The 230,686-nt window shown below is 57.4% G+C and carries 202 protein-coding genes and 2 pseudogenes (2 of these 204 cut by a window edge); 119 read left to right on the top strand and 85 right to left on the bottom strand.

Annotated elements, in window-relative coordinates; genetic code table 11:
* Positions 1-788 carry the 5' portion of an HlyD family type I secretion periplasmic adaptor subunit gene (locus ABVF61_RS08265; RefSeq protein WP_353993035.1) on the bottom strand. It extends 598 nt beyond the left edge of the window, so the window shows 788 of its 1,386 coding nt (coding positions 1-788); it begins with the start codon at positions 786-788; its stop codon lies off the left edge, out of view.
* Complete coding sequence (locus ABVF61_RS08270; protein ID WP_353993036.1) at positions 785-2,533, bottom strand: type I secretion system permease/ATPase; 1,749 nt, start codon at positions 2,531-2,533, stop codon at positions 785-787. Before ABVF61_RS08270 ends, ABVF61_RS08265 begins: the two co-directional genes overlap by 4 nt.
* Before the next feature lie 374 nt (positions 2,534-2,907).
* Here ABVF61_RS08270 and ABVF61_RS08275 point away from each other — a divergent pair, with 374 nt between their 5' ends.
* On the top strand, positions 2,908-3,408 hold the full coding sequence (locus ABVF61_RS08275; protein ID WP_353993037.1) for a MarR family winged helix-turn-helix transcriptional regulator: 501 nt from the start codon (positions 2,908-2,910) through the stop codon (positions 3,406-3,408).
* 16 nt (positions 3,409-3,424) lie between these two features.
* Positions 3,425-4,687: a glycosyltransferase gene (locus tag ABVF61_RS08280; protein ID WP_353993038.1), complete on the top strand. Its 1,263-nt coding sequence runs from the start codon at positions 3,425-3,427 to the stop codon at positions 4,685-4,687.
* A 183-nt stretch (positions 4,688-4,870) separates the two neighbouring features.
* Here the strand turns inward: ABVF61_RS08280 and ABVF61_RS08285 are convergent, their stop codons facing one another.
* Together ABVF61_RS08285 and ABVF61_RS08290 are read right to left on the bottom strand one after the other, a co-directional pair.
* Entirely contained in the window at positions 4,871-6,340 is a 1,470-nt protein-coding gene (locus ABVF61_RS08285; protein WP_353993039.1) for a methyl-accepting chemotaxis protein, read from the bottom strand.
* A 336-nt stretch (positions 6,341-6,676) separates the two neighbouring features.
* Complete coding sequence (locus ABVF61_RS08290) at positions 6,677-7,810, bottom strand: aromatic ring-hydroxylating oxygenase subunit alpha (protein ID WP_353993040.1); 1,134 nt, start codon at positions 7,808-7,810, stop codon at positions 6,677-6,679.
* Positions 7,811-7,898: 88 nt separating this feature from the next.
* On the opposite strand from ABVF61_RS08290, the gene ABVF61_RS08295 reads away from it, so the two are divergent.
* Entirely contained in the window at positions 7,899-8,483 is a 585-nt protein-coding gene (locus ABVF61_RS08295) for a TetR/AcrR family transcriptional regulator (protein ID WP_353993041.1), read from the top strand.
* Positions 8,484-8,551: 68 nt separating this feature from the next.
* On the opposite strand, the gene ABVF61_RS08300 is transcribed toward ABVF61_RS08295, so the two are convergent.
* From ABVF61_RS08300 to paaN, 3 genes are all read right to left on the bottom strand, one after another.
* Positions 8,552-10,528, bottom strand: coding sequence for a copper amine oxidase (locus ABVF61_RS08300; protein WP_353993042.1), 1,977 nt, complete (start codon positions 10,526-10,528; stop codon positions 8,552-8,554).
* A 185-nt stretch (positions 10,529-10,713) separates the two neighbouring features.
* The gene (locus ABVF61_RS08305; protein ID WP_353993043.1) at positions 10,714-11,685 is read right to left on the bottom strand and encodes a helix-turn-helix domain-containing protein; all 972 of its coding nucleotides are present in this window, start codon (positions 11,683-11,685) and stop codon (positions 10,714-10,716) included.
* Between the two features lie 187 nt (positions 11,686-11,872).
* Entirely contained in the window at positions 11,873-13,549 is a 1,677-nt protein-coding gene (gene paaN / locus ABVF61_RS08310; protein ID WP_353993044.1) for a phenylacetic acid degradation protein PaaN, read from the bottom strand.
* Positions 13,550-13,667: 118 nt separating this feature from the next.
* Between paaN and paaG the strand changes: the two genes are divergently transcribed.
* The 4 genes from paaG to ABVF61_RS08330 all read left to right on the top strand — a co-directional run bounded on the left by paaG (position 13,668) and on the right by ABVF61_RS08330 (position 17,081).
* Positions 13,668-14,462 (top strand): 2-(1,2-epoxy-1,2-dihydrophenyl)acetyl-CoA isomerase PaaG, encoded by a 795-nt coding sequence (gene paaG / locus ABVF61_RS08315; protein WP_353993045.1) that lies wholly within the window; start codon positions 13,668-13,670, stop codon positions 14,460-14,462.
* Between the two features lies 1 nt (position 14,463).
* Positions 14,464-14,907 carry a hydroxyphenylacetyl-CoA thioesterase PaaI gene (gene paaI / locus ABVF61_RS08320; protein ID WP_353993046.1) on the top strand — a complete coding sequence of 148 codons (444 nt, stop codon included), beginning with the start codon at positions 14,464-14,466 and terminating at the stop codon, positions 14,905-14,907.
* 38 nt (positions 14,908-14,945) lie between these two features.
* On the top strand, positions 14,946-16,256 hold the full coding sequence (paaK, locus tag ABVF61_RS08325) for a phenylacetate--CoA ligase PaaK (protein ID WP_353993047.1): 1,311 nt from the start codon (positions 14,946-14,948) through the stop codon (positions 16,254-16,256).
* A 225-nt stretch (positions 16,257-16,481) separates the two neighbouring features.
* Positions 16,482-17,081 (top strand): TetR-type transcription factor C-terminal domain-containing protein, encoded by a 600-nt coding sequence (locus tag ABVF61_RS08330; RefSeq protein ID WP_353993048.1) that lies wholly within the window; start codon positions 16,482-16,484, stop codon positions 17,079-17,081.
* Between the two features lie 66 nt (positions 17,082-17,147).
* Here ABVF61_RS08330 and ABVF61_RS08335 read toward each other — a convergent pair whose 3' ends face one another.
* Both ABVF61_RS08335 and ABVF61_RS08340 read right to left on the bottom strand, forming a co-directional pair.
* Positions 17,148-17,843 carry a FadR/GntR family transcriptional regulator gene (locus ABVF61_RS08335; protein WP_353993049.1) on the bottom strand — a complete coding sequence of 232 codons (696 nt, stop codon included), beginning with the start codon at positions 17,841-17,843 and terminating at the stop codon, positions 17,148-17,150.
* Positions 17,844-17,854: 11 nt separating this feature from the next.
* Positions 17,855-18,571: a ribonuclease activity regulator RraA gene (locus ABVF61_RS08340; protein ID WP_353993050.1), complete on the bottom strand. Its 717-nt coding sequence runs from the start codon at positions 18,569-18,571 to the stop codon at positions 17,855-17,857.
* A gap of 769 nt (positions 18,572-19,340) precedes the next feature.
* Between ABVF61_RS08340 and ABVF61_RS08345 the strand changes: the two genes are divergently transcribed.
* From ABVF61_RS08345 to ABVF61_RS08360, 4 genes are all read left to right on the top strand, one after another.
* Positions 19,341-20,087, top strand: a complete 747-nt coding sequence (locus ABVF61_RS08345) for an SDR family NAD(P)-dependent oxidoreductase (RefSeq protein ID WP_353993051.1) — start codon at positions 19,341-19,343, stop codon at positions 20,085-20,087.
* Between the two features lie 417 nt (positions 20,088-20,504).
* Positions 20,505-21,485 (top strand): TRAP transporter substrate-binding protein, encoded by a 981-nt coding sequence (locus ABVF61_RS08350; protein ID WP_353993052.1) that lies wholly within the window; start codon positions 20,505-20,507, stop codon positions 21,483-21,485.
* A 77-nt stretch (positions 21,486-21,562) separates the two neighbouring features.
* Entirely contained in the window at positions 21,563-22,090 is a 528-nt protein-coding gene (locus ABVF61_RS08355) for a TRAP transporter small permease (RefSeq protein ID WP_353993053.1), read from the top strand.
* Positions 22,091-22,099: 9 nt separating this feature from the next.
* Positions 22,100-23,380 carry a TRAP transporter large permease gene (locus ABVF61_RS08360; RefSeq protein WP_353993054.1) on the top strand — a complete coding sequence of 427 codons (1,281 nt, stop codon included), beginning with the start codon at positions 22,100-22,102 and terminating at the stop codon, positions 23,378-23,380.
* 30 nt (positions 23,381-23,410) lie between these two features.
* Here the strand turns inward: ABVF61_RS08360 and ABVF61_RS08365 are convergent, their stop codons facing one another.
* A complete protein-coding gene (locus ABVF61_RS08365) occupies positions 23,411-23,755 on the bottom strand; it encodes a hypothetical protein (protein ID WP_353993055.1) in 345 nt (114 codons plus the stop codon).
* A 206-nt stretch (positions 23,756-23,961) separates the two neighbouring features.
* On the opposite strand from ABVF61_RS08365, the gene ABVF61_RS08370 reads away from it, so the two are divergent.
* Positions 23,962-25,173 (top strand): MFS transporter, encoded by a 1,212-nt coding sequence (locus ABVF61_RS08370; protein WP_353993056.1) that lies wholly within the window; start codon positions 23,962-23,964, stop codon positions 25,171-25,173.
* Between the two features lie 109 nt (positions 25,174-25,282).
* On the opposite strand, the gene ABVF61_RS08375 is transcribed toward ABVF61_RS08370, so the two are convergent.
* Complete coding sequence (locus tag ABVF61_RS08375) at positions 25,283-25,762, bottom strand: protein tyrosine phosphatase family protein (RefSeq protein WP_353993057.1); 480 nt, start codon at positions 25,760-25,762, stop codon at positions 25,283-25,285.
* Positions 25,763-25,777: 15 nt separating this feature from the next.
* Positions 25,778-26,031 (bottom strand): annotated as a pseudogene (locus ABVF61_RS08380) (DUF1272 domain-containing protein).
* 60 nt (positions 26,032-26,091) lie between these two features.
* On the opposite strand from ABVF61_RS08380, the gene ABVF61_RS08385 reads away from it, so the two are divergent.
* Positions 26,092-27,102, top strand: a complete 1,011-nt coding sequence (locus ABVF61_RS08385; RefSeq protein ID WP_353993059.1) for a GlxA family transcriptional regulator — start codon at positions 26,092-26,094, stop codon at positions 27,100-27,102.
* Between the two features lie 116 nt (positions 27,103-27,218).
* Entirely contained in the window at positions 27,219-28,334 is a 1,116-nt protein-coding gene (locus ABVF61_RS08390) for a DUF4240 domain-containing protein (protein ID WP_353993060.1), read from the top strand.
* An 813-nt stretch (positions 28,335-29,147) separates the two neighbouring features.
* Here the strand turns inward: ABVF61_RS08390 and ABVF61_RS08395 are convergent.
* Positions 29,148-29,693: a TetR/AcrR family transcriptional regulator gene (locus ABVF61_RS08395; protein ID WP_353993061.1), complete on the bottom strand. Its 546-nt coding sequence runs from the start codon at positions 29,691-29,693 to the stop codon at positions 29,148-29,150.
* 205 nt (positions 29,694-29,898) lie between these two features.
* Here ABVF61_RS08395 and ABVF61_RS08400 point away from each other — a divergent pair, with 205 nt between their 5' ends.
* The gene (locus tag ABVF61_RS08400; RefSeq protein ID WP_353993062.1) at positions 29,899-31,053 is read left to right on the top strand and encodes an adenylate/guanylate cyclase domain-containing protein; all 1,155 of its coding nucleotides are present in this window, start codon (positions 29,899-29,901) and stop codon (positions 31,051-31,053) included.
* Between the two features lie 125 nt (positions 31,054-31,178).
* Here the strand turns inward: ABVF61_RS08400 and ABVF61_RS08405 are convergent, their stop codons facing one another.
* Positions 31,179-31,637, bottom strand: a complete 459-nt coding sequence (locus ABVF61_RS08405) for a hypothetical protein (RefSeq protein ID WP_353993063.1) — start codon at positions 31,635-31,637, stop codon at positions 31,179-31,181.
* A gap of 241 nt (positions 31,638-31,878) precedes the next feature.
* Here ABVF61_RS08405 and ABVF61_RS08410 point away from each other — a divergent pair, with 241 nt between their 5' ends.
* The 3 genes from ABVF61_RS08410 (at position 31,879) to ABVF61_RS08420 (ending at position 34,652) form a co-directional block, all read left to right on the top strand.
* Positions 31,879-32,436 carry a GbsR/MarR family transcriptional regulator gene (locus ABVF61_RS08410; protein WP_353993064.1) on the top strand — a complete coding sequence of 186 codons (558 nt, stop codon included), beginning with the start codon at positions 31,879-31,881 and terminating at the stop codon, positions 32,434-32,436.
* Positions 32,437-32,505: 69 nt separating this feature from the next.
* Positions 32,506-33,159, top strand: coding sequence for a DUF4166 domain-containing protein (locus ABVF61_RS08415; protein WP_353993065.1), 654 nt, complete (start codon positions 32,506-32,508; stop codon positions 33,157-33,159).
* Entirely contained in the window at positions 33,156-34,652 is a 1,497-nt protein-coding gene (locus ABVF61_RS08420; RefSeq protein ID WP_353993066.1) for a TIGR01777 family oxidoreductase, read from the top strand. The genes ABVF61_RS08415 and ABVF61_RS08420 overlap by 4 nt, the downstream gene beginning before the upstream one ends.
* A gap of 87 nt (positions 34,653-34,739) precedes the next feature.
* Here ABVF61_RS08420 and ABVF61_RS08425 read toward each other — a convergent pair whose 3' ends face one another.
* Complete coding sequence (locus tag ABVF61_RS08425) at positions 34,740-35,297, bottom strand: hypothetical protein (protein WP_353993067.1); 558 nt, start codon at positions 35,295-35,297, stop codon at positions 34,740-34,742.
* A gap of 234 nt (positions 35,298-35,531) precedes the next feature.
* Here ABVF61_RS08425 and ABVF61_RS08430 point away from each other — a divergent pair, with 234 nt between their 5' ends.
* The 3 genes from ABVF61_RS08430 (at position 35,532) to ABVF61_RS08440 (ending at position 37,953) form a co-directional block, all read left to right on the top strand.
* On the top strand, positions 35,532-36,467 hold the full coding sequence (locus ABVF61_RS08430; RefSeq protein ID WP_353993068.1) for an alpha/beta hydrolase: 936 nt from the start codon (positions 35,532-35,534) through the stop codon (positions 36,465-36,467).
* A 64-nt stretch (positions 36,468-36,531) separates the two neighbouring features.
* Complete coding sequence (locus ABVF61_RS08435; RefSeq protein WP_353993069.1) at positions 36,532-37,416, top strand: SDR family NAD(P)-dependent oxidoreductase; 885 nt, start codon at positions 36,532-36,534, stop codon at positions 37,414-37,416.
* A 30-nt stretch (positions 37,417-37,446) separates the two neighbouring features.
* The gene (locus ABVF61_RS08440) at positions 37,447-37,953 is read left to right on the top strand and encodes a nuclear transport factor 2 family protein (protein WP_353993070.1); all 507 of its coding nucleotides are present in this window, start codon (positions 37,447-37,449) and stop codon (positions 37,951-37,953) included.
* A 145-nt stretch (positions 37,954-38,098) separates the two neighbouring features.
* On the opposite strand, the gene ABVF61_RS08445 is transcribed toward ABVF61_RS08440, so the two are convergent.
* Together ABVF61_RS08445 and ABVF61_RS08450 are read right to left on the bottom strand one after the other, a co-directional pair.
* A complete protein-coding gene (locus ABVF61_RS08445; RefSeq protein WP_353993071.1) occupies positions 38,099-38,857 on the bottom strand; it encodes an AraC family transcriptional regulator in 759 nt (252 codons plus the stop codon).
* 69 nt (positions 38,858-38,926) lie between these two features.
* Complete coding sequence (locus ABVF61_RS08450) at positions 38,927-40,063, bottom strand: NADH:flavin oxidoreductase/NADH oxidase (RefSeq protein WP_353993072.1); 1,137 nt, start codon at positions 40,061-40,063, stop codon at positions 38,927-38,929.
* A gap of 622 nt (positions 40,064-40,685) precedes the next feature.
* Between ABVF61_RS08450 and ABVF61_RS08455 the strand changes: the two genes are divergently transcribed.
* On the top strand, positions 40,686-42,584 hold the full coding sequence (locus ABVF61_RS08455; protein WP_353993073.1) for a PhoX family protein: 1,899 nt from the start codon (positions 40,686-40,688) through the stop codon (positions 42,582-42,584).
* A 205-nt stretch (positions 42,585-42,789) separates the two neighbouring features.
* Here ABVF61_RS08455 and ABVF61_RS08460 read toward each other — a convergent pair whose 3' ends face one another.
* The 10 genes from ABVF61_RS08460 to ABVF61_RS08505 form a co-directional block, all read right to left on the bottom strand.
* Positions 42,790-43,155 carry a VOC family protein gene (locus tag ABVF61_RS08460; RefSeq protein ID WP_353993074.1) on the bottom strand — a complete coding sequence of 122 codons (366 nt, stop codon included), beginning with the start codon at positions 43,153-43,155 and terminating at the stop codon, positions 42,790-42,792.
* A 131-nt stretch (positions 43,156-43,286) separates the two neighbouring features.
* Positions 43,287-45,350, bottom strand: a complete 2,064-nt coding sequence (gene paaZ, locus ABVF61_RS08465; protein WP_353993075.1) for a phenylacetic acid degradation bifunctional protein PaaZ — start codon at positions 45,348-45,350, stop codon at positions 43,287-43,289.
* A gap of 38 nt (positions 45,351-45,388) precedes the next feature.
* On the bottom strand, positions 45,389-46,168 hold the full coding sequence (locus ABVF61_RS08470; protein ID WP_353993076.1) for a Phenylacetic acid catabolic protein: 780 nt from the start codon (positions 46,166-46,168) through the stop codon (positions 45,389-45,391).
* Positions 46,158-47,234 (bottom strand): 1,2-phenylacetyl-CoA epoxidase subunit PaaE, encoded by a 1,077-nt coding sequence (paaE, locus tag ABVF61_RS08475; RefSeq protein ID WP_353993077.1) that lies wholly within the window; start codon positions 47,232-47,234, stop codon positions 46,158-46,160. The genes ABVF61_RS08470 and paaE overlap by 11 nt, the downstream gene beginning before the upstream one ends.
* Positions 47,235-47,256: 22 nt before the next feature.
* Entirely contained in the window at positions 47,257-47,778 is a 522-nt protein-coding gene (gene paaD, locus ABVF61_RS08480; protein WP_353993078.1) for a 1,2-phenylacetyl-CoA epoxidase subunit PaaD, read from the bottom strand.
* A gap of 11 nt (positions 47,779-47,789) precedes the next feature.
* Positions 47,790-48,611: a 1,2-phenylacetyl-CoA epoxidase subunit PaaC gene (gene paaC / locus ABVF61_RS08485; protein WP_353993079.1), complete on the bottom strand. Its 822-nt coding sequence runs from the start codon at positions 48,609-48,611 to the stop codon at positions 47,790-47,792.
* Positions 48,611-48,898, bottom strand: coding sequence for a 1,2-phenylacetyl-CoA epoxidase subunit PaaB (gene paaB, locus ABVF61_RS08490; protein ID WP_353993080.1), 288 nt, complete (start codon positions 48,896-48,898; stop codon positions 48,611-48,613). The genes paaC and paaB overlap by 1 nt, the downstream gene beginning before the upstream one ends.
* Positions 48,899-48,930: 32 nt before the next feature.
* A complete protein-coding gene (gene paaA / locus ABVF61_RS08495; protein WP_353993081.1) occupies positions 48,931-49,929 on the bottom strand; it encodes a 1,2-phenylacetyl-CoA epoxidase subunit PaaA in 999 nt (332 codons plus the stop codon).
* 45 nt (positions 49,930-49,974) lie between these two features.
* Entirely contained in the window at positions 49,975-51,180 is a 1,206-nt protein-coding gene (gene pcaF, locus ABVF61_RS08500; protein WP_353993082.1) for a 3-oxoadipyl-CoA thiolase, read from the bottom strand.
* Between the two features lie 144 nt (positions 51,181-51,324).
* A complete protein-coding gene (locus tag ABVF61_RS08505; protein ID WP_353993083.1) occupies positions 51,325-52,203 on the bottom strand; it encodes a PaaX family transcriptional regulator C-terminal domain-containing protein in 879 nt (292 codons plus the stop codon).
* A gap of 455 nt (positions 52,204-52,658) precedes the next feature.
* Between ABVF61_RS08505 and ABVF61_RS08510 the strand changes: the two are divergent.
* Positions 52,659-52,916 (top strand): annotated as a pseudogene (locus tag ABVF61_RS08510) (DUF1963 domain-containing protein); the annotation flags it as partial.
* Positions 52,917-53,825: a hypothetical protein gene (locus ABVF61_RS08515; protein WP_353993703.1), complete on the top strand. Its 909-nt coding sequence runs from the start codon at positions 52,917-52,919 to the stop codon at positions 53,823-53,825.
* 216 nt (positions 53,826-54,041) lie between these two features.
* On the opposite strand, the gene ABVF61_RS08520 is transcribed toward ABVF61_RS08515, so the two are convergent.
* The 3 genes from ABVF61_RS08520 to ABVF61_RS08530 are packed head-to-tail and all read right to left on the bottom strand — an operon-like array spanning position 54,042 to position 55,107.
* Complete coding sequence (locus tag ABVF61_RS08520) at positions 54,042-54,299, bottom strand: hypothetical protein (RefSeq protein WP_353993084.1); 258 nt, start codon at positions 54,297-54,299, stop codon at positions 54,042-54,044.
* Positions 54,296-54,850 (bottom strand): CGNR zinc finger domain-containing protein, encoded by a 555-nt coding sequence (locus ABVF61_RS08525; protein ID WP_353993085.1) that lies wholly within the window; start codon positions 54,848-54,850, stop codon positions 54,296-54,298. The genes ABVF61_RS08520 and ABVF61_RS08525 overlap by 4 nt, the downstream gene beginning before the upstream one ends.
* On the bottom strand, positions 54,847-55,107 hold the full coding sequence (locus ABVF61_RS08530) for a hypothetical protein (protein ID WP_353993086.1): 261 nt from the start codon (positions 55,105-55,107) through the stop codon (positions 54,847-54,849). The genes ABVF61_RS08525 and ABVF61_RS08530 overlap by 4 nt, the downstream gene beginning before the upstream one ends.
* A gap of 379 nt (positions 55,108-55,486) precedes the next feature.
* Here ABVF61_RS08530 and ABVF61_RS08535 point away from each other — a divergent pair, with 379 nt between their 5' ends.
* Together ABVF61_RS08535 and ABVF61_RS08540 are read left to right on the top strand one after the other, a co-directional pair.
* Positions 55,487-56,098 carry a hypothetical protein gene (locus ABVF61_RS08535; RefSeq protein ID WP_353993087.1) on the top strand — a complete coding sequence of 204 codons (612 nt, stop codon included), beginning with the start codon at positions 55,487-55,489 and terminating at the stop codon, positions 56,096-56,098.
* Between the two features lie 658 nt (positions 56,099-56,756).
* Entirely contained in the window at positions 56,757-57,236 is a 480-nt protein-coding gene (locus ABVF61_RS08540; protein ID WP_353993088.1) for a hypothetical protein, read from the top strand.
* A 160-nt stretch (positions 57,237-57,396) separates the two neighbouring features.
* Here ABVF61_RS08540 and ABVF61_RS08545 read toward each other — a convergent pair whose 3' ends face one another.
* Positions 57,397-57,765: a hypothetical protein gene (locus ABVF61_RS08545; protein ID WP_353993089.1), complete on the bottom strand. Its 369-nt coding sequence runs from the start codon at positions 57,763-57,765 to the stop codon at positions 57,397-57,399.
* A gap of 93 nt (positions 57,766-57,858) precedes the next feature.
* A complete protein-coding gene (locus tag ABVF61_RS08550) occupies positions 57,859-58,908 on the bottom strand; it encodes a hypothetical protein (protein ID WP_353993090.1) in 1,050 nt (349 codons plus the stop codon).
* Between the two features lie 280 nt (positions 58,909-59,188).
* Between ABVF61_RS08550 and ABVF61_RS08555 the strand changes: the two genes are divergently transcribed.
* Positions 59,189-59,803 (top strand): LysE family translocator, encoded by a 615-nt coding sequence (locus ABVF61_RS08555; RefSeq protein WP_353993091.1) that lies wholly within the window; start codon positions 59,189-59,191, stop codon positions 59,801-59,803.
* 36 nt (positions 59,804-59,839) lie between these two features.
* Here ABVF61_RS08555 and ABVF61_RS08560 read toward each other — a convergent pair whose 3' ends face one another.
* Positions 59,840-60,775, bottom strand: a complete 936-nt coding sequence (locus tag ABVF61_RS08560; protein WP_353993092.1) for a DMT family transporter — start codon at positions 60,773-60,775, stop codon at positions 59,840-59,842.
* Between the two features lie 62 nt (positions 60,776-60,837).
* Entirely contained in the window at positions 60,838-61,998 is a 1,161-nt protein-coding gene (locus tag ABVF61_RS08565) for a trans-sulfuration enzyme family protein (protein WP_353993093.1), read from the bottom strand.
* 107 nt (positions 61,999-62,105) lie between these two features.
* Here ABVF61_RS08565 and ABVF61_RS08570 point away from each other — a divergent pair, with 107 nt between their 5' ends.
* Positions 62,106-62,993, top strand: a complete 888-nt coding sequence (locus ABVF61_RS08570; RefSeq protein ID WP_353993094.1) for a LysR substrate-binding domain-containing protein — start codon at positions 62,106-62,108, stop codon at positions 62,991-62,993.
* A 185-nt stretch (positions 62,994-63,178) separates the two neighbouring features.
* On the opposite strand, the gene ABVF61_RS08575 is transcribed toward ABVF61_RS08570, so the two are convergent.
* A complete protein-coding gene (locus ABVF61_RS08575) occupies positions 63,179-63,997 on the bottom strand; it encodes a spondin domain-containing protein (protein ID WP_353993095.1) in 819 nt (272 codons plus the stop codon).
* A 377-nt stretch (positions 63,998-64,374) separates the two neighbouring features.
* Between ABVF61_RS08575 and ABVF61_RS08580 the strand changes: the two genes are divergently transcribed.
* Positions 64,375-65,277: a DMT family transporter gene (locus ABVF61_RS08580; protein WP_353993096.1), complete on the top strand. Its 903-nt coding sequence runs from the start codon at positions 64,375-64,377 to the stop codon at positions 65,275-65,277.
* A gap of 21 nt (positions 65,278-65,298) precedes the next feature.
* Here ABVF61_RS08580 and ABVF61_RS08585 read toward each other — a convergent pair whose 3' ends face one another.
* A complete protein-coding gene (locus ABVF61_RS08585; protein WP_353993097.1) occupies positions 65,299-65,925 on the bottom strand; it encodes a helix-turn-helix transcriptional regulator in 627 nt (208 codons plus the stop codon).
* A gap of 75 nt (positions 65,926-66,000) precedes the next feature.
* Here ABVF61_RS08585 and ABVF61_RS08590 point away from each other — a divergent pair, with 75 nt between their 5' ends.
* The 3 genes from ABVF61_RS08590 to ABVF61_RS08600 all read left to right on the top strand — a co-directional run bounded on the left by ABVF61_RS08590 (position 66,001) and on the right by ABVF61_RS08600 (position 68,124).
* Positions 66,001-66,423 (top strand): SRPBCC family protein, encoded by a 423-nt coding sequence (locus tag ABVF61_RS08590; RefSeq protein WP_353993098.1) that lies wholly within the window; start codon positions 66,001-66,003, stop codon positions 66,421-66,423.
* Positions 66,416-66,832 (top strand): DUF6855 family protein, encoded by a 417-nt coding sequence (locus ABVF61_RS08595; RefSeq protein ID WP_353993099.1) that lies wholly within the window; start codon positions 66,416-66,418, stop codon positions 66,830-66,832. Before ABVF61_RS08590 ends, ABVF61_RS08595 begins: the two co-directional genes overlap by 8 nt.
* Before the next feature lie 134 nt (positions 66,833-66,966).
* Positions 66,967-68,124: an MFS transporter gene (locus ABVF61_RS08600; protein ID WP_353993100.1), complete on the top strand. Its 1,158-nt coding sequence runs from the start codon at positions 66,967-66,969 to the stop codon at positions 68,122-68,124.
* Positions 68,125-68,304: 180 nt separating this feature from the next.
* On the opposite strand, the gene ABVF61_RS08605 is transcribed toward ABVF61_RS08600, so the two are convergent.
* The 4 genes from ABVF61_RS08605 to ABVF61_RS08620 form a co-directional block, all read right to left on the bottom strand.
* Complete coding sequence (locus ABVF61_RS08605; protein ID WP_353993101.1) at positions 68,305-69,132, bottom strand: lytic murein transglycosylase; 828 nt, start codon at positions 69,130-69,132, stop codon at positions 68,305-68,307.
* A 338-nt stretch (positions 69,133-69,470) separates the two neighbouring features.
* Positions 69,471-69,908 (bottom strand): DUF805 domain-containing protein, encoded by a 438-nt coding sequence (locus ABVF61_RS08610; RefSeq protein ID WP_353993102.1) that lies wholly within the window; start codon positions 69,906-69,908, stop codon positions 69,471-69,473.
* Between the two features lie 13 nt (positions 69,909-69,921).
* Positions 69,922-70,566 carry a hypothetical protein gene (locus ABVF61_RS08615; protein ID WP_353993103.1) on the bottom strand — a complete coding sequence of 215 codons (645 nt, stop codon included), beginning with the start codon at positions 70,564-70,566 and terminating at the stop codon, positions 69,922-69,924.
* Positions 70,567-70,899: 333 nt separating this feature from the next.
* Positions 70,900-72,006 (bottom strand): LuxR C-terminal-related transcriptional regulator, encoded by a 1,107-nt coding sequence (locus tag ABVF61_RS08620; protein ID WP_353993104.1) that lies wholly within the window; start codon positions 72,004-72,006, stop codon positions 70,900-70,902.
* 554 nt (positions 72,007-72,560) lie between these two features.
* On the opposite strand from ABVF61_RS08620, the gene ABVF61_RS08625 reads away from it, so the two are divergent.
* Positions 72,561-76,010 (top strand): VWA domain-containing protein, encoded by a 3,450-nt coding sequence (locus ABVF61_RS08625; protein ID WP_353993105.1) that lies wholly within the window; start codon positions 72,561-72,563, stop codon positions 76,008-76,010.
* The gene (locus ABVF61_RS08630) at positions 76,007-79,843 is read left to right on the top strand and encodes a hypothetical protein (RefSeq protein WP_353993106.1); all 3,837 of its coding nucleotides are present in this window, start codon (positions 76,007-76,009) and stop codon (positions 79,841-79,843) included. Before ABVF61_RS08625 ends, ABVF61_RS08630 begins: the two co-directional genes overlap by 4 nt.
* Before the next feature lie 127 nt (positions 79,844-79,970).
* On the opposite strand, the gene otnC is transcribed toward ABVF61_RS08630, so the two are convergent.
* The 4 genes from otnC to ABVF61_RS08650 form a co-directional block, all read right to left on the bottom strand.
* Positions 79,971-80,612 (bottom strand): 3-oxo-tetronate 4-phosphate decarboxylase, encoded by a 642-nt coding sequence (gene otnC / locus ABVF61_RS08635; protein ID WP_353993107.1) that lies wholly within the window; start codon positions 80,610-80,612, stop codon positions 79,971-79,973.
* Entirely contained in the window at positions 80,609-81,892 is a 1,284-nt protein-coding gene (gene otnK, locus ABVF61_RS08640) for a 3-oxo-tetronate kinase (protein WP_353993108.1), read from the bottom strand. The genes otnC and otnK overlap by 4 nt, the downstream gene beginning before the upstream one ends.
* A gap of 3 nt (positions 81,893-81,895) precedes the next feature.
* On the bottom strand, positions 81,896-82,570 hold the full coding sequence (locus tag ABVF61_RS08645) for an aspartate/glutamate racemase family protein (protein ID WP_353993109.1): 675 nt from the start codon (positions 82,568-82,570) through the stop codon (positions 81,896-81,898).
* An 83-nt stretch (positions 82,571-82,653) separates the two neighbouring features.
* Positions 82,654-83,739: an isocitrate/isopropylmalate dehydrogenase family protein gene (locus ABVF61_RS08650; RefSeq protein ID WP_353993110.1), complete on the bottom strand. Its 1,086-nt coding sequence runs from the start codon at positions 83,737-83,739 to the stop codon at positions 82,654-82,656.
* A 428-nt stretch (positions 83,740-84,167) separates the two neighbouring features.
* Here ABVF61_RS08650 and ABVF61_RS08655 point away from each other — a divergent pair, with 428 nt between their 5' ends.
* The 4 genes from ABVF61_RS08655 (at position 84,168) to ABVF61_RS08670 (ending at position 88,316) form a co-directional block, all read left to right on the top strand.
* A complete protein-coding gene (locus ABVF61_RS08655) occupies positions 84,168-84,992 on the top strand; it encodes a tripartite tricarboxylate transporter substrate binding protein (RefSeq protein WP_353993111.1) in 825 nt (274 codons plus the stop codon).
* Between the two features lie 103 nt (positions 84,993-85,095).
* On the top strand, positions 85,096-85,623 hold the full coding sequence (locus tag ABVF61_RS08660) for a tripartite tricarboxylate transporter TctB family protein (RefSeq protein ID WP_353993112.1): 528 nt from the start codon (positions 85,096-85,098) through the stop codon (positions 85,621-85,623).
* Between the two features lie 32 nt (positions 85,624-85,655).
* Positions 85,656-87,191 carry a tripartite tricarboxylate transporter permease gene (locus tag ABVF61_RS08665; RefSeq protein WP_353993113.1) on the top strand — a complete coding sequence of 512 codons (1,536 nt, stop codon included), beginning with the start codon at positions 85,656-85,658 and terminating at the stop codon, positions 87,189-87,191.
* A gap of 177 nt (positions 87,192-87,368) precedes the next feature.
* The gene (locus tag ABVF61_RS08670) at positions 87,369-88,316 is read left to right on the top strand and encodes a GntR family transcriptional regulator (RefSeq protein WP_353993114.1); all 948 of its coding nucleotides are present in this window, start codon (positions 87,369-87,371) and stop codon (positions 88,314-88,316) included.
* Between the two features lie 181 nt (positions 88,317-88,497).
* Here the strand turns inward: ABVF61_RS08670 and ABVF61_RS08675 are convergent, their stop codons facing one another.
* Together ABVF61_RS08675 and ABVF61_RS08680 are read right to left on the bottom strand one after the other, a co-directional pair.
* Complete coding sequence (locus tag ABVF61_RS08675; RefSeq protein ID WP_353993115.1) at positions 88,498-88,929, bottom strand: DoxX family membrane protein; 432 nt, start codon at positions 88,927-88,929, stop codon at positions 88,498-88,500.
* Between the two features lie 279 nt (positions 88,930-89,208).
* Positions 89,209-90,123, bottom strand: a complete 915-nt coding sequence (locus ABVF61_RS08680; protein ID WP_353993116.1) for a LysR family transcriptional regulator — start codon at positions 90,121-90,123, stop codon at positions 89,209-89,211.
* Positions 90,124-90,245: 122 nt separating this feature from the next.
* On the opposite strand from ABVF61_RS08680, the gene speB reads away from it, so the two are divergent.
* Entirely contained in the window at positions 90,246-91,298 is a 1,053-nt protein-coding gene (gene speB, locus ABVF61_RS08685) for an agmatinase (protein ID WP_353993117.1), read from the top strand.
* Positions 91,295-91,639, top strand: a complete 345-nt coding sequence (locus tag ABVF61_RS08690) for a RidA family protein (protein ID WP_353993118.1) — start codon at positions 91,295-91,297, stop codon at positions 91,637-91,639. Before speB ends, ABVF61_RS08690 begins: the two co-directional genes overlap by 4 nt.
* A gap of 223 nt (positions 91,640-91,862) precedes the next feature.
* On the opposite strand, the gene ABVF61_RS08695 is transcribed toward ABVF61_RS08690, so the two are convergent.
* Genes ABVF61_RS08695 through ABVF61_RS08710 form a run of 4 tightly spaced genes read right to left on the bottom strand, consistent with a single transcriptional unit; the run spans position 91,863 to position 95,744 of the window.
* On the bottom strand, positions 91,863-92,912 hold the full coding sequence (locus ABVF61_RS08695; protein ID WP_353993119.1) for an ABC transporter ATP-binding protein: 1,050 nt from the start codon (positions 92,910-92,912) through the stop codon (positions 91,863-91,865).
* A 13-nt stretch (positions 92,913-92,925) separates the two neighbouring features.
* Positions 92,926-93,768 carry an ABC transporter permease gene (locus ABVF61_RS08700; protein ID WP_353993120.1) on the bottom strand — a complete coding sequence of 281 codons (843 nt, stop codon included), beginning with the start codon at positions 93,766-93,768 and terminating at the stop codon, positions 92,926-92,928.
* Positions 93,768-94,625, bottom strand: coding sequence for an ABC transporter permease (locus ABVF61_RS08705; RefSeq protein ID WP_353993121.1), 858 nt, complete (start codon positions 94,623-94,625; stop codon positions 93,768-93,770). The genes ABVF61_RS08700 and ABVF61_RS08705 overlap by 1 nt, the downstream gene beginning before the upstream one ends.
* A gap of 27 nt (positions 94,626-94,652) precedes the next feature.
* Entirely contained in the window at positions 94,653-95,744 is a 1,092-nt protein-coding gene (locus tag ABVF61_RS08710; RefSeq protein WP_353993122.1) for an ABC transporter substrate-binding protein, read from the bottom strand.
* Between the two features lie 501 nt (positions 95,745-96,245).
* Here ABVF61_RS08710 and ABVF61_RS08715 point away from each other — a divergent pair.
* A complete protein-coding gene (locus tag ABVF61_RS08715) occupies positions 96,246-97,451 on the top strand; it encodes an aminotransferase (RefSeq protein WP_353993123.1) in 1,206 nt (401 codons plus the stop codon).
* Positions 97,452-97,666: 215 nt separating this feature from the next.
* Here ABVF61_RS08715 and ABVF61_RS08720 read toward each other — a convergent pair whose 3' ends face one another.
* Positions 97,667-100,879: a 2Fe-2S iron-sulfur cluster-binding protein gene (locus tag ABVF61_RS08720; RefSeq protein WP_353993124.1), complete on the bottom strand. Its 3,213-nt coding sequence runs from the start codon at positions 100,877-100,879 to the stop codon at positions 97,667-97,669.
* 22 nt (positions 100,880-100,901) lie between these two features.
* Positions 100,902-101,351 (bottom strand): MarR family winged helix-turn-helix transcriptional regulator, encoded by a 450-nt coding sequence (locus ABVF61_RS08725; RefSeq protein ID WP_353993125.1) that lies wholly within the window; start codon positions 101,349-101,351, stop codon positions 100,902-100,904.
* Positions 101,352-101,467: 116 nt separating this feature from the next.
* Here ABVF61_RS08725 and ABVF61_RS08730 point away from each other — a divergent pair, with 116 nt between their 5' ends.
* The 5 genes from ABVF61_RS08730 to ABVF61_RS08750 all read left to right on the top strand — a co-directional run bounded on the left by ABVF61_RS08730 (position 101,468) and on the right by ABVF61_RS08750 (position 108,640).
* Positions 101,468-102,484 carry a TRAP transporter substrate-binding protein gene (locus ABVF61_RS08730; protein WP_353993126.1) on the top strand — a complete coding sequence of 339 codons (1,017 nt, stop codon included), beginning with the start codon at positions 101,468-101,470 and terminating at the stop codon, positions 102,482-102,484.
* A gap of 3 nt (positions 102,485-102,487) precedes the next feature.
* The gene (locus ABVF61_RS08735) at positions 102,488-102,982 is read left to right on the top strand and encodes a TRAP transporter small permease (RefSeq protein WP_353993127.1); all 495 of its coding nucleotides are present in this window, start codon (positions 102,488-102,490) and stop codon (positions 102,980-102,982) included.
* Entirely contained in the window at positions 102,979-104,283 is a 1,305-nt protein-coding gene (locus ABVF61_RS08740; RefSeq protein WP_353993128.1) for a TRAP transporter large permease, read from the top strand. The genes ABVF61_RS08735 and ABVF61_RS08740 overlap by 4 nt, the downstream gene beginning before the upstream one ends.
* Before the next feature lie 184 nt (positions 104,284-104,467).
* The gene (locus tag ABVF61_RS08745) at positions 104,468-105,583 is read left to right on the top strand and encodes an efflux RND transporter periplasmic adaptor subunit (RefSeq protein WP_353993129.1); all 1,116 of its coding nucleotides are present in this window, start codon (positions 104,468-104,470) and stop codon (positions 105,581-105,583) included.
* Positions 105,584-108,640, top strand: coding sequence for an efflux RND transporter permease subunit (locus ABVF61_RS08750; protein WP_353993130.1), 3,057 nt, complete (start codon positions 105,584-105,586; stop codon positions 108,638-108,640).
* A gap of 8 nt (positions 108,641-108,648) precedes the next feature.
* On the opposite strand, the gene ABVF61_RS08755 is transcribed toward ABVF61_RS08750, so the two are convergent.
* Positions 108,649-109,530 (bottom strand): LysR family transcriptional regulator, encoded by an 882-nt coding sequence (locus ABVF61_RS08755; RefSeq protein WP_353993131.1) that lies wholly within the window; start codon positions 109,528-109,530, stop codon positions 108,649-108,651.
* 187 nt (positions 109,531-109,717) lie between these two features.
* Here ABVF61_RS08755 and ABVF61_RS08760 point away from each other — a divergent pair, with 187 nt between their 5' ends.
* The 4 genes from ABVF61_RS08760 to ABVF61_RS08775 all read left to right on the top strand — a co-directional run bounded on the left by ABVF61_RS08760 (position 109,718) and on the right by ABVF61_RS08775 (position 115,219).
* Positions 109,718-110,188: a hypothetical protein gene (locus ABVF61_RS08760; protein WP_353993132.1), complete on the top strand. Its 471-nt coding sequence runs from the start codon at positions 109,718-109,720 to the stop codon at positions 110,186-110,188.
* The gene (locus ABVF61_RS08765; RefSeq protein ID WP_353993133.1) at positions 110,188-110,895 is read left to right on the top strand and encodes an alpha/beta hydrolase; all 708 of its coding nucleotides are present in this window, start codon (positions 110,188-110,190) and stop codon (positions 110,893-110,895) included. The genes ABVF61_RS08760 and ABVF61_RS08765 overlap by 1 nt, the downstream gene beginning before the upstream one ends.
* Before the next feature lie 167 nt (positions 110,896-111,062).
* Positions 111,063-114,506 carry a PAS-domain containing protein gene (locus tag ABVF61_RS08770; protein ID WP_353993134.1) on the top strand — a complete coding sequence of 1,148 codons (3,444 nt, stop codon included), beginning with the start codon at positions 111,063-111,065 and terminating at the stop codon, positions 114,504-114,506.
* Positions 114,503-115,219, top strand: coding sequence for a response regulator (locus ABVF61_RS08775; RefSeq protein WP_353993135.1), 717 nt, complete (start codon positions 114,503-114,505; stop codon positions 115,217-115,219). Before ABVF61_RS08770 ends, ABVF61_RS08775 begins: the two co-directional genes overlap by 4 nt.
* A 57-nt stretch (positions 115,220-115,276) precedes the next feature.
* Here the strand turns inward: ABVF61_RS08775 and ABVF61_RS08780 are convergent, their stop codons facing one another.
* From ABVF61_RS08780 to ABVF61_RS08795, 4 genes are all read right to left on the bottom strand, one after another.
* Entirely contained in the window at positions 115,277-115,912 is a 636-nt protein-coding gene (locus ABVF61_RS08780; protein ID WP_353993136.1) for a transglutaminase-like cysteine peptidase, read from the bottom strand.
* Positions 115,913-116,040: 128 nt separating this feature from the next.
* A complete protein-coding gene (locus tag ABVF61_RS08785; RefSeq protein WP_353993137.1) occupies positions 116,041-117,345 on the bottom strand; it encodes an HlyD family type I secretion periplasmic adaptor subunit in 1,305 nt (434 codons plus the stop codon).
* On the bottom strand, positions 117,332-119,608 hold the full coding sequence (locus tag ABVF61_RS08790; RefSeq protein ID WP_353993138.1) for a type I secretion system permease/ATPase: 2,277 nt from the start codon (positions 119,606-119,608) through the stop codon (positions 117,332-117,334). The genes ABVF61_RS08785 and ABVF61_RS08790 overlap by 14 nt, the downstream gene beginning before the upstream one ends.
* Positions 119,586-120,890: a TolC family outer membrane protein gene (locus ABVF61_RS08795; protein ID WP_353993139.1), complete on the bottom strand. Its 1,305-nt coding sequence runs from the start codon at positions 120,888-120,890 to the stop codon at positions 119,586-119,588. Before ABVF61_RS08795 ends, ABVF61_RS08790 begins: the two co-directional genes overlap by 23 nt.
* Positions 120,891-121,280: 390 nt before the next feature.
* Between ABVF61_RS08795 and ABVF61_RS08800 the strand changes: the two genes are divergently transcribed.
* Positions 121,281-125,270, top strand: coding sequence for a M10 family metallopeptidase C-terminal domain-containing protein (locus ABVF61_RS08800; RefSeq protein ID WP_353993140.1), 3,990 nt, complete (start codon positions 121,281-121,283; stop codon positions 125,268-125,270).
* 72 nt (positions 125,271-125,342) lie between these two features.
* Complete coding sequence (locus ABVF61_RS08805) at positions 125,343-127,538, top strand: CHASE2 domain-containing protein (protein ID WP_353993141.1); 2,196 nt, start codon at positions 125,343-125,345, stop codon at positions 127,536-127,538.
* Between the two features lie 15 nt (positions 127,539-127,553).
* Here ABVF61_RS08805 and ABVF61_RS08810 read toward each other — a convergent pair whose 3' ends face one another.
* The 3 genes from ABVF61_RS08810 to ABVF61_RS08820 form a co-directional block, all read right to left on the bottom strand.
* Complete coding sequence (locus tag ABVF61_RS08810; RefSeq protein WP_353993142.1) at positions 127,554-128,408, bottom strand: fumarylacetoacetate hydrolase family protein; 855 nt, start codon at positions 128,406-128,408, stop codon at positions 127,554-127,556.
* Positions 128,409-128,648: 240 nt separating this feature from the next.
* Positions 128,649-129,410 carry an SDR family oxidoreductase gene (locus tag ABVF61_RS08815; RefSeq protein WP_502949936.1) on the bottom strand — a complete coding sequence of 254 codons (762 nt, stop codon included), beginning with the start codon at positions 129,408-129,410 and terminating at the stop codon, positions 128,649-128,651.
* Positions 129,386-130,909 (bottom strand): UxaA family hydrolase, encoded by a 1,524-nt coding sequence (locus ABVF61_RS08820; protein ID WP_353993143.1) that lies wholly within the window; start codon positions 130,907-130,909, stop codon positions 129,386-129,388. The genes ABVF61_RS08815 and ABVF61_RS08820 overlap by 25 nt, the downstream gene beginning before the upstream one ends.
* Positions 130,910-131,021: 112 nt before the next feature.
* Between ABVF61_RS08820 and ABVF61_RS08825 the strand changes: the two genes are divergently transcribed.
* The 4 genes from ABVF61_RS08825 to ABVF61_RS08840 are packed head-to-tail and all read left to right on the top strand — an operon-like array spanning position 131,022 to position 134,044.
* Complete coding sequence (locus ABVF61_RS08825) at positions 131,022-131,732, top strand: GntR family transcriptional regulator (protein WP_353993144.1); 711 nt, start codon at positions 131,022-131,024, stop codon at positions 131,730-131,732.
* 14 nt (positions 131,733-131,746) lie between these two features.
* Positions 131,747-132,799 carry an aldo/keto reductase gene (locus ABVF61_RS08830; RefSeq protein ID WP_353993145.1) on the top strand — a complete coding sequence of 351 codons (1,053 nt, stop codon included), beginning with the start codon at positions 131,747-131,749 and terminating at the stop codon, positions 132,797-132,799.
* On the top strand, positions 132,789-133,217 hold the full coding sequence (gene fucU, locus ABVF61_RS08835; protein WP_353993146.1) for an L-fucose mutarotase: 429 nt from the start codon (positions 132,789-132,791) through the stop codon (positions 133,215-133,217). Before ABVF61_RS08830 ends, fucU begins: the two co-directional genes overlap by 11 nt.
* A complete protein-coding gene (locus ABVF61_RS08840; RefSeq protein ID WP_353993147.1) occupies positions 133,214-134,044 on the top strand; it encodes an amidohydrolase family protein in 831 nt (276 codons plus the stop codon). Before fucU ends, ABVF61_RS08840 begins: the two co-directional genes overlap by 4 nt.
* 73 nt (positions 134,045-134,117) lie before the next feature.
* Here ABVF61_RS08840 and ABVF61_RS08845 read toward each other — a convergent pair whose 3' ends face one another.
* Positions 134,118-134,339 (bottom strand): hypothetical protein, encoded by a 222-nt coding sequence (locus tag ABVF61_RS08845; RefSeq protein WP_353993148.1) that lies wholly within the window; start codon positions 134,337-134,339, stop codon positions 134,118-134,120.
* A gap of 94 nt (positions 134,340-134,433) precedes the next feature.
* Here ABVF61_RS08845 and ABVF61_RS08850 point away from each other — a divergent pair, with 94 nt between their 5' ends.
* A complete protein-coding gene (locus tag ABVF61_RS08850) occupies positions 134,434-135,306 on the top strand; it encodes a LysR substrate-binding domain-containing protein (RefSeq protein ID WP_353993149.1) in 873 nt (290 codons plus the stop codon).
* Positions 135,307-135,542: 236 nt separating this feature from the next.
* Here the strand turns inward: ABVF61_RS08850 and ABVF61_RS08855 are convergent, their stop codons facing one another.
* Positions 135,543-137,915: a thiamine pyrophosphate-binding protein gene (locus ABVF61_RS08855; protein ID WP_353993150.1), complete on the bottom strand. Its 2,373-nt coding sequence runs from the start codon at positions 137,913-137,915 to the stop codon at positions 135,543-135,545.
* Positions 137,916-138,037: 122 nt separating this feature from the next.
* Between ABVF61_RS08855 and ABVF61_RS08860 the strand changes: the two genes are divergently transcribed.
* A complete protein-coding gene (locus tag ABVF61_RS08860) occupies positions 138,038-138,508 on the top strand; it encodes an Lrp/AsnC family transcriptional regulator (RefSeq protein ID WP_353993151.1) in 471 nt (156 codons plus the stop codon).
* A gap of 13 nt (positions 138,509-138,521) precedes the next feature.
* Here ABVF61_RS08860 and ABVF61_RS08865 read toward each other — a convergent pair whose 3' ends face one another.
* Complete coding sequence (locus ABVF61_RS08865; RefSeq protein ID WP_353993152.1) at positions 138,522-139,724, bottom strand: methionine gamma-lyase; 1,203 nt, start codon at positions 139,722-139,724, stop codon at positions 138,522-138,524.
* A 110-nt stretch (positions 139,725-139,834) separates the two neighbouring features.
* On the opposite strand from ABVF61_RS08865, the gene ABVF61_RS08870 reads away from it, so the two are divergent.
* The 7 genes from ABVF61_RS08870 (at position 139,835) to ABVF61_RS08900 (ending at position 148,094) form a co-directional block, all read left to right on the top strand.
* Positions 139,835-140,293, top strand: coding sequence for an Lrp/AsnC family transcriptional regulator (locus ABVF61_RS08870; protein WP_353993153.1), 459 nt, complete (start codon positions 139,835-139,837; stop codon positions 140,291-140,293).
* 285 nt (positions 140,294-140,578) lie between these two features.
* Positions 140,579-143,728, top strand: coding sequence for an AAA family ATPase (locus tag ABVF61_RS08875; protein WP_353993154.1), 3,150 nt, complete (start codon positions 140,579-140,581; stop codon positions 143,726-143,728).
* Complete coding sequence (locus tag ABVF61_RS08880) at positions 143,682-144,908, top strand: YcaO-like family protein (RefSeq protein ID WP_353993155.1); 1,227 nt, start codon at positions 143,682-143,684, stop codon at positions 144,906-144,908. Before ABVF61_RS08875 ends, ABVF61_RS08880 begins: the two co-directional genes overlap by 47 nt.
* Positions 144,905-145,666: a TfuA-like protein gene (locus ABVF61_RS08885; RefSeq protein ID WP_353993156.1), complete on the top strand. Its 762-nt coding sequence runs from the start codon at positions 144,905-144,907 to the stop codon at positions 145,664-145,666. The genes ABVF61_RS08880 and ABVF61_RS08885 overlap by 4 nt, the downstream gene beginning before the upstream one ends.
* 170 nt (positions 145,667-145,836) lie before the next feature.
* On the top strand, positions 145,837-147,042 hold the full coding sequence (locus tag ABVF61_RS08890) for a gluzincin family metallopeptidase (protein ID WP_353993157.1): 1,206 nt from the start codon (positions 145,837-145,839) through the stop codon (positions 147,040-147,042).
* A 37-nt stretch (positions 147,043-147,079) separates the two neighbouring features.
* A complete protein-coding gene (locus tag ABVF61_RS08895; protein WP_353993158.1) occupies positions 147,080-147,565 on the top strand; it encodes a hypothetical protein in 486 nt (161 codons plus the stop codon).
* Between the two features lie 115 nt (positions 147,566-147,680).
* The gene (locus ABVF61_RS08900) at positions 147,681-148,094 is read left to right on the top strand and encodes a hypothetical protein (RefSeq protein ID WP_353993159.1); all 414 of its coding nucleotides are present in this window, start codon (positions 147,681-147,683) and stop codon (positions 148,092-148,094) included.
* Between the two features lie 57 nt (positions 148,095-148,151).
* Here the strand turns inward: ABVF61_RS08900 and ABVF61_RS08905 are convergent, their stop codons facing one another.
* The gene (locus tag ABVF61_RS08905) at positions 148,152-149,207 is read right to left on the bottom strand and encodes a saccharopine dehydrogenase family protein (RefSeq protein WP_353993160.1); all 1,056 of its coding nucleotides are present in this window, start codon (positions 149,205-149,207) and stop codon (positions 148,152-148,154) included.
* Positions 149,208-149,321: 114 nt separating this feature from the next.
* On the opposite strand from ABVF61_RS08905, the gene ABVF61_RS08910 reads away from it, so the two are divergent.
* From ABVF61_RS08910 to ABVF61_RS08975, 14 genes are all read left to right on the top strand, one after another.
* Complete coding sequence (locus ABVF61_RS08910) at positions 149,322-150,227, top strand: LysR substrate-binding domain-containing protein (protein ID WP_353993161.1); 906 nt, start codon at positions 149,322-149,324, stop codon at positions 150,225-150,227.
* 141 nt (positions 150,228-150,368) lie between these two features.
* Entirely contained in the window at positions 150,369-152,666 is a 2,298-nt protein-coding gene (locus ABVF61_RS08915) for a bifunctional salicylyl-CoA 5-hydroxylase/oxidoreductase (protein ID WP_353993162.1), read from the top strand.
* Positions 152,663-153,406: an SDR family NAD(P)-dependent oxidoreductase gene (locus ABVF61_RS08920; protein ID WP_353993163.1), complete on the top strand. Its 744-nt coding sequence runs from the start codon at positions 152,663-152,665 to the stop codon at positions 153,404-153,406. The genes ABVF61_RS08915 and ABVF61_RS08920 overlap by 4 nt, the downstream gene beginning before the upstream one ends.
* Complete coding sequence (locus tag ABVF61_RS08925; RefSeq protein ID WP_353993164.1) at positions 153,403-153,873, top strand: MarR family winged helix-turn-helix transcriptional regulator; 471 nt, start codon at positions 153,403-153,405, stop codon at positions 153,871-153,873. Before ABVF61_RS08920 ends, ABVF61_RS08925 begins: the two co-directional genes overlap by 4 nt.
* Positions 153,866-154,666, top strand: a complete 801-nt coding sequence (locus ABVF61_RS08930; protein WP_353993165.1) for an enoyl-CoA hydratase family protein — start codon at positions 153,866-153,868, stop codon at positions 154,664-154,666. Before ABVF61_RS08925 ends, ABVF61_RS08930 begins: the two co-directional genes overlap by 8 nt.
* On the top strand, positions 154,666-155,811 hold the full coding sequence (locus ABVF61_RS08935; protein WP_353993166.1) for an acyl-CoA dehydrogenase family protein: 1,146 nt from the start codon (positions 154,666-154,668) through the stop codon (positions 155,809-155,811). The genes ABVF61_RS08930 and ABVF61_RS08935 overlap by 1 nt, the downstream gene beginning before the upstream one ends.
* 27 nt (positions 155,812-155,838) lie before the next feature.
* A complete protein-coding gene (locus ABVF61_RS08940) occupies positions 155,839-156,291 on the top strand; it encodes a cupin domain-containing protein (protein WP_353993690.1) in 453 nt (150 codons plus the stop codon).
* A gap of 110 nt (positions 156,292-156,401) precedes the next feature.
* The gene (locus tag ABVF61_RS08945) at positions 156,402-158,030 is read left to right on the top strand and encodes an AMP-binding protein (RefSeq protein WP_353993167.1); all 1,629 of its coding nucleotides are present in this window, start codon (positions 156,402-156,404) and stop codon (positions 158,028-158,030) included.
* Between the two features lie 129 nt (positions 158,031-158,159).
* Positions 158,160-159,296: an ABC transporter substrate-binding protein gene (locus ABVF61_RS08950; protein ID WP_353993168.1), complete on the top strand. Its 1,137-nt coding sequence runs from the start codon at positions 158,160-158,162 to the stop codon at positions 159,294-159,296.
* A 58-nt stretch (positions 159,297-159,354) separates the two neighbouring features.
* The gene (locus ABVF61_RS08955; protein ID WP_353993169.1) at positions 159,355-160,275 is read left to right on the top strand and encodes a branched-chain amino acid ABC transporter permease; all 921 of its coding nucleotides are present in this window, start codon (positions 159,355-159,357) and stop codon (positions 160,273-160,275) included.
* Positions 160,272-161,255, top strand: a complete 984-nt coding sequence (locus tag ABVF61_RS08960; RefSeq protein ID WP_353993170.1) for a branched-chain amino acid ABC transporter permease — start codon at positions 160,272-160,274, stop codon at positions 161,253-161,255. Before ABVF61_RS08955 ends, ABVF61_RS08960 begins: the two co-directional genes overlap by 4 nt.
* On the top strand, positions 161,248-161,997 hold the full coding sequence (locus ABVF61_RS08965) for an ABC transporter ATP-binding protein (RefSeq protein WP_353993171.1): 750 nt from the start codon (positions 161,248-161,250) through the stop codon (positions 161,995-161,997). The genes ABVF61_RS08960 and ABVF61_RS08965 overlap by 8 nt, the downstream gene beginning before the upstream one ends.
* Complete coding sequence (locus ABVF61_RS08970) at positions 161,994-162,680, top strand: ABC transporter ATP-binding protein (protein ID WP_353993172.1); 687 nt, start codon at positions 161,994-161,996, stop codon at positions 162,678-162,680. Before ABVF61_RS08965 ends, ABVF61_RS08970 begins: the two co-directional genes overlap by 4 nt.
* A 24-nt stretch (positions 162,681-162,704) precedes the next feature.
* Positions 162,705-163,100 carry a RidA family protein gene (locus tag ABVF61_RS08975; protein ID WP_353993173.1) on the top strand — a complete coding sequence of 132 codons (396 nt, stop codon included), beginning with the start codon at positions 162,705-162,707 and terminating at the stop codon, positions 163,098-163,100.
* A 15-nt stretch (positions 163,101-163,115) separates the two neighbouring features.
* Here ABVF61_RS08975 and ABVF61_RS08980 read toward each other — a convergent pair whose 3' ends face one another.
* Genes ABVF61_RS08980 through iolD form a run of 4 tightly spaced genes read right to left on the bottom strand, consistent with a single transcriptional unit; the run spans position 163,116 to position 167,656 of the window.
* Complete coding sequence (locus ABVF61_RS08980; RefSeq protein WP_353993174.1) at positions 163,116-163,946, bottom strand: class II fructose-bisphosphate aldolase; 831 nt, start codon at positions 163,944-163,946, stop codon at positions 163,116-163,118.
* On the bottom strand, positions 163,943-164,785 hold the full coding sequence (locus tag ABVF61_RS08985; RefSeq protein WP_353993175.1) for a 5-deoxy-glucuronate isomerase: 843 nt from the start codon (positions 164,783-164,785) through the stop codon (positions 163,943-163,945). The genes ABVF61_RS08980 and ABVF61_RS08985 overlap by 4 nt, the downstream gene beginning before the upstream one ends.
* A 13-nt stretch (positions 164,786-164,798) precedes the next feature.
* Complete coding sequence (gene iolC / locus ABVF61_RS08990; RefSeq protein ID WP_353993691.1) at positions 164,799-165,737, bottom strand: 5-dehydro-2-deoxygluconokinase; 939 nt, start codon at positions 165,735-165,737, stop codon at positions 164,799-164,801.
* A 38-nt stretch (positions 165,738-165,775) separates the two neighbouring features.
* Complete coding sequence (gene iolD, locus ABVF61_RS08995) at positions 165,776-167,656, bottom strand: 3D-(3,5/4)-trihydroxycyclohexane-1,2-dione acylhydrolase (decyclizing) (protein WP_353993176.1); 1,881 nt, start codon at positions 167,654-167,656, stop codon at positions 165,776-165,778.
* Positions 167,657-167,773: 117 nt separating this feature from the next.
* Between iolD and ABVF61_RS09000 the strand changes: the two genes are divergently transcribed.
* The 3 genes from ABVF61_RS09000 to ABVF61_RS09010 are packed head-to-tail and all read left to right on the top strand — an operon-like array spanning position 167,774 to position 170,973.
* Positions 167,774-168,895 (top strand): Gfo/Idh/MocA family protein, encoded by a 1,122-nt coding sequence (locus ABVF61_RS09000; protein ID WP_353993177.1) that lies wholly within the window; start codon positions 167,774-167,776, stop codon positions 168,893-168,895.
* Between the two features lie 39 nt (positions 168,896-168,934).
* Complete coding sequence (locus tag ABVF61_RS09005) at positions 168,935-169,837, top strand: TIM barrel protein (RefSeq protein ID WP_353993178.1); 903 nt, start codon at positions 168,935-168,937, stop codon at positions 169,835-169,837.
* Positions 169,834-170,973, top strand: a complete 1,140-nt coding sequence (locus ABVF61_RS09010) for a Gfo/Idh/MocA family protein (protein ID WP_353993179.1) — start codon at positions 169,834-169,836, stop codon at positions 170,971-170,973. The genes ABVF61_RS09005 and ABVF61_RS09010 overlap by 4 nt, the downstream gene beginning before the upstream one ends.
* A 39-nt stretch (positions 170,974-171,012) precedes the next feature.
* On the opposite strand, the gene ABVF61_RS09015 is transcribed toward ABVF61_RS09010, so the two are convergent.
* Positions 171,013-172,011 (bottom strand): LacI family DNA-binding transcriptional regulator, encoded by a 999-nt coding sequence (locus ABVF61_RS09015; protein WP_353993180.1) that lies wholly within the window; start codon positions 172,009-172,011, stop codon positions 171,013-171,015.
* 173 nt (positions 172,012-172,184) lie between these two features.
* On the opposite strand from ABVF61_RS09015, the gene ABVF61_RS09020 reads away from it, so the two are divergent.
* The 4 genes from ABVF61_RS09020 (at position 172,185) to ABVF61_RS09035 (ending at position 175,267) form a co-directional block, all read left to right on the top strand.
* The gene (locus ABVF61_RS09020) at positions 172,185-173,126 is read left to right on the top strand and encodes a sugar ABC transporter substrate-binding protein (protein ID WP_353993181.1); all 942 of its coding nucleotides are present in this window, start codon (positions 172,185-172,187) and stop codon (positions 173,124-173,126) included.
* 42 nt (positions 173,127-173,168) lie between these two features.
* Positions 173,169-173,327, top strand: a complete 159-nt coding sequence (locus ABVF61_RS09025) for a hypothetical protein (protein WP_353993182.1) — start codon at positions 173,169-173,171, stop codon at positions 173,325-173,327.
* Between the two features lie 85 nt (positions 173,328-173,412).
* Positions 173,413-174,486: an ABC transporter permease gene (locus tag ABVF61_RS09030; RefSeq protein WP_353993692.1), complete on the top strand. Its 1,074-nt coding sequence runs from the start codon at positions 173,413-173,415 to the stop codon at positions 174,484-174,486.
* Position 174,487: 1 nt separating this feature from the next.
* Positions 174,488-175,267 carry an ATP-binding cassette domain-containing protein gene (locus tag ABVF61_RS09035; RefSeq protein ID WP_353993183.1) on the top strand — a complete coding sequence of 260 codons (780 nt, stop codon included), beginning with the start codon at positions 174,488-174,490 and terminating at the stop codon, positions 175,265-175,267.
* 62 nt (positions 175,268-175,329) lie between these two features.
* Here the strand turns inward: ABVF61_RS09035 and ABVF61_RS09040 are convergent, their stop codons facing one another.
* The gene (locus ABVF61_RS09040) at positions 175,330-177,360 is read right to left on the bottom strand and encodes a sensor histidine kinase (protein ID WP_353993184.1); all 2,031 of its coding nucleotides are present in this window, start codon (positions 177,358-177,360) and stop codon (positions 175,330-175,332) included.
* Between the two features lie 50 nt (positions 177,361-177,410).
* On the opposite strand from ABVF61_RS09040, the gene ABVF61_RS09045 reads away from it, so the two are divergent.
* The 3 genes from ABVF61_RS09045 (at position 177,411) to ABVF61_RS09055 (ending at position 179,737) form a co-directional block, all read left to right on the top strand.
* Positions 177,411-178,064 carry a LuxR C-terminal-related transcriptional regulator gene (locus tag ABVF61_RS09045; RefSeq protein ID WP_353993185.1) on the top strand — a complete coding sequence of 218 codons (654 nt, stop codon included), beginning with the start codon at positions 177,411-177,413 and terminating at the stop codon, positions 178,062-178,064.
* 77 nt (positions 178,065-178,141) lie between these two features.
* A complete protein-coding gene (locus tag ABVF61_RS09050) occupies positions 178,142-178,810 on the top strand; it encodes an SH3 domain-containing protein (RefSeq protein ID WP_353993186.1) in 669 nt (222 codons plus the stop codon).
* Positions 178,811-178,813: 3 nt separating this feature from the next.
* Positions 178,814-179,737, top strand: a complete 924-nt coding sequence (locus tag ABVF61_RS09055) for a hypothetical protein (RefSeq protein WP_353993187.1) — start codon at positions 178,814-178,816, stop codon at positions 179,735-179,737.
* A 68-nt stretch (positions 179,738-179,805) separates the two neighbouring features.
* Here the strand turns inward: ABVF61_RS09055 and ABVF61_RS09060 are convergent, their stop codons facing one another.
* A complete protein-coding gene (locus tag ABVF61_RS09060) occupies positions 179,806-181,650 on the bottom strand; it encodes a vWA domain-containing protein (RefSeq protein WP_353993188.1) in 1,845 nt (614 codons plus the stop codon).
* Positions 181,651-182,215: 565 nt separating this feature from the next.
* Between ABVF61_RS09060 and ABVF61_RS09065 the strand changes: the two genes are divergently transcribed.
* The 13 genes from ABVF61_RS09065 (at position 182,216) to ABVF61_RS09125 (ending at position 197,035) form a co-directional block, all read left to right on the top strand.
* Entirely contained in the window at positions 182,216-183,292 is a 1,077-nt protein-coding gene (locus ABVF61_RS09065; RefSeq protein WP_353993189.1) for a hypothetical protein, read from the top strand.
* Between the two features lie 10 nt (positions 183,293-183,302).
* Complete coding sequence (locus ABVF61_RS09070; RefSeq protein WP_353993190.1) at positions 183,303-184,436, top strand: hypothetical protein; 1,134 nt, start codon at positions 183,303-183,305, stop codon at positions 184,434-184,436.
* Between the two features lie 9 nt (positions 184,437-184,445).
* Positions 184,446-186,395 carry an AAA family ATPase gene (locus ABVF61_RS09075; protein WP_353993191.1) on the top strand — a complete coding sequence of 650 codons (1,950 nt, stop codon included), beginning with the start codon at positions 184,446-184,448 and terminating at the stop codon, positions 186,393-186,395.
* The gene (locus tag ABVF61_RS09080) at positions 186,392-187,780 is read left to right on the top strand and encodes a DUF6638 family protein (protein WP_353993192.1); all 1,389 of its coding nucleotides are present in this window, start codon (positions 186,392-186,394) and stop codon (positions 187,778-187,780) included. Before ABVF61_RS09075 ends, ABVF61_RS09080 begins: the two co-directional genes overlap by 4 nt.
* Complete coding sequence (locus ABVF61_RS09085; RefSeq protein ID WP_353993193.1) at positions 187,780-188,448, top strand: DUF1523 family protein; 669 nt, start codon at positions 187,780-187,782, stop codon at positions 188,446-188,448. The genes ABVF61_RS09080 and ABVF61_RS09085 overlap by 1 nt, the downstream gene beginning before the upstream one ends.
* A 331-nt stretch (positions 188,449-188,779) precedes the next feature.
* The gene (locus ABVF61_RS09090; protein WP_353993194.1) at positions 188,780-189,811 is read left to right on the top strand and encodes a LacI family DNA-binding transcriptional regulator; all 1,032 of its coding nucleotides are present in this window, start codon (positions 188,780-188,782) and stop codon (positions 189,809-189,811) included.
* Between the two features lie 85 nt (positions 189,812-189,896).
* Positions 189,897-191,201 (top strand): ABC transporter substrate-binding protein, encoded by a 1,305-nt coding sequence (locus ABVF61_RS09095; protein WP_353993195.1) that lies wholly within the window; start codon positions 189,897-189,899, stop codon positions 191,199-191,201.
* 118 nt (positions 191,202-191,319) lie between these two features.
* On the top strand, positions 191,320-192,186 hold the full coding sequence (locus tag ABVF61_RS09100) for a carbohydrate ABC transporter permease (protein ID WP_353993196.1): 867 nt from the start codon (positions 191,320-191,322) through the stop codon (positions 192,184-192,186).
* A 12-nt stretch (positions 192,187-192,198) separates the two neighbouring features.
* Positions 192,199-193,029 (top strand): carbohydrate ABC transporter permease, encoded by an 831-nt coding sequence (locus ABVF61_RS09105; protein ID WP_353993197.1) that lies wholly within the window; start codon positions 192,199-192,201, stop codon positions 193,027-193,029.
* Between the two features lie 11 nt (positions 193,030-193,040).
* Positions 193,041-194,045 carry an ABC transporter ATP-binding protein gene (locus tag ABVF61_RS09110; RefSeq protein ID WP_353993198.1) on the top strand — a complete coding sequence of 335 codons (1,005 nt, stop codon included), beginning with the start codon at positions 193,041-193,043 and terminating at the stop codon, positions 194,043-194,045.
* Positions 194,042-194,815: an L-iditol 2-dehydrogenase gene (locus tag ABVF61_RS09115; protein WP_353993199.1), complete on the top strand. Its 774-nt coding sequence runs from the start codon at positions 194,042-194,044 to the stop codon at positions 194,813-194,815. The genes ABVF61_RS09110 and ABVF61_RS09115 overlap by 4 nt, the downstream gene beginning before the upstream one ends.
* A gap of 3 nt (positions 194,816-194,818) precedes the next feature.
* On the top strand, positions 194,819-196,294 hold the full coding sequence (locus tag ABVF61_RS09120; RefSeq protein ID WP_353993200.1) for a mannitol dehydrogenase family protein: 1,476 nt from the start codon (positions 194,819-194,821) through the stop codon (positions 196,292-196,294).
* Between the two features lie 198 nt (positions 196,295-196,492).
* On the top strand, positions 196,493-197,035 hold the full coding sequence (locus tag ABVF61_RS09125) for a TlpA disulfide reductase family protein (protein WP_353993201.1): 543 nt from the start codon (positions 196,493-196,495) through the stop codon (positions 197,033-197,035).
* A gap of 34 nt (positions 197,036-197,069) precedes the next feature.
* Here the strand turns inward: ABVF61_RS09125 and hutC are convergent, their stop codons facing one another.
* Together hutC and ABVF61_RS09135 are read right to left on the bottom strand one after the other, a co-directional pair.
* The gene (hutC, locus tag ABVF61_RS09130) at positions 197,070-197,771 is read right to left on the bottom strand and encodes a histidine utilization transcriptional repressor HutC (protein WP_353993202.1); all 702 of its coding nucleotides are present in this window, start codon (positions 197,769-197,771) and stop codon (positions 197,070-197,072) included.
* A gap of 9 nt (positions 197,772-197,780) precedes the next feature.
* Positions 197,781-199,160, bottom strand: a complete 1,380-nt coding sequence (locus tag ABVF61_RS09135) for a formimidoylglutamate deiminase (protein WP_353993203.1) — start codon at positions 199,158-199,160, stop codon at positions 197,781-197,783.
* Positions 199,161-199,278: 118 nt separating this feature from the next.
* On the opposite strand from ABVF61_RS09135, the gene hutI reads away from it, so the two are divergent.
* The 7 genes from hutI (at position 199,279) to ABVF61_RS09170 (ending at position 208,023) form a co-directional block, all read left to right on the top strand.
* Positions 199,279-200,445 (top strand): imidazolonepropionase, encoded by a 1,167-nt coding sequence (gene hutI / locus ABVF61_RS09140; RefSeq protein ID WP_353993693.1) that lies wholly within the window; start codon positions 199,279-199,281, stop codon positions 200,443-200,445.
* On the top strand, positions 200,442-201,998 hold the full coding sequence (hutH, locus tag ABVF61_RS09145; RefSeq protein WP_353993204.1) for a histidine ammonia-lyase: 1,557 nt from the start codon (positions 200,442-200,444) through the stop codon (positions 201,996-201,998). The genes hutI and hutH overlap by 4 nt, the downstream gene beginning before the upstream one ends.
* Positions 201,985-202,812, top strand: a complete 828-nt coding sequence (gene hutG, locus ABVF61_RS09150) for an N-formylglutamate deformylase (protein ID WP_353993205.1) — start codon at positions 201,985-201,987, stop codon at positions 202,810-202,812. Before hutH ends, hutG begins: the two co-directional genes overlap by 14 nt.
* Positions 202,809-204,482 carry a urocanate hydratase gene (gene hutU / locus ABVF61_RS09155; protein ID WP_353993206.1) on the top strand — a complete coding sequence of 558 codons (1,674 nt, stop codon included), beginning with the start codon at positions 202,809-202,811 and terminating at the stop codon, positions 204,480-204,482. The genes hutG and hutU overlap by 4 nt, the downstream gene beginning before the upstream one ends.
* Positions 204,483-204,532: 50 nt before the next feature.
* Complete coding sequence (locus ABVF61_RS09160) at positions 204,533-205,630, top strand: TRAP transporter substrate-binding protein (protein ID WP_353993207.1); 1,098 nt, start codon at positions 204,533-204,535, stop codon at positions 205,628-205,630.
* A gap of 342 nt (positions 205,631-205,972) precedes the next feature.
* Entirely contained in the window at positions 205,973-206,476 is a 504-nt protein-coding gene (locus ABVF61_RS09165) for a TRAP transporter small permease subunit (protein WP_353993208.1), read from the top strand.
* Positions 206,473-208,023: a TRAP transporter large permease gene (locus ABVF61_RS09170; RefSeq protein ID WP_353993209.1), complete on the top strand. Its 1,551-nt coding sequence runs from the start codon at positions 206,473-206,475 to the stop codon at positions 208,021-208,023. Before ABVF61_RS09165 ends, ABVF61_RS09170 begins: the two co-directional genes overlap by 4 nt.
* Here the strand turns inward: ABVF61_RS09170 and ABVF61_RS09175 are convergent.
* From ABVF61_RS09175 to ABVF61_RS09205, 7 genes are all read right to left on the bottom strand, one after another.
* Positions 208,017-209,267, bottom strand: coding sequence for a glycoside hydrolase family 3 protein (locus tag ABVF61_RS09175; protein WP_353993210.1), 1,251 nt, complete (start codon positions 209,265-209,267; stop codon positions 208,017-208,019). The genes ABVF61_RS09170 and ABVF61_RS09175 overlap by 7 nt on opposite strands.
* A 131-nt stretch (positions 209,268-209,398) precedes the next feature.
* A complete protein-coding gene (locus tag ABVF61_RS09180; protein WP_353993211.1) occupies positions 209,399-210,676 on the bottom strand; it encodes an aspartate aminotransferase family protein in 1,278 nt (425 codons plus the stop codon).
* Between the two features lie 13 nt (positions 210,677-210,689).
* Positions 210,690-211,814 (bottom strand): mandelate racemase/muconate lactonizing enzyme family protein, encoded by a 1,125-nt coding sequence (locus tag ABVF61_RS09185; RefSeq protein WP_353993212.1) that lies wholly within the window; start codon positions 211,812-211,814, stop codon positions 210,690-210,692.
* Positions 211,811-212,926: a mandelate racemase/muconate lactonizing enzyme family protein gene (locus tag ABVF61_RS09190; RefSeq protein WP_353993213.1), complete on the bottom strand. Its 1,116-nt coding sequence runs from the start codon at positions 212,924-212,926 to the stop codon at positions 211,811-211,813. The genes ABVF61_RS09185 and ABVF61_RS09190 overlap by 4 nt, the downstream gene beginning before the upstream one ends.
* Entirely contained in the window at positions 212,923-214,035 is a 1,113-nt protein-coding gene (locus ABVF61_RS09195; protein WP_353993214.1) for a mandelate racemase/muconate lactonizing enzyme family protein, read from the bottom strand. The genes ABVF61_RS09190 and ABVF61_RS09195 overlap by 4 nt, the downstream gene beginning before the upstream one ends.
* The gene (locus ABVF61_RS09200; RefSeq protein ID WP_353993215.1) at positions 214,032-215,126 is read right to left on the bottom strand and encodes an alcohol dehydrogenase family protein; all 1,095 of its coding nucleotides are present in this window, start codon (positions 215,124-215,126) and stop codon (positions 214,032-214,034) included. The genes ABVF61_RS09195 and ABVF61_RS09200 overlap by 4 nt, the downstream gene beginning before the upstream one ends.
* Positions 215,123-217,603: an FAD-dependent oxidoreductase gene (locus ABVF61_RS09205; RefSeq protein ID WP_353993216.1), complete on the bottom strand. Its 2,481-nt coding sequence runs from the start codon at positions 217,601-217,603 to the stop codon at positions 215,123-215,125. Before ABVF61_RS09205 ends, ABVF61_RS09200 begins: the two co-directional genes overlap by 4 nt.
* 76 nt (positions 217,604-217,679) lie before the next feature.
* Between ABVF61_RS09205 and ABVF61_RS09210 the strand changes: the two genes are divergently transcribed.
* The 10 genes from ABVF61_RS09210 (at position 217,680) to ABVF61_RS09255 (ending at position 226,465) form a co-directional block, all read left to right on the top strand.
* Positions 217,680-218,588: a MurR/RpiR family transcriptional regulator gene (locus tag ABVF61_RS09210; RefSeq protein ID WP_353993217.1), complete on the top strand. Its 909-nt coding sequence runs from the start codon at positions 217,680-217,682 to the stop codon at positions 218,586-218,588.
* Positions 218,585-219,667, top strand: a complete 1,083-nt coding sequence (locus ABVF61_RS09215; protein ID WP_353993218.1) for an aromatic ring-hydroxylating oxygenase subunit alpha — start codon at positions 218,585-218,587, stop codon at positions 219,665-219,667. Before ABVF61_RS09210 ends, ABVF61_RS09215 begins: the two co-directional genes overlap by 4 nt.
* On the top strand, positions 219,667-220,515 hold the full coding sequence (locus tag ABVF61_RS09220; RefSeq protein WP_353993219.1) for an aspartate racemase/maleate isomerase family protein: 849 nt from the start codon (positions 219,667-219,669) through the stop codon (positions 220,513-220,515). Before ABVF61_RS09215 ends, ABVF61_RS09220 begins: the two co-directional genes overlap by 1 nt.
* On the top strand, positions 220,508-221,251 hold the full coding sequence (locus tag ABVF61_RS09225; RefSeq protein ID WP_353993220.1) for a sulfotransferase-like domain-containing protein: 744 nt from the start codon (positions 220,508-220,510) through the stop codon (positions 221,249-221,251). The genes ABVF61_RS09220 and ABVF61_RS09225 overlap by 8 nt, the downstream gene beginning before the upstream one ends.
* A complete protein-coding gene (locus ABVF61_RS09230; protein WP_353993221.1) occupies positions 221,248-222,699 on the top strand; it encodes an aldehyde dehydrogenase family protein in 1,452 nt (483 codons plus the stop codon). The genes ABVF61_RS09225 and ABVF61_RS09230 overlap by 4 nt, the downstream gene beginning before the upstream one ends.
* Positions 222,700-222,702: 3 nt before the next feature.
* Positions 222,703-223,089, top strand: coding sequence for a carboxymuconolactone decarboxylase family protein (locus ABVF61_RS09235; RefSeq protein WP_353993222.1), 387 nt, complete (start codon positions 222,703-222,705; stop codon positions 223,087-223,089).
* 334 nt (positions 223,090-223,423) lie between these two features.
* Positions 223,424-224,131 (top strand): ABC transporter permease, encoded by a 708-nt coding sequence (locus tag ABVF61_RS09240; RefSeq protein ID WP_353993223.1) that lies wholly within the window; start codon positions 223,424-223,426, stop codon positions 224,129-224,131.
* Positions 224,124-224,936 carry an ATP-binding cassette domain-containing protein gene (locus ABVF61_RS09245; protein WP_353993224.1) on the top strand — a complete coding sequence of 271 codons (813 nt, stop codon included), beginning with the start codon at positions 224,124-224,126 and terminating at the stop codon, positions 224,934-224,936. The genes ABVF61_RS09240 and ABVF61_RS09245 overlap by 8 nt, the downstream gene beginning before the upstream one ends.
* A 14-nt stretch (positions 224,937-224,950) precedes the next feature.
* Positions 224,951-225,775 (top strand): ABC transporter substrate-binding protein, encoded by an 825-nt coding sequence (locus ABVF61_RS09250; RefSeq protein ID WP_353993694.1) that lies wholly within the window; start codon positions 224,951-224,953, stop codon positions 225,773-225,775.
* 129 nt (positions 225,776-225,904) lie between these two features.
* Positions 225,905-226,465, top strand: a complete 561-nt coding sequence (locus ABVF61_RS09255) for a hypothetical protein (RefSeq protein ID WP_353993225.1) — start codon at positions 225,905-225,907, stop codon at positions 226,463-226,465.
* Between the two features lie 75 nt (positions 226,466-226,540).
* Here the strand turns inward: ABVF61_RS09255 and ABVF61_RS09260 are convergent, their stop codons facing one another.
* The 5 genes from ABVF61_RS09260 to fdh3B all read right to left on the bottom strand — a co-directional run.
* Complete coding sequence (locus ABVF61_RS09260; protein WP_353993226.1) at positions 226,541-227,578, bottom strand: phosphotransferase; 1,038 nt, start codon at positions 227,576-227,578, stop codon at positions 226,541-226,543.
* A gap of 111 nt (positions 227,579-227,689) precedes the next feature.
* Positions 227,690-227,818, bottom strand: a complete 129-nt coding sequence (locus tag ABVF61_RS09265) for a hypothetical protein (RefSeq protein WP_353993227.1) — start codon at positions 227,816-227,818, stop codon at positions 227,690-227,692.
* A complete protein-coding gene (locus tag ABVF61_RS09270) occupies positions 227,815-229,200 on the bottom strand; it encodes a c-type cytochrome (RefSeq protein WP_353993228.1) in 1,386 nt (461 codons plus the stop codon). Before ABVF61_RS09270 ends, ABVF61_RS09265 begins: the two co-directional genes overlap by 4 nt.
* A gap of 11 nt (positions 229,201-229,211) precedes the next feature.
* Entirely contained in the window at positions 229,212-230,432 is a 1,221-nt protein-coding gene (locus ABVF61_RS09275; protein ID WP_353993229.1) for a formate dehydrogenase subunit gamma, read from the bottom strand.
* Positions 230,433-230,576: 144 nt separating this feature from the next.
* A protein-coding gene (fdh3B, locus tag ABVF61_RS09280; RefSeq protein ID WP_299483901.1) for a formate dehydrogenase FDH3 subunit beta crosses the window boundary here: on the bottom strand, positions 230,577-230,686 show its end. 487 nt of this gene lie beyond the right edge of the window; only the last 110 of its 597 coding nucleotides appear in the window; its start codon lies beyond the right edge, outside the window; the stop codon is at positions 230,577-230,579.

Raw genomic sequence — 230,686 nt, forward strand, 5'->3', positions numbered from 1 at the left:
TTTTCCGATTTCGCCTTCTCAGCCGCGAGTTCTCCGCCATTGCCGATCAGTTCGCTAAGCTCCAACTGCACCTCGCTCAGCATGGCCTTTGACGTGAACCCCTTTTTCTCCAGGCCGCTCAGTGCGTCAACCCGCTCTTCAAGCAGCAGTTGGCGGTGATTGTTGGAAGCAATCTGAGCTTCGGCGGCTTCGATCTGCGCTGCGAATTGCTCAATCTCCTTTTGCTGGAAGGCTACCTTTCCCTCGTAGACCCGCCTGCGTTTTTCAAAAAACCGTTCCTCGGCCGCCATAACATCCGAAGCCGTCGGGGCATCGCTCTCCACCAGCTCCCTAGGCATTTCAATCTCGTCTTTGAGGTCACGTTCGGATCTGAGCCGCGCAAGCGTCGCCAGAAGACTTATCCTCTTACCGCGCAATTGCGCCAGTTCCGCACGGGCCCGCGTCGCATCGAGCTCGACCAGCGCCTGTCCGGCCGTCACGAAGTCGCCTTCATTGACCAGCAGCCGGCGCAGAATGCCACCTTCAAGATGACTGATGGTCTTGCGCTTGCTGTCGACGATGACCTTGCCGGTCGCAACTGCAGCACTGTCGAGGTCGGCCGTGAACCCCCAAAGCAGAAATCCGCCGAAACCGACAACAACAGCAATCCCGGCTGCAACAAGAGGTCCACGAATGCTCGGCGCCTTTTCGTCTTCCGGGTTTTCGGCCTGTTGCCAGAACGGTTTCTTTGCAACTTCCTTAAGCTGCTTGTTCGTTTCGTTTGTCGAAATATCGGTGTTGGACGTCATGCGACTTCTCCGCTCGACGGCAAAGCATGATTTGGCGTTGGCGCCGGCAAACGCCTTGAGATACTGCTGACCACATCGGTTCTGTCTCCGAACTGACTGATGCGCCCGTCTTCAAGAACCAGGATCTTGTCGGCTGCCTCCATGATGGCTGGACGGTGCGCGATCACGATCACGATTGCACCGTCTTCCTTCGCGCTTGAGATCGCTCTCAAAAGCGCAACCTCACCTTCCGTGTCGAGGTTTGCGTTGGGCTCGTCCAGAACCAGCAACCTGGGATGCCCGAACAGCGCCCGCGCCAGCGCAACCCGCTGTTTCTGACCACCGGACAATGTATATTTATTGTCCCCCACGGGCGTATCGTATCCAAGGGGCATCCGGCCGATCATCTCGTGAACCCCGGCTGATCTGGCCGCATCAATCACCATCTGCGGATCGACCTCGTACATACGCGAGATGTTTTCGCGAACCGTGCCGTCGAGAAGGGAGACGGATTGCGGCAGATAGCCGACCATGGCTCCGACGGACGCACGTTCCCACAGGTAGACGTTATGGCCATCCAGAAAGACCCCGCCCGTGGTCGGCTGCAACGCTCCGACCAGAAGGCGCGCAAGCGTGGATTTTCCAGCCGCTGAAGGGCCGACGATGCCCAATACGTCTCCTGGCTCCAGGGTAAAGGAAATGCCTTTGATGACAGGCACCGGCATGTTGGGCGCAGCAAAGACGAGCTTGTCGACCGTGAGCGGGCCCTGGCTTGCAGGTGTCGGGATCGCCTGACGGATGGACGAATGATTCTCTAGGATGTCGCGGACGCGGCCCCAGGCTGTGAATGCGAACACCCATTGCCGCCAGTTCTCGGTCATGTTGTCAAAAGGAAGAAGCAACCGTCCGGTGATAATGCTCGCAGCAATCATTGTTCCTGCGGTCACCTCGCCCTGGATCACAAGGTTCGCGCCAACAGCAAGAACAGCGATCTGCATGCCCATGCGAAGGCTTCGGGTCAGGGCGTGGATCGCCTTGCCGCGCCGGCTTCCCTGCGCCATCAGCTCGCTGGCGTGGAGCTGTCTCTTTCGCCAGCGCCGCGCAAGTGCCGGCATGATCCCCATCGCTTCGATCGTTTCGGCGTGCCGCAACGTCGACGCCATCGTCGCGACATTCTCGACATTTGCCGAGTTCGCTTCCTTTAGCAGCGAACGAGTCGCCATATCGGAGATCACATTCAGCCCGACAAGAACGAAGGCCGAAACAACGGCCAGAAGGCCATAGAGCGGATGAAGAACAAACAGAACTGCGAGAAACAGGGGCACCCAGAGCGCTTCCAGTGGAGCGCTGATTGCGTTGCTGGTCACGAAGCTGCGCAAGTCGTTAAGGTCCCGGAGCACCTCCGAAGCGAGGCTGCCGCCCTTTTCGAGCGAGGATTTCACGCCGGCCTCAATCGCCATATGATTGAGTCGGCGGACGAGTTCGGTCCCCATTACCTGAAAAATCTGACTGCGAATGAACTCCAAAATACCGTAGAGAGTCAGTGCTCCGGCCGCGATAATGACGAGCATACCAAGTGTGTCTACGCTCTGACTGTTCAGAACCCTGTCGTGCACCTGGAGCATGAAAAGCGGCGCAGTGAGCTGTAAAAGCGTGATAAATCCGCTCAGGGCTGCCGCGACGATCAAACCAGTTGTAAAGGTTTTGCGGGCCTCCCGCACCAGACTTAACGGGTCGTTCGCGGCAGGTTTTGCCTGATCAACCATGCATCATTCTCCAAACATTCAACCCAAAGACGAGTTCGCAGGTGCGAAAAAAATTAGTAATTGCCTAGAAAACGACACATCTTTTCCCTATAAATGATGAAGGTTTGTAGACTAAATTGGATGATGTTTGGGATTTAATTGTGGCACGCAATTTTATCTCATGCAAAAGATAAAAATATAAATAAAAAACGGAAACCCCGCTAAGACAAGGAGCAACTCGGTAATGAAATTATTTCGAATTTAGTTCGAAATTTGGTGGGAGTTAGGGGCATATGCACAAAATCTTCACTGATGCACCACAACAAATCAACGGTCGAATCGACATCCCTAAACCAAAGGTTGAAAATAATACATATGATGTAGCGGAGTCGGACATGAGCGCCGAAATGAACCCCTACGCTCACGCAAACCACTTCGAACTCGTCCGCGTGATTGAACGGATGTACCGGCGATATCTCGACCGGTTGCGTGTCGATCTGATCAGGATCGGTGCCGATGACATCTCTCCGTCACACGCGATGCTTCTCTTCACGATTGGCGATGACGATCTGTCCGTGCGCGACCTCATGGATCGTGGACACTATCTCGGATCGAACGCCTCCTACAGCCTGAAGCAACTCGTCCAATCGGGATATGTGGATCGAACCGCATCTGCCAGAGACAGACGCTCGGCGCGCATTCGGCTGACCGACAAGGGAAGAGACCTGTGCAACGCCATCAAGGCTGCAGACGAGGTCAACCAGGCTCAAATCGTACGTAACGAACGCGACCGGATGGCACTTGAAGAGACGTTTGCTTTGCTGCGCAAACTGGAAGTGATCTGGGCAACCGATCTCCAGCAACGCAACGGTCGGTTAGGCGCTAACGGCTTCTGACGCGAGACCGTCTGCGATGCATATAGTTTTCGTGCACCGGCACGGGCCTGGGCAATTCGTTCACATTGCCCGACGCCTTATCCTTGACGGCTGGACCGTCACCCTGATCTGCGAAAGCATCGACAGGCCCGTCCCGGGCCTGCGGGTGCTTCGATACGGCAACGGTGACACACCGAGTGCTGCGCAGTCCGGGCGGAAAGATACCTCTGTTCCCTATATCGAAGCCGGACGCCGGGTAGCCGAAATCCTCCATCGGCTTGCCAGGCATGGCAACACGCCCGACCTTGTGCTGGGGCACATCGCGTGGGGCGGGATGATGTTCGTGAAAGATGCGCTTCCCGACACCCCGATGGTCGGGTTTTGCGAATACTTTTTCCAGTCCGAGGGCGGTGACATCGGATTTGCGCCATCGGACAACATTGATCTCGGAAAGAGGCAAACGCTCCGACTGCGCAACGCCGTTCAGTTATCGACGCTCGATCAGATGGACTACGGCATAAGTCCGACAAGGTGGCAGAAAAGCAGGTATCCGACCGAATATCATTCAAAGATCATTGTCCAGCACGAGGGCATCGACACGGGCCGCGCGCGGCCCGATCCGCTGGCCACGTTTCGGCTACCTGATGGAAATCTGCTGAGCGCCGGAGATCCGATTGTCACTTTTGCAGCCCGCGACCTTGAACCCTACCGGGGCTTTCCGCAATTCATGCGCGCGGCGGACCTGGTTGCAAAGCGCAACCCGCAGGTCCAATTCGTCGTGGCAGGCGGTGATGGTGTCAGTTACGGGAGCAGCCCTCAACAGGCTGCGAGTTGGCGCAAATTGCTGCAGGAAGAAACAAGTCTTGCGCCGGACCGGCTACATTTTCTGGGCCAAATTCCACACCGCGATTTGATTCGCCTGTTTCAGGTTTCGGCCGCACATGTCTATCTGACCTATCCGTTTGTCCTGTCATGGTCTTTTCTGGAAGCCATGTCCTGTGGGGCTGCAATCATAGCATCCGACACTCCGCCGGTCCGTGAGGTGGTCAAGGACAACCTCAACGGTCGTCTTGTCGATTTCTGGAATGTGGAGAAATTCGCCGAGAGAATTGAAGAAGCGCTCAAGGCTCCGGACCGGTTCCAGCAATTGCGGTCAGAGGCCAGAAAAACGATTGTCGGTCGCTACGACCTGAATGCTTGCTGCGCAAAAACGCAGCGCCTAGTCGTACAGGTGATCGGAGCGCATTCACGTTCAAATGTTGCTCGCCGTGATCGCGAGGGACTGAGGGAAACCGTCTGAAATCAATCACACAAGCTTCCTTGCCGGGCCGCATCGGTGCGCAGCCCGGAGTGCGATTATCATGGCCAATAGGAAATTGCCGGCACCGGGGCAATGACGCTGCAGGCAAACGGTGTCTTATCGCAAAGACACGAAAAGACGCCTGTTTCAATAAGTCTGAAACGACCTGACGGGCGACCAGATTTACATCAGAGAACGGGATGCCTGCCTGACGTTGTCCGTGACGCCTTCCAACTGCGACGCAGAGGAGGAGATCGTCTTCAGATTTGAGTTGATCAAATCCACACCCTGTGCAGCCGCTTGCATGTTTGATGAAATATCGTTGGTCACCGCAGTCTGTTCCTCAACGGCGGTCGAGATACTGGTCGCGATTTCCGCGATGTTCTTGATCACATCCATGATGGATGAGATTGCGTCAACTGCCCGTTCAGTCGTTTCCTGAACGGAACTGACCTGTGTCGAGATTTCTTCTGTCGCCTTGCTGGTCTGGGAGGCCAGGCTTTTGACTTCCGAGGCCACAACCGCAAAGCCTTTGCCGGCCTCACCGGCGCGCGCAGCCTCGATCGTCGCATTGAGAGCCAGAAGATTGGTCTGGTCGGCAATACCATCGATCAGTTCGATGACGGAACCGATCGTCTTGGCATCTTCCGATAGACCAGACATAATCTCGCTCGATCGCTCTGCTTCACCTTGCGCATTGTTGGACACCTCAAGCGCGACCTGAACCTGACGACTGATCTCCTGGATCGAGGCAACGAGTTCTTCGGACGCGGCGGCAACTGTCTGCACGCTCGACGATGTCTGTTCGGAAGCGGAAGCGGATTCGCTGGCCTGATGCACCGTTTTTGAAATGGACTGCGCCATTTCGGCAAGCTCGGTATCAATGGTTTCCTGCACCTGGCTCCGGCGGTGGCGTTCCTGGACCTGCTCCGTGATGTCGCTGGCGAATTTCACGACCTTGAACGGGCGTCCCGACGCATCCATGATCGGGTTGTATGTGGCCTGGATCCAGATCTCGCGCCCGCCCTTGGCGACGCGCTTGAATTCGTCAGCCTTGAATTCTCCACGACCGAGCTCTTCCCAGAATTGCTGATATTGGCTGGATTGGCCGTAGTCGTACTCAACAAACATCCTGTGATGCTGTCCCCGGATCTCATCAATCGAGTAGCCCATGGCCCCGAGGAAGTTTTCGTTGGCGTCTATGATCGTTCCGTCCAGTTCGAAATGGATAACCGCCTGAGAACGGTTGAGCGCATCGATCTGACCTTCGAAATCCGCATTGCGTCGCTTTTGCTCGGTGATGTCAGAGGCAATCTTGACCACCTTAACGACCTTCCCGGCCGCGTTCACCACCGGATTGTAGGACGCCTGGATCCAGACTTCGTTGCCGCTCTTGTCAAACCTCAGGAACTCTTCGGCCTTGAACTCGCCTCTTGCGAGGTCTTGCCAGAAGTCGCTGTAGTCTTTGCTGTCGCCATATTCAGGATCGACGAACAGGCGATGGTGCTGACCTTTGATTTCTTCAAGGGTGTAGCCCATGGCGCCGAGAAAATTCGCATTTGCATCGAGAATATGCCCGTCCGGCGTGAATTCGATCATCGCCTGGGACCGGCTAAACGCATTGATGACGGCATTCGCTGAACTACGGAACAACAACGCCTTGCCCTCCTTTGAGAACGGAATTTAGATTCTGATAAGATTAACGCATGGGAAAGTAAAAGAAATATTGATCCAGGCTACCGCTGAACACGTAGGGCAAACGCTTTTACTGCGCCAAAAAACAAAAACAACGCAACCAAAAGTATAAATTCCAAAAATTTAAGAAAAATTGCCTACGGGATTGTACGTAGAAGTCATTCATTGTTCTCGATCGGCGACCTCTCAAGTTATCGAAACAAAAGTCATACCAACGCATAATTTTAGGTATGCGATTTCCGCAGGAAGGCTTTCGGCAGCCTTGAAATGGGTCAAATCAAAAGTCTTTTCTTTTCAAAGACGGCGCTCGACCTCTGCGTTAAACCGGTGCAATGCGCCTTCATATCTGCCGAAAGTCAGAAACTCATTGGCACCGCTTGCCATCCCGTCCTGCGCCGCCTCGTTGACTGCAAAATCTTCAGAAAGTGTGTTCAAGGTGATTCTGTGATTGCGACGCCAATGGTCCATCCGATTTTCATCGATGGTTTCCCTGGGTGCGAGGGTTACGATCCGCGCCTCGGTTCTGTCCGCCGCAAGCGGGTTGAGGCTGATCCAGGCGACGTGGTCCTGCATCGCAAGAAACTGGTTCAAGGGAAAAACGGTGTAGAGCACATTTGCATGGTCCTGGATCGACCAGCTGTCTCCTCCCCGGGGATCGCGCGCAGTCGCTGTCGCGCGTGGCAAGACCGATCTTATGTGCGGCCCGAGCATCTGGTAGCTGGAAAGACTATCGAGGAAATGCGGTCCTATCGTCTCCTTGTGCGTAACTTTGAAATGGTAGGCTTCCAGCCCTCCTTCCAACAGGAGTTTCCAGTTAGCGCTCAAAACCTTCTGATCACATGCGGCAATTCCGAGACCAGCCATACCAAGCCAGGCGAAATCCTTCTTCACCGGTTCGAGAAACGTGTCGAAATTTGACTGTGCCCTGGGATCGGCAACGATCCAGATAAGCCCGAGCCGCTCGGTCACCGGCAAGCGCTTCAATGCATAGGCAGATCGGTCCAGATCGGGAAATCCCTGTTTTTCATGCGGTATGCCGCGCAGACTTCCGGAACTGTCCCAGGTCCACGCATGATAGGGGCAACTGAAGGCATGTTTGCATCCTCTGTCTTCGGCAACGAGCCGCGCCCCGCGGTGGCGGCAGACATTCAAGAATGCATTCACCGTTCCGTCTTTTTCGCGTGTGAGCAGAACAGGCAAGCCGCTGATCTGACGCGTCAGATAGCTGCCTCTTTCCGGAAGCTCGCTGGCATGGGCAGCAATGAGAGGTGACCTGCGGAACACGGATGACATTTCGCGATCAAAACGGTCCTCAGATACGTATCGGTCGGTAAGCGAGAATTGCACGGCGTCATCCAGAAAGAAGAGGCCGTTCTCGTTCAAACCAATCAACTCTTCAAGCAAAGCGATTTCCTGTGCGCGATCCATTTTCGCCTCCGCGAGCATCTCATACTTACCAATCGGTAAGTTTTACTTGACGAATGGTAAGTCGTCAATCAGATGGTAGACTGGTCGCATGACCGGACGAATCGATTCACCGAAGCAGAAATTCATCGAAACGGCGTTGCGACTCTTTTCAGAGCGAGGGTTTTATGGAACTTCGCTGGCAGATGTGTCAGGTGAATTGGGGCTGACGAAACAGTCGATCCTCTATCATTTCAAAACAAAGGAAGCTCTGTACGGCGCGGCGCTGGAAGATGTCGCAGCCAGGTTTGACGCTCTGGTCAACGATGTCATTCAGCAGGATCTGAGCGCGGAGAAAAAGCTGAAGACCTTTCTCGCACATCTCCTGGAACACACCCGCGAAGCGCCTTATGATGGGCGGCTGATCACCCGGGAGCTCCTGGACAATCTGGAACGCGTCGAGTTGAGCCGAAAGTGGTACCTGAAAAACTTTCTGGCCAAAAGCACTTCTTTGCTGGAAGACTTGCCCAAATGGCGATACCGGACGGAGGCTGAACGGACCGCCGCGATGTATCAGCTGATCGGTTCCATCAGCTACTTTTCGATTTCCGAACCAACTCTCTCCGCCATTTGGGGAACGGAGAAGCTTGACGAAACCAGCGGCGCATTCCTGTCGACGCTGGTTTCGCGCATATAAGACTGCAGACCCTCAGTCGGATCGGCGTATTTTGACCGGGGCGTTGCTTCACCCCCCGGCCATTCGGTTCATTTTCGAAGCGTCATGGCCGGGTTATGGGCGAAGAAGTTGAACGGCATGATGTGAACCGTCTTCCATTCGGTCGACATCACCGGCCAGTCTTCCATGCGCGGAATGTGATGAAACCCGGCGGTGAACCAGGACACAACATCCTGACCCATGAGCGGCTTGTCTTCCTTCACCCATTCGGCCAGCGTGTCCGTCCCATCGCTCTGCATCGCGTATTTGCCGCCTGCATACCGCTGCTCAGGATCATGAACGGTCGTCCAGGCGGAATATTCGATATAGGCATTGCGCTTGAACGGCGGATCGTTTTCGAAGTCGAACGGCCCATAGGCGACTGAGCCGTGGTGGATCATCCATCCAGGCGTCTGTCCGAGATAACCTTCACGCGCCGGGTTCGAAATATGGACGTGTTTCGGTTTTGAAGCGCTGAAGCGATACCGCGCATCGAGCTCGCTGTCGGGCATCTCGTGCTTCCAGGTCCACATCGACTTGCGTGGATGGTCGGGATCGACTTCCGCCGGGACGATTTCCATCGTTCCCATGTGGTTGACCGGCTGATCGATGTCGAAATCGATCCGGAAGTTGAAATAGTGGTCGTGGTTGGCGGCAACGAGATTTGGCGCAATCAAGGTGCCGTATTTTGTGTCTTCTGCTGCCGTTGCATCATTCATCGACGTAGACGCAACCCCCTTGACGGCATCCAGTCCTGTCGCCCCGATCTTGATGAAAATCTGTCCGTCCTGTTTCAGCCGGTAGTCGATCAGGTAATCGTAGTTGCCGACCTCGGACGCGGTGCGAACGACCAGTTCCGTTTCCGGGCGCCCTTCCGTCGGTGTGAACTGGTCCGGCCCTTGCGCGAAAATCTCGAAGTGACGCCATGCCGGGTCGCCGATGTTGCGCTCGAAAATGCAGATCGCATCCGGAATTTCCAGCGGGCTTCCGTTGTCGTCCGTAATCAGCGCCGGCAGGAAGGTCGCGTATTCCGGACAATCGATGCCGGCCCTGAGTGGCGTCAGAAAGAGACCGAAGCCGTATTCGCCGCTGTCCATATACGTCCGCCAGTACCAGCCTTCCGTTGGGTCCATGTAGGGAACGAAAACCTCCGAAAGGTGCATCTGATAGATCACGGACCGCCAGGTGCCCTGGTCGTTGGCGTCAAGGTTTGAAATGACAAGTCCTGGACGCTTGTCGATGCGGTAGTTGAAGCGCCAGATGTCCCATTCCACATGGCTGCCGTCGATCTTGTAATTCGGTCCACCTTCCTGTTTCAGGAGAACCCGGTTCGTTTCGGGCCGCAGCGGCACCCTTTCAGCGATCTCCTCTTCGGTATAGCCCCAGGGATCCTGCGGTATCGGCACGACGCCAGTGTCGATGACCTCAATGACTTCCTTCTTGCCGACATCAAACAGTGAGAAGAGACCTTCAATCGGCTTGGCATAGAAGTTGGACCCGGTCGGGTTCTGGTAGCAGGGGATTTTCATCAGCCGGGAGTTCTCGAATTCCGGCGTAAAGAAATTACCTGCGGTGAGCGGCAGACAGAAGGCGTCTTCAGGTTTCAAGCCACGCGCCTCTAGCCCGGCGATCATATCGGGATGGGTCAGGCCACCCTCCAGCGCCGTCATGAATTCTGCAAAGAGGATCATCGGCTGACCAGAATCGGGAATGGCGGAACTGCTTTCCACTGTCCCTTGCGTTATGTTCACAACGGCTTCGCTGAATCCGTCGGCTGTCGTGAACTGAACCATCGCCTTGCGGTCGAGCGCATCGCCTTCCTGCCAGGCAAGAACATCCGCCTTGAGCGGTTCCTTCAACTCTATCAGCGGGTAGAGCGTGTCTTCCGTCGCTGTGCCGCTGTCTTTCATGATCTGGTTGATTTTCTGGAATTCCTCGGACGTCAAACCGTCCAGTGGATGCGCCAGCGCGGTCGCGGCAATGCCGCTCATGAGCGCGGTCGAAGCCAGGATCTTGGTGATTTTCATGAACCCTCTCCGGTTTCTCTTTTCTTGAGCCCGAACCCGGATCGCAAAACGCTTTAGATGCGCCGAACCACAAACCGTCCTCCGTGTTCGTGTTTCTGCTGGCGGTCAAGCGGACCGGTTCCCTCACACCAAACGATACCTCAGGAGCACATGTAATCTTGGGCGAGGACGCCACAGGCTTTGGATCAGAGCGACACTTTCTTCCGCACATCGCCTGGCGGCACGCCAAATCGTTCGCGAAATGAGCGGTAGAAATAGGAGAGATCATTGAAGCCGCTTTCGTAGGCGACCGCCGCGATCGTGTTGCGCCCAGCCCCGTCATCCCCTGCATTGAGGCGCGCACGCGCGGTTTCAAGTCGAACGGCCAGAAGCCGTTTTCCGACCGTCTCACCAAGAAGGCCGAATTGTCTTTGCAGCGTGCGCGGCGAAACCTGCAGCAATTCGGCCAGTCTCTGCGGACCAAAGTCGGCATCCATTGCGTGCCGGTCAATCAGGCAAAGCGCGCGCGAAAGAACACCGCTGGAAGTCCGGTCCTTGAGCGCGTCCTGGTGCTCGACGCTTCTGAAGTACGCTCCGAGGATGCTGAGAAAGGCTTCACCGTGATGAGGTGCAACGCTGATATCGTCGGAAAAGATCTTCGTCAGCACGGCCCGCATGGCCACGAACAAGGGGTCCGTGCGATCAATCGCAATGCCGCCGGTGCAGATCTTGCCGAACCGGTGCATCATTTCCGCGCGCGGCAGATGGATAGACACCTGCCGTGCATCTGCGCCGTTATAAACGAACTCCGAACTGTGCGCGCTGTCGACGAGATACATATCGCCAGGTGTCAGCTGAACCGAGGTCTCGTTCTGGTGGATCCAGCAGTTGCCCTTGTCCTGGATCAGCAGGAATAGATTTTCACCCGGATCCCGCTTGATCATGCGCTTGTCCCGCAGGACCCTTTTGGCGTTGAGGGAAACGATGGCTGTTTCAAAACGGGAGACGCTGATTGTCGACACATCGCCCTTGATGTGCCCGCTGGAATGCTCGGTCGGCTCCAACTCGAAATGACCGCACACCTTGCGGATATCGCACGTCATTTCGTCAACCGACTGCAGGCGCGTGTGCGCATGCACCAGCGGTGATTTCGCAAGCTTTACGTTATCAGGTCCCATACGACCCACCCGTTTGCTGCAAGGACTGACCCTTTGAAGATTAGACATACCTGCGCCTCCGGGTAAAGCGCGACATCGCCCGGCGGTGCACCGCAGTCAGTGCTTGATCGATGCAATACCGCAATCGGCTTCTTAGACCCGAGGTGTCCTTTTCATGACATTCAGGCCGGATCAGCTGACATGATGATTAACCCCGCGCAGAAACAGATTGGTTGTCCAAGGCTTTTGGCCAGCGAACCATCACACGCCGGAAGCGTGGTGCAACAAAAGCCGTGTCGGTCAGGCTGGCGTTTCCGGCAGGATTTGCGCCGGTCACGTGAAAGTCCGAAAAGGCTGCCGATTGATTGACATAAATATTCCCGGTCAGATTGACCGAAAGGTTCACACCTGCATGGCAAAAAGCCTTCGCGGCGGTGTCGATCAGTCCCGGGTCCCTGGCATAAAGCGCAGCGGTGATGGCGCCTTTTTCCTTCGCAAGGCCGGCTGCCTGATCAATCGCGGCCTCTGGCGTCCTGGTTGCGATGCCAAACACGACTGGACCGAAGCATTCATCCTTATGAAGCATATCTTCCTCACCGACGGCGACGATCAGTGGTGTTGCCGAGCGTCCAATGCCGGTTTCCCCGCTATCGCGCAAGACCCGGCCCACCGAACGCGCACGATGGAGCCGATCCATCGTTGCCGGATTGACAATAGTCCCGCATATGCCGGGCGCCTGCTTCGGATCGGCAAGCAGCTCATCAATCGCATCTGCAATCCCGGCAAACACATCGTCGAATGATTTATGCCCCTCATTCGTCACGATGCCGCTTTCCGGCACATAGATATTTTGCGGCGATGTGCACATCTGCCCTGAGTAAAGTGCCAGCGAAAACGCAAGATTGGCGCACATACCAGGAAAGTCGTCTGTGCCTGTAATGACCACCGAATTGACGCCTGTTTCCTCTGTAAAGACAAGCGCATCGCCGGCATGGGAGCGGATCCAGTTCCCAAAATGAGATGACCCTGTGTAATCGATGAGTTTGATTTCCGGCGCTTGCACAAGGTCTTTGCTCACTTGCGCTTCGGGCTCATCTGCAGCAAGCAGAACAGTATCCGCCGGCAGCCCTTCCTCTTCCAGCACCTGCCGCAACACCCTGACGGTGATGGCAAGCGGAAGGATTGCCATCGGATGCGGCTTCACGATGACGGTGTTTCCGGTCGCAAGGCTGGCGAAAAGGCCGGGATACGCGTTCCAGCAGGGAAATGTGTTGCACCCGATTGCCAACGCGATCCCGCGTGGAACAAGCGACCACTGCTTTTCAAGAACGATGGGCTCTATCCGTCCTTGTGGCTTTTCCCAGGTTGCGCGATCTACAGTCGCCGTAAGTTCCGCATAGGCGGCCGCAACCGCTTCCAGCCCACGGTCCTGCGCGTGCGGCCCACCGGCCTGGAACGCCATCGGAAATCCCTGCCCGGTGGTATGGACCGTAGCGTGGCCAATGAGGAAACTCATCTTGTTAAGCCGGACAAGCGTTTCCAGGAGAACGCCCACGCGCATCTCAACGCTGGTTTCTGACCAATCGTCAAAAGCACTTTGTGATGCGGCAATCAGGGTTTCAACCGGAGCCGCCGGATAGGTTACGTCAAGATCCAGGTCCCAGGGCGATTGTTCCTTGCCGACGTGGTATTCGCAGGGATGGCCGTTCAGTTCGAATGACTTGCCAAGGAGATCTGAGAATGCCACCTCGCCGTCCTGGCGAGCGGTTTCGCCATAAAACCTGCCCGATGGCACTTCCGGAAACGGTGTCCAGAAGGCGCGTGTTTTCATCGCTTGCAGTGCTCCGTCCAGCAGGGCACGATTTCGATCGAAGAGCTGCGTCATCTGTCCTCCCGGGAACGGACTTACAAAACAAGGCACAGCACTTATAATTGACCGACCGGACGGTTTATGCAAGAACTGTTTGGCGATCCATCTCGAAAGCGGGGTCTGGGAGACAGGCATGACAAAAAACCAAACCGTGATCACAAGCCTCGAAGAAGGTGTGCTGAAACTCACGCTCAATCGGCCTGAAAAACTGAATTCCTTCAACGAAGATATGCATATCGCACTGCGGAGCGCCATGGAACGTGCGCATGAAGATGCAGCAATTCGTGCCGTTCTTTTGACTGGTGCCGGCCGCGGCTTTTGCGCGGGGCAGGATCTGGGGGACCGCGATCCGCGCAAGAGCGAGGAAAAACCGGACCTCGGACATACGCTGGACACGTTCTACAATCCCACGCTTCGTTTGATGCGCAAACTGGAAAAGCCGATCGTCTGCGCCGTCAACGGCGTTGCCGCCGGTGCGGGCGCGAATATCGCCTTTGCCTGCGACATCGTATTCGCCGCCCGTTCGGCAAAATTCATCCAGGCCTTTTCCAAAATCGGCCTCATTCCCGATGCCGGGGGCAGCTGGTCGTTGGCACGCATTCTCGGCGAACCGCGCGCCAAGGCGCTCGCGTTGCTGGCAGAACCGCTACCGGCAGAACAGGCCGAAGCGTGGGGCCTGATCTGGAAGACCGTCGAGGACGATGTTCTGATGGAGGAAAGCTCGGCCGTTGCGACCCGCCTGGCAAAAGGCCCGACCATTGGGCTCGGGCTAACGAAGCGGCTGATCCAGGCCGCACCAACGCAGAATCTGGACGCCCACCTTGATATGGAACGGGATTGTCAGCGGGAAGCAGGCTTCACGGACGACTATGCGGAAGGTGTCACCGCGTTCCTTGAAAAACGCCCAGCTGTCTTTAAAGGCAACTGACATGAAAAGTGTTTCCGAAATGACCCCGCAGGAGCTTGCCGAAGCCTGTGCGCAAATCATGTGGGACGGCGACCACGCGTCCCAGGCACTCGGTATGGAGGTTCTTCATGTCGCCCCGGGCAAGGCGTCGATTCGGATGGAGGTCACCAGGCAGATGACAAACGGCCACGGCAACATGCATGGCGGATATCTGTTCACCCTTGCTGACAGCGCCTTTGCTTTTGCCTGCAATACCTACAACCAGGTAACCGTCGCGCAGCACTGCACAATCACCTATGTCGCACCGGGAACCCTTGGGGACATCTTGACGGCAGAAGCCCGCGAGGTTTCGAGGCAGGGCCGGTCCGGCATATACGACGTAACGCTGACGCGGGAGGACGGGACCGTGATTACGGAGTTTCGCGGACACTCGCGTACCATCAATCGAACGTTTTTATCCGAATAAGCACAATATGCGCGTTCGGCGCATTGGGAGGACATTCAATGATCGACCTGACACCCGGCCGTGACAGTCTTGAACCGATCGAAATCGCAAGCCGCGACGAGATCTCGGAGCTGCAGCAAAAACGGCTCACCTGGACGCTGTCACACGCATACGAGAATTCGCCTTTCTTCAGGAAACAGTTCGACCAACACGGTGCGCATCCGGACGACTTCAAGGCGCTCGCCGATCTTGCGAAATTCCCGTTCACGGTGAAACAGGATCTGCGCGACACCTATCCGTTCGGCATGTTCGCGACCCCGCGCGAAGAGCTCGTTCGCATCCACGGGTCCTCCGGCACGACCGGCAAACCGACTGTCGTCGGCTACACGGCAAACGACATTTCCAACTGGTCGGACCTGATTGCACGCTCGATCCGCGCCGCGGGCGGGCGAAAAGGCAACATCCTGCACAATGCCTACGGCTACGGCCTTTTCACCGGTGGGCTTGGGGCGCATTACGGCGCCGAACGGCTCGGCTGCACCGTTGTCCCCATTTCCGGAGGCATGACAGAGCGTCAGGTCACCCTGATTGAGGACTTCCGACCGGACATCATCATGGTAACGCCATCCTACATGCTGTCGATCCTGGACGAATATCGCCGCCGCGGGCTCGATCCGCGTCAGAGTTCCCTGAAAGTCGGGATTTTTGGCGCAGAACCCTGGACCAATGCAATGCGCGAGGAAATCGAAGACGCCTTCGACATGCATGCGGTCGACATCTACGGCCTGTCTGAAATCATGGGCCCTGGCGTCGCTCAGGAGTGCGTGGAGACGAAAGACGGGCTCCATGTCTGGGAGGATCACTTCTATCCCGAGATCATCGATCCGGTGACCGAAGCCGTCCTGCCTGATGGTGAGATGGGTGAGCTGGTCTTCACCACGCTGACCAAGGAAGGTCTGCCGATGGTTCGCTACAGGACGCGTGATCTCACCCGTATTCTTCCCGGCACCGCGCGCTCCATGCGGCGGATCGAAAAGATTACCGGACGCAGCGATGACATGATCATTTTGCGCGGCGTTAATGTCTTTCCGACCCAGATCGAAGAGCAGATCCTGAAATGCGACGGGCTCAGCGCGCACTTCCAGATCGAACTTGTGCGCAGTGGCCGCATGGACGCGATGATTGTACATGCAGAGGCGACCCCTGCCGCCAGCAGCCGCGATGCCCGCGAAGCTTCGGCGGGCGAGCTTGCCCATCACATCAAGTCGACCATCGGGATATCCGCGAAGGTTGACGTTCACGAGCCGGAGGGCGTCGCGCGTTCGCAAGGCAAGGCACAGCGCGTCGTCGACAACCGCCCAAAGGACTAGTCCTGTAATTTTGGGTGCCAGGGAAGGTTCCAGTTCGCACCCGCCTTGGCCGGTAGGAAACCTTTTTAGAACTAAGGATGCTGGAGGAAGTCCTGGACTGAAATCGCTGACAAATTAGCTGGCCAAGGTGATCCACCGGTAATTGACGGATCGACTGGTCAATCGCAATCGATCGGGCTAGAAACGTCAGCCATCCCGTCATCCGCAATACGGAGTTGGATACGCATGGCGAGAACACGCGCCAGTGATTTTGAGGAAAAGCAGCACGGCCTCCTGCTGACGGCAGCCAATGTCTTTGCAACCCAGGGCATGGAAAAAGCCTCCATGTCGCAAATCGCCCAAGAAGCAGGTGTCTCCAAGTCGCTGCTTTACCACTATTATCCGTCCAAGGGCGTGCTCATCTTTGCGATCATCCAGTCGCATTTGGCGATCCTGGATGAGGCGCTCGAAAGGTCGGACGACCCGACCCTTCCCCCGGAAAAGCGGCTTCGCAAACTTGTCGAGACGGTACTCGACAGCTATCGCGGTGCGGATGATCAGCACAAGGTCCAGCTCAACGCCGGCCCGGCGCTTTCCGATGAACAGAAATCCGAGATCATCGCCATTGAACGCCGCATCGTCCGGCACTTTTCCACCGTGCTGAAAGACATTCACCCGGAACTCGACAACCCGGACCGGCCTTTGCTGATGCCTGTGACCATGTCTTTGTTCGGGATGATGAACTGGGTCTACATGTGGTTCAAGGAAGGTGGCCCGATCTCACGCGAAGACTACGCGCAGGTCGCCACGACGCTTATTCTGGAAGGCGTTAAAAAGGTCAAATAACCTTCGACATCAGCAGTTCAGAAGCCTCGGCTCTTCTTCAAGAGCCGACCGTCGCCTTCGCTATTTTCAGCCTTCAAAGATACGTTTGCGAGCGTTCTCGACATGTGCCCGCATGGCCTTACGGGCCGTTTCACGGTCTCGAGCCTCGATCGCGTCATAGATTGTGTAATGCTCTGCCTGCACGAGCCGCATCCGATCCTCGGGCTTTGTAAGCGAGAGGTTTCTGGTCAGGTTCATCCCGGTCAGGATATTGGATTTCATCGACGACCTTGCAGCAACGAAATACTTGTTGTCCGACGCGTTGCAAACCGCGACATGAAAATCCTCGTCGGCGACAACGCCAAGTTCGCTCTGGCTGATACACCGGTCCAGCTCTACAAGCGTGTCCTGAAGCTGTTTGAGATCGGCATCCGTACGCCGCTCCGCAGCAAGATAGGCAGCCTCACCTTCGACAGCGGCCCGGAACTCAAACGTGCGCTGGATATCGGCAATCGATCCGACAGGTGCGAAATCGAGAACGGCTCCCTCGGGCCGTCGCTTCACGTAAGACCCGGAACCTTGTCTCGACACGACCACGTCGTCCTCACGCAACTGCTTGAGAGCCTGACGCAATATGGGCCGCGACACACCAAACTCCTGCGAAAGGACCTGCTCAGTGGGCAGCTTCCCGCCGATGGGTATGTCCCCGTCCATGATTTTTGCAAGGATGCTTTCATACACCTTGTCCGACAAGGTCCGGTCGCGGACCTGCCGTTCGGTCATCGAGGGCTCGTTTATCTGCCTTTTTCCTGCCGCCACGCGTTAAACCTGTCCATAGTCGACGGATCGGTCGGGGGATAGAGCCCGAATGTCGAAGCGCCCTGCTTTACCATTTCCATCACGAAGTCTTCAAAGACCGTCATTTCTGTAGCTTCTTCCGCTACTTCATTTGCCATATGTTGCGGTATGCAAACAACTCCTTCGTTGTCGCCGACGATAATGTCTCCGGGGAAAACCGAAACCCCGCCACAGGCAATCGGATCATTGATCGCGACGGCGTGATGTTTGGTCAGGTTGGTCGGGGCACTCGGGCGGGCATGATAGCTTGGCATTTCCAGGCTGGCGATTTCGGGCGTATCGCGAAACCCGCCATCCGTGACGATCCCCCTGCACCCCCGCGCCTGTAAGCGCGCCGCAAGAATACATCCTGCCGACGCCGCCGAGGCATCGCCGCGCGCATCGATCACAAAGACGGCGCCGGGCGGACACTCTTCAACCCCTTTTCGCTGCGCATTGTTGCGGTCCGCGAACGATGCAAGTTTGTCCAAGTCTTCCCGCGCCGGAATATAGCGTAGTGTGTAGGCGACACCGACCATGTTCGGACCCGGGCGCAAACGGTGAACACCTTGCAGAAAGATATTTCGAAGGCCACGCTTGAACAGAACCGTCGTGAGCGTCGCCGTGCTTACCTGCATCAGCTTTAACTCGGTGATGTCGACAAGCTCGTTCATGAGAAGGGTTCCGCCGTTATTGATTGATGCGTGTTGCCGTGTTCGAACGGAAATTATCTGCACCGGCCAAACTTGTCAATTATTTGTAAATTTCTGGATCACCCGAATTCTCGCGATCCTTCCTCACGGCACTCGGCATTTCTTAAATATTGATTTATTTGGAAAATTTCAGAAATCTTCTTGAATTGCACTTAAAGGCACCCGGCAACAGGATGGAACTAAACGGCCACATTCCGCACAGGTTTGATCAAAAAACTCCGGTTTACGGGTTAAATTTTAGCAATTCATCACTTTTGTAACTTATTTGTAAAATTTGTATTGATCTCTCGAGCACTGATGAGCTATTCGGAATTGGTCATCACAAATTCCGAAGGATTGCATCGAGATCAGCCGCCAAACTCAAACCAATCAGGCGACGGACAGCGTATCTGGGTAAGGTTATTCATAAATAGACTTTCGCTGTTTTGCTTGCCTTTCGACCGGATTTGGCAACGGTCCGTCTGGCCGAAAACCAGCATTTGACAGGGCAGGAGAGAACCCAAGCTCTCAGAACCGCGGATAAACATGACGCAGTTCAGATCTCATATGTGCCGATTTGTAAAACCCATGGCAATTGCGCAGAGATCCGAAAGGCGCGCCAGGCAACGCGCGACGCGACGGGACGACACATTGAGCGGAAGCGCGACCGGATCGTCGCTCGCCCTTGAGAGACGACACAAGGCTTCAGGCACTCAAAACAAATTGATCAGACTTAAAGGAGACATCGCAAATGAAACTGGAAGGAAAAGCGGCAATCGTAACGGGCGGGGGCCGGGACATCGGACGCGCCTGCGTCATGGCGCTGGCAAAGGCAGGCGCAAGCGTTGGCATCAACTACCATAGCAGCGCGGCAGGCGCTGACAGTGCTGTTGAGGAAATCCGCACCGCAGGAGGCCAGGCCTTCGCCATGAAAGGCGACATGACGCGAAAAGCGGACGTCGACGCCCTGGTTGCCAGGACGGTGGAAGACTTTGGACGACTGGACATTGTCATGCCGATCGCCGGCGGGCTTGTTGCCAGAAAAACCATTGCCGAGATCACGCCGGAGCACTGGCAAAACGTGTTCGACCTGAACACCACGTCAGCATTCCTCCTGGTCCAGGCATCGCTGCCTCATCTCAAGCCAGGCTCCGCAATCGTGAACATGGCATCCCAGGCGGGGCGTGATGGAGGCGGTCCGGGGGCAATGGCCTATGCGATGTCGAAAGGCGCTGTCATGACCATGACGCGCGGAATGGCGAAAGAGCTCGCACCCGGCATTCGCGTGAACGCGCTTTGCCCCGGCATGATCGACACGGACTTTCACAACACATTTACAAAGCCCGAAGTTCGCCAGCATGTCGCGAACATCACCCCCCTAAAACGGGAAGGAACGTCGGAAGAGGTGGCAAATCTTGCTGTTTTCCTGGCATCCGATGACGCCGCCTACATCACGGGCGCTTGTATCGACATCAATGGTGGACTGCTGTTCTCCTGACGGAACCAGACGCATGTTCACCGGCCTTCTTGCCGGTGAACACTCGCGGATCGGCTCACAATATTTGTAAAGCATCACTCCTGCGACACGCCTTACAATTTGAAAAAGCGCTACTCTCACCCGCAGAAAACAAAGAAATTTCTCAAAAAATTTGTCCATTTGAAATTTCACTTGTAATAATTTGTAAATTGCATATCGTGAAGCCATCGCATTGGAAACGATGCTCACCCTGCCGCCGGACAGAGATACGCCGCGGACATCGAAGGGGTGAGAGGGAGGACACCAGAAACGCAATTCTCCGGCTCGGCACAGCGCGGCGGGGAGACAGAGTTCGCGCAAAAAAATGCGCGGCCCAAATCCGGTATGCCCGCATGAAGCATCGTGCAGCACCGGTAATCATGTAACGAGGAGGATATCATGTACAAAAAGATCTTAACGGCATTCGTAGGTGCCGTGACCGCATTATCCGTTCTGGGTGGCGCGGCCGCTGCCGAAGAGTGGCGCGCATGGAACATCCATCACGACGGTCATCCGAACACTGCTGCGATGGACAAGTTTGCAGAGCTGGTCGCTGACGCCACCGGCGGTGAACTGACCGTCGAAGTCTTCCACGGAGGCGTTCTAGGATCCCAGCCGGACGCGCTGGAACAAGTCCGCATCGGCGCAATCGAGCTCGGCAACTTCAACCTTGGTCCGATCGGCCCGATTGTGAAGGAGGCCAACCTCGTCTCACTGCCGTTCATCTTCAAAAGTGTCCCGCACATGTTCCGGGTCCTGGAAGGTGAAGCGGGCGACATCGTTGCCCAGGGAATGGCCGAAGCCGGGCTTACTCCGCTGGCATGGATCGATGCCGGAGCACGCTCGTTCTACAGTCAGAAGCCGATCAACACGCCGGCAGACGTTGAAGGCCTGAAGATCCGGGTCATGAACAACGACCTTTACACCGCCATGATCTCGGCGATGGGTGGCAACCCCTCCCCCATGGCGTTTTCGGAAGTTCAGCAGGCATTGAAGACCGGAGTTGTCGACGGCGCGGAAAACAACTTCCCTTCATTCAAGAACGTCGGCCACTTTGAAGTGACGACCAACTACTCCCTGAGCGAGCACCTGATCATCCCGGAATGCATCTGCGTGAACACGGCCAAGTTCGAAGCTTTGTCTCCGGAAATGCAGGCCGCGGTGAGAGGAGCAGCAGAAGAGGCTGCCTTGTTCCAGCGTGAACTCTGGGCCGTCCAGTCGGACCAGGCGCGCAAGGATGTTGAAGCGGCCGGGATTGTTGTCAATGAGATCGCTGACAAGGGACCGTTCCAAGATGCGATGGCTTCGGTATACGAAGAATACCTTGCCGCCAATCCGGATATGAAAACCCTCGTCGACCTCGCGAAATCGACCGAGTGACAGCCACTATCTGAAAAGAAAAGGTCCGCCCGGCTCCTGCCCAGGACGCCGGGCGGCTTTCAGCACAGAGGGTTCCCATGCGCGACACGTCCTCACCGCCTTTGTTTGTGAAACGGATGGATCAGGCGTTCGCTCTGATTTCGAAAACCTGCATGGTTTTGGCTGGCACGGCGCTTGTGGTCATGACCACGATTTTCGCCTGGCTGGTTTTCGGCAGGTACGTTCTGAATGACACACCGACCTGGGTCGAGCAGGTGTCGTTTCTGCTGATCATGGTCATCACGTTTCTGGGGGCTGCAGTCGGAGTGAACCAGAACACGCATTTGTCGGTCGTCTTGTTCCGAAACCTTGTACCCTCCTGGCTCAGAACGCTTTTTGTCGTCGTCTCCGATATCCTCATGGCGGTCTTCGGCGCCATGATGTTGTGGTACGGAACGGAACTGACCATCTTCAAATGGAAAACACTGATCCCGCTCATTCAGTGGTCCGAAGGACTGCGCTCTTTGCCGCTGACGATTTGCGGCGTTCTGATTTTTCTTTTTTCGGCGGGCCATCTGATCCGCCTGGCGCTCGGCCGTGATCGACGCGAAGACAACATAGAATAAGGATAAAAAATGGGACTCGCGTTGCTTCTCGGGGTGTTCGCCCTGTGTGTCGTCATAGGTACGCCTGTAGCCTTCGCGCTTGGGATCGCGGCTCTGGCAGCATTCTGGTACGAGGGCTTGCCCCTCCTGATCGGTTTTCAGCGCATCGTCTCCGGCATAAACGTCTTTTCACTGATGGCGATCCCCTTCTTCATCTTCGCGGGAGAACTGATGTTTCACGGCGGCATCGCCATGCGGCTCGTGCGCTTCGCGCAATCTGCTGTCGGTGCGGTACGCGGCGGTCTTGGGGTCGTGAACGTGTCTTCGTCCATGCTCTTTGGAGGAATCTCTGGTTCCGCGATCGCGGACATTTCCGCATTGGGTTCAATCCTCGTCCCGGTCATGAAAGACAAGGGGTACGACGCCGATTATGCGGTGAATGTGACAGTGACTTCATCAATCGCCGGCATCATCATTCCGCCCAGCCACAACATGATCATCTTCGCTTTGGCAACCGGCGGCGCTGTTTCGATCTCCAAACTGTTTCTTGCCGGCGTCGTTCCGGGTGTACTCATGTGCATCTGCCTTGCGGTCACGGCCTATCTGGTCGCGGTCAGGCGTGGTTACAGCGCTGAGAAATTTCCCGGCTTTGCAATGCTTGCACTGAATTTCGCAGGCGCCCTTCCCGGCTTGCTAACCGCAGTCATTATTGTCGGCGGCGTCCTGTCGGGTGTCTTTACGGTGACCGAATCCGGTGCCTTCGGCGCCATGTACGCCTTCCTGGTCACGCTTCTTGTCTATCGCAGTCTCACTTGGGAGAAATTCAAGCTCGCGGTCACCCAATCGGTGCGCACGACGTCGATGGTCATGATCCTGATCGCCTGCGCCGGTGCCTTTGCCTATATGCTCACCTTCTATCGCGTGCCCAGCATGACAGCCGATCTGCTTCAGGGCATCACGGACAATCCGATCCTCATTCTTCTCATGATCAACGCCGTCCTTCTGGTGCTCGGCATGATCATGGACATGGCTGCACTGATCCTGATCTGCACCCCTATCTTTCTCCCGCTTGCGCGCGAACTCGGCATGGATCCGATCCAGTTCGGCATCATGATGCTGGTAAACCTGGGCTTGGGACTGTGCACACCGCCTGTCGGCACGTGTCTCTTCGTGGGGTGTGCGGTCGGCAAGATCAGGATTGAAGAAGCCCTGAAGACCATCTGGCCCTTCTACCTGGCACTGTTCGTGGCCTTGATGCTGATCACCTACGTGCCGGCATTTTCACTGTTCCTGCCATCTTTGTTTGAGTAAGCGCTCAAACCAGAGCTGTGGCGTTCGCGCTCAACAGCCAGGTGTCGAAAAAGAACTGCCGACAATAGTGTTGCATTTCATCAGCGCAAATGAAAAGCGGCCCCGAGGGGCCGCTAGACCGCCAGCCATGAGTGGAAGCGCTGCCAGGATCGGAGCCGCTGAAACGGTCACAACCCTAATCCAGTTTCCAGTCTCCGTTCCGCAGATGCCAGGTGCGATCTGGCCGCCCGATTTTTCAGACCAGTTGTCCACCCTGTTTTCGAACAGATTGCCTCCAAGACCATACGCACCGAATGGCGACCTTGGATAAGTGCTCCCGAGAGCACCAAGGAATGACAAAGAAGCAACTTCAAGCGAACCGTTCGAATTCGTCATTCCGAAGAGATTGGTGCCACCGAACACCAAAGAACAACAAGAGGCGCTTCTTTATCATTTTCGTCGCTGGCGAGCGCCAGAATGTATTTGCTTGAGACTTGCAAAACGCGCGATTTTCATTATCTAATCTGGTAAATACTGATTTTTGAATACTGAATTCTTTTTTTTCAAATATTTAGGGCCAAAGTGCCCAAAAGGAACCTGATATGAAGAGCTACGTATTTGTGGCGATCGGGGCATGCGTGATTTCCTTGACATACGGGGTGCGGTTCGCCTTCGGACAATTTCTGCCAACGATCCAGTTTGAATTCCAACTCGACCATCAGCACACGGCGCATCTGGCTTCCAGCGTTTACGCCGGTACTTGCATTGCGCTGCTCGCCGCGGCGTATTTGACCGAGCGTTTCGGCCCAAGGATGACCGTCGCCCTCGCGATGGTCTTCGGTACGCTCGGCGCGACAATGGTCAGCGGCGCGACCACATCAGCGGGTCTAACCGTTTCGTTATTGTTGATCGGCATCAGTTCCGGGCTCTCCATACCGCCTCTGATTGCCGGGGTAACCGTTTCATGTGCCTGCTACCGTGATCGCGCAGTCAGCATCATCAACGCAGGAACGGGAATCGGCATTGTCGCCGCCAGCGCGACCGCCCTCTTTTTTACCGACAGCTGGAGAGAGTGCTTTTTCGTTTTTGCATTGATTTCCGTTCTCGTTTCCCTCGCAGCCTGCTTCACTGTTCCAAGGCACGCCAAAGCGCCGATCAACAGGTTCAACATTCGGGAAATCGTCAAGTCGCCGGCGCTCCATCAAGCTGTGTCGAGTGCGCTCCTTTTCGGGATCGTCAGTGCCGCGATATGGACTGGCGGCGGCATCAGCCTCGTCGGACTCGCGGATTGGAACAACACAGGGGTCAGCCTGTTCTGGATTGCCCTCGGCGTCGCCGGCCTTCTCGGTGGTTTTTGCGGCGACTTCATCAGCCGGTTGGATCTGGGTGAGGTTCACTCGATTTCCTTCGTCGGGCTGGGCACATCGACACTGTTACTGGCAATGGCACAACACTCTGAAGTGGTCGGCTTGCTCGCTGCCGGTATGTTCGGTGTGTTTTACATGACCGGTACCGCCCTCTATCTGATCTGGGCGGCGCGCATTTCAGCGGATCACGCACCGAGCATTGTCGCGATGCTATTCTTCATGTTGCCTGTCGGTCAGATCGTGGGGTCCGCAGTCTATGGCCACCTGACCAACCTGTTCGAGGTGGACCATGTCCTGATCATTTTCGCTCTGATGTCGAGCTGCTACATCGTGATCCAGTTCTTTGCCAAGATCGACGGGCCGTCGCACTCATCCCCTCAGGATGATCAGGCTGCTGTCGCAGCGATACCTGTCCCTGAATTGTCACAAGCAAGAAGGCCACGGTGACGCGGCCGCTCACATCGCGGCTCATGGCCAATTGGACTCTGGCCAACATGCGATGCCCTCGATCGCAATGGCTCAACGAACATCAAAGACGCCCGATCTTGGGCCAAATTCAATAGTCTTCTCCGGCATAACGGTTGGGTTGCCGCACGGCATCGTCGCTTCCGATGAACGCAGCCCAATCGTCACCGGGTCTCCAGATACCCTCCATCAGCGCGAAGGTTTCGCACTCTGAGAATCCGCGGCCGGTTTTCGCGTAACGATAAAAAAACGCGCTGACCCGGGCATTGTAAATGCAATGCACATGGATCCTGGTGTCTTTAAGCCGTTCGATCGCCTCACAGAACTTGGCGAAATCCTCGTCTGTCGGATTGTCGAACTCCACGGGAATATAGACATATTCCATCCCGAGGCTCGCAACCGTACCGGCTTCGTCGTCCAGGGCTCCTTTGTTGTGGTGCGGCCCGAGATTGACGACATGCGTCACACCAAGTTCGCTAATGTCAGCAAGCTGTTGTTCTGTCGGCTGCCCGGACAATGTAATCTTGTCGCTGAGCCGGCGCCAATTCAAGATTTCGGTCAGATCGTGCATAACGGTCTCCGGGCATCAGGCGCGCAATTGAGCGCATTGTGGATGGGCCTTTGTGAGTCTTTTTGTGCAGGCCGGTTTTTTGATCAGGAGCTTTCCGGACGAGTTGGACACATCACAAGATTGCCTCCACGATTGCGGCAAAGGGCGTCGAAACTGCTCTCGCTATGTTCCGCACAAAACGTGCATTCGAACGTGCACATGCACGCATCAATGACATCCGGCGGAAGGTCCTTTTCGCAACACCCGCAATTCGGCTTCAGCGGAAGCACGTCATTTTCCCTTTGTCATGCGGATAGACTACCGGGTTTGCCCATGGCATGAATGACAAGATGACCTCGTTTACTGCCAAACCGCATAATCCGCAGGACGGTGCCAGGCGCGTCGTCTTTGTAGTCTATCCCGACATTGTGCTTCTTGACCTTGTCGGCCCGCTCCAGGTTTTCAGCCACGCTCTTGATCCTGAGACGGGCCGGAACGGGTATTCTTGCGCGGTGACTTCAGTCGATGGCGGCGCGATCGACACCAACACGGTCGTCACCATTCCGAGCGAGCCGGTCACATGGCATTTGGACCGAGAGATCCACACACTCGTTGTCGTGGGGGGCGCGGGAGCCAACACAGCGATGTACAACAACCTGTTGCTGGAAAACATCAGACGCCTTGCGGGAAATGCTCAAAGGGTCTGCTCAGTCTGCTCCGGAGCGCTTGTTCTTGCCGCCGCCGGTCTCCTGGACGGACGCAGAGCGGTCACGCACTGGGAAGACTGCAAGACGCTGGAAGACGAGTATCCGGGCGTTCAGGTTGAAGTTGACCCCATTTTCATCAAGGACGGAAACATCTGGACGTCCGCAGGCATTACTGCCGGCATCGATATGGCGTTGGCAATTGTGGCGGCTGATCTTGGGCGCCGCTCCGCGCTGCAAATGGCACAGTCAATGGTGACCCATATGGCCCGTGCCGGCGGACAATCGCAATTCAGCCCTGTCCTCGGACGCCAGGTACGCGACGTGGGAGGCCGGTTCGAGACCCTGCACCAGTGGATAGCGGAGAATATTGAAAAAGACCTTCGGGTTGAAGCTCTGGCAGAACAGGCAAATATGAGCGCCCGCAACTTTGCGCGGCAATACACCAGGCAGACCGGTCTGACACCGGCCAAAGCCGTTGAGGCCATTCGAACGGACGCGGCCAAAGAGTTGCTGGAAACAACGGATTTGTCCGTTAAGCAGGTCGCCGTCCGCACCGGCTTCAATGACGAAGAGCGCATGCGCCGTACTTTCCTGAGACTGATGAATGTGTCCCCCGCGGATTATCGGCAAGGGTTCAGAGCCAGGCTGACGTGATGTCCTCCGATGACCCGCGCTCATCTAAGCAAATTCTAACAATCTGTTTCCCGAATTTTTCACCTCCTGACCTCATTCTCCTGTCGCCAGGCTCACAAGACAAAGATGCTTTATAGATGCATGACGAGATCTCGATTACGGAGACTGAGGCGTTCCAGCCGCGCTATGACGATCTGTCGAAGGACTTCGAACGGCTGAGGGACCACATTGCGGACCTACACCGTGAAGGCCGCCTCTATCTGGAGTGGGACAGATCTAGCGCCTGCTTCGAACCGGCGGCCATTGCCCTTGAGGATGCCTATTTTGCGCGTGGCCTCTATGACGAGATCGAAGCCCGTTATACGAACACGGTTCACCAGTGGGACCCGAACGGGAACGATCTCATTCACGATGTTTTGGAACGCCTGCTGCGCGCCGGGCAAGGGCAGCGTGTCATTCGCATCTGCCGCTACTACCTGGCATTGGAAAAACCGTCTTTCTGGGCTTTGATCGATGAGCGCAATCGTGGGTTCAAGAAGTCGCCAAACTGGTCCGTAAGCGAAAAGCAGCAGCAAAAGTCATTTGAGAAAATGATCAACGGGATCGCACACCGCAAGGCCGAAGTTCTCACGATGATGGACGAAGTGCACGACTTTTTCCTGCGCGCGGGCGCAACGTCAGCGCAACTTGGACGTCTTGCTGCTGATCGGGCAGAAATCGAGCAGGAACAACGGCGCCTCCGAAAGGGAAAACCGGATCCGCGCGACATGGACGTTGATATCTTCTGGGAAATCATCGGAGCTCCGGGCGAAAGCGGAGCACTCGACCAGATTGAGGCGGCAACCGACAGACTTGCGAGCTTCGAGGCAAAGGCGATCAAGACATTTGACGAATTGTTCCATGAGTTGGACGCGCGCGCTTACCGCGATGACGTCTGGTCTCTCGCCGTTCTTTTGCGCGGCGGCTGCTCCGATGATGATTTCGAAGGGTTCAGATGCTGGCTCATTCTCCAGGGAAGAAACGTTTTTGAGGACGTCCTCAAGGACCCGGACGGATTTGACGTTACCCTTTTCGGCGAAGAAACGAGCCCTTGCGATGCCCTGCGCGATATACCTTCGCTCGCTTATGAAATGCGGACGGGAAAGGCTCTGAAACGAAAAACGCGGGCTCCGCTACGCCTGAAAGATCCGGACTGGAAAGAACAAGATGTCAAGGATCTGCTGCCACGCGTTGTTGCCGCCCTTGACGATTAAACGGACACGACAAGATTTCTTTTCGGGACCACCCCGGCAACAGCAGTCTTTAGAACTCAAGCCTGAGATTGCGATGGATAATAGTGCGAAGGCGGGCTTCGATCCGCGTCATTCGCCATTGAACTTAGCCGGATAACTTTTCATCAGGCTTACGCATTCGAGCTGGCAACAAACCTGAGCAGAAAAAGATCCATGCGTAGCCACAAACGCATCGGACTTGCGGAACAACGAAAATCCCCTCGCTGTTGCCAGCGAGGGGAAAGACCATGGGATTACTGGTAGCCTGGCTTGTAACAGGTTTTACCGCCCCAGTCCCGAGTTTCGGACATTGTACCGCCAAGGAGCTGCAGTCAGCTTCAAACTGATCGCCGCAATGTCACGGTACAGTTGGAGGTCAACGGACCGCCATCCGAACGGCAATATAAGTTGGTCAACTCATTCTCTTTTCTCTCGCCTTAAGGCCGAAGCCTTTTACAGTTCCCTGCGTGGCTTTAAATTGGGTTGACGGCGCAATACTAAGGACTGGCGAACCAGAAGCCATTACCGTCTTTAAAATCAAAGTAATAATCAAATTTCCAACGACCACTTTAAAATAATTTGTTGGATACAAAACAAAACTAACAAATTACGTCATGTTATACAGTGACTAGCGTCACACTTTTACAGATACAATTTAAAGATGATATTTGGTTGCATCTTCTGCTGCGCTGTTCTGATCGTTTCTGAAGACAAGACTTCCAAGAGGCTGCTCCCGGTGGCTCGCTTATCGCTCCGTAACTTTTACCCCAAGGAGCCTCACCTGCGCTTTGCAATTTATCTTTTGAGCAGCCTCGACAAAACAAATTCCAGATGACCAGCGGCGTCGAGATCCGTTGTGGACTTAAGCATTCGCAGGCCCAGATAGGTCGTGTAGAGGTCAAGGGCAAAGTGTCTGTCGTTGAAGCCGAGAACTTGAAACTGTTCGTTGAGGTAGTCCAGGCGCTTTGCATCGACATGGGCGACACGTTTGGCTGCTTCGGTATCCAGCCGAGCCCATTCGCGTATCGCCAACTCCGCTTTGACCGATACATCGGCTGAGCGCAGCTCGGACGTCAGTCCGACAAGCGCCCGCAAACGATCAATTCCCGGTTCATGATCCGCCATTCGCCTGATGATTTCATCGGCTTGTGAGGCTTGCCACCCGTCAAGGATCTGCCGTTGGAAGTCGTTGATGTCCTTGAAATGCCAATAAAATGAACCCTTGGTTGTCCGAAGCGTGCGGGCAAGGGCTTCGGCTCGTACCGCCCCAACGCCGGACGCGGCCAGAGCACGCATTCCGGCCTGTATCCAATCCGCCTTTCCCAATCGCGTTTTACTCATTTGTGTTTTCATAAGCTTGCGTACAGATCAATATTGACTCAACGTAAGCACTATACGGAGGCGTATGCAATTGGCTGGTGATCTTCGTATTCGCGCATGGCAAAGCATGCGGTGTGTCGAGGTATTGCGCCATCCGTCCCACTCCCGTTTGATGAGTTAGTAGGTTTTGCAATCGTGTTCAGTCATGATTTGGGAGAAAGACGGGATGAACACATTCCCCGGATCCGCCAGCGACGAGGTTATTCACTGGTTGATGGTCGAAGGCCCGCGACAGGCATCACCCGCAGCCCTGCTTCACGGCTACTCCCGCAAACTGCGCGAAGCCGGCATCGAGGTCGATCGTTCGACACTCGGCGCACCCATCCTGCATCCGATCGCGCAGTCTTCCTTCGTCTTCTGGGATGTTGCGGGCGGACCTCAACAACGCTGGTTCACCTATACGCCGGATCAGATGGAAATTCTCAAGGCAAGCCCGATCCACAAGATCTATACGCACGGCGAAGCTTCGTCGCTAAGGCTCGATCGGCCGGAACATCGCAGTCTTTATCCCATCGGGGAAGATCTCTGGGCTGAAGGGTACACCCAATACGAAGCCCTTCCTCTTCAGTTTTCCGACGACACTTACAAGGTCCTGACGCTCGCAACGAAGGCAGCCGGCGGTTTCAACGAACAAGATACCGCCCTTGTCGCAGCAACGCTTCCAGCACTGACACTTGTTTTTGAAGGTTTCATTGCGCGCAACACAGCCAAGACGCTTATGGAAACTTATGTCGGTAAACGGGCTGGCCTCAGAGTACTGGACGGCGAAATCGCGCGCGGCGACGGCAGTCACATTGATGCAGTTATCTGGTTCTCGGACCTCCGCGGGTTTACCGGGATCGCGCAGTCACGTAGCGAAGACGCACTATTGATGCTGCTGAACGACTATTTCGGGCAGCTGACGGACGCGATTGAAGAACATTCGGGCGAGGTTCTGAAATTCATCGGCGATGCAATGCTCGCCATCTTTCCGTATCAAAGCGACGTTGGCGACGCCGTCGCGCGGGCCGAGGCCGCAGCTTTGACTGTCACACGTACCAACGATGCGGCACACGACATCGCTTTCGGGATCGGTCTCCACCCCGGAACGGTGTTTTATGGGAACATCGGCGGTGGCAACCGGCTCGACTTCACCGTCATCGGGTCCTCCGTCAATATGGCCAGCCGGGTCGAAGGCCTGTGTTCCACACTTGATGAGACCGTACTGGCAACACGTGACTTTGTTGAGTATTCCTCTTTATCCTGGCGTTCGCTTGGAAACCACCAATTGAAGGGCGTGGTCGAACCTGTCGAAGTCTTTTCGCCAGTTGTTCAAGATTGACCGGACTTTGACCAGCATGCGCACGTCTACCGGTTCGAACAGGTCAGACTTTTAAGCCTCTCCCCGGCATCTCGCCGGTCTCCGTAAAATCGGCCAGCGATTGTTGAAACACCCGTGTCTTCAGGTCAGGAAATCCGTTCCGGCAGCCCGCGTCCGTTGTTCCACCAGCGGTTCGGATTGGCACTATCCGGATTGTAGGCCGCCCTGCTCGCCCAGTCTTCGCGCAGGAATATCACCGGTTCCTCGTAGTGATGGACGTATAGGATCGCATCCATCACCTTCTCCAGGATTTCCAAATCTCGCTCGATGGAAATCTTGAGTTCAACCATCGGATAGGTCTCTGTTGAGCCTGCTTCAAATGCGTCCACATGGGTGGTTGTCGTCGAACCCGGCTCCGGTTGCGCCGTTTCCTTGCCGACGGCGGAGATGCTTGCGTTGCGTTGGTAACGGCCAAACCGCAACGGATAGACCTTTTTGACCTCATCCAGGATCCGGTCGGTATCTTCCGGCAATGTCTGGATTTCCAGTGTCCAGACCGGTACGAAAGTTCCCGAATTCGCCTTGTATTCTTGCAAACTACTCATTGGCGACACTCCAAATCAAACGCCTATGTTCCCACTTTGTTCCTATTCCTTCCGAGGATCAACCATTCCTTCGCCCGCTCCACAGCTGTTGTTCACTTGCTTGGCGTGATTGGACCCTGGGCCCAGCGCTCCAGGACTACCCGTAAATGTATTACCCCACGTGTCTGAGAGAGTGACGCTGATGCGAACCACACCTGGCGTGGGGGTTGACTCTCGTTCAATATAGTCCGATATTTCTGTCATGACAGAAATTACCGACAAAAACGACGCAAGCGCAAAATCTCAGTTCATTCTTTATTGGGGCGATATGGGCAGCCAATGGGGGGTCAACCGCTCCGTCGCCCAGATCCATGCTCTGCTCTACCTGAGCACGAAGCCGCTAAACGCGGAACAAATATCAGAAGAGCTTGGGATTGCACGATCGAACGTTTCCAACTCCTTGAAGGAGCTTGTCGGCTGGCGGCTGATTCAGCGGGTTCCGGTCGCCGGTGACCGGCGGGAACATTTCGTTGCAGAAACGGACGTGTGGGAAATGGCCCTTCTTATCGCGCGGGGTCGCAAGGAGCGGGAGATAGACCCCGCAATCCGCGCAATCGACATGTGCGTTTCGCAGGCCGAGAATGAAAAGAACCTCGATCCCGACGTTCTCAAGCGTATGCATGCCATGCAGGACTTTCTGACAACCGCTGATCGCTGGTCGGCTCAGATGCTGAGCGTTCCAAAATCCAATCTGGCGGCCTTGATGAAAATGGGAAACAAGGTTCTGACCCTTTTGAAGATCGGCGGCAAAACGAAGTAGGTGTAAATTTTTTTGATCGTTAATTTCTCTTTCTACAGAAATAACGGACTTAACTGGAAAGGATGTAAGATGCAGCATGATACCGCTGCCCGGCATTGTGACATCGTTCTCGACACCCGTTTCCGGGACCTTTTGGGCGAAGCTGCATGGAACGCACTCCCGATTTCGGTCCGCAAACGCTTCGGCAAGCGCCTGAGAGGTGGGGCAAGCGTTGTCTATCAGGGTGAAGTTGTCGCGATGCGCCGAACCTTCCCCGGATATGTGCTGTCACAGCTTGCGCGGCTCGTTGGCGGCCCTTTGCCACACGACATGTCCTCTCTTCGGCAACCGGCTGTCGTCACGGTCACCGAGGACTGCGCCGGGGAAGGTCAATTCTGGATCCGCCAGTATGGCCGCGCGACCGGCTTTCCGCAGGTGATCCATAGCTCGAAACGGTTTGCAGGTCCGACCGGAATTGAAGAATACATCGGTTGCGGCATTGGTATGGCGCTTCAGGTCGCTGCCGGACAAGACGCCCTGATCTTCAAGAGCGATCACTATTTTCTGCAGGTCGGTTCGCTGCGCTTCCGGCTGCCATCGTGGCTGAGCCCGGGCAAACTCACCATCACACACCGGGACCTCGGCGATACACGGTTCCTGTTCTCACTCACCCTGACAAGCCGTTTGTTCGGCGAGCTCATCCATCAGGACGCGCTCTTTCATGACATGGAGATTGACCTATGACCGATCCTCTTCTCTGGACTCTGATATCCGTACAGATTGCCATGGGTTTGTTTGACACGCTCGTGCATCACGAAGTCACCGAACGCCTGGCCTGGCGCGCTTCGCAAAAGCTGGAACTGCGCCTGCACGGTATCCGCAACTTCTTTTATGCCGTGATCTTCCTGACATTCGCGTGGACGGAGCCCCGTGGTATATTCACGTTGCTCTTCGCGGCAATCCTGGTACTAGAAGTCATCATCACGCTCTGGGACTTCGTCGAAGAGGATCTCACCCGCAAGCTTCCCTGGACGGAGCGTATCAACCACACTTTGCTGACCTTGAATTATGGAGCCATTCTGGCCCTGCTCGCACCTATTCTTTGGCAATGGTCGTTCCAGCCAAGCGCAATGGTGCCCGTCAGCTATGGCTGGTGGAGTGTCATGGCGAGCATCGCCGCATTTGGTGTTGCCGTGTTTTCGGCACGCGACCTGCTCGCTGCATCCCGCAGTGAAAGGCTCCTGAAGCCTGACGCCGCGGATCTGGTAACGGCACTGCCCCCGCGCCAGCACATTCTCGTCACAGGCGGCACCGGCTTTGTCGGCGTGCGGCTGGTGGAAGCACTTGTCGCGGCAGGCCATTCCGTAACCGTCTTGACGCGAGACCTGCGCAAGGCCGAAGTGCTCTCACATCCGGTCCGCGCGATTTCCGACCTTGGCGACATCCATGCCAAGGACCGAATAGATGCAATCGTCAATCTTGCCGGAGATCCGATTGCGAACGGGCTTTGGACGTCAGGCAAGCGGCAGCGGATTATCCAATCCCGTGTCGCCATGACCAACGCTCTTGAAGAATTGATCGCGCGCCTCGAAACGAAACCGGACTGTCTCGTCAGCGGTTCAGCCATTGGCTGGTACGGCCTTCGCGGCGACGAAGTTCTGACAGAGAGCGCAACATCTTCGCCCGCGTTCACACATGAAGTCTGTGAACAGTGGGAACAGGCAGCCATGCAGATATCGGAGCGCGGTGTTCGCGTGGTTGCTTTGCGCATCGGCCTCGTGCTCGGGGTCGACGGCGGCATGCTGGCCAGGCTCCTGACGCCGTTCGAATTTGGCGGCGGCGCAAAGTTGGGCGATGGCGGGCAGTGGATGTCCTGGATCGAAAGAGACGACCTCGTCCGCGTGATCGCATATGCCATCACGGATGAAGATCTTGAAGGTCCGGTGAACGCCACCGCGCCGGAACCGGTCCGCAACGCGGTCTTTACCAAGGCACTTGCGCACGCTCTGACCCGGCCCGCTTTTCTGCGCATCCCGGCCTGGTTGCTGTCTACGGCCCTTGGAGACATGGCACGTGAAACCATGCTCGCCAGCCAGCGGGTCGTGCCCAAACGGCTTCTCGATCGCGGGTTCTTGTTCCGCCAGCCGGAGTTGGAATCGATGCTGAGGTCAATCACGGGGTCCAGCGCCGGTTCAAGAAGTAAACCGAAGCAGGAAATTGGCGTCGCGCTTCGATAACAAACGGTTCGGCTTAAACGATCAACGCCAAATCCTGATCGCCATTTTGAAGAGCTGGCGGCCCGTTACCGGGACTGCCAGCTCTGCTCATTCGATCACAAGCTTCGGCAACCAGTGGCTCTCCGGATAACCCTCCTCAAGATCAACGTCGCGAATTGGTCTCAAGTCTCCCGCCTCGGGCGGAACGCCAAGCCTATCCATATCCATTTCATGAAGCGTTCCAAGAAGCCGGCCTTCCTCAATATCGAGTTTGTAGTAGACCCCGTTCCAGAGATTGATGCCGTATTCTGTCGCCCCTTTCCAGACGAAGAGGAGATCGTACTCAAGGTCGGTAAGATCCTGATCGGATACTGAACGTCTTATCTCGTATGGATAAGGCACGCGGCACCAATGTTTCTCTGGTCCTTCGACGCATTTGAACGGCCGCATGGAGAGGAAATGATCTGAAAACACATCGTCCTTCCAGACGATCTGATAGGTGACGCTGTCGCCCGCTTGATTGAAAGTGACCGTTGCGACGGCATGGTCTTCACCGCTCTGATCCACCAATTTGACCGTCTTATCACCCTCAAGGGGGCTTGCAGTCGCAGGTTCAGGAAGAAAACCGAAAACCAAAAGCACAATCCAGGCGAAACCTGACCGCATTTTCCCCTCCCCGGAAAATCGACGAGCCCATCCAAATAGAGTCTTTCCAGCCTAACAACGTGACGCTTGCCGCCTAGTGCACTTTAGGCCAGCCCTGAATGTCCGCTGGAAGCCAGGTTTTCCGCAAAAGCACAAGAATCGCATAGTGATTGACAGGAATCGCGCCTCAAACGCAGGACCTGCGGGACCATTTTCACCTCATCACGATCCACCTGGTTTCTGATGGAGACGAAAATGACCTCGACTTCGCACGACGACACGTCAAATCAAGCTGTCCAAAACGCACAAACCCGCACGGTGACCTTCGAAGTTAAAGGGGCACCTCTGTCCGGCACGCTGTACCTGCCGAAGGGTTTTGACGGCAAACCGCGAGCGGTTGTTGTCGTAACCGGGGCGTGGACCGCCGTCGAAGAACAGATGCCTGCAAACTATGCGCGCGAACTGGTCAAGCACGGACTCGCCGCTTTGACCTTCGACTTCCGCGGTTGGGGGAAATCCGGCGATCTGGAAGATGGCGCTCGGTTTGTTGAAAATCCCGCTGCCAAGACCGCAGACATCCGCGCGGCATTTGAATGCGTTGCGGCACTGCCCGAGGTGGATGCGGCGCGCATTTTCGGCCTCGGCATCTGCGCGTCTGCCGGCTACATGGTCGACGCAGTCGCGGGCAATCCGCTTGTATCGCGTATCGCTCTTATCGCTCCCTGGCTCCAGGACAAGGACATCGTCAATGCCGTCTATGGCGGCGATGAGGGCGTCGCAGCGCTGATCGAAACATCTCGTAAAGCCGAGGCAGCGGGCGGCGAAATTATTCCCGCCGCGGGTCCGGTAGGAGCAGACGGCGTATTGATGCCCGTCGGGGGTTACTACTACGAGGCGCAGCGCGGCGCGATCCCGCAATACGACAACAAATGGAACAATGCGGGATGGGAAGGCTGGCTCACCTATTATCCTGCCGACAATCCCGGGCGGCTGGATAAACCCCTTGCTGTCGTGCATTCGCAAAGCGCCGCAATCCCAGAGGGCGCTCGCAAGTTTCTTGAAGGTTACGGCAACGCGGCGAAGACGCTTTGGCTTGAGGATGTCGAACAGTTCGACTTCTACGACGCCCCGGCGAACATCAGCCGCGCAACCGACTTTGTCGCCAGGCACTGCCAGTCGGACTTGGCTTAGAGAGCTTAACCCGGCCGGCACCGATCCAAATCCTTTCCAATCTCCAACTTCATGAGGAAACACGATGTCAGATGACACGATTACATCCCGCCGTGCCCTGCTGACCGGTGGCGTTGCAGCAGCTGCGACACTGGCCTCCACAGCGGCCGCCGCCAACAGCATGAACCCGGCTGCTGCTCCGGGTGCGCTGCGCCCGGACGGTCGCTTCAAGGGCAAGGTGGTCGCAGTCACCGGCGGCAATTCCGGGATCGGAGAAGCAACCGTGCGCGCCTTCGCCATGGAGGGTTCTCAAGTTGTTTTCGGTGCACGCAGAGACGCTCTGGGCCGGCAGGTGGAAGCCGATATACGTGCCGCTGGTGGCGACGTGACCTGGATCCAGACCGACGTTCGGGAACCCGATCAGGTCGAGCGCTTTATCAAGGCAGCGACAGACACGTATGGCCGCCTCGACATTCTGTTCAACAATGCCGGAATTTTCATGACGCCGAACCTCATAGAGGACATCGACGTCGAGAATTTCGAAGACATGATGCGCACGAACACATTCGGTGTGTTCTACGGAATGAAATACGCTATCCCCGTCATGAAGGCGCAAGGCAGCGGCGTCATCATCAACATGGCATCAGTCGCCGCACACCGGGGTTTCCCGAACACGGCCCACTACAATGCCTCCAAACACGCCGTGCTGGGTCTTACCCGGGCAGGTGCCAAACTGGCCGCAGACAATATTCGTGTGGCCTCGATCTCACCGCTTGCCGTCGACACACCCATGCTCAAGGAAAGCTTCGACTATCAGGGCCTGACCTATGAAGGCATGGCCGGGTTCTTCGTCACGCCGCGCATCATGGACGCCCACGAGATGGCGGAAGGTGTGCTCTTCCTGGCCTCGGATGCGGCCACGGCTTTCAACGGCATGGACTTGGATGCGACCGGCGGTCAGCTCGCCTGATAAGCCCGCAAAAGACAAAGGAGAAATTCGATGACCCGCACGCTTATGGCAGCCTTGACAGCAGCGACATTTTTGGGAGGACCGGCAATGGCAGATCAGACAGAAATCTCAAGGTCGATCACCGACATTGCCGCCGGTGCGGACCGGCACGACTGGGAGCGCGTGCGCAGCGCTTTCGCAGAGAATGTAACGAGCGACTATACCAGCTTGTGGGGCGGTGAGCCCGCAACGCAGCCCGCCGACGAACTGGTGGCCGGTTGGGCCGGTTTCCTGCCCGGTTTCGACAGCACGCACCATATGGTGACCAACCATACCGTTGCGTCCATTGACGACGGAAGCGCAGTCGCAGAAGCGGACTTCACCGCAACTCACCGCATTGAGGATGGTCTTTGGACGCTCGGCGGCCGCTACACATATGAGCTTGAGCAAAGCGGTGACCGCTGGGTGGTCACTTCGTTGACGATGACGGCGCTCTGGGAGACCGGAGACCGCGGTCTTGTGGCGAAGGCCGGCGAACGCGCTGCACAAAAGAAATAACACTTACAGGGATCGCAGCCCGTCGAAGGGCGGCGGTCTTTCGTTTCCGGCCTGGCTGTGCTGCTGCTGCACAATCGGAATCACAAAAGTGCTGGACTGACTTCACGCTCCAGCCCACCCTTGAGATGTGTTTGGATCCGCGCTTCTAAGAGGACCTGAAAGCAGCTGGCGTCGCGTTGAATTTTCTTTTGAAATGGAGCGCAAATCGACTGAGATCGCGGTATCCCGCGCGCCAGGCAACCTCAGCCACGCTCAACTGTGTCGTGCGCAGCAGAACGGAAGCAAGATCGAGACGGGCCGCGATAACATATTGCAGTGGCGACAGGCCGACCTCCTTCTTGAAGGCTTTCGAAAAATGCGTGCCGCTCATCGCCGCAAGGTCGGCCATGGTGGCAAGGGTCAGATCAGCACCGAGATTGTCGTGAATATAGTCTAGCACCTTGCGCAGCCGGTGATCCTCAATGCCCGCATGCCAGGGCGGTGCGGGTTTGAGCATCTGAACGACTTGCGCCGCAAGTGCCCGATGCATCGTTTCCCGGTAGAGCGTGCCGCTCTGTGCAAATGTGTCTGCGTTCAGGCACAGATTGACAAGCAGGGGATCGATGTCACCGACGACAGCTTGAAAACCCGCACTATCGTGAAACCCGAATTCTTCCAACAGTCTCTCGTTCAAGGAAACGGTCGCGAATTCCAGGTCATCGTCATACTCGCAGTACCCCTCACTGCCTGCGGGAAGAAGCCAGCCCTGATGTTTCGATAGCGGCCAGTGCTTTGCAATTGAGGAGCCATGTGAAATCCGGTGTGTCGGCTGGTCGTTCAAAAATATCCCGAGCGTCAGCGACGGCAGGGTATACGCCCCACCGCCTGCAGGCAGAACGGATTTTTCCGACACGACATCAGGCATGCCCTGAGTCTAGGTGCTTTTCGGTCAAATTCAATTGCTGATCGCAAGCTCGGTCACCCGGTTTCAGACTTAACGCAAACCCAATTTCTTCAGGAGACGGTCCCGTTTCATCAGCCACCAGCCGGATTCAATCGGCCACAAGGCGTGTCCTTCATCCGTTCCGAGCCGCGCAGCGACATGTAATGGCCAATTCGGATCATCGAGCATCTCCCGGGCGACCGCGACCATGTCTGCCCGGCCGGATGCCACGATCTCCTCGCAATGCTCCGCACCCCACAAGAAGCCGACAGCCATCGTTGCAATATCGGCTTCCTTGCGGACTCTTTCGGCAAAGGGTGTTTGAAAGCCTTCTTCAATCACCATTCGTCGCGGGCGTTCCTTGCCGCCGATACCGCCGCTCGAACAGTCGATCATGTCGACGCCAGCAGCCTTCAGCGCCTTTGCCGTTTCAATAGTATCGTCAATTTCGATGCCGTCCTCGAGCCAGTCCGTTGCGGAAAGCCGGAACGCGAGCGGATAGCCCTCCGGCCAGTTGGCGCGCACGGACCGAGCGACCTCAATCGCGAAGCGCATCCGGTTCTCCGTACTGCCTCCCCAGCGATCGTTTCGTTTGTTGGCAACCGGGGACAGAAACTGATGGACCAGAAATCCATGCGCGGCGTAGATCTCGATGATCTTGAAGCCTGCCTCGCAAGACCGCCGGGCTGCCGACCCGAATGAGTCGATCACCCGCTGAATGTCATCTTCCGACATTTCTTCAGGATCAGGCCAGCCATCGGCATAAGGGATTGCGGAGGGAGCGATCGCCGGCCACGGATGTTCACCGCGCTCTGCAGCGTCCTCTTCATCGACGGGTGTTTCGCCATGCCACGGCCGGCGCTCGGAAGCTTTGCGGCCCGCGTGACCGAGTTGAATGCCGGGCACGGCACCCTCGCGTTCGATAAAGCGGGTTACGGGTGTGAGTTGATCAACTTGCGCATCGTCCCACAGACCCAGATCGCCATGTGTCCTGCGTCCGTCTTTCTCAACGGCGGTCGCCTCAGCATAGACCAGTCCCGCCCCGCCGACCGCAAAGCGGCCGAGATGGACGAGATGCCAGTCGTTGGCGTATCCATCAAGCGCTCGATACTGGCTCATCGGAGAGACAGCGATACGATTCTTGAATGTGATGTCACGAAGTTTGAATTCTGAAAAAAGGGTTGCCAAGTTTGATCCGTCGGTTGGTTGGAATTTGAACAAAGGAGCGAGGCGTCCAATCAGGCCAGCAGGCAGGCACCTCGACCGTTAGCCCAGACTAGAGGTTGTGGCCCGCTTCGGAAATCAAGGCCGCGTGAACACGCATAATTTCGGTTTGAATTTGTGTTCTCCGCTCGACGGAATTTCGTATTTGGCAGGCGCGCTTGGATTTTTTGATCACGTAACGGCAGCTAAATGACAGTTTGATGACAATTCAGAGGTTCCTGCTGTCGCGATTGCTGCTTGCCTCGGCAGGTTCGCGACTTTGATGTCGCAAACAAAATAAGCTCAAAGCCTTTGATTTTACAACACTTTATACACCGATTCACATCTCGAAGGTTGAAATCGAATTCAGTATTTAGCCGGAAAAATTACCCGCGGTAGTGACAACTTTTAAGACCGTCATTAAAGTTAAAAAAAACTCACGTTATACCATGACTCCTCTGTGGTACGGTCCATTCGCCGGACAGACGCGGGCGCGCAATTCCAGGGTCCTGGAAAGTCGTGCGTGTCTGAAAGACGAGGTCCGCCAAATGGTGTCCAGTAACGCAAGAGCCAGCTAATTTTTCGTAGTAGCCAGCAGGGAAGAAACATGAAAGACAACGAGAACCACACGCTTTCTTTCGACGAATTCGACGAAGTGATGAACCCTCGCCCGGAAGAAAACGATTTCGACCGGATTGTTGAATCAGCCCTAAGCCGTCGCGGTTTCATGGGCGGCGTCCTCGCATTCGGCAGCTTCGCAGCGCTCGGCGGAACCGCCGGCATCGCAAAAGCTGCGTCGGACCGTTTCGCCTTTGACCAGATCGGCACATCCATTGCCGACGATGTCATCGTTCCGAGCGGCTACAAGGTTGACGTCATGATGCGGTGGGGCGACCCGATGTGGTCCGACGCACCGGAATTCGACCAGGCAACACGCGGCACCGCTGCAAGCCAAGAGCGCTCTTTTGGTGACAACACCGACGGTATGGACGTGTTCCCGCATGACGGCAAGACGCTTCTGGTCGTGAACAACGAATACACCAACCGCTCCATCATCTCGACAAGCGCCGAAGACGGCCGTCTTGTCGGCGAAGGTGAGATCGCCAAGGGAATGATGGCTCATGGCGTTTCGGTCGTTGAGGTCGCCAAGATCGACGGCAAGTGGCAGATGGTCAAGGACAGCCCTTACAACCGCCGCATCACGCCGAACACCGAAATGGAAATCACCGGTCCGGCTGCCGGCCATGACCTTTTGAAGACCGATGCCGATCCGACCGGCACAAAAACCCTCGGCACCTGGAACAACTGCGGCAACGGCAAGACCCCCTGGGGCACCTACCTTGCCTGCGAAGAAAACTTCAACGGCTACTTCTCGTCCAGTGAAGAGGTCCAAAACGACGATCCCAAGTCGATCACACCAGGCATGAAGCGCTATGGCGTGAACACCGAGGACTGGGGTTACGGCTGGGCCGAAATCGATGAGCGTTTCGATGTCGCGAAACACCCGAACGAGCCGAACCGCGCCGGTTACGTCGTCGAAATCGACCCGACGGACCCGAACTCGACACCCAAGAAGCGCACGGCTCTTGGTCGTTTCAAGCACGAAAACGCGGAAGCGGTCGTGAACAACGATGGTCGCGTCGTTGTCTACATGGGCGATGATGAGCGCGGCGAATTCGTCTACCGATACGTTTCCAACGGCGTTTATGCTCCGGGCGCACCGACGGATGAATTGCTGAGCGACGGCGTCCTCTATGTCGCCAAGTTCAGCGACAACGGGACCGGCGCATGGGTCGCACTCACGCCGGAAACAACGGGCATGGATCACGCAGAGATCCACATTCACAGCCGCCAGGCTGGGTCCGCAGTTGGCGCCACCACGATGGACCGTCCGGAGTGGATTGCAGCCAATCCGAAGGCGCCCGAGATTTACTGCTGCCTGACGAACAACAAGAACCGTGGCGTCAAGCCGAATGCCGGTGGTGACGACACTTCCGTCAACGGCCCGAATCCGCGCGAGAAGAACAACTACGGCCAGATCGTGCGCTGGCGTCCTGACGGCGGCGACCACACGGCTCCGGGCTTCACCTGGGACCTCTATGTGCTCGCCGGCAACCCGACGGTGCATTCTGACGCCTATGGCGGGTCTTCGAACGTCAATTCCGACAACATGTTCAACTCACCGGATGGTCTGAAATTCGACTCCAACGGACTTGTCTGGATCCAGACGGACGGGAACTACAAGAACGAAGGCGACTTCGCAGGTCAGGGCAACAACCAGATGCTCGCGGGCGATCCGGTCACCGGTGAAATCCGTCGCTTCATGGTTGGCCCGAACGAGTGCGAAATCACCGGCCTGACCTGGAGCCCGGACCGCCGGACCATGTTCGTCGGCATCCAGCACCCGGGCGAGCGTGGCAACAGCCACTGGCCGGAAGGTGGTGATTCCGTGCCGCGGTCTGCCATCATTGCAGTTACGCGTGAAGATGGTGGCCTCGTCGGCTAACCATTCCGGTTCGCGAAACAAACGATCGGCCGGTTCTCTACCGGCCGATTTTTTGATCCTCGGGCAAGGACCTCATTGTGTGAAATGTCGCTGAAACCGCAACAACCAGTGTTGCCGCGTCAGCAACAAAAAGGGCTTTTGTGCAGCGCGGTGTTTACATAGGTCAGTTGGCTCACGCCCCACTTTGAACAGCTCATCGCGACTATCAAATCTTGCTTCTGTCGTACCAGACCGCCTCGATATTGTGTCCGTCCGGATCGAAAACAAACGCTGCGAAATATCCTGGCCAATATTGAGCTCGATAGCCCGGCCCGCCATTGTCGCGTGCGCCTTCTGCCAGTGCGATCGCGAAAAACGCCTCGACCTCTTCCCGGCTTTTGGCTTCGAAAGCGATATGGGTCGGCGCAACCGGTTCGGTCACCAGCCATAGATCCGTGTTCTTGCCGTCGAAGAACCCCGCCGCATCGTCGAGCTCCATGCTGATCGAATAGCCAAGCGTTGCAAGAACCTTCGCGTAAAACGCCTTTGACCTGGTGAGGTCGCTGACATGCAAATGTGTATGAGCAATCAATCCCGGACCTCTCCAATACCCATGAGCGGAAGCCTCACATTCGGGTCAGATTGCACGTTTCCACCTGAACACGCAAAGACTGATCGAACACAGGACTAAAGAGCCAAGACGTTCCTATCAAAGCGGATATCCTAGGTAACAGCCGGCCACGTCTTCGCCACCATCGTCAGCACGTCGTATTGCGCAACGACCTCGTCGTTCTGATTGGTCACCTGGCAATCCCAGCGTACTTCGCCGTGCTCGGCATTCTCTCGCGGATTGATTTCCTTGCAAGTCAGCCGCACCTTCAGACTGTCACCGAAATAAACAGGGGTCAGGAACCTCAGGTTGTCGACACCATAGTTCGCCAGAACAGGGCCTGGATCTGGGTCGACAAACAGCCCGGCGGCAAAGGACGCGATCAAATATCCATGTGCGACCCGGTCATCGAAAAACGGGTTGGCCTTTGCCGCTTCGCTGTCCATGTGAGCGTAAAACGTATCGCCGGTAAACTCCGCAAAGTGCTCCACGTCCTCCTGCGTAACCTCGCGCGCCCCGGTGACGATCTGATCTCCGATCTTCAACTCGGCGAGGGATTTGCGGAACGGATGCACATCCGCCCTGACAGGCGCGCCATCCAGCCATTGGCCGGTGACAGCTGAGAGCAATTCGGGCGTCCCCTGCACTGCTGTGCGCTGCATGAAATGTTTCACGCCCCGCATCCCGCCCATCTCCTCGCCGCCGCCAGCGCGCCCGGGACCACCATGAACAAGCGGCGCCAAGGGCGATCCATGACCTGTTGAACTCTTGGCCGACCGGCGATTGCCGATCAGAACGCGCCCGTGGAACGGGGCAAGCCCGGTGACGATTTCTCGTGCGATCGCGCCGTCATTGGTAAAGAGCGAGGACACCAGTGAACCCCGTCCCTTTTGCGCAAGCGTGACCGCTTCGTCGTTGTCCTCATAGGCCATGACGGTTGCAACCGGACCGAAAGCTTCGACCGAGTGAACGGCTTCGGCAATAACCGGATTGCCACAGCGCAACAGGACAGGGGCCATGAAGGCGCCGCTTTCCGTGTCACCCGAAACAAGGTCGACCTCATTCAGCGAACCGGAAACGATCTCCGCTTCCCCGGCCAGCACGCCAACCTTCGATTTGACGTCATCGCGGTCCTTCAGGGAAACCAGAGCCCCCATGCGTGCCCGCTCGTCGTCCGGCAAGCCGACGGGTGTCCCTTCAAGTCGCCGGGCGAGTGCTTCCACGACGGCGCCCTCGTGCATTTTGGGCACGATCACCCGGCGGATTGCCGTGCATTTCTGACCTGCCTTGACCGTTATTTCGCGGGCGGCTTCCTTCACGAACAGATCGAATTCTTCCGTTCCCGGCCCGGCGTCGATACCAAGGATAGACGCATTGAGACTGTCCGCTTCCATGGTGAAGCGAACGGAATGCTGCAGGATCGCCTGTCCCGACTTCAGCTTCTGGCCCGTTGAAGCAGAACCGGTGAAGGTAACGACATCCTGCTCGATGACGTGGTCCAGCAAATCACGCGCCGATCCTGTCACGATCTGCAGCGCTCCATCGGGCAACAGCCCGGTCTCCAGGATCCGGCGCACCACCAGCTCGGTCAGATAGGCCGTCTGGGACGCCGGTTTGACAATGCATGGCATTCCGGCGATCAGCGAAGGCGCGATCTTTTCCAGCATGCCCCAGACAGGGAAGTTGAACGCATTGATGTGAATAGCGACACCGCGCAGTGGCGTCAGGATATGTTGGGCCGCGAAGGTATTGTCGCGGGAAAGCGGTTCAACCGGCCCTTCGGTCAGCACCTTGGTGTTGGGCAACTCACGCCGGGCCTTCGAAGCAAATGTCAGGAGGGTTCCGATGCCGCCCTCGATATCGATCCAACCGTCCTTGCGTGTCGCACCGGTCGCAAAGTTTTCCAGATAGAAGTCTTCCTTTTGCTCCATGAGTTTCAGGCCGACAGCCTTCAGCATCAGCGCCCGCTCGTGGATCGTCATCGCCCTGAGCGCCGGGCCACCCGCTGCGCGGCCCCACTCGAGCGCAGCCCGGAAATCGAGCCCTTCCGTTCCGATCAGCGCATGGATCTGACCGGTCGCTGCATTCAGCACCGGTTTGCCATCGCCCTCACCGCTTCGCCAAGCGCCTTCGACATAGCTTTCCAGCCGCCGTGCGGTGTTGCCCGTCCCGTTCATGGATCGTCCTTTCGTGAATTTCGGTCCAAAGGGCCTGCTCAGCGGAGCTTCAGCTCTTTGAGGTGCGCATCCGCATCAGCTTTCCACGCTGCGCGCATCGTTTCATTGTCTGTGTGGCGGAGACCCATCTTCTTGAGCCGCTCGAAGCGGCCGGAGTGCGCCGCCCCGAACGTCTCGGCAACGCGCGGCATCCAGTAGTCGACGGAAGCCTGCACCTCTGCCCGGCGTGTTGCATCTTTCAGCAGATCCTCGAGCCCCTCCAGACCAAGCTCCATGTGACGTTTTTCGCGCGGTAGAATCTCGCGAAACACCTCGCCAAGCGGCTGATACGAAGTCCGGATCTGTTCCTGAAGCTGATGCACGGTTGCCATGCCCATCAAAGTGTTCATGACCACGGCATCGGTCCAGCTCTGAAGCGGATAGTGGAACACTGAGAGCCGCATATCGCCGCCCTGGCGTTTTGGGTCGAGATTTGCATCGCGCGGCTGGCGCGACGACCAGGAATGGGCGTGGTTATAAAGGGCCTTGTCCGTGCCAAAATCGCTCATCAGGTCGAGAACCCGCTCTGCATGGTCCACCTTTTCAAGCGTGATCCGGCTTGCGGCGATGCGTTCCTTGAGGCCCGGCGCCCAATTGATCGCATCGGCAAACCCCGCCGAGCCGGCAAGTTCGCTGTCGACGAAAGAGGACATGAGCCGCAGCAATTCGGCCCGATAGCGCGGCGGAACGTTTCCAGGTGACGTCAGCTTCCCGCCCTTTTCCAGGTACTCGGAGAGCGGCATGGTGTCGTGGTCCAGAAGGCTTGCGTCACTCGTCATAGCTGATCACCACCTTGTCCGAAACGGGGAGACACTGGCAGGAAAGGACATAACCGGCCCGCACTTCATAGTCTTCAAGTGCATGGTTCGTTTCCATCTCCACTTCGCCTTCGATGACCTTGGCGCGGCAGGTCGAGCAGACACCTGCCTTGCAGGAAAACGGCGCATCCATGGAGTTTTCTATCGCGGCTTCGAGAACCGACCTGCCGTCCTTCTCCATCTGAAAACTGCGTGTCGTTCCATCGAGCATAACCGACACTTCGCAAGTACCCGCAGCAGCCGCCGCCGCCTCGGACTTTGCCCTGGCCTTGGCCCGGCCGGGCTGTGAGGAGGCAAACAGCTCGAACCGGATTTGCTCGTCCGACAGGCCATGCGCACGCAGACTGTCTGCGATCGTCAGCATCATGGGTTCCGGGCCGCAGATGAAGGCGGTGTCGACCTCGTCCGCATCGATCCAGAGACGGAACAGCATCTCCATCTTTTCGGCGTCTATCCGGCCGGTAAAGAGATCGATTTCCTGCGCTTCCGTTTCCAGAATATGGATCAGCGAGAACCGCCCGAGATACCGGTTCTTGAGGTCTTCGAGTTCTTCTCGAAACATGATCGAGCTGGTTTGACGATTGGCATAGATCAGCGTGAATGTGCTCTCAGGCTCCCGCGCAAGCACCGTTTTGATGATTGAAAGAACCGGCGTAATTCCCGAGCCGCCGGCAAAACCGAGATAGGATTTGGCATTGGCGGGATCCAACTCGGTGAAAAACCGCCCCATCGGTTTCATGACATCAAGCCGGTCACCAACCTTCAGCTGCTCGTTCGCAAAGGTCGAGAACGCCCCACCCTCGACACGCTTGATGCCAACCCTCAGGCAGCCTTCGTCCAGCCCGGCGCAAATGGAGTAGGACCGGCGCAATTCTTCGCCGTCGAAATCCCTGCGGAAAGTCAGATACTGGCCCTGAATGAACGTGAACGCGTCGGCATCCGCCTCCTCGGGTTTGAGCGTCACCACCACGGCGTCGCGCGTGTCGCGCCGGATATCGGTCACTTCGAGCGAATGGAATCGTGCCATGACCAGGCCGTCCTCTTGAGAGTTAGATACATTTGAAATAGTCGAACGGTTCTAGACAGTCCCTGCAACGCCATGCGGCCTTGCAAGGGGTTGATCCGAACTGGCTGATCCGTTCCGTATTTGCCGAATTGCAGCGTGGACAGGCGACCACCAGATTGGTTTCTCCTGCTAGCCGCGCCGCCTTTGCGCTCATGCCATCCGACGCCGTCCCGTCAATCGGTGGCGCGATGCCGAAGGATCTCAGCTTGTCACGCGCTTCCGCCGTCACCCAGTCTGTCGTCCAGGGCGGAGAAAGCCTACGCTCAAGGCGCAGATTTTCCACGCCCATTTCCCGCAGCTTGTCCTCGATCATCAGATCGATCACGGCCGTTGCCGGGCAGCCCGAATAGGTGGGCGTCACAGCAACAACAAGCGTATCGCCATCATAACGGACCTCTCGGACAATACCGAGTTCGGTAACGGAAACGACCGGGATTTCCGGGTCGGGAACCTCGGCGAGCCACGTCCAGACGTCCTCGGTGGTCGGTTGAAGCGCAGTGTTCATCTCGCAGCTCCCTACCAGGTTGCGCCGGGATAAGCCCGCTGAAGGAACTGCATTTCAGCGAGCAGAAACCCGAGATGCTCGGTGTGCCGGCCCTGCTTACCGCCAAGATGGGTGTAGCCACCCGTATCGGGGATCTTTAACGTGGCTTCGTCCAGGACATCATGAACACGTTCGTTCCATTTTTCGCGCAAGCTTGTCAGGTCCGGCGCGATTCCGGCCTCTTGCAGTACGCTGTCGACCTCGTCGCCGGCAAACAGCTCTCCGGCGTAAGGCCACAACAATTCGAGCGCTGCCTGCATCCGGTCGTGACTTTCGGCAGTGCCATCGCCCAGGCGGACGGCAATGTCGGACGCACGATCCAGATGGTAGCTGACTTCCTTGAGCGCCTTGGCCGCAATCTCCGAGACCCGTGGGCTTTTTGAGTTTTCGGCCAGCCAGGAAAGCAGCAGGTGGTGATAAGCGTCGAACAGAAACTCGCGCATGATCGTGACGGCCATATCGCCCCGTGGCAGCTCGACGAGCAGCACATTGCGGAATTTCATCGCATCGCGCAGATACGCAAGATCGTCCGCTGAGCGCTCTTTGCCCTCCACCTCGCCTGCCAGTCCGAGCCACATCTGCGTGTGGCCGATCAGGTCGAGCGCGGTATTGGCAAGGGCAATATCCTCTTCAAGGACAGGTCCGTGCCCGCACCATTCCGACGTGCGGTGCCCGAGAATGAGCGCATTGTCGCCCATCCGGCACAGCCATTCGAAGAACGCCGGACGAAGTGCCTCATCTGCGACGAACGGGTCTACGACCTCGGCATCGGCAAATGTCGTTTCCGCTGCCATCACATTTTCCCCACGTCTTCGGGTATGTCGAAAAAGGTCGGGTGGCGGTAGGTCTTGCTCTCGGCGGGATCGAACAACGGGCCCTTTTCAGACGGGCTTGAGGCTGTGATGTCCTTTGACGGCACCACCCAGATCGAAACACCCTCGCGGCGGCGGGTATAGACGTCGCGCGCATGGTTGATCGCCATTTCCGCATCCGGCGCATGAAGGCTGCCGACGTGGCGATGGTTCAGCCCATGCTGACCCCGGATGAAGACTTCCCAGAGCGGCCATTCTTTTTTGGACATGGCTGGTTCTCCCTCTTTGTCAGGCGGTCCGGTTATTCGGCGGCGACCGAGGCGGCCTTGCGCCGGTCGGCGGCTTTGTCGGCATAGGCGTTGAGGCCTTCCCGGAACCAGGCGCCGTCGTCCCAGGCTTTCACGCGCGCGTTCAGTCGCTCGCGATTGCACGGACCATTGCCCTTGATGACTTCGAAAAACTCGTTCCAATCCGGCTCGGAGAAATCGTAACCCTGCTTGTCGTCGTTCCAGGCCAGCTTGTCATCGGGCACTTTCAGACCGAGATACTCGGCCTGCGGCACGGTCTCGTTGACGAATTTCTGGCGAAGCTCGTCATTGGTGTTCATCTTGATCTTCCAGGCCATGGACTGCGCGGAATGCACAGAATCCTTGTCGGACGGACCGAACATCATCAGCGACGGATACCAGAAGCGGTTCAGCGCATCTTGCGCCATCTCTTTCTGCTCAGGCGTTCCGGACGCCATCTTCATCATGATCGCGTAGCCCTGACGCTGGTGGAAACTCTCTTCCTTGCAGATGCGGATCATGGCGCGGCTATAAGGTCCATAAGAGGTCCGCTGCAGCGGCACCTGGTTCATGATCGCGGCCCCGTCGACCAGCCAGCCGACCGCACCGATATCGGCCCAGTTAAGCGTCGGATAGTTGAAGATCGAGCTGTATTTCATCTTGCCCGAATGGAGCTTCTCCAGAAGCTCATCCCGCGACACGCCCAGGGTCTCGGCGGCGGAGTAGAGATAGAGGCCGTGGCCGGCTTCGTCCTGAACCTTTGCCAGGAGGATCGCCTTGCGTTCCAGCGTTGGTGCGCGCGTGATCCAGTTGCCTTCCGGCAGCTGCCCGACGATCTCGGAATGGGCATGCTGCCCGATCTGTCGGATCAGCGTCTTGCGATAACCCTCGGGCATCCAGTCCTTCGGCTCAATCTTCTCGCCGTTGTCGACCCGGTCCTGAAAGGCGCGCTCTTCCGCAGACATCTCCTCACGCGCCTTGAGACCGTCCGATTTTACCAGCTGCGCATACATGGCGTTTCCTCCAAAGTGCCTCTTCAAGCCCTCACGCTGTTCAATTTACACCCGCTCCAAAATAAGAGCGATGCCCTGTCCAACCCCTACGCACATCGTACATAGGGCGTAACGCCCTCCAGTCCGCTGGAGTTGGTAGGCGGCATGCAATACGAGCCTTGCTCCGGACATTCCAAGCGGATGCCCGATAGCAATTGCGCCGCCATTTGCGTTCACATGCGCGGCATCATCCGGCAGTCCGAGCTCCCGCAAAACTGCAAGTGACTGCGAAGCAAACGCCTCGTTCAATTCTATGACATCCATCTGATCGAGGCTAAGGCCTGCCAGGTCGAGAACTTTCCGGGTCGCCGGCCCCGGCCCGATCCCCATGATGCGTGGCGGCACGCCTGCCGCGGCCATTGCAAGAACCCTTGCCTTCGGCACAAGGCCGTTCGACCTGGCTGCCGCTTCAGAGGCAACGATCACACCGGCGGCGCCGTCATTGACACCCGACGCGTTGCCGGCGGTCACCGTCAGCTCGGGCCCATTGACCCCGCGCAGCTTTGCAAGCGCCTCGATGCCCGTTCCCGGGCGCGGGTGCTCGTCCGTATCGACGACAACCGGTTCGCCCTTGCGCTGCGGGATTGTGACCGGAACAATCTCTTCTTCAAAGACACCAGCTTTTTGAGCAATATCCCACCGGCGCTGGCTTTCGGCCGCAAACCTGTCCTGATCATCCCGGGAGATCCTGTAATCCGCCGCGACATTGTCGGCGGTCTCCGGCATCGTATCTGAACCGAAAGCACGATCCATCTTCTTATTCTTGAACCGCCAGCCGATGGTCGTGTCGTACATCTCCGCGTTCCGCGAGAATGCAGAGCTCGCTTTGGCAACAACAAACGGCGCACGGCTCATGCTTTCAACACCGCCGGCCAGCATCAGGCTCGCATCGCCCGACCGTATCGTGCGGGCGGCCAGCCCAACTGCATCCATGCCAGAGCCACATAACCGGTTGACGGTCGTTCCTGGCACCGAAATCGGAAGACCGGCAAGAAGAACGGCCATCCGCGCCACATTCCGATTGTCTTCCCCGGCCTGGTTCGCACAGCCAAGAATGACGTCGTCGACACTGTCCCAATCGACATCCGGGTTCCGGTCCTTGAGCGCGGCGAGTGGAATGGCGGCAAGGTCATCTGCACGCACGCCAGATAGCGCACCTCCATACCGTCCGATCGGTGTGCGCACGGCATCGCAGATAAAGGCTTCCGGCATCCACTCTTTCCCTTGGCTCTTAATCCTAAATCGGAATTCTTCGACCGATCGGTCAGCGTTATAGCATCAAAACATCACACTGAAAACTTGTTTTTGAAAAAGATGTAGTGTTTTGAGCTGCTCGAGGCGTTTCCGCTCAATTGTTCAGGGCTTTAATGCTGCAGCTTCACGCATAAGCCGGTCCAGACGGAACTCTGTCGCAGATGTTGCAGACGGCAAAAACCCGATCGCGTCGCGAAAAGATTTACCGACACACTCGTCAGCACGCGGGGCAAGTGCCAGGTAGGACCGGACGAAGAGACGTCGCGCAAGCTCGGCCGGCCAGTCTTCGGGCCAGGCTTCTCGCGGCAGCCGGGGATCTCTGAGCGCAGCCAATCGGTAGTGATGAATGAGCTGCAGGCGCAGGGACAAAGCCATCGCGCCGCTGCGGTCGTCGGTCAGGGTCCCTGATTCCAGCTTCTCCCCCAGATTCCCGAAACGCTTCAAAAAGACGCGATACCTGTCGGCAACAAGCCGCATGTCCCATAAACCTTCGGAAAGACCGGGCCAGTCATCCAGGTCGCCAAGCGCTTCACAGGAGAGCAACGGCCCCGGAAGATGGACAATGTCTGAGCGATTGGGCGCGATGGCTGTACCGTTTCCGAGCAACGCCCAGCCCACGGGAAGCGGCTCGCGAACCTTGAGTGCAACAAGCCAGCCCTGCGCACGCGGCGGTGGTGCATAGAGCACTTTGGAGGCTTCCCTGAACTCCGCCTGCGCCGCCTCCGTCAGCCTGTAGTAGCTTTTGCGCCCGATCCGTTCACCCAGAAGCTTCCCGGCGGCAACCAGCCGGGACACAGCCGTTCTGACAAGACTTTCGCTGATGCTTTGCTGCGCGCAACAGCGCACAAGATCACCCATCCAAAGCGTTCCGCCACGCGGCTCGACAACATCGCCATAGAGACTGACGATAAAGCCCGGCGCTCGGGGCACCTCCGTGCCTGCCGCTTGCAAGAAACTGCGCAAAATATCAGCCGTCGCCATGCTCGCCTCGAAGGTTTAGAAGTATAATCATATCACAACTTTTTCAGAAGAAGGCATTCTACGTGATGCTTTAATGATGATGTTTCACAAGAATGACCAGACATCAGGGCGCGCGTTGCGCCGCATACCGCGAACCGGATTTGCCGAACCTTTCCGGCGCTCAGGGTCTTATCGGCTTTGGCAATCTGCCCCTGACCTCAAGTCGTGTCTTTCTGGGCTCTATTTGCAGAGAGTTCCCTTCAGCTGATTTTCCGGAAGAACGAAAAGCGACCCGCGCAGACGCCAAAACTCACCGCTGGCTGGAGCTAAAGCATCGAAATCTCAAATCTTCGGTATCGCGTTAATAGATTTGTTGAGTTGCACTATTAGAAAAAGACGAGTTTTGATTGAGTGCAGGAAAATTTAAGATGTCAGAGCCTCAACTTTCTTCGGAAGTCCAAGCCTTTTTTGACGAGATGGAGGCTCTATCGGGAAGAGCCAATCGTGCGAAGCAATTGCCGGCATGGGCCTTGCTTTTTCGCTCACCCTTCCAGTCTTACCCAACAAAGCCGACAAGCTGGATTGGCGGTGTCCCGAGCGCTCCGGCAGGATTCAAGTGGCCTCGAAACGTCCACGGGAAACCAATTCACTTCATCGCACAGATTGACCTGTCTTCTCTTAAACCGGAACCAATTAGCGGCGCGTTCCCTCCTGGACTTCCCCCGGAGGGAGCCTTGCTGGTATTTGGCGGCGAAGGATACGCGACACGGATTGTTGAAGCGGCAGACATGAACCGGATCGCGCCGGTCACACCACCAGGCGATCTTTGTGATGTTCATGACCTCGGTTTCTTCAGTTCGGGCAAGACATTCAATGCCTGGGCCATCGATCCGGTTCCCTACATGAGTGTGGAGGATGAAGAGGCGCCTCTTCCGGAAAACCCGTTCTCGTCTCCGAAGGGCTGGATCACAAATTGGGCGATTGCCGAAATTGAAGCCTCTCTCCTTCTGAAAGGGCTCAAGTTGGAGATCCGGCAAGGACAGACATTCATCGAAGAACGCAGAGGCGCCCTCGGGCAGGGCAGGGCTTTGTCGATGCCAAGGCACGTTTTGGCAAGACTGGAGCATATTGAAAAAACCGAAGGCTCTGCCTTGGAGCTTGTTCGCCTGCTCGAAGACTGGTGTGCGCTGGCGAAGTCGCAATCGCCCGAAGCGGCAGTCGACTGGACCGCCGCAGAATATCTCTTCAAAAAGCGCCTTGAACTTAAAGGCCTGATGAAAAACAGTTTTGGCAGCAAACATCTCCTTGCTGGCAATCCGAACGCCGTATGGAACGAAATCCTCCAGAAACTGCCGAAACTCTTTGAGCACCGGGACTTTTCTCAAGTTCCTGCTGCTTATCAACCGCTCGTGGAAAAGAAAATCACAGGCTGGCGTGGTCACCGCCTGTTTGGTCTTGAGCCAGAACTGCCCGGCAACACCGAAGACCGCCGGGGGCAGGATCCGTTGATTTCCATAAGTGCGGACAATCTGCTTGGAACCGAGTCAGAACACGAATGCGGGTTCTCAATCTGGCTCAACCGTCTGGAAATGGCGCGTGGCTGGCATGAACGGGGTCAATTTATCCGGCACGTGGTCCTCTGACCGGCAACCCGTTCCGGAAAGCCGTGCGCGCCTCGCCGAAAACCACAGCAGTGCTTGTTTGGACGGGCACTGCGCTGTCATTCATTCAAACGTTTCCAGGGCGACAGGCGCTAATTATGTAGGTCTCGAAACGAGCGGGCGAGCGGAAACGCAGAATACCCGAGTGTCGGCAGCACGCGCTGAATTGGCCTCACTGTCGCGAAAAAGGGTCACCAATCAAGACTGCGGATGCATCCTGTTGTCCGAAGCAGGCTTGCGCTTATGCTTTTCCGCAATGATGACCTTGTTCAGTATACGCACCTCACCGACCATGAGCAGACGCATGTCGGCGACGATGTAATCTGCCAGATCGGTGTCGGAAATGTCGTCGCCATTGATATCAAGCCTGAATCCCTGACCCTGGATACCGCCACCGTTCGAGAAGTCTATTTCGAAATCAAAGCAGACGCGTTTGTCCTCCAGTGCCCGGCTCACGCGCTTCCCTCCAGCCGCTTGCGCTCCCGATGACGTCGGACTTTTGCCCGATTTCCGCATCCAGATGACGACGAGCACCAGCGGCGTTTTCCCGGTCGGGACTGGTCGAAAAACAACATCCCGCATTCCGTGCAACGCCTTAACCGCTCGACCTTGCCCGCCTGAAGCAAGAGCAGTGCATCCGCCGAAATATGCGCCAGAACAGATTCGAACGGTCGCTCGCTGACGAGGACGATGTCACCGTTCTTCAGTTGCGGGCGGAAATCCTGGCATGCGGACCAGACGTTCAGCGTGTTGACCGCACTCTCCGGCAGCGCTTCCAGATCCACCGCCGCCGCCAAAACGTCGTTGGCAGCTTCGCGCACCTTTTTCGCGTCCCGCAGCTGCTGAAGACCAATGAGGAAGTCTTGCCTGAATCCGGCCAGATTGAGCCATCGGGAAAGGTCGTCGGGCGTCGCAATAAGCTCCACGGGATCACGGCCTCGGGCTGCAACGGTGTCGATGAAGTTGAGTGCCGGCGTACCCGCCGTAAATTCAAATGATCTCGTCATAGGTTGCGACTTCTGTTCCGGGTCTGGGACGCATTGGGCTCGGTGTTACCCAAAGCATTGAGATACCAGCCCGGCTCTGAAACCACGATATTGCGCCCGGGATGGTCGGTCCCGGGACTGGTGGATTTGACGCCGCTGGCAAACGTAATTTGGGAAGCCGCCGGAACGTCATAGTCAAAATCGTCTTCAACGGCCGGCTGCCCGCCAACAGCATCAAGGAAATTGACGCGGTCGCCGTATCCGACCGTTGCAGCCATGGCACTCCCGGCGAAAGCTCCTAAAGCAAAGCACAACACGGTCACTGTGCCGCACCCCAAAATACGCATTTCTCAAACTCCCCTAAATCAAAGCGCAGCTGCCGCCAAAGCAATTGCATAGCAAAGCCCCGGACGGACCGTCGCCGCTCGTCGAACAAAACGTCATTTCAACATTTGTAACCTATATATATGGTTACAACAAATGTCAAAGATGATGCTGTCGCCTCAGACCGTGAAGCCACCTTCATTCTCAGTTCGTTCAATTTTGCAATTTCCTTTTGCGCAAATCGTGCTTGTAGCTCTTGTCACTCGGCATTACCTCATTTTCGCTTTGCAACTTTTTAAAATGGTTACAGCGCAATAGATCGAAATCTCGAATTTGCATGAAAAGGAAATTGAAATGTCGATAGATAGCTTTTCGTTTCAGTCTCAGGACTTGCCTCGTGTCGATCTCGCATCGTCCCCCAACGACGAAGTGTGGGACATTGTCGATGCGGACGTGAACGATGTCCGTAATAACGCAGAGATCGATGTCTTCGCCTCTCAGCAAGATCCGAAGGATGCCGGCGAACCTGGTGATCCGGGCGCACCGCCACCTCCCGATGAGCCGGTTCGGAACGAAGTTGAAGGTGCTCATAATGATTTTCAAACTGGCCCGGAAGAAACGTCAGAACGCTCAACTCCAAAACTTATGGAAGCTGTGTGTAATGGAACGGTGTTTCCCTCTTCCAACGGAGAAGGTGGTACCGGCTTGCCAGGCTCACCCACTGATCAGGTCTGGGATTTCGCAGGCATCGATGTTCACAACGACCAAGAGAGCGACGACTTGGCATTCTTCGATGAAAGGCAAGCCAAAGACCCGAATGAACTCGTGTGGGACTTTGTTGATGTCAATGTCAGCCAAAGCGGGAGCGAACAGGCCATCCAGGACCTTGAAGCAGTGAAGGACTCGATCCGGGATTACGACATCACTGATGATGTCTTCGTTTGACGAAAAGTCGCAACTTTCAACTAACCGCCTGGCTCGATGGCCGGGCGGTAAGTTGCACACGGTTCATACCCGCCTTGCGGAACTTTGAGAGCGGACAATGCGTCTTCGGATGCCCTTCAGTGGACGCCAGCCGGCCGTTTTAAGCCGGCTTACGAAGATTTAATGAAGCATCAAAACGCATCAGAAGCGACCTCCCGCACAAGATGGACTTGTCTTAATCCGAAGTCGCAAAACCTATCGACGATCAAAGCAGCAGGACAGTGGGTGATCGAATTCCCAACCTTCACTGAATTTTTCTAAACGCGCTCGAAAACCTGCTTTCAAGCACGCGTGAAAAACCCTCCTATCTTACTATAAAAAAATGTGTTTTTCACTTTCAGAACAGACCGGCTCTGCGAGGAAACCAGCACAGACGACGCGATCAAATTTCTCGTCGAACGCGCCGAACGGGCAGCAAAACAACTCTTCCGAATACCTGTAGAAAGGCGTCCTGTCTCGCCTGTTTGAACAGTGCCGACAAGGGTCATGCAAGCGGTCCCAAAAACAAACGCGTGCCAAAAGTCTAAGATGGGAGATGCTGGCACCCCGCGCATTTCGTCCCCACGTCTCGATCAACCGCCCCGGTCGGGGCAGATCGGAAACGTGAGGAGAATTTGAAATGCTGAAATCCCTACTTCCTGCCGCCGTCGTCGCAACAGCTCTGGTTGCAGCGCCCGTCGCGCTTGCCGCCACCAATGACAGCACGTCGGTCGAAGGCACCTATCTGCTGGTTCAACCCAATGAAAGCCAGCGCGTTCTGGCGCTCAATCCCGGTGGTAGCGTCAACCTCGTGAGCCAGGGACAGCAGGTTCGCGGTTACACCTCCGGTCTTGGAACCTGGGAGATGACGGGCCCGGACACTGTCCGCGCCGCTATCATCGATTTCAACAATCCCCAGACAGAAAATGGCAGCAGTGGCGCATCGCACATTGTCTACGATCTGACCTTTTCCGATGAAGTCGACGGACAGTACCAGACCATCGCCGGTCAGTTCACCGGTCAGGGTTACGCCAAGGGACAAAACCCGCTTACGGACGATGCCGAACCGGCGAGCAAATTCGGCAATAGCTTTAACGGCACGCGCCTTAGCGTGAACTGATCGACGCGCCCTGGGCCCGAGGGTAGATTTCGTTTCTGCCCCGGCATCGCATTGGGTGAAACGGTGAGCCGGTGGCCTTGTGCCACCGGCATGATTTTTTGCCGTTCGCCGCAGGCATTCGCAACTTGTGCAGAACTTTTATGAGACTCGGCAGAAGGGGTCAGGAACCTGGACAGCGTTTCAAGGGACCAACCAGATTGAACACGTCCCAGCGTATGGTCATTTCTTCACCGGTGCGCCTCAATCCGAGGAAGTAGCCGCGCACAGCATCTTCCCCACACTGCGCATTCGCCACAGTAAAGTCTCCGGATTCAGTCGACTCCACAGGGCCCCATCGCAATGCGCACCAGAGCTGTCCTTGCTTCAGCCAAAGCCGGTCGATCTCATAAGGAGCCGCCAGAACCGTCCCGCCCGGTTTGATCGGTTCACGTGCGCACTGCGCTTCCGTGCCCCAGGTTCCAAGGAACGCGTCGCGTTCAACAGCGTGAACGGGCGTGGCGAGAAGGACGATCAGAATGAGAAGACGCATGGAAAACGCTTATCAATTCTGATGGAAAATGTCTGATCAAACGGGTGTTATCTCCTGCAGTCGCAGATCCGCGCCATACACCTGCGCATGTGCTCAAACATCGCAGTATTCACATTCGAAGTCGTCAAAGCGCTCGTCCCAGATGTTGATGACCTCCAGATCCTCTTTCATCTTAAAGGAAGGGATCGATTCGTGATATGTCGTCATCTCATCTTTCGGATTGCAGAGCTTATTGAGTTTCGGATGCTCCCAAAAATCATTGAAACTTTCGAGGCTTACCACCGTCTTCTCCTTCATGCGTGATGCATAGATCCAACCCAGGAAGTAAAGAAGCCCGCGTTTGTTTTCGGGTCTGTGGCTCATTATCAAGTCGAGCGAGGCTTGCTCGTCAATGACCGCAACCGCAATCGACTCTGCCATTGAAGACGCAACTTCTTCCTTCAAGGCGTTGGTCGTATTACTTACATAATGGTTGTAAACGTGGGTCGCTTCGTTCGCTAGAACGCCGTAAGATAAGGGCCTGTTCAGGAACAATCTCGAACCGAGTTGGATTTTCTTGCACATGCAACAGTAAAAAGCAGTGTCCTGGGCGAGGCTCGGTTTGAGATGCAGTGTCACATCGCCGGCGTCTATGAGATCGGCGACGATTTTATAAGCATCTCGAGGCAGATAAGTCGCATAGTGAGAAATGGTCGGCATTTTAACGTGCAATTCGTTGAGAATGCGCACGCTTATCTCTTTCAGTATGCGCGGTTGCCCTCCCTTTCCTGAGCCGCGCTCGAAGCGTGGATCCGGTGCCCAGCGTTCTGGCGGAATATAGATCTTGCCCATGCCAAAGTCTGCCGTTGTGGCGTCATCGAAGCTGAAATTCATTCCGTCTGTCGATTGCCAGCACCCAACCGCGTGATGCAAATACCAATTGACCTCGCGCGGGGATTCGGTCTGAAAGTTGAAGATAATGAGATCCCACACATTGGGGATGTCGAAGGACTTCGCAATGCTGGCGAAGTCCTTGCCGGCTGTTGCAAAGGTAAAGTCACGCGCCCCGGCAGGCGGCCAATCCTTGATCTTCTTGACTACACTCGGCTCGCGCCACTTGGGACTGAAGCTCGGCTTATGGTACGGGCCCGGCAGGATGGCCATCTTGAAAATCCCTTAAAAGTTCTGGATCAAACAAGCACCTCAAAAAGCGCTTTCAAATTGTCCCCTGATCTAGAAACGGGAATGCCCAATCGGAACAGGTAAATTCGCAGGACGATCCTGCCGGATTGCTCTAAGGGAAAGATTTGAAGGATAGTCCGGTTGATTATGAGCTCAGCATTGCGCGATGCTCCACACAAAGCTGACGCCCGCTGTATTGCTTTCGATAGAACGGCCGATTTCAATCATTGGGCAAACTCCTACGTGAATAGAGGCCTGCCCGATGCTACCAATTGAATCCCTGATCGCATTTGCAGTGATCTATGCTGTCGATTCCGTGACGCCGGGCCCCGCGGTTGCGATGGTTACGGTCCGCGGCGCGACTATGGGTGTCAGACGGACCGCACCATTCATTTTCGGCCTGGTTTTCGGAGATCTCGTTCTGTTTGCGATTGCGGCTGCCGGGCTGATCGCGCTGGCCGCGGCTCTCGGCCCGTTGTTTGTCGTGATCAAATGGGCGGGCGTTTGCTATCTGCTTTACCTGGCTTATCAGCTTTGGAATGCAAAGCCCGTGTCGTTGCCGTCGCAACCGCAGCGCGGCGAAGGTTGGCGCACGTTCGGTGTCGCGACCCTGCTCCCTCTTGGAAATCCGAAAGCCGTCGGCTTTTACATTGCACTGTTGCCGACAGTTCTGGACGTGAGCACGCTGACAGTTCAAGCCTATCTTGAGCTTTCGGCGATCGTTGTGATCATTTGGACAGGAACACTTTTTACCTACGCAATTGCTGCCGCGCGCGCAGGCGTTCTGCTGCGTGCCCCGGCCGCTCAAAGACTGCTCAATCGCACATCGGCTTGTACCATGGTCGGTGTCGCCGGCACCATTGCAGCGCGCGATTAGAAAAAAATCGCGGGACACCAGGCAAAGTTCTGCGGCTCACTTGGAACCCGAGCTGAGCAGCGCTCCCGCAATCGCAAAGAGTGCTCCGACAATCGTGAATATGGTCACCATGCCGAGCCCGAAAACAGCCAGCAGTCCCATCGCAACAAGAGGCGTCAGGAAAGCCAGGCTCGAGATCGTTGCCGCGGAACCCTGACGCGTTGCCTTGTCCCACAAGACATTTGCGATCGTAAATGGTCCGATACCCATTAGAGCGATCGCTACCCATTGCCCCATTGACGGCCAATAATGGGGTTCAATAAAGACATGCGCCGCCAACGCGCATATCCCGGCAAGGCCAAGAGACGGACCGACAACATCCGTTTTGGTTTTCGCAAACGAACGGCCAACGGAATAGACCGCGAAGGTCAAGGCACCGCAAGCACCGAGCAACACGCCGACAATATCCAGCTCTCCCGCCATCTGGGGTGACAGGGCAATTGCCACGCCGGTAAACCCGCACCCAATTCCGAGCGCTTCGACAAATGAAGGTATGCGCCGGTGCAGCAAGGATGCCAGCAGCACCAGGAACACTGGCCAGAGATAGTGCACAACATTCGCTTCTGCCGGTCCGATGCGTGCGATGGCCGCCAGGTAAAATGCGTTGTTCCCCATCAAACCCGCCGCGACAAACGCCAGGGTCCTGAACGGTACGGACACAAAGGCTCTGGACGCCTTTCGCCGAAGCGCCAGAAGAAACGAGAGGCAAAACCCGATCAGTGCGGACGCGCCGAGGACCAGAAGGGGTGGCGCAGGATGCACCAAGGTGGCAAGGGCCGGCCAACTCGCCCACAAAACAACAGCTCCTGCGACCAGATAATATGTCTTTGCAGTTGGACCACCTGGAAAACCCGAACGCCACCTTATGCCCAAGCGCTCCAGCAAACGGGAGTGTACATGAGCGGACTGGCCTGGAAGTTTCGCAATAATCATGGTCGTTCAGCCCGGTCTTTTCGCGTCAGATGATCTGTGTGCTCTAGGCGCAAGCGCGCCCACTATTTTGACAGAATGTCGAACAGGTTATTGAGATCCGCGCGCAGGTCCTCAATGTCTTCCAGCCCGACATTGATGCGTAAAATAGTACGCTCATGCTCCGGTCGCTTGAACTTTCTTCCGTTCCCGATGAGCATTGGCGCGACCAGACTGCGTGTGCCGCCCCAACTTGCTCCGATTGCCATGACTTTGAGTTGGTCGAGCGCTTCATCCAGATTGGTTTCCTGAGCTTCGCTGAGCACAACGCTGAACACACCACTCGCGCCGGAAAAATCCCGCTTCCAAAGCTGATGCTGCGGAAAACCCGGAAGCCCGGGATGCAGCACCAATCCAACGTCGGGACGAGCTGCAAGGTCTTCGGCAAGGCCCAGCGCAACGTTTCCAACATGAGCCAGCCGCACCGCCATTGTCTCGATCCCGCGCAAGGCAAGTGCGACCTCATCCGGGCTGACACCGATGCCCAGCATCCGCATTGTGTCACGCAGTTTTCTACGCAATTCCAGATCATTGACGCAAACGGATCCGAGCAGCAGGTCGGAGTGCCCGCCAGCATATTTCGACAGCGCCTGCATCGAAAAGTCGAACCCGAGATCCAAGGGTTTCAGGTGTAAAGGGGTTGCCCAGGTGTTGTCTGCTCCGGTCAGAATTCCGTGCTTTCTGCCAAGCGCGGCAATCGCTCGCAGATCCTGAAACTCCATGGTCGTTGACCCCGGAGTTTCCGTCCAGATCAGTTTCACCGCTGGGTCGACGAGGTCTTCAATTCCTTCGCCATCCGGCCGATAGATCCTGTGGCCGATACCGCGTGGCTCCAGGAAATTGACGCAGAAATCAAGGACAGGCGGATAGACGTTGTCAGGGACGAGTACCGTATCCCCCGGAAGCAGCACGCTCAGAAAAACGATCGTCGCGCCAGCCTGACCGGAAGGTACTATGACCGAGCGCAGACCGTTCTCCAGTTTTGCAATCTGTGCTTCGAGTGTTCGCGTCGTGGGCGTGCCATGCAGACCGTAGAAATAGCTGTCGAGGTCCCGCTCAAGACGCGTCGCATAGGCCTGCGCCGTATCGAACACGATTGTGGAAGCGCGATAGGTCGGGACGGTCAGGCTTGAGAATTCCGACTGATCAACCGTTGGGTGGATCGCACAGTTTGTAGCGTCACGCATGTGTCTTCCTCTGAAAGTTTCGCAAACTAGAGCAAACTTTCTTCTGGCAAACAATTTATAGTTCGGCATAATTCTATGCGCAAAACTTATAGTATTTGAGCAAAACCATGAAATTCAGGCAACTCGAAGCCTTCCACAGCATGATGATTTCCGGGTCTACCGTCCGCGCGGCTGAACTCATGCAGATCACACAGCCTGCCGTCAGCAGAAGCATCGCCGAGTTGGAGGCATCCCTTGGATTCACGCTTTTCGATCGCGTGCGCGGACGGATGGTCCCCACCACAGAAGGTCAGTTGTTCTTCCGCGAAGTGTCAGAGAGTTTCAAGGGCATGGACCGGCTGAGATCAGCAGCCGCTTCCATCCGGGACTATGGCTCGGGGCACCTGAAAATAGCCTCTCTTTCGGCCCTTGGAGCTGAAGTCGTACCCAAGGCAATCCGGGATTTCAGAAGGAAAAACGATCGTGTCAGGATCACTCTTCAAGTGCTGCCTTCCGCGCAGGTACGCAACCAAGTCGTGGACGGCAATTTTGACATTGGCCTTGCCGCCGATGAAATAGACCGCTCCGGTGTTGATACGACCCATTTCGGCGGGTTTTCCGGCGTGATCGCAATGTCAGCCCATCATCCCTTGGCAACGCGAGACGTGCTTGGTCCAGAGGATCTCATCGGCCAGCCGATGATCGGCCTCGCCCCGGAAGACCGGGCGCGCCACAGGTTCGACGCCATTTTGGAGGAAGCAGGCGTTTCGCCCGAGTATGTGGTGGAAACACCCTCTTCCACAACGACATGCGCGCTGGCGCTGACGGGTGACGCGATAGGCCTGGTCAATCCGCTTGTCGTTGATGGTTTCGTTACAAGAGGGTTGGAAATTCGCCCGTTTGCACCTGAGGTGAATTTTCGCTCGTTCCTGTTGTTCCGACCGGACATTCAAAGATCGAAACTTGTCAGGGACTTTACCAAATGTCTGTTTGATCTTCGAAACGGGTTGGCCTGAACACAGACAGTAAAGATAAACGAGGCTCGGTTACCGACAGAGCGCTTACACAACGGAACTTCTTGGTCGGCTTGTCCGGTTAAAAGTGGCGTCAGCCGAAGACTTCAAGCTGGTCCGTTTTTCCCTTGGCCTGCGCCATCAGGTAATATCCGGGCACACATATGTGCCCGGATAGAGAGAGCCAGTCAGGCTTTTTTCGCACGCTTGCGCGCAACAAAGCCCATCACACCGAGGCCGCCAAGCAACAGTGCGCCGCCGGCAGGCAGCGGGACCGGTGTCGGTGACGCTTCAATGTCGATGGTGAAGAGAACCGTATCTGCCGTGATCGACCCTGCATCTGCAATACCAAAGAGTGCGCCGAGTGCGCCGAACCCGTTACCGTCCAGGCCAGCATCGATATCAATAAGGCGCGTGATCACACCGTTTTCATCATCACCAAGCTGAATGTTCTGCCCTGGAGCGGCGGCACCGAACAACTGGTTCACCTCAGTGCCGGCATCCCAGATGGAACGTCCGGTGATTTGAATCGTCTGCTCGATCAAATTGCCCATATCATCGAAGATTTCGTAGGCAAACGGATCGTCATTTCCGAAGAACGTGTCGTTGGACGGCACGAACATTGACAGGAACGTTGCGTACCGGTTCGTCGCCGGGTCCGTGACGTCAATGGTCAATGTCGCGGACTGGCCGTCAAGGATCGGCCCGGGACCAGAAATGAAGCCACCTTGCGAGTTGGGCTCAACCGCAAGACGCTCGGGCGCAATTAGATTAGGTGGGTTCGGCGGAACGGGCACTTCAGCGATCTGCTCAATTCCGGCACTTGCCGTCGCACCTTTGTTGAACGCGTCAAAATTGCCGGAATGAAGGCCTGTGTAGACCGGTGTCACAAGGAACCCGAAACCGTTGCTGTTGTTGAATGTAATATCAACTGTTGTTGCATTTGCCGTGCCTGCGATCAGCAAGCCCATCACGCTTGCCCCAAGCAGCGTTGTTAACTTCCGCATGTTGCCCTCCAGGTCAACCTGTTTCCAAACACCCCCGATTGGGTGCAGCCAGAACACTAGGGCAACCGACGCGCTTTGCGGCTCACTTCAGGACACAGCACGCACACATTCGCGTTAGCTCTAAAACCTCTCAAGCTATTGTGATTACTATTAAATTCTCGTTCACTCGCTAAGACTTGATTTGGTCGCGCATACCCGTGATCGCTCGCCGCACGCAGGTCAGAAAACGGTTTTTGGATCGGCCGGAACAGCCGACAAGGCGAGTCTTCTGATGCCGAAGCCATCCCGTCACGAACACGGTGTGCCCGGAGCGATCTCAATCGCCCATTGCCGACTTGGAGAATTTAGGCCCATATGCGATCCAGGATTGAAACGCGGTGAAGGTTCTCAAAAGCAACATGGGACAGACGGCTGAAGCGAATGCGCGTGGCATCATTTTGATGGTTCTGTCCATGGGAGCCTTTTCGATTGCCGATACATTCATCAAGCTGGCGTCGGGAACAGTCGCGCCCCCGCAGGTCATGTTCCTGATGATGGCCGGTGGCGCAATCATGTTTTGCACAATGGCAAAGGTGCAAGGTGCGCGGCTCATGGATCGACGGATCCTAGCGCCTGTCTTTCTCGTCCGGTATCTTTCCGAAGTCACCGCCATGGTCGGCATGGTCATGGCTCTCGCCCATGTGCCGCTTTCGGCGGTCGGCGCGATCATCCAGGCAACTCCCTTACTGGTTGCCCTCGGCGCCGTTCTATTCCTGGGGGAGAAAGTGAGTTGGCGGCGCTGGAGCACCATCGTCCTCGGCTTTGTCGGGGTTTTACTCATCGTTCAGCCGGGCGCTGAAGGCTTTGACGCTTTCGCACTTTGGGCAGTGCTGGCGATGGTCGGCCTATCCGTTCGCGATCTGACGACACGCATGACCCCGCCCGATATGGCATCGACGAGCCTTGCTGCATATTCCGCGATCGCCGCACTCCCGTTTGCCATGGCCTGGATCCTCCTGGATGGCCACGCCTTTCTGCCGCCGGAGGCGGACTGGATCATGCTGGTTTCCATCGTGCTGTTTGGCTCGCTCGGATATCTCCTGCTCACGGCATCCATTCGCTCGACCAGCATCTCCGTCGTCACGCCGTTCCGATATGCGCGGCTCCTCTTCATGTTGATCCTCGGCGTCGTGGTCTTCGATGAACGTCCCGGTTACCTGATGCTTGTGGGTGCCTCACTGATCGTTGTCTCGGGCCTTTACATGATGTGGCGCGAGCGTGTCGTCAGAGAGAAAGCCTAGGCCAAACCAGGGCGAACAGCATCAACCTGGCGCTTTCTTCCGAAACGGAATGGATGAAATGTTCAGCCGTCCCCAGTCTGCCAGCGGAATAAGCGACTGCGTGACGTCATCCCTCACCGACCAGTCTGTGTCATCGAGCATCAACTCGATCGGATGAATCGGGAGTTCTTCCGGTGTTGCGAAGCGCAGCCGGACCAAGGTGCCCGCGCGCACTGCAAGTGACATCGCGCGAACACGCGGGTCGTCAACGACGGTCTCCCGGTTCAGGGTGAACTGCTCCGTCACGGTCTTTACCGTCTGCCGGGTTTTGTCCGGAAGGCTCTCGATGAGCTTTGCCTGGGCGCGTTTGGCGGCATTTTCAAGCCCAAGCGCTGACACCATCGGCGTATCGGCGGTCAGAATAAGGCCGAGCGCGGCCGCCTCGTCTTGTGCCAGGCCTGTCAGGCGCGTGCGGTAATTAAACCCCAGCTCAATACCGCCGCCATTGCCCTGGTGCACAATGATCGGCAGCCCCGCCTCGGTCATCGCGTCCACGTCACGCAGGATGGTGCGCGTGGCGACCTCAAGCTCGTCTGCCAGTTGAACCGAGGTCTGCCGCCCCCGGTTTTGCAGGATCAGGAGAATTTGCAGCAAACGGGCCGCACGCATAAGGCTTCCCCAAACATGACACAAGATGTCATGTTACCCTCATTAAGCACTCCCTTGTCAATCAAGAGGAGCGACATGAAAACATTTCAGACATCCATCGACATCGACGCCCCAATCAATGACGTTTGGCGGGTCCTTGCCGAAGACCTGCCGCGTGACCCAATACCCTTCGGCATACTTCGGCTGGACGGGACGCCCGGCGCGGGCAGCCGCCTCAAGCTCTGGTCCGAGATTAATCCGAAGAGAGCCTTTGCACTGACTGTGACCACATTCCAGCCCCCGCACAAAATGGTGTGGTGCGGTGGGATGCCGTTAGGGCTTTTCACCGGAACCCGAACGTTCGCTTTGTCCACTTCAGGCGACACGACGCGGTTTGACATGAACGAAGTATTCAGCGGTTTGATGTCCGGGCTAATTGTGAAATCCATTCCGGACCTGACACCAGGTTTTGAAAAATTTGCTAGCGCACTCAAGCAAAAGGCAGAGCAACATGGATGATGTCGTTTACGGCTCAGGCACCCAGGAAGATCCGTGGATCCTGAAAACGCCTCCGCTAACATCCGAGTTCCAGGTCTGGAAGGACGAAGAGAATGATCCGCCGGCCCTGGTCGTGCAGGTCGGCAAGACCCGCCTCTCCTATCAGCTGCGGGCACTGGAAGATGCCCACAAGATGCTAAAGAGCCATGGCGACTGGATGCCGCTCGGCAATGCGGACGAGGGCAAGCCGACCAAACCCGGCACGCTGGAAGACTGGGCGCGCGCCGGCGACAACCCTGTCGGCGGCTACTACGGCCTGCGCAAGGGCTATCGCGGGCGTTTCGCAAACTATGTCGGACCGACGCTGGAGCTCCTGGGACTGGCCGAATTGGAGCACAACGCACGCAACAACCGCATACGCGCAAAATGATGACGCAGACTTGCGCTTTGAGTCTGGCGTAACGAAAGCGCCCTTCGAACTCAGGTAAACCAATTCTGCGCTCTACATGAAGGGCGGTTCTCGATTTGCTTGCCTGCTGCAGTGCCGCATGACAGTGTGCGAAAATGAACGCGACGCACTCCGAACAAACGTCACTCGTGGATACCGACTGGTGGTCGGTCGGAACGGTGACAGTGGGCATTACCGTATTTGCGATAGCTCAGGGCCTGACCTATCCGCTGATCTCATTGCTGCTATCCGCGCGTGAGGTCTCAGACACGATGATCGGCCTCAATGCCGCCGCGTTCATGCTGGGTCTGGGAACATCTGTATTGGTTGTTCCAAGACTCACACGAAGCCTTCGGGCGGGCCAGGTCATCGTGGCCGGCCTGTTGGGCGCGGCAATCTCGCTCGGAGGTTTTGCCGCAACGGACAATCTGGCGGCATGGTTTTTCCTGCGCTTTGCCCTCGGATTTTGCGTGAACGCCATCTATGTTTTTGGTGAAGCATGGCTGAATGCTGCGACCGCTGACGCGGTTCGGGGCCGTGTCTCTGGCGTCTATAGTGCGGGCATGGCGACGGGCTTTGTGATCGGGCCGTTGGCGATACCAGTTTTTGGTATTGAAGGCGGGCTTGCATTCGCCGCATGCGCGGTGTTGGTCTCCTTTGTTGCTTTCGGCCTGGCCCTTCTGTCCAAAAGGGCCCGAGTGGAACCAGAAAAACCTGCGATTTCCGAGCTACCCCGTTTCGCTCGGTCCGCACCGATGCTGGTTTTTCTCGTTGTGGCGTTCGGCTTCATCGATGCGTCGGTTCTCTCGCTGTCCCCGGTATACCTGACCGGAGCCGGGGCGAGCGCCGCCTTGGCGGCAACCTTTCTGGCAGTGATGCATATCGGCATGATCGTGGCGCAGCCTGTCCTGGGCATGGTGCTGGATCGCATGGATCGCTGGCATGTGGCTGCCGGCTGCTTGGCTGCAACGGGCCTGATCTTCCTTATGCTGACATTCGCCTCCATAGATGGATGGGCCATCTGGGCCCTCGCAGCTTTGGGCGGTTCCGCCTTCCTCGGCATTTACACCTCTGCCCTTGCGATCCTGGGGCAGGAGCACAGTGGAAAAGCTTTGACCTCCGGCGCGGCCGCCTTTTCACTTGCCTACGCAGCAGGAGGGGTCATCGGGCCGGTGGTAACCGGGTCTCTTGTTTCGGCTGTTCCGAGTGGAACATTTGTTCCCGTCGCGGTGATAGGATTGTGCGGCGCATGCGCGGTCTGGCTCAAGAGATAAGCTGCATTTACCCCAACATCAGGTCTCTAGGCCCGTCGCAATGCTGCAAGGGGCAACGTTCGGGTGCAGCTCAAGGTCAGCCCCCTATCCTAGTTGAAAGCGAAAGAAAGCCCGCGCTGACGCCGGTCAACGCGGGCTGAATTCAATTACCATTTGATCGGGCACTGAAAAGCGCTGCGCCTATTGATCGATCAGGCCGGCAGCGTAAGCGATAGCCCGCTGATAGTTTCCACTGTCATTCCATTTCGACAACACACGGAAATTGGCCGACCCTTCGGCAAAAGAGCGTCCGCCCCGCCAACCACTTTTGCGCAACATGTTGGCCGCGGAAGCAAGCGCGTCCGCCGCGTTGTTGGGATCAGCACGACCATCGCCGCTGCCGTCCACGCCAAAGCGGACCCAGTTGCCGGCCAGAAACTGCATGTGTCCCAGTTCGCCGGAGGGTCCGCCGCGGCTGCTGCCGGTAATGAGCCCCCGGTCGACAAGCTGCAGGGCTGCGATCGCGTCATCTTCAAAGCGCGGATAGCGGCGGCAATAGGACGCCAGTGTGACGGCGCCGCTGACGATCGGTGTTTTGCCTTTGAAGCCGCCCCAATTGGTCTCATAGCCCCAGATCGCCACCAGAATCGAGCCGGGCACGCCGTAGCGTTTTTCGATATTCCGGAACAGTCTGGCGTTCTGCTTCAGTTTTCGTTTCGCGCCTGAGACAAACGCATTCACATTCGCAAAGCGGCTCTTCAAGAACTGTTCGGGACTGCGATAGCGCATGCTGGATTGGGACGCGGGGTTTGATTCAAACCGCCAGGTGATTCCCGAAAGCCGCGCCTGCTGCAACGCCTGCAGACCGCGCTGCCTGACACCTGACGATGCAGCTACCTGCGCGAGTTGCTGCTTATAGGTTTCAAACTGCCCCTTGCTGGTAATGCAGGACGCGGCGTGAACCTGCGTCGTGAGCAGCACGCCTGCGACGAATGCCGCAATTTGTAGAGCGGCCGGTCTTAAAGTCATTCAGTCCTCCACCAATCCGGAAAACCCAAAATCGAACTGACAAACAAGCTTTTTGTCCAGATATCATTCGATAGCATATTTGAACGTGGCGTAAGAGAGGCTAGCTGCCTCGATTGCGGGCAAAGCGGACGTTAACCACATAAACCGCGCAAGCCTTTGTTTCGCCTGTCGCGTTCCTGCGCAGCGTCTTGACAAAAGATCGGTTTTCCGGATCTTTTCCGGAACTGGATGTACGCCCGATCACGCGATCGGGCTTGCCCCAGTTTCGGAAAACAAACGGGATCTGCAGAATAAGCCTGTTTGACCGGGAAGCCCTGCCCCGGATGTTTGTGCGCGTCTTAAGCGCGCGGCACTTTACCCCGCAAGAAGCCCAGATCGACAATCGCCACGACAAAAGCGAGAAAACCGAGGGCCATAAGACTGCCGCCGAGCGCAGTTGGGCTTGAGACCGTTAGTCCGCCAAAATCTTCCTGTACAAAACCTATTCCCGCGGTTTGCGCGAAGTTCATCAGGACGCCCGGCGCAAAATAGACAAAGAGCCAGGCTCCGGGATTGGACCGCCCACGGTCCCGCAGGCGTTTAAGCGAGAGGGCAATCGCGGGATAAAGGAGCAGCAGCAGGATCCCGAAGCCGATCCACTGGCCGATGTCACCCAGAGCGAGCGCAATCCCTGTCACCAACAAGGACACCAGAAGCCCGACAACGAACAGGATCAGAAACCCGATCCAGAACCTGCCGCGCCCGATCTTGCCGGCAGTTCCAAAAAGGAGGTTCACAACAGCCTCCCAATTATTGGGTGAACGTGAATGTCAGCGTGCTTGACTGGCCTTCGCCGATGGTGACGGATTGCGTCTGGCTCTCTCCGGTATCGGTGTTCTTCAGGGTCACGTCATAGATCCCCGGCGTCACATAATTGGCACCCTTCTGGTTGCGCCAGCCGGTGGTGCCGATCTCGGACCCGCCTGCGCCGCCGCCCTTGCCGTGAAACCCGAGTTCGGTCAGTGCATCGTCTGCCAGCCCTTCCGCCTCGAGGACCAACCGGCCTTGTCCGGTAATCTCCAATTCGAGACGCTGGTTGCCGTTCTCTGCAGGCGGCAATGCGACAACTTCGCGGTATTCATACCCCTTGAACGCCAGCTCAACGCCAATTTCGCCTTCGCTGACCGGATAAACACCGTCAACACCGAGCGGCTCGTATCGCTCGGCCCAATTGATCCAGAAGATCGAGCCGTCCTGGCCTTTGTCGACGCTTTCCACCTTCCCGACGCGGCTGAAATTCCACCCGACATCACCACTGACATCAGTGCGCTCAGGCCCAAAGACAGGAACGATCTTCAACCCGTCGACGGTCTGGGACGAACCACTTCCGGAGGAGTCTTGTTCATTACAGGCCGCCAGCCCGATCGCCAGCATAATGAGAAAAGGAAATTTCATGGTTTTGAACAAGTGACTGGTTCCATTTCAAGAAATATGAAAAGCCGCGAAATACCGGCAGCATCAAAGTAATAGTTCTATGGGTTTCGACCCGGCCAGAGACCGGATCGTTGGAGAAAATCACATCAATACCCGGGCGGATAGTTATGGGAATCCATAGGATGGTGCGCTTGAGCGGTGATCGGACTGCGGATGCATGCGGCGTTCGCAGGAGGCGCATGGTTCAAGGCGCCACAAGACCAGTCGAAAAACATCGTCCAGTTTCCAGGAAAACATCGACCGCCCGAAAGGACGGCTCGCTTCAGTCCGCTTGACGATGCCCGGCGCCCAAAGCTAGAGCCGCGCAAGAATATGCGTGAGCTCAACGACTGAGCGTGCACCGACTTTGGACCGAATGCTCATCAGATGGCTTTTCACGGTGTTTTCCGAAAGGAAAAGAGCTTCGGCGATTTGCCGCTTTGTCCCTCCGGTAGGAACAAGACGAGCGATGGCAGCTTCTGCTTTTGTCAATCCAAACAAATCACAAAGCGCTTCAGCATCGGGAAGCATCGGCGGTGGTTGTTGTTCCTCGATTACCACAACGACGGCCGCGGTCGCCGTTCCAGGGAGGTCTGCGAATCCCGTTGCAGGGTAGACCCGTGCGCGCCATTGTCGACCCTGCGCTTTGGCGCCGATCGATACATCGCAAGGGCACGCATTCTCCTTGCTTCCATTGACCTGAATTTTGATCGCCTGCTCGAGCCTTTTGGGAAACTTGATCCGTCCAAACTGAAGCCGAAAGCCGTTCTCGGTGGCAAGTATTTGCTCTGCAAATTTGTTGGCGAATAGAAGCGCTGCATCCGCATCGAGCACGAAAACCGCTTTACCAAGTCTCTCCAGGACCTGACCAAGACCGTGCGAGACGACACGTTGTCGATCGAGTTCCGTGCGAAGGCGCATGGCTCGGCCAAGATGCGGCAACATCGCATCGATCGCGCGCACTTCGGAGTCTATGAAATCTCGTCCGCCTTTCTTGGCGAAGAAACCGCCGGACAAAACGTCTTGCGATCGATATGGCGCCATAAGCCTGTGATTGAGACAATCGTTCATCACGACCGTGCAATGAATGAATTCCGAAGTCGCAAATACGTTGTCCGGGATCAATTCACGCCGATCGAAAGACTTGGCGATCGGCATATAGCACCCCGCAGCCACGCCTGGATTGACGCTGGGATCCCAGATGTCTTCCTCGATGAAGCCGCCAGCTTTCAGATAGCTGTGGTCCCAGCCGCAAGTGAAAATGTTTGGCTTTTCCGCCGCACCGGGCCGTCCATACCCGAACACCAGACATTCAGCGCCGAGGCTACCGGCGAGAGACGTCAATGTGTCCTGCCAGCAATCGCTGTCGATCGCTGCATCATAAAGGCGGTCAATGAGCTTTTCCGTCGACAACCGATTCATAACACAGACAAAAACGCCTTCTGTTTGAATAGCTTACATCGGGTCAGATGCCAACACTCGGCAAGAAACTTGCAGCGTTCACCCGATCGGGTGAGGCGAAGGCGAAAAAACAATGTGTAAGCTTCGCGCGAAGGATTTGTTTACGCAACTCATTTCTCGGAAACAAAGGCAGCGTTTCTTTTCGCTGGAGGGACCCGACATCACACCAAGCGGCAGAGGGCCAAGCCTGAGGGAGAGTGCAAAACGCGATGCGCATTCCAGTATTCTCAAATGGTTCAGTTGCTTGTGCGCCTGCTGAATTCAACCGCGGTCGCACGATCTTCAGGCGAGCGGCCAACAGAACCCCGACTGCGTGGAGCAGAAGCGGCCGCTCAAAAGGTCAGGTTCAACGCTCGATCAACGTGATCGGACAGCCCGCCTGTTTTGGCGGTAGGAAACGAGGAAAGACTGCGATGTTGAATGCGTTTTTCAGTGCATTGGTTTCTTGCTGCGCCATTTTTCTTTTGCTGAACACGGCGAGCGCTCAACAATCCGATGCTGGGCAAAGCGACCACGTGATAGCACTCAGCAATGGGGTCAAAGCCACCATCGCACGAAAAGCGCCGTCGAAGGGAGGTCCGGCCGGACCGACAACAACATTCAGCGAATTCGACACCGAAATAACTGTCGAAGCGGAAAACGCGTCCCAGTCGCATCGACTTACCAAATTTGATATCCGGGCAATCGAAGCTCCGGGCTATCAGAATGGCTTGTCGATCTATAGGAACGCCACTGGCTTCAATCTTGCGCCCGGACAGAGGGGGACAATGACGCTTCGGATGGGCCAGACGCTTTCTCCCGGGCGTTTTCGTCTTGTCGTCACTGCAGGGGGCGTTGAGAGATCTGTCCCGATAACAGTGACAACCGAATTTCCGTTGGCTGAGATTCTGGACGCTGAGCGAGAGGCAGAACTTGGGCCGAATGTGGCACTGGCAGCACTTGGTGGACGCGCATCCACCTCTTCGAGCTGGGACAATCTCGACATTGCAAACCAGCTCATTGATGGCGTCCCCTGGGTCCGAAATCCTGAAAACACTCGCAAATGCATGAAGTGCGGGTGGGCCAGCCGCGTTGGCGACAATAGGCCTACCGCCATGGTGGATCTCGCAGGCGATCGGGCTGTCGCAATATCGTCTGTTGTCTTGGACGTAAGAAAATTCAAGCCCGAATGGACAAACTGGAACCCCAAGACAGTTCGGATCAGCGTCTCGGAAACCGGGAACTCCGCTGATTTAAGGCCTGTGACCACAGCGCGCTTGTCCAAAGTCCGTGAACGTCAGTTGATCGCGTTGCCTCAGTCAGTCATGGCGCGCACCGTCAAGTTTGAATTCCTTTCGAATTTCGACCGTGAACCGGGGGCTGGCATCAACGAAATTGAAGTTCGGGAGGCACCGGATGCCGATCCCTCGCTGCTTGGCGAACTTGAGCGCGATATAGCCCGTCCGGAGCTGGGAGGCGCGGTCGTGCGATATCGCGGATACGGCGAGCGATGGACCGCAGCACGCATGTTTGATGGTCTTCCAACGTCATGGGGGTCCTCTGACGACTACTTTCCTCAGGATTTCACCATCGCTTTCAATCGGGATCGGCGCGCAGATATCGACCGGATCGAGTTGGTCATGGATGATGAAGAGCAGTACAGCGACCAATGGCCTTCCGAGGTCGCTGTTGCGCTTTCAGATCACCCTATCGAAGGCTTTGAGGAAGTGGTTCGGGTAAAGCTGCAACGGCGCAGCGGTGTATTTGAAATTCCGATCAATGAGACAGCCCGCTTCGTCAAGGTTCGTCTGCTCGACAATCACGGCGCTTCGATAACGAACCTTGGCGAAATTCGCGTGATTGAAGCAAGCGGTGTTCTCTCGGTGCTCGCCAGCGATGTCACACGCGAGGCTGCTGGCTCAAGGACGGACGGTCACGGGGAAATTGTTGCGGACTTGCAAGAGAGCGAGCCCAACAACAGCCCCGCAGAGGCCAACAACCTGGCCTTCAACCAAACGACAAGCGGTCGGATCGACCCGCTTGGTGAGGAGGACTTCTTCGCTCTCCCCGAATTTGACAAGGGAGCAACGGCACTCACCTTGTCCTACAGCGGGCGACCCAACATTCGTCACGGATTGTCGCTTCTAAACGAAGCGGGTGAGGTCCTAAGTCATTTTGATCCGGGTGACTTACCGGCAGCCGATGCCCGCCTTTCGTTTAAGCTCAGCGGTTTCGAAAGCCATCTGAAGTTGACCGAACCGCAAGCCTCAGTGGTTGTCATCTGGGACACGAGCGGGAGCATGCAAGGAAATGAAGGCGATCTCGAACGCGCTGTTCGGCAGTATGTTCAGCTTGCCCCTGACCTCCAGGAAATTGCCCTGATACGCTTCAGTGATCGCGTGCAAGAACTTGGCGGCTTCTCAGCGGACAAATCCGAGCTCGCCGAACGCTTGAATGGCCAGTTCCGGCCCAACGGCGGAACAAGCCTATACGACGCGGTCTTACGGGCTCTCGATATGCTTGAAGGCAGGACCGGCAATCGCGCCATTGTTCTCATGACGGATGGCAACGACAACAGCCGAACCTGGTTGGGCGACGTCTGGACCGAGCTAGAACGCAATAGGGTCCGGCTCTACACGATCGGCCTTGGCGATGGACTGCAGGAGTATTCTTACATTCTCGCCAGCACAGGAGAGCGGCTGCTTGGCCACTTGGCAATGGCTACAAACGGGCGGAGCTTCTTTGCGACCGAGAGTTCTGCACTGCGCAGTTTCTATGACGAAATCGCAAGAGAGATGTCCTCGCCTGCGGTCTACCTGCTTCGTCCTCAGCTTGAAAAGGGAATGGGCAAACTGCGGCTTGTAACAACAGGCGAAGAGCTTCCTGGTGCTGCGTTGCCGCGCGTTCACGTCATTTTCGATGTCTCCGGATCGATGTCGGAACGTTTGCAGGACGGCCGCAGGCGTATCGATGCCGCGAAAGAGGCGATGTACGCCGCCCTCGACGGCCTGCCAGAAGGAGCGCCTTTCGGCCTGACGGTCTATGGCGCACGAATCCCCGAAAAGCCGGACAAGGAGCGTGCCTGCCAGGACATCCTCACCGTACAGGCAACAGGTCCACTACAGAAGGAACGGGTGGTTCGCTTCATCAAGGACTTGCGCCCCCGCGGCGGCACAACCCCGCTCGCGGCGAGCATCGGGACGGTTTTCGAGGGCATGAAGCAAGGACAGGGGCGCACGGATGGCGGCATAATTATCGCGATCACGGACGGCATTGAAGAATGCGATCCAAATCCCGTCGTCACAGTCGAATCCCTTGCGGCGGCTGGCATCAACCTCGAGCTCAACTTGATCGGGTTCGATCTCCGACAGGAAGCCACACGTGACATGATGCGTCGCCTTGCCGAGGTTGGTGGCGGGCGCTATTACGACGCTGGCGACGGTCCGGCGGTTGCCAAAGCGCTGCGCACTGCGATGGCCGCGAGTTTTGTCGTGAGCGACGCAGCCGGTAACGAGGTGGCGAAAGGGCGGATTGGCGGGACACCTGTTGAGGTGCCACCGGGAAGCTATGATGTTTCGGTGCGTGCAGCAGACGGACCAATCGTAACACGCAGCGTCGAAATCGAAGACGCGAAACTCACGACGATTAGTGTCAATAAAACCGGCAGCGAGATAGGCATCGAAGTAGGTGACCCGAAGGAACATGATCCAATGGTGGCCTGCGGCGAAGCAGCATTGGCGCGTGGCGAAACAGAACGGTTGCGCCGGATCCAGGCGCTGCTGGGGGACCTTGGTTACGAGCCTGGACCTGCCGATAATTTTTGGGGCAGCCGCACCGAGCAAGCGATCGTGGCTTTTCTCAAGGATCACGCACTCGACATTGCTCCGGAGCCGACACTACGCCTCGAACAACATCTTGATTGTTTCTTGAGCATCAACGCACCTTTGCGCACAACCGCGAGCGGTGAAGAGGAGGCATCGCGATGAGACAAAAAAGCTGCGCCCTGCGCCTTCTTAACGGTTCAATTTGCCTTGTTGTCAGCGCGGCTTTGCTGGTGACAACACCGTTTGTCCCTGTTGCCTCCGCTCAAATGTTCAGTTTGCCGTCAGGTGGCGACCAATCAGACGGCAAGCCACAGGGCGGTGGTCTGCTGCCGCTGCCTTTTGCTCCCGCGCCGAAAGTCGAGGAACCGCAAAACGACACTCAAAACATCGACGAGGAGAAAACGGGTATCCCCGCATGGCGGGAAGAAACGCAGGCCGACTACCTGCTTTCCGAGGTCAATCGTGGTGGGCGCGAGATCGCTCGACAATTAAACGACGCAATTGCCGTGCTGCCGGCGGAGGAACGAGGTGACGTTGCTGCGCTTGCCGACCGACTGGGCACTGATCCGGCGGAGCATCTCGCCTGGGTGCGCCAGAACACGGCCTACGTACCTTACCCGGGTAGCCTGAAGGGTGCGCGCGGAGTGCTGGTGGACCGGCAGGGAAACAGTCTCGACCGCGCGCTGCTCCTGCAGGCGCTGCTCCGTACAGCCGGGCATGAGGTACGTCTTGCGCAGGCGCGTTTGCCTGAGGCGGCACTCGACGAACTGCTTTTGGAAGCAACAATGCCTCCATCGAGCAGTCTTGGTCTCCATGAGGGATTGCGGCTCTCTGAAAAGGGCCTCGATGCGCGCGCCTGGGGTGCAATAGAGCTGCAAGCGCGCGAGATTGGCCGCTTGCTTGCGCCTACGATAGATGTGCCGGGTGCTGCAAACCTCGAGACAGAACGCCACCGTGCAGACGCCGCACGTCACTGGTGGGTTCAATACCTTGGATCAAGTGGATGGGAAGATGCAGATCCAAGCATCCTTGATCCTGCACTCAGACCCGTTGCTGAAATCACACTTGAAGATTTACCAGACCGTTGGCGTCAGCATGTTGAAATCACGCTGGAAATTACGCGCCTTGAAGCCGGCCGCCAATCCGTAGAAACCGTGCTGCGTCATCGGGCCCCAGCCGACGTCCTTGGGGGACAAGCGATCACGCTCACACACCTTCCCCTCGGCAGTATCGACAAGAGCCTCGAGCAACGCCCGTCGCGAATGCTAGGCCGGTTTGAGCAAGCCCGTGCATGGTGGCCGCGGCTAACTGTCGGACGTCAGGTGTTCAATGAGCAACTCGTTACGCGTGGCGGCTGCATATATGCCGCCGACGAGGCGACAGTACTTGCCTTCCGCGGGGCACAGGAAGCGGGCATGCAGGGCGGTTCGGCCAAGAGCCTGTTTGATTTGGGCAGGTCGCTCGAAAACGCAACCGGATCTGCGACATGTCAGGAAGGCGACCTCGTGAAGGCAACGTTTGCTATCAGGATTGAGCGTCCTGATGACCCGGTGATCACACATCGCCGCACACTCTTTGGGCCTGAAGCTTCCCCCGCTATCAGGGCAGGAGCCCTCGCAGGGGTCATCCGATTTGATGTTGCGGTCGCCAAAACCACACCAGAGGCGATGATGACCGGGGCCGAGCGCCGTCTGAGCGCGGCACTCGACATGGTCACCCGACCGCTCAGTGAACAAACAGAGAGGCTTGTCATACCCTGGCTCTCCAGCACCGGGGCGGTTTACGATTTCCTGCGCTGGCAGTGGAGTGATTGGGCAGATCAGGTCTATCTCACCCGTCCTCAGATTGTCGCGCAGCACGCAAGGTTGCGGGAGGGGCGTGCTGGCTTGTCTGTTACATTCGACATTGTTGAAAACCGGGTCGGCTTGCGTCCCGGTGAACAGGAAGCAAGTTTCATTGCCCGGGTCGACCAGGGTATCGTCGACACCATGGCCGAGGCGGCCGCCATCGGACAATGGGCGGGACCGGGCCTCAACGCGGCACTTTGGCATCACCAGGTTATGACAACGGATGTCGGTCGGCTGGTTCACGTGCCTGCCACAGCGGATGCGGGTTCTGTCTTTGTTTCAGATCGTGCGGCTGGCTATGATGTTGTTGCAGCAGTCCCGGACAACGGCATCGTTCCGCGCGTATGGTGGCGGATCGATCCTGTCACCGGCGATACACTGGGAGTGGACGGGGCCGGACAAGGCGTTACGACGTTAGAGTACATTGAACTTGCTTTTTTAGTGCTCGACCTCTTCCTCTACGCCGACTGTATGTCCGGGCGCGCGCTCACAAACAACGCTGCAGACTGGATCGACAATCTGCCGCCTGCTGCTCGGGAAGCTGTAAATTCTGCCACTATCGGCTGGACACTCAGTCGCTTTGGCTTCAACGTCACGGATTTCGTGCGTCAGCCCGACCAGTTTATGGGGGGTATGCCCAGTTGGGTGCCGGGTATCGAGGAAAGCGACATCGATATGTCTGACCTCGACACATGGGACAACCCGGACAGCCCCGGCTTCGAGCGCCGATATAAGCTTTGTTTCTACGAGTTTGTTGGCAACCTGGTGATGGGTGAAGCGATAGGCTTTGGCCTCGGAATGCTTGCCAAGCGCCTTGGCGTGATTGCGCGCGGCGGCAGACGTGTAGTCGGGCGCAGCGCAGCAGAAGCAGTCGGTGCTGGAACCGATGCGGCTGCCGGCGCAGCACGAACTGCCGATGTACCAACATCAAACCCACGTGCCGACGCGGCGGGACGCAGCCCCGATCCCAATGCGTCCCCCCGAAGTGAGCCCCCCTCAACCACACGACGCGGAGACGGTTCCTCCCCTCCTCGTCAGGATAGTGGCCCGTCTGGGCGCCAACAGGCAGACGCTCCCGGTAGCGGGCGACGCAGCGAACCTGGCATTGGCCGCCGCCGCGGCTGCCTCGGCTGCGATGTGCCTCCGAAACCATCCGATTTTTCATCGAATGCAACCGACGCGGCGAACAAGGCCTATGATGACTTTGCCGGTATTCCGCCACGCGAGTGGAACGATTACCTCGACGACGTTGCTGAGCGCGGCTTTGTGGACCCCGATCCCCCTGGACCCATTGTCCAGCGTGCACCTGGTGAAGTCCCGCCGGCAAAAGCGCCGGACGCCCCGGCCGCAAGGGCCCCGGACGAGGTCAAAACCTACCAGACACGCACGCCCGATCCCCGCGTCAGTGATGACGAGCTTGTAGAGGGCATGGATGCACTGACCGATCAGTATGATCGGCGCGCAAAGGCCTACAACCTAACGCCAACACAAATTCGTTCCCTGGATCGTATGATGGGCTCCCCCGTTACTCGATCCGGCAGTGAAGGAGCTGCGCGCGAGATTAACGACACTTTGCGAAGAAGCGCCGAGCGGTTTCCGGAAGATGCGGCTGCCATCGGCCGGGAAAGGCTGGCACGCCAACGGATAAATGACATCGTGGATGACCTGAGACGGAACGACAAATCAATTCGCGAAGGGTCCGATTACGTTGCAGATGAACTTGTGCAATCGGCAAAAGCCCGTGCTGAAGGCCGCATCGCTGATGCCGCGCGGCATTTCTCAAACGCCAAGTCGCGAGGATCGAACGTTTATGCCCGCCATCTCCAGCCGAAGATTTGGAAGAATATCTATGACGATGCCGTTCGCCTTGGTGATGGAGCAGGTTTCACGCTGCGAGACTTTGTCACAAACGACCTCGGTCTTTTGTTTGAAGGAGGCCGCGCGCCTCGTCTCAGAGTGCCGGGCGGCAAGAATATGGGCGTGACACTTGAACACTTTGCGCCAAAAGCACGCGATCCGGGCCGCGCCCTTGATCCGACCAACTTGCTTTTCTCGTTGCGACGCGAAAATTCAGGCATGCTTGAAGCCATTCGCCATCGCTTGCCTGAAGCTTTCGGAGGTTACATCCCCAACCAGACCCGGCGCTGACATTCGTCCTGCGACCGCGACAGGGAAGACAGCTTCCGGATTTCGAAATGGTTCCGTCAAAGTTGCACGCACACGCAGCTTTGATCCTTTTTCTTTTGCGTCTTTCGTTTTGTCCTCGGGAATAATTCTAGATGGTTCCAAACGTCTGCTTCAGATCCGCCACTTGGTGCCCGGTCAGATAGCGTACCTTTCGCCCGTCCAGTGCCATCAGAAGCCTGGCGGTTTCTTCAAGCTCTTCGGCCGCACATACCGCGGAGAAAAGAGATCTTCCGCTGACAACCGGACCATGATTGGCCAGCAGGACGGCCGCATACCTGCCGCCAAGTTCGCGAATGAGTTCACCGCTCTGAGGATCGCCTGGCCGGATGTAGGGCACAAGTTTTACCGTGCCGACGCGCATTACGACATAAGGCGTCAGCGGCGGGATGCAGTCGTTCGGATCGATCTCCTCCAGGCAGGAGAGAGCCGTCGCCCAAGTGGAGTGCAGATGCACAACGGCGCCGGCCTCAGGCCTTGTGTCGTAGAACGCCTGGTGGAGAAAAACCTCCTTTGTCGGGCGGTCTCCGGACACATGCTCGCCGTCCATGCCCAGCTTTGAAATGCGGTCCGGATCGAGATCGCACAAACGCGCATTTGTCGGCGACATCAGGATACCGTCGGACAACCTGACGGAGATGTTCCCAGCCGTGCCGACTGAAAAGCCACGCTCAAAGAGCGAGGCCCCCAGTTTCGCCATCTCGTAGCGCGCCGTCCATTCTTCGGAGCTCACGCGCCACATTCCATGATCCTGAGAGCCTTTTCAAAGAAATCCGCAGAGCCGAAGTTTCCTGATTTGAGGGCGAGCGCGACCGGGTCGGCTTTACCGAGGGTCAGAACAGGAATACCTGGATCGATTTCCGCTCCTATCATCATTGGCGGATGTCCAAGTGTTACAGCAAGTGTCTGTGCGACTGCGCCAGACGTCTCGCCCCCGGCAACGACCAACCGCCTGTAACCGGCTTCGAGCAGCGCTTGCGCGGTGTCGGCGAAGAGGGTGTCAAGCGTATCTGAAACTGCCTCGCGGCCGAACTTTTCCTGAAATCCTTTAACGGCTTGCGGGCTTCCCGACGAATAGACAAGCGGTGCCGGATCGCATTGCGACGTTACAAAGTCGACAAGCGTTGCCGCGGTCACACGTCCCGACATCACGGCCTCGACCTCAATCGGGAAAGCGGGATGGTTCGCCTTGTGGTGCTCGATCTGTCCGAGCGTTGCGCCCGAGCAGGACCCGGCGAGAATGGCTCCGGGACCGGACACCGCCCGGTCTTCGACTTTGCGACCATTTGCCTGTCCGCTCGCAATAAAGTTGCGCGGGAGTCCCATGGCGATACCGGACCCGCCCGTGACGAGCGCGGCATCGGCGAGCGCAGCGCCAATGGCCAGAAGATCGCGGTCCTGCAGCGCATCAACGACAATAAAGTCTGCCGCCCCTGCTTGTTCGCTGAATGCCCGAGCGATTTCCGGAGTTCCTTGAGCAACTTGAGGGTAAGGAAGATGTCCGACGGCACCTTCAATCTGACCCGCAAGAACTCTTCGAATGTCCGCGTCCGTCATCGGCGTCAGCGGATGATTTTCCATTCCGCTTTCATTCAGCAACCTGTCGTGAACAAAAAGATGTCCCTGATAGACGCTCCGGCCGGCGGCGGGAAATGCGGGACAGATAACAACGTTCCTGGCGTTCAGTTTGCAAGCCAAAGCGCTGGCAACGGGACCGATGTTTCCCTGCCTTGTTGAATCGAATGTAGAACAGTATTTGAAAATGATCTGCCGGCATCCCTGATCCCTGAGCCAGGCAAGCGCCTTTAACGAATCTGCCACGGCGACCTCCACAGGCGCGGAACGGCTTTTCAAAGAGATCACGCCCGCATCGATATCTGCTGCTGCCTTGTTCTTTGGAATGCCCGGATACTGGGCTGTTCGGAGCCCGCCTTCCGGAGCGACGCCTTTCGCCAGCGTATTGGCAATGTCACTTGCGCCCGTGAAATCGTCCGCGATCACACCGATCAGCATGATCTAACTCCTTCCTACCGCTTTGATGCGCTGGCGCATTTCCGTTATGGCGGCGTCCGGACTTGTCAGAACCGGGATGGCTGTTTTGGTGCGCGCAAGCGGTGCGGCACTCGCCATGGAAAATTGCGCCAGCAGGATCACGTCGGCATTCTCGATCGTTGCTGCGGTTTCGGCCACGAGACGATCGTGGGTATCCTCGTCTCCATCCCGCTTGGCCTCCAGCGCAGCTGCCGTGAAATAGGAAACAAGCGTGGCCGACCGGCCCCTGGACGCGGATGCTTCCTGAAATTCCTGTTCCATTCCTCTTGCGGCGGGTTCGAACGTGTAAATCATCGCTACACGATCGCCATATTCAAAGGCGGCGTCGAACATGGCTTCGTTCGGTTTCATAACCGGAATGTCCGACTGGTTTGCGGCAGCCTCGATTGCACAGCCGAATGCGGAACAAGTGAACAAGACACCGTCCGACTTTGCGAGTTCGGCATAGTGGGCAAGGCCGAGAATGCGCTCAGAGAGTTCCTTTGTCAGATCCGTTGTGACCGCCCGATCGACAGACAAACCCTCTTCAAGGATCGAAATTGTCTCGGCTTCCGGCCAAAGCTCCTTCGCCGCCTTCTCGATTGGGTCAATTGCAACACGTGTCGCATGGATCAGGGCAAGGCGCGGGCGAGACAGCATGGATTGTGTTCCTGTCAAAAAGGTGGTGCCGCAGCGTTGCGGCACCACAAGGGCACGGACATCCTGGTCCGTGGGAGGAAGATTCAGGCTGCCTGTGCCCGGCTGCTCACGGTTTCGGCGACAAGACGTCCGAAAGAGTCCGTGTTGATTGTACCGCCCAGGTCTCGCGTGCGATTGGCCGGGTCATCGATCACCGCATCAACGGCATCGGCAATCGCCTGGCCGGCATGCATGAGTTTCGGCTCCCTGCGTTGCTCACCAAGCCACGTGAGCATCATCGCTGCCGACAGGATCAGGGAAGTCGGATTGGCAATGTTTTGTCCGGCAATGTCCGGAGCAGATCCGTGCTGGGCCTGTGCGCAGCACAAACCCGTCTCGGCATTGGCGTTGATGGAACCGGCAAGCCCAAGTGATCCCGATAATTCCGATGCCAGGTCAGACAGGATGTCGCCGTAAAAATTTGTAGCAACGACAACGTCATAGGTTTCGGGTTTGCGCACCAGCAAGGCGGCGAATGCGTCGACGATCAGTTCCTCTGTTTCCACTTCCGGGAAGTCTTTCGCGACATCGCGGAAGCACTCAAGGAAGAGGCCGTCGGTCATGAGAAAGGAATTCGCTTTGTGAATTGCGGCGACCTTTTTCCTGCGCTGCATGGCCAACTTGAAAGCCTCACGGCAAATACGCATGGATCCGTGCCGGGTGATTTTCCTGATCGAAAGCGCCATGTCCGGGTCAGGCATCATCTCGCCAACTCCCTTGAACATGTTGCGATCGGGATAGAAGCCTTCGGTTGCTTCACGCATGATGACAAGGTCCATATCTGGCGCCTTGTTGGGGATGAAGCTCCTGGAACGTGCCGGGCGCACATTTGCGTAAAGATCCAGCCCGATACGGAAGCCCGCCGAGACATTCCGTCCGCCTTCCGCAACGGGCGGGTAGTCCATATGCGACTGGGTACCGAGAATGACACCGTCGAATTCGGTACGGGCCCGGTCCAGGACCTCTTCGCGAAGCGTGATGCCGTGATTTCTCAGGCTGGTAAAGCCCGACTGCTCCTCCTTAAAGGTGATGCCGAGATCAAAACGGCGGTTCACGGCCTCAACGACCTCAAGCGTGGCTGCCATGATCTCAGGGCCAATCCCGTCACAGGGCAATGTCATGATTTTCATTTCTCAGTCCCTCAAAGACGCGCTCTCAAACACTCACTTAAATTGCTCTTTATCGATTTAATATGCATTTTTCAATATTGATTTTGCCTTTGAACGAGAAAAAATAAAATTCAGAAAGTCACAATGCTTAGCAGGTAACGCAATTAAGTCGCTGTTTTCAAATGGCTTTATAACATTCTTTGTTACGACATCAAAAATTGTATTTTTATTTGACAAGATGCAATCTGATAACGTATTGCATTATAGCATCTACAAATGCAAATCGATCAAAGGGAGGATGCCAGATGATCAAGCGAAGGACCTTTACCCTCTTGGCGGCCGCGGCCGCGGTAGCAACTTCGATATCAATCCCGGCGTCGGCGGAGGAATACCCGTCCGAACGCCTGACTTATACAATTGCGTTTGGGCCGGGCGGCGGGAATGATCGCATGTCCCGAACCGTCGTAGACATTCTGCGCAAATACGAGCTCTACCCCGGCAACATCGTGGTTGAGAATCGGGAAGGGGGAAGCGGCGCTGTAGGTTTCAGCTATGTTGCCGGCAAATCGGGTGACCCCTATCGGTTGACGTCAACCAGCGGCAACTTCATTGGTACGCCTCTGGTGGCCGACACGGACTGGACCTACGCGGATTTCACGCCGATTGGCCTTCTGGCGAGTGACGCGATGCTGCTCGTGGTCCGCGCCGACTCCGACTTTGGCGATGTTGATGCATTCGTGGACGCCGCAAAGGCGGGGCGCGTTACGATCGCCGGCAGTGGGTCAGCAGGTCCGGAACGTGTGACGGCCTCGCTGTTTGCGCAGTCCGCGGGTATCGAATTCGAATATGTACCGATCGGTTCCGGTGGCGAATTGGTGACGGCGTTGACGTCGGGCAGTGTCGATGCGGTCGTTGCAAATCCATCCGAAGCTGCCGGTCAGCTTGACGCAGGCACACTGAAAGCACTCGCATTTTCCGATTCAGCGCGAAGCACCAACAATCCGGATGTCCCGACGTTCATGGAGCTTGGCTATGACTTCAGCTTCTCTCTCCCGCGTGGTGTCGTGATGCCGAACGGTCTCGATGCTGCCGCGCAGGAGTGGTGGATTTCCACGCTCAAGGAAGTGATTGAGACGCCGGAGTGGCAGGAATACCTGGCCAAAAACGGCATGTCGGGCAACCCGATCTGGGGCGAAGACTTCGCGACTTACCTTGCTGCAACGAGTGCGCAGTACCGCGACACGCTGGTGAAGATCGGCGCAATCCAGGAATAACCCGGACAATCTCTTCGCGGGCGCACGATAGGTGGTGCGCCCGCGGTGCATTTTACAAACAAAATCAGAGAGAAATCCGCTTGAAAGCCGGAAAGGGAGGCCGATGAAAAAGTGGTTCGCCGCAGGGCTGCTCATATTGTCTGTGGCTTATACAGCCCATGGGTTGAGCACACTGACGCTCGTCACCTCTTCGGGACGGCCTGCAGCCGGTTTCTTCCCTCTTTTGATCGGCTTGCTGATGATGATTTCGTGTGCGGTCAATCTGTTGGGGGATTGGCGCGAAGAGAGCGCGCAGCGAAGATCCGGGATCGTGCCGCGGCACCAGGCCGATCCTGAAGCAGAGGCAAAGGCGGATGCCCTCGGCGTTGATGCGCATGGCATCGACGGCGGGCAGGATTACGGTCGCGACGTGTTGATCGTCTTTCTCTACATCTGCGGCTTTGTCGCGATCATGAAGCCCATTGGCGCATTCCTCGCCATGGTTCTGTTCATGCTGGCCTTCCTCTTCACGTTCAACCGGGCTCACGTTTTGAGCAACCTGATCTACAGCGTCGCCCTCCCCGGGTTCTTGTACGGGCTGTTCAAGGTTCTGCTGAACGCGTCCCTTCCAATCAGTCCGTTTGGTTTTTAACGCCCGCCACTATCTGAAAAAGGATAACGCAAATGCTAGCTGACATTGCGTCGAACCTGTCTCTTGGCCTGAGCGTGGCAGCGTCTCCGGAGGGATTTTTGTTTCTCGTGATCGGCGCTTTTCTTGGCATGATCGTGGGGCTCTTCCCGGGGTTCGGACCTGCTGCAGGGATCGCGGTACTGATCCCGATGACTTTTGGTCTGCAGCCAACCATCGCCATCATCATGCTCGCCGGGATTTACTACGGCTCGATGTATGGCGGCACGATCACCTCCATCCTGATCAACACGCCAGGAGAATCCGCAACCGTTGCCTCGACGATTGATGGCTACCCACTCGCCCAAAAGGGACGCGCTGGTCCCGCCCTCGTCATGCAGGCGATCGCTTCCTTCTTCGGTGGCACTGTAGGCGTCGTGCTGATCACGGCGCTTGCACCGTCACTGGCGAATTTTGCTGCTTCCTTCGGTCCATCCGAATACTTCCTGATCATCGCGGTCGGCCTCTTGATGCTGACAACGATGATGGGCGACAACAAGTTCAAGGGGTTCATTTCTGCCCTGATCGGTTTTGCGATCGGCACAGTTGGAGTCGACGTGATGAGCGGTCAGCAACGTTTCACGTTCGGCTCGCCCGAGCTGATAGGCGGTGTCTATTTTGTGGCTGTTGCGATCGGTCTCTTCGGCATCGGGGAATTGCTGCACTGTGTCTACAACGGACAGCATCGCCAGCCCACAAAGCGCCTACGGATCAGTTTCCGCGACAAGGAATTCTGGCCGTCAAAAGAGGACTATTACGAGTCGCGCTGGACCTTCTGGAGAGGGTCCGGGATCGGTTTCCTTGCCGGTGTTTTGCCCGGATCGGGCGCTACACTGGGCTCGATAATCGGCTATTCGGTGGAAAAGAAGGTTGCGAAGGACCCGGAAAAGTTTGGCAAGGGCGAGATGCGCGGACTGGTCGCTCCCGAGGCTGCCAACAACGCCGCGTCTGCCGGCGCGATGGTTCCGCTGCTTTCGCTGGGCATTCCAGGCTCCGGTGCGACCGCCGTATTGCTTGGCGCATTCCTGATGTGGGGCCTTCAGCCCGGCCCCCTTCTCATTGTGAACGACCCGGAGTTCGTCTGGGGTCTGATCGCCAGCATGTATCTCGGCAACATGATCCTGATCGCGATGAGCATCTTTGCGATACCGCTCTTCGTGAAGTTTCTGGATGTGCCTTACGTGAATGTCGTGCCGGTCATCGTGCTCCTTTGCATTATCGGCGCATTCGCCATCAATGCCAGTATCATCGAGACTTGGATCCTGGTCGTGAGCGGCCTGATCGGTTTTGCGATGAAGCGATATGGCTATTCGCCGGCTGCAACAGTGCTGGCTCTGGTGCTCGGGTCGATGGCTGAAGAAACATTCCTGCAGAGCTATATCATTTCGCAAGGCACGATGAATCTGTTCTGGGAACGTCCGGTCTCCCTTGTGCTCTTCATCGTCTTGCTTGCGATTGTGGTCCTGCCGATTGTCCTGGCGCTCCTGGTCCGCTCGAAAAGTGCCCGGGAAGGCCTTTCCAACAAGGTATAAATTTGACAGGACAACGAACAGACAGACCCGAAGCGCGGTGTCACCTGGCGGTGACTTCCCTTGGGCGGATCAGACGCACATGAATTTTCCTTGTTCAAAAGCCGAAAAAATTGCGTAATCCGAATATTGATGTGCAATCTTGTCATCGCAATCCAAGCCCAATGAAGAGTGCGTGTCTTGTCGTCAAGCGAACTTTCGAACCGGATTTCAAAACGAATTGCTCAGGAAATCTCGACCGGAAGTCTTGCGAAAGGCCAGCATCTGGGCGCGCAACAGGTGGCGGATCGCTATGGCGTTTCGCGGACACCGGTACGCGAGGCCATGCAGTTTCTGGAAGAACAGGGCCTCCTCGTGCGGGAAGCCAACAGAGGATACTTCGTTTCGGAAACGGCATCGAATAACGTGCCTGAGCTCCTCTCCGACAAGTGGGCGACCGGCGCTGACGACTACCAGATGCTGGCCGACGATTGGCTGGTGAACCGGTTGCCGGAAGAGGTTACGGAACAGTTTCTACGCCAGAAATATGACTGGTCCAAAGCCAAGATGAACGAGATCCTGGTGCGCGCGGCGCGAGAGGGATGGGCTGAGCGGAAAGAAGGCTATGGGTGGCGGTTTTTGCCGGTCGCCAAAACAGCAAGCGCTTTTGACGAGATCTATCGGTTTCGCATGGCGATTGAACCGGTCGCAATGCTCGAGCCGACCTTCGAATTGGACCGCAAGGTTCTCGAAAAACAGCGCCGCATCCAGGAAGAGATGCTTGAGATGGACTTTTCCGCTGTGCCTGCAGAAAGACTCCTCGAGAACGGATCTCTGTTCCATGAAGAGCTGATTTCTCTCTCACGAAATCCCTTTTTCCTGATGGCCCTGCAAAGGGTCAATCGCATGCGGCGTCTTATGGAGTACCGGGCAGAGATCAACCACGAGCGATTGATCGAACAGTGCACGGAGCATCTGGAGATTGTCGATTTGCTGGAAAGCGGCAACGTTGTCGATGCCTCGTACAGAATGAGGCAACACTTGAGTGGAGCGCTGAAACGCAAGTCGCCAATTGCGTGGGAATGGTCATCAGATACGGGGCATCCACTGGAGACCAACGCGAACGGGAGCGCTTCCCAAAAAGTCTGAGTCAGACCGGGTTCCTTGTAGCCACGATTTGTGAATCAAATCCAGAACAGTCAACTTGCCATTCATCACCCAAAAATTCGGAGCGCTCCGCACCCTTCATGCCGGAAATCATATGTGGAACGGCGCGGGAGCAACTTTCACGCACTAGGGCTGCGTCCTGCCACGCGAGCACACCTCAGCGTTAAGAGGCGCTTCCCTCGAAAGAGGCCTTCGAAGGCGTGACACCCAGTTGCGTAATCAGGAGCGCTGCTCCGATCAGCGCAATCCCTTTGAAAAAATGCGCCTGCTGATGGGCCCAAAGTATGGGATCCTCTTGCGTGAACAGCTCGTAGCCGTGAACAACAAGCGTGACCGGAACCAGAAAAAGGATCAGGAGCCAGCCTCCAAGGCGCGGGCGCCAGTTAAAGAGGATCATCGCGGCACCAGCCAGCTCCACGAGACCCGAGACCAGAACAAGGAACACGGGAAAGGGAATCGCCCCGGGCATCAGGGACACGTAGTGGGAAATATTGGTAAAGTGCGTTACGCCCGACAGAAAGAAAAGCGACGTGAACAGAAAGCGTGCGACCCAGGTGAAACCGCGATGACACGGGAGCCGGTCTTCGGCAAACATCAGACACTCCATTGCTGCAGGTATCGCGAGGGCGATTACCTTGCGCCGATTTTTAAGCCTAACCATGCCGCCGCGACAGTATGCGGGATGACACGCACAGACGCTTTGGTCTCTACCAGCTCTGCCAAGAAGCCGGAAGGCAACGGATCGACATATGATGACTTTCACAAGTCGGCCCGAAGCAGACCGCTGAAAAAGCAGGTTGACCTATTACGATCTTCGGTCCGCTGACACTTGCAACGGTCTGCTAGCGCCCGCTCTCTGGAGAGGGGGTGGATGTCAGATCGAGATCAATTCCAAAAACTGTTGCAAGACGGCAGACTGGTGGCGGTCGCTGCGCCAGATGGCACAGATCGGGGACGAATACTGAAAGACGTCCGGCCGGAGCTCCTTGAAATCGTAAAGTGTCTGGTTTGTGCAATGTGTCGGGAAAAACCCGAGATACACACCGGCCCCGACAAGGGCGAGGACGGCCTCTGTCTGAAAGACAATCGTGCCGACCGGAAATTTCTGTTTCAGGTTTCGGAGCTTGTTGCTTTCAAAATAGCCGCGATAGACCAGTGCGTGCTGCAAAATGTCTTCCTCGCTCAACGTCTCCCCTGCGTCCAGCGCAAGCGACAACGGATGCTCTCCGGCACAAAACAGACCGACGTCTTCGTCATAGAGGTGGCGATATTTCAGGCTTGGATGCCTCTGGTAGTCCGGCACGATCCCGAAATGCAGTTTGCCATCGATCACGGCACGTTCCACCTCGGCCGGAGTACCTGTCATCAGGCTCACATCAACGTCCGGAGCGTCGTCCTTAAACCGCCGGATTGCCGAAACGAGCGGATTGCGCCTGTCCGAAACCGTGTAATCGATCATGCCGATGTCGATCTTGCCCACCAGCTGGCGGTTGATGGAGGCAACGCTGGTAGCGAACTCATCGGCCGCCGCCAGCAGACGGTCGATATGCTCAAGAGCGATTTCCCCCTGCTGGGTGAGAGAAAAACCGCTGCGGCCGCGATGGCAGAGCCGGATCCCGAGGCGTGTTTCCAGATCCGATATCTGCCGCGAGATGGTCGAAGCGCCGACCCCCAGCTCGGTTTGGGCAGCTGAGAGACCGGAACACTCGATCACCGTTTTGAAGATCCGCATCAGGCGAATATCCGCGCCGCTGACGCTACCTGAAAACGCACTTTTCCGCCTTGCCATTTATCTTCCAGACCTTGTTCTCAACTCATGCATTTTTATGCAAAAGATCTTCGCTTAGTTCAACTTTTTGGAGCTTAAAAACCAACGTATCCCAACACCTGAAGTTTATTGAGGAGCAGCAGATGGCGGACGCAAAACTCCAGGCCCTTCGGGAAAAATTCGGCGATGCGGACGGTGGAACGTTGTTCACGCCGAAATACCAAAAAATCGCCGACAAGATTTTTTCCGAAGGCGGCAAGCGTCCTGCGCCCTATTCAGGAATACCGACGCTGCTCGATGCGCCGCAATCGACCCTGGAAAAGGCGGACCGGCTTCAGGTTGCGCTCTATGGTGCCCCGATGGATCTTGGCGTCACAAACCGCAACGGATCCCGTTTCGGCCCGCGGGCGCTGCGGTCAATCGAGCGGGTCGGGCCCTATAACGACGGCCTGGAAACCGCGCCTTTGCATGAGATGGCGGTGGCCGATATCGGCGATGTGCCCTTCAGCAGCCGCTTCGATCTTGCCCGGAGCCACCGGGAAATCGAGGACTATGTGGCACAGATCGTTCGGGCTGGTGCGATCCCGATCGGCGTCGGCGGCGATCATTCCATCACCCATCCGATCCTGCGTGCACTTGGCAGGAATACACCGGTCGGCATGGTGCATATCGATGCGCACTGCGATACCGGCGGCTCTTATGAAAACGAGAAGTTTCACCATGGCGGGCCCTTTCGCAATGCCGTGCTCGACGGTGTTTTGGATCCGGAAAGGACAATCCAGATCGGCATCCGAGGGGCGGCCGGCTACATCTGGGAGTTCTCTGAAATGTCCGGGATGACCGTTGTCGAAGCCAAAGACATCACCGATTCAAGTTTCCCGGCAATCATCGAAAAAGCACGGCAGGTGGTCGGCGGTGGTCCGACCTATCTTTCCTTCGACATCGACAGTCTGGACCCTGCCTTCGCACCTGGCACCGGCACGCCGGAAATCGGTGGTTTGACGACGCGGGAAGCTCTTCGATTGATCCGCGGCCTCAAGGGTCTAAACTTTGTTGGCGGCGACGTTGTCGAAGTCGCGCCCGCCTATGACCAGACGACCAACACCGCACATGCAGGGGCCCAGATGCTCTTCGAAATCCTGAGCCTGATGCAGTTTTCTCCCTCCCTCCCCAAGACAGAGAGCAGCAACAAATGACCATAGAACGCCTCGAAAAAGGCAGCCGCATGAGCCAGGCCGTAATCCACGGCGACACGGTTTATCTTGCCGGCCAAGTCGGCGAAGGCCCGGACGTGGAAAGCCAGACCCGCTCCATGCTGGGTGAAGTGGACCGGCTTCTGGCTTCGGCCGGCAGCAGCAAGTCGAACATCCTGTCGGCTCAGATCTGGATCGCAGACATGTCCGACGTCGATGCCATGAACAAGGTGTGGGACGCCTGGATAGACCCGCAAAATCCACCGGCGCGCGCCTGTGTGGAGAGCAAGCTTGTTCTGCCTGAATTCCTGGTCGAAGTCATGATCGTCGCAGCCAGGAATTAACTTGCAGAAGGCGATCCCGGACCTGGAAAATCGCCTGCGCATTGACGTGAGGATTGTCCAAACCCGCCGCTGCCTGATCGCCCTGAACCCTTAAAAAAGGTCAGCACCGATGCACCCGCTTTCACTTCCACGCGGCGTGCAAGGTGCTGATCTTTGCCATCCGGATCGCGCCGCCGAACCGATACGTGAAGCACATGCATGGTTGTCAGATCGGCGCGACACCTCAGTCGGCAGGAAAGATCGAGAGACGCGCCGGATCGGCGGTTATGGTCACCAGGTTACCCACGTGGAAATCGCTTTCATCGGAAGAGGAACCACGCACCCGGATTTCCTGATTGCTGACACTGACAAGCCATTCTTTAAAGGCTCCAAGGTCTCGGGCAAAGACGACACGTCCTGCTGCCGCTCCATCAGTTCCAGCCCGGTGCAATGAGATAGTTTCCGCGCGCACAGCAACGTTGATGGCTGTGCCGGGCTCATGGTCAACGGCTGTGTCCACGGTGTTTCCGAAGAGCACAAGCCGACCATTCTCACCAACTTCGGTCCGCACAAGATTGGCTGCACCAATAAAGTCCGCCACAAGGCTGTTGGCAGGCCGCCGGTAGACCTCAGTGGGCGTTGCGGCCTGCTGAACCTTGCCGTGATCCAGCACGACAAGTTCATCGGCAAGCATCATTGCTTCGGTCTGGTCATGCGTAACAAGAACGGTTGTCACTCCGAATTTCTGCTGCAGTCTGCGCAGCTCGATCTGCATGTTGTCGCGCAACTTCGCATCCAGGGCGGACAAGGGTTCATCGAGGAGGAAAAGCTTCGGCTGGATCGCAAGGGCTCTGGCAATCGCCACTCTCTGACGCTGTCCGCCTGACAGGGCTGAAACGGCACGGTCCGCGATATGCGGAAGTTCAATCACGTTGAGAAGTTGTTCGACCCGATCCCGCTGTTCCTTGGCAGACGCCTTGCGCAGCTTCAGCCCGTAGGCGATGTTTTGAGCGACGCTCATGTGAGGAAACAAAGCAAGCGACTGAAACACCATGCCGAATCCGCGCTTGTACGGTGGAATATCGGAAATATCAGCGCCATCCAGCAGCAAGCGTCCGGAAGTCGGCTTTTCAAACCCGGCAATGGTGCGCAGCAAGGTTGTCTTGCCACAGCCGGACGGTCCCAGAAGACAGACAAACGACCCGCGTTCGATCTCCAGATCGATTTGCGTCAGCGCCGTTACCGGACCGAAGGATTTTGAGACGGCTTCTATGTTCAGATGCGTGTTAGTCACGAATGAGCCTTTGTCAGAACAGGTTGCCGCGTCCGGCGATCAGCTTGTCGACAAGCACCACCAGGAACACATCCACGACAATTATGAAAACGGAAAGCGCGAGGGTCGCCGGATCGAGCGAGGACACCGTCCGGCTGTACATCCAGATTGGCAGCGTGCTGACATCGATGGTGTACATGAAGAAGGTCACGGTGAATTCATTGAAGCTGATGATCAGCGCAAATATCAGACCGGCCAGAATACCGGCCTTCATCAAGGGAATAACCACATCCCAGATCGCCCGCAGCGGAGACGCACCGAGCGAAATCGCAGCTTCCTCGATTTCCACGCTGATGCCGTTCATGCTGCTGAGGCAATTGCGCAAGACGAACGGAAGCACAAGCGCGACATGCGGAATGACAATGCGCCAGATACCAAGATCCACCTGTAGGCTTTCAGCGATCAGCAGAAAGGCAATGCCGAGCATCACCAGCGGAAACACCAATGGCAGGGTAAACAGCAGTTCCATGCCCTCGCGCAAGTTCCGGTTGCTGCGTGCCAGCGCATAGGCCAACGGAATGCACACCAGTGTCGAGATGACCATGACAAGCAGCGCAACCAGCAGGCTGGTGACGGTGGAGTCGACCACCGACTGCGCACTGGACGGGTCTTCGTTGGTGAAGAGTTGAAGCACTTCGCCATACCAGCGAAGCGAAAACTCTGTCGGCGGAAAACTGGAATATTCAGACGCGGAAAAGGACATGATCGTTACAACGATCACCGGCAGCGAAGAAATCAGAATTCCGATTGTCGCCAGGAGCAGGATCGTGAACCGGTAGGTTCCGCCGCCTTCTTTTGGGAGCAACCCGACCCGCATCAGTTCACTTCCCTCGCTGTTGATGTGAGCCGGACCAGCCAGGCGGACGCGGCCAGCACAAAAAGCGTCAGGACAATCAGGATCATTCCCGCAGCCGCTGCACCTGACCAATTGAACAGGGGTGAAATCATGTCCCGGATCACCAGGCCCATCATCTGAACGCGGCGCCCTCCGAGAAGAAGCGGAATGGCAAAGGCACTCGCATTGAAGGCGAAGACAATCGAGGCCGCCCCGAGCAGGCCCGGCCGCAACAGCGGCACTGTAATGTCCTTGAACGTACGCCAGTGCCCCGCACCAAGCGAACTTGCCGCTTCCAGATACTCGCGCGAAATCGCACGAACAGCGCCAACGATCGGGAAGACGGCAAGCGGAAGGGAGGTTTGCACCAGTCCCAGCAGGACACCGGTTTCATTGAAGAGAAGAAACAACGGCCGGTCGATGATCCCGAGTGTCCGTAAGGTAGAATTCAGCACACCTGCAGGACCAAGCAGCAGAATCCAGCCGTAAGCCTGAACGAGCAGGTTCAGGATCAGTGGCAGAAGAATGGAAATCGTGAGAAGGCGTCTTAAGAACGGGCTCTGCAGCGAAGTCATGAGGAAGGCCAGCGGAACGGCCAATACCATGACAATGACTGTAGCAACAAAAGAGAGCTTGAGTGTCAGCCAGACAGATCTGCCGAAAAACGGGGTCATCAGATCCCGATAGGCCTGAATGGACACGCCTTCGATCGTTCCCTGTTCCGCAGACAAGGAAAAGCGCAGGATATAGAAACAGGCTGCCAAAAACGGAAGAATGGCAATGAATGCAGGCGCTGCAAAAAGCAGCGCCTGTTTCTTTGGAAGAAGTTCAGTCGACACGATGGATGGTCACCTGGCCCTTGCCTGTTAAGACAGGGTCTGCTGGTAGGTCGCAATCCATTTTTCCCGAACATCGGCAATGAAGGCCTTGTCATGGACGACAGCCTTTTCACTGAGCTGCTCGGGCTTGATGATGAAGGGACTCGCCTTGGCCGCTTCACTCATGACTGCCTGCTGATTGATCGGGCCGTTCAGAACGGCTTCTGCCATGGCGCCCTGGACTTTGTCGTCAAGTGTGAAGTCAATGAATGCATGTACGACATCATCGTCGCCCGGCTTGGACTTCGGCACGATCGTGTACATGAGATCCGCAAAGAAACCTTCGTCAAGATCATAGGTCGCACCCATGTTGGACTCTGCCGGGTTGGCAAGTTCTTTTGCGAAAAACGCCGGAGCATAGACACCGCCGATGTCGAGTGCGTCGGATCTGAACAGCTCCGAAATCTGGCCGGGGTTTTCTCCAAAGGTCAAAATACCGCTGCGCAGTTCCGCAAGTTTGGCAAACGCCTCTTCCGAATTCGTACCATCCCCACCGATCATCTTGCCGGTCGCAAAGATGGTGTCCAGTGCATCCGTCCAGGTGGCCGGCGGCAGGAACAGGCGTCCGGCGTGAGCGGTATCCCACATCTCGGCGTAGGACTTCGGCGGCTCCTTGAAAGTCTTGGTATTGTAGATCATACCGCCGGTCCACAGCAGGTATCCGATCCCGTGACCCTCGGCGCCGGTTCTAAAGCGCGGGTCGACCTTCTCAAGGTTCGGCAGCATGTTGAGGTCGGGCTGTGCAAGCAGTCCGTCACCGGCAAGTTCGACAGCACCAACACCCGCCAGCGTGATCACGTCATACTGCGCCTTACCTCCGGAAGCCCGCAATTTCGCGACCATCTCTGATGTCGAGCCGGTCCGGTCGGCAATCACCTTGGCACCGGTCATTTCCTCGAACGGCTTGGCGATGTTCTCCAGGATTGCGAGGCCCGTATTGTCCGACCACGTCAGCAGCCTGATTTCCTTGCCGCTGAAGTCGTGTTTCCCAGCAGCCGTCACGATTGAAGGCATCGCAAGCGTGGCGGCAGTTGCTGCGCCGGCTTTCAGGATGCCGCGTCGGGTTAATTTGAAAGTCACCGTTCCACCTCTGAATTTCGGCCATTCTCGACCGTTTGGAATTATGCGAGGTAAGGTCTGGAGTTCTTGCGTGCATTAACACTTCATTGAATCAAATGATTCTTGCAAAAAGATACAAGCATTGCGATTTGGATGAAAAAATATGCACGACCGATCTTTTTTTGGTCATCTCACTCCGGAAATCGCCGTGTTTCATGAGCGATGCAGTTTCCTGCGGGGCTCAAGCTTACCCAGAATTGCAGGCAAGCCAAACAGACAACCGTTCATGGATAACTCTCTTCCGGCAGAGCATTTGGGCAGCCGGCGGACACAGATACCTTCAGCACTTGAAAATCGGATGCCAACTGACGCCCGTACCCTTTTTCACGTTCATAAATATCAATGTTTAGATTGATAAGTTTCCATTTTTGGGGCCCCGCGCTAGATTTACGGTCGGTTTTTTCGCGTGCCCACCTGACATGCGTGCGCACGATTTAGAACGCGAACAGGGCAAATTCGAACTTGAATCCAAACCTAATCGAAACGGCCACGCCTCCCATCCCGGAGGCGGCAGACTGGGTATCGGCCTATGACGGCCGATTGGGCCCTCTACTGAACATGAGCCAGGCAGTTCCTGGCGATCCTCCACCAAGTGAATTCCTGCAACAAATCGCAATGGCCGCCGGTACTGCGGAAGCTACACGCTATGGCGATATATTCGGCGATGATGCCCTGCGGTCCGCATATGCCGCCGAGTGCTCCCGACTTTTTGGGGCGCCGATCGCGGGTGAGGAAGTCGCGATTACGGCAGGCTGTAACCAGGCCTTCTTTTTGTCGGTCATGGCTCTTGCCGCTGTTGGCGATGCGGTCCTCCTGCCGGCGCCTTGGTATTTCAATCACAAGATGACGCTAGATATGCTGGGTATCGAGGCCAGGGTCCTGCCGCTTGGTGCCGAGAACGGATTTATTCCGTCGGTAACCGAAGCCTCTGCGCTGATTGATGACAAGGTCAAAGCGATTGTCCTGGTGACACCCAACAATCCGACCGGCGCAACCTATCCGCCCGAATTGATCGCATCATTTTTCGATCTTGCCCACGCCAAAGGGATCCACCTGATCCTCGACGAGACCTACCGCGATTTCAGGCCCGAAGGCGGCCCGCCTCCCCACGGCACTTTCGCCGATCCCCGCTGGCGCGATACCGTGATCAGCCTTTACAGCTTCTCCAAGAGTTTTGCCATTCCCGGACACCGGCTTGGCGCGTTGGTTGCCGGCGCACCGCTTTTGAGTGAGATCGGCAAGATCCTCGACTGCCTCCAGATCTGCCCGGCGCGCGCTGGGCAGATGGCTCTGCCTTGGGCCCTGACGCATTTGAAGGACTGGCGATCCAAGACCAACCTGGAAATTGCATCCAGGGCGGATGCCTTCCGTCAGGCACTGGCGCCGTTTCCGGCATGGCGGATTGACCAGATAGGGGCTTATTTCGCCTATGTTCGCCACCCTTTTCCTGACATTCCAGCCACGATTGTCGCAGAGCGGCTGGCCAAGGAGTGTGGGTTGCTGGCGCTACCCGGCAACTATTTCGGTCCAGGCCAGTACCAGCATCTGAGATTTGCATTTGCAAATGTCGACCGCGATACGATTGCGCAGGTCCCAAAGAGGCTTGCCGCCTTTCCGGAAGCAGCCTCTGAAACCTCCGTCGAATGGAAAGACAACCGCTACGGATAAAGTCAAAACGACGGCAACCCGATGTGTACGTCACAGAGAGCGGGAATACCCCCTTTCGCAGTCGATCTGAATTTGAAGTCTCGCAAGAACGACATTCATGGTTCCAACCTGACGCTCAAGACCGCATGCGCGTTGGCCTAACCTATCGCCTCTCCAGATGGCGAATGACAGGCAGGTATCCTCTTTGCTCAAATACCTTCCCGTTGCACCAGCCTTCACAAATCCACTTCCACAACACCCCCGGCTTCCGCCGCCCGCGACTGGCACAGGATCACTGCCTCCTCCCGCTGCTTCTTCGACAGAACGAAGTCCCGGTGCTCGACCTCGCCTGAGACCAGTCCGCATTTGCAGACGCCGCAGATGCCGTCGGAGCATTTGATGTCGATGGGGATGCCGTTCTCGGCAAGAACGTCGGTCGCGGACTTCTCCGCCGGGATCTCCAGCTCGCGCCCGGACCGGGCAAGTTTTAGGGTGAAGGGGTGGTTCACATAGTCGGGCACCTCCGGCACGTTGAAATATTCAACGTGCCGCTCGTCGTCAGAAAATCCGGCGCGCTCGGCCGCTTCCATCACGGAGGTCATGTAGCGGTCCGGGCCGCAGGCATAGACGTGGCTGCCCTGCTGATAGGCGCTCAAAACCTGATCGAGATCCGCCCGCGTGCCCTGGTCGCTGAAATAGAAGCGGACCTTGTCCATCCAGGGAAAGGCGTTGAAGTCGTCCAGGAACCCGGCATCTGCCTTCTTGCTGCAGGAATAATGCAGCTCGAAATCCGCGCCCTTTTCGTGAAGCTCATGCGCCATCGCGATCATCGGGGTCACCCCGATGCCACCGCCCATAAGAAAGGTCCTGGTTGCATCTTCTTCCAGCGGGAAGTGGTTGATCGGCTTGGAGATGAAGATCTTGCGGCCCTCGGTAAAGATCCGGTGGAGCAGTTTGGAACCGCCCCGGCCCTCGTCTTCCTTCAGGACGGCGATCTGATATTTGCTGCGGTCAGCGGGATCGCCGGACAGCGAATACTGGCGCAGGAATTCCGGTGCGACGACAATGTCGAGATGAGCCCCCGCCTGCCACTCGGGCAACGGCTCGCCGTTCAGCGCGGCGAACTCGTACTTGGTAACACCGTCCGTCATCTTTTCGGCCTTGACGATTTCCACGCGGATAACCGGCGCATCACCGTCGATCCGGTATTCATGCGCCAAGTCCTTCGTCTCGCCCCGTTCAAGCCGCGCTTTGTACTGATCCGCCGTGATCAGCGCCTGATAGGCCTCAATGCCCTTTTCCCGGTCCATCGGAAAGGGAAAGGGCCAAGGATGCGGTGCGAGGGTGGCAGGATAAACGGCGAGCGTCTGGTCCTCGTATTTGAGATCGAGATCCTTCTGCAGGCCGCGTTCATTCACCGGATTGCGCGCAGCGCGGTAGGCACCGTCCTCGGAGAGTTCAATGTCCCACCACCACTTCTTGACCGGGTTGCGCTCCCCGTTGCCAACCATGTCGTCCAGCTTGGCGAGCATCGGCGCAGCTTGTGGAATATTCATCGCAGCCCACCGGAACGGTGCTTCGGCAAAGATGCCCTCCAGGTTCCACGGGCAGGTCTTCATGCAGCGTCCACACATGGCGCCGCTTTCATTGGTGATGCGGTAGGTGGTGCATTTCTGGCTGTCCGACTTCCAGATCTCGTAGCCGTTGAACATCAGCTTCGGCCCGGCGGTGATTGCACCGGCCGGGCATTCGCGCGCGCACTTGTTGCACGCTTCGCAAAAAGACTGGAGGCCGAAGGAGATCGGCTTGTCGTGGGCGACCGGCATGGTCGTCGTGACGGCGCCGGATTTCAAGCGCGGACCCAGGAACGGATTGAGGATGACCTCGCCGATACGGCTAACCTCCCCAAGGCCGGAAAGGAGCAGCAGCGGCGGCTGCAGCACCTCCCCGTCCAGCACTGTATGGGCCTTGGCCTTGTAGCCGAGATTGCGGATCTGCTTGGCAACAATGCTGCCGAGGATCGCAAAGCGCAGATAGGCCCGCATGGACTGGGAGACAGCGATCCAGTCGTCACCAGACGCCCCTTCCATGGTTTCAAAGCCCTGATCAACCACCATCGAAATCGCCTGGTCATGAGGCGGGTCGAGCGGCGCGCCGGTGGCATCATGCGAATACCAGGCCCAGTCTGGACAGCGCGAAATCCCGGCAGCATCGATGCCAAGGAAATAAGACATGGCCTTGAGGTTATCGGCATTCTGCTTCGGATCGGAGGTCGACGCGGAAACCGTCGGTTCCGGATCGCCATCCTGAAGCAGTACGAACGCTCCGAGCCCGCGCCTTTGGGCCATGGACGGCGCGGACTTGCGGGCGTAGTGGCCGTTGGTCGCCGCCTGCTGGTTCTTCTTGCCCATATCGCCGAACTGCGACCTGGCGAACATGTCCGTACGTTTGGGAACGCGTGCGATACGCTCTTCGTCGAAATAGGTGGTTGGCGTGTCGACCCGCTTCAGCTTTTCGAACGGATGCGGCCCGTCGACAAAACGGCGCTTGGCAAAAGGGTCAAGCGTCCGGGCGCTTTTGGCCGTCCGGTAGCCGACCTGCCAGGCAAGCCCGTGGGTCTTCGATTTTGGTTGTTCCGCCATCGGCAGCAGCGGCTCGTCATGCGCGATGTCGAATTCGGTCGTGATCGCAGCGAGCGAAAAGCCGGTGCCAAGATAGGGATTGGTCAGAACCCCATCCTCGACTGTCGCGAGGCCGGCGGCGACCGCCAGCTTATAGAGATCGGCATCGGACGTCGTGTGGCTGTGCGCTGCCGCTTCGTAGCCGAGCAGCCGGATATACTGCGCCAGCACGACAGCAACTTCCGTTGCCCGGAGCGCAGAGCGGTGCGCGCCAGCGCCTTTGAGCCAGGCTTCGCCCGGCTCGCCCGGATGAAGCTCGCGCGGGGTTTGAACCAGAAAGACCAGCGCATGTTTGTGAGACGCAACCCCCTTGGGCGGTGCGTTCATGGCATCGCGCAAGTCAGCCATGATCATGTCGATACCCGACGCCAGCGTCTTGGTCTGGGTGGTGCGCAGCTTTTCCGCCAGTTGGTCGATATCCGGATTGCGGAACGGCTTCTCCAGCCTCATCTCGTCGCTGAACCCGCACGTGCCGATCATCGAGGCATCGGAGAAATAGCCGAAGCCTTTCAGATGGTTGGCCCGTTCCATGGGATCTGACGACACATCTGCGCGCGCCTTGTTGACGATGCCGTCCCGGATCGCGTCCAGCATCGCCTGGGACTCGCTCATGGCATTGATGATGTTTTCCGGGTCTTCGTTTTGAAACGGCATTTGGGTGAATGCCGGTAGGGAGCCGAAATCCGGCATGCCGTTGCTTCTGGCAAGGCGCTCCAGTGGAAAAGGCCCGAGGTGGACAGGTCTCGTCTTGTTGGAAAACAGTTTCACGGATTTCGTCCCTCTCCCCGCATCAAAGGCGCATCAGTTGAACCTGTTCGTCCCGCGTCAATTCATCGATCGTTGCCATGAAGGTTTCATAGAGCTTCAGGTCTATTTTGCCGGCAAAATGGTCGTTCAACTCGCGCACAAGCACATGGCAGGTGTTCAGCTTTTCCTGACCGAGCTCGGTCAGGGCCAGCTCGGTGTAGCGTTTGTCGTCGTCCGTACAGGCGCGCTCCAGTAGGCCGCGCTCCTCCATCGTCTTCAACAAGCGCGAGACAGCAGGACGGGCGATGCCGATATAGTTGGCCAGCGTCGACGGCGTGTTCACGTTCTCAAGGCCGACACCGCTCAGAACGCACCACATCAGCCGCGTGATGCCGTGTTCGGACAGCCGCTTTTCCAATCGTGCTTCCATGATCCGCGCGAGACGGGTCACTTTGAAGCCGATACGGTTGTGCAGCCTGTATCCTTCCGTCATTCTGTTCCTCGCCGACAAACCGGTTGACTTGGTTTCCACCATAATCTCTTATGCAATTAACAATGATAATTACTCAAGTTAATTAACTGGACAACCAGTTTCGGGAGGGAGAGACAATGAAAGTGAATGCTGGAGGTCTGCGGGCGAAGCTGACGGCCGCTGCGGCATCTGCGCTGGTTCTCATCGGAGTCCAGTCCGCAAGCGCGGACGAACTCAAGATTGCGCATTTCATGCCGTCGATGCACCCGATGGACCGCGGTGTCATGACACCGCTTGCCGAAGACATGGCTGCTGCGACCAATGGCGAGATCACCATGCGGATCTATCCATCCGGTGAACTGGGCAAAGGCCCGGTGCAGCAATATAAGCGCGTTGTCACCGGTGTTGCCGACATTGTCTTCGGCATTCCTGAATATACGCCCAAGCAGTTCACCAAAACTGGTCTCGTCCACATTCCGGGCCTTTTTGCCAACGGCACGGACGCAACCAACGCGCTCTGGGACAATATCGGCCTGATCGAGGATGAGTTCGCCAAGGCCAAGCTGCTCGGTTTATGGGCCAACAATCCGTCCGTCCTGATCACCCGCGAGAAGCCGGTACGCACGCTTGCGGATATGGAGGGCATGAAGATCCGCACCCCCAATCCGGTGATGGCCGCGCTCGTTGAAGGCTGGGGCGGCATTCCGGTCTCCATGCCGGTTCCGGACGTATACAACGCCATGAACACCGGCGTCATCGATGCCGTCATGATCGGCCCATCCGGCATCCGGTCCTACAAGCTGAATGAGACCGGAAAATACGTCACAACGAACATTCCTTCCGCGGTCGACAGTTTCTATCTCCTGATGAACAAGTCGAGCTGGGACGGCCTTTCCGATGAGAACAAGGCAAAGCTGGAGGAGCTCACCGGCCGCGATCTCAGCCTTCGCGGAGCAAAGGCCTTTTACGATGCCGGACAGGCCGGACTGAAACTGGCAAGCGAAAGTGGCCTGGAGCTGATCGAGATCACACCGGAAGCCGATGCGGAGTTTCGTGAAAAGATGACCTCTGCCCTGACAGCAGTCATCGACGAAAAGGGCAAACAGTCGGGAAGCGACGCGCACGCGATCGTCAAGGCCCTCGGCGGCCAGTAGGACGTGGCCGCGCCGACACCGGACGAAGCCGGCCCGCCGGAAGCGGGCTGGCGCAAATGGTTCGAGGTGCCGCTCGTTCTGTGCGGCGCCGCAATCATATTTGTGCTGATGGGCCTGTCGGTCACCGATGCATTACTGCGCTCGTTCTTCAACGCGCCTATCTTCGGGGCTAATGATTACGCGCAGATCCTTCTGTCTTTTGCCGTCGCCATCAGTTTTCCGCTCTGCGTTCTCTCAGGCAGGTTGATCGCGATCGACACACTCGCAAGGCGCCTTCCCGTTCCAATTCAAAAAACGCTCGATTGGACAACAACGATCCTCGGCATCGTGATGCTTGCCTATGTCGCCTGGCGCTCTTTTTCCAACGCTCTGGAAGCCTCGGAGTTCGGCGAAACGACCTTGCTTCTGCAGCTTCCCTTCGCACCATCTTACTACGCGGTTGCAGCAGGCTGTGCCCTCTCCGCCCTGGGCCTTATCCTGGAAAGACTGACCAAATGAGCCCTGAGGTTTACGGTGCCCTTGGCTTCGCCGCTCTGTTTGTGTTGCTTGCACTCGGCACGCCCGTCGCGATCGCATTGCTGGTCGTTGGCTTTGGCGGCACAGTGCTGCTCTCCGGATTTACACCTGCTGCTTTCACCTTGAGCGGCCAGGTGTTTGCGACCGTGACCGTCTACGAGTTGACGATCATTCCGCTCTTCATCCTGATGGGGAACCTGGCGTCCACCGCAGGGCTCAGCCGTGACTTGTTCGAGGCGGCGCACAAGGTGATCGGCCACCTGAAGGGAGGACTGGCCGCTGCAACGATCATGGGCTGTGCGGGCTTTGCCGCTCTTTCCGGTTCCTCGATTGCTTCGGCAGTCACCATGGGAAAGGTCGCTTATCCCGAGATGCGCCGCTTCAACTACGGAGCAAGGCTGGCGACGGGATCCATCGCTGCCGGCGGTACTCTCGGTATCCTGATCCCGCCGTCCACGGGGTTCGTGATCTACGCGATCCTGACGGAGCAATCGATCGGCCGCCTCTTCATGGCGGGTGTGCTGCCGGGCATTCTGCTGACGGCAATGTTCCTGATCGCGATTGCCATCGTTACCTTCTTCCGCCCGGACGAAGCACCGAAGGGACCCGAATTCAGCACGCGGGAAAAGCTGGCCAGCCTGCTGCGCTCGACCGGGATCGGCGTCATTATCCTGATTACGATTGGCGGCATCTATACAGGCTTCTTCACACCGGTTGAGGCGGCCGGTGTCGGTGCCTTCTTCGCTCTCGTGATGCTGGTCGTTCGCGGCAAGTGCACATTGCCGGCGCTCTACCAGATCAGCTCCGACACGCTGAAGACAACAGGAATGGCGTTTTTCATCCTGATCGGCGCCAACGTCTTTGCCCCGTTTGTCGCCCTCTCCCACCTGCCGGCAACCATCGCGGACGGCATGACGGGTCTCGCGCTCGGCACTTACGGAACGCTCGCCCTCATTCTGCTTGGCTATGTGATCCTGGGCATGTTCATCGAGGGGCTCTCCCTTCTCGTTATCACGCTCCCCATCGTCTTCCCCCTGGTCGTCGGGCTCGGGTTCGACCCGATCTGGCTCGGCGTCGTCATGGTGATCGTTCTGGAAATGGGGCTCATCTCGCCACCTGTCGGTGTCAATGTCTTCATCGTCAAGAGCGTGGTTCCAGACGTTCCGATCGAGACCATCTTCGCCGGTATCATTCCCTTCTGGCTGGCGATGATCGTAACGCTCGCCCTGATCGTGGCGTTCCCTGAAATTGCGCTGCTGATCCCGAACGCCATGTTCAACTAAGCATCTTTGTGTTGTGAGCCAATTCCTCGGGCCGTTCGTCTTGCGTCAAGTGACATGTGCGCTCACGCGCGCACCGGGTGTATGACAATAATGCATTCAATTCGCAGAGCTCAGGTGCCAACGTGTGGCCGGTCGAGCGAGCTTTGCCGCAAAGTGCATCTCGCCAAGTCTGCGAGGTCGGTTCATGCGCGCGTCACTGCTGTTGGTGTTTGGCTTTTTCGTTCTTATCGCCTGTAGCCCGCAAGACGCAGAAACCCCGCCGAGTGAACCTCCTGTCAGAGGATTGCTCACCCAGAAGATCGAGGAAAGTTCACAAAGCACGGAACGCAAATACCCTGGTGTGCTCGAACCTTCCGAAATTACATCTCTGTCCTTTGAGGTTGGTGGGAAACTGGGTGTGGTCGACCTCGCCGTCGGTCAGCGCGTTGTGAAAGACGAGCTTCTGGCGGTTCTCGACGACACCCAGTTTATCGTTTCGATCGAGAATGCCGCAGCGTCTGTTGCGGAAGCCCAAGCGCTGCTAAAGCAGGCACAGGACGACCTTGGGCGCCAGGAAATCCTCTTCGAAAGGGGCGTGGTCTCGAAGGTGACGGTCGACGATGCCAGTACGGATGTGCAAACCCGACAGGCCCAACTCGTGCAGGCGCAAAAGTCGTTGAATTCGGCTGAAGAAGATCTTGAAGACACCAAAATCATCGCCCCGTTCGACGGCATCATCAACAGTGTCGATGCCGATTCCTTTGCGACGGTCGCCTCCGGCACGGTAATCACGTCACTCTATGACGCCACCTCTTACGAAGTCTCTTTTTCTGTCAACTTCGATGTGGTTGCGCAACTCGTCGTGGGAACACCGGCAACGGTGAGGCTGGCGGACGATCCGTCGATAACGCTCGACGCCGTCGTCAACGAGATCGGGGAACGGGCGGACACGGTTTCGTCTTTCCCGGTCATCGTCGAGTTGCGGGAAACCCATCCTTTGATCCGGGCGGGAATGGCGGTCGAAGTCTCTTTTGAATTCGCCCTTCCGGCAGACCAGGGCTACCTGATCCCCATCACCGCAGCAATCAACGAGGGTCAGATACCTGAAGACGCGGGACCGGGAAGCCTCGTGCCTGTTCCGGTCTACGTTTTCGACAATGACACAAGCACCGTCAAAAGACGGGAAGTCATCATGGCCGGCATACGTGAAAACAAGCTCCTGATTGTTGAAGGGCTCCAGCCAGGAGAGCGGATCGCGATTGCAGGCGTTTCCTTCCTGCGCGAAGGGATGAAAGTCAATCTGATCGAGGCGGTGGAATAAATGGATTTCCTGACCCGTTTCGGACTGGAAAAGTCACGCATGACCTACCTGGTCATGACGCTCATCGTCATCATGGGCGTGACCTCATACCTCAACCTGCCGAAACGTGCAGATCCGGCGATTACGATCCGAACGGCGGCAATACAGGCAACATTCGACGGCATGGCACCGCAACGGGTTGAAGATCTCATCGCGATCCCGATTGAGCGCAAAATCAGGGAAATCGGGGAAGTCGAGGATATCGAGACCATCATTACGAATGGTCAGGTTCTGATCTACACGGTCCTCTACGACACTGTGTCGGGCGCCGGAATTGAAACGGCGTGGGAAGACCTGCGCAACAAGATGGACGACGTCGTTACGGAACTCCCGCAAGGTACAAATGGTCCATTCGTCAACACTGACTACGGAGATGTCGCCATTGCGACGGTTGCGCTGACGGGCGACGGATTCGATCTCGCATACCTGGAAGACGTTGCGGAGGATTTGCGCAAGGAGCTTTACCGCGTCCCGGGCATCACAAAAGTGACCTTCTATGGCGATCAGGAAGAACGCATCTGGCTCGACCTCGACACGCGAAAACTCGCTTCTGTCGGTGTTCAGCTCAATCAGTTGCTGGAAGACCTTCAAGCCCAGAATGTGATCCTGCCAGCCGGCCAGATCGATGCCGGCGGCACCAGCATCGTGTTGGAGGCAAACGGTGATCTCAGCTCGGTCGAGGAAATCCGCGGCGTCCTGACCAAGGTCGGAGATCTTTCCGGATATGTGCGGCTATCCGACCTTGTCGATGTCAGGCGCGGCTATGTGGACCCGAAGGAAGCACCGGTCTTTTTCAACGGCGAACCGGCAGTGCTCTTGAGCCTGGAGATGGCGGAAGAGACCGACATCCAGATCCTCGGCGGTCAACTCGCCGCCAAACTGACCGAATTTGAAAACACGCAGCCAATAGGCATTTCGGTCAATACCTCGACGTTCCAGGAAACGAACGTAACGGCTTCCGTTTCAGGCGCACTTTCAAACGTCATGCAGACCTTCGCAGTCGTGTTTCTGGCAATGCTGCTGTTCCTCGGGTTCCGGCCTGCCGTCGTCATTGCCAGCATTGTTCCATTCACTATCGGCTTTGCCCTCACAAGCATGGGTCTCATCGGTGTGGACGTGGAACAGGTATCGATTGCCGCAGTGATCATTTCACTTGGACTGCTTGTCGACAATGGCCTTGTCGTTGTGGAAGACATCGAGGGCAGGATTAATGCCGGTGAAACCCCGCAGGACGCTGCTATAGATGCCGGAGGCCAATATGTCATTCCGCTGGCGGCAGCCTCCATCACCACGGTGTCGGCCTTCATTCCGATGCTGCTCATGACGGGAACAGAAGGTGAGTTTGCGTTCTCACTCGGCGCGGTCGTCACATCCATGCTGCTTGGGTCCTGGCTGACCGCGCTCTATATCCTTCCCTTTCTCAGCGTGCGCCTTTTGAAAAAGAAGCCACCGAAGAAGACCGGAAAATCCGCACTTATCCGTCTTTATGGCGCCCTGACGGGAAGGCTCCTTCCCTTTGGCATTCCAATCATCATCGTCACCTATGCGGCGGTCGCCTACAGCGCCAGCCAGTTCTCCCAGGTCAAATCGGAAATGTTTCCGCTGACGGAGCGGGCCGACTTTCTGATCTACATGGACATGCCCAAGGAAGCCGCCATCTCCGAAACCGAACGCCAGGCCCTGGCGGTGAGCGAGTGGCTTCAAGATGAAGCGATCAACCCCGGTGTGGTCTCCGCGACTGTCTTTGTCGGCGAAGGCGGTCCAAGGTTCTACCTGTCTCTTGATCCTGCCGACCCTGACCCCGCAAGCGCTTTTTTCGTCGTCAACACGACAACATTCGAAGAAGCCCGGGCAACTTCGGAGCGCGCGAGAGATGTTTTCATCGAACAATTTCCCACAGCACGCTTTCGCGTAACCCGCCTGTCAAATGGTGGCGGCGAAGCCGGGCTCGTCGATGTCGAAATCAGCGGTCCCGACGCAGATACGCTGATGGCTGCCGGCGCATCGGTGGAGGCCGCATTTGCGCAAGCTCCCGACATGGTCAAGAACGAAACGGACTGGGGCAACAAGGTCCTCAAGGTGGTTGTCGATATTGCGCAGGACAAAGCCCGCGAATTCGGCGTCACCTCCGAGGAAGTCTCAGGTGTCATGGAATCTTATTTTTCCGGCACGACCTATTCGACATTCCGCGAGGGAGATGAACAGATCCCGATTGTCCTGCGTGCGTCCCGGAACAACCGTGACAGCGTCGAAGACCTCGCAAACCTTTCAATTTCCGCGAATGGCGAGTTGATCTCCGTTGACCAGGTCGCAGACTTTCGGCCGATGCTGGAATATTCCGAGATACGGCGGGAAAACCAGGTCCGCCAGATTATCATCTCCGCGAAAAGCAACAGTCTGTCGGCGGACGAACTCCTCGAACGCATTCAGCCAACGCTGGATGGTCTCGATCTGGGCGAAGATTACACGATAAAGATCGGCGGTGAGCTGGAAGACACCGCAGATGTGAACGCACAGCTTGGCGGTAACCTGCCCTATGCCGTCGGCGTGATGATCCTGGCGCTCGTATTTCAGTTCAACTCGATGCGCCGGACACTTGCGACGTTCATGACAATCCCGATCATTTTGATCGGTGCGCCTTTCGCACTGCTGTTGACCGATCGCCCCATGTCCTTTTTCGCGATGCTGGGCCTGATGTCCCTGATGGGAATTATCATCAACAATGCGATCGTCCTCATCAATCAGATTGACCTCAATCTGGAGAAAATGGACATCAGAGATGCCATCGTCAGCGCGGCGGAACAAAGGGCCAGGCCGATCATCCTGACATCCCTGACAACTGTAGGCGGCCTCATTCCAATGGCGATCGGTGGTGGTGCATTGTTCGAACCGATGGCAACCGTGATGATCGGAGGACTGATCATCGCGTCCCCGGTCACGCTGATTTTTGTTCCAAGTGTCTGTTATCTACTCATGCGCAACGAGAGGCCGGCGACTGGAGCTGTCGCCCCGGCGTGAAACAGCGCTTAATAGTCTACGGATTCGACGGGATGCTCTTTTAGAAACTCAAGGAAGGTCTGGACCTTGGCACTTCTGTGCCGGTCGACATGCGTCACGAGCCAGAGTTTCAGGCACCAGGCTGGATCCGACCGTGTGATCTGTTTCAGACGCGGCTGACGTGCCGCTCGCTCGCGTGGCAGGAACCCCAGTCCGACACCCGCCTCGATAGCATGAAACACGCCGATCGGGTCGTTGCTAAGAAAAGCAACATTTTCCTCCGGCACCTGATTGCGTACCCATGCATAAAAATCCGGAAGATAGTCTTCATTATCCGCAAGCGCCCATCTGTTTGCGGCAAAAAGATCTTTCTTCACCACCTCGCCGTGGTTCTCAACATAGGTCTGGCTGCAATAAAGGCCGAACTGAATTGTCTTGAAAGGTTGAACCACATTGTCAGGCTCGTCGGGTTCCTTGCCAAGCCGGATGGCCACATGCGCCTCACCATAGTCAAGCCGCAAGACACGGCGCTCTGCAATGAACCTGACCGTGATCTGCGGGTGGCTCTTCTGAAACTCCCGGATCGTCGGCAACAAAAACAACAGAAGGGGGCCGTCCGCCGTCAGGATAATGTCGCCCTTCAGCCCCGCCTCGCCGGACCTGGCGCGCGTAGCGAACTGCCTGAACCGGTCATCGGCTTCAGCAGCGACATTCAGAAGATCCGCGCCGATTTCCGTTGCCACATATCCCTTCGCGCTTCTGATAAAGAGTTTCTCACCGAGCATGGCTTCCAGACTGTCAATGTGGCGGATTACCGTTGCCCTGTGAATGCTTAAGACATCTGCCGTTGCACTGACGGTCCCACATCTGAGGAGTTCGTACGCAGTGCGAATTTCGTTCCAGTTTTCCATGTTGCCTTTCGTCTTTTTTGGGCACGGTATCTAACTGAATAGTCAAGCGTGTCAGCATCGCATTTTTGCGCATGTCCTGCGCGCCGCATGACATTTACGCACAGTTTGACCACTGTAAGATCTTCGCAGGAGTGAGCAAGAAAGCGGTGGAAGAACGAAATGATCGCTGAAACCCACAAGGCGCGTAATGCCTGATCCGGCGTGCACCGCCGTTACCGGGAGGTTCACACCTGCATCTTTTTTGGCTCAAAAGGCCGGAACAGCGATTTCATGGTTCCGACGTCGTTCACTGGTTACCTTGCCTGCGGCAACACTTCTGCTTGCAGCCTGCGCCGGCGGCCCGGCGGAGTTCGCGTTTTACGATCTCAACCAGTCACAAGGAACCGTTGTTCCAATTCTGGCAGTTACGCCTCGCAAACCCGTCGACGATCCGAAATTGCGCTTTGGTGGTGGACGAAACTCCGATTTGTCCTACGCCGATATCAAGGTTTGGGTTCCCGAAGACCGCAAACTCGGAACGATCAAGCCGCCGTCAAGCACACCCGATCCGTCGAGTGAATTTGGTGTCACGGACATTGACGAGGTCGCTTCGGAAAGCGGTGCATTGGCGCGGATCAACGCCCAACTGAAGCAATTGCCGCCAGACGATCGGATCTGATGATCTTCATCCATGGCTACAATGTTTCCTATGTTTCCGGCATCTACCGGCAGGCGCAACTGATACACGATTTTAACCAGCCGGTTGTCGGTATTCACTATTCCTGGCCGTCTGCCGGCAAAACAAGCGCCTATCTCTATGACCGCGACAGCGTCCAGTTCGCCCGCGACGGGCTTCAAAGAACAATCGAACTTGCCGCAAGAAGCAATGCCCGTACCGTGGCCGTTGTGGCGCATTCCATGGGCACATTGCTCACCATGGAGGCGGTCCGGCAGCTGGCCTTGTCGAACAGAAAAACAACTCTGAAAAGAATTAGCCCGCTGGTTCTTGCATCGCCCGATATCGACGGCGATGTTTTCAGATCACAGATCTCCGTTATCAATCCCAAACCCTCGCCGTTCGTTGTTCTGGCATCGCGCAAGGACAAGGCGTTGAAGATTTCGCGCGACTTGCGAGGGGGGACATCCCGCATCGGTCAGGGAGGTGATATTGAAGCTTTGCAGGCGCTTGGCGTCACTGTTTTGGACCTGTCGGAAATTACGGACGGTCAGGACGGGGCTTCACATGCAACCTTTGCAAACTCGCCGACCCTCATAGGGCTGATACAGTCCGGGGCGATTTCACCTGCCACTCTCCCTGAAAACAAAGAGGCCTTTGCCCGGCGTGTCGGGGATGGTGTTGCCGACATGCTGTTCCTGGGAAACTAAAACTGTCCAGGTTCGCCTGAGCCCGCCTCATTGAGACCGATGCACCCCTTTTGATACAATTGATACATTCGGCAATGCCGAACTGATAAGCTCGCCTTGTATTCAGGCATGCCGGGCTTGCGATCGATTGCGGTCGGTCGCGAGTTGGCAGGACAGAGTGGGAACAGATGCTCAGAACGCTCGAGGAAGGGTCGGACAACCGCGACGCCGGTGGAAAGGACAGCACATCCGAATTGTCGATGCTGCGGGAAGCAGCGGCGGCTTTGCAGGAAGGCTTTGCCCTTTTTGACGCGGATTTTCAGTTCCGGATGTGCAATGAGAAATTTCTGGGCCTCGCTTTTCCAGAGAGGGCACAATTTCCGCAGCCCGGTACAGCAGCCGGCGACATTTTTTTCAGCACTTTTTCCGACGGTTGCTTTGTCTTCTCGAACGACACCGACATCCGCGCTTTGAGTGCGACCGTCACTGACACGCTGCGTGAAGGCATCAACAAGGTATCGCTTCAACGGCGCGATGGTCGTCATGTCACATTGACTTGCAACCGGACGGAAACCGGTGGCTATCTTGTGTCCGCTCTGGACGTGACAAGGGAACGCAAGTCAGAACCAAGCGAGAGAGAGATTGCAAATGCGCGTTTGCGCGACGCTGTTGCAGCCTTGAACGAAGGTTTTGTCGTTTACGACCAGAACAAACGCCTGCTTTATGCCAACAGGCGTTACGCTGAAATGTTGGGACCGCACAAAGACAGCCTCACGCCCGGTGCTCCCATGCAGGCAATCGTTGGCGAAGCGATTGCAAGCGGGCAGATTACCATCACGCGCGGACCCAAAGGCGGACTGGCCGGGCTCTTCCAGGCTTTGGAAGAGCAACAAAGCGTCAAACTGGAAGTGGCCGTTGCGGACAACACGCAGCGCGAAATCACGGTCACCAGACTGAACGATGGCGGCATCGTTGCCACCGTCCTCGACATTACGGAACAACGGACGACCCAGGCCCGTGCAAGGCAATTGCTCAGTGACGCCATCGAAGGCGTCGATTTCGGAATAGCGCTCGTTGGCGACGATGAGAGACTGGTATTTGCGAACAAAAAATTCCGCGAAATCGGTGACCCGGACAAGAACCTGCTGATCGCGGGGCGCCCGATGCGCGAAATCCACGCCGACGCCATCCGGACAGGACTGTTTCCACTCCCTCCCGGGATGGCAGCCGAAACGCTTCTCGACGAACTGGACAAGACAATCCGGCACGCACAGAAGGGCTTTCCAATTCCGAACAACCACGGCAGCACGCTCGTGGGAAACGTTTATGAAACGGGCCTGCAAGGCCGGCTCCTGACGATTGAGGACGCGACGGGTCAAGCCAGGGCCGAACGCCTGTTTACCGATGCCGTTGCGCGTTTGCCGGTTGGTGTTGCGATCGAAGGACCCGATGGCCAGTTCACCCATTGCAACGATGCCTTTGCAGCTCCGTTTAATCTCACGGCAAAAGAAATTCTGGAACTGTCCGATTTTGAGCGCATCGCAATCCTGGCACCGCAGATCGCAACCATAAAAGGCAAACCGGTCGGTGATGCCGCTGCCGACGCCTTCCGAAAGGCCGTAAACCTGCAGCGCGCGACACTGATGCCCATGGAAGTCAACTTCAAGGATGGCCGTCACTATATTGTAGAACGCGCGGTGACCGGCGATGATGGCAGGGTCGTGGTCGTAACAGATACGACTGAGTTGAAAAAGGCTGAAACGCGAAGCCTGGAAGTTCTGAACGACGCCATTGAATCGCTGGACGAAGGACTGGCGCTTTTTGACGCCGATCTGAATTTCGTGATGGGCAACCGCAAGTATTTCGATCTCTACTTCAGCGAAGAACCGCCCCCCAACGGAAACGAAAACCTCGTGTCGATAATGGACCGCCTGTTTGATGCCGGCGTGCTGCTCGTGCCGGATGATACCAACAAGCGGGACTACATGGAGCATCTGAAGGGTCTTGTTGGCGCCTTTACGAAAAATGAAACGATCAAGCTCGGCGACGGGACGATCTTGCTGGCCTCCGCCCACCAGACCGAAATGGACTGCTTTTTGCTTTCCTTTACGGACATCACAGAGCAGCGGAGAGCCGAAGAAGAGCAGCGCGAAGCCGATCTTTTGCTGCGAACGATCGTGGAGGCTTGCCCTGCGAACTTCCTGGTCTCACGGGTCGAAGACGGTAAAATCATCTATTGTCCGCCGGCATCTCGAGAGCGCTTTGGTTCGATAACGTCGACGCTCAGCTTCTTTCTGCATCCGGATGACAGAGTAAGGTACCTCAACGCATTGTTGCCGACCGGATCGCTCGACGACTACCGTGTTCAGTTCCGCCGCGCAGACGGTTCCATCATGCAGGGCCTGACCGCTGCCAGGGTAACGGATTACAAGGGCGAGGACGTGATCGTTTCGTCGACCCGGGATATCTCCGACCAGCTTGCCATGCAGGAAGAACTTGAGAAACAACGCGAAATTGCACACCAGAACGAGAAGCTTTCCGCCCTCGGAGAACTACTGGCCGGTGTTGCACACGAGCTCAACAATCCCCTTTCCATCATCGTCGGATACGCCCAGATGCTCGAGGGGAAACTCGATGACCCCGTTTTATCGAAGCGTGTCGACCGCATCGCGCAGGCTGCCGACCGGAGCGCTCGCATCGTCAAGACCTTCCTGGCGATGGCGCGGCAGAAACCGGCAAAGGTTGAGCAAGTGTCGCTCAACGAAATTATCACTGACGCACAGGAAATCGCCGGCTACGGCCTCAGGGCGAACGGGACCACCGTGCGCTCAGAGCTCGATGAAACACTTCCCCTTGTCACAGGTGACGGAGATCAGTTGGTCCAGGTCTTCACCAACCTGATTGTAAATGCGGAACACGCCTTGGCGCCGAAAGGCGAAGACGGCACGCTTTTGCTGCGATCATTTTACGATAGTGAAAACGACCAGTCGGTCATCGAGATCCGCGACAATGGTCCCGGAATACCTGAAGACCTGCAGGCACGCATTTTCGAACCCTTTTTCACGACCAAGGATGTCGGTGAGGGAACCGGCGTCGGGCTCGCCTTCAGTCACCGCATTATCGACACGCACGGTGGTGTTCTCGAAGTGGTTTCCTACCCGGATCAGGGAACGAGCTTCTTTGTTCGCCTACAATCGGTTGAAGCTGACAAAATGGTCGATACAGCATCTGGAAATTTTGCTGAAAACAGCGCGAAACGGAGAGCTCTGATCATTGACGACGAACCGAGTGTCGGCGAACTGATCGGTGATCTCCTGATGGAAATGGGCTGCGAGACAACCCTTTGCGGAGATGCGAGAGAAGCGCTCAACCGCCTTTCCGAAAGTACATTCGACATGATCATCAGCGACTTCAAAATGCCCGGCATGAATGGTGAGGAGTTTTACAACGCCTTGCTCCAGAAGATGCCGCACTATGCGGATCGAGTTGGCTACGTAACAGGCGATTCCATGGGAAAAGCCGTCACGCGCTTCTTGTCGCAAAGCGGACGCCCATACATTGAAAAACCGATTTCCAGCACAGAGCTGGACGAGCTGGTCAGGCGGCTTGATCCCGGAGAAAAACGGTCATGAATGCAATGCAGGACAACAGACTTATTCTTGTGTGTGATGATGAACCGCACCTTAGAGAAATGGTTGCCGAGTATCTGAGCGAGCGCGGCTATGCCGTGATTGAAGCTGCCAGTGCCTCCGACATGAAAACCAGCCTTGAGACAAACACACCCGACCTGATCGTTTTGGACGTGAATATGCCGGGAACAGATGGTTTGACCGCGCTTCGTGAACTGCGCGCAACCTCTGAAATCCCGGTCATCATGCTTACAGCTGCGAGTGAAGTGATTGATCGGGTGATCGGTCTTGAAATGGGCGCTGACGATTACGTCGGCAAACCCGTCGACCTGCGCGAACTCGAAGCCCGCATCAAAGCGACCCTTCGCCGTCAGAACGTGGTGAACACCGAGATTGAGCAAAAGGAAAAAATGGGCGGTACGGTTGCGTTCGGTATTTGCCGGCTTGATCTCGACGGAGCAAGACTTTTTGGAAAAGGCGGCGATGAAATCCCGCTTACCGCCATGGAGTTTAGCCTGCTCAAAGTCTTTGCGGAAAATCGTGGGCGTGTGCTCAACCGCGATCAGCTTCTGGAACAGGCCCACGACAAGGGCTGGGAACCTTTCGACCGCTCCATTGATTTGAGAATCTCGCGCCTGAGACGAAAAATCGAGATCAATCCGACAAAACCCGAAACGATCCGGACCGTGCGCGGCATCGGGTATGTCTTCGACTAATTGCCGGAAAAGTGCGTCGCCGCCGCGGCATGAAATCGACGCCTGGTGTGCCGTTTATCACCTGGCGAGATAGAACCCCCGAACCGTTGCGACCGCTGCAAGGGTGTCGCCTTGCATACCGCGTTCCGACATCGGATAACGATATCGGTTGTCCAGGATCAGCGTTTGCCCGGTTTCGACCTCTAAGGCCATGTGACCCGTACCTGACGCCGTTTGAAGGATGAGAAGCTTCATGTCCGCCGCGCGGTACCCGGCTGAAATCAGAACCGCGCGTTTTAAAAGGACGTGATCTTCACAATCGCCGGCTCCCTGGAGAAGCGTCGACAAGGGATTGGCCCAGTGATCATCGGCCTCGCTGTCGCGCACATAGCGGATGCTGCCGGAAAACAGTTTTTGAACCAGAGCGGGCTGTTGGGCAGAGCGCACGGATTTAACATGCGCAACGACTTTCGACCAGATTGCCGCGCGCGGATCACGGCAAGCACCCCTCGTACAGGAATTCAGCCACATAGCCTCAGCGTCAAGTCGCGCTCTGGTCATTGCCCAGCGCCGCGCGAGCACTGTGTCTGATCTGCGTATGAATTCCTGTCCGCCATCAGCCTGAAGAGAGGCTTTGATCACCGGCTCCCGACCGGTTTCCAAAATCGTTTGAGGTATGTGATGTGCAATTTCAGCGGCGCGCTTGAACTCCATCGACTTCGCCGGAAGTGCTGTTCCAACGAAAGCCACTAAGACGAAAAAGAACAAGAACACATCTGCTCTTGGAGCACCACAAGCGAAACGCATCGACCTCTGACCTGTTCAGGCGCGCCGATACTTGCTTATCTTTCTCTTAGAGCTTCCGAGCGCGCCTTGATTATTGGCTTCAACAGATAGTCGAGCACCGTTTTATTGCCGGTTAATATGGATGCACTCACGACCATTCCCGGTATTATTGGTAAACGGTTGCTTTCCGCACCGAGCCAATTTCGGTCTGTTCGCAAGACAACCCTGTAAAAGGTGTTTCCGTCTTCATTTGTGATCGTATCCGCACCGATGCGCTCCACCACGCCCGGCAGATCCCCATAAACCGTGTAGTCATACGCCGTCACCCGGACTCGGGCAGTCTGCCCCGGGAACAGGAAAGCGACATCCTGCGGGCGGATTTGTGCTTCAATCAACAGGGTATCGTCGAGCGGAACGATTTCCGAAATGCTTTCGCCGGGTGACACGACCGCACCGATGGTTGCAACAGAAAACTTGTTGATGATGCCGCGAACCGGAGCCCTCAACACAGTTCGCTGCACCTTGTCTGTCGCTGATTTGATGGTTTCATCGAGAACCGTCAGCTCGTTCAACGTCTGCGTCAGATCCTCGTGCGCTTGCGCACGGAAGCCCAGAACCGCGCTTTCCAGACGTGCCGACGCTTCTGTAATGGCTGCTTCAGAGCGCGGAATGGATGCGTTCAGAAGTTCTACCTCGAGCTTGCCTCCCTGTGCTTCCCGCTCAAGCCGCAAAAGATCCATCTTGGGATAGGCACCGGCAGCCGACAATTCCCGCGCACTTTGCAGCTCTTCGTTCAAAAGGTCGGCAGACAACTGAACGCTGACAAGCCGCGTCTCAAGTTCGACTTTCTCAAGCTGTCTTTGAGACAGCTGCTGCTCGATAACCGAAAGTTCTTGTTTGAGCGCCGCTTCACGGGCTTCGAACAAGGCCAATTCACGCGCCGACGCCTGTTCATCCGCGCCGTCCTGCAACTCGAGTGGCCTTCCCTGGGCCTCGGCATCGAGGCGCCGCGCCCGCATGACCAGAGCGCGTCGTTGCTGCTGAAGCTCTCCCAGACTGGCGGCAAAACCTGTGTCGTCTATCCTGACCAGCGCCTGGCCGGCCTCGACGACATCTCCTTCGCGGACATACATTTCCGCAACAAGCCCGCCTTCTAGGGATTCCACGACCTGGATCTGACTTGACGGAATGACGCGTCCGTCGCCGGTCGTGACTTCTTCGATTTTGGCAAAGTAAGCCCAGACCACAAGCGCGCCGAGCAAGAAAAGTGCTGCGCACAAGATGCCCCAGATCCCGGCATTGCTGCGTTGTTCGAGTGCCGCCCTCACATCATTTGCGAAGTTTTCGTCAAGCCGGGGCACGACCGCCTCCCGAACCCGATGTTTGCGTATTATAGCCTGCCTGAGCGCCAGCCTTCAGGCGCGCAACAACAACATCCTTCGGACCGTCCATGATCAGCTTGCCCTTGTCGAGCAAAAGGATGCGGTCGACCAGATCAAGGGGGCCGTCCCGATGCGTTGCTATGAAGAGGGTGACCCCTTCATCTGCAATTTGCCTGAGGCGATCACAGAGTTGTTTTTCCGACATGACGTCGAGATAAGCGGTGGGTTCGTCCAGGCAGATGATGCCCGGCGACCGGATCAGGCATCTGGCAAGCGCAACAGCCTGCCTTTGGCCGCCCGACAGACTGCGGCCGCGTTCCTCAATATGCATCTCCAACCCGTCCGGATGATGCGATGAAAAGAAATCAACGCCAGCCAGGTGAACCGCACGCTCAAGTTCCTGCGCGGAGGCATAGGGAGCACCGATAAGTATGTTTTCGCGCAAGCTCCCGGTAAACAGTTCTGCGTCTTGAAGACACAAGCCGACAGTGGCCCGCATATCGGCCGCCGAATACTGCCTTGTATCGGCACCACCCAGTGAATAGGTTCCGGATTGGGGCTCGTATAACCCCGACAAGATGCGCACAAGCGAACTTTTGCCAGAACCGACACGGCCTATGATACCGATCCTTTCACCGCTTTTCGCAGAAAAACTGACGCTGTCCAGTGCCGGTACAGAATTGCCGGGATAGGTAAGCGATACGCTTTCAAACACGATGGACGCCTTATCGGGCGCAGCAACGCCGCGCGCGGTAAATCCTGCCTCAGTCTCGCATTTCATAAGCCCGTCGAGGCTTCTGAGCGCGCTGCGGGCATGAAGAAGACGCGCAAGGGTCTGCGAGATGTTGTTCAGCGGTGCGAGCACACGGCCGGCCAGTATGTTTGCTGCGATCAGGGCCCCGACTGTAATCCGGCCATCGAGGACAAGAAAAACACCCCAAACCACGATTACGATGGAGACAAGCTGGAATACGACCGAGGTAAACGACGAAGCAACGTTGGCCCAGTATCTCGCCGCTGTCGTTGAACGGCTCGCTGCTGCAACCGCCCTGTCCCAGTGCCTGCGAAACCAGCTCTCTGCACCGCTTACCTTGATCGTTTCGAGCGAAGAAACGGTTTCCACCAGAAGTGCCTGGCGCCGTGCGGCATCCCTCTGTCCGCTTTCAAGCGCTCTTGAGAGCGGCATCTGCACAAAACCTGTCACGGCAATCACGACCGGGACGGCCAAAGCCGGCACCCATGCGAGAGGCCCCACTAGGAACCACATCACCCACACGAACACGCCGATGAACAGAAGATCGGTCACGGCGATCACGGATGACGACGTCAGCGCGTCACGAACGGAATCCAGGTCGCGAACCTGATTGGCGACGGCACCCGTAGACGCTGGCCGTCCCGACATCTTCAGTCGCAGGAAGTGATCGAACATGCGCCCGGCGACTGCCATGTCGACCCGCCTGCCTGTTTCGTCGACGATCTTCATGCGCAACATCTTGAAGACGAAATCAAACAGGAAAGCGATCAGGACACCGAGCGTCAGCACCCAGAGCGTCGAAATCGCCAGATTCGGGATGACCCTGTCATAGACGTTCATGATGAAGAGCGGACTTGCGAGCGCCAACAGATTGCCGATCAGAGCGGCTATCACGACTTGCGTGTAATTCGGCCAGAAACGGCGAACAGCTGACCAGAACCAGTCCCGGGGTGTCTGCACGGCGGCATGCTGCTTCTCGTTTCCCGGCTTAAGACTGACAAACACAACAACGGGATGCTTTTCACCTGTCAGCTCAGACAGTGCAACACTTCTTGAGCCTCCCGGTATCACGGGTGAGCACACACGCGCAGTTCCCTCTGCGCGGACTATTTTTTCCACGACGACGGCCGGCTCGCCTTCCTGCACAATGATGACCGGAAGCGTCACGATCGGCACGTTTGTAATGTCGCGTTGTTCAATCCGAACGTCGAGCCCAAGCCGGTCCGCAGCCTCCGGAAGGCAACTGACAGGAAGCCCCGTGGCATCGGTCGGCAGACCACGCAGCAGTTCTGCTGAATTGGCGACGCGCCCGTGGTAGCGGGCGATCCAGTTCAATGCTTCCAAAAGGCCGTTGGCAGTGTGCTTGTTCGAGCCAGAAGACTGAAGATCCTCCTCGGCGATTGCAGTGCCGGTTCGGCGCTGGTCCAGGCGGATTGTCTGCTCTCCTCCATCCACGGCGACTGCCTCACCACTTCCGCAGCGGTTCAATCAGACCTCTTGATCCCACGAACCAGGGAACTTCGGTCGGGCCGGCCTGGCTTTCGGGTGGCGCGCTCACGCCCACCGAAGACAGAAGACTGCCGGTCGAGGCCAGAAGCCGGTAGCGCGAAAAAATTGCAATTGTCTGTGAACTGATCAGTTGGACGCGCGACGTAAAGGCGGAATTCTGCGCAATCAGAAGATCGAGAAGGTCGCGCAAGCCGGCCTCATATTCCTTTTCATAGCTCACGATCACCGCTTCAGCGGCCACCGTTTGCTCCCCCAATGCCTTAAGACGAATATCGTTGGTGACAATGTCACTCCAGGATCGCCGCACGCTTTCATCGACTGTGCGGCGCAGGTGATCCAGTTGAAGTTTGCTTTCCGTCACCTTCTCTCCCAATTGACGCCGCCGGCTGGTATCAATGGTCCCGTTGAAGAGGTTCCACGACATGGTCATGCGAACGGCAAATTCGTTGTTGCGTCCCGGCGTTCCATCCAGATCCTCACCTACAGACGCGACGCCTTCCATACCCAGGTTGGGCAGGAACAACGATTGCGACTTGTCGTAGTCGGCCGTTGCCGCATCGACATCTGCAGAGCCCGCCCTCAGCGAGGGGTGGTTGCTGCGCGCTGTCGCAATCGCGTTCGCCTGCGAGCCGGGCATGGACTTGGGCCTATGGGGCGCTTTCAGCGTCGGCGGTGCAACGCCTATGACGCTTTCAAAGCGGGCATTTGCGGCCCCCAGTTCCCTTAGAACATCGGCGCGCACGGCATGAACCGCTGCAACACGTTCCTCGGCCTGCCTCAGTTCGCTCTCCGTTGCAGATCCACCCTGGACCTTCGTACGCACGATCCCGAGAAGCCGCACGTGCTGACGGATGTTCTCGTCCGCAGCTGCCAGGATGCGGTGATGCCGGTAAACATCGAGAAAGGCTTCGGCAGCGTCCAGACCGATCAGTTCTGCACGTTCCATGACCCGTGCCGCCGAGCCATCGACACGAGCGGCCTGACGGTAGATCTCGTTTGCTCTTGAAAAACCATCAAAAAAGACCTGTCTGGCGGTTAAGGTCGCATCTCTAGCGTTACGCCATTCCCGGTTGTCGGTTACATCAAGTGAATTGGGCCGGTCGATGTACTGCGCTCCAAATGAGGCGTCGAGATCCACCTTGGGCAGATAGGCACCCTTTGCCTGATCGTATTCGAAATCGACGGAACGACGATTGGCGGCGGCCGCCAACACCTGCGGGTTTGTCGTGACGGCCCGGCCGATGGCTTCGTCCAGGGTCATTGCCAACACGCGCGGTGAACCAGCAATCGTAAACACAGCAAGAAGCACGAATAGAAAAAACTGCCGACGACCGCAGTGAAACGGAAGCGAATATTTTATGGCCGCGTTGCTCAATACAAACTCAAGTTGAGTTTTACGCCACATTCTACCCTGCCCAATACCCACCAACTAAGTTAATCGGAACAGATTTTCCAATAGCAAGAAACTTACCTTGCGGTAGCCTCTCAGCCTGCCACAGCTGAAAGCGTATATTATTCAACCCACTCGATAACCATAACGCAGTTTATTTGGACGCAGCAAAGATTTTTTGTTAAAAAAGTGCTAAGTGGCCTGATAGTGTTTTAACTTTCGATATCGTGTAATTCTTAACCATACCGGTGAACGTGAATCGTGTCTAAAGTTCCGGATATCGGGATTAATCTGTCCGCGACTGCAGAAACAGCGGTTGTCGATGCCTCAGACTCCCTTGCACCGATCGCGAATACTCAACTTGTTTTCAAGGGAGACTATACGCGGGAGGGACCAGATCTTTTAATCAGTCATCCCGAACACGGCTCCTTGCTGGTCCTGAACTATTTCAGGCAGGCACAGCCGCAGGATCTCGTCACGGCGGACGGCCCCGTCCTTGACGGCAATACTGTGGTAAAGCTGGCCGGTCCGATCGCGCCGTTACAATCGGCACAGGCAGGAACAGGCCTTGCGGCGACGCCCATCGGCAATGTTCAATCCGCCGAAGGAACAGTAACTGCTCAAAGAACAGATGGCTCAACCGCGACGCTCACGACGGGTGATCCCGTTTTTCAGGGAGATGTGGTTCAAACCGGTGATGGGTCATCTTTGGTCATCGTTTTCGTTGACGAAACCCTGTTCACCCTCTCGGCCGATGCCAGAATGGTCCTCGATGAGCTGATTTACTCTCCGGGTGGCTCCGACAATTCCATGGTCTTGAACCTGGTGCAGGGCAGTTTCGTTTTCGTAACCGGGCAAGTCGCGCCCACAGGCGATATGCGGGTCGAGACACCGACGGCCACTATGGGAATCCGTGGCACGACACCAATCGTGCAGATCAACTCCCTGGATGGAGCAACACGCTTCGCGCTTGCGTTCGACCCGGGTGGGCAGTTGGGGTCTTATCAACTGTTCGACAGGGTGACCGGCCAGCTGATCGGCACGGTGAACACGACTGACAGCACGTTCTTCGTGCCTGCGCCCGGCACGGCTCCGATCATCACGCCGCGCACGCCATCCGAGTTCGCTGCGGTGGAAGGCCAGCTTCAGCAGGCTTATGCTGCCTATGGCGCCGCTGGACTTGGCCAGCAAAATACCAATGACAATGATGGCTTGCAGGACGATAACGGCCCCGGACAGACCGACGCAGGCCAGAACCAGATTGAAGGCGGGCCCGTTCCCGACCTCGGCACGCCGGATCTGTCGCCACTCGGCAATGGCGGCGGCGGGCTGACAACAGACGGACCAGCCGGTTCGGGCGGTGGCAGCGGATCATCTCCACTCGGGCCCAGTACGCCTCCCCCTTCGAACGGCCGTCAACAACCGGGCAACACGAATTCTCCGGACACATTCGACGACAGTGGTCTACCGCCGCCGACCAGCGATGATCTCCTCGTCTTTCTGCCACCAAGTCTGGTCACACAGGAAGACCAGTCGATCAACTTCAGCGGATTGAACGTCGAGATACCAGGCAACGGCCAGGGGACCGTTACGATCGTTGCAAGATCAACCGTCACGCTGGCACAGGTTTCCGGACTGTCCTTCCTTGTCGGTGACGGAATTGATGACAAGGAAGTCTCCTTCAGCGGGTCAGAGGCAGACATAAACGCGGCCCTGGCCGGTATCACCTACACCCCGTCACCGAACAGCGAAACGGGCGGTCTTACGCTTACTGTCTTCGACGGTACGACGACGTTGAGCGCAGATTTACCGATAACAATCCAACCGGTGGATGACCCGCCGATTGTTTACGACATTGCCCTGACCGTCGATGAAAACGGCAGCGTGACCGCACCATTTCTTGGAAGCGACCCGGACCAGGGCGACACGCTCACGCTCTTTGCACTCTCACCCCCGTCACTTGGCACACTCGAAGTCTCGCCGGACGGCACCTTCACCTTCGACACGAACGGTGATTTCGACAGTCTGACGGCCAACACAACGCAAGAAGTCACTTTCCAATACGCGGCCGTCGACCAGACAGGCCTTGTTTCGGAAATTCCGGCGACGGTCACAATAACGGTCACCGGTATGAATGACGCACCGGTGGCTTCCGATTTCGTTCTGACGTCTTCGGGCAGCAGCAACAGCGGTTTCGAAAACGGCTTTGCCGGCTGGCAGCAGGTTGCCGGCCCCCAACCAGGTCCAAACGGTGAGTTTATCGCCAGCAATTACGACTACTCGTTCGACGTTGACCAATCAGGCTTTTTTATTCCCGGCGACGACAACGTGGCCGTGCTCCAGTTTTCCGGCTGGCTGGACAGTTGGGGCGATGGACCTGACCGTGGAACTGTGTTCGGCCCTTCGCTCATCAGTGACGACTTCAGCGCTTTTCAAGGAGAGGTCGTCAGTTTCGAGTACCGATCCTATTTCTCGGTTGACGATGCTTTCCACACCGCCGAATTGGTCAATATCGATACCGGCGTACGCACCCAGGTCTTTCTTGAACAGACCCCGGTCGACACATTTGAGGATGCAAAATCCATTGAAGTGCCGATCGAAATCTCCGGCACCTATCGCATCGAATTCAAGGTCGGCAGCTTCGATGCAAGCGACGGTGGCTCTCTTGGTGCTCGACTGGCAATCGGAACAGCCGGCATCGTGGGCAACGATGTTTTGGCGGGCGCGACCGAGACCTTTGCAGAGGGACGTTTTCTGCAAAATACATCTGATTCTGATGGAGACCAGATCACTTTGGAAAGTGTCTCCGCATCGAGTACCTTCGGCGCCGGCGTTTCAATCGAAAACGGTGCGGTTGTCTATAAGACGGGCAATGCATTTGATTTTCTTGCCCCGGGACAAACGCTCACTGACACTTTTCAATATACGATTAGCGACGGCAATGGCGGCTTTGATACCGCAACAGCTTCCGTGGATGTCGTGGGCGCAGGAAATCGGGCGAACAGCGCGGCGCTGGCATATGAACCCGTGCCTGACCGGTCGGCACCTGCGCCGCAAACCCCGACTCCAGTCGATTTGAACGCTCCTGCGGACAGCATTTCAGTCTCCGGCGTTCTTCCGCTGAACACGGTCACCTATGCGTTTCCGTCTGCTTCAATACAGGGCACTAGTCTGACAAGCTACACGCCGGCTCAACAGATGGCAGCAGTTGCGGCGCTCTCACTTTGGGCCGAGGTCTCCGGTCTGACCATCGAGGAAGCCAATGCATCCGAAACTGCCACCATCAGGTTTCTGAATTCGGCGGACGTCGCTTTTACAGAGACATTTGATACCTCCGCCGGGAGCACGATCGTTACGAACCCCGATGTCGCCGAGACCCTTTCGCCCGACACAGGTACCTATGGGTTTCAGGCGCTCCTGCATGAGACCGGTCACGCTCTCGGCCTGGATAATGCCTCTGCTTCAGTCACCCAGGCGCAGAGCATCATGTCATCGGTGGCGCCTAACGCCATCGGCATCAGTTGGTGGAACGAAAGCGGTACGTGGATCTACGCGCAAACCCCGATGGTCGAAGACATTGCGGCAATCCAGCAGGCCTACGGGGCCAATCCTGAAACCCGCGCCGGAGATACCGTCTACGGTTTCAACAGCACCGAGACCGGCTCGATATATGACTTTACAGCGAACGAAGACCCCGTCTTGACCATCTATGATGCAGAGGGTGTTGACGTTCTCGATTTCTCTGCATGGGATACACCTGCCGTCATTGATCTCAATCCCGGCGCTTATTCATCCGTCAACGGCATGACTAACAATATTGCCATCGCCAATGGCACAACGATCGAAAAGGCAATTGGAGGTGCGGGCAACGACCTCCTTATCGGGACCGATCTTGGCGAAACGCTCGACGGCGGCGCTGGACTTGATACTCTGGTTGGCGGTGGCGGCGCCGATACTTTCGTTCTGTCCCATGACGACTTCGCCGACATCATTGCTGATTTTGAAGTGGGCGAAGACCGACTTGATCTTTCGTCGCTCCTGGACGCCAACTTCAATACCGCCGACGTCGGCGACTATGTAAAGGTTGAGCGAAACGGCGACGACGCGGTTTTGAGTGTCGATGGCGATGGTGCAGGCGGTCCGTCTGTCTTCACGGACGTCGCTGTACTTCAATCGGTCCAAGCGGGGGGGATCATTGACTTTGTCTTTTCAGATAACGGGGTCCAGGCGACCGACAGCGTGGTGGCGTAGCTCCAATAAAGCTGCTTTCAGGCCTCTGCCTCTGATCGGTCCTTCCGCTGAATGAAACGATTGACTGGAAAAATGAAAGCGGCATTCGGAGGCGCTCGTCTGTCCGCCTTCGTGTTGCTCCTTGTGCTGCTCGCGGTACGTGTCATTGATCCATATGTCGTTGAACTTATCCGTCTGAAAACCTTCGACTATTATCAGGTCCTCAAGCCGCGCGAATTTCAAAAACTCCCCGTCGTAATTGTCGACATCGACGAAAAGAGCCTTGCCGAGCTCGGGCAGTGGCCCTGGGCTCGCTCCACACTGGCAACAATCCTGCAGAACATTGCGCGAGCCGGTGGTGCCGCGGTGGCATTCGATATCGTCTTTCCCGAACCGGACCGCCTGTCACCGGACCAATACAGCAAGTCAGTAAGCGGCCTTGGCGCAGCCCTGCGCGAAGAACTTGCGGCCTTGCCCAGCACCGACAAGATCATGAGCGACACCATGCGCCGGATGCGTGTCGTAGTCGGCCAAGCAGGAGGTGTTGATTTTGTCGAGACCGGTCGCAGCGAACAGGCCCAAACCCCGGTTGCCCTTCTTGGACCGGATCCCAAGAAATACATGTTCGAATATCCAAAGCTCCTCAGGAATATCGAAATTCTCGAAGACGCCGCTGCCGGCAAGGGACTGTTTTCGATCTACCCTGACCCGGACGGTATCGTTCGGCGGGCTGCGCTCACAACCATTGCCGATGGAAAGATCCAGCCGGCACTCAGCGTCGAACTTCTGCGTGTTGCAACGGGACAGGATGCCTTCGCGGTCAAGAGCGACGACGCGGGTATTTCATCCATTGTCGTCGGCGGCGTGGAGATACCAACGGATCACAACGGACGGATCTGGGTCCACTACACGCCGTCCAATCCGCTGCGTTTTGTCTCTGCTTCTGACATTGCAAATGGCTCATTTGACCCGACGCTCATTCAAAATCATCTCGTCCTGGTCGGCCCGTCGGCCACCGGTTTGCTCGACCTGAAAGCAACGCCCCTCAATCCTGCAATGCCGGGTGTCGAAGTGCATGCTCAGATTCTGGAAAACATTCTCAGCGAATCGTTTCTAACCCGGCCAAACTTCGCGATTGGTGCAGAACTCGTGGCCGCGGCACTCCTGTCCTTATTGACGATCCTCCTGGTTCCGATCCTCGGCGCGCTCCCGGTGATGGCGTTTGGCTTTGTCCTCGCTGCAAGTTGGGTTGGTGGCAGCTGGTATTTCTTTTCCAGCGAGAAGCTGCTGCTTGATGCCATCTATCCGCTTTTCACCAGTCTGAGTGTGTTTCTCCTTCTGGTCTTTATCAACTACCGCCGTGAGGAGATTCAACGCCAGGAGATCCGGTCTGCCTTCGCGCAGTATCTGGCACCGGACTACGTTGAACAAATCGCCAATAACCCCGAAAACCTGGCACTTGGCGGCGAGCGGCGCAAAATGACGATCCTGTTTTCCGATGTTCGGAACTTCACCAACATTTCGGAGAGCTTCGCGGACAATCCGCAAGGCCTGACGGCGTTGATGAACCGGTTCCTGACCCCGCTTTCCAACGGCATCATGGAAAAGCGCGGCACAATCGACAAATACATGGGCGATGCCATCATGGCGTTCTGGAACGCCCCCCTTGATGATGACAGTCAGGAAATCCATGCCTGCGAGGCAGCGCTTTTGATGGTCCGGCGCATGCGTGCCATCAACGCGGAGCGCAAACAGGAAGCAGACACTGAAGGACACACTTTTTTTCCGTTGAACGTTGGTGTCGGCATCAACACCGGCGACTGCGTCGTCGGAAACATGGGGTCGGAGTTCCGCTTCGATTATTCGGTGCTCGGCGACTCGGTCAACCTCGCCTCAAGATTGGAGGGACAGACCAAGGCCTACGGCGTCACGATCCTAATCGGCAACAACACCGCACAGAAGGTCATGGATCTCTTCGCACTCGTGGAGGCGGACCTGATAAGGGTCAAAGGCAAAAAGGAGCCGGAGCGGATCTATTGCCTTTTGGGGGACATGGACCTTGCTCTCAAGAATTCCTTCGCGATCCAAAAGGCAAGCTTCGAAAAAATGCTCCAGAATTATCGCGAGCAGAAATGGGAAACGGCCCTGTCACACTGCGACGAGGTTCAAAAGGACAAGAAGAACGAGCTTTCACGCCTTGCCGAAACGTTCCGGCAGAGAATCGAAGCCTTCAAGAAAACACCGCCCCCAGCTGAGTGGGACGGCGTTTTCGTTGCCGAAACCAAGTAAAGACAGCTGGCTGCTTCAGCCGTTTTTGACGTTCTGCGTCTGGACCCCGAGCTTGTCGATCCCAAGACGCATCACCTCGCCGCCTTTGAGGTAGACCGGCGGTTTTTGTCCCATGCCGACACCTGGAGGCGTACCGGTTGAGATTATGTCGCCGGGCTGCAGGCTCATGAACCGGCTGCAATAGCTGATGAGATGGGGCACCTTGTAGACCATGGTCGCCGTCGAGCCGTTCTGATAGCGGTGTCCGTCGACCTCGAGCCACATGGCGAGCTGGTCGAAATCACCGACTTCGTCCGGCGTCACCAGCCACGGACCAAGCGGGCCGAACGTGTCGCTGCCCTTGCCCTTGTCCCAGGTGCCGGCCCGGTTCAGCTGAAAGTCGCGCTCGGAGACATCGTTGATCACGCAGAACCCGGCAATATGCGAAAGCGCGTCCACTTCTTCGATGTATTTTCCGCCCTTGCCGATCACGACGCCAAGCTCGACCTCCCAGTCGGTTTTTTCCGAGCCGCGCGGGATCTCCACGTCATCATCAGGACCGATGATTGCCGACGTCCATTTGCCGAAGACGACGGGTTCCGGGGGAACGTCCAGTCCGGATTCGGCGGCATGATCCGCATAGTTCAACCCGATGCAGATGAATTTACCGACATTGCCGACGCAGGGCCCAAGCCGCAGGTCCTCTTGAGGCTGCCCGGCGACAAGCGGCAGGTCCGATGCATTCAGCGTCTGCAGTTTTGCGATCGTATCCGGCAACAATGTGTCTCCGGAGATATCGCTGACATGCGCGGTAAGATCCCGTACGCGCCCCTCATCATCCAGCAAACCGGGTTTTTCTTCCCCGACGGGGCCATATCTCAGCAGTTTCATGGTTCATCTTCCTCGTGTCAGCTCACGTCCTGCCGGCAGATCCGGCAAATCGGGATGGTTCCGCGCTCTGAAATTGCAATGTCCTGCAACTCTTTGCATCCTTCATATTGGATACACCGTGATCGAAGTAGCCCGCATCGATCGGATTCGGTACGTGGTGCAGAATAGCTAAACTATATGCATCGGGTCTGCCCGCCCGGTTCCACGCTTACTATCGGGACGTTGTGCACCACATTGCTTTTAGATCGTCACGCCGCCGTCAACCAGCATCGCCTGGCCGGTAACGAACTGGCTTTCATCCGACAGCAGATAGACTGCGATCGGTGTGATGTCTTCAACCAGCGCCAATCGACCCATTGGTTGCCTGGCAACAAAATCCTTCTCCGCCTGCACCGGGTCGGGCGCCGCATTGATACGGCCACGAAGCGAAGGCGTGTCTACCGTTCCGGGGCAAATCGCATTGCACCGGATGCCTTTGGCAATGAAATCCGCCGCAATCCCCTTTGTCAGTCCGATCACCGCCGCCTTGGTCGCGCCATAGGCCGTGCGGACGGGGAAACCCTTTACTGAGCTCGCCATGGAAGACATGTTGACGATTGATGCAGATCCGGTCGCTTCCGCCTGGCGCAGCATCCCGGGCAGACAAGCACGGGTCAGCCTCATCATGGATGTGACGTTGAGATCGAAACTGAACGCCCAGTCTTCGTCCGAAATATCCAGAATGGTCCCGTGATGAACAAAGCCGGCAACGTTGAACAATCCGTCGAGATCCGGCAAATCGGATGCCAGTTGAGCGATGGCAGTTTCATCGGTGACGTCAAGCACCCGGGTTTCGATACCTTCAAGGCCTGACAGCAAAGCCGCATCCTTGTCGGTCGCAATGACGTTAGCGCCTTCCGCAGCGCAGGCGAGCGCACTGGCTCGCCCCATACCTTGGCCGGCCGCCGTGATGAGAATGGTCTTTCCCTGGAGCCGCATCACATAACCGCCCCTATTTGCCATGGCACGAATTCCACGCCGCCGAAGCCGAGTTGCTCGCTTTTGGTATGTTCACCGGAGGCCACCCGGATCATCAGTTCCAGCAGTTCCTCGCCCTTTGCTTCAATGCTCACACCATCGGTGACGATATCCCCGCAATTGAGGTCCATGTCCTCCGACATACGGCCGTACATTTCCGAATTCGTGGCGAGCTTTATGCAAGGTGTCGGTTTATATCCCGAAACCGATCCGCGGCCTGTTGTGAAGACGACCAGGTTTGCACCCGAAGCAACCTGTCCCGTGACCGAGCACGGGTCGAAACCGGGACTGTCCATAAAGACAAATCCCTTCCGGTCGACCTGTTCGGCAAACTCGTAGACCCCCGCAAGCGGTGCGGTCCCTCCCTTGGCAACGGCACCCAGGGATTTCTCGAGGATCGTCGTCAGTCCACCACGCTTGTTGCCGGGGCTCGGGTTGTTATCCATTTCACCGCCGTTGCGGGCGGCATAGTCCTCCCACCAGCGAACACGCGCGAGAAGCTTCTCACCAACGTCTGTCGTCTCTGCCCTGCTCGTGAGAAGGTGTTCGGCACCATATATTTCCGGCGTTTCGGAAAGGATCGTCGTTCCGCCGTGACGGACCAGAAGGTCGGACGCATACCCAAGCGCAGGGTTGGCGGTGATCCCCGAATAACCGTCCGACCCGCCGCACTGCATTCCGACAGTGATATCGCTGATCGGGACCGGGCTCCGGCTGACAGTGTTGGCAAGGCGCGCGATACCCTCCAGCTCCTCCAGTCCTTTCTCGATCGTCCTGCGTGTCCCTCCCTGTTGCTGGATGGTCATGTAGCGCAAGGCACCGTCGGACCGGATCGGCCGTCCGCCGACGAGATCTGAAATCTGCATGACCTCACATCCAAGGCCGATAAGGAGAATGCCGCCAAAATTGGGGTGCTGCGCGTAGCCGGAGAGCGTGCGGAACAGCGCGGCGTAACCTTCGTTTTCACCCGACATTCCGCAGCCGGTACCGTGCACGATCGGCACGACACCATCCACATTCGGGAAACGGTCCAGCAAACCATTCTTCTCAGAGGCTTCTGCAATGAATTGGGCAACGGATCCCGAACAGTTCACCGACGTCAGAATGCCGATATAATTGCGCGTTCCGGTCCGGCCATCCGCACGCTTGTAGCCTTGAAAGGTTCGTCCCGCTTCAAGGGGCGCAAGCGGCGTGTTCTGGGAAGCAAATTCATGGTCCTGCAGACTGTGACCCTCCATGCCCAGATTGTGCGAATGCACATGGTCGCCGGGCTGAATGGCGGACTTTGCCTGACCGATGATCTGGCCATAGCGGATTACATTTTCACCTTCCGGGATCGGTGCACAAGCGATCTTGTGACCGGGATGAACCGGCGACGCAAGTGGAGCAGGAACACCGTCCAATGAGGTTCCGGATGGAAGCGCCCGTAAGGCGATAACGACATTGTCGTCGCCTCTGAGCTTGATGAAACCGCTTCCGCTCATTCGTGCCTCTCCCGCTTATTTCTCTGCCTCAGTTGTGGACCGGTATCGTCGCTTCGAACTAGCTTGACTTGCCAACTATGTCAACTAACATGTTAGTCGGCTAGAGGCGGACATGACAAGCACCGATATCGACGAAAACAGGCTTCAAGACATCAATGCTTTTGAAGGGTCGCTCGCGCACAGGGTCTATCTGGCGCTTCAGGACGCAATCCTGTCGCTGAAGTTCCTGCCCGGGCAGGTGATCCGAAAGGGACCCGTCTGCGAAAGGCTGGGAGTTTCCAGGTCCCCGGTTGCAGAGGCTATCACCCGCCTTGCCAATGAGGGTCTTGTCGATGTGATCCCGCAGTCCGGAACCCGGATCGCCCACTTGTCGATGGAAGACATTCGCGAAGGAACATTCTTGCGCCAGGCACTTGAACTTGCAAGCGTTGCCAAGGTTGCCGAAGACCGGACGGAAGATCAGTTCGCCCAGATAAACCGGAATATGAGGCTTCAGGACCTGCTCGTGGAAGACAGCGATTTTCCCGGCTTTTACCAGGCAGACGAGGAATTCCACGCGCTCTTGATGGCGTTTACCGGATACCCCAGGCTCAAGACGGTCGCGCGCATGGTATCGCTCCAGGTGACCCGCGCCCGCATGCTGCTCCTGCCGACACCAGGCCGTGCCACGGAGACACTGGACGAACACCGGGCCGTGGTTGATGCCATCCGCATGAAAGATCCTGACGCTGCGCAGCGCGCCATGCGCCACCACCTTGGCCAACTGATGCCCCGCATCGAGGCACTCGCGGAAACACGCCCCGAGCTTTTCCAATCCCGATGAAACAGGAACCAGACATGAAGGTCACCGAAACCATCCTCTTGAACTCGCGAACGAAGCGACCCGTTCCCCTGACCCGTATGGGCTTCGGCGGCGCGCCACTCGGAAACCTTTATCGCAAGGTTTCCGAAGAGGACGCTCAGGCGGCACTTCAGGCGGCTTTTGATGCGGGTATCCGGTATTTCGACACGGCCCCGCAATATGGACTTGGGGTGTCGGAAGAAAGGTTCGGCGTGGCACTGAAACGGTTCGGCAGAGCGAACGTTCAATTGTCGACAAAGATTGGCCGTCTGCTTCTGGATTGCGCCCCGGAAGACGTCACCCCGGAAGCATTTGTCGATGTCCCGCAAAAGCGTATCGTCTTCGACTACACCTATGACGGCGTCATGCGGAGTTACGAAGCCAGCCGGAAACGCATGGAGGTCTCCAACGCCGACATTCTTCTGGTGCACGATGTCTGTGTTTTCTCCCAAGGTTCGCAGGAAGCAAGCGATGCCAAGGTCAGGGAACTCTTTGACGGAGGCGGGTATCGCGCTTTGAACGAACTGAAAGAGGCCGGAGACGTCGCTGCAATCGGAGCTGGCGTCAACGAATGGCAGGTTTGCGAAAAACTGCTCGGGCTGGGTGACTTCGACGGCTTTCTGCTTGCCGGCCGTTACACGCTGCTCGAACAGGAGGCACTCGAGAGTTTCCTTCCTCTGTGCGAGCAGCGCGACGTCGGCATCATCTTGGGAGGTCCCTACAATTCCGGCATATTGGCAACCGGCCCGGTCCCCGGCGCGAAATACAACTACACCGATGCACCGCCTGACGTCCTGGAGCGCGTTGGCAAGATTGAAGCTGTCTGCAAAGCTCACGACACGCCGCTGATCGCTGCCGCGCTGCAATTTGTCCTGGGCCATCCAAGCGTCAAGACCGTCATTCCCGGTGCGGTCAATGCGCGCGAGGTGAGCGCCAACGTCGAGGTTCTGGAAACGCCGATACCGGCAGCACTCTGGTCCGACCTTCGCGGTGAAGGGCTTATCCGTCCTGATGCGCCACTGCCTTCAGAGACCAGCCATGCTGCGTGACATCGACCCGATTCTGTCGCCTGAGCTCCTCTATGCCCTGCGCGCCATGGGTCATGGCGACGAGATCGTCATCTCTGACGCCAATTTTCCCGGAGAAGGCCTGGGACCGGACTGCATCCGGGCCGATGGCTCGACGGCAAGCGAGATGCTGGAAGCAATCCTCTCCGTCATGCCACTGGACAGCTTCGTCCCGGACCCTGCGCTCACCATGCAGGTTGTCGGAGATCCGGACGCCGTACCGGATGCCGTTGCCGACTTTCAGAACATCATCAACGCAACCGCGGACAATCCTGCCGAAATCCAGACCCTGGAACGGTTTGCCTTCTATGAGCGCGCGGCGAAGGCATTTGCCGTCGTGCAAACGGGAGAGCGGCGATTATACGGCAACATCATTCTGAAAAAAGGCGTGATCGGATGACACGGATCGATGCGCATCAGCATTTCTGGGATCTCGAACGCGGCGACTACGGCTGGCTGACCCCGGATCTCAAGCCGATCTACCGGAACTTTCTGTCCAATGACCTTGCTCCGCATCTCAGCGAACACGGCATAACCGGCACGATCCTGGTACAAGCAGCCCCTACGCTCGCCGAAACGCGGTTCATGCTCAAGATTGCCGAAAACACGCCTTCGGTTAAAGGGGTTGTCGGCTGGGTTGACTTTGAACGGCCGGACGCGCCGGAAACGATTGCAGAGCTTGCCTCACATCCGGCCATGGTTGGCCTGCGGCCGATGATCCAGGATATTGCAGATGATGACTGGATGCTGCGCGACGACCTTACACCGGCCTTCGAAGCCTTGATCGACAACCTGTTGACGTTCGATGCCCTCACCTTGCCCCAGCATCTGGACAACCTGGTCACGCTGATCGGCCGGCACCCCGACATGTGCGTCGTGATCGATCACGGCTCCAAGCCGCTTATCCGGGAAGGCCGCATTGACGCCTGGGCCGCCGACATGGCGATCCTGGCGAAAGACAGCAACGCATTCTGCAAACTTTCAGGGCTTGTCACCGAGGCTCGTGCCGATTGGACAGTGGATCATCTCCGTCCTTACGTGGATCATCTTCTGGCAACCTTCGGCCCAAACCGGCTCATTTGGGGAAGCGACTGGCCGGTCTGCCTTTTGGCGAGCAGCTACGAACGCTGGGTCGAAACGACCGAGCTGCTTCTGGACGAACTCAGCGCTGAGGAGAAAAACGCCGTGCTTGGCCTGAATGCCCTGCGTGCCTATGGGCTGAGCTGATCACTGGCTCCAAACGCACGTCAATACGCAGAGCATCAGGTGAGCGCTTTGGTCGATGATCTTTGCGCTGCCTTCAAATATCGCCTTCAGCGGAATCTGACGCGCTGTCACTTGTTGAGGAGTGCGTCGACCATCGCGCGGCTGTTGTGTGCGGGTCTTTCTGCTGCCCTGGTTTCCTGTTGGCATCTTCTGTTTTCGACTGCGATGCCGTGTGCTGGCCGAGACGCCCGGTGGAGCGTTCAAGCGGCGTGATACGGGTTGCAAGGAACATGGATTGAGCGAACAAATCTAGCATTGCCTGGACCTCCTGAAGCAACCCTAGATCCGCAATCATTATCACAGAAACGAATTATATTGCTTACTGTGATGAGATCTGGAAATGATAAGCCATGAAGCGTGATCTCGAAATGGACCTGCTCCGATCATTCGTTGCTGTTGCCGCGCACCGTAACTTTACGCGCGCCGCGGAGGCTGTCGGGAGAACCCAATCGGCGGTCAGCCTGCAAATCAAGCGACTTGAAGAGATTGTCGAAAAACGCCTTTTCGAGCGCACGCGTCAGTCTGTCTCCATCACCCAAACAGGAGAGGCCCTGCTGGTTTATGCCAACCGCATTCTGGCGGCAAACGACGCGGCACTGTCTCACCTTCAGCGTCCTGAAGTCGAAGGGCTGGTCAGGATCGGTGCGCCCGATGACTACGCGACTTTCATGATCCCGCCTCTCCTATCCGCGCTTTCCAGGGAACACCCCCGATTGCAGTTCGAGGTTACGTGCGACAACGCCTGCGATCTGCTGCCGCAACTCAAGCAGGGTCAGCTTGATCTGGTCGTCGCCACTCACCGTCCCGACGCAGTTGCGGGTCAGATCGCAAGGTATGAACCCCTGCATTGGGTTGCCTCGCCCGATTTCACAGATGATCCCGAGGAACCGCTGTCGCTGGTGTTGTTTCCCGTTGGATGCGTTTGCAGAGAGATTGCCCTTGATGCGTTGAAGCGCATCGACCGGTCCTGGCGCGTTACCTATTCAACCCGCAGCATCGGCCTGATGGAAAAGGCGTTGCAGGACGGATCGGCGGTATCCGCGATGGAGGCTTCGGTCATACCGTCCGGCCTCAGGATCGTGGAACGAGCGGCCGGTTTACCGCCGCTCCCGGAGGTTGTCATTTCCGTGCACCAATCCAACACGGCCGAAGCGCATGTTTCGCTCGCAGCGGATTTTCTTCTTAAAAAGCTGGGACAGAAAGAAACGCAAGCCGTTTCCTGACGGAGCGTGCCGGTTCCCTAACGCCCGTGCAACAATTTGCTCCGCTGGCGACACGGCATGAAAGCCCAAGAACGACAATCAGTGTCGACGCCAGCGCGGCGCGTTGCGAACGAGCTTGTGGCGCACGCGTTCAAAACACACCGGTGGGTGCCGACCGTGCCCGGGACATGCGAGATCTGGCCTGTTCGCCTAACGAAGTGACTGCCCGGTTGGATAGGCCGATACCTTGGGCAGGTTTAGTCCTGCACCAGTTGGATGTGCCTTCCCGGGGTAAGGCCGTTGACCTTGTCGACAATCGACTCCGCATCGATGCCGAAGTGACGATAAAGGTCTCCAATCGTTCCGGTCTGTCCGAAATGTTCTACGCCCATTGGGATCGTGCGATGCCCGGCGACACTGCCCAGCCAGGCAAGCGTGGCCGGATGGCCGTCAATGACAGTGATCAGTTGGCAGTGAGCAGGCAGATCGGCCAATAGTCGCTCGGCATGCGACAACGCCAGTGTGTTACCGCGCGCACGTGCTCTTTGCGCTGCGGTCCAGCCGGCATTCAGGCGATCGGCGGACGTGACCGCGAGCACCCCGATATCGCGCCGGTTTCCGGCGAGGTGCCCCGCGGCGCGGATCGCTTCCGGGGCAACGACACCCTGATAGGCAATGACGACCTCACAATTGGGACCGGGTTTGCGCAGCCAGTAGGCCCCGTCAATCGCGCCTTGCCGGAAATCGTCGTCGGCGCGCTTGACGGGTTGCTCGATCGAGTTGGTGGACAAACGCAGGTAAACCGACCCGCCGGTCTCGTCGCGGAGCCAGGTTCGCTCGTCCGGGTCCCCTTCCCCATCACGCTGGAGATAGTCGAAGGCCCACTCCATGATGACGGCAAGTTCATCGGCGAAGGCGGGCTCGAAGGCAGCAAGCCCATCCTGGCTCATGCCGATCAGCGGTGTGCCGATGGACTGGTGCGCGCCGCCCTCCGGCGCGAGCGTCGCACCAGAGGGCGTTCCGACAATCATGAAACGTGCATCCTGGTAACAGGCATAATTCAGGGCATCGAGGCCTCGGCACACAAACGGGTCATAGACTGTCCCGATCGGGATCAGGCGCTCGCCGAACAGCGTGTGCGAAAGGCCCGCGGCCCCCAGCAGCAGAAACAAGTTCATCTCCGCGATACCGAGTTCGATATGCTGCCCGTCCGGCGTGAATTCCCACTTTGCCGTGGATGGAATGCGATGTTCGATAAACGCGTCCGACAGGGCATGGCGGGCGAACAGTTTGCGCCGGTTGACCCAGGGGCCGAGATTGGTGGTTCCGGTCACGTCCGGCGACGTCGTAACGATCCGCTCCGCAAGTTTGCTATCACCTTTTGACAGATCGTCGAGCACCTTGCCAAAGGCCATCTGGGTCGAGAGGTCCCGATCTGATTGCAGTTCGATCGCCGGAACGTCAATCGGCTTGTCGGAGTAGCGCCGGGTGCCTCTGGAGAAAAAGGGCACCGTTCCCAGAAATGTCCTGAGCGCTTCAACATCTGCAACTGTCGCAAACGGCTCCCACTCTTGACCTTCTGCGACACCCATATGCTCCTGCCATGCAGCCATCTGGGACTTGTTCATCAGGCCGCCGTGATTGTCCTTGTGCCCGGCTATCGGTGTTCCCCATCCCTTGATAGTGTAGGCAAGGAAACAGGTCGGGCGGTCATGATCGATCGAGGCAAAGACGTCGCGCATCGTCTCGGTGCAATTGCCCCCCAGATTTTCCATGAGTTCGGCCAGCTCGGCGTCGCTGCGCCGGTCGATGAGCGCCGTCACATCGCCCTGATCGCCAAGATCATCCATCAGGCGCTGGCGCCAGACCTTGCCCCCCATGAACGTCAACGCGGCATAGTCCTGGTTGGAACACTTATCGATCCAGCGCCGCAGATTGTCGCCGCCCGGTTCTTCAAAGGCGGCGCGTTGAAGCGCGCCATACTTCACGCGGACAACATCCCAGCCGAAGGCGTCGAATATCTTTTCGACCCGGTCGAACAGCCCCTCGCGCACGATTCCATCCAGCGATTGCCGATTGTAGTCAATGATCCACCAGCAGTTTCGAAGATCGTTTTTCCACCCCTCCTGCAAAGCCTCATAGACATTGCCTTCATCGAGCTCGGCATCTCCGACCAGCGCAATCATGCGTCCGAGCGGCCGGTCCAGCGCCCAGTGTTTGGCGTTGATGTAGTCTTGCACCAAAGACGCGAATGATGTGATCGCAACTCCGAGGCCAACCGAGCCGGTGGAAAAATCAACGTCGTCGATATCCTTGGTCCTCGACGGGTAGGATTGCACACCTCCAAAGCCTCTGAAATTTTCCATGTTCTCCCGCGTCTGGTTGCCCATCAGGTATTGGATCGCATGGAAAATAGGTGAAGCGTGCGGTTTCACCGCGACACGGTCTTCGGGCCTGAGTGCGGAAAAATAGAGCGCCGTCATGATCGAAACCATCGAGGCGGAACTCGCCTGATGTCCGCCAACCTTGATCCTGTCGACTTTCGGCCGGATGTGATTGGCGTGATGGATCATCCAGTGCGACAGCCACAGCAGTCTTTTTTCGATCGTCTTGAGGTGCTCGGTGCTCATTGCGAAGATCCTGTTGGTTCGATGTTCTCCAACAATTTAGTGAGCCGGTCGGATGGATTTCTTGCTATTTCCTACCCACATTGGCTAAATGTTGGAGTTTTTCACTATAAAGCGCTAGAATCGTGCCTTCCTTCACCACCATCGATACATTTGATATTCAGATCCTGCGCGAACTCCAGCAGGATGGACGCATTTCGTTGCAGGAACTCTCCGAACGTGTCGGTCTCAGCGCGACACCCGTCGCACGGCGCTTGAGGCACCTGGAGGAAAAACAGATCATCACAGGCTATTGCGCCCTGATCGATGAGGTCGCGCTCGGCTTCGAAGTCTCCGTCTTCGTATCGGTTCAACTCGACAAACAGGTAGACGTGACGCTGGATCAGTTCGAAGAGGCCATCCAGACCTTCCCGGAAGTCGTCGATTGCTGGCTGATGACCGGCAACCGCGATTATCTGCTGCGTGTGGCGACCACGGGTCTGGCCGCATTTGAGACGTTTCTCACCGGCAAGCTCACCAAGGTGCCCGGCGTTGCCAATATCGAAAGCTCAATTCCGCTGCGCCGCGTCAAATCGGGTATCGCACGGACGCCCTAGCAGTCCCACTCCCTCATGCTGCCACGTGGACCGGATGCTGCGGCAATGCCTGGCTCAGATCCTCCAGAATATCGTCAAGATCTTCCAATCCAACTGAAAGCCGCACAAGCCCGTCGCTGATCCCGTGCGCTGCCCGTTCTTCAGGCGTATAGGTGGAATGGGTCATAGACGCCGGATGCTGAATGAGCGTCTCAGCATCTCCCAATGAAACCGCTCTCTGGATCATATTCAAAGCGTTCATCATTTCTGTTCCGGCACGCAGACCCCCCTTTAGCTCAAACGCAATCATGCCGCCTGGCTGGCGCATCTGCCGCTTTGCCAGACCATGCTGTTCAAAGCTTTGCAGACCCGGAAAATACACGTTGGAAACGGCAGGATGCGCCTCCAACCAGCCCGCGACTTTCAAAGCCGTTGTGCAGTGACGGTCCATACGCAGGGCCAAGGTCTTCAGGCCGCGGAGGATCAGAAGGGCGTTCAGGGGCGCCATGACGGCTCCGGTCATGTCTTTCATGCCAATAAGCCGGATTTCGCTGACCATTTCTGCGCTGCCGGTCACGAGTCCGGCGACCACGTCGCCGTGACCGCCAAGATACTTGGTCGCAGAATGAAGGACGAGGTCCGCACCCAATTCGATGGGCCGTGTCAGGTAAGGTGTTGCATAAGTGTTGTCGACGACAACCGTAGCACCGGCTTGATGCGCGATTTCGGAAACCCGTGCGATATCCACCAACCGCATATTCGGGTTCGCCGGGGTCTCGAAGTAAACAACGCGCGTCCTGCCGGAAATAGCGGAAGCGAGATTTTCAGGGTCCGTCATATCCACATGCGAAACAGTCACGCCGAATTTCGCCAGGCCATGACGCATGAACGAGAACGTGCAGCCATAGAGCGTTTCGTCGACGATGATTTCATCGCCGGGACTGACCAGTGTCCAGAGCGTTGCGGTAATGGCTCCCATTCCGGATGCCAGCGCGAGACCCGCTTCTGCCCCTTCCAGTTCCGCAATGCGTTTTTCAAGGAGGTCCAGTGTCGGATTTGAAATCCGGCTGTAGATGTGCCCCGTACGCTCACCCGCAAACATCTCGCCGCCGGCCTCGGCAGTTTCAAAGACAAAGGTCGATGTCAAATGCAGCGGCGGTGTCAGGGCTCCCTCATTTTCGTGAGGTCGATAGGCGTGATGGATGGCGCGGCTTGCAAAACCCTTGACTTGGCTCATGACAGTCTCCTTCAGCTATGTGGGCAATTTACTGCATAGAGAGGGGCTATTGATTTCAAAAACTGTCAGGTTTAATCTTCAGATTAGTAGATTCTGCCAATGTTGCCCAGATGGATGCCAAAGACCGCCAGATCATCCAGGCCCTGCAAAGGGATGGAAGAATGACAAACCAGGACCTCGCCGAGACGGTCAACCTGTCGCCTTCGCCATGCCTCAGAAGGTTGCGGAACCTGGAGGCCTCGGGAGCGATCCGCGGTTTTTCCGTTGATGTCGATCCGGAAGCTTACGGCCTGCCGATCACCGTTTTTGTCAGGATCCGCCTTGAACGGCACAACGAGGAAGATGTCCGCCGCTTCGAAAGCCGCGTCCAGACCATTCCTGAGGTGCTGGAATGTCATGTGCTCACAGGGGCCATGGACTATCAGCTACGTGTAGTGGTTTCGGGTCTCGATACGTACGAGGACTTCATCCGCAACCGCATCCACCCGATCGGCGGCATCGCTTCGATCGATACCAGCTTCGTCTACGGCACGGTCAAGAAAACGGCGGTATTTCCTGAATTGGGCTAGATGGAGCTGGCACGCAGGCGCACCGCGGCAGGGAATGGAGCGCCGCGCTTCCGCGCCATACTTCGTCCCGGCACGCAGCGCGGCAGCATCGTGCTTCACCAAGTAATGCAGAATTAACATAGAGTTATGTGGTTTACGGAAATTGATCTGCTAGACTGTACGTCAGGGCAGTTGGAAATTCTTCGTGTTTTAGGGGTGAGTTTTGCTCACCCCTAAATAATGTGCGAGGTTTTCGAAATATCGGTACGCCCTTCACCGTCTGGCGTCGCAGATCGAAGGCAGCAAATGGCACAGGACACCCCGATAGATCTTGACATCGAAAAAGGTGAACGCCGCCAGATTACGGCCTTGTTCTACGACATGGTCGGATCGACAACCATGGTCAACACCATGGATATCGAGGATTTCAGGGAAATTCAGCAGGCGGTCCATCAGGCGGCGCACAGGGCTATTGCGGCCAACGGTGGCCATCTGGACCTTTTGATGGGCGACGGCGGATCGGCCTATTTCGGGTATCCTGTCGCCAATGAAGATGCCCCGATGCAGGCTGTCCTCGCGGGGCTTGCGATCTTGCGTGAATGCGCGGAGATCCAGGAAGATTTCGACCAGCCGATCATGATACGGGTCGGCATCGCAACGGGTACGGCCGTGGCAGGCCAGGCTGGCAGCGGCGCGCTTGCAACGCGCGATGAAATCGTCGGAATTGCACCAACCCTTGCGGCAAGAATACAAGGAGAAGCAGGTGTTGGTACTGTTGCCGTCTCAAATGCGACTTACAAAGCCACACGCAGACTTTTTCACTATGAGGGCCTTGGTGCCAGACACCTGAAAGGCTTCAACGAGCCGCACGCGCTCTGGCAACCTCTCGGCCGGCGGAACTCCAATGACCGCTTCGAAACCCTGCGCAACAGCGCACAGCCGTTTCTGGCCCGTCAGACCGAGCTTTCTGAGGCCATATCAAAATGGCGAGAGGCAGCGTCCGGAAACGGTCAGGCCCTTTACGTGCACGGGGAACCGGGGATCGGCAAATCACGGCTGTGCCATCAGATCCTGGAGCAGGCGGGCAAGGACGATGCGCATATACTGGACTTTCAATGCGAACCGGCAAGCCAGGAGACGCCGTACTACCCCGTAATCCGAAGTCTTCGCGATATGCTGCAACGGCACGACCCGGAATTCGACTACCGGAATCCGTCTGCTGAAACGATCCAGGCCGCATTGGCGCTCCCGGGAACACATCCAGCCGAGTTTTTCGAAGCGCTGGCTTATCTGCTGGCACCCCTGTCAGCATCACAACAGGGCGAAAGTCCCGACCTCACCGATTTTACCCACTCAGCCGTTGAAACACTGGCGGATGCGGTCATGGCGATTGCGAGCGTGAAACCGTGCGTCATGAAGATTGAAGACTTGCACTGGGCGGACAGCCAGACGCTGGAAATCGCTCTGCAGTTGCTCGAGCGGATCAAAACGGCACCGGTCTTCGTTATTGTGACATCGCGCAATCCACCTGACGACCACTGGCATGGGGATGGAAACTTCTCCTCATTGCAACTCTCCCGGTTGGACTCCAACAGTGTCATCGAGTTGATCGAAAACATGGCCGGCGCCACGCGACTGCCGCAAAAACTGGTAGAGGCTATCGCGGCGCGGTGTGATGGTGTCCCGCTTTTTGCAGAGGAACTGACCCGATTTGTCATCGACCGCGGCGCAGACGATGCTCTCGATGAGGCAATGTGGGAAAAACTGTTCGATTCTGACGAAACCGCCAGCCTACAGGATTTGCTCGCCGCACGTCTTGGCACGCTTGGTCCGGCAAAATTCGTTGCGCAAGCTGCCAGCGTGATCGGGCGCAGTTTCAATATTTTGACCCTCGCGGCCCTCCTTTCAACAACAGGAGCTCCAGCGGCAGCAGAGGAAAGTCTGCAGGAACTGATTGCCGGTGGCTTTATCGAACAACAGTCGAGCGAAGCGGAAGCATCCTATCGTTTTCGCCATATGCTGGTGCAGCAGGCAGCCTATTCGGGTCTCTTGCGGTCTAACAAGCGGACACTTCATTCCGCGCTGTACCAGATCGCAACGCAGGACATTGAACACAGCAGTTCCTTTTCAAGCGCCGAGCTGGCTTTGCACGCCGAACAGGCGCAATTGCGAAACGAGGCGATCAGACACTATCTCGACGCCGCGCGCTCCGCGTCTTCACAATCCGCTCTCCAGGAAGCGCGTGCGCTCTTGAAACGAGCCGAACTCCTGACCACCAAACTCAAGGACAAGCAGGTCGCGAATTCTCTCAATCTGGAAATTCTGAAACTGCTCGGACCTGTCGTGGCGATGATGGAAGGTGCCGGGTCGGACGCCGCTTCAAAGCTGTACCAGCAAGGCGTTGAGCTGCTTCACGAGCAGCGGGACGGTGACCGCGCTTCCGGGTTCCCCCTTTACTGGGGGTGGTGGTTCACGGCACCGAACTTCAAGGTTCAGCGCGAAAGAGCAGAGATGCTGCTTGACGATCTCGCCGGTTCCAACAATCAGGAAGTCGAGCTGCAGGCGCTTCATTGCAGATGGGCAACGGCGTTCAACACGGGTCAGCACACGGACTGCCTGAATGCAATCTCGAAAGGCCTCGAGCTCTATAGTGAGGACGAGGCGCTCGACCACAGGACGCGCTATGGCGGCCATGATGCGAGAGTGTGCGGACTTGGTGAACGTGCGTTGTCTTCCTGGTTTATGGGTCATACCGAAACAGCCCTGACGCACATGCAACAGGCAGAACACTGGGCACAGCATATCGACCATGTCGGCAGCAACTGTCATGCGCTCGACATTGCCATCATGCTTCATCGTTACAGAGGGGACATTGATCAGGTCGCGCGCCTCGCCCGGCAGATGCGCGACACTGCCAAGGAACACGATCTCAAGTCTCTTGAGGCAAAAAGCCTGATATTCGGCGGATGGGCCAACGGAATGGCGGGAGACCCGCTGCACGGCAGAGAAGCGCTGGCGCAAGGCTTGGCCATTCAGCAGGAAATCGGAACCGAGGAAGACTTTCCGGTTTACCTGGAGATGGCAGCTGAACTCGACGGCCAGCTCGGCAAACAGGAAGACGGCATCATGCTCGTCAGCTCTGCGATTGAACGCGCCGAAGAGGCCGGACACGCCTTCTGGCTTGCCGAGCTTTACCGGCGGCGCGCCAGATTGACCAGCACGGCCGCATTTGATGACCAGAAGATCGCTGCAGATTTGGCCCGCGCAGAAGAGATCGCGACGCAACAAGGTGCAACGGTCTTGACGCTGCGCACGCTCGTCGACAAGGCCAGGCTCTTGCCGGACAACATGACGGGGCCGCAGCTGGGTCAACAGATCGGTGACGTTCTGGAAGACTTGGAGCATGGTCGTGAGCGAGAGCGAGCCCTCAGTCTTCTGGCCGGCATCCTGGCCTGATCCGATGCGCGAGAGCGGTCAGTTTCAAGTGACAGATTCGCAGAACACGCAGCAACCGCGCCGCCATTATCCTGCGGAAACTTATCTGGAGCGGCTTTTGCCGCACCTTGGGTCATTCGGCCTCTCAAGGCTCGCGGACGTGACCGGCCTCGACCGGATTGGCATTCCCGTCGTCCAGGCCATTCGCCCGCTTGCGAGGTCGAATGCGGTCAATCAGGGCAAGGGCCTGACGCTTGCCGAAGCCGCGGTCGCGTCCATCATGGAAGCACTTGAAACATATGCCGGTGAGCGCCCTGATCCGGAGGCCGAAACCCGCGCGACGCCTGAAGCGGTGTATGGCACGCAAGCCGTCGCAAGACTGGGTCACCACCTTTTGCCGGATACGCCTGAAGGCTGGGCCGGGACCGAAATTTCCTTCGTTACCGGAACGGACATCTTGTCCGGCGCTCAAGTGCAAGTGCCGTCGGCACTGGTCGGCACCGACTATACGCCCGCCAGCGATCACGCTCGCACACCATTCATGAGAACGACCACTGGCCTCGGCGGCGGAGCAACGGCGAACGAGGCGCTGACGCAGGGACTGTTCGAAACGCTTGAAAGGCTTGGCACCTCACGGGCGATGGACATTCACGGCTTTTTCGAAAAACACCGCTTCGACTGCTCATCACTGGTCGAACCGGAAACACGCCAACTGCTCGACCATCTGACGGCGTCAGGCCTGCTGTGCACGGTCCATGAGTGTCCGTCTGCCGGTGGCTTTCCGGTCGTCTGGGCCCGCTTGTTGGATGCAGAGAGTTCGGCAACATCTTTACCCTTTCCAGCCGACGGCTTTGCCTGTCGCGGCTCCATCGACAGCGCGGTACGAGACGCCATTTTGGAAGCCGTCCAGACAAGGGCATCGGTGATCGCAGGCAGCCGGGAAGATATCACCTGGCAGTATTACCCCAGGCGCGCAGATGCAGACTTCCTGGCCTTTGAGCGCGCACAAATGAGCAAGGCAACCGATAGACGATTGTCGCCCGAGGCAGAACCGAAGGAAGACAGTCCATTCGCCCTTGCCACGGCATTGAAAGATGAGGGCCTGACAGCCGTTTCGGTCGGGTTGATGGAAGACACGGGTATTCCCGTTTTCATCACCCGTGTCGTAACACTCGGCATACCGGGGGCAGGCAGCACATGAACCAGAAGCGCCCCATCATTGTTTTCGCGGGCCCGAGCCTTGATCCTTGCGGACTTCCGGACGGACTGGAGGCCGAGCTTCGGCATCCGGCGGCGCAGGGCGATCTTGTGGAAACGGTCCGGCAGCATGGCACTTGCGTTATCGCCCTGATCGACGGCCTGTTTCAGGGGGTGCCGGCCGTGCGCCACAAGGAAATCCTCTGGGCCATAGACCGTGGCGCGATCGTGTTCGGAGCGGCCAGCATGGGCGCTTTGAGGGCGGCAGAACTCGCCTCTTTCGGAATGCATGGGCGTGGATTGATCTACAGGTGGCTCCGCCGATACCCGCTCCTGCCGGACGATGCGGTGGCCGTTCTCCATGCTCCGCCTGAATTGGGAGCTGCGGCCCTGACCGAAGCGCTCGTAGACCTGAGAAGGAAGTTCAAGCAAGCCGTGCGCAAGAGAGTGATATCGCGCGACACAGCGACAGAGCTGACGCAGATAGCGCAAAATCTCCACTATGGGAAACGAACCCTTGCCAACATCCTGGCCGATGCGACCACTAGGGATGCAGATGATCTGGCCCGAAAGCTCAACGGCCTGAAGCACTCTCAGAAAGCCGAGGACGCCAATTTTCTCCTGCAGGAACTGCGCGACCGCCAGGAAAAGAACGACTGGCCTGAAGCTGAGCCCGTCCAGCAATTCGTTTGTACCGACGCGTTCCTCAAGGATCTGACCGACGCGGGTTTTTCATTGGACACGCTAGACGTTCATTGGTAGCCTCTAAAAATTACCTAGAGTAACAAATACATACGGTGACCCGATCTCCAAATAGTCTTGTTCGACCGAGGAAATACAAACCAGTATCGCACCAAGATCGAACGTGGCTCCACCTGTACTTCTGACTTGTTTGAACCGGATGGTTTTACATCAGCTTTGTCGAGGCCGATTTGAGTTTCTATCTGGACCAGCAAACAATTTCACCCGAGACCGGAAGTCTGGGAACTCGGTTTCTGATCTACCCCCAGGTTCCGCATTTGGAAGGGTACGAAAAACCCGAAACAGTGTGGATCAGCACACCTCCGGGTGAGATCCAGGCCGGACCGGCGGATCGGCGCATGTATGTGATCGACCCGCTGTTTGAAAAACCGGTTTACGAGTATCCCTATCAGCCACCCTTCGTGGGCGCTTCTTTTCCACCTGCCGAGGCCGGACCGGACGGACACTTCGACCATCTCGACCCGTCGAGCCGCCAATTTGTCAGCGCACACGTTTTTGCCTCGCTCAGGCGCATCCTTGATATCTGGGAGAGCTATCTCGGACACGAAATCGTCTGGCACTTTTCCCAGACTTACGAACGGCTCGAGATCATCCCGCAGGTCAACTGGAACAATGCGCAGTCCGGCTACGGCTATATGGAATTCGGCACGGAACTGAATGACCGGGATGCCGCATTTCCCTACGCGTTGAATTTCGACGTGATCGCGCACGAATTCGGTCATGCGCTCATTTTCGCGGAAATGGGCACGCCGACTGTTCAGGCGAACAGGCAGTATTTCGGCTATCACGAAAGTGTTTCCGACCTCATCGCACTCATTTCGCTTCTTCATTTCGACAGTGTGCTCGATCGGCTGTTGCGATCGACCCGCGGCAATCTTCTGACGATGAACGAGTTGAACCGCATTGCAGAACTCGCAGGTGACCGGCAGATCCGCACTGCGTGCAACGACCGCAAGATGAGCACCGTCAGCGACGCGGTGCACGATCTTTCCAAGCCTTTCACGGGCGCGATATTCGACACTCTGGTGGAACTGTTCCATCGAAGCGCGATGGAAAAAAATCTCGTCGACCTGCCTGAGGATATCAGCCATGACCGCCTCTTCGAGCTCGGTCATCACGATATAGAGCTGATCAACGCCCGTTTTGCCGAAGCTTTTGAAGCACGCGCTTTTCTTTTGAAATCCACTCTGGAAAATGCCCGGGATCTGCTTGGGTCAGCGATCGCCCGGTCCTGGAGCACACTTGATCCGAACACGTTGAACTATGCCCTGGCGGGGGCGGCAATAGCCGATCAGTTCGACGAGATGGGCGAAGAAGAAGCCGGCGATATCCTGATGGAAAACCTGGAATGGCGAGAGATCGTCGTTCGAACTTGAGCCTTTCGTGACACGAAGAAAGAAGGGGGACTAACAAATGTCCGATGAGAACTCGAATGATCAGCTTCCGATCATCCAACCGGATCCTTATTATGATCCCGCCGAGATCATTTTGGTCGGAATGAACATTTCCGGGATCAAGAGCAGCAGCGCCGCAGACGTCAAGATCGACACGGGTGGCAACGACTTCAGCCGCATTTCCATTCAGCTGGTCTATGCACCCAACCGGCAGATTGCCCTGATCAAGTCCTACATCTACGAAGGCAATCATTACGAGTTGGCAAAACCAAAACTGATGGTCGTATCGGGCGAGGGCGAGGACCTCCCCGGCAATTATGTGCCGAAGGATCGTCCCATGAAATTCTGGCGCATGAACAAACTCACACGGACGACGGAAATCTCGGTCGAGGACGGCCTTTTGGAAACGCTGATCCTGGAAGCCAACCTGCCAGGACGCAGGTCTCCGAATTCCTATGCAGCCAACATGCAAATGGCGCACAGGTCAGGACGCCTGAATTCCTGACGTTGACGGCAATATCGCAGTTGACGAGTAGTCGATCGCAGCAGCATCACGGCCTCCATTGCTCTGGAGGCTGACTGTCTGCGTGGAGCGCACAGCAAAAGCTCAAGGTGAACACATGGCACAGGCGCAATCATTCAATTTCGACGAATATGGTCCCTACGAGCCGGGGGAGTTTCTCATCGAGGACATTTCGGCACCTGAGATCGAGGCTCCGGCCCTTGTGCCCGGCATCATGAGCGTTGTCGCAATCGGCTTTGTCTATATCCCCGGCGGCAACGTGAGCCAAAGCAAGCATGTGATGGTCAAGTCCTTCAACCTGAGCGACAATCTCGCCGGAAATATTGAACCCGTCACCAAGGTGAAGCTGAAACACGAAGACGGCTCCTATGTCGGGCGGACACCTCTCAAGACACCATTCAAGGTCCAGGAAGAGTTCAAGATGATGATCCAGCTGGAACCGGACAAAAAGGAAGTGAATGGAGGCTTTTTGAGGGTGATTTTTTATTATGATCAGAACTTGGCCTGCTGAGCCGTTGCCCGGCAGACCTGTCTGGAAATCAACGCGATAAGATCGCCTCACCCGGTCTCACATATTGTAGCGGGCACCATTTGACGTCTTCAGAAAAACGTCCAGCGGAACATCTTCCTGCTTGAGGAACCCCTTCGCAGGAAGCGTGCCGTCTCGCACCATTTCAATAACGGCAACGACGGAAGAGGCCGTTGTCCAGGCAATGGCGGTCCGCTCCTTGCCAGCGATTGTCAGCGGTTTCAGGCCTCTTACGAATTCACGGCGTTGCATGCGCCCATCCACTTCGCCTTCCGCAGCCACATGAATATAGACAATGTCATCACTGACCGGCGGTTTGGCATTGACCAGGATTTCGCCGGCTTCGCGGCGCCGGTCGCGCATCAGAAGTTCGTGGAAGAAGAAGTTCATCAGCTTCACATGCCCGGGATACCGCATGGTTTTGTAATCCATGTTCGGCACACGGTCCTTGTAAGTCTCACACATGGTACCCAGCCCGCCGGACGTGGTGAAGGCTTCCAGTTCGATGCCGCCGATGACAATCTTTTCGATCCACTCCATGGGAGAGACCCATTTGATCTCGCCGTCTTCCAGGACCTCGCAATCATTGAGGTACTCGTTGACGACGCCCTCCGGAGACCAGTTGAAGGAATAGCCCATCAGTCCCGCGGGGTTCTGCGGCAGGGCGCCGACCCGCATGCGGCAGGACCTGCAACGGTCGAACTCTTCAATCAGGCTGGCGCCCACGATACCGACGAAACCCGGAGCCAGACCGCATTGCGGTGCCATGAGACCCTTTGACGATTGGGCCATCTCCACGATCGCCTTTGTCGTCGGCACGTCTTCCGTCAGGTCGAAATAGTGCAGACCGAGTTCATGAGCCGTGCTGGCCACCCCGACATTGAGAAAATAAGGAAGGCAGGACAAGACCGCTTCAACACCCGATAGAGCGTCTTTCAGCCTGTCCAAACTGCTGACATCCACTTGCCGCGTTTCGAACGGCAGTTCATGCGACGCAGTGCTGTCGAAACCCGTTACCTGAAAGCCGCTGTCATGCAGCAGTTCACCCGCCAGTGTGCCGACCTTGCCAAGTCCCAGAACCGCTATCTTCTGCATTCGCGCTCTTCCCTCAAAACACTGTTCCGTCGAAAGAATACTCGCCCTTGACCCGCACAAAAACACCTGAAAAATTGTTGTTTCAATGACTAAAACTCATGCATCGGATTTATCATGGACCGCGACATTCCGATCCCGAGCATTTCCGTTCTCCGCTGTTTTGAAGCAGCCGCAAAGCACCAAAGCTTCACTGCAGCGGCTGAAGAACTCGGCCTGACCCAGAGCGGCGTCAGCCGACAGGTCAAGGAACTCGAAGAACAGATCGGCGCCGCGCTCTTTCGCCGGGAAGGCCGGGGCATCAGACTAACCCAAGCTGGTAAGGCTCTGGCAAAAAGCGTCTTTTCAGACCTTGGAAGATTGCGCCGAACCATCAGCCAGGCCGTTGCGGCAGGAGAAACCCAGGAACTTTTGACGATCGCGGCTCTGCCGACATTTGCAGCCCGCTGGCTCGTGCCCAGGCTGAACGATTTCAAATCAGGCCGGCCAAACCTTGATCTCATGATTTACAGCCGGACGAAACCGTTTGACCTGCTGGAACAGGGGATCGATGTCGCCATCCACTTCGGCGCGAATGACTGGCCCGGCGCAAAACTGACACCGCTGTGCCCCGAGGACCTGATCGCCGTCGCCTCGCCGGACCTTTTAAATGCGCATCCGGTCGAGCGCAAAGAAGACATTCTCCGAATGCCCTTGCTCCATATGGCCTCGCGCCCGCACTTATGGAAGGCCTTTCAAAAGTCCGTCCCCGAGGCAACCGGCCGGGTGCAGGTCGGCAGCTATTTTGATCAGTTTTCACTTGTGATCGCAGCAGCTTGCAGCGGCATGGGCGCTGCCATCCTGCCAACCTACCTTATCGAAACCGAACTCGCATCAGGTAGCCTCGTCTCCCTCTCCAGTGTCGAAGACGGTTCGGGTCACAACTACTATCTCGCAACACCGCCCGGCGACCTGACCCCACCCGTTGCCGAATTCCTGACATGGATCCGCGGTCAGGTCACACGCAAGGTTCCGAAAGACTGACACCCGGATGCTCGCCCGAATGAGTGAGCCGGGAGCGACGTCAATGAATTTATTTTAAGTTTGAAATTTTAGACTTGAAGTAAATTTCGAAACGTGGTTCGCTGATCGGAATGATGGGGCTCGCATCATGCGGAGGATCTGATGAGGATAGCCTGTTTAGGCGGAGGGCCAGCCGGCCTCTATTTCGCGATATCCATGAAGCTGCGCGACCCGTCGCACGAGATTGTGGTTCTGGAACGCAATCGCGCAAACGACACATTCGGATGGGGTGTCGTTCTTTCGGACGATGCCCTCAGCCGGATGGAAGGCAACGATCCGGTCAGCACCCAGGCAATCCGCGATCACTTCGCCTATTGGGACGATATCGCCGTCGAACACAACGGCGTGCGCACGGTCTCCGGCGGACACGGGTTTGCAGGCATTGGCCGCAAGCAGATGCTGATCCTGTTGCAGGAGCGTGCTCGCGAACTCGGCGTGGAAATGCGGTTCGAAACCGAATTCCAGGATGCCGAAACATTTCGCAAGGACTACGACCTCGTCGTAGCCTCGGACGGTATCAACTCCAGGGTCCGCAACGAATACGAGGCCGTCTTCAAGCCGGATATCGACACACGGCTTTGCAAATTCATCTGGCTTGGAACGCATCAGAAATTTGACGACGCCTTCACGTTCATCTTCGAGAAAACGGAGCATGGCTGGATCTGGGCGCACGTCTACCAGTTCGACGACAACACCGCGACTTTCATTGTCGAGTGTCTTCAGCCCACCTGGGACGGTTGGGGCTTTGCGGACATGTCGAAGGAGGAGACCGTCGAGACCTGCCGGAAGATTTTCGAGAAGTATCTCGGCGGCCACGATCTCATGTCCAATGCAGCCCATCTTCGCGGCTCTGCGGTCTGGATGAACTTCCCGCGCGTGATCTGCGAAAAATGGTACCACGAGAACGTGGTCCTGATGGGAGATGCCGCAGCCACCGGTCATTTTTCGATCGGATCCGGGTCACGCCTGGCGTTCGACAGCGCCATTGCGCTCGCGGATTATCTCCACACCGAACCGGACATGGAAACGGCATTCGAGCGGTATCAGGAAGAACGTCGGCTGGAGGTTCTGAGGCTTCAGTCGGCTGCGCGCAACTCGCTCGAATGGTTTGAAAATGTCGAACGCTATCTCGATCAGGATCCCGTTCAGTTCAACTACAATCTACTGACCCGTTCGCAACGGATCAGTCATGAGAACCTGCGCCTGCGCGACTCGCAATGGCTTGAGAGCGCGGAACGCTGGTTCATGGACCAGGCGGGCGTGTCGCAAAATGCACCGGTGCGCGCTCCGATGTTCACGCCTTTCAAGCTACGCGATATGTCGCTCAAGAACCGGGTCGTGGTCTCGCCGATGGCGCAGTACAAGGCAGTCGACGGTGCTCCGACAGACTGGCACCTGATCCACTACGGCGAACGGGCCAAAGGCGGCGCGGGTCTTGTTTATGTGGAGATGACCTGCGTCAGCGCCGAAGGCCGTATCACCCCAGGCTGCCCCGGACTTTATGCGCCCGAACACGAGACCGCCTGGAAGCGCCTGACCGACTTCGTCCATACCGAGACGGATGCAAAGATCTGCTGCCAGATCGGGCACTCAGGCCGCAAGGGGTCGACCCAGATTGGCTGGCAGGAAATGGACGCGCCGCTTGCCGATGGCAACTGGGAACTGGTCTCCGCATCGGCGATCCCGTGGTCGGCAAACAATGCGACGCCGCGCGAGATCACGCAGGCCGAAATGGCGGATATCAAGGAACAGTTCGTCCGCTCGGCCGAGATGGCGGAGCGCGCTGGTTTCGACATGATCGAACTTCATGCGGCACACGGTTACCTCCTTTCCTCATTCATCTCTCCGGTCTCGAATGTCCGTACGGACGAATACGGCGGTTCCCTTGAAAACCGGATGCGCTGGCCGCTGGAGGTCTTCAGGGCCATGCGGGAAGTTTGGCCGCAGGAAAAACCAATGTCGGTGCGCATCTCGGCCAACGACTGGGTCGGAAGCGAAGGTGTAACGCCAGAGGATGCAGTCGAAATCGCGAGGATGTTCCGCGCTGCAGGAGCCGACCTGATCGACGTTTCTGCCGGCCAGACGACGCCGGAGGCAAAGCCGGTTTATGGCCGCATGTTCCAGACACCCTTTTCCGACCAGATCAGGAACGAGGGAGGGCTTCAAACCATGGCCGTCGGCAACATCTACGAGGCCGACCACGCCAACTCGATCCTGATGGCCGGACGCGCCGACCTCGTCGCCGTGGGCCGTCCGCATCTCGCTGACCCGTACTGGACACTTCATGAAGCCTGCCGGATCGGCGACAGGCATGCGACCGACTGGCCCCTGCCCTACCTTGCCGGCAGAGATCAGGCCTGGCGCCTCGGCGACCGCGACACGGAGATCGTTCGCGCATGAGCCTGTCGGATCGACATATCGTGGTGACCGGTGGCGGCAGCGGCGTGGGAGCAGCCTGCGCCCAACTGCTTGCGCGAAACGGAGCGAAGGTGACGATTTTCGGCCGAACGGAAAAGCCTTTGGCCGAGCAGTCGCTGCCCTACCAGCTTTGCGATGTGACAGATGTAGGAGCCGTTGAGACCGCCTTTCACGCGGCACGTGAGGCATCAGGCCCTGTCGATATCGTGATCGCAAATGCCGGGGCTGCGGAAAGCACGCCTTTCTCCAAAATGAAACCGCAGATGCTGGAAGCCATGATGGCCGTAAACTTCTATGGCGTTTCCAACGTCTGGCAAGCGGCCTTGCCGGACATGAAGGCGTCGGGTTGGGGTAGACTTATTGCGATCGCGTCAACGGCGGGCCTGCGCGGCTACCCCTATGTCAGCGCTTATTGCGCAGCCAAACATGCGGTCGTCGGCCTGACCCGGGCGCTCGGCAAGGAACTTGCGAAAACCGGGATGACCGTCAATGCGATCTGCCCGGGTTTCGTCGAAACCCCGATGCTCGAAAGATCGATTGAGAATATCATGTCGAAGACCGGCATGAGCCGTGAGGACGCGGCCAATACCCTCAAGGCGGACAATCCGCAGGGACGTTTCATCCAGGCAGACGAAGTTGCCGAAACCGCGCTATGGCTGTGTTCAGATGGTGCAAGATCGATCAACGGCCAGGCGATAAGCCTGTCGGGAGGCGAGTTATGACCTCTGCGATAGAACCGATTTCCAAGACACGTCTGCGCGTCTGGCTCAAACTCCTGAAAACGTCGAACGGCATTGAAGCCGAGATCCGCCGTAACCTGCGTGACCGTCACAACACGACACTGCCGCGTTTCGACGTGATGTCGGCCCTCGCGCGGTTTCCGGAAGGGCTCAAGATGAGCGACCTCTCCAGCTTCCTCCGCGTGTCCAACGGAAACGTTACGGGCATCGTCGACAAACTGACCGAAGAAGGCCTTGCGCAACGCGTCGCCGTACCCGGTGACAAGCGGGCTCAGGTCGCGCGGTTGACTGAAAAAGGCAAGTCGGAGTTTGAAAGCCTGGCAAACCATCACGAAAGCTGGATTGATACCTTGCTCGACGGTCTTTCTTTTGAAGACCTTGAAGCGCTCTCAGATACGCTTGAGCGTGTTCTGACCCAAAGCACCGAGAAGGAGCGTGCGGATGCGTAGCAACGTCGAACACTTTCGTTGCCGGATCGAAGACGGCATCGCTCAGATCGCGCTGGACCGGCCGGAGCGGAAAAACCCGCTCACATTCGAAAGTTATGCCGAACTTCGCGACTGGTTCCGCGATCTTCACTACGCGGACGACGTCCACGCAGTCGTCATTCTCCCGAACGGCGGCAATTTCAGCTCTGGCGGCGACGTCCATGACATCATCGGTCCACTGACCCGTATGAACATGAAAGAGCTGCTGGCGTTCACGCGTATGACCGGCGATCTGGTCAAAGCCATGCTCGGATGCGGCAAGCCGGTCATCGCGGCGGTGGATGGCATCTGTGCCGGAGCAGGCGCGATCATGGCAATGGCCTCTGATCTGCGGATAGCAACCCCGGAGGCAAAGGTTGCCTTCCTGTTCAATCGCGTCGGCCTTGCGGGCTGCGACATGGGCGCGTGCGCCATGCTGCCAAGGATCATCGGTCAGGGGCGGGCCGCGGAGCTTCTTTATCTCGGGCGCTCCATGAAGGCAGATGAGGGCCACGCCTGGGGATTTTTCAATTCGGTTGTCGAGGCGACTGAACTGGAGAGCGCTGCCATGGATCTTGCCGCGCGGATCGCAGCCGGGCCGACTTTCGCCAATTCCATGACCAAGACGATGCTGGCACAGGAATGGTCCATGAGCCTTGAACAGGCAATTGAGGCGGAAGCCCAGGCCCAGGCGATCTGCATGCAGGGCAACGATTTTCGCCGTGCCTATGAAGCTTTTGCCGCCAAGGAAAAACCGGTGTTTGAGGGCGACTGATGGCGGACAAAACCTTCCTGACCTGGCCGTTTTTCGAAGACCGGCATCGAGCACTGGCCGAAGAGCTGGAGACTTGGGCAGCGGCCAATCTAGCCCACGTTGATCATGGCGACACTGACGCTGCCTGCAGCCAGCTCGTGGCCGATCTTGGCGATGCCGGATTTCTGCAACTGACAGGATCACCGGAGGGTGTGCTTGATGTGCGCAGCCTTTGCCTGATCCGCGAAACGCTTGCCCGATATGACGGCCTCGCTGACTTTTCCTTCGCCATGCAGGGTCTCGGGACGGGTGCAATTTCCCTCTTCGGAACAGACGCGCAAAAGAAAGACTGGCTGCCGCTCACGCGCAGCGGCAAGGCAATTTCCGCCTTCGCCCTGACCGAACCGCAGTCGGGGTCCGACGTTGCCAACTCAACCATGACGGCCACGGAAGACGGCGATACATATGTGTTCAACGGCGAAAAAACCTGGATTTCCAATGGCGGGATCGCTGACGTCTATACGCTCTTTGCCCGAACGGGCGAAGCACCCGGCGCAAAGGGTCTGTCGGCCTTCGTTGTGACGCCGGACGCCACCGGATTTGAGGTCGTTGAACGTCTGGAAACCATCGCGCCACATCCACTGGCGACGCTGCGCTTTACCGATTGCCGCATACCCAGATCAAGTTTGATCGGTGCTCCGGGTGCCGGCTTCAAGGTTGCCATGTCGGTGCTCGATATCTTCCGCTCGACGGTCGCAGCGGCCGCTCTTGGATTTGCAAGGCGCGCGCTCGACGAAGCCCTGCACCGGGTCACGAGCCGCAAGATCCAGGGCGCGCCACTTTTCGATCTGCAACTTGTGCAAGGGCATATTGCAGACATGGCCCTCGACATCGATGCAGCCGCTCTCCTCATCTACCGCGCCGCCTGGGCGAAGGACAGCGGCGCGCCGCGTGTCACGCGTGAGGCGGCGATGGCAAAGCTGTTTTCGACCGACCAGGCACAACAGGTGATCGACAAGGCGGTTCAGCTTCACGGCGGCGACGGTGTGCGCAGCGGCACGACCGTTGAAAAACTCTACCGCGAAATCCGTGCCTTACGTATTTATGAAGGGGCATCCGACGTTCAGAAGATCATCATCGCACGTCAGGCGCTGCAAAGCCTCTGACGGCCAACAGGAGGGGAAGGAATGACCATGACCAACGGACTTGACGGCGGCATCACCCGCAATGGCGAAGGCTTCGACGGCGTTACCCTCAACATTCTGGGGCAGACCTACTATCCAAAGGCCTGGTGCGAGTCGACATTCGCTTTTGAAACCAACTCCGAGCCGGGGCAGTTCGTTCCTGTCCACGTTCATCCCACCCAGGACGAATTCATTCTGGTGCAGGAAGGCGAACTCGACCTCAAATTGGACGGCGAGTGGGTCAAGGCACGCGCAGGCGACCTTGTGCGCATGCCTATGGGAGTACCCCACGGGTATTTCAACAAATCAGACAGTCCCTGTCGTGCCCTCTTCTGGGTGTCACCAGCCGGAAAACTCAAGGAACTGTTCGACGAACTGCACGAAATGACGGACGTGGAAGCAGTTGTGCGGGTCTCCGCGGAACACGATGTCGACTTCCTGCCGCCGGAAGCCAACGAGTAGCCCGGAAGGCAAATAACTGATTTTTTCGAAAGCGTTAGGGCAACTTGACTGTAGCATACAGACGTCGGAATGCTCTGCGGTCCGTTTAACAAAAGGGGAAGATGTCGATCATGGCCGGTACTCTCTCGCCCTCCGCGCATGTGGACACATTTGCACGCGACAATCTTCCGCCGGCAGAGCAATGGCCGGACTTCCTGCTTGATGGCTTCGACTATGCGGATCAGCTCAATGTGGCCGTTGAACTGACGGACAAAATGGTTGAACGGGGATTTGGCGACCACACGGCGCTGATCGGCAACGGCAGGCGCCGGACCTACAAGGAGCTTGCTGACTGGACCAACCGCCTGGCCCATGCACTCACCGAGGATTTGGGCGTCAAGCCCGGCAACAGGGTTCTGATCCGCTCCGCAAACAATCCGGCCATGGTCGCCTGTTGGCTGGCGGCGACAAAAGCCGGCGCTGTCGTCGTCAACACAATGCCGATGCTGCGCGCCGGTGAACTCACAAAGATCGTCGACAAGGCGGAAGTGGAATTCGCTTTGTGCGACACCCGCCTGATGGACGAACTGGTCGCATGCGCCAAGACGTCGACCTTTCTTAAGAAAGTCATCGGCTTTGACGGCACGTCCAACCACGATGCCGAACTTGATCGCCTCGCGCTCGAAAAATCCGTGCTTTACGATGCAGTTGCGACCGGGCGTGATGATGTCGCGCTTCTTGGTTTCACGTCCGGGTCGACCGGAACGCCCAAGGCGACCATGCACTTCCACCGGGATATTCTGATTATCGCCGATGGGTATGCAAAAGAAGTTCTGGGCGTCACGCCCGACGACGTCTTTGTCGGATCCCCGCCGCTTGCGTTCACCTTCGGCCTGGGCGGTCTTGCGGTCTTTCCGCTCAGGTTCGGTGCTGCCGCGACACTGCTTGAAAGCGCAACGCCGCCCAACATGATCGAAATCATCCAGAAATATAAGGCAACTGTCTGTTTCACCGCACCGACCGCTTATCGCGTCATGCTTCAGGCGATGGAAGAAGGTGCAGACCTGTCATCGCTCCGCGCAGCGGTCTCTGCAGGTGAAACATTGCCGGCCCCGGTCTACGACGCCTGGATGGAAAAGACGGGCAAGCCCATGCTGGATGGCATCGGCGCAACAGAAATGCTGCACATTTTCGTTTCCAATCGCTTTGACGATCATAAACCTGCCTGCACTGGCAAACCGGTCACCGGCTACGAAGTCAGGGTCTTGGGCGCTGACGGCAAAGAGGTTGAACCGGGAGAAGTCGGCCGTCTGGCGGTGCGCGGACCGACCGGGTGCCGGTATCTCGCCGATGACCGGCAGCGCGGCTATGTGGTCGGCGGCTGGAACATCACCGGCGACAGTTTTTCCATGAGCGAGGACGGTCACCTGCATTTCGCCGCCCGCAACGACGACATGATCATTTCGTCCGGCTACAACATCGCCGGACCCGAGGTCGAGGCTGCGCTCCTTGCCCATGCCTGCGTTCAGGAATGCGCAGTCATCGGGGTTCCGGACACGGAAAGAGGCGCCATCGTCGAAGCCCACGTCGTCCTGGCCGCGGATGCGAGCGCCGACGACGCAATGCGCAAGCAACTGCAGGATCACGTGAAATCGACTATTGCGCCTTACAAATATCCGCGCTCTATCATCTTCACGGACACCCTTCCGAAAACGGAGACCGGAAAGATCCAGCGATTCCGATTGCGGCAGGACCAGTAACTTTCAGAATTCACTCGCGAAGGGGCACGCGAGCGATGTCACAACCAAGAAGCCCCAACCGGCAGACAGTTGAAGAAGCCGGAAAATCAATAAACGGGAACAGACTTTTTTGATCAACAGGAGCAAGCAATGAAGTTTTTGACAATGGCGGCAGCGGCCGCATTGGCGATGAGCCTGTCAAGCGTACAGGCTGAACCGGTCAAGGTCGGCATGATCACCACACTGTCCGGGGGCGGCGCCGGGCTTGGAATTGACGTCCGTGACGGTTTCCTGCTGGCCGTGAAACAGGCCGGCAATGAAGACCTTGAAGTCATCGTGGAAGACGACCAGCGCAAGCCGGACATCGCCGTCCAGCTCGCCGACAAGATGGTCCAATCGGAAAAGGTTGACGTCTTGACCGGTATCATCTGGTCGAACCTCGCCATGGCAGTCGTGCCGTCCGTGACCGCACAGGGCAAATTCTATCTTTCGCCAAACGCAGGACCGTCGGCGCTCGCCGGCAAGGGCTGCCATCCGAACTATTTCAACGTGGCATGGCAGAACGACAACCTGCATGAGGCTGCTGGCGCGTACGCCAAGGATACAGGCTACAAGAACAGCTTCATTCTCGCGCCCAATTATCCGGCGGGAAAAGATGCGCTGACCGGCTACAAGCGCTTCTACGATGGTGATCTTGCCGGTGAACTCTACACCAAGCTTGGCCAGACGGACTACGCAGCCGAGCTGGCCCAGATCCGCGCTTCGGGCGCGGACAGCGTCTTCTTCTTCCTGCCCGGCGGTATGGGGATTTCCTTCCTGAAGCAGTATGCGGACAGCGGCATCGACCTTCCGGTTGTCGGTCCGGCGTTCTCGTTCGACCAGGGCATCCTGCAGGCCGTTGGCGACGCTGCGCTTGGCGTGAAGAACACCAGCCAGTGGAACAAGGACATCGACAACCCGACCAACAAGGCCTTTGTCGAAGCGTTTCAGGCCGAGTATGGCCGCCTGCCGTCGCTCTATGCCTCTCAAGGGTTCGACACGGCGAACCTTCTGCTTTCTGCAATGGCAAAAGCTGATGTAAAGGACGCCGACGCCTTCCGCGCGGCGTTGAAGGAAGCCGACTTCGACTCCACGCGCGGCAACTTCAAGTTCGGGTCCAACCATCACCCGGTCCAGGACATCTATGTCCGCGAGGTCATCAAGGAAGGCGACGTCTTCACCAACAAGATCCTCGCGGCCGCACTGACGGATCATGCTGACGCCTATGCCGGCGATTGCAGCATGTAAGCACTCTCCAACGGTGCCGTTCCGGCTTTAAGCCGGGACGGCATGGGGCTGAATCTTCATGTCATTTCTGTTGCTCATAGAGCAGGTTCTGAACGGCCTGCAATTCGGCATCATGCTCTTTTTGATGGCGGCCGGCCTGACGCTGATCTTTGGCGTCATGGGGCTCATCAACCTGGCGCATGGCTCGCTCTACATGATCGGCGCCTTCTGCGCGGCCGCAGTTGCCGCAGCAACCGGATCGTTTCTGCTGGGCCTCGTTGCCGCTCTCGCAGGCGCCGCCGCCGCCGGTGCGCTGGTGGAGCTCGTGGTCATTCGAAGACTGTACGACAAGGACCACCTTGACCAGGTGCTCGCGACTTTCGCCCTGATCCTGATTTTCTCCGAAGGCACCAGATGGATCTTCGGATCGTTCCCCCTGTTCCTCGATGTGCCGGATTTCCTCTCCGGACCCATAACGCTGCCGGGCGGCATCGAGTATCCGCTCTACCGGCTGACGCTGATCGTCATCGGTCTTCTCGTGGCCCTAGGTCTCTACATGCTGATTTCCCGGACACGGCTCGGTATCCAGATCAGGGCCGGTGAAAACGACCGGGAAATGATTGCTGCGCTCGGCATCGATATCGCCAAGCTCTACACCATCGTCTTCGCGCTCGGTGCGGCACTGGCGGGTCTTGCCGGAGCGCTGGTCGGCGCCATTCAGTCTGTGCAGGTCGGCATGGGCGAACCGGTACTCATTCTGGCCTTCGTTGTCATCGTCATCGGCGGCATCGGCTCGATCAAGGGCGCGCTTGTGGGTGCCATCCTAGTTGGGCTGACAGACACGCTCGGCGGAATCTTCCTCCCCGAGGCGCTGAAACTCTTTCTCGATCCCTCGACGGCGACGTCCGTCGGCTCCTCGCTTGCCTCCATGGCAATCTATATTCTCATGGCAGCGGTCCTGATCCTGCGCCCTGCAGGCCTGTTCGGAGCGCGCGCATGATCCGGGAAACCTATCTGAACGCCCTGACACTTGGGCTCTTCGTTCTCGTTCCGGCTTGGGCGCTGTTCGCGGACGAGCCCTTCACCATAACGCTGATGACCCGCGCCGTAATTTTTGCGATCGCCGCGATCGGTCTTAACATCGCCCTCGGCATTGGCGGCCTTGTCAGTCTCGGTCATGCCGTCTTCTTTGGTATCGGTGGCTACGCGATGGGTATTCTCGCTTACCACGCGCAGACTTATACACCCCTGGCGGAATGGCCGTTCCTGATCGACGGCACCAAGTCAATGCCGCTTATCTGGCTTGTTGCTGTCGTCGTATCGGCACTCGCGGCGTTCGTGATCGGGTCCCTCTCCCTCAGGACCACCGGCGTCTACTTCATCATGATCACGCTGGCCTTCGGCCAGATGTTCTTCTTCTTCACCATTTCCTGGGCCGAATATGGCGGCGAAGACGGATTGTCGATTTACGTGCGCAACGGTTTCCCAGGCCTGAACACGCTTGCGCCGATCCAGTTCTATGGCCTTTGCTTCGTCATTCTGTGCCTCGTCCTGCTCTTCACCTGGAGACTGTCGAAATCTCCCTTCGGGCTCGCCCTCAACGCCGCGCGGCAAGCGCCTGTCCGCGTCGAGACGGTCGGCCTTGATCCGACCCGGCTCAAACTCGTCGCCTTTGTGATTTCCGGTGCCATCACGGGACTGGCCGGAGCTTTGTTCGCCGATCTCAACCGCTTCGTCAGCCCGACCATGTTCAGCTGGCAAACCAGCGGTGAAATCATGATCTTCCTGATCCTGGGCGGTGTCGGTCGTCTCTACGGGCCGGTCGTCGGAGCCCTCGCCTTTGTCGCGCTCGAACACTGGCTCGGCGGCCTCAGCGACTACTGGCATATTTATCTCGGCATCCTGCTTCTGCTCATTGTGCTCTTCGGCCGGGGCGGCCTGATAGGCCTTGCATCCGGAAAGGCGGCCGTTCATGACTGATCCGGTTCTCGAAACGCGCGATATCTGCAAAAGCTTCGGTGCCTTGCGCGCCAGCAGGAACATCTCGCTTGATTTGAAAGCTGGCGAAATCCACGCCATCATCGGTCCGAACGGAGCTGGCAAGACAACATTGATCGGCCAGATCTGCGGAACGCTCAGGCCGGATTCAGGTTCTGTCCGTCTTCTGGGTCAGGACGTGACGGGTTTTGCCACCAGGGACCGTGCTCAACGTGGCCTCGGCCGCACGTTTCAGATCTCTTCGCTCGCCATGGAAGACACCGTTCTTCAGAACGCCGTGCTCGGCGCGCTTGGTGCAACGGCAAATCCCTGGCGGTTCTGGAAAGACGTTCTGAAAGACACGGATCTGCGGACGAAGGCCGAAGAAGCGCTCCACCGTGTCGGGCTGCAGGATCACGCACTGTCGCGAACTGCAGAGCTCAGCCACGGCCAGCGCCGGCAGCTTGAAGTGGCCGTTGCGCTCACAAAAGAACCCAAGGCCTTTGTCATGGACGAACCGATGGCCGGCATGGGATCGGAAGGGTCCAAACGCCTGACGGAGTTCCTCGACAAACTGCGCGAGCAGGCACCGATCCTGTTGGTTGAACACGATATGGACGCCGTTTTTGCGCTCGCGGACAGGATCAGCGTTCTTGTATATGGCGAAGTGATTGCCACCGGAACCGTCGATGAAATTCGCTCCGATGCCGCCGTGCGCGAAGCTTACCTCGGAGAAGATGCATGACGCTTCTAACGGCCTCGAACATCACCGCCTCCTATGGCGCCAGCCAGGCCCTCTTCGGTGTCGATCTGTCCATCGGTGCGGGCGAAGTTCTCGCTCTCATGGGGCGCAATGGCATGGGCAAGAGCACGACGGTCAAATGCATCTGCCGCATGCTGCAATCGGGTGGCACACTGACCTTTGACGGCAGTGATTTGAGCAAACTTCCGAGCCATCGCGCTGCAAGACTTGGACTGGGCCTCGTCCCGGAAGGCCGCCGCTGCTTCGGCAATCTGACGGTTCATGAAAACCTGATCGCAGCTGCCCGTTCGGGGGACTGGACCTTCGAGCGCGTCGTCGACATGTTCCCAAGGCTCGGGGAGCGGCGCAATCAGAACGCATCATCGCTATCGGGCGGGGAGCAGCAGATGCTCGCCATCGGACGTGCACTGATGACCAACCCGAAACTGCTCATTCTGGACGAGGCGACCGAGGGCCTTGCCCCGATCATTCGCCAGGAGATCTGGGCCGTCATCCGCTCGCTCAAGGCCGAGACCGGCCTCGCGATCCTCGTGATCGACAAGTCGATCAAGGAACTGAGAGACATCTGCGACACCGCGACCATTCTCGAGCGAGGCAGAACGGTCTGGACGGGAAAGATCGCAGATCTCACCGACGACATCACAACAACATATATCGGCGTTTGAAACATCCAAGGAAAGTCTGAAGCCATGCCATCGAAACACATTCAACCCGAGGGGTGGGCACCAGCAAAGGGATATGCGAACGGAATGCTGACAAAAGGTCAGACCCTGCATGTCGGCGGACAGATAGGCTGGACCAAGGATCAGGTTTTCGAGACACACGACTTTGTCGGCCAGATGGAGCAGACGCTGACCAATATCGCGGATATCGTGCGGGAGGCCGGCGGCGAGGTCACCGACATTGTCCGCCTTACATGGTTCATCACCGACAAGCGCGAATACCTCGCCCGTCAGAAGGAAGTTGGACAGGCTTACCGGCGGGTCTTTGGCCGGCACTTTCCGGCCATGTCCGTTGTCGTTGTTGCGGGATTGATCGAGGACGAGGCCCTGATCGAAATCGAGGCAACCGCGCAGCTAGATTGAAAGCTGGCTTCTCAGCTAGACCAGCGTAATCGTCTTCAGAATATCCGAAACGCTTTGACGCATCGCCGGCATGGTTGATTTCAAGATGGAAAGTCTGTCGAACACTTGCGGGTTGTCTTCAAGCGTCTGCCGCAGGGACGCTCCAAAAGTCTGACGCAACTCGGTGCCCAGATTGAATTTACACACTCTGGTCTCCTGCGCGAGACGCTTGCGCACGGCAGGTGGAATACCGCTGCCTCCATGCAGAACGAGAGGCTTGGAGGTAACGCGCTCGATCGCCGACAGTGCCTCGAAGTCGATACCGTCCGTCTTTTCCGTCTGCAAATGGACGTTTCCAACGGAAATCGCGATCGCATCCGCCCCGCTTTCCTTGTCGAAACGCTCTGCTTCTCCCGGATCGGTGAAGGCAGAGGCGGCACCCTCGGCGTAGCCGACATACCCGACCTCTCCTTCGACAGAGACATTGGCGGCATGGGCCACTTCGGCGAGCCCCGCGGTCAGGTCAATATTTTCGGACACCGGCAGTTTGGAGCCGTCAAACATGACCGACGTAAAGCCGTGATCGATCCCGGTGCGGCACTCATCGACCGTGTAGCCGTGATCGAGATGGCAGACCACCGGCACCCTTGCCTGATCCGCCAGATGACGCATCATCTTGCCGATCACCGGAACCGGGGTGTGGGCCCGGCATCCGGGCCCCGCCTGAAGAATGACCGGACACCCGGCTTCTTCGGCAGCCTCCACAAACGCGACGGCGTCTTCCCATCCGAGCACCACAAGCCCGGCCAGCGCATAGTTTCCGCTGAGCGCAGGTTCGAGGACCTCAGCGAGCGTCGCAGCGGTCATTTGAACTTCGCGATCATGTCCTTGATGCCGGGAATGGTCTCGATCTGCCAGGCGTGATCAGGTTGGAAGAACTGCACCAGCGAACGCTGCGACAGACCGCCGAGAATTGTGAAATAATACATCTCGTAGCCCGGCGCGACGACGCAGGGGTGGTATCCTTTGTCGAGCACGATCGTCGAACCGTCGACAATGTGGTAGGCATCGCCCACCTCCCCGTCCTCGCGCTGAACGAGCTGCATACCGAAGCCCTTTTTCGGGCGGAAGCGGAAATTATAGGTCTCGTCGTGCCGGCTCTCTTCCGGGATCCGATCCGTGTCGTGTTTGTGGGGCGGAAAGCCCGACCATCCACCCTGCCCGACCGTGAAGAGCTCGGAGACAAGCAGGCGACCGACCTTGTCGTGATACTTGGTTCCGAGGATATGCTTGATCTTGCGGTGCGTCTTGGTGTCGTCCGACCCGTACTGGACAAGATCGATATCGGCCGTCCGCACGTCAAAGGGCTCCAGCACCTTGTCGTATTTTGCACCGGCGATGAAGACTTCAGCTGTGTCGCTCACGCAGACGAGCTGCGCTTTTGCACCGCTGGGAACATAGACCCCTTCCGGCTCGCCGTCCCAGACATCTTCGCCCCGGTTGCCAAGAGCCGAGAAGGCAACGCCTTCAACGTCGACATCGACGGTTCCGGTTGCTGGAACAATAGCGGTTTCATAACCCGGCACCGCGTATTCAAACGCCTGGCCACGGGTCAGCTTGACGATATTGAAGTAGTTCAGCGGAACCCTGCTGTCCTCGACATCGATGATCGCCTTGTTCGCATTGTCATAGGGAGGAAAATGCATCTTGTGTGTCTCCTCAGGACTGGGGGGCTGAGTGATTGGAAAGAAAAGCGTCGAGCTCAGATGGCGTCGGCATTGCGGGCGCGCACCCGAACTTCGAAACCACCATCGCGGCAGCGGCCGAGCCTCTTAGGACGGCCTCTTTTAACGAGAATTCCGCGGCGATTGACGCCATGAGCGACGCCATGAACGCATCGCCCGCGCCCATGGGCTTTATGGCCTCGACCTTGAAAATGCCGGTCTCGAACGGTTCGTCACCCGAGAATACGACCGAGCCGCGTTCGCCGAGTTTGTAGATTATTGTTTTCTCGGAAGTCCCAAGCGAAGCGGCCAGGTTTCGCCCGTCTTCGTGCGCACCATTGGCAACGACCGCGAACTCGTCATCATTGCCGACGACAAAATCGGAACTTTCGATGGCCGCCCGGTAAACCTCGGCTGCTTCATGTGCGCTCGGCCAGGAATAGGGTCTGTAGTCAAGGTCGATCACAACAAGGGCACCAACGCGGCGCGCGTGTTCCATCGCCCTAAATGTTGCTTCCCTTGAAGGGTTGGCCGCCAGGGCGGTTCCCGTCACGATCAAGGCTTCAAAATCAACATAGGGAACGGCGAGCACCTGTTCTTCGCTCATCAGGAGATCAGACGCGTTGTTCCGGTAAAGCGTGTTCTGGGTGTTCTCGATCCGGGTTTCCGTAACCGCGAGCGATGTCCGCGATTCCCCGCTGAGCACCCGAACATGGTCTGTTGCGACGCCATATGCCTTGAGCTGATTCAGCACGAAACGGCCAACGGAGTCATCGGAGACACAGGTCAAAAGACTGACCGAAAGGCCGTGCCGCGCAAGTCCGGCCGCGATATTGCCGGACGATCCGCCGAGGGCGGTGGTGAACCTTGTGGCATGTTCCGCCTCGGCTCCGGGAGGATCTGCATAAAAATCCATCCCGGCTCGGCCGAGCACCAGAAATTTCGACTTTGGGGTCAGGTAGGCAGGCAAAGTCAGACGCCTTTTCTCTGCGGAGCGCGACCGGCTTCCCAGTCTTCATGCGCTTTGCGCACGCGCTCGCTGTTCGAAACCTCCGGCGTTCCAACTTCCCACCAGGTGTGCCCTTCCTGCGTCCAGCCCTCGAACGCATCCACTTTCATCGAGATGACATAGGTTCGCTCGGACTGTTTTGCCCGCTGGAAAGCCTCTTTCAACTCTTCAATGGAATGAATCGTTTCGGCATTCGCTCCCATTGACCGGGCATGTGCCTCGAAGTCGACGGAAAAAGGTTCGACGGCTAATTTACAGTCGGAAATCAGGTTGTTGTACGACTCGTTCCCCGTATTGTTCTGCAACTTGTTGATGACCGCAAACCCGCCGTTATCACAAACGACGACGATCATCTTCGCTCCGGATAGCACCGAGGAATAGATGTCTGAATTGAGAAGCATGTAGGACCCGTCACCGACAAAAATGATGGTTTCCTTGTCCGGATGTTTTTCCATATGACCGAGACGCGCGCCCCATCCGCCGGAAATTTCATAGCCCATGCAGGAAAAGCCGAACTCAACGTCAACGCTGCCGATCGATTTCGTGCGCCAGTTCGCGGTGACTTCTGCCGGCAATCCACCTGCCGCTGCGACCACACGGTCTTCCGCGTCGCAGACCTCGTTGATCGCGCCGATCACCTGGGCATAGGACATTGGCCGATTACTGCCGTCCTCGCCCGTCGGCGAGGTGTTTTCGTCGAGATAGGCCGACCAGTCCGCCCGCTCTTTCGCGGCGCGCTCCAGCCAACCGCCTGCTGCTCTGAATGAGCCCAACGCCTCTGAAAGAACCGGCAGCGTCAGCTTGGCATCACCGACAACCGGGGTAGACATGTGCTTTGCCGCATCGTGGCGTCCGACATTTACCGTGACGATCTGCGCATCAGCAGCGAAAGCCGTCCAGGAACCTGTCGTAAAGTCCTGCAGCCGCGTTCCAACAGCCAGAATGACATCGGCCTCTTGTGCAAGGTTGTTGGCCGAGTTTGATCCCGTCACCCCAAGCGGCCCGCAATTCAGCTCATCGGAGAAAACGAGATTGGCCCGTCCTGCGATGGTCTCGACCACCGGGATCCGGTGCGTGTGCGCAAAGTCGCGCATTTCCGCTGTTGCCAGCGAATACTGGATCCCGCCCCCGGCGATGATCAGCGGGCGTTCCGCTGTCTTGAGAATTTGCGCCGCCTGCTCCAGTTCCCGAACGTCCGGCATCTGCCGCCTGAGATAGTGCGTTTTCGGTTCGAAGAATTTTTCAGGATAGTCATAGGCCCAGCCCTGCACATCCTGCGGCAGTCCGAGGAAAACCGGCCCGCAATCGGCCGGGTCGATCAGCGTGTTGATGGTTGCGGGAAGTGACTGAAGCAATTGCGCCGGATGCGTGATGCGATCCCAGTACCGCGTTACGCTCTTGAAGGCATCGTTGACCGAAAGGCTCGGATTGCCCGGATGCTCGACCTGCTGCAGGACCGGGTCTGGCAGGCGCGTCACGAAAGCATCCCCGGCAAGCATCAAAAGCGGCAATCGGTTGGTGTGCGCAATCCCGGCTGACGTCAACAGGTTGGTCGTGCCCGGCCCCGCCGAAGAGGTTGCAAACATGAAGCGTTGGCGCAGTTGCTGCTTGGCATAGCCGACAGCGGCCATTGCCATCGACTGTTCGTTCTGGCCGCGCCAAAGCGGCAGCTCATCCTTGTGTTCAAAGAGGGCTTCTCCCAGGCAGGTCACGTTTCCGTGCCCGAAAATACCGAACCCGCCAGCGCAGAACCGCACGCGTTGACCGTCGATTTCAACAAATTGCGCAGCCAGATAGCGCACAAGCGCCTGCGCCATTGTCAGGCGTACCGTCTTCTGGACCATAGGCCTCAACACCTCCCGGAATGGAATTTTCTTGTGCGGTCCCAGGGACCCTTGACTGTGAAAGCTAATGGGTGTTTAGCTGTTTTGCAAGCGGTTGCAAAAATGGATCAAAAATAGATGGAAACGCGCGTGATTGGCATCGGCATAATCGGTGGCGGCTATATGGGGAAAGCCCATGCTGTTGCTATGCATTCCGTCGGGGCGGTGTTCGACACCACGTTGCGTCCGGTTCTGGAAATGGTTTGCACCACGACTGCAGAAGGTGCAGCCCGAAAGGCGAGCGAGCTTGGGTTCAAACGCTCGACAGCTGATTGGCGAGAGCTGGTCCACGATCCCAAAGTCGAAGCGATCGTGATCGCGTCGCCGCAAAGCACCCACCTTGAAATCGCGACCGCGGCATTCGAATTGGGAAAGCCGGTCTTCTGCGAAAAGCCGCTCGGACAGGATCTGAGACAAAGCCGGGACATGACGGCAGCCGCGAACGTCTCCGGCTGCATCAACATGGTCGGCTTCAACTATATCCGCACACCCGCCTCGCAGCTCGCGCGCGAAATCATCGAAGCAGGCGAAATCGGTGAGATCACCTATCTGCGCGGCGAACATACCGAGGATTTTTTTGCAGATCCCAACCTCCCCGGAACCTGGCGCGCACAGGGCCGCTCCAACGGCAACATGGGAGATCTGGCGCCCCATATCATCAATGGAACACAGGCCCTGGCCGGTCCGATTGAGCGCGTACTTGCGGAAATCGACACTGTGGTGAAAGAACGCCCCTCCGACAACGGTATGGTTCCGGTTACCAATGACGATCAGGCGCAACTCATGTGCCGGTTCACCTCCGGTGCTCTGGGCGCGCTCTATATCAGCCGCACGGCGTGGGGCCGTAAGATGGGCTATGCCTACGAGATCTTTGGAACCAACGGAGCGATCCGTTTCGACCAGGAAGATCAGAACGCTCTCTGGCTTTACGAAGGGGGCCAGAACCCGTCACGGGAAGGTTTCCGGAAAATTCTGACCGGGCCGCATCATCCCGACTATGTGAATTTCTGCCTTGGCGCGGGTCACGGCACCGGATATCAGGACCAGATCATCATCGAGGCCAAGGATTTCCTGACGGCAATCGAGACAGGACAGAACATCTGGCCCTCCTTCGAGGACGGCCTTTATGTAAACCAGGTCATCGAGGCGGCCTGGCAATCGCACGAATCCAAGAGCTGGATCAATCTCGACGAGGTCTAGGCGAAAGCGCTCCCTGCCCGTCATTTTTGGATGAATCAAATGACAATCAAGATCGGAAATGCACCCTGTTCCTGGGGTGTTGAATTCGCGGATGATCCGCGTAATCCCTCCTGGCAATCGGTCCTCGATCAATGCCGGGACGCCGGCTATCGCGGCATTGAGCTCGGCCCCGTCGGCTTCATGCCCGAAGACCCTTCAGAGCTGGGTGACGCGCTCGCCGAGCGGGATCTGGAACTGATCGGCGGCGTTGTGTTCCGCCCCTTCCACGACCCGGCAAAATGGGACGATGTCAAAGATGGTTCGGTGCGTACCTGTGAAGCACTGAAAGCGCACGGTGCCAGGCACCTCGTTCTGATCGATTCCATCTCACCGCGCCGCGCGCCGACTGCCGGCCGCCCAGGCGAGGCAGAGCAGATGTCGGCGTCCGAATGGTCCGCATACCGGGACAAAATCCAGGACATCGCCAAGATGGGGACGGAAGAATACGGCCTGATAACTGCAATCCATCCGCATGCCGGCGGCTTCATGGATTTTGAGGACGAGGTCGAACGCCTGCTTGAGGAAATCGACGACAGCCTCCTTAAGATCTGCCTGGACACAGGTCACAGCCACTATGCGGATTTCGACCCGGTCGCTTTCATGGATCGTCACATGGACCGGATTTCCTATATGCATTTCAAGGATATAGATCCGGAGGTACGCAGCCGGACCGTCGCGAACCGCGCCGATTTCTACGACGCGTGCGGCGATGGTATTTTCTGCAATCTCGGCAAGGGATCTGTCGACTTTCCCGCCGTCAAAGCCAAGCTGGAAAGCTCCGGCTTCACCGGCTGGTGCACGGTGGAGCAGGACTGCGACCCTGAAAAGGCGCAGTCGCCGCTGGACGACGCCCGCGAAAACCGCACTTTTCTGCACTCTATCGGTTTTGAGGTTGCGGCATGACCAAACTTAAATGGGGCATGATCGGCGGCGGCGAAGGATCGCAAATCGGGCCGGCACATCGCATCAGCGCGTCACTGGACGGGCATTTCCATCTGACAGCCGGGGCGCTCGATATCGATCCGGCCAAGGGCAAGGATTACGCAATGCGGCTTGGCGTTGCCGAGGACCGCGCCTATGGAAACTGGCAGGAAATGTTAGAGGGAGAGCGTGCGCGCGAAGATCGGCTGGACCTTGTGACGGTCGCCACACCGAACGCCACGCACTACGAGATTTCCCGCGCCTTCCTGGAAGCAGGCTTTCATGTGCTGTGCGAAAAACCGCTGACGATGACTGCCGAAGAAGCCGAGCATATCGTTGAGCTCGCTGAAGAAACAGGCAGGATTTGTGCGGTCAATTATGGCTATAGCGGATATCCGCTCGTGCGTCAGATGCGGGCCATGGTCGCCGGTGGAGAGCTCGGAAAAGTCCGCCTGATCAAGGCAGAATTCGCGCATGGGTTCCATGCCGATGCCGAGGAAGCCGACAATCCGCGGATCCGCTGGCGGTATGACCCCGATCAGGCAGGAACGTCCGCCGTCTTTGCCGATGCAGGCATCCATGCCTTCCACATGGCCTGCTTTGTTTCGGGACAAACACCAGCTGAACTATCCGCCGATTTCGCATCCATGGTTGGAGACCGCCAGCTTGAAGATGACGCCATGATCAACATCCGGCTGTCGGACGGCGCACTTTGCAGGCTTTGGACAAGCGCCATCGCCGTCGGCCGCATGCATGGCCTGACGTTGCAGGTTTTTGGTGAAAAGGGCGGGCTTTCCTGGCAGCAGCAGCATCCCGAGCAACTGCACTGGACACCGCTCAACGGCAGGACGCAGGTTCTTGAACGCGGTGACTCGGCGCTTTCGCCTCAGGCGGTGCGCGCGTCCAGAATTCCGATCGGCCACGCGGAAGGCATGCCGGTTGCCTTTGCCAATATCTATCATGATCTGGCTGATGTTCTGAAAGCGGAACGCGACGGCATTGCCGCCGATCCGCTTGCACGGGACTTCCCAACGGCAATGGACGGTCTGTGGTCCATGCGGGCGATCGAGGCCGCAGCACGCTCTGCCAAGTCACGCGGCGCGTGGGTCGGGCTCTGATCCGGCTCACTATGGCTTTTGCGTGTTAATCCACCGGATCTAAATGACGGGCCGCAACGAACCGCGTTCTATGACAGAACAGGGAAAGAGACGAATTTCCGGGCTTCGGCCCGGATTTTCCACCATGCCGACAACCAGTTCCACGGAACTCATTATGATGTCGCGTATAGGCTGGCGGATTGTCGTCAGTGCATAAGCATCCCAGCTTGCCATCCCGATATCGTTGAAGCCAAGAAAACCGATATCTTCCGGGATTGATTTTCCGGCATCGCGTGCTGCGTCCATCGCGCCCATGCAGATCAGGTCGTCGCCGCAGAAAACCGCCTCGACAGCGTCATCTTCCAGCACATCACGCATCGCATCACGCCCGGCCTGGTAAGTATAATTCTCCGCAAAACACACCTTCGCGACACGTAGTCCCAATTCCTTTGCAGCTCGCCGGAAACCGGAGGACCGGTCCTGCGTAGACGTTGCCGTTTCGGGACCGCCGAGCAAAGCGACGGTCTTGTAGGAGCGGTCCGAGAACGTTCGCGCTGCCATGGCACCACAGAATTCATTGTCGATCCCGACGACATGCACATTGGCGTTAGCCTGGAATTTTCCGAATGTATGGATCACCGGAATACCGGCAGTCTGAAAAGCGGTCGCAAAACTCGTGGGCAGCGTGGACGTAGCAACAATGACGCCGTCGACGCTGTATTGACGCAGCAGCTCAACGATTTTCTTCGGTGACGTTTCGCCCGAAAGATTGACGAGGAGCGGACGCAGTTCGCGCTTCTGCAGTTCACTTGTGAACAGGTCGAAGACATCCAGAAAGGCCGGGTTCTGGAAATTGTTGGCAACAAGTCCGATCAGCTTGGTCCGGTTTGTCGCAAGGCTCCTGGCAATCAGAGACGGTCTGTATCCGAGTGCCTTTGCCGCCTTTTCGACTTTCTCCCGGGTTCGCGTGGAGACACTGGCACCGTCCGTAAAGGTCCGCGAAACCGCCGAGCGGGAAACGCCTGCCAATTCCGCAACTTCCTTCAGTGTAACCGCCAAATCCCTTGCCTGCCTGTTTCAGTCTTCCGTTTCAATGAAACTACACAAAAGCTTCACCCCGTCAATTTTTTTGCAACCGGTTGCAAAATTAATGAGAGTGTGGTTCTTTGACGTAAGGCACTTTTTCTTTTTGAAGGAAACGCAAGGACGTGCCTGGAAATTGGGAGGAACGAATGAAGAAGACGTTGTTTGCGATGGCGGCTGCTGCCATTGCGTTTACGGGTTTGTCTGGGCCTGCATTGGCTGATGGAGAGCGTTTTGTTCTTGTGAGCCATGCGCCGGACAGCGACAGCTGGTGGAACACGATCAAGAACGGTCTGGCGCTTGCCGGTGAGCAGGTGGGTGCCGAGGTTGAGTACCGCAATCCTCCGACAGGCGACATTGCGGACATGGCGCGCATCATCGAGCAGACGGCAGCCTCCAATCCGGACGGGATCATCACGACGCTGGCCGATCCGGACGTTCTGTCCGGTCCGATCCAGAACGCGGTTGCCAAGGGCATTCCGGTGATCATCATCAATTCCGGCACGCCCGAGCAGGCCGCTGACGTTGGTGCTCTGATGTATATCGGCCAGCCCGAATACGATGCCGGTCTTGCGGCCGGTCAGCGCGCCAAGCGCGATGGTGTCGGCTCGTTCCTGTGTGTGAACCACGTTGTCTCCAACCCGGTTGTCGGTGAGCGCTGCCGCGGCTTTGCCGATGGTCTGGGTGTCGAGCTGGGCGACAGCATGATCGACAGCGGCCAGGATCCGGCCGAGATCAAGAACAAGGTCAAGGCGTATCTGTCCGCCAATCCGGATGTGGAAGCCATTCTGACGCTTGGCCCGACTTCGGCGGACCCGACCATTGGTGCGCTTCAGGAGATCGGCAAGGCCGGCGACATTTACTTCGGCACGTTTGACCTGGGCACGGAGATCGTCAAGGGCATCAAGGACGGCACCATCCAGTGGGGCATTGACCAGCAGCCTTTCCTGCAGGCCTATCTGCCTGTGATCGTTCTGGCCAACTACCAGCGTTTTGGCGTTCTTCCGGGCAACAACATCAACTCCGGTCCCGGCTTCATCACCAAGGACGCCCTGTCCAAGGTTGAAGAACACGCCGGCGAGTATCGCTGAGAGCGTCTTGCGGCCGCCCCCGGGCGGCCCCTGGAGAGGCGCATGGCCGCCTCTCCCTTTAGGCCCCTTCCAGGGTCACGAGACCACCTGAGCGGACCTGACCGTCCGGCTGATCTCACCAGGAACACCAGAGCGTTTGAGCGGCAGGGCCGCACAGGAGCGGCCGGCCCGACCGGCACGCAGGAGGAGACCTATGGCTGAGTCCCAAGAGACCGCCGCACCCGAGGCATCTGAGCCAGAGACACCTGAGCCCGGGGCACCTGAGAAGGACGAACGCGTCCGCGAGATGTCCGCCATGCGCAAGGCCCTGATCCGCCCCGAACTGGGCGCGATCTGCGGCACCATCCTCGTTTTCATCTTCTTTATCTCCATTGCCAGCGGCAGCGGCATGTTTGCCGCCGAGGGCATCGTCAACTGGGGCACGGTATCGGCCCAGTTCGCCATCATCGCCGTCGGCGCCTGCCTGTTGATGATCGCCGGCGAGTTCGACCTGTCGGTCGGCTCCATGATCGGCTTTTCCGGCATCATCATCGCCCTCATGAGCGTGCAATGGGGCTTTCCCACCTGGTTTGCCATTCTGGTCGCCTTCGCCATGGCGCTCGCCATCGGCGCCCTCAACGGCTACCTGGTGGTCAAGACCGGCCTGCCCTCCTTCATCGTCACCCTGGCCTTCCTCTATATCCTGCGCGGCCTGACGATCTTCATTGCCATCGCCACCACCCGCAAGACCATCATCGGCGGCGTCAAGGATGCGGCCGAGGGCGATCCGATCGCCTGGCTCTTCGGCGGCAAGGTCTTCAACTGGCTGTTTGTCTGGCTTGCCGATCTTGGCGTTGTCGGCACTTTCGTCGCCGGGCCCAAGGCCGGCCAGCCGGTGGTCGAGGGCATTCCCATGCTGATGATCTGGGCCGTCATCCTGATCGTCTTCGGCCATTTCCTTCTGACCCGCACCAAGTTCGGCAACTGGATCTTCGCCTCCGGCGGCGATGCCCAGGCGGCCCGCTATGTCGGCGTGCCGGTGAACCGGGTCAAGATCTCCATGTTCATGTTCACCGCCTTCTGCGCCACCATCTTCGCCACCTGCCAGGTGATGGAGTTCGGTTCAGCGGCCGCCGACCGCGGTCTCCTGAAGGAGTTCGAGGCGATCATCTCCGTGGTCATCGGCGGGGCGTTGCTGACCGGCGGCTACGGCTCGGTCATCGGTGCCGCCCTGGGCGCGCTTATCTTCGGCGTGGTCCAGCAGGGCCTGTTCTTTGCCGGTGTGGAAAGCTCGCTCTTCCGCGTGTTCCTCGGGGTGATCCTGCTGCTGGCCGTGATCCTCAACACCTATATCCGCCGCATGATCACGGGGGAGCGTTAAGATGTCTGATGCCCTCATAGAACTCGTCGATATCGAGAAGCATTTCGGTCCGGTGATCGCGCTGAACGGGGTTTCGGTCTCCGTCAGGGCGGGCGAGTGCCACTGCCTTCTGGGCGACAACGGCGCGGGCAAGTCCACCTTCATCAAGACCATGTCCGGCGTGCACAAGCCGACCAGGGGCAAGATCCTGATCGAAGGCAGGGAGACCAACTTCGAGAGCCCGCGCGATGCCATGACCGCCGGCATTGCCACGGTCTACCAGGACCTGGCCATGATCCCGCTGATGTCGGTCACCCGGAACTTCTGGATGGGGCGTGAGCCGGAAAAGCGCTTCGGCCCGTTCAAGTTCTTCGACTTTGCCACCGCCAACGAGGTCACCATGAGCGAGATGGCCAGGATGGGCATTCACTTGCGCTCGCCCGACCAGGCCGTCGGCACCCTGTCGGGCGGCGAGCGCCAGACCGTCGCCATCTCAAGGGCGGTCTACTTCGGCGCCAAGGTTCTCATTCTCGACGAGCCCACTTCCGCCCTCGGGGTCCGCCAGACCTCGAATGTGCTGGCCACCATCGACAAGGTCCGCAAGAAGGGCATCGGCGTCGTCTTCATCACCCACAACGTCCGCCACGCCATGGCCGTCGGAGACCGCTTCACCGTCCTCAACCGCGGCAAGACACTTGGAACAGCCGAACGCGGACACATCAAGGCCGAAGAACTCCAGGAACTCATGGCTGGAGGACAGGAACTCGCGCAACTCGAAGGATCCCTCGGAGGAACGGTGTAGCCATCACCGGGCCGCGATCAGTCATCAAGCGCGGCCTGCTTCCGTTTAAGAACAAGTCACCATCAGGCGACTTTGCGGCACTCTGCCAAAGGCACTGTCAGGACAAATTCAGTGCCTTGCCCCTTTCGTGAGCGGCAGGAAAGCTCCATGCCGTTCTCGCGGGCGAGTTCATAACAAACGGACAGGCCAAGACCGTGCCCCTCGGATGTTTTCCCCTTCTTGTAGGCTTGCGCAAATTCTGCGATCTCATTTTCATCCATGCCTTTGCCGGTGTCATAAACGCACAGGTTCAACTGGCCGTCCTGTGATCTGACACCGAACACCACCTTCCCGGCCTCGGTGTATTTCACCGCATTTGAAACGAGATTGCTCACGATCCGCATGATGATAAGCGGCGGCACCGAGACGCGTTTGCGTGACGCGACGCGCCGAAGCTCGATGCCTTTCGAAACCGCCTCCTCCCTGAACATTTCATGGACAGTGTCGAGAACCAGCGCGATTTCATAAATCTCTGTTTCAGTGTCCTGATCTCCGTCAACCTGGAGGTCATCCGCCTCTGCGCTCACATTCTGATCGTCCGTCTGAGCATGGTCCGTTTCATCAGGTGTCGTTTGCCGGAGATAGTCGTTCGAAAGCGCCTCGATATAGTCGAAGGCTTCTTTCAGCCGCGACCGCACTTCCGGCTCCAGATCCGTCGCCAGACTGTCGACATTCATGCGTAGCGACATGATCGGCTGCTTGAGATCGTGAGATGCGGTGGCCAGTTGCCTCTGCCGCAAGCTCGCCAGCTCGCGGGCCCGGGTGTAGTTACGTTCGGCGACGAGCAGTTCCTGGCTGCGCCTTGCCTCTGCTTCCAGAGCGGACAATTCTGCCTGTACGGCTTTTGAATGCTGTCGGCGGAGGTTGATGATATGCGCCGTCAGGCCCGTCATCGTCGCGATCAGCAAGACAGAAAAGACACCCTTGACTGCCGTCGATACCGGGATGATCTCTGCCCGGCTTCCAGCGACGAGAAGTGCGACAAGACCGGCACCGAGCAGAATGCCGATGACGGCGATCAGCATGCCCGTCAGGTGTATCTCACCGTGTTTGCGGCGCCAGATACCGCTTGCGACAAACATGGCAACAAACATCAGAACAAGAAGCACGTAGCTGAAAAGGGCCGCATAGGGTCCTGGCGAGATGAGCGAGATCACAAAACCGGCCAGCGACAGGAGGCTGAGGAGAGACAGACCAACGGACAGTCTTGTTTCGCCGCTTTCATCCCTGACCGATCGCCCGGCGATCAGAAATCCGGTCCCGGAAAGCGCATAGAGCAGGAAAAAGCCGACGGCGGATTGGATGTCAGGCGTTTCAGGATAGAAGAAGCGGAACCACAGACCATCAATATAGGCGATCAGGGCAAGCCCGACAGTAAACTGCACGGCGTAAAGCATGCCGATCCAGTTCTTCATCGCCAGATGAAATCCGAAAAAGAACACGAGACTGGAAATGCAGAAGGCGTAGAAAGCCGTGTGCGTGATCCCGGAAACAAAGGCCGAGGCTTCCAGTTCGGAGGGTGTTTCAAGTCCCATGCGAAAGGACTGAAAGGGTCCGAACTTGAAATTCACCAGAAGGGTCACCTTCTCCCGGGGCGCGATTTCAAAAACCGGGGTTCTAAGGCGCGTCACAGAGTGGTCGTCGGGAATGAACGGCTCGAAGATCGAATAGTCGATCAAAGCCTCCGTAAATCCACTTTCGCGAATCAGATAGGCATCCACTTCGCTGACGAGCGGAAGGTCGACCACCAGGATCAACGGGTCGGCACCGCGTCCGTCATCGATTGTGTCATTGAAAATCTCGACCGCCGCCCATGCTTCCGGTGCGTAGTTCCACTCCAGCATCGTTGTTTCAAGATCCGGACTGAACTCGCCCGCGCGATAAAGCCTCAAAATATCGCCGAGAGACTTCGACGGATCGCTGAAAAATGTCAGTTGGCCTCTTAGATCCGCAACGCCTTTTCCGGGCTCAAGACGGACGGTTTCCGCACGGCTGAGGCTGAGCGCGAGGAGCCAGAAAAGCAGAGACAAAACAAGGCGAAGCGAACTGGTCATTTCCCGAAAGGCATGTCAGGTTATTCCTATCGTCAAAAGGATACTGGGCCGTGAACGACCAAAAATACAACGCAATAATCGCGGATGATCATGCAATTGTTCGGGCGGGCCTGAAAGATGCACTCGAAAAGCCGGGACTGATTGAACCGGAGGGCATTCGCGTCGTCGCTGAAGCCGGCGATGGTCTCAGCGCCATTGCAGCGGTGCGAAAGCATAGACCCCACCTTCTCTTGCTGGACGTCTCCATGCCGATGGCAGGTGGTGTCGAAGTCCTGGTGGAGGCAAGGCGTTGGTCCAAGGAGACCCGTGTTGTCGTGCTCACGGGCATTTCCGCCGTTGGCCTGGTTTCCGATCTGGTGGAAACGGGTGTCGACGGGCTTTTTTCGAAAGCCTCGGACAACACGGAATTCTACGAAAAACTGCCGGGAATCCTGCGCGGCCAACGGCACGTATCGGAGTATTTTCTGAAGATCCTGGAAGAAACGCCGACACCGCCGGTCCTAACCGACCGGGAGCGTCAAACGCTGAACATGATCCTTTCAGGCAAGTCCAACAAGGAAATCGCCGAAGGTTTCGGCATAAGCATCAAAACCGTCGACAAACACCGGACCAGCCTGATGCAGAAGCTGAAAGTGCACTCTGTCCCGCAGCTGATAGCACGCGCCTTGAAGGAGGGTTTGATCGATCCGTCAAAGGAACTCTAACTGGGGCATCAACCCCATGGCACGAAAAGCCAGAACGCGGGATCATTCATAAAACAGCCTGATACGGGACAAGAACCATGCTGTGCGCGAAACAAGCGATCCGTCAGATGACCAAAGGCCTCGCCCTTGCCGCTTTGTTTATGGCTTTTCCGCTCTCATCAAACGCGCAGCCGGCATCTGGCGAAGGCTTTCGCGAGGTGCGCGTTGCCCCCGGCACCGCCGTCGCAGACGATTTGATCGACGTGGTGCTGCCATTTCTGAAAGGTCACCCGGAACGGGATGAAGGCAACGGCGGAATGCAGTTGAATATCCGCAAGGACAGCGGAGGTTATCTCGTGAACATCATACTGACAGGCTATCTGGATGATGTTCTGCATGGCGAGCATTTCCGCGGAGTTGTTATTCCGCTGCCCGACGATCGCTGGGAACTTCTTTCCATGTCAGTGAAACCGCTCTGTGCCCGCGGCCAGAATATTGATGGCGTCTGCCAGAGCACACCAGCTTCCGAGCGCACCATGGCATCGGATGTGACGCCGGCCGGCCCCGGAATGTGCGTGGATGTGCCGTTGGACGACACATTGAACCTGCGTGCCGGACCGGGAACACGGCATCATGTTGTCGGCTCACTGGCGCCTGGCACCTGCTCTGTCGAACTGTTTGACATATGTGAGGGGAACTGGTGTCAGGTCAGGTGGGCCCAGATTTCCGGGTGGGTAAATACCCGTTATCTTGCACCCATGAACTAGTCTATGCTGCCGCCGGCGGCATTCAATGACCAGATACGAGAAGCAACACACCGTCCGATGTGCAATCAAGGATCCCGAAAGACCGTTCTTTTCTGCCAGGTTATCCTGGCAGCGAGCCTTGCCGTCCTGATTTCAACACATCTGGCGTTGGGTGAAGAGCTCCGTAAACCGACCTTCCTGGAAAGCGGCGACAATGATCTTATCAGGTTTCAGATGGGTGACATTCCAAAGGCATCCCGGTCAGAACAAAGGGCTTTGTCCGACGCGCTTGATGAAGCGGCACCGGTGATAAGTCCTGAGGTGGCAGCCGACGCACTGAAGGAAGAAGCGCTTGCCGGGCCAGCGCCCAATGCACCTGCGCAGCTTACCGCGCGTTCGAGCAGTGGAAAGACAACGCAAACGAACTCAGGCACAAGTTTTGGGCTCGCTCGCCAACCGTTGAACAGGATCTCACCGGACAGCTCGGACGTACAGGTTCTGACACCCAAAAACAGAAGGCAGCGGACTATGGAACTCGAAAGGACTGGCGAGCTTTCAGCGCGTTTCGCCCCGGATGCCGAAGCTTTGAGCCCGAGCAACGGCCTGTCCGGTTCAGGTTTTTCAGCTACCTTGCCAGCGCCCTCTGAAGCGGCAGCTCCGGAACCGGACTTCTCCGACACGGTGAGTGCCCGTCTTGTGACTGTCTGTCTGAACAATCCGGATGATGCGAGCGGCGCAAAGGCTTTCGACATTCGACGAGACAGTCCGCCGCGTTACATAGCTGATGTCGGCACCTCCACCTGTGCAAGGTTCGAACCGACACGACACACCCTTTACCTATGGAAAACCAACGACATTGGAGCTTTGTCGCTGATCCTGTCCAACAGGCTGGATCTGAATGACGAGGATGGAACGCAGGTCACGCTGGATTGGCTGAGGGATGAATGACGCCCAAAATGCATGAAAGAGCGCGGGCAAGCCGAATGACTTGCCGGCGCCATTCTTTCAATGGATGATCACCTCTGTGACACTTCGGCGAGCCTGACGAGGTTCAGGAATTCGGACCGGTAACCGAAAGGGTCTTCACCACGATTGGCTTGTGCGAGCTGGGCGACATCGCCGAAGGTCCAGCTCTCCAGATAGTCGCTTCCTTTCAGCAATTGCCCAAATCCGGCAACAGAGGCGGCAAAAAGCGTTTCAGCTTGCGGAATGTCATGCGTATCAGCGCTCACCGGCGTTGTAACCAGCTTGCTCTTTTCAGCGCCGGGAACCTTGTAACGCAACTTCACGAAGGCAAGTTCTTCAGCTGGTGATTGACCGATCGGTTTTACTGACGGCACTTCGTTTCCATATCGAAGATCGGAGAATTTTCGGGCTGGCGATCCAACCGGCGTGACTTCATAAAGCGCTGTCACCGTATGCCCGGCCCCGATATCACCGGCGTCAACCTTGTCGTTTCTGAAGTCCTCGGTGTTGAGAGCACGGGTCTCGTAGCCGATGAGCCGATATTCGGCGACGGTTGCCGGATTGAATTCGACCTGGATCTTCACGTCCTGGGCGATCATCGAAATTGAACTGACCACCTGGTCCACAAGCACTTTCCGGGCTTCCGACAAGGTATCGATATAGGCAGCGACACCCTGCCCGTTCTGCGCAAGCGTTTGCATGAGCGCGTCGTTGTAGTTCCCGCGCCCGAACCCGAGAACCGACAGCGCGGTCCCCTTTTCCCGCTGCTCGGAGATATAGCGTTTCAGGCTCTCCGTATCCGAAAGACCGACATTGAAATCTCCGTCGGTGGCTAGAATAACGCGTGTCTGCTCACCTTCTCCGGTCATCTTCTCCGCAAGCGCATAAGCGCCCTTGAGACCTGCATGACCAGCCGTTGAACCGCTCGAGGTCAGCGCATCGATTTTTTGAAGGATGTGCGACTTCTCGGAGGCTTTTGTCGGTTCAAGCAGCACGCCCGCACTTCCTGCATAGGTCACGATCGCGACCTCGTCCTGATCCCGCAGGGACGCTAGCAAGAGCCGGAAGGACTGCTGCAACAGCGGCAGCTTGTTGGCGTCCGCCATGGACCCGGACGTATCTATCAGGAATACGAGGTTTTGCGGCGGAAGATCAGCGAGCGGAACCTTGTATCCCTGGATGCCGATCTGCATCAGTTTTGTATCCGCATTCCAGGGTGTATCGACAACAGAAACACTTGTGCGAAACGGCACGTCCCGATCGTCAGGCAGACTGTAATCGTACTTGAAATAATTGATCATTTCTTCGACGCGAACTGCATCCTGTTTCGGCAAATACCCGCCATTGAGATTGGCTCTGACAAAGGAATAGGAAGCCGTGTCGACGTCGATGGAAAAGGTCGAAACCGGGTCGCTCGCAACCTGTTTCAGCGGAGTTGGTTGCGCGGACGCAAACCGTTCCCGATCTGTATTCAGCACAACGGGTCGGGAGGGATCCGAAGGTGCCAAGCGATGCTGAACGAGAGCTTCCTGAGAAGGAGCGAACCCTTCCAGAAGGCGCCCCGCGGATTGAGCAGAGTTGGTCTGGGAAAGCCCCATGCGCTTGTTCGACGGTGTAATGGGCCGAACCTCGGCGGGTGTCAAAGCCGGAACGACGGTCGGTGACGGCGTCGGAACCTGCGTCACTGCATCGTTCAGTTCACTGTCGGCTTCCGTTCGAAGACGTGCGGAATCGAGCACAGTGTTTTGAGCTGCCTGCGGTGGTGCCTGCGTGCCTTTCTCGGCAAAAAGCTCTTTGAAATCGACGGTCTGCGTTGCCAGCGCAACGAAGGCCAGGGTCACGATTGAGGCCGAGCTGATCAGGACGGCCTTGGGGAGATGCTTACTGAGTGTCATGGCTGGAATCCTCGAGCGGATACGGGTCTGACGCGACTAAGACAGACCGGTCCGCTTTTTTGTTGGAACAAACGAATTGACGGACGCACCGCCCCCCAGCCCATGAACATCACGGAAATTGGCGATACCGGCACATAACGTGCCTCACTTCACTGCAAATCGCTTTGAATCGCCGGTAAAGACCGCACGATCAACACGCTTTTCAGGTGCATTTTCCGAAATAAGTTTCGGGTTTCACCTTCCTTTCTCGAACAAAATTCTGCCTGAGGGCAGATGACGATCGTTCGACGCGGGAAAGATGAAGGATGCGACCTTACGCGGGTATGGGGTCAATACCCCATATTGGCAGCCTCCTGCCTTCCGGGGCGCATGCCTTGACAATTTTTACAATCCGGAGTTCAGATCAACTCTGCCCAGAAAGCAGGTGTTTTTTCTGAAAGAAATTGGTTTTGGTAAATAATAGCTTCCGCGTGTGCTTGTCTTTAGGCCTTGCTTTGTAATTGTATTTCTACAAACAATCGCTACATACAATCCATCTTATTGTTCAATATTCGGGAAGGGGCACATGGCGGATTTCAGCGCTCAAATTGAAAAATCCAAACAGGAAGTCGCGGCAGCACAGCAGAAGATCAGCGAGCTGACCTCCAAGATCGAAACTGCACGATCCAAGCTCGACTCCGGCCAGGATATTTCCATTGATATTGAAAATGCCACGCTGGACGATGTGCACTCGCATACCGAACTCATGGGCGCGAATATTGCCGAACTCATCATGGGCCTTGATGACGTAACGTCGAATTTTTCCAAAGACTTCGATGCCATGCGCTCTAAGACCGGCTGGGAAAGCTTCATTGGAATTTTTTCAAAGGCCAGGTCGGACAGCATTCGCCAGGAGCGCATGCGCACGGCGAGTATCGACGACAAGCTTCAGGACCTGATTTCCAAATCGAATGTCATCGGTCAGTTGCTGCAGGATCAGCTGAATACGCTGAACGAGCACAGCAAGCGCGTTGAGGGCAATTTGAGCGAAACACTCAACCAGCGCGAGCAGGCCGTCGCCGGGCTTGAAACCATCAAGAAAGATCTCCTGGCGATGGATCCGAAGATCATTGCACTGGAAAACAAGATCTCCGTCGAGACGGATGCTGCGGCCCGCACCAAACTGGAATCCGAGCTTGCCGAGTTGAACTCCGAGTACAACAGGCTCGCTCAGGAAGAACAGGTCAAACTCGCCGAAAGCCAGACGCTGGAGCGTTACATCGAAAAAGGCAAGACCTGGGTCGACAGTCTGCAGAACCAGGCCGCCACTCAGATGGTGCTGATCAACAAGCTGCAGACGGACACAAAACAACGCGTTGTCCTTTACGATGCCCTGGTCAAGTCACTGAAGACGGCGCAACAGCAAGACGTCGCGCACAAGATCAACGAGATCGGCGTCGCCACCGACAAGGAAGCGCAGTCTGCCATGGCAGCCATCGGTTCAGCCACAAATCAAAGTATGGCTGACATGATGGAAGCGCACGAAGATCATATGGTCTTTGCCCGCAAGGTTCTGGAAGAAAAGGCAAAGTCCGACGAACGTTTCGCACGCCGCTTCCAGCAGATCGTCGACAAGCACGACAAGAACGCCTACGGAGCCTGAGGGCTGAACGTTGGATCTGACACTCGATCACAGAGTCCTTGAAGAAGCACATGAGACGCGGCGCTACTTTGCCAAGTTCGAGCGCATCATCTCTCATCTTCAAGGTGTCGCAGACAGTGTCGTGTCGGAGAACACGGCACTGCTGTCCGAAATCCCGATCCTGAAGCAATATCTGGAAGCGCTCTCCGGGACATTCACTGCGTTGTCCTACAAGTACCTGCTTGCCGGACGTGTTTCGGACAAGCTGCCGAACCTTCTGAGCATTGACCGGCAGGACAGCGGCTTTCCGATCTACCAGGAACTTCTGGAGATGGCGAATGATGCCATGCAGGCGGAAAACCACCTGAGATCGCTTCCCGTCATGCGGGATCTGAAAATCGCGATGGTGAACCATATCCTGCGCGAGCAATCCACGCCGGTGAACCTCCAGTTCGCTGCGTCAGAACGCCAGTACTACGAGCAGTTGACGCAGGGAACCCTGTTTTGGGCGCGCAATGATCCCCGCCTCGCCTGGACCGGAAATGTCAGCGAGAAAAGGCGCAAGTACCGCATTCACTGGGCCGTTTACGACAGCCAGCAGAACATTCCGTTGATTTACGTCTTGGACCTTGAGGACAGCGGCCGACGGCCTCTGGCAAAGGACGAACGGCGCTGGCCGCGCGTGCAGGGTCATCTCGTTTCGCAGTCATCGGCCGGGCTGAAACTGCTGACGATCGCGCGCGGTTTCGATCACGACTTCGACGATCTTCACCCGAAGCGTCTGCGCCGCTTTTACGTGGGTCCGATGTACAGTCACACCTTCACCCAGCAATCAGGACCGCTGCGGGACGTGCTTTCGCAGGCAGGCCAGAAACCCGGTGAAGACTGGGCGCTTGCCTGGACGACGGAAACGCTGCTTTCCACGGGCACGCAGCAGGAATCGACCGGTTTCTTTTCGTCTGTCGAACGGCAGGTCTACGATCTGGATCCTTTTGCCGCCGCCGGAGAAGGCGGACAGGATGCGGCCGGTCACACGCACCGGCAGCGCTCGCTCATCTTGCCACAACGTCCCTATCAGGTTCTGGAAGAACTCAACCCGCCGGGTTTTTCCAACATTCGCAAATATGCCGTAAGCCCTGCCGGCAAAATTCTCAGCTACAAATAGGTTTCCGCCGTGACCGTTTCCAACGATTTAATGGAACTCAAGGAAGACAAGATCCGCGAAAAGTACGCTGCCGCGGAAGCCCTGCTTACCGGGTTTGATCATACACCCCGCATTGCTGCGAAACGCGAGCCGGACGTCGTTCAGGAACGCTCGCCCGGGCTTGGGACAAGAAGACGTTTCCGCTCGACAACACCCGGTCTTGTGACACGCTCGACAGCCCGACCGGAAGGTGTCCAGCTTTCAGCCAGAATTTTCGAGAGTGACGACGACGCACTCACGACCCCCCTGCAGGCGGGCGTCTTGCAGGCATTGCGCCGCGCGCTGTCCGTTGCGCAGGTGATGTCCGATCAGTTTGCCGAGCAGACAGGTCTTGCCGATCTCAAGCGCGCCAACCTTGCGGGCACGCTCGATGCCTCGCGTGCAGACAGGTTCCAGCAGCTCCTTTCAGCTTCCGCGCTCATTTCGCTGCATGTGTTTGCGAACATGACCGACTTTCTGATCTCCGGACTTGCCGCCGACACCGCAGACGCTGAAATACAATGTGGTGACGTTGAAGAAATCCTTTTGGACAATGACCAGCTGGCGCTCCACGGCACGCTTTGGGAACTGGACCAGGAGATCTCTGCAGCGCCGATCCAGACCGATGCCCAACTTGTCTCGCTGATTGCCTCGTTTTGCGAACAGCTGATGGAGAAGGTGACGCTCCGCGCCGAAGGTTCGGCACTGCTTCAATCGTTTTCCGAAGCCAGATACAGGGTTGAAGCGGACAATTTCGAAATCACCGGCTTCACGCCAGCCGCCAGAGCCCGCTCAACGTCTCTGACGATGGCCTTCAAGAAACCGGAGGAAGTGGTCGGCAATCACATTGCCAAATATCAGGCCATGAAGCTCGCCAAGATGCTCATGGCTTATGATTTCGAGCGCAAACTGAACCCGTTCGCAGAACTTGGCGGCTTCATCTTCACCTTCATGGGAGACGGAAAACCGGGGACCGGCAAGACAACGCTGATCCAGATGATGGCGGGCTTGATCAACGATTACTGCACCAATGCCGGCTACGCTTTCCGCTATCAGAACCTGTCGACCGACAGCATTGACAGTTATCAGGGCAAGTCTGCCCAAAATGCCAAGGCGTTCATCAAGACGGTGACCGACCCGAATGTCATCGGCTTTGGGACCATCGACGACATCGACCAGCTGGCAGGCAAGCGCGGCGACCGGCAGTCGTCGGCCGGACAGCTCGAAATCACCGCTGTCCTGATGGAAAGCTTTGCCGGTGCAAACACGGTGGTTCGCGGCAATTGCACATTCGGCATGTTCTCGAACTATCCCGAAAACGTCGATGACGCCCTGCGTCAGCGCGCCGGTGCACGCTTTCTTGTCGACGGCCCCCAGACGCGGGAAGACTACATCGACATCCTCTATCTCCTGATGGGCAAGAACCATTCGATCCCGGTTGGCGAACACGAATTGTTCGAGGCCCAGGTCATCCAGAAAGCCGTTGCCGCATCTTACGAAAGCCATTCGCGCCCAAAGGAAGATGCCTTGGTGAGTGTCTTCGACAGGATCAGTAATTCCATCGGAGAGCTGGATACTATTGCCAAGCTCGGCGCTTATCTGAAAGCGATCCAGGAGGCTGACGAACGCTTTACCGGGCGCGCCATCAAGAACATCACTGATGCCGTCAAGGTTCGTGCCATGGACTTTGAACTGCCGGACGAATGGATGGAAGACCCCGATCTGTTCCTGCTTAAGGACTATGAAACCAAGAAGTCCATGATCGCAGAACTTGCCCAGCCGATTTCCATCGAAATGGTCATCCAGGAAATCAACCGCTATGCAGACAGCGAATTCCGCTATGCTGACAAGTCCGATGAAGTCGCGATCGAAAACGCGGTGCGGGAGATGCAGAGGATGGAAGAGGCCAAGCGCCGTTACATGGATCTTTCCCGCTCATGATGAGGCTGGTGAAAAACGGGCTGATGTACGGCAACCTGATGGAAGTGTCGTCGCCTTCCCTGGTGAACCGCTACAATCGGGCGCTTGAGCACCTGACGGGACGGCGGACCAGCCTTCAGGAATTCCACATTGATATCTCAGGGTTTTCTCCGGAGATCGGAGACGAACTCGGCGATCCGCTCTATCTCAATCCCAACGGTTGCAATCGACAGTTCATCTTGTTGAATGTCGCTCAGAAAAGCGCACCGCTTCTTAACGCGCACTTTTCAACATCGCGGTCGATCCTTCGTCGGTTCATTGACGACAATGAAGAGCAGCTCTTTGCCTTGTCTATTCGCGACGCCGTCGTCGGGGAACTGGTCAATACCGTTTTCTCGATTGCGTCACCGGCGGACCTGTTCGACATCCGCACGATCGACGTCGAGGCGGATACGGTTGGTGGCCATGTCGAAGCCGGAGGTGAGCTGACCGAGAAAATCGACCGGTTCATGAACGAGCCGGACGGCTGGTGGGATGATGTTCTGATCGCTGAAATGGTCGAATTGTCCAAGCACACAGGCGACATCATTCGCACACCGATCGCGCTTCGGCCCCAGAGTTTCGAGCAAGGCAATTTTTACACACGCCACTACGGCGGTCTGTACATTTTCCAGGATGTAAAGAGAACAGCCTGCATCTCTGAAAAGCAGCAAGACATCGTGGACAATCTGCCCGTCAAACACGTCATGACACTCCAGGACCGGCGCGAAGTTGCATCGTTCCTTTCCAGAAACAAACTCGTCGAACCGATCACGCGCGCCGGCTCTGAACGTGCTGAGAGTATTTTGAGACAAAAGCTCGACTTCATTGTCGTCGACACGGCCGCCAACAGCGGTGAAGACCTTTCAAATGTCTCCCGGCGGGACCTGCGCTCGCTGAAGCGCAAGTATCATCGCCAGCTTCCGGATGAGTATCACGCACTGGAAAGGGTCGTTCGGCAGATCTCCAAGGGAACGAAAACTCCCCGCATCACGCATGAAAACCCGGCCTTTTTCTATTTGCTGCGGTCTGGCAACCACCGGGACAAGCAACTGGTGAACATGTTGCTGTCGCAGCTGACACCGCTCGACTTCCGCCAGCTTTTCATCTGCCACAAGGATGCGTTTTACGCGCAATACCAGAGCTGGAGCGAAGCGAAGAAAACCTATTGTGCCCAGTTCCTGGCCGAAGAGTATGTCGTCGATAAAGTCGGCACGCGCACCGAGTTGTTCGGTCCTGAGCCCGGGATGAGCGACGAACACGACCACTCCGATTACGGCTTCGGGCGAAATCAGGGTCCCTGGGGTGCCATTCCGAGGGATGACGACGACGATGATGATGATGACGACGAGGACGACGACGACTGATGAAGTACATAAAATGGATCGTCGGCATCCCGTTGGTTCTGGTTGTCGTTCTGTTTGCCCACTACACGCTTCCGGGCCGCGACGTTGTGCGGATCGTGGGAACGGATGTCAAACGTATGGATATCGGGTCCTCGTCGCTTTTCTGGGCTGCCCCGGATGCTGGCACGAACCCGAACTGGACACGCGATGTCCGGTTCATAAACGCCGTATGGCCGAACGGGGAACCGCGGGTCTACCGCAATGAGGACACTGAATGGAGCTGGCCACCCTACCTGAAGTTCAACAGCTCAAACGTCACGGCGCAGGCGCAGGACCTTGCGAAGAAGGATGGTGAGGTCTGGGTTGCGGTCACACACTATGGCTGGCGGATCCAGCTCTTCACGATCTTTCCGAACATCATCAGCATTCAGCAAGTCTCAGGGCCGAACGCGTTCCTGATACCCTGGTTCAACATCATCTTCTTTTTGACCCTGGCAGTCATCGCCTATCTGATCTTGCGCGTCGTTCGGGCTTTCAAACGCAGACGTATCGATCCTGTTGTCGAAAACATCGATGGATTCATCGATGATGTCGGCGAAAACGCGGAGCAAGCGCGCGCTCACGCGGAAAAACACGCAACTGCCGCCACCAGCGGCTTCCGTCGCTGGTTTAAACGCTGGTTCGGCTGAGACGGTAGTGCGACCTGCACACGAAACCCAACCCGGTTGGCGCGGCACGGATTGAACCGCTCGAAAAGGTCTTTTGTCACAGAGGCTTATACCGTCACGGCAAGGTCAACTGCCGTATCCCAAACCTATTGTCCCTCACACGCGGGACAGTCGTTTTGATTGGCTTTCAAGGAACCGCCTTGACTTATGACGCGGATGTTTCTTGACCAATCTGAAACAAAGTTTCTATTGTTAATATTTAAGTTTACACGCGCAAAGTTTTACCCTCGCCTTCACCGGCCGGGTTAGGCGGCACGGCTTAGAATGCACACAAGAGTGTCAAGGCGAATGCATGAGCGATAGAAAAATCAAAAACATGGAAGAATTCGCCACGGTCAGCGGCATTTCCAGACCTACCGTCTCGAAATATTTCAACGACCCCGAAAGTGTGCGCCAAACGACACGGGACCGCATCGAGCAGGCATTGGAGCGCTATGATTTCCGGCCGAATATCTTTGCGATCAACCAGAACAGGCGCTTGACCAAGAATGTCGGGGTGGTGGTGCCTTACCTTTCCGATCCATTCTTTGCCGAGATCGCCCGAAACATTGAGCATCGCTGCCTTGATGCCGGCTATTGGCCGATATTGTTCAGCGCCCACGGCCAGCAATCCCTGGAAAACGATATCCTGAACAGTTTGCGCTCCCTCAAGCCGGCCGGGGTTCTACTTGCGCCCTTGGGTCGCGCATCAGACCGCGGATCGATCGAAAAATTCTGCAAGGACGTACCAACGGTTCTGTTCGACAGTAATCTGGAAGGCATCGGCGAGGCCTTTGTCGGCTCCGACAATTTCAGCTTTGTTTCGCAGACCGTGGAGTACCTGACGCGCTCTGGCGAACCGCCCTGTTTTTTCGAAATGAAAACACCCGCGAACCCGAACGCCAACAAGCGTCGCATTGCTTACATCGAGGTGATGGAGCGGCTCGGGCTTGAACCCCAGGTCGTCAAGGTTGATGGCGAAGGCTGGGCGTTCGAAGAGATCGGGCACGAGGGCGCAATGCGCATCCTCGATGTCCACGGGTTTCCTTCTGACACGATCCTTTGCAGCAACGACCGACTGGCGATCGGTCTGCTCTCTGCATGCTACGAGAAGGGGCTCAGAGTAGGTCGCGGCGAAGGCTGCGCCTTGCGCGTCGCCTCGCATGACGACCACCCGTTTTCAAGGTTCACCTGCCCGTCGCTAACCACTGCCGCGCACGATTATGACTCGGTCGCAAACAATGCGTTCAGCACATTGATGGATCTGATCGAAGCTGGCGGCACATTCAACAATCGGCAGGAAACCCTTTTCGCAGCAAGACTTATACTACGTGCGTCTGCCTAAAATTTTACGCGCGCAAATTTTTTCTTGACGCCAGATAATTTATGCCTCAGGCTCAGGTCAACATCCAAGCCAGGGAGGACATAGGATGTATTTGAAGAACGCATTACGTGCGGCGACTGCACTTACCTTGATTACAGCTACAAGCGCCTTCGCGGACACGATCACGATCGCGACCGTGAACAATGGCGACATGATCCGCATGCAGGGTCTGACGGACGATTTCACCAAGAAAACCGGTCACGAAGTTGAGTGGGTTACCTTGGAAGAAAACGTGCTGCGTCAGCGCGTGACCCAGGACGTCGCCGCCAAAGGCGGTCAGTTCGACATCATGACCATCGGCATGTACGAAACGCCTATCTGGGCAGCCAACGAATGGCTGGTCTCTCTGGCTGATCTGCCGGCGAGCTACGACGCGGATGACATTCTGCCGGCAATGCGCGCTGGTCTCAGCCATGACGGCACACTCTATGCCGCTCCGTTCTATGGCGAATCCTCGATGATCATGTATCGCACGGACCTGATGGAAAAAGCCGGCCTGACGATGCCCGATGCTCCGACCTGGAGCGATGTCGAGGCCGCCGCCAAGGCGATGACCGACAAGGACAACGAGATCTACGGCGTTTGCCTGCGCGGCAAGGCTGGCTGGGGTGAGAACATGGCGTTCATCACCACCGTTGCCAACTCCTTCGGCGCACGCTGGTTCGATGAAAACTGGAAGCCACAGCTCGACACGCCGGAATGGAAGGCAGCTGTTACCTTCTACAACGACCTGCTGAACAACTACGGCCCTCCGGGAGCCTCGACCAACGGCTTCAACGAGAACCTTGCGCTGTTCCAGCAAGGCAAGTGCGGCATGTGGATCGACGCGACCGTGGCTGCATCCTTCGTGACCAACCCGAACGACTCCACCGTTGCTGACAGCGTCGGTTTCGCTCTGGCGCCGAACAAGGAAGGCGTCGACAAACGCGCCAACTGGCTCTGGGCATGGGCTCTTGCCATTCCGGCCGGCACCCAAAAGGAAGCGGCCGCGAAGCAGTTCATCGAGTGGGCGACATCCAAGGAATACATCGAGCTTGTCGCATCGAAAGAAGGCTGGGCCAACGTACCTCCGGGCGCACGGACATCGCTCTATGAGAATCCGGAATACAAGAAAGTGCCGTTTTCTGCGATGACCCTTGAGAGCATCAATGCGGCCAATCCTGACAGCCCGACGGTCCAACCCGTCCCCTATGTCGGCATCCAGTATGTCGCCATTCCTGAGTGGGCAGGCATCGGTACTGCCGCCGGACAGGAATTCTCTGCAATGGTTGCCGGTCAGCAGACCGTCGACGAAGCATTGGCGAAAGCCCAGGCGAACACCGCCGAGGAAATGGAAGCCGCCGGCTACTAAGTCTTTCCTCCCCAACTGGGAGGGCGGAACGCAATCCGCCCTCCCTTTTTGTTAACCTGCACCCCATCGTCCCGTTCGCTGCGTCAGTTCCGCTGCCGTAAACAGAGAAGGTGTGTCCATGGCAACCCAGCACTCCCGTTCCGCAGCCCGCTTCATGATGGCTCCCGCAGTCATTCTGCTGCTCGGCTGGATGCTCATCCCGCTCACGATGACCCTCGTCTTTTCGTTCAAGAGATATCTGCCGCTGCGCGGTGGTGATCTTGGATGGGTCGGCTTCGAAAACTATGTCCGCTTTGTCTCCTCCAGTGCCTTCTGGCCAAGCGTCCAGACAACGCTGATCATCGTTGGCGGCGTATTGTTCATAACAATTGTCTTTGGCGTTCTCCTGTCGATCCTGCTGGATCAGCCGATGTGGGGCCAGGGCGTTGTGCGCATCCTCGTAATCGCGCCGTTCTTTGTAATGCCGACAGTGTCCGCGCTTGTTTGGAAGAACATGTTCATGGACCCGGTGAACGGCCTGTTCGCGCACCTTTGGAAAGCCTTTGGCGCGCAGCCGATCGAATGGTTGAGCGACCTGTCGCTGTTTTCGATTATTCTGATCGTCTCCTGGCAGTGGCTGCCATTCGCAACGCTGATCCTGCTGACCGCGATCCAGTCGCTCGACAGCGAACAGCTCGAAGCAGCCGAAATGGACGGGGCGCCACCGCTTTCGCGCTTTGCCTACATCATCCTGCCGCACCTTTCGCGGGCGATCACGATCGTCGTCCTGATCCAGACGATCTTCCTGCTGGCAATCTTCGCGGAAATCTTCGTGACCACCAGCGGCGCCTTCGGCACCCGCACGCTGACCTACCTGATCTACCAGCGTGTTCTTGAAAGCCAGAATGTCGGTCTTGGATCGGCAGGCGGTGTCTACGCCATCATACTTGCCAATATTGTTGCCATCTTCCTGATGCGCATCGTCGGCAAAAACCTGGACGCGTGAGGAGGGAACGAAATGGCTCGTGCTGTCACCACCCGACGCAAGACGATCAACACCATAGTGGCCTGGGCAATCGGCTTTTTGATCTTCTTCCCGATTCTCTGGACCATATTGACCAGCTTCAAGACCGAAGCCCAGGCAATCAATGATCCGCCGTTGTTCCTGTTCTTTGACTGGACGCTGGAGAACTACGCTGTTGTTCAGGAGCGCTCCGACTATATGCGCTTCTTGTGGAACTCGGTGATCATCGCCGGCGGCTCCACGGTGATCGGTCTGCTGATCGCGATCCCGGCCGCCTGGTCGATGGCCTTCGTGCCTTCAAAACGCACCAAGGACATCCTTCTTTGGATGCTGTCGACCAAGATGCTTCCGGCCGTCGGCGTGCTCTATCCGATCTATCTGCTGTTCATCGAACTGGGACTTCTGGACACGCGTATCGGTCTGACGATTGTCCTCATGCTGATCAACTTGCCGATCATCGTGTGGATGCTCTACACCTACTTTAAGGAAATCCCCGGGGAGATTCTGGAGGCCGCCCGCATGGATGGCGCGACCCTCAAGGAGGAAATCCTCTACATCCTCACACCGATGGCAATTCCCGGGATCGCTTCAACCCTGCTCCTCAACATCATTCTGGCGTGGAACGAAGCCTTCTGGACACTGAACCTGACCGCTGCGAAAGCAGCACCGCTTACCGCGTTCATTGCCAGTTATTCCAGCCCGGAAGGCCTGTTCTACGCCAAGCTGAGCGCAGCCTCGACCATGGCGATTGCACCCATTCTGATCCTCGGTTGGTTCAGCCAGAAACAACTTGTACGCGGCCTCACGTTTGGCGCGGTTAAATAGGAGTTCCCGACATGGGCCAGATCACGCTTAACCAGATCACCAAAAGCTTCGGCGATGTCCAGGTCATCCCACCCCTGGACCTGCAGATAAACGACGGCGAGTTCGTTGTCTTCGTCGGCCCCTCCGGCTGCGGCAAGTCCACACTCCTGCGCCTGATTGCAGGCCTGGAAGATGTTTCTTCCGGCGAAATCAAGATCGACGGACGGGATGCCACAGAGGTTCCCCCGGCGAAGCGCGGCCTCGCCATGGTGTTCCAGTCCTACGCACTTTATCCGCATATGTCGGTTCGCAAGAACATCGCGTTTCCGCTTCGGATGGCGGGACTTGAGAAGGAGGAGCAGGACAAGAAAGTCGATGCAGCGGCCAAGGTGCTCAACCTGACTGATTATCTTGACCGGCGCCCCGGACAGCTCTCCGGCGGCCAGCGCCAGCGCGTCGCGATTGGCCGGGCCATCGTTCGTGAGCCGGCTGCCTTTCTGTTCGATGAACCGCTCTCCAACCTGGATGCGGCGCTGCGCGTCAACATGCGCCTCGAGATCTCCGAGCTGCACCAAACGCTCGAAACCACAATGATCTACGTGACCCACGACCAGGTCGAGGCCATGACAATGGCGGACAAGATCGTTGTGCTTCAGGCCGGCGTGATCGAACAGGTCGGCTCTCCTCTGGAGCTTTATCACACGCCTCGCAACCGCTTCGTGGCTGGCTTCATCGGCTCTCCGAAAATGAACTTCATGATGGGATCCTTTTCCGCCGAATATGATGCGGCGACAATCGGCGTCCGTCCCGAGCACATCTCGGTTTCCCATACCGAGGGCAAGTGGATCGGCAAGGTCGGGGTATCGGAACATCTCGGTTCGGACACCTTCCTCTATGTCGACGTCGAAGGTCTCGAGGATCCGGTCACCGTGCGCTCCACCGGCGAGATCGCTTTCCGCCACGGGGACACGGTTCACCTCACGCCGGATGCTGAAAAGATCCACCGGTTCGATAATCAGGGACTGAGAATGGCGTGATGCGGCTTGAAGGCAAATCAGCACTGATAACGGGCGCAGCGCGCGGCATTGGCAAGTCTTTTGCCAAGCGTTATGTCCAAGAGGGCGCAACAGTGGCCATTGCGGATATCGATCTGGCCAGAGCACAAGCCTGTGCTACGGAAATCGGCCCGAAAGCCTATGCAGTGCATGTCGACGTGACCGATCAGGAGTCGATCGATGCCGCCGTTGCCGCCACTGAGGCAAAGGCCGGCAGGCTCGACATTCTCATAAACAATGCAGCCTTGTTCGATCTTGCTCCGATCGTCGAAATCACGCGCGAAAGCTATCAGCGGCTGTTCGATATCAATGTTGCAGGCACGCTCTTCATGATCCAGGCCGCCGCAAATTCGATGATCAAAGCCGGTAACGGCGGCAAGATCATCAACATGGCAAGCCAGGCGGGCCGTCGGGGGGAATCCCTTGTTGGTGTCTATTGCGCCACGAAGGCGGCGGTCATCAGCCTTACGCAATCTGCGGGCCTGAACCTTATCCAGCACGGTATCAACGTCAACGCCATCGCACCGGGAGTTGTCGATGGCGAGCACTGGGACGGTGTCGATGCACTCTTTGCGAAATACGAAGGTCTTGCGCCGGGTGAGAAAAAGGCGGCTGTCGGCCGTTCCGTGCCCTTCGGACGCATGGGGACCGCCGAGGACCTGACTGGAATGGCCGTTTTTCTGGCATCCGACGATGCCGACTACATCGTGGCTCAAACCTATAACGTCGACGGTGGCAACTGGATGAGTTGACCAATGACAAGAAAGCTTGACATGACTGTGCTCGCTTCGCTTCCGGACACGATTGCTGCGCCGGCTTTTGACAGGTCTGCCCTGTCAGTCGGCATCGTTCATATCGGTGTCGGCAATTTTCATCGCGCCCACCAGGCCGTCTATCTGAACAAATTGTTCGAACTGGGTGAAAGCCATGACTGGGCGATCGTCGGCGCGGGTCTCATGCCCTACGATGAGGCCATGCGCGAACGGCTTCAAAAACAGGATTGGCTGACAACGATCGTTGAGCTGGATCCGGATGGTTTGAGCGCGCAGGTGTGTGCCTCGATGATCGATTTCGTTGAAGTTGATCCGGCTGCACTGATCGACCGGCTTTGCCAGTCCGAGATCCGGATCGTTTCGCTGACCATTACGGAGGGCGGCTATTTTGTCGATCCGAATACCGGCGGCTTCGACGTTTCGCATCCCGAGATCCTGGCTGACCTTGAAAATCCGGATGCGCCTTCGACGGTCTTCGGTGTCCTTGTTGCTGCGCTGATCCGAAGGCGTGCGGCTGGACTGATGCCGTTTACGGTCATGTCCTGCGACAACCTTCCTGAAAACGGGCACATTGCCAAACAGGCAACTGTCGGATACGCCCGCGCAATGTCAGCCGAGGACGCCGGCTGGATCGAGGGCAACGTGACCTTTCCAAGCGGGATGGTGGATTGCATCACTCCGGCGACGGGCGATCGTGAACGCACGCTCATCCGCGAAACCTTCGACGTAGAGGACTCCGCACCCGTTGTCTGCGAGCCGTTCAGGCAGTGGGTTCTGGAAGACAAGTTTCCGGCTGGCCGCCCGGCCCTGGAAAAGGTCGGCGTGGAATTTGTGACGGATGTCGCACCCTATGAATTGATGAAGTTGCGGATCCTGAACGGCGGTCACGCAGCCATCGCCTATCCTGGCGCTCTGCTCGGACACCACTTCGTGCATGATGCCATGGCCGATCCTCTCATTCGCGCCTACCTTGCCAAACTAGAAACGGAAGAAATAGTCCCGACGGTCCCGGAAATACCAGGGGTCAGCTTCACGAATTATCTGGCAACGGTCATGGACAGGTTCTCGAACGCTGCGGTCGGAGACACGATCCCGCGTCTGTGTCTCGATGGATCGAACCGTCAGCCGAAGTTCATTCTGCCGACCATACAGGATCGCATTGACCGCGGTCTGCCAATCAGGGGCCTTGTCCTGGAAACAGCCTTGTGGTGCCTCTATTGCCTTGGACGCAACGAGGCGGGGCAAGAGATCCGTCTGGAAGACGAAAACGCTGACATTCTCAGAGAATGGGCGCACACCGTCTATTCGGAAGGCAAGGTCGACGAGCTGCCGGAACTGTTTGGCCCATTATGCACCAACCCGGCATTTCTCGGCGAGTTTGGAACCGCTGCGAACAAGCTGCAAAACTTGGGAGCTGCCAAAACGCTGGAGGATTATCTCTCCGCGTCAACCGCATAAGCCGCCTTTGTGGTCTTGATCCCGGCCTGCATACCGCCAGTCTCGCTCCATGTTGCATGTTGCGAGCGCTGATCGCCTGAAATTGAGAATCCGTGTAGTTGCGTTCTTGCCCTGAGGGATTACCTGTGATGCGGGCTTGGGCGCAACACGAGCAGCGTAGCCCGGGGGATGAGTGAATATTCAGGAGCAGGTGCTGAAATGATCAGGTTGAGCAGGCGGGAAATTCTGGCAGGAAGTGCGGCGGTCGCAATTGCAGGAACGCCGGCATTGGCCGAAGAGGTCAATTTGCGGGCGCTCGGGCTCGCCGAACCTGCCTTTAGCGTTGATGCAGAACTCAACATTCCGGATCTCACCGGTGCCGTTCATCAACTGGAAGATTATCGCGGCAAAACAGTTGTGGTCTCCTTTTGGGCGACCTGGTGCCCGCCTTGCCGTAAGGAAATGCCGACGCTTGCGCGACTGGGGCGTGAACTGGGGTCCGATGATTATGCTGTCCTTGCGGTGAATATCGGCGACCGTCAGGACAAGATCCAGGCTTTCCTTGATGAGATCGAGCATGAGGGCATGTCCATCCTGATGGATAGTGACAAGGAGATGCCGTCCAAGTGGTCTCTGCGCGGCCTGCCGGTAACCTACATCATCGATGCAAATGGTGATGTTGCTCTGGGCGCCATCGGCGAAAGGATTTGGGATTCCCCGGAAATGATCGCCGGTATCAGATCCGTCGGTGGCACGTCATGACCCAAACGCAATTCTGACGCGACCCGCAAAGTCATCATATTTCGGTTCGCATCCGGTAGCCGGGTGCGAAAATCATCCGCACATGCGTGATCGGTTGCTCACCCGTCCAGGTGATGCGTTCCATGGCAAAGAGCGCGGTGCCAACAGCCGCGTCCAGCTTTGCCGACAGTGTCTCATCGGCGTTGACGGCAAAGAATGACAAGTCGCCGTGACTGTAGGGCGCGTTGTGCACCAGCCACTCGTTCGCGCTGACATCGTTGAAAGACAGATCGCGTGCCGCGGGCGCGGAATCCAGATTGATGTACCGCTCCTCGAAGGCGTAAGGGCGTTCGTTCGAAAAATGCAGCGTCTTCAGAAAGAGAACGTCGTCGCCGAGCGACACCTGGAATGCCCCGTGCAGCATTGGAGGCAAAGGCCTCAGATCACGCTGAAGCACTGAGTGCCTGTAGGATCCGCCGAGCGATTCCACCTCTTCCCGAATGATCGGTATTGTCAGCGTTGCCCGCTGCGGCGGGTTGACGGCAACACGGGTTCCGGCACGCCGTTTGCGCACGACAAGACCGCTTTCGGCAAGATCCCTGAGCGCGCGGTTGACCGTCGTGCGTGCACAGCCGAATTCCTCCGCGAGATCGGCTTCATGCGGGATCTGTTCTCCCGGCTGCCAAAACCTGTCGTGTATGCGCCGCAGGAGGACTTCGCGGATGCCGGTCCAGGAATTCGTATCTGTCAGCGTCACGTCAGTTCCTTACAGTCTCATCCGCAACGCAGCCACTGTCTTGCGGTAAGCTGCACGGATTGCGTCGCCTTTTACATGTTTTCCCTCACGAACAACATGCCTGCCGGCGGACCAGACATCGGTGATCATCCTGTCATCACCTGCGAAGATGTAAGCATCCAGGATTTCATCGCCCTCACGGCCCTCCAGGTCGATGGCCTTTTCATCCAGCGCGACAAGGTCCGCGAAACCACCTGTTGCGAGAGCACCTGCCTTGCGCCCGATTGCCTGTGCACCACCCAAGGCGACTTTCTCAAACAGGACACGCCCTGTCGATTTTTCCGGCGTCGCAATCGAGGCTCTGCACTTGTCCCGGAGGCGCTGCGAATATTCCAGCGTGCGCAATTCTTCCGAGAGTGAGATGCGAATATTGGAGTCCGATCCGATCCCGAATTTCCCATCATTTTCCGTGTAGCGGACACCATCGAAGATGCCGTCACCCAGGCTTGATTCAGTGATGGGACAAAGCCCTGCAACCGCACCGGTCTTTGCAAGCGCAGCCGTCTCCTCAGGCAGCATCTGCGTGCAGTGAATCAGGCACCAGTTCTCAGAGACAGGAGCATTGCGAAGAAGCCACTCTACCGGTCGCGTGCCACGTGCAGCAATGACCTCCTCGACTTCGGCAACCTGTTCGGCAAGATGCATATGCAGCGGCCTGTCGCCGGCGAGCGCGATCGCAGCTGTCAGGCCGTCCTCATCAACCGCTCGAAGCGAATGCGGCGCGACGCCGAGAACCGCATCTTCAGGCAAGCGACTCATTGTCCCCGCTGCCAACTCAAACAACATTGCGAAGCGATCGGGGTCGTTGCCGAAACGGACTTGTCCGGGTGCAAGCGGACGCCGGTCGCAACCGCCATGCTGGTAGAGGACAGGAAGGAGAGTCAGGCCAATCCCTGTCTTTTCGGCAGCCTCGATGATCCTGTCGCTCAATTCCGCGAGATTTGCATAAGGCGTTCCGCCCGGCTGATGGTGGAGATAATGGAATTCACCGATCGAAGCATAACCTGCCTCGAGCATTTCCATTTGTACAAAGGCGGCGATCGAGCCGATATCCTCCGGGGTCAGCACATCCAGAAACCGGAACATGATCTCCCGCCAGGTCCAGAAACTGTCGTGTGCTTCTTGTCCGCGGCGCTCGCTCATCCCGGCCATGGCCCGTTGAAACGCATGGCTGTGCAGGTTGGCGGGGGCCGGAAGCAGGATGCCGACGCTGTTGCCGGCCGGCACAGTATCTCGCTGCATCGAAGATATGTGTCCGTCGTCTGAAACGGTGATCGCGACATTCTCAGCCCACCCGTCCGGCAAAAGCGCCTTCTTCGCAAAAATATGCGCTCCGGAGATCGTCGACATGCCGCACATCCTCGTTGACACGTTAATATGTGCATGCATATTATCTATTATCGCGATCTAATCAAGCCGGAGTTGGTCCTTGTCGCAGCGCCTCCTGACGAATGCCAGTCTGGCAACCATGCTGGATACCGGCTCGCCCTATGGCTTGATAGAAAACGGAATTCTTGCGCTCGAGGGCGGCAAAATCTCCTGGGTGGGCGCCGGGACAGAACTCCCGCCGGAGTATTCGTCTTGGGCTGTGGAGGATCTTGGCGGACGTTTGGTTACGCCGGGTCTGATCGACTGTCACACACATGTGGTTTTTGGCGGCGACCGGGCCCGGGAATTCGAAATGCGTCTTGAAGGCGCATCCTATGAAGAGGTAGCGAAGGCGGGTGGCGGCATTATCTCCACGGTCAAGGCAACCCGCACGGCAAGCGAAGATGAGCTCCTTGCGGAAGCCCTCACCCGGGTCGATGCCCTGATCGCAGAAGGCGTCACGGCACTTGAAATCAAGTCCGGCTACGGCCTCGATGTTGAAACCGAGTTGCGCATGCTGCGGACGGCGAGAAAGATCGGCGAAGTTCGGCCGGTGCTGGTCCGTACGAGTTTCCTCGGCGCACATGCTATACCACCGGAATACAAGGGCCGCGCCGACGCTTATCTTGATGAGGTTTGCCTGCCCGCCTTGGCAGCCGCCCATGACGAAGGACTTGTCGATGCAGTCGACGGGTTCTGTGAGGGCATCGCTTTTACGCCGGACCAGATCGCACGGGTGTTCGAAAAGGCGAAAGAGCTCGGCCTTCCGGTTAAACTCCATGCCGAGCAGCTTTCCAATCTCGGTGGCACAGCCCTGGCTGCTAGCTATGGTGCCTTGTCTGCCGATCATCTTGAATATCTGGATGAAGCCGGTGTTAGTGCGCTGAAAGAAAGCGGCAGTGTTGCCGTTCTTCTGCCCGGTGCGTTCTACACTCTGAGGGAAACACAGCTACCGCCTCTTGATCTGTTGCGCCGATACAAGGTCGCAGTCGCGCTCGCCACTGACTGCAATCCCGGTTCCTCTCCCCTCGCCTCGCTTTTGCTGACGATGAACGTGGGTTGCACATTGTTCCGCATGACCCCGGAAGAAGCGCTGGCAGGAGTGACGCGAGAAGCCGCGAAAGCTCTTGATCTCGGCGACCGCGGCACGCTTGAGGCTTGTAACTGCGCCGATCTGGCCATCTGGAACGTCCGGCATCCGGCAGAACTGAGCTACAGGATCGGCTTCAATGCGCTGGAAAAACGTCTTTTCGGAGGCCTGGAATGAAAGCGCTCACGCTGACCCCCGGCCTGGTGAACCTCGCCGATCTGGAACATGTCTACCGCGAAGAAGCCGCTGTGCGCGTTGACCGCGCAGCTGAACCCGCCATCCGGCAGGCCGCCGAACGCGTTGCAAAGGCAGCTCGGGGTAGCGATGCCGTCTACGGTGTCAACACCGGCTTTGGAAAACTTGCAAGCGTCAAGATCGCCGCTGATGACACGGAAACTCTCCAGCGCAATCTGATCCTGTCTCACTGTTGCGGGGTCGGTGAACCGCTCGACCGCACCACGACCCGTCTGATGATGGTCCTGAAACTTCTGTCGCTGGGGCGCGGGGCTTCCGGCGTACGGCTCGAGGTTTTGCAGCTGATAGAAGCCTGCCTGGATAAAGGCGTCACGCCCGTCATTCCGTCGCAAGGGTCTGTCGGGGCTTCAGGTGATCTTGCGCCGCTTGCGCATATGACGGCCGTGCTGATCGGCGAAGGCGAAGCGATCTTTGAAGGCAACCGTCTTGCTGGCGCGGAAGCGCTCGCAAAAGCCGGTCTTGAGCCGATCGTGCTCGGCCCGAAGGAAGGCCTTGGCCTGATCAACGGAACGCAATTCTCGACCGCTTGTGCGCTTGTCGGATTGTTTGACGCCTGGCGGCTGGCAGAAGCAACGCTCGTCACGGCAAGCTTGTCGACCGACGCCATCATGGGCTCGACCGCCCCACTTCTTGCCGGCATTCACGAACTGCGCGGTCATCGCGGCCAGATTGAAGTCGCCCGGATCATGCGGGACATCATGACAGGGTCCCAGATCAGGGAAAGCCATCGCGAAGGCGACACACGCGTTCAGGATCCTTATTGCATCCGCTGCCAGCCGCAGGTTGCCGGTGCGTGCGTTGATCTCTTGCGTATGGCCGCGACAACGCTTGAGATCGAAGCCAACGCGGCAACCGACAATCCGCTCGTGCTCGTCGATGTCGACCGGATTGTGTCAGGTGGAAATTTTCATGCTGAACCGGTTGCCTTTGCCGCCGACCAGATCGCACTCGCTGTCGCCGAACTCGGCGCTATTTCCCAGCGCCGGATCGCGCTGATGGTTGACCCGACGCTCTCCTTCGACCTGCCACCGTTCCTCGCCAAGGATCCCGGTCTCAATTCAGGCATGATGATCGCCGAGGTCACGACGGCAGCACTCATGAGCGAGAACAAGCACTTGGCCAATCCCTGCTCGACGGACTCCACACCGACCAGCGCCAATCAGGAAGACCATGTGTCCATGGCGGCGCATGGTGCCCGCCGTCTTCACCGGATGACCGCCAACCTGTCGCATATTCTCGGCGTCGAACTTCTATGCGCCATCGCAGGTATCGAACACCGTGCGCCCCTGGAAACCAGTCCCGCTCTTCAGTCGGTCATCGCGAGATTACGCGAGGAAGTGCCCGCGCTTGAAGAAGACCGCTATCTGGCACCCGATCTTGAAACCGCTGCAGACCTTGTCCGCTCAAGGGTTCTTGTGTCGGTTTTGTCGAACGAGCACATGATCAAACTGGGGGCAGCCGATGCAGCCGGTTGAGGTCACGAGTGGGGACGGCCCCGTTGTCCTGGGTCTTCCGCATTCAGGCACTTTCGTGCCGGACGAGATCTGGCAACAGCTTAACCCACTCGGACAAAAGCTTGCCGATACGGACTGGCATGTCGACCGGCTCTATTCCGGTCTTCTGCCTCGCGCGACGATGGTTCGGGCGAACTTTCACCGCTATGTCATCGACGCCAACCGCGATCCGGAAGGCATAAGCCTTTACCCCGGCCAGAACACGACCACGTTGTGCCCGACGACCGACTTTGATGGCACGCCGATTTACCGCGAAGACGCAGCACCGGACAAAGCGGAAATCGAAGCGCGCCGGATTGCCTGGCACGCGCCGTATCACGCGGCGCTCGCAGCGGAACTGAACCGGGTCAGGGCAAAGCACGGCATTGCCATTCTCTATGACTGTCATTCGATCCGTTCCGTCGTACCGTTCCTGTTCGAGGGCACGCTACCTGACTTCAATGTGGGCACCAACAACGGGGCGACCTGCGCACCGGAGATCGAAGCGGCGGTTTATCGGCATGTGAAAGACGCTGAAGGTTACGCGTCGGTTCTGAATGGCCGCTTCAAGGGTGGCTGGACAACACGGCATTATGGGCGCCCCAAAGAGGGTTTTCATGCCATCCAGATGGAGCTTGCCCAACGGACGCATCTGACCGTCGAAGACCAGCCTTTTGACTACGACGAACGCGAGGCACAGCGCCTGCGCAGTCACTTGCAGACCATTTTAAGTGCGCTTGAAGCTTTGGCGCCGGCACTTGCAGAAAAACAAGAAGATCGAGGGAACGCATCATGAATGATCGCCGCCATAACGCCCGCGACGTCTATCCGCCGACCGGGCCGGAGCTGAACGCCAAGTCATGGCTGACCGAAGCGCCGCTGCGCATGCTCATGAACAACCTCCATCCCGATGTTGCCGAAAACCCGCATGAGCTGGTGGTCTATGGGGGGATCGGCCGCGCCGCGCGCACCTGGGACGACTTCGACCGGATTGTCTCCGGCCTGAAACAACTCAATGAAGACGAAACGCTGCTCGTTCAGTCCGGCAAACCGGTTGGCATTTTCAAAACGCACAAGGATGCGCCACGCGTTCTCATCGCCAATTCGAACCTCGTACCGAACTGGGCAAACTGGGATCACTTTCACGAGCTCGACAAGAAGGGTCTGGCCATGTACGGCCAGATGACGGCCGGTTCCTGGATCTATATCGGTACCCAGGGCATTGTTCAGGGCACCTATGAAACCTTCATGGAAGCCGGCCGCCAGCACTATGGCGGGAACCTCAAGGGCCGCTGGATCCTGACCGGAGGTCTTGGCGGCATGGGCGGTGCACAACCTCTTGCAGCCGTCATGGCCGGCGCCTGCTGTCTCGCGGTTGAGTGCGACGAAAAGAGCGCCGATTTCCGACTGCGAACTCGCTATGTCGATGAAAAGACCCACTCGCTCGATGAAGCCCTCGCACTGATTGACCGCTGGACGAAGGCTGGCGAAGCGAAGTCCGTCGCCCTGATCGGCAATGCCGCCGATGTTTTCCCTGAATTGGTCAGGCGTGGTGTAAAACCGGACATCGTCACGGATCAGACCTCTGCGCACGACCCCATCAACGGCTACCTGCCACAAGGCTGGAGCGTGGCCGAATGGCGGGCGAAGGCGGAGAATGATCCGAAGGCAGTTGAGAAAGCCGCGCGCGCGTCCATGAAAGTCCATGTCGCCGCCATGGTCGACTTCTGGAACCAGGGCGTGCCGACACTCGATTATGGCAACAACATCCGTCAGGTTGCGCTTGAGGAAGGTCTGGAAAATGCGTTCGCATTCCCCGGCTTTGTGCCTGCCTATATCCGACCCCTGTTCTGCCGGGGTATTGGGCCCTTCCGCTGGTGTGCGCTCTCCGGCGACCCGGAAGACATCTACAAGACCGACGCCAAGGTGAAGGAGATGATCCCGGACGATCCGCACCTTCACAACTGGCTCGACATGGCGCGGGAGCGCATCTCCTTCCAGGGCCTGCCCGCAAGGATCTGCTGGGTCGGCCTGGGCCAGCGCCACCGTCTCGGTCTGGCCTTCAACGAAATGGTCCGCACGGGCGAGCTGAAGGCACCCGTTGTTATCGGACGCGATCACCTGGATTCCGGCTCAGTGGCGTCGCCAAACCGGGAAACGGAATCCATGAAGGATGGATCGGACGCTGTGTCCGACTGGCCATTGCTGAATGCCCTGCTCAACACCGCCTCCGGGGCGACCTGGGTGTCGTTGCACCATGGCGGCGGTGTCGGCATGGGATTTTCACAGCATTCCGGCATGGTCATCTGCTGCGACGGCAGCGAAGATGCCGACAGACGGATTGCACGCGTTCTTTGGAACGACCCGGCCACCGGCGTCATGCGCCACGCCGATGCCGGATACGAGATCGCGCTTGAATGCGCGAAAGAACAGGGGCTGAACCTGCCGGGCATTCTGGAGGAATAACAACCACGGCGGGACACTCCACACCCGAATTCGAACAGAGGGGTAAAACCATGAAAAGACGTGATTTTCTAAAAGCCGGCGCGGCCGGAACCGCAGCTGTCACGACCGCTGCATTGGCATCGCCTGCCATTGCCCAGGACATTCGTCAATGGCGCATGGTCACGGCGTGGCCAAAGAATCTTCCGGGCCCGGGCGTTGCCGCACAGATGCTTGCCGATCGCATCACTGCGCTGTCCGGCGGGCGCATCGAGGTCAAATTGTTCGCCGCCGGAGAAATCGTTCCGGGCAATGGCGTCTTCGATGCTGTCGGCCAGGGTACGGCAGAGCTTTATCACGCCGTTCCCGCTTATTGGGGGTCCAAGTCAAAAGGGATCCTGCTCTTTGGGTCGCAGCCCTTTGGCCTGACAGCACCGGAACAGGCCGGTTGGCTGATCCATGGCGGCGGACAGCCGCTCTATGACGAAATCTATGCCCGCTTCAACCTGAAGCCATTCCTTTGCGGCAACTCCGGCCCGCAATGGGCAGGCTGGTTCCGGACTGAAATCAACAGCGTCGACGACCTGAAAGGCCTGAAATTCCGCTCCACCGGCCTTGCATCCGAAATGTGCTCCAAGCTCGGCATGGCAGTGCAGGCCATGAGCGGTCCGGCCATGTTCCAGGCACTCCAGTCTGGCGCGCTCGACGCCGGCGAATTCATCGGCCCCTGGACAGACAGCGCGCTCGGCTACTACCAGATTGCCAAGAATTACTATTGGCCCGGCGTCGGCGAGCCGTCCTCTGCCGAAGAATGTGCGGTCAATCTGGAGGCCTACAACGACCTTCCGGATGACTTGAAGGCAGCTGTGTCGCAGGCCTGCGCCAGCCTCTACAATGACGTTCTCACCGAATACAACACCAAGCACGCGCAGGCACTGACCCAGCTCGTCAACGAACATGATGTCATGGTGCGCAAACTGCCGGACGACGTCATCGTTGCAATGGGCAACGCCGCCGGTGAAGTGATCGCAGACCTGCGCGCAAGCGACGACGAACTGGTCAAGCGCATCACGGAAAGCTTCCTCGCCTATCGGACCTTGATGCACGAATACATGCCCTACGCCGACAACGGGCAGATGAACGCCCGCCTGCTCGACTACAAGTACGACTGACCGGTCTGTTTTCACCAGAGAAAAACCCTGAGGAAGGGAGTCTTCTCCCTTCCCCCGTTCGTGGAAACAAATTTATCCTCGCATGCCTCTTCATCCTGAGGAAGTGTGACAGCGCTGTCTCGAAGGATGGGCCACTTGCTCCTGGAGTTTGCTGCCCATCCTTCGAGACGGGCCTGATGGCCCTCCTCAGGATGAGGAGAGTGTTTGATAAATCGGAAATTGCACCGCGGGGTGCCGGTCTTGCCGCTTCGCCTCAAAACGGGATGACAAACGACGGCATTGGGGTCGCCATCGGGATCTGATGTTTCAGGCAAGACCGAAAAGCCGGGGAGCTAACGGGGAATGGAACGACTCGCGGGCGTGCTGGAGCGCGTCAATTCAATCATCGGCAACATGCTGTGCTGGACGGCGCTTGCCATGCTGCTCCTGCAGTTCGTGATCGTGCTCCTGCGCTATGTTTTCGGCTACAGCTACATTTTTCTGGATGAAGGCGTGCTCTATTTCCATGCCGCGCTTTTCATGCTTGGCGCAGGCTATACGTTTCTCGTCAACGCCCATGTCAGGGTCGACATTTTCTATGCCAAATGTTCTGAACGCACCCAGGCCTGGATCGATCTCTTCGGTCATCTCTTCCTGCTTACCCCTGCCCTTATCGTCCTGATCTGGTTCTCGTGGCCGTATGTACGTGGAAGCTGGGCCATACTGGAAGGTCCGATTTCCGTTGGTGGCATTCCGGCCTCCTATCTGCTCAAGACGCTGATCCCGGCCTACTGCGTGCTGCTGCTGATCCAGGGCGTTGCCGCCTTCCTGCGCGATATTCTTAAGCTGCGAGGCACCGGCGCATGAGCCTTCCGCTCGATCTCATCATGTTCGGTGCGCTCATCGCGTTCATCCTTCTGGGCTATCCCGTCGCGTTCACCATTGCCGGTGTTGCCACGGGTTTTGCGCTTCTTGGCTGGATGCTGGGTGACTTCAACATCCAGCTGATGGGCGCCATGGGCCAACGGTTTTTCGGCGTTCTCATCAATCCGGTCCTGACAGCGATCCCGCTCTTTGTGTTAATGGGCGTCATCCTGGAAAAGAGCCGGATCGCGGAAGACCTGCTTGAGACCATGGGGCGCCTTTTCGGGCGCATGAACGGCGGTCTCGGCGTCTCCGTCGTGCTTGTCGGCGCGCTACTGGCGGCTTCAACGGGCATTGTCGGTGCAACGGTGGTCGCCATGGGCCTCATCGCCCTGCCGACGATGTTGCGCAACGGCTATGATCCCAAGCTCGCCTCAGGCATGGTCTGCACGGCCGGAACGCTCGGCCAGATCATACCGCCCTCGACGCTTCTCATCATCCTGGCCGACGTCATGTCGAACGCCTTCCAGCAGGCACAATATGCGCAGGGCAAATTCACCATCGAAACCATCTCGGTCGGACAGACCTTTGCCGCCGCCATGGTCCCCGGCCTGCTGCTGGTCGTTGTCTATTGCGTCTACATCCTCGCGCGCGCCAGGCTGTTTCCGAGCGATGCGCCGGCCATGCGCGAGGACGTCGAAAAACCATCCACGCAGGAAATCGCCGCCGCGATCGTTCCTCCGATCCTCCTGATCATCGCCGTCCTCGGGTCCATTCTGGGCGGGATAGCGTCTCCTAACGAAGCTGCCTCCGTCGGGGCGATCGGCGCCATATTACTGGCCGGCCGCCGTCTTGGCGTTTCCACTAGGTTGATTGTCCTTGCGACCCTCGCCTTGCTCGTGCTGGCGGTTGCTGCGACGGCGTTGCCGGTCCGTCTACAGCGCTCCGATGTGACACTAGGCGGTTATCTGCTGGCCGGACTTTATGCCGGTCTCGCAATCTTCGCGCTCGGTGTTGTCCTGCGCATTCTGGTCGCGGCCTTTGCTGATGGTCTTTTAAAGGCATCGCTTCTGTCGACCCTCACCGTGACCTCCATGATTTTCGCAACCATCCTCATGGCCAGTTTCTTCTCGCTGGTCTTTGTTGGTCTCGGCGGTGAGGACAGGGTTCATGCGATCCTCAACGAAATGCCCGGCGGTGCGACAGGCGCATTGATTTTTGCAATGCTGTTCGTCTTCGTGCTCGGCTTCTTTCTCGATTTCGTCGAGATCTCGGTGATCCTGCTGCCTGTGCTGATCCCGCCGCTCATTCTGATGGGCATCGACCCGATCTGGCTGACGGTCCTGATCGCGATCAACCTGCAGACATCCTTCCTGACACCACCCTTCGGCTTTTCCCTGTTTTACCTGCGCGGCGCGGCGCCCAAGGAAATCACGACCGGACAGATCTATCGCGGGGTCGTCCCGTTTATCTTCCTACAGGTGGTGGCAGTCGCAATCCTGTGGCTGTTTCCAATCCTCGCAACATGGTTGCCGCGCTCGCTTTATTGAGCGGGCGACAGTGCACACAGGTGATCTCCCGGCGTGATTGCCGGCAACGGACTTACAGTCCCGGTTGAAGTGGACAGGCGTGGCTGAAGCTGCTTCAACCGGCTTTTCAGAGCCAGAATCCGCTCATAGGCCGCATTGATTTTATCGACCAGAAGCGGGTCATCCTCGGCAGCGTCCAATAGAATACCCGCCACCTTTTCGGGAATATCCGGATCCGGTCGTTTGTCATTGGCAAAGAGCAGTATGTCGGTTTGTGCATGGACGGCTTTCAGGACCGCATCCTCCAGCGCAAAGTTCCTCCGGATCGCATCCATCTGAATGTCGTCGGAAATGATGACGCCGGTAAATCCAAGGTCGCTGCGCAGGATCTCTACAAGTGCGGTCTCAGAAAGCGACATGGGACGGTTCTTGTGCGTTTCCTCAAGTGCCCGGTTGATCACATGTGCCGTCATGATCAGATCAACCTTGTTCTCTGCGATCAGCTGGCGAAACGGCACCAACTCGTCCGCGCTCCAGGTTCTTGAAATGTCGACGGCACCCTTGTGGCTGTCTGTCCGGCTGGAACCGTGCCCGGGAAAGTGCTTCAGCGCCGTCAGGATACCATGATCCCTGTGTGCGGATACAAAGGCAGCTCCGTAGGCTGCGACGCGTTCCGGATCGGAAGAGTAAGATCGTCCCAGCCGTCCGATAATCGGGTTGCGCCGGTGGACGTCGACATCGACAACAGGACCGAGATTAAGCGTGAAGCCCCAGTCGGCAAGCCCTTCTGCGAGGGTGCCATAGGCCGTCTCTGCTTTTTCAGGGGTATACCGGCGCGCCATGCGTTTCGCCGAGGGTGTATCGGGAAAGCCGTGATAGCGCTTGAGACGCTGGACCTTTCCACCCTCCTGATCAATCGCAATGAGGGGCGGCAGGTGCGTCGGCGCAGCGTCCTTCAGAACCGCATTCATCTGCCGGACAGTTTTCCGGTCCTTCAGGTTCCGCCCGAGATAAAGCACGCCGCCGATTTCACCGGCTTCCATCTGGTCACGAACGCGCCTGAACCCTTTTCTGTCTGACGTATTTCCGAGAAAACCGACCAGGATCATCTGGCCGATTTTGTCTTTCAGGCTGACCGTTTCCTCTGACGCGGGATCACTGCCATCATGCTGTGCCCGAACCTCGGCAAACGCGCTGCCGAAGCTGCTTGCGACAACAAGCAACGCACAAATGATGATTACACTCGCCCCAATAGGCACATTCATGAACGTCTCCGAGCCGCCCAGCCTCTTTCGAGACTTAGATAAGGCATCGGAGCGTATTTTCACACAAGTTCAGCCTAGTTCGCCTTCATCGGGTCGAAGGGCCAGCCGATATCCGGCAGTTAACTGTCCCGTCAGGCCACCAGCGATTGAGCAGCCGTCTCCAGTGCTGCTTCGGTCTGGCGCAGATCCTCTTCGGTAAGCGCAAGATGCGCATAGAGTTTGCTGTCGGGTTTCAGAATGCCGCGCGCGCGCAGGCTTTGATTGAACGCCTTCGCCTTTGCGCCATCGTTTTTAAACATATCGCGATAGTTTCGGACCGGTTGATCGGTGAAGACGACATCGAACAAAAACGGCTCACCGACGATCTGGTGTGCAATACCGGCAGCATCGAGATGCGTTTTGAAGGCGCTCATGAGCCGCGCGCCGTTCTGGCGCAACTGCTCATAGGCACCCGGACGCTTCAGGATTTCCAGCGTCTTCAAGCCCGCGATGCTGGCAACGGGATTGCCGCTCAACGTTCCGATCTGAAACGTGAAGCCCTCGTCTCCGACAACCCCCTTGTCGAAATGGGCCATGATCTCCTTCTTGCCGGCAATCGCTGCCAGCGGGAAACCGCCGCCGATGATCTTGCCAAGCGTGCACAGATCCGGCGTGACGCCGTAGTATTCCTGCGCGCCGCCATAGGCGAACCGGAAGCCGGTCACAACTTCATCGAAAATAAGAACGATGCCATGCTTGCTCGTCAGATCTCTGAGCGCTTTCAGGAGACCGGGCGCTGGCGGAATGAGCCGTTGCAGGGGCTCAACGATCACGCAGGCAATCTCACCGGCATGCTCTTCGATAAGAGATTCGACAAATTCCGCGTCGTTGAACGGGGCGATCAGCATGTTGTCGCGGACGCTTTCGGGAATACCCGCAGAGTCTGGAACGGCCTGCGGAAAGTTGACGAGCTTGCGTGGTGACAGGCTCATCAGTGCTTCACCGGACATCCCATGGTAGCCGCCCTCGAATTTCAGGATCTTGTCCCGGCCTGTGAAAGCGCGCGCGAGCCGCATGGCATACATGTCCGCTTCACCGCCTGTCGACACATACCGCACCTGCTCTGCGCAGGGCACCGCCTCGACCAGGACTTCGGCAAGCTCGATCCCGCGCGCATTGTTGGTGAAGAAGGTCATGCCCTTGCCGAGCTGTTCCTGAACGGCGTCCTGAACTTCAGGATGGCCATGGCCCAGGATCATCGGTCCGGACCCGATCAGATAGTCGATAAATTCCTTCCCGTCCTCGTCCCATACGCGCGATCCTCTGCCCTCTCGCAGGATGACGCCCGGATCGAAGTTGCCGAAACCGGCCGCCGGCAGAACTTCAGCAGCGCGGGCTTTCCAGTCGTCCTGGGAAATCGTGGTTTTCATCTGACAGCCTCCTTCAGGCAGCAAGCGATAGGACGGGTTCGCCCAGAACGTCCGGGTTTGGCGTTACGCCAAGACCGGGACCGGCAGGTGCAGAAATTCGACCTTTGGAACGGACCGGTGCATCCGGATCCAGACGCGGATAAACATAGTTCGAGAGGTCGCATACATTCAGGACATTCTCGGGCGGCGACGAAGCCGCGACATGCAATGCGGCGGCAGTGGCAATATCCGAGCCCCAGGTATCTTCAACGCACATCTTCGCACCGAAATGCAGGCAAAGATCGCGCGCGCGCCGAAGCTCAGAAATTCCTCCAAACTTCGACAGCTTGAGCGCAACTGCATCCATGCAGCCAAGTTCATAGGCCTTGAAGAGGCTCGCCGTGTCATGTGCGGTTTCATCGAGCTTCATCGGCAGGCCCGTGGCCGCGCGGACCGAGGCACATTCTTCAAGCGTGGCACAGGGCTGCTCCAGCATGACATCAAGATCGCGGACGGCGCGCCCGACCCTTGTTGCATCCAGCCGGCTTGCTCCGCAGTTCCAGTCGCCATAGACAAGTGGTCCCGGGCCAATGGCCTCACGCACCATCCTGAGCCTGGCAACATCTGCTTCCCAATTATCGTCAGCGCCGAGTTTCACCTGGATTTGCCGCATCCCAGTGGCCAGCGCGTCCTTGGCGATGCGCGCCATATCCTCAGGTGCGATGCAGGTGATGGAATGATAGAGCGGCAGATCGGCCGCCTGTCTGCCGCCAAGCAACGTGGAAACCGGAACGCCGCAGGCCTTGCCCGTCAGATCCCAAAGGGCAATGTCGATCGCGGACTGTGCGTAGACGTGACCGAGCAGGTGTTTCCGGCAAGCCGACATAAGAGCTTCCACGCCGATCGGATTTGCCCCGATCAAGACCGGCGCCAGTTCTGCAAGCGCCGGGGCGACGCCATTCGCGTAGGCAGGCAGGTAGTGCGGAATTGGACAGACTTCGCCCCACCCGCTGACACCCTGGTCCGTATCGATCCGCAAGACCATACTGTCGACCGTCGCGCACGTTTTGCCGTCGGCCATGTAGTAGGTTTCATGGCTGGTCAGAGGCACCTTCCAGAGTGTCAGCCCAGTGATTTGAGTGTCGGGATAGTTGCTCATGCGCCCCCTCCAAAAACCGCAACAGGCTCTCCGAGCGCCGCCGGCTCCGGTGTAACGCCAACTCCGGGCGCATCGCTGAAAATGACATAACCGTCTTGATTGCGCGCGCCCTGCCCCGGAACCGGATCCACAGCCAGATGCGCATGACACAGCCAGCTGGCAAGCCTGTTTGGGCCCGGTGTCGATGCGGCGAGGTGCAGCGTCGCCGTGTCGGCAAAGGCACTTCCGCCCGTATCTTCGATGTGCATCTGCCAGCCGACCGAAACGCCGAAATCTCGGATACGCCGCGCCTTGGTCAATCCGCCAACCCGGTTGGGTTTGACCTTGACGCCCTGACACGCGCCCGATTTCCAGGCCTGAAGATGATCCTGAAACGTGTGCAGGCATTCATCCAGCATGATTGGTTGAGGCACCTTTTCAGCGACCGCAGCGCATTCATCCAACGTCTCGCAGGGCTGTTCGATCCAATCGCGCGCCGAAACGGCATTCAAGACCTGCAGCGCAACGCCCGGGGTCCAGGCCCTGTTCACGTCGAACGTAACTTGTTCACCCTTCGGCAAGGCCGCGGAAATCGCTTCAATGCGTTCGATATCGGCGGCAAAGTCACTGCCGCCAACCTTCGCCGAATGCGTCCGGTAACCTTTGGCGCTGGCCTCGTGGATCAGGGCAATCATCTCCTCGGGCGACCCTGTCGAAATGGACGAGTTAATCGCGACGGGCGCAGGTATTTCCGCACCCAGCATGCGCCAGAGAGGCTCACCGGTGGCCTTGCCGAGAAGATCCCAGCAGGCAATGTCGATCGGTGATTTGGCGTAAGGGTGCCCTGGAAGCTGGACATCCATGGTCCGGTTGATCTCATCGAGCGCACGCGGATCCCGCCCCAGAAGCGCCGGCGCCAGCAATTCGATCGCCGACCGCAATCCCGGGGCGTGAGCCGGGAGATAAGTGTGCCCCCAGGGACAGCCTTCGCCCCAGCCGGAAAGGCCCTCATCTGTATCGATCCGCACGAAGGTGCTGTCGATTGTCTCGAATTTCAGCCGTCCGCCCGATAGCCAATAGGGCTTGGAGAGTGGAAGGTCGACCTGCCAGACGCTGATCCTGGAAATCCTCATGCCGCCACTCCGTATTCGGCAACCGGTACACCAAGGCTGTCGAAATCGGGTTCGACGCCGAGGCCCGGCCCATCGGATGCGTAGAGCTTTCCGTCTTCGGTTCTCGGTCCCGGATATCCGGTCGAGCGGGTGTTGTAATTGTGAAGATCGGTCGTGTTCTGCAGAAACTCCGCCGGTGTTGAGGCCGCAAAATGCGCCAGTGTGGCCGTGGCAATCTCTCCGCCCCAGGTGTCCTCCGAGACAACCGGAATGCGGTTATCGATGAAGAAATCACGCACACGCCGCGCTTTCGAGAGCCCGCCCAGATTGGAAATTTTCAGACACACCAGATCCGCAGCCCGGTCGGCCACGATCCGCTGCGCTGCCTGCATGCCGGTGACGCACTCATCCAGCTTCATCGGCAAGTCGATCCGGCTGCGCACCTGCAGGCACTCTTCGTATGTGCGGCAGGGCTGTTCGAAAATGAAATCAAGATCCCGCGTCGCCCTTGCGACCCTGAGCGCGTTGTCGACACGCCAACCCTGGTTGGCATCCGCCATCGCCTTTTCGCCCGGTTTAAGCAGCGGAACTACGGCGCGGATCCGTTCGATATCCTCGACCCAGTTCGCGCCGACCTTGATCTGAAATTGCCGGTATCCGCTTGCGCGGTGACGCTCCAGTTCGGCGACCGTTTCTTCCGTCGAGCGGTGCGGGGCGACCCGGTACATCGGCGCTCCGTCCGTCAGCTTGCCGCCGAGCAGCATCCAGACCGGTGCATTCAGTGCCTTTCCGGCAATATCCCAACATGCGGCATCGAACGGGGCCTTCGCGTAGCCATGTCCCTGCACAAGATGATCCAGCAGTTGTTCAATGCGGGCGACCTGGCGCGGGTCCTCACCGATAAGCGCGGGTGCGACGAGCCGGGCGAGCGCCTCAACTCCTTCTGAATGCGCAACCATGTAATTCTCACCGCAGGGTGTGAACTCGCCGCAGCCGGAAAGACCCGCATCCGTATCCATGACCACAACAGAGGCCCGGGCCGTCGAAATGGCGTTGCCGGCACCCCAGCCGTAGCTGCCGTCGACATAGGGGAGATCCGTCTTGAAGATGCGTACGCGCGTGATCTTCATGGGATCACCACGATGTTTCCCGTGTGCTTCTTCTCAATGAAGGCGGTCTGCGCCGCGTGAAAATCCTTGAGGGGATAGGTCGCGGCCAAGGCAGGTTTCACTTCGCCGCGTTCGATATAGCCGACAAGATCCTTGAAGATATGAGGTTCCACGACGGTGGACCCGATGAGCGAAAGATCCTTTAGATAGAAGGTCCTGAGATCCAGCTCGACGATCGGCCCGGCAATCGCGCCTGAACAGGTGTACCGCCCGCCACGCTCCAGGACATCGATCAGCTTGCCCCAGTAGGGCCCTCCAACGATATCGGACACCACGGAAACGGTCTCCCGTCCAAGGGCTGCCTTCAGAGCCGCGCCGAGATCCTCCGGCGCGCGGTCCAGAAGTACGTCCGCTCCGAGCGCCTTTACGTCCGCGTGCTTTGACGTGGAGGCCGTCGCGACCACCGTCGCGCCGCGGCGTTTGGCAAGTTGGACAACAGCAGATCCGACGCCTCCGGAAGCTCCGGAGACAAGAACCGTGTCCGCTTCGGTAACCTTCGCCCGGCTGAGCATTCCCTCGGCCGTCGTGTAGGAACACGAGAACGTCGCCAGTTCCGCATCGCTCAAATTGGACTCAACTGCACCGACATTCTTGGCGTTGGCGACTGTGTATTCGGCATATCCCCCGTCACATTCCGAGCCGAAATATCCGGCCTTGTCGCGGTTGAAGGGATCCGACCAGTCACGGACCCATCCGTCTACCATCACCCGCTTTCCCAGCAGATCGTGAGGAGTGCCGTCGCCGAGGCCGACAACCTCTCCAACCGCATCGGCGCCTTGAATACGCGGAAATGTAATCGGCGCTCCACCCCAGGTCGGATCTTCCTGCCCGACCTCCTCGTAGGCCCCGCCCGTGGTCGCGTCGGAGACGGTTTTCGAATACCAGCCGGACCTCGTGTTGACGTCGGTATTGTTCAGTCCGCACGCACCGACCTTGATCAGAACCTCTCCCGGGCCGGGTTTCGGCGTCGGCCAGTTTTCGTGCCAGACAATCTGGTCAAGCCCTCCATGGCCTTTCAGGACCATGGCTTTCATTGTTGCAGGTATTGTCATTCGGCTGCCACTCCGACAGGCGCGTCTGTTCTGGGAAGAATGCTCTCCGGGTCGTAAGCGGGGGCGTCCAGAATGCGGGCCTTACGGCGATTGTTCATGATAACCACTTCAAGCGCGCGCCCAGGCTGAGCGGCTTCAGGCTCGACATAGGCAAAGGCAAGGATTTTGCCGACCGAATGTGCGAAGGCGACAGAGCTGGTCGCTCCCACCGGCCGGCCATCCATCAGAACCGCCTCGCCGCCGTGTCCGTCCTCAAGACCGTCGGGCTCGATTTCGAGATAAACGCAAACCCACGGCAGATTGCTCGCCGCCGCGCTCTTTTCCGTGGCCGCCTTGCCCAGAAAATCGCCTTTATCAAGCTTCACGAACCGCATCACATCGGCTTCGGGCAGCGTCACTTCATTGGTCAGTTCACCGGCGCCCTTGAAGCCCTTTTCAAGGCGAAGCGCATTCATGGCAAAGGAGCCGTAATCCTTCAATCCGAGCGGTTCGCCCGTTGACCAGAGCGCATCATAGATTTCCAGCATATGCTCGCGGGGGATATGGAATTCCCAACCGAGCTCACCGGCATAGGACATGCGGAATGCCCAGACCTTGTGACCGGCGACCTCGATTTCCTGGGCGGTCAGCCAGCGGAACGACGCGTTGTCGAGGGCTGCTGTCGTGTTCGGTGCCAGGATATCGCGAGCAAGCGGGCCATTGAGTGTCATTGCGCCCCATTCGTTGGAACGGTTCGTGATCGTCGCGTCTTCACCTTCCAGGTTCTGGGCCAGATGATCCAGAAGCCGCTGCTCGAAGAATGCGGCACACACCAGGTAGAACCGGTCTTCGGCAAGCCGAACCACGGTCAGCTCCATTTCAATCCGGCCGCGCCGGTTGAGCATATGAGTAAGAGCGATGCCGCCGACTTTCTTCGGCAACCGATTGGCGACCAACCTGTCCAGATAGCGTTCCGCATCCGGGCCGGACAGCTCGATCTTGGTGAAAGCCGAAATGTCCATGATCCCGGCCGTCGTCCTTACGGCTTTCGTTTCCTTTGCCACGGCTTCGTGCCAGGCGGCGCGTCTGAAGGAATAGTAATCCCGCTGCTCAAGACCGTCCTTTGCAAACCAGCGCGGGCGTTCGTGCCCGTAGACCTCTTCATAGACCGCGCCCTTTTCCTTCAGGCGGTCGTAAAGCGGGCTGGGTTTGATCGGGCGGCCTTCCAGCCGGTTGAAATGCGGGAACGGGATTTCATGGCGGAGGCAATAGTCTTCCTTGGCTTTGACGACCTGCCAGTCCTTGTCGGCGTAACCGCCGAACCTGCGCGGATCGAATTCACGCATGGAGATGTCCGCCGAGCCGTGAACGATCCAACGCGCAAGTTCACGGGTCAGGCCCGGTCCCCAGCCGATACCGATCTGGGTTCCACAGCAGCACCAGTAATTCTTGACGCCCGGAGCCGGACCGATCAGCGGGTTGCCGTCGGGCGGATGCGAGATTGCTCCGTGGACTTCGCGCTTGATGCCGAGTTCAGCGAAGATCGGCATACGGTCCATGGCATTTTCCAGCCATGGCATGATGCGGTCGTAATCGGCTTCGAAAAGCTCGTTCTCCGCTTCCCACGGACAGAAGTCTTCCCAAACGGTGTTCGGGTTTTCCTTCTCGTAGATCCCGATCAGACCGGACTTCTGCTCCATGCGGATGTAGCCGGAGACAAGCTTGTCGTCGCGGATGACCGGCAGTTCCTTATCCAGTTCCTTGAACTCCGGAACGGTATCCGTGACGATATAATGGTGGGTCATGGAGGTCATGGGCAGTTGCAACCCGCTCCACTCCCCCATTTGCCGGGCGTAGGTTCCGCCCGCGTTGACCACGTGTTCGCAGGTGATGTCGCCGAGTTCCGTGGAGACCTTCCACTCACCATTGGCCTGCTGCTTGATATCGGTTGCGCGGCAGCGGCGAATGATCTTCACACCGAGCTTGCGCGCACCGATGGCCAACGCCTGCGTGACCCCGGAAGGATCCGCGTGACCGTCGTCAGGTGTGTGCAGCGCGCCGAGGACACCATCAAGATTGTAGAACGGATGAAGCTCGCGAATACGGTCCGGCCCGACCATTTCCATTGGAAACTTCAGCGCCCTGCCGACACTCATCGTGTGCCGGAGCCAGTCCATTTCGTCTTCGGTGTAAGCCAGCCGGAACGAGCCGCACCCGTGCCAGGTCACTGACTGACCCGTTTCCTCCTCAAGCTTCCCGGCATAGAGATCGATGTTGTAGCCGACGCACTTTCCAAGGCCGAAACTTGATGTCGAATGCGTGATCTGCCCGGCTGCATGCCAGGTCGAGCCGGAGGTCAGCTCCGCCTTTTCCAGAAGAACGACATCCGTGCAGCCTTCATGAGCCAGATGGTAGGCAAGGCCGCAGCCCATGATGCCGCCGCCAACGATGACGACGCGGGCCGAAGACGGCAGTTTGGAGGTTCCGGTTTCCGACACGTGTGATCTCCCAGGCCGGTGATTTTTCGATGGACATCGTAATTGTACAAATGTACTCTCGTCAATCATGAATGATATGATCGTACCAAAAACGGATTTGAAAGCCCCTCAAGAGGTTCTCACCGAGCTTGCCTCGGAGCTTGAGGACCTGACGCCGGAGCTGCGCAAGGCTGCGAGCTATGTGCTTGAAAATCCTAACGATGTCGGCGTGAGCTCAATCCGCGAAATTGCGGATGCAGCAGGCGTGAAACCGAACACGTTCGTGCGTATGGCGCGCTCGGTCGGCTTCGATGGGTACGAAGACTTTCGCCATCCGTTCCGCGAAGCGATCCGCAGTCGTGGTACGGATTTCCCGGACCGGGCACGTTGGCTTCAGTCGCTCGCCAAGGGCGGTCAGCTGGGCGCACTCTTCGCGGAAATGGCAGCCTGCGCGATCTCCAATATCGAGAACACCTTCGCCGCAACAGACGCCAACGCGATGAAGGCGGCCGCCGATGCAATCGTGAATGCGCGCCATACCTACGTTCTCGGCGTTGGCGTGAACAATTCCAACGCGCGCAACTTCTCCTACCTCGCTGACATGGCAGTCGATACGATCTGGACCATTCCGAGGATGGGGTCTGTTGCTACCGATGATCTTGCCCGTGCGGATGAGCGCGATGTGCTCGTCGCCATGACCTGCAAACCCTACCGCACGGATGTCATCGCCGCCGTGGAAACGGCACGCGAACAGGGACTGACCATCGTCGCCATTTCCGACAGTCCGGCCTCGCCCATTGTCGTCTGCAGCGATCATGCGTTCGTCGTCGACGCGGAAACGCCTCAGTTTTTCCCTTCGTCCGTTTCGACAATTGCGCTGCTTGAAACGCTGCTCGCCTTCGTCATCGCCGATGCGCCCGAAGACGTGATTTCAAGCATCGACCGCTTTCACACACGCCGCCACAAGATGGGGCTCTACCAGGAAGAGTGGAAGGACCGCTCATGAACGTTCACAACCAGCTCGTCCATTCGCTTGAAGCCCACTATTACACGGATCCGGAGCACTTCGAACGCGAAAAGGCAGGGCTGCTTGCGCGAACGTGGCAATTTGCCGGGCATGTTTCGCTGCTCGAAAAGCCCGGAGACTATTTCACCATCGACATTGCTGACGAAAGCATCATCTGCCTGCGCGACCGGGAAGGCGAGCTCAGGGCTTACTACAATGTCTGTCAGCACCGCGCGCACCAGCTGGTGCAGGGCGAAGGCAACACCAAGCTCCTGGTCTGCCCCTATCACAGCTGGACCTACGAGCTGACCGGCGGATTGCGCTCAGGCCCGAATGTCCGGGCCGTGCCCGGTTTCGACCGCAGCAAGATCTGCCTGACTTCGGTGCGCATCGAGGACTTTTGCGGGTTCCTCTTCGTGAACCTTGATCCGGACGCAAAGCCCATGGACGACTGGTTCCCAAATGTCCGCGAGGAGCTGCGCGCCTTTGTTCCGCATATTGACAGGCTAAAGCCACTCGAATGGGTGGAAATATCCGAGAACTGCAATTGGAAGGTCTCGGTGGAAAATTATTCCGAATGCTATCATTGCCCCATCAACCACCCCACCTTCGCCACAGGCGTGGTCAAACCAGAGACCTATGACATCCAGCCACAAGGATACTGTCTCCGGCACACGACCGAATGCCAGAACCTCGACCGCATGACCTATGACGTCGACCTCACGTCGAACGAACATGCCGGCGATTATTCCTCCTGGTACCTTTGGCCCTTGTTCTCGTTCCAGGTCTATCCCGGAAATGTTCTGAACACCTATCACTGGCGCGCAATCGACGCCGGTCACGTGATTGTCTGGCGCGGCTGGTACACGGTTGATGGTGTCGATAGCGAAACCATCCGGCGCCTCGCGGTTCAGGACCGGTCCACGACGGTTGAAGAAGACATCTATCTGGTGGAATCCGTCCAGCGCGGATTGCGAAGCCGTGGATACAAGCCTGGTCCACTCGTCCTTGATCCGGCCTGTGGCGTCAATTCCGAACACTCCGTCAAGACGCTGCAGAGCTGGATGCGGGAAGTCTGATGATCGCGCCCGGGTCCGAAGCGCAGGGTATGCCGCTGGAATGGACCGAAGACCAGAAACTGTTTCCGCATCAGGTCGGCTTCACCTGCCCGCCTCACGACTGGGATGCCGCCCCAAGTGATTTCCTGCGTATTGCACCGGCGAGTGTCGGTGTGCATGGCTGGATGCTTCACGTTCCGGACTACCGGCATCGCCTCGACCAGCGTTCGCAGAACTTCGATATGCTCGAGGATTTCGCGGCCGTGATGGCCAACAATGGTGCCGATGTGTGCGCGCAGGTCGGGTCCAACTGGGTACACGCCTCTGGCCTGGGCGTTCAAGGAATAGCTGATTTCTGCCAACGGCTCTCCGACACGCATGGCCTTGCCTTTCACATGGCCGGCTATGCGATGGTTGAAGCCCTGAAAGCCATGAATGTCGAAAAGGTCGCCCTCAATGCCGTCTATCATTGGCCGGAATGGTGGCAGGGAACCGTCGGTTTCCTCAAGGAAGCCGGTTTCGACGTTTTATGGGCCGGAAATTTTGTCGATCAAGGCTGGTTCAAAAGCCAGGACGACGTGAACCGCAAGAGATGGATCTTTGATGGTGATCTTGCACGGCGCAGCTTCGAATATGTTGCCGATATGGCCCCAAACGCCGATGCCTATCTTGCCAACGGCATGGTCAATTTCCGCACAGGAGAGAACGGCCAGCCGCAGCGCATGCTGCACCTGACCCCAAAGCTGGAAGAGCAGCTCGGCAAACCGGTTATCGCGCACGACACCGCTCTCTATTGGCGCATTTTCCGCTCGCTCAATCTGGCGCCGGACGGCATGCACGGACGACTGTTGGAGACACTCGATGCATAAGATCGTTGCTCTCTGGGCCGTTCCCCGGTCGACGTCCACCGCCTTTGAATGGATGATGCGCCAGCGCGGTGATCTGGATTGCCTTCATGAACCCTTTGGCGAGGCATGGTACCAGGGTGCGGAGCCCTTCTGGCCGCGTTGGCAGCCGGGTGACGAGACAACCCCAGGGCTGACCCTGGAAAGCGTCTGGGACGATATCCGGGCACGGGCCGAAGCAGGCCCGGTCTTCATCAAGGACTTCCCGCACTACATCAGCCACATGTGGGACGCAGAGTTCCTCTCCCATTTCATCCATGCGTTCCTGATCCGAGATCCGGCACTCACGATCACCTCCATGTATGACAAATGGCCCGATTTCGACAGCGCCGAAGTCGGCTTTCCCGAACAGCGGGCTCTGTTTGATCTGATCCATGCCCTGGACGGCAAGGCCCCGCCGGTGATCGACAGCGACGACCTTCTGGAAAACCCGGAAGGCACGGTGAAAGCGTTTTGTGATGCGGTCGGCATTCCCTTCATTGCAGAGGCTCTCACCTGGGAACCGGGGGCAGACACAGCCCAATACAGCTGGTGGGATGGCGGCTCCTTCCACGCCAACCTGAAAAACTCGACCGGGCTTCGGCCGCAAAAACGCCGCTACGTCGAATTAGCCGATGCGCCCGCGCGCGTGCAGCACGTCCACCGGCGCATGAAACCGCATTACGACAGACTTCATTCTCACAGGATCAGAGCCCAGTGACGGACATTCCGGCCTATTGGCACAATTTTATCGACGGCGACTACTGCGAGGGTGGCGCCGGACATATCGAGATTCTCGATCCATCGACCGGCGAGCGGGTCGCGGATCAGGCGATCGCGGACGAAAGCGATGTTGATCGTGCAGTGTCGGCGGCTAAGGCCTTGAGTGCCAGCGGTGCCTGGTCGGATCTTCGCCCCGTTGAGCGCGGCCGCATTGTCCGAAAGATGGGAGAGTACATTCTCGACCGGATCGACGAAATTGCTCCGATCCTGACGCGCGAAGCCGGCAAGCCGCTCTGGGAAGCCAGGCTCGAGCTTGAAGGTGCGGCACGCTACTTTGAATATTACGGCAACCAGGCCGAAACCATGGAAGGCCGCTCCATCCCGCTTGGCGGCGGCTATTTCGATTTCACCACCCATGAGCCGTTCGGCGTGTCGGCCCAGATCATTCCGTGGAACTACCCCATGGAAATGACGGCACGTTCGCTGTCGGCCGCGCTCGCTGTCGGCTGTTCCGTGGTCGTCAAGACACCAGAACTTGACCCGCTCACCAACCGGTTTTTTGCTGATGCCGCGCTCGCTTGCGGCCTGCCCAATGGCGCGCTCAACATCATCTGCGGGCTCGGGAGGGATACGGGCGCCGCACTGACCGCACATCCCGGCGTCAACCAGATCGTCTTCACCGGCTCGGTACAAACCGGAACGGCCATCGCAACCGCTGCTGCCCGGAACGTGGTGCCCTGCGTCCTCGAACTCGGCGGCAAATCGGCCGCCATCGTCCATGACGATGCCGAACTGGATGCGTTTCTCTCCGATGTCCGCTGGGGCATTTATTTCAATGCCGGCCAGGTCTGCTCCGCGATGTCCCGCGTCGTCGCCCACGAAAAGGTACACGACAAGCTGGTCGACGGCATTGTCGCCATGGCGGAAGACCTCGACGTCGGCGACGGCCTCGGGTTTCCGGACTTCGGCGCCAACATGGGCCCGATGATCTCCGAAGGTCAGTGCCAGCGCGCGGCAGAAATGGTCTCAAGGGCCGAGCGCGATGGCGCAAGGGTCGCCACGGGCGGACGGCGGATGAACCGCCCGGGATACTTTCTCGAACCGACGGTGCTGACGGGCGTGTCGCCTGACATGACGGTCGCCAATGACGAGGTCTTTGGCCCGGTCCTGTCCGTCTTGAAATTCAGCACCGAGGAAGAAGCCATCCGTATCGCCAATGGAACGCCTTACGGATTGGTTGCCGGCGTTTTCACATCCGATATCGACCGCGCCATGCGGGCAACCAGGGGTCTGCGGGCCGGGCAGGTGTTTGTCAACGAATGGTACGCGGGCGGCGTCGAAACCCCCTTTGGCGGTTTCGGCAAATCCGGCTACGGTCGCGAAAAGGGCCGCGAAGCGCTGCTCAACTATGTTCAAACGAAAAATGTCGCGATCAAACTGAGGTAAGAAATGGATCAGGATCTGTTCGAAAAGGGACTGGAACAACGCAAGGCAACGCTCGGCGCAGAATATGTTGAGAACAACCTGGCGAAGGCAGACGACTTTACCCGCCCCTTTCAGGAGGCGATGACTGCCTGGTGCTGGGGGTTCGGTTGGGGTGACGATGTCATCGACCCAAAAACGAGATCCATGATGAACCTTGCGATGATCGGCGCGCTTGGCAAGATGACCGAGTGGGAGATTCATTGCAGAGGTGCGATCAACAACGGGGTCACCAAGGACGAAATCCGCGCGATCATTCACGTGGTCGGAATTTATTGCGGCGTTCCACAGTCGCTTGAGTGCTTCCGGGTCGCCAGAAAGGTGCTTGAGGAGCATCCCCAGACCCAGGGCTAGCCAAGGTTGCGACCCCGCGGAGGCCGGTGTCTCGCGAAGAACCTCAATCTGCGAGAGACTGGCAAAGACGCCGCCAAACATTGAAAAACGACTTGGCTTTGAAATGGGCGGCTTGCGGTCCTGGACCTGATCCGGGACCCATTTCTTTACCTTACCTGCAGCGTTAAGACAGAGCGGGCGCTACGCGGTGACCCGCACTACACCTGCGACTCGGCAGATCTTTTTGATCGCGTCAATCAGAACACTCATTTTTCTCCCACAGCATACGTTCTTTAGTTGGTTTTTTATGCATTTTACGTTATTTTTTCCGAAAGTGCCGGGAGGAATGACAGGAATGGACAGTTTCTGGGGCGTGCTGGGTGGAGCGTTCGCGCTCGTCTTTGCACTGGATCCGGATCTCATGGAAATCATCGGGCTGTCCATGAAGGTAACCCTGACGGCGGTGTTTTTCGCTTGCATGATAGGATTGCCGCTCGGAGCTGCTGTGGGCACATTCCGCTTCCCGGGGCGCTCTCTGATTGCCGTCATACTGAACGCGCTCATGGGTCTGCCGCCGGTTGTGGTTGGCCTCGTCGTTTATCTCATGCTGTCCGCCTCCGGCCCGCTGGGTCCGCTCCGCCTGCTGTATACGCCAACAGCCATGATCATTGCCCAGATGATTATCGTTACGCCCATCGTCGCGGCCCTGACACGTCAGGTCGTTGAAGATCTCGACCGCGAATATGCCGAACAGTTCGCGTCGCTCGGGGTTGGGGCTTTCGACCGCCTGTTCTCCCTTCTTTGGGATGCCCGCTACAGCCTGTTGACGGTCGCGCTCGCAGGCTTCGGCCGTGCGGTCGCTGAAGTCGGTGCTGTCCTGATCGTGGGCGGGAACATCAATCATGTAACACGGGTCATGACGACGACCATTGCGCTTGAGACCTCCAAGGGAAATCTTCAGCTCGCGCTTGCTCTCGGGGTCATCCTTTTGCTGATTGCGTTTGCCGTCAACGCCTGCGTCATGGCCATCAGAGCCTCTGCCGTGAGGGCCGCCTATGCGTGATGCTGCCTTCGACATGCCGTCAGCGCCATCGGTCCGCTTTCAGCCGCAGGACGGAAACCCGATCCTTGAAGCAAAGGGGATCGCATTCAGGGCGGGCGGCCAACAGCTGATTGACGGGATCGACATCACCATTCGGCGCGGCGCGCGCACTCTCATCATGGGACCCAATGGGGCTGGCAAGAGCCTGTTGTTGCGCCTGATGCACGGTTTGATCCGGCCCGACAGGGGAGAAGTCCTCTGGGAAGGACAACCTCTGACGAAGCAGGCAATGAAATCCCAGGCGATGGTGTTTCAGCGTCCTGTCCTGTTGCGCCGCTCCGTTCTAGCCAATCTCAAGTTCGCGCTTTCGGTTCGCGGTCTTCGCGGACCCAAGCGCGCGCAGAAGATCAAAACGGCTCTGGCTTCTGCCGGACTGGGTCATCTTGCCCGGCGCCCGGCACGCGTGCTCTCTGGCGGCGAACAACAGCGCCTCGCTGTGGTTCGTGCGCTCGCCTGTGAGCCGGACCTTCTCTTCCTCGACGAACCGACCGCAAACCTTGATCCGGCTTCTACTGCGGCGATCGAAAGGCTCGTGATGGAAGCAAACGAAAAGGGCATCACGATCGTGCTCGTGACGCACGATGTCGGCCAGGCGAAACGGCTTGGAGAAGACGTCATTTTTCTTCAGGACGGCCGCGTTGCGGAAGCAGGACCCGTCAGTCAGGTTCTCAATGCACCGCGCAGTGAACCGGCACGCGCCTGGCGCGATGGCCGCCTTTATCTCAGACCGCAAATTCGGCCCCTTACAGATTCTGACTGGAGTTAATCGTGATCAGGAAAATGCGCTTTACGCTGGTTGCCGCTGCGATGATCGGACTTTTGTCGTCAGTCGCGGCAAGTGCGGAAGACAGCTTCATCATTGTCCAGTCAACAACATCGACGCAGAACTCGGGTCTGTTCGAGCATCTCCTGCCGGCGTTTCAGGAAAAGACCGGCATAGAAGTCCGAGTCGTCGCCGTCGGCACCGGACAGGCGATCCGCAACGCGACCAATGGCGACGGCGATGTTCTTCTCGTGCATTCCAGACCATCGGAGGAAAAATTCGTCGCCGACGGCCTGGGTGTCGCGCGCGCAGACTTGATGTACAACGACTTCGTCATTGTCGGACCGGCAGCAGACCCAGCCGGAGTTTCCGGATCGAACAACGTTGTCGACGCATTGCAGAAAATAGCTGCTTCTGAAACCCCGTTTGCGTCCCGCGGCGATGACAGTGGCACCCACAAGGCCGAGCTCAGATTGTGGAACGCAGCCGGCATCGATGCCGCAGCCGCATCAGGTGGCTGGTACCGGGAAACCGGGTCCGGGATGGGCGCGACCCTGAACACCGGCACCGGTATGGACGCTTACATTTTGACCGACCGCGCGACCTGGATCGCCTTCGGCAACAAGGGCAACCACGAGATCGTTGTGGAAGGTGACCCGCGACTGTTCAATCAATACGGGGTGATCCTTGTGAACCCTCAAGTCCATCCGCACGTCAAAGCCGAGATGGGCCAGACCTTTATCGATTGGCTCTTGTCGAAAGAGGGACAGCGGTCGATCTCAAACTTCACGGTCGACGGTCAGCAGCTGTTCTTCCCCAACGCGAATGACGGATCCAGCTGACCCTTTCTTGCAGCCGCGCCGTTTCGTCTGCATATGAAAGAGCTTCAAACACGCGACTGTTATGAGCGTGTGATTTTGAGCTGACGATGAAATACGCCATCGTGTTTTCCGATTGACGGGGGACACGAAATGCTGAAGCGGTTGGTACTCCTTTTGGGTCTGGCAACAGGACTGACGTCTCCATCCTGGGCTGTTGTTCTCGGTGGTGAAATAATCGATCAGCGCGGCAACGGAAAATTCGTTCTACTGGACACAAGCACTCCGTTCAGTGTCGGGGCCGATAACTTCAACACCGACAACCTTTATGCGTTTGATGAAGATCAGAACATTCTGTTGAGTGAGCCGATCCGTGTCGATTTCGGTGGCGACAACGGCGTCATTCGGCAAGGCGAAACAATCGCGAGCCACTACGTTTTTTTCGACAGTTTTGCCGGGGTGCACTACGGCTACGTCGACTTCGACGCCCCCATCCTGGGGATCGCCGCTTTCCAGGACACAATGGCGGCCACCGATTTTCTCGCGAACAATGACGTGAACTACATCAGCACCGAACTGCGTGGTCTGGAACCGGGCGACAGGGTCTGGGTCGACAGCCAGAGCCCAAATCGACTGTGGGTCTTCTGGGCAGGCTCGTCGCCGGGGGACTACATACGAGTATTCACCGAGAAGTCTCTCGGCGCCATGATGTGACACATCTTTGATTTTCCGTTGTCGCGAACACGCGCGATTGCGCTTTGGAGTTCAATCGACAAGCGCCTGCACCGATTACTCGAGCAATTCGCGGCAATTCAGGTCCTCAAAAGCGAGAAACCACCGTTCCAGATGCGACCACCAGCTGGCGTGTGTTTTGTCAGCACTGTGCTGAAACACCGGAACGACAGCATTGCACACATGGCCAAGCCGATAATCATGCCAAAAATCTTCCCATGACATGGCCACTGTTGCATGCGCGTTATAGGCTTCCAGGTAGCTCTTCAGCAGATTGACTTCATGAAGGGCGCGCCGGTGCGGATACCAGTGCATGGCCATCATCAGGGCGAGATCCATACCGGCAAAATCAATCCGCCAGTCTTCCCAGTCGATCAGGATGGCATCGCCCCGTTTCCCGTCCCTTGGGTACAAAACGTTCCAGAAGTGTGCGTCGCCATGAATCCGGGTGACCGGGCCAATACCTCTATAGCGATCTGCCTTTAGCGCCGGAATGCGCTCACAAACCCGTTCCAAAAGCGCGGCGCGATCCACCGGCAGCCGATCGCCGAGCTTCTCTAAAAACCCCGGCAGCATTTCAGAAACATGTTGGTCCAGGATGCGCTCACGTTTGTTGAGATCGTCGGTGGCAGACTGAACCCAATGTGCATGCAACGCGGCGAGCGAGCGCACCGCCATATGACAGTGGGGAAGTGTTGGCGGCATGGGCCACGGTGTTGCAACAAATGTCGTCGAAAGATCTTCCAGAATGATGCAGGTGGCACCGCTGGCCGGATCGACGAGCGAAACAAAACAGTCCGCCAACGGCAGACCCGTTGCGCCCACGCTGACATAAAACGCCTGTTCGCCCGGAAAAATGTCAGCAAGCGGATCAGGATCTTGCCTGATCTTCAGGAAGAACCTGGCAGGCAAACCAATCCGCTGGTCAACGAATTCAACTTCCAGGAAAGCGGTATCCGCGACATTCCATTTTGTAGAGTTGGTGACCGAAAGCTCTTTGACCTGCACCGGACCCCGGCGACCATGCTCTGAAAGCACCTCAGACAGCCAACTGGCGTCAATGTCGAGAAGAGAGCTTGGAATGGAAACGGACACGGGACCAATCCAGAAAGATATTGAAAATCTTCAGCGAGCCAGGCCAGGCAAGGGTCTGACAGGCTTCTCGACGATCGTGCCGGCAGTCAACGTTCCGCAGAACCCGGCACTCTATTCACCGAGCCTCACCGACGAACTGCTGGCTTGTTCCGCGCTCGAAAAACCGGCGCGCTGCAGCATTTCACTGGCTCCGATCGCGATAACCACAATGGCTGCAAAGGCCGCCAACATCGCTCTCATTGCGTCTCTCCATCCTTGTTGTTTCCGGCGGTTGCCGACTTGAGATAATCAACCAGATCGCTCCGGTCTTCAGGCTTTGCGATCACCTGCATCGGCATCTTTGATCCTGGAATAAAGTGGTCCGGGCCATCAAGAAAGAGCTGATTGATCGTCTCTTCGGTCCAGATGATATCAGATCCGGTCAGGGTTTCCGAATAGGGATAGTCCGGCAGCGTTCCCGCGCGGCGGCCAAACACCGCATGAAGCGTCGGTCCCGCCTTGCGGGCACTGCCTTCGCTCAGAGCGTGGCAAATGGAGCATTTGCGCGCAAACTGCCGCTCGCCGTTCGACATGTCTTCCGGCCGGCGCAGGAATTGAGGCGTCTCCTTTGCCATCGGGTCGAACGCGCCGAGCTCGGCCACGGGCCAGGAATAAACGATGTTCTCGATCCCCCCGGCATGCAGCACTTCACCGTCTTGAGAAAAAGCCAACGCCCAGATAGGCCCCTTCAGTGCAGCCTTGAAATCGGATTCAATCGACCACGACTGCGTGTCGAAAACTGTTATGTATCCATGGCCATCGCCGGTCGCCAAACGCTTGCCATCCGAGCTCAAGGCCATGGCCAGGATCGGACGCCGCTCCAGCGTAAAGTCATGCAGCCGGTCGCCGGTTTCGATATCGACGATGCGTGTAACCCCGTCCTGCGACCCATAGGCCACCCAGGTTTCGTTGCTGTTGGCACCGCCGAGCACCATGACGTTGATCCCGAATCCGTTGCGCTCGATGACCCGTTTTTCCGCCTGTTGCGCCAGATCCCAAAGCTTGATGGAACCATCGACCGACGCGGAGTAAAGCCACGCGCCGTCTGCGGAAAAAGCAACCTGGTTCACACCGGCATTGTGGCCGCTCAGGAACACCGGTTCACCGCCATCAACCGGCCAGAGCCCGATCCGCGCGTCCCAGCTCGCGCTCGCAATCGTTTTTCCGTCCGGTGAGACGGCCAGTCCCATGACCTTTGCAGTGTGACCTTCAAGCTTCGTGTTGGAGCCCTCAACCAGGTTCCAGACGATAAGATCGTTGTCATCACCGGCAGAAACGACATGATTTTCATCGACGAACCGGACCACCTTGACGGCTGCCTCGTGACCATCCAGCCAGCTTGGTTTTCGCGCCGACCAGATGCCGACAGCATTGTCGAAACTCGCCGTTGCGACTTGCCCGCTTTCCGGCGAAACGGTGATATCCATAACAGGCCCGCCATGGCCCTTCAGGGTTTGGAACTCGGCCGCGTAGGACGATGTGCTTGCGAGAACGACAGCGCAGAACAAAGAGGCATGTGCGGCGGCACGCACAACGCCACGCAGCCGTCCAAATGCACTATCTCGAACGCACGCCGCTGTCATCGGAAGCAGGCCTATTCGGCCGGAACCGTGTTCTTGTCCGGCGCTTCAGACTTGCGCTCAGCTTCCTCGACTTCCTTCACCCACAGACCATGGTGTTCGCGAGCCCATTGCAGCTCAACTTCGCCGGATCCCATAGCATCATAGGCCCCCTCCATACCGACCGAGCCGATGTAGATGTGCGCCAGGATCATCGCGATCATCACAAAGGCGACAATGGTGTGCCAGAGCTGCGCGTACTGCATTTCCTCATGCGGTGCGAGTTCTGTCGGCAACGTGCCAAGCCCGACCAATTGAGGCAGACCGAGCGCGTTCAGCTTCTCGAAGGTGACCGCGAACATCGGGAACTCGAACGGGAACAGCAGGGAAATACCAGACGCTGAGATCGAAGCCCCGAGGACGATCACCCCCCAGAAAATCATCTTCTGACCGAAGTTGAATTTCTTCGCCGGCGGATGCACGCCTTTCTTGAGCAGCCCGCCGCCAACGGCAATCCACTTCAGGTCCGTCTTGTTCGGAATGTTGTGCACGACCCACATGACGAAAATCATCACAAGGGCCAGCATGAAGGCCCAGGAGACATTGTTGTGCACCCACTTTGATGCCAGCGCAATCGGCGCATAGGCGTCCTTTCCGAGCAGCGGGATGATCGCTATGCGGCCGAAAAGGACGACAAGCCCTGTTACCGCAAGCAGGATGAAACTCCCTGCAAGCAGCCAGTGCCCGAACCTTTCGATCATCTTGAAGCGCGTGATGGTGCGTCCTGTTTTCTCGCCATCAATGCGGATCCGTCCGCGAAGCAGATAGAACAGGACCAGGAAGACAAGCGTTCCGGCAAGAAGGTAAGCGCCGTAAATCTTCAATGGACCGTTGCGGAGCTCCAGCCAGCGCATCCCGCCATCCTGCATGAGAACAGTCGCTTCCTTGCCGCCGGAGGAAACCGTTATGTCCGCTGAGCCGAACCGGAGCGCGCGCCAGAGTTCGGGGTCCGACACGCCGCCAAGGGTCCCGAGCTGCGACGACATTCCGGCCGCAGAATTCGGATCGCCGGTTGCGCTGCTGCGAAAGTCGTTGTCGACCTTCTCGCCGCGCTGGCGCTTCATGATGTCTTCCAGCGTCTGCGCACCGCCAGTGGCTGCGCGATCTGCCTGTTGCGGCCCCGGTGTCTGGTCTTGCGCCAGTCCCTGAGACAAAAATGCCAGAAGGACAACAACAGCCAAAGCCAAGCGTTTCATTGCCGGATCCTCATTTATTCAACACGGTCTCGATATGCGGAGACGAACAGGGCGGCATGTTTGCCGCCCCGCTTAATTTGTAAAGGGTTGCGACCGGTCGGTCCGGCGGCGGAGCCCCTCCAACACCGCCGGACCTGGTCCGGTTTAACCGCCCCGTTGGCCGTATGCGGAGCCCCAGCCCCAGGCGCCGGAGCCGAAGCCGCGGGCAACCACGCGCTCACGGTAGATAGCCGACACGACGTCGCCATCACCCG

The organism is Roseibium sp. HPY-6 (genome assembly GCF_040530035.1).
Lineage (GTDB): Bacteria > Pseudomonadota > Alphaproteobacteria > Rhizobiales > Stappiaceae > Roseibium.

Bases quoted from the DNA above. Each gene is read 5' to 3' on its own strand.
- ABVF61_RS08910 (WP_353993161.1), top strand. From the start codon at position 149,322: ATGGACCGCGACATTCCGATCCCGAGCATTTCCGTTCTCCGCTGTTTT.
- ABVF61_RS09195 (WP_353993214.1), bottom strand. From the start codon at position 214,035: ATGAAGATCACGCGCGTACGCATCTTCAAGACGGATCTCCCCTATGTC.
- ABVF61_RS08290 (WP_353993040.1), bottom strand. From the start codon at position 7,810: ATGGATCGCGCACAGGAAATCGCTTTGCTTGAAGAGTTGATTGGTTTG.
- ABVF61_RS09200 (WP_353993215.1), bottom strand. From the start codon at position 215,126: ATGACAATACCTGCAACAATGAAAGCCATGGTCCTGAAAGGCCATGGA.
- ABVF61_RS08745 (WP_353993129.1), top strand. From the start codon at position 104,468: ATGCGCGCGTCACTGCTGTTGGTGTTTGGCTTTTTCGTTCTTATCGCC.
- ABVF61_RS08955 (WP_353993169.1), top strand. From the start codon at position 159,355: ATGTCATTTCTGTTGCTCATAGAGCAGGTTCTGAACGGCCTGCAATTC.
- ABVF61_RS09095 (WP_353993195.1), top strand. From the start codon at position 189,897: ATGTATTTGAAGAACGCATTACGTGCGGCGACTGCACTTACCTTGATT.
- ABVF61_RS08820 (WP_353993143.1), bottom strand. From the start codon at position 130,909: ATGAGCGGAAGCGGTTTCATCAAGCTCAGAGGCGACGACAATGTCGTT.
- ABVF61_RS09065 (WP_353993189.1), top strand. From the start codon at position 182,216: ATGGCGGATTTCAGCGCTCAAATTGAAAAATCCAAACAGGAAGTCGCG.
- ABVF61_RS08600 (WP_353993100.1), top strand. From the start codon at position 66,967: ATGAACGCGACGCACTCCGAACAAACGTCACTCGTGGATACCGACTGG.
- ABVF61_RS08385 (WP_353993059.1), top strand. From the start codon at position 26,092: ATGACCTCGTTTACTGCCAAACCGCATAATCCGCAGGACGGTGCCAGG.
- paaA (WP_353993081.1), bottom strand. From the start codon at position 49,929: ATGTATGCGCAGCTGGTAAAATCGGACGGTCTCAAGGCGCGTGAGGAG.
- ABVF61_RS08925 (WP_353993164.1), top strand. From the start codon at position 153,403: ATGACCTCTGCGATAGAACCGATTTCCAAGACACGTCTGCGCGTCTGG.
- ABVF61_RS08690 (WP_353993118.1), top strand. From the start codon at position 91,295: ATGACCATAGAACGCCTCGAAAAAGGCAGCCGCATGAGCCAGGCCGTA.
- paaC (WP_353993079.1), bottom strand. From the start codon at position 48,611: ATGGCAGCGGAAACGACATTTGCCGATGCCGAGGTCGTAGACCCGTTC.
- ABVF61_RS09020 (WP_353993181.1), top strand. From the start codon at position 172,185: ATGAAGAAGACGTTGTTTGCGATGGCGGCTGCTGCCATTGCGTTTACG.
- ABVF61_RS09270 (WP_353993228.1), bottom strand. From the start codon at position 229,200: ATGACAGCGGCGTGCGTTCGAGATAGTGCATTTGGACGGCTGCGTGGC.
- ABVF61_RS08680 (WP_353993116.1), bottom strand. From the start codon at position 90,123: ATGGCAAGGCGGAAAAGTGCGTTTTCAGGTAGCGTCAGCGGCGCGGAT.
- ABVF61_RS08595 (WP_353993099.1), top strand. From the start codon at position 66,416: ATGGATGATGTCGTTTACGGCTCAGGCACCCAGGAAGATCCGTGGATC.
- hutU (WP_353993206.1), top strand. From the start codon at position 202,809: ATGAATGATCGCCGCCATAACGCCCGCGACGTCTATCCGCCGACCGGG.
- ABVF61_RS08525 (WP_353993085.1), bottom strand. From the start codon at position 54,850: ATGACGAGATCATTTGAATTTACGGCGGGTACGCCGGCACTCAACTTC.
- ABVF61_RS09100 (WP_353993196.1), top strand. From the start codon at position 191,320: ATGGCAACCCAGCACTCCCGTTCCGCAGCCCGCTTCATGATGGCTCCC.
- ABVF61_RS08590 (WP_353993098.1), top strand. From the start codon at position 66,001: ATGAAAACATTTCAGACATCCATCGACATCGACGCCCCAATCAATGAC.
- ABVF61_RS08275 (WP_353993037.1), top strand. From the start codon at position 2,908: ATGAGCGCCGAAATGAACCCCTACGCTCACGCAAACCACTTCGAACTC.
- ABVF61_RS08300 (WP_353993042.1), bottom strand. From the start codon at position 10,528: ATGAAAATCACCAAGATCCTGGCTTCGACCGCGCTCATGAGCGGCATT.
- ABVF61_RS08330 (WP_353993048.1), top strand. From the start codon at position 16,482: ATGGCGAGAACACGCGCCAGTGATTTTGAGGAAAAGCAGCACGGCCTC.
- fucU (WP_353993146.1), top strand. From the start codon at position 132,789: ATGCTGCGTGACATCGACCCGATTCTGTCGCCTGAGCTCCTCTATGCC.
- ABVF61_RS09120 (WP_353993200.1), top strand. From the start codon at position 194,819: ATGACAAGAAAGCTTGACATGACTGTGCTCGCTTCGCTTCCGGACACG.
- ABVF61_RS08755 (WP_353993131.1), bottom strand. From the start codon at position 109,530: ATGGAAAACTGGAACGAAATTCGCACTGCGTACGAACTCCTCAGATGT.
- ABVF61_RS09220 (WP_353993219.1), top strand. From the start codon at position 219,667: ATGATCGCGCCCGGGTCCGAAGCGCAGGGTATGCCGCTGGAATGGACC.
- hutI (WP_353993693.1), top strand. From the start codon at position 199,279: ATGCTGGATACCGGCTCGCCCTATGGCTTGATAGAAAACGGAATTCTT.
- ABVF61_RS09255 (WP_353993225.1), top strand. From the start codon at position 225,905: ATGCTGAAGCGGTTGGTACTCCTTTTGGGTCTGGCAACAGGACTGACG.
- hutG (WP_353993205.1), top strand. From the start codon at position 201,985: ATGCAGCCGGTTGAGGTCACGAGTGGGGACGGCCCCGTTGTCCTGGGT.
- ABVF61_RS09265 (WP_353993227.1), bottom strand. From the start codon at position 227,818: ATGAGAGCGATGTTGGCGGCCTTTGCAGCCATTGTGGTTATCGCGATC.
- ABVF61_RS08440 (WP_353993070.1), top strand. From the start codon at position 37,447: ATGACCCGCACGCTTATGGCAGCCTTGACAGCAGCGACATTTTTGGGA.
- ABVF61_RS08810 (WP_353993142.1), bottom strand. From the start codon at position 128,408: ATGAAACTGCTGAGATATGGCCCCGTCGGGGAAGAAAAACCCGGTTTG.
- ABVF61_RS08740 (WP_353993128.1), top strand. From the start codon at position 102,979: ATGAGCCCTGAGGTTTACGGTGCCCTTGGCTTCGCCGCTCTGTTTGTG.
- ABVF61_RS08850 (WP_353993149.1), top strand. From the start codon at position 134,434: ATGAAGCGTGATCTCGAAATGGACCTGCTCCGATCATTCGTTGCTGTT.
- ABVF61_RS08945 (WP_353993167.1), top strand. From the start codon at position 156,402: ATGGCCGGTACTCTCTCGCCCTCCGCGCATGTGGACACATTTGCACGC.
- ABVF61_RS08295 (WP_353993041.1), top strand. From the start codon at position 7,899: ATGACCGGACGAATCGATTCACCGAAGCAGAAATTCATCGAAACGGCG.
- ABVF61_RS08895 (WP_353993158.1), top strand. From the start codon at position 147,080: ATGTCCGATGAGAACTCGAATGATCAGCTTCCGATCATCCAACCGGAT.
- ABVF61_RS09190 (WP_353993213.1), bottom strand. From the start codon at position 212,926: ATGAGGATTTCCAGGATCAGCGTCTGGCAGGTCGACCTTCCACTCTCC.
- ABVF61_RS09090 (WP_353993194.1), top strand. From the start codon at position 188,780: ATGAGCGATAGAAAAATCAAAAACATGGAAGAATTCGCCACGGTCAGC.
- ABVF61_RS08845 (WP_353993148.1), bottom strand. From the start codon at position 134,339: ATGCTAGATTTGTTCGCTCAATCCATGTTCCTTGCAACCCGTATCACG.
- ABVF61_RS08545 (WP_353993089.1), bottom strand. From the start codon at position 57,765: ATGCGTCTTCTCATTCTGATCGTCCTTCTCGCCACGCCCGTTCACGCT.
- hutH (WP_353993204.1), top strand. From the start codon at position 200,442: ATGAAAGCGCTCACGCTGACCCCCGGCCTGGTGAACCTCGCCGATCTG.
- ABVF61_RS09210 (WP_353993217.1), top strand. From the start codon at position 217,680: ATGATCGTACCAAAAACGGATTTGAAAGCCCCTCAAGAGGTTCTCACC.
- ABVF61_RS09215 (WP_353993218.1), top strand. From the start codon at position 218,585: ATGAACGTTCACAACCAGCTCGTCCATTCGCTTGAAGCCCACTATTAC.
- ABVF61_RS08375 (WP_353993057.1), bottom strand. From the start codon at position 25,762: ATGCACGATCTGACCGAAATCTTGAATTGGCGCCGGCTCAGCGACAAG.
- ABVF61_RS08390 (WP_353993060.1), top strand. From the start codon at position 27,219: ATGCATGACGAGATCTCGATTACGGAGACTGAGGCGTTCCAGCCGCGC.
- ABVF61_RS08700 (WP_353993120.1), bottom strand. From the start codon at position 93,768: ATGCGGGTCGGGTTGCTCCCAAAAGAAGGCGGCGGAACCTACCGGTTC.
- ABVF61_RS08415 (WP_353993065.1), top strand. From the start codon at position 32,506: ATGCAGCATGATACCGCTGCCCGGCATTGTGACATCGTTCTCGACACC.
- ABVF61_RS08780 (WP_353993136.1), bottom strand. From the start codon at position 115,912: ATGGAGTTCAAGCGCGCCGCTGAAATTGCACATCACATACCTCAAACG.
- ABVF61_RS08900 (WP_353993159.1), top strand. From the start codon at position 147,681: ATGGCACAGGCGCAATCATTCAATTTCGACGAATATGGTCCCTACGAG.
- ABVF61_RS09025 (WP_353993182.1), top strand. From the start codon at position 173,169: ATGGCCGCCTCTCCCTTTAGGCCCCTTCCAGGGTCACGAGACCACCTG.
- ABVF61_RS08985 (WP_353993175.1), bottom strand. From the start codon at position 164,785: ATGCATTTTCCTCCCTATGACAATGCGAACAAGGCGATCATCGATGTC.
- ABVF61_RS08840 (WP_353993147.1), top strand. From the start codon at position 133,214: ATGACACGGATCGATGCGCATCAGCATTTCTGGGATCTCGAACGCGGC.
- ABVF61_RS09235 (WP_353993222.1), top strand. From the start codon at position 222,703: ATGGATCAGGATCTGTTCGAAAAGGGACTGGAACAACGCAAGGCAACG.
- ABVF61_RS08970 (WP_353993172.1), top strand. From the start codon at position 161,994: ATGACGCTTCTAACGGCCTCGAACATCACCGCCTCCTATGGCGCCAGC.
- ABVF61_RS09040 (WP_353993184.1), bottom strand. From the start codon at position 177,360: ATGACCAGTTCGCTTCGCCTTGTTTTGTCTCTGCTTTTCTGGCTCCTC.
- ABVF61_RS08575 (WP_353993095.1), bottom strand. From the start codon at position 63,997: ATGCGGAAGTTAACAACGCTGCTTGGGGCAAGCGTGATGGGCTTGCTG.
- ABVF61_RS08530 (WP_353993086.1), bottom strand. From the start codon at position 55,107: ATGGCTGCAACGGTCGGATACGGCGACCGCGTCAATTTCCTTGATGCT.
- ABVF61_RS08505 (WP_353993083.1), bottom strand. From the start codon at position 52,203: ATGGCGACGGCTGATATTTTGCGCAGTTTCTTGCAAGCGGCAGGCACG.
- ABVF61_RS08420 (WP_353993066.1), top strand. From the start codon at position 33,156: ATGACCGATCCTCTTCTCTGGACTCTGATATCCGTACAGATTGCCATG.
- ABVF61_RS08870 (WP_353993153.1), top strand. From the start codon at position 139,835: ATGGATGCCAAAGACCGCCAGATCATCCAGGCCCTGCAAAGGGATGGA.
- ABVF61_RS08765 (WP_353993133.1), top strand. From the start codon at position 110,188: ATGATCTTCATCCATGGCTACAATGTTTCCTATGTTTCCGGCATCTAC.
- ABVF61_RS08730 (WP_353993126.1), top strand. From the start codon at position 101,468: ATGAAAGTGAATGCTGGAGGTCTGCGGGCGAAGCTGACGGCCGCTGCG.
- ABVF61_RS08445 (WP_353993071.1), bottom strand. From the start codon at position 38,857: ATGCCTGATGTCGTGTCGGAAAAATCCGTTCTGCCTGCAGGCGGTGGG.
- ABVF61_RS09035 (WP_353993183.1), top strand. From the start codon at position 174,488: ATGTCTGATGCCCTCATAGAACTCGTCGATATCGAGAAGCATTTCGGT.
- ABVF61_RS08405 (WP_353993063.1), bottom strand. From the start codon at position 31,637: ATGAGTAGTTTGCAAGAATACAAGGCGAATTCGGGAACTTTCGTACCG.
- ABVF61_RS08340 (WP_353993050.1), bottom strand. From the start codon at position 18,571: ATGAACGAGCTTGTCGACATCACCGAGTTAAAGCTGATGCAGGTAAGC.
- ABVF61_RS08960 (WP_353993170.1), top strand. From the start codon at position 160,272: ATGATCCGGGAAACCTATCTGAACGCCCTGACACTTGGGCTCTTCGTT.
- ABVF61_RS08630 (WP_353993106.1), top strand. From the start codon at position 76,007: ATGAGACAAAAAAGCTGCGCCCTGCGCCTTCTTAACGGTTCAATTTGC.
- ABVF61_RS08915 (WP_353993162.1), top strand. From the start codon at position 150,369: ATGAGGATAGCCTGTTTAGGCGGAGGGCCAGCCGGCCTCTATTTCGCG.
- ABVF61_RS08305 (WP_353993043.1), bottom strand. From the start codon at position 11,685: ATGGGACCTGATAACGTAAAGCTTGCGAAATCACCGCTGGTGCATGCG.
- ABVF61_RS09005 (WP_353993178.1), top strand. From the start codon at position 168,935: ATGACAATCAAGATCGGAAATGCACCCTGTTCCTGGGGTGTTGAATTC.
- ABVF61_RS08555 (WP_353993091.1), top strand. From the start codon at position 59,189: ATGCTACCAATTGAATCCCTGATCGCATTTGCAGTGATCTATGCTGTC.
- ABVF61_RS08430 (WP_353993068.1), top strand. From the start codon at position 35,532: ATGACCTCGACTTCGCACGACGACACGTCAAATCAAGCTGTCCAAAAC.
- ABVF61_RS08270 (WP_353993036.1), bottom strand. From the start codon at position 2,533: ATGGTTGATCAGGCAAAACCTGCCGCGAACGACCCGTTAAGTCTGGTG.
- ABVF61_RS08585 (WP_353993097.1), bottom strand. From the start codon at position 65,925: ATGCGTGCGGCCCGTTTGCTGCAAATTCTCCTGATCCTGCAAAACCGG.
- ABVF61_RS08565 (WP_353993093.1), bottom strand. From the start codon at position 61,998: ATGCGTGACGCTACAAACTGTGCGATCCACCCAACGGTTGATCAGTCG.
- ABVF61_RS08550 (WP_353993090.1), bottom strand. From the start codon at position 58,908: ATGGCCATCCTGCCGGGCCCGTACCATAAGCCGAGCTTCAGTCCCAAG.
- ABVF61_RS08620 (WP_353993104.1), bottom strand. From the start codon at position 72,006: ATGAATCGGTTGTCGACGGAAAAGCTCATTGACCGCCTTTATGATGCA.
- ABVF61_RS08645 (WP_353993109.1), bottom strand. From the start codon at position 82,570: ATGCTGTCTCGCCCGCGCCTTGCCCTGATCCATGCGACACGTGTTGCA.
- ABVF61_RS08655 (WP_353993111.1), top strand. From the start codon at position 84,168: ATGTCCCGAACCGTCGTAGACATTCTGCGCAAATACGAGCTCTACCCC.
- ABVF61_RS08855 (WP_353993150.1), bottom strand. From the start codon at position 137,915: ATGAGCACCGAGCACCTCAAGACGATCGAAAAAAGACTGCTGTGGCTG.
- ABVF61_RS08975 (WP_353993173.1), top strand. From the start codon at position 162,705: ATGCCATCGAAACACATTCAACCCGAGGGGTGGGCACCAGCAAAGGGA.
- ABVF61_RS08370 (WP_353993056.1), top strand. From the start codon at position 23,962: ATGAAGAGCTACGTATTTGTGGCGATCGGGGCATGCGTGATTTCCTTG.
- ABVF61_RS09250 (WP_353993694.1), top strand. From the start codon at position 224,951: ATGCGCTTTACGCTGGTTGCCGCTGCGATGATCGGACTTTTGTCGTCA.
- paaZ (WP_353993075.1), bottom strand. From the start codon at position 45,350: ATGAACGGGACGGGCAACACCGCACGGCGGCTGGAAAGCTATGTCGAA.
- ABVF61_RS09245 (WP_353993224.1), top strand. From the start codon at position 224,124: ATGCGTGATGCTGCCTTCGACATGCCGTCAGCGCCATCGGTCCGCTTT.
- ABVF61_RS08950 (WP_353993168.1), top strand. From the start codon at position 158,160: ATGAAGTTTTTGACAATGGCGGCAGCGGCCGCATTGGCGATGAGCCTG.
- ABVF61_RS09110 (WP_353993198.1), top strand. From the start codon at position 193,041: ATGGGCCAGATCACGCTTAACCAGATCACCAAAAGCTTCGGCGATGTC.
- ABVF61_RS08805 (WP_353993141.1), top strand. From the start codon at position 125,343: ATGAAAGCGGCATTCGGAGGCGCTCGTCTGTCCGCCTTCGTGTTGCTC.
- ABVF61_RS08885 (WP_353993156.1), top strand. From the start codon at position 144,905: ATGAACCAGAAGCGCCCCATCATTGTTTTCGCGGGCCCGAGCCTTGAT.
- ABVF61_RS08875 (WP_353993154.1), top strand. From the start codon at position 140,579: ATGGCACAGGACACCCCGATAGATCTTGACATCGAAAAAGGTGAACGC.
- ABVF61_RS08980 (WP_353993174.1), bottom strand. From the start codon at position 163,946: ATGACCGCTGCGACGCTCGCTGAGGTCCTCGAACCTGCGCTCAGCGGA.
- paaE (WP_353993077.1), bottom strand. From the start codon at position 47,234: ATGGCACGATTCCATTCGCTCGAAGTGACCGATATCCGGCGCGACACG.
- speB (WP_353993117.1), top strand. From the start codon at position 90,246: ATGGCGGACGCAAAACTCCAGGCCCTTCGGGAAAAATTCGGCGATGCG.
- ABVF61_RS09185 (WP_353993212.1), bottom strand. From the start codon at position 211,814: ATGAGCAACTATCCCGACACTCAAATCACTGGGCTGACACTCTGGAAG.
- paaN (WP_353993044.1), bottom strand. From the start codon at position 13,549: ATGACGCAGCTCTTCGATCGAAATCGTGCCCTGCTGGACGGAGCACTG.
- ABVF61_RS08905 (WP_353993160.1), bottom strand. From the start codon at position 149,207: ATGCAGAAGATAGCGGTTCTGGGACTTGGCAAGGTCGGCACACTGGCG.
- ABVF61_RS08355 (WP_353993053.1), top strand. From the start codon at position 21,563: ATGCGCGACACGTCCTCACCGCCTTTGTTTGTGAAACGGATGGATCAG.
- ABVF61_RS08725 (WP_353993125.1), bottom strand. From the start codon at position 101,351: ATGACGGAAGGATACAGGCTGCACAACCGTATCGGCTTCAAAGTGACC.
- ABVF61_RS09105 (WP_353993197.1), top strand. From the start codon at position 192,199: ATGGCTCGTGCTGTCACCACCCGACGCAAGACGATCAACACCATAGTG.
- ABVF61_RS08410 (WP_353993064.1), top strand. From the start codon at position 31,879: ATGACAGAAATTACCGACAAAAACGACGCAAGCGCAAAATCTCAGTTC.
- ABVF61_RS09225 (WP_353993220.1), top strand. From the start codon at position 220,508: ATGCATAAGATCGTTGCTCTCTGGGCCGTTCCCCGGTCGACGTCCACC.
- ABVF61_RS09125 (WP_353993201.1), top strand. From the start codon at position 196,493: ATGATCAGGTTGAGCAGGCGGGAAATTCTGGCAGGAAGTGCGGCGGTC.
- paaD (WP_353993078.1), bottom strand. From the start codon at position 47,778: ATGAACACTGCGCTTCAACCGACCACCGAGGACGTCTGGACGTGGCTC.
- ABVF61_RS09175 (WP_353993210.1), bottom strand. From the start codon at position 209,267: ATGAATGTGCCTATTGGGGCGAGTGTAATCATCATTTGTGCGTTGCTT.
- ABVF61_RS08815 (WP_502949936.1), bottom strand. From the start codon at position 129,410: ATGGCAAATAGGGGCGGTTATGTGATGCGGCTCCAGGGAAAGACCATT.
- ABVF61_RS08750 (WP_353993130.1), top strand. From the start codon at position 105,584: ATGGATTTCCTGACCCGTTTCGGACTGGAAAAGTCACGCATGACCTAC.
- paaG (WP_353993045.1), top strand. From the start codon at position 13,668: ATGACAAAAAACCAAACCGTGATCACAAGCCTCGAAGAAGGTGTGCTG.
- ABVF61_RS08940 (WP_353993690.1), top strand. From the start codon at position 155,839: ATGACCAACGGACTTGACGGCGGCATCACCCGCAATGGCGAAGGCTTC.
- ABVF61_RS09160 (WP_353993207.1), top strand. From the start codon at position 204,533: ATGAAAAGACGTGATTTTCTAAAAGCCGGCGCGGCCGGAACCGCAGCT.
- ABVF61_RS08560 (WP_353993092.1), bottom strand. From the start codon at position 60,775: ATGATTATTGCGAAACTTCCAGGCCAGTCCGCTCATGTACACTCCCGT.
- ABVF61_RS09180 (WP_353993211.1), bottom strand. From the start codon at position 210,676: ATGAAAACCACGATTTCCCAGGACGACTGGAAAGCCCGCGCTGCTGAA.
- ABVF61_RS09055 (WP_353993187.1), top strand. From the start codon at position 178,814: ATGCTGCCGCCGGCGGCATTCAATGACCAGATACGAGAAGCAACACAC.
- ABVF61_RS08350 (WP_353993052.1), top strand. From the start codon at position 20,505: ATGTACAAAAAGATCTTAACGGCATTCGTAGGTGCCGTGACCGCATTA.
- ABVF61_RS08795 (WP_353993139.1), bottom strand. From the start codon at position 120,890: ATGACCCTGGACGAAGCCATCGGCCGGGCCGTCACGACAAACCCGCAG.
- ABVF61_RS09085 (WP_353993193.1), top strand. From the start codon at position 187,780: ATGAAGTACATAAAATGGATCGTCGGCATCCCGTTGGTTCTGGTTGTC.
- ABVF61_RS09275 (WP_353993229.1), bottom strand. From the start codon at position 230,432: ATGAAACGCTTGGCTTTGGCTGTTGTTGTCCTTCTGGCATTTTTGTCT.
- ABVF61_RS09170 (WP_353993209.1), top strand. From the start codon at position 206,473: ATGAGCCTTCCGCTCGATCTCATCATGTTCGGTGCGCTCATCGCGTTC.
- ABVF61_RS08345 (WP_353993051.1), top strand. From the start codon at position 19,341: ATGAAACTGGAAGGAAAAGCGGCAATCGTAACGGGCGGGGGCCGGGAC.
- ABVF61_RS08455 (WP_353993073.1), top strand. From the start codon at position 40,686: ATGAAAGACAACGAGAACCACACGCTTTCTTTCGACGAATTCGACGAA.
- iolD (WP_353993176.1), bottom strand. From the start codon at position 167,656: ATGGTCCAGAAGACGGTACGCCTGACAATGGCGCAGGCGCTTGTGCGC.
- ABVF61_RS08660 (WP_353993112.1), top strand. From the start codon at position 85,096: ATGAAAAAGTGGTTCGCCGCAGGGCTGCTCATATTGTCTGTGGCTTAT.
- ABVF61_RS08920 (WP_353993163.1), top strand. From the start codon at position 152,663: ATGAGCCTGTCGGATCGACATATCGTGGTGACCGGTGGCGGCAGCGGC.
- ABVF61_RS08400 (WP_353993062.1), top strand. From the start codon at position 29,899: ATGAACACATTCCCCGGATCCGCCAGCGACGAGGTTATTCACTGGTTG.
- ABVF61_RS09010 (WP_353993179.1), top strand. From the start codon at position 169,834: ATGACCAAACTTAAATGGGGCATGATCGGCGGCGGCGAAGGATCGCAA.
- ABVF61_RS08615 (WP_353993103.1), bottom strand. From the start codon at position 70,566: ATGAAATTTCCTTTTCTCATTATGCTGGCGATCGGGCTGGCGGCCTGT.
- ABVF61_RS08775 (WP_353993135.1), top strand. From the start codon at position 114,503: ATGAATGCAATGCAGGACAACAGACTTATTCTTGTGTGTGATGATGAA.
- ABVF61_RS09135 (WP_353993203.1), bottom strand. From the start codon at position 199,160: ATGTCGACGATCTCCGGAGCGCATATTTTTGCGAAGAAGGCGCTTTTG.
- ABVF61_RS08965 (WP_353993171.1), top strand. From the start codon at position 161,248: ATGACTGATCCGGTTCTCGAAACGCGCGATATCTGCAAAAGCTTCGGT.
- ABVF61_RS09030 (WP_353993692.1), top strand. From the start codon at position 173,413: ATGTCCGCCATGCGCAAGGCCCTGATCCGCCCCGAACTGGGCGCGATC.
- otnK (WP_353993108.1), bottom strand. From the start codon at position 81,892: ATGCTGATCGGTGTGATCGCGGACGATTTCACGGGCGCAAGTGACATT.
- ABVF61_RS08675 (WP_353993115.1), bottom strand. From the start codon at position 88,929: ATGTTTGCCGAAGACCGGCTCCCGTGTCATCGCGGTTTCACCTGGGTC.
- ABVF61_RS08930 (WP_353993165.1), top strand. From the start codon at position 153,866: ATGCGTAGCAACGTCGAACACTTTCGTTGCCGGATCGAAGACGGCATC.
- ABVF61_RS08395 (WP_353993061.1), bottom strand. From the start codon at position 29,693: ATGAGTAAAACGCGATTGGGAAAGGCGGATTGGATACAGGCCGGAATG.
- ABVF61_RS08435 (WP_353993069.1), top strand. From the start codon at position 36,532: ATGTCAGATGACACGATTACATCCCGCCGTGCCCTGCTGACCGGTGGC.
- ABVF61_RS08605 (WP_353993101.1), bottom strand. From the start codon at position 69,132: ATGACTTTAAGACCGGCCGCTCTACAAATTGCGGCATTCGTCGCAGGC.
- ABVF61_RS08570 (WP_353993094.1), top strand. From the start codon at position 62,106: ATGAAATTCAGGCAACTCGAAGCCTTCCACAGCATGATGATTTCCGGG.
- ABVF61_RS08830 (WP_353993145.1), top strand. From the start codon at position 131,747: ATGAAGGTCACCGAAACCATCCTCTTGAACTCGCGAACGAAGCGACCC.
- ABVF61_RS09240 (WP_353993223.1), top strand. From the start codon at position 223,424: ATGGACAGTTTCTGGGGCGTGCTGGGTGGAGCGTTCGCGCTCGTCTTT.
- ABVF61_RS08770 (WP_353993134.1), top strand. From the start codon at position 111,063: ATGCTCAGAACGCTCGAGGAAGGGTCGGACAACCGCGACGCCGGTGGA.
- ABVF61_RS08335 (WP_353993049.1), bottom strand. From the start codon at position 17,843: ATGACCGAACGGCAGGTCCGCGACCGGACCTTGTCGGACAAGGTGTAT.
- ABVF61_RS08650 (WP_353993110.1), bottom strand. From the start codon at position 83,739: ATGAAAATCATGACATTGCCCTGTGACGGGATTGGCCCTGAGATCATG.
- ABVF61_RS09050 (WP_353993186.1), top strand. From the start codon at position 178,142: ATGCTGTGCGCGAAACAAGCGATCCGTCAGATGACCAAAGGCCTCGCC.
- ABVF61_RS09000 (WP_353993177.1), top strand. From the start codon at position 167,774: ATGGAAACGCGCGTGATTGGCATCGGCATAATCGGTGGCGGCTATATG.
- paaK (WP_353993047.1), top strand. From the start codon at position 14,946: ATGATCGACCTGACACCCGGCCGTGACAGTCTTGAACCGATCGAAATC.
- ABVF61_RS08760 (WP_353993132.1), top strand. From the start codon at position 109,718: ATGCCTGATCCGGCGTGCACCGCCGTTACCGGGAGGTTCACACCTGCA.
- ABVF61_RS08935 (WP_353993166.1), top strand. From the start codon at position 154,666: ATGGCGGACAAAACCTTCCTGACCTGGCCGTTTTTCGAAGACCGGCAT.
- ABVF61_RS09080 (WP_353993192.1), top strand. From the start codon at position 186,392: ATGATGAGGCTGGTGAAAAACGGGCTGATGTACGGCAACCTGATGGAA.
- ABVF61_RS08360 (WP_353993054.1), top strand. From the start codon at position 22,100: ATGGGACTCGCGTTGCTTCTCGGGGTGTTCGCCCTGTGTGTCGTCATA.
- ABVF61_RS08665 (WP_353993113.1), top strand. From the start codon at position 85,656: ATGCTAGCTGACATTGCGTCGAACCTGTCTCTTGGCCTGAGCGTGGCA.
- ABVF61_RS09060 (WP_353993188.1), bottom strand. From the start codon at position 181,650: ATGACACTCAGTAAGCATCTCCCCAAGGCCGTCCTGATCAGCTCGGCC.
- ABVF61_RS08425 (WP_353993067.1), bottom strand. From the start codon at position 35,297: ATGCGGTCAGGTTTCGCCTGGATTGTGCTTTTGGTTTTCGGTTTTCTT.
- paaB (WP_353993080.1), bottom strand. From the start codon at position 48,898: ATGTCCAAAAAAGAATGGCCGCTCTGGGAAGTCTTCATCCGGGGTCAG.
- ABVF61_RS08825 (WP_353993144.1), top strand. From the start codon at position 131,022: ATGACAAGCACCGATATCGACGAAAACAGGCTTCAAGACATCAATGCT.
- pcaF (WP_353993082.1), bottom strand. From the start codon at position 51,180: ATGCCGGAAGCCTTTATCTGCGATGCCGTGCGCACACCGATCGGACGG.
- ABVF61_RS08865 (WP_353993152.1), bottom strand. From the start codon at position 139,724: ATGAGCCAAGTCAAGGGTTTTGCAAGCCGCGCCATCCATCACGCCTAT.
- ABVF61_RS08540 (WP_353993088.1), top strand. From the start codon at position 56,757: ATGCTGAAATCCCTACTTCCTGCCGCCGTCGTCGCAACAGCTCTGGTT.
- ABVF61_RS09165 (WP_353993208.1), top strand. From the start codon at position 205,973: ATGGAACGACTCGCGGGCGTGCTGGAGCGCGTCAATTCAATCATCGGC.
- paaI (WP_353993046.1), top strand. From the start codon at position 14,464: ATGAAAAGTGTTTCCGAAATGACCCCGCAGGAGCTTGCCGAAGCCTGT.
- ABVF61_RS08365 (WP_353993055.1), bottom strand. From the start codon at position 23,755: ATGACGAATTCGAACGGTTCGCTTGAAGTTGCTTCTTTGTCATTCCTT.
- ABVF61_RS08280 (WP_353993038.1), top strand. From the start codon at position 3,425: ATGCATATAGTTTTCGTGCACCGGCACGGGCCTGGGCAATTCGTTCAC.
- ABVF61_RS08470 (WP_353993076.1), bottom strand. From the start codon at position 46,168: ATGACGAGTGACGCAAGCCTTCTGGACCACGACACCATGCCGCTCTCC.